Genomic DNA, 230686 nt, shown 5'->3' on the forward strand with positions numbered 1-230686 from the left:
ACAACCATCAAAGGCCGCGTGACTCAGATCCGTCAGCAGATCGAAGAAGCGACCTCTGACTACGATCGTGAAAAACTGCAGGAGCGTGTCGCTAAACTGGCCGGCGGCGTTGCCGTTATCAAAGTGGGCGCAGCAACTGAAGTTGAAATGAAAGAGAAGAAAGCCCGCGTTGAAGATGCCCTGCACGCAACCCGTGCTGCGGTTGAAGAAGGCGTGGTTGCCGGCGGTGGTGTTGCACTGATCCGCGTAGCCAGCAAAATCGCTAACCTGAAAGGCGACAACGAAGACCAGAACGTCGGTATCAAGGTTGCTCTGCGCGCCATGGAATCTCCACTGCGTCAGATCGTAATCAACGCCGGTGAAGAAGCTTCCGTGATTGCCAACAACGTGAAAGCAGGCGAAGGCAGCTTCGGCTACAACGCTTACACTGAAGAATACGGCGACATGATCGCGATGGGTATCCTGGATCCAACCAAAGTAACCCGTTCTGCTCTGCAGTACGCGGCTTCTGTGGCTGGCCTGATGATCACCACCGAGTGCATGGTGACCGACCTGCCAAAAAGCGACGCACCTGATTTAGGTGGCGCTGGCGGTATGGGTGGCATGGGCGGCATGGGCGGCATGATGTAATCATCCCCCACGTTCGCGTGTGCAAAAGCCCCGGCCAATTGGTCGGGGCTTTTTTTTGCGTGCTTTGTCTCACTGCTTTTGATGATATTTATGCAGACCGGGCTGATTTAGCTGGTAAACTGATCTTTCATCAGCTGTCGCTCAAGACGTTGGCCAGCACCAGTGGCAACGGATGCTTAAGAGATAGCAACGCTTTCTGATAAGCTTTTGCGAAACTCTCAATATAGATGGGGAACAAGATGCGGATTAAAGCCTTACTGGGTCTTTCGGCAGCCTTGCTGCTGGCAGGTTGCAGCAGCACCAATGAACTTTCCGCCGCAGGTCAGCAGGTTAAATTTACCGATACCAAACCGGCGGCGGAATGCCAGCTGGTGGGCGAAGTGACTGGCACCCAGAGCAACTGGTTGTCCGGTAACGGTGGTGAAGGCAGCTCCATGCGCGGCGCGGCAAACGATCTGCGCAACAAGGCAGCGGCAATGGGCGGCAACGTGATTTATGGTGCTACCAGCCCAAGCCAGAACCTGCTTTCAAGCTTTGCCCCGTTGGACAGCAAAATGGCCGGCCAGGTTTATAAGTGCCCGTAACGCAAGATTAATGCGTACGCCATAGCATAAGAAAGAGGCATGCCCAGGCATGCCTCTTTTGTTTCTGTCATTGCGCCGAACAGTCAATCTTGCATCAGGCGCAGATCGAGCGGCGTTTTGCTTGGCTTGCCGCCGACTTCACGGGTCAGACGCGGAACCATATAACCGGAAACCTTGCTCAGCAGCGCCTGCATAATGGTGCGCGCTTCGTCGTCGCTGACCATAAAGTGCGCCGCGCCTTGTACCTTATCCAGCACGTGGATGTAATAGGGCAGAATTCCGGCGTCGAACAGCGCATTGCTCAGTGCCGCCAAGGTGTCGGCGTTGTCGTTAATGCCGCGCAGCAACACGCTTTGGTTCAGCAAGGTGACGCCAGCCAGACGCAGCTGCGCCATGGCTCCCTGCAGTTCACGGTCAATCTCATTGGCATGATTGATGTGTGTGACCATCAGTACCTGCAGACGAGAGGCCGACAGCCTGCGGCACAGCTCTGGCGTGATACGCGCCGGGATCACCACCGGCAAACGGGTGTGGATGCGCAGGCGTTTTACATGTTCAATGGCTTCCAGCTCACCGATCAGCCAGTCCAGCTCGTGATCCTTTGCCATCAGCGGATCGCCGCCGGAGAAAATAATCTCATCCAGTTCCGGGTGTTGGCGGATATAATCCAACGCCTGACGCCAGTTGGCCTTATTGCCCTGGTTGTCCTGATACGGAAAATGGCGGCGGAAGCAGTAGCGGCAGTTAACCGCACAGCCGCCTTTAACCAGCAGCAGAGCGCGATTACGGTATTTATGCAGCAGGCCTGGCACCACGCTACGCTGTTCGTCCAGCGGATCGGTCGTGAAGCCGGGTGCATTGATGAATTCTTCGCTGGCGGTCAGAACCTGACGCAATAGCGGGTCATTGGCGTCGCCGGGACGCATGCGTGCGGCGAAGGCGCGGGGGACGCGCAATGCAAACAGTCGACGGGCTTCACGGCCCTGCGGCAGGTCCGGATGCGTATTCAGTGACAAAAGCTGCAGTAATTCATCGGGATCGGTAATAACATCGGCGAGTTGATGCAACCAATCTTCTCTATATGCCGTACTTTGGGTTATAATGTGTGCCATTTTTTTGGCTAAGCTACCAGTTTAAATATTCAGAGGGCCATCATGGCGACTTATTCTAGCAACGATTTCCGTCCGGGTCTTAAAATCATGTTCGAGGGCGAACCTTACGCTATCGAATCCAGTGAGTTCGTTAAGCCGGGCAAAGGTCAGGCATTTGCGCGCGTTAAAATGCGTCGTCTGCTGACCGGTACTCGCGTTGAGAAAACCTTTAAATCTACCGACTCTTGCGAAGGCGCGGACGTGGTAGATACCAACATGAACTACCTGTACAACGACGGTGAGTTCTACCACTTCATGCACCCTGAGACTTTCGAGCAGCACGGTGTTGAAGAAAAAACCGTCTCTGACGCGGCAAAATGGCTGCAAGACAACGCAGAATGTATCGTTACCCTGTGGGACGGTCGTCCAATCGCGGTTCAGCCACCGAACTTTATCGAAGCAGAAATCACTGACACCGATCCAGGTCTGAAAGGCGATACTGCCGGTACCGGCGGCAAGCCTGCTACCCTGAGCACTGGCGCCGTGGTTAAGGTTCCGTTGTTCGTACAGATTGGCGAAGTTGTCCGCGTTGACACCCGCTCTGGCGAATACGTTTCACGCGTAAAATAAGTTTCATAACAAAGGAGCCCTGTGTGGCTCCTTTGCTTTATTCTCTTCCGCATCCCCTTGGCAGAATCAGCATGATAAAGAAAGCTCTGTTGGTCGTTGTCTCCCTGTTAATACTGCTGTCCCTTAACGGTTGTAATACTTTCCGCGGCTTTGGTGAAGACGTTCAGCACCTTGGTGGCGCTATCTCTCGCACTGCAAGTTAATAAGCATTAACCTTTCTAATGTAATTGTGCGAAATAAAACCATTTAAACAGCAACCCCCGCTAATATTTACTAAGCTTAGAAAGCCGTACTTTATCGTCACTGACAAATAAGGACTTTCCTATGCTGAAGAAAAGTATTATCGCGATTTTCTCTTTGATGATTTTGACCTCGTTGACCGCGTGCAACACCACTCAGGGTGTGGGCGAAGATATTCAGGCTGGCGGTAAGGCCATCCAGCGTAGCGCGCAATAGCCCTCTTTGCCGACTCCGGCGGTATTCCACGAACGGCCATCCAAAGACGGCGCCGTGGGATACCGCTTCCCACGTTGAATATTCACCTGCAGCCACCTTTGTGCTGTTATCCCCCTTAGCTGCAGGTATAATCCCCCGGGCATATCACAACGCTAAATGGGACGACCCGTTTACGCCTCTGCATTCGGGGACGACCCCACCGTTATGGAGCCTGTTTCATGGCTTGGATTATTCTGCTTATTGCCGGTTTACTGGAAGTCGTGTGGGCCGTCGGCCTGAAATATACCCATGGTTTTACTCGGCTTACCCCGAGCATTATTACCGTTGCCGCCATGGTGGTCAGCATGCTGTTGTTGGCGCATGCGATGAAAACGCTGCCCGCCGGCACGGCTTACGCCGTTTGGACAGGCATTGGTGCGGTAGGCGCGGCCATTATGGGAATGGTATTGCTCGGTGAATCAACCAACATCGCGCGCATCCTCAGCCTGTGCCTGATTGTTGTCGGCATACTTGGGTTGAAGTTCAGCAGTCACTGATGTTGCGTTTGTTTCACCCAGATCAGCTTATCGGTCTCAAAGCCGTTGTTTTTCGCGGTTTGCACTAATCTGTCGCGCGTGGCGGCGTCCAGCGTCGGCGTGCGCGACAGTATCCACAAATACCCTCGGTTTGGGCCGCAAACCAGCGCGTAGCGATAATCTGCATCCAACTCAATCACGTTATATCCGCCGTAGAAAGGCCCAAAAAAGGACACCTTGAGTGCGGCTACCTGCGGTGAGCCGGTAAAATAGGCCTTGCCCGTGCTTTCCTGCCATTGTTGTTTTTGCGTATTAAAACCCCGGTTCACCACTTTGAGGCCGCCGTCTTCGCGTGGGCTGTAGTTGGCGGTGACCTGTTCGAGGCCGCGTTCAAAACGGTGATCAAAACGCGCGATTTCATACCAGGTACCGAGATAGCGCTGGCTGTCGAAATCATTCACTACTTTGATGTTCTTCGGCGGGGAAACGCTGCAAGCGGCGGAAAGGAAGGCGGGAATGATCGCGCATAGCTTTGATCGAAAACGCATTGGTTACTCCTGTTTAGCGGATGGGGAATAAACAGTGTAGCCGAAAGGTAAAGCAGACGGCCAACGGGAGTTGGCCGCCAGAAGAGTTTTACAGCGTTACCACACCGATAACGGTGACGACGCTGAGGATGGCCGCCAGGCCATAGAAGACCCATTTACCGGCCGGCACGTGGATTTTCAAATCGTGCATCGCATGGTGTATACGATGCAGGCCGCACCACAGCGGCAGGATGATCATCAGCAGCAGGAACAGCCGACCAATCAGGCTTTGGCAGAAAGCCAGTACGCGGTCATAGCCCAGCGCATCAGCGGGGAACCACCCCAGCGGCAGTAGAATGCCGACCAGCAGCACGATAGCAGGCGCGATGATTGCGCCCCACATGCCGCCGGCGCCGAATAATCCCCAGAAAACCGGTTCGTCTGAGCGTTTAGGTGCTTGATTTATCATGTTTCCTCCGGATTACAGCAGGGCCACGGCCAGGATGACCACGCTGGCGACCAGCGTGACCGCCCACAGCGCTTTGACGATAGGCCCAGGCCCCATTTTCTCGCTGTTGACCACGATATTGGCGGCTTTCGGCGCCAGATCGAACCAGGTTTTGGTGTGCAGCAGCGCCGCCAGCAGCGCGACCACGTTAATCAGCAGCACCAGCGGGTTTTGCAGAAAACCGACGAACCCGGCCCAGCTGTCCGCGCCGCCTTTCAGCGCAAAAACGCCGTAGATCAGCACGATGCTGAACCATACGGCCGGCACCGAGGTCCCTTCACGCAGCATATAGAAACGGTAGAAGCCGAGCTTTTGCCACCAGGTCGGCGTCATGGTGCGCACATAGGGCTTACGTTGTGTTGTCATTGCGGTTTCTCTCCCTTATTGCGGCTTCAGCATGGCGATCATGAAGTCTTTGGCACTTTCCACTTTACCCTGCTGGATAGCAGCGGCCGGGTCGACGTGCTTCGGACACACTTCAGAGCAGTAGCCGACAAAGGTACAGCTCCACACACCGTTTTGGCCGTTGAGCTGTGCCATGCGCTGTTTCTGGCCGTGGTCGCGATTGTCCAGGTTGTAACGGTGCGCCAGGGTGATTGCCGCCGGGCCGATGAACTCTGGGTTCAAACCGAACTGCGGACATGCGGCGTAGCACAGACCACAGTTGATACAGCCGGAGAACTGGTGATATTTGGCCATTTGCGCCGGTGTTTGCACGTTGGGGCCGTCTTCCGGTTTGCGGTTATTGCCGATGATGTAAGGCTTAATCGCTTCCAGGCTTTCGATAAAGTGGGTCATGTCGACCACCAGATCGCGCTCAATCGGGAAATTGCCCAGCGCCTCTACCTTCATGCCGTTGGTGTATTCGCGCAGGAAGGTCTTGCAGGCCAGCTTCGGTACCCGGTTGACCATCATGCCGCACGAACCGCAGATGGCCATGCGGCATGACCAGCGGTAGGATAGGTCGGGAGCCAGGTTATCCTTGATGTAACCCAGTGCGTCGAGCAGCGAAGTTTGCTCATCGTAAGGCACCGCGAAGGTCTCGAAATGCGGCTCGGCGTCACATTCAGGGTTATAGCGCATGACCTCGATTTTCAGGGTGTTCATCTCAGCCATTTGCCTGCTCCTTATCCTTTTTGTCCTGCGCTTCGGCTTCAGCGCCGTACACACGTTTGGCCGGTGGCAGTTTGGTGATCTTCACGTCGCTGTATTCCAGGCGTGGTGCGCCGTTCGGGTTATGGAATGCCAGCGTATGCTTCAGGAAATTCACGTCGTCACGTTCGGTACAGCCTTCATCCAGACGCTGGTGGGCGCCGCGGGATTCTTTGCGGTTGAAGGCGGAGTGCGCCATGCACTCGGCGACGTCCAGGCCGTAGCCCAGCTCGATGGTATACAGCAGGTCGGTATTGAACACGCTGGAGTTATCGGTGATTTTGACGCGCTTGAAGCGTTCTTTCAGCTCAGCCAGTTTATCGATGGTTTTTTGCATCAGTTCTGGCGTACGGTAGATACCGCAGCCTTCTTCCATCGACAGCCCCATCTCATCGCGGATCTTCGACCAGTTTTCGCTGCCTTCCTGCTTCATCAAATTGCTCAGTCGGGTTTCGACGTCGCGCCCTTGCGCGTCCAGGGCACTGCCATTGGCCGGGCCAGATTCCAGCGAGCGACGAGCGGCATGCTCACCGGCCACCCGGCCGAACACTACCAGCTCCGCCAGCGAGTTGGATCCCAGGCGGTTGGCACCGTGCAGACCGACGGAGGAACATTCGCCGACGGCAAACAGCCCCTTGATGCGGGTTTCGCAGTTTTGATCGGTTTCAATGCCGCCCATGGTGTAATGCGCCGTTGGGCGTACCGGGATGGGGTCTTTTACCGGGTCGACGCCAACGTAGGCCTTGGCCAGTTCACAGATAAACGGCAGGCGTTCGAGCAGCTTCTTTTCCCCCAGATGGCGCAGGTCGAGATAGACCACGTCGCCGCGCGGGGTGGCGATGGTGCGACCGGCACGCCATTCGTGCCAGAAGGCCTGCGAAACTTTGTCGCGCGGGCCCAGCTCCATGTATTTGTTCTTCGGCTCGCCCAGCGGGGTTTCCGGGCCCATGCCGTAGTCCTGCAAGTAACGGTAGCCGTCTTTGTTCACCAGAATACCGCCTTCACCGCGGCAGCCTTCTGTCATCAGGATGCCGGAGCCCGGCAGGCCGGTAGGGTGATATTGGACGAACTCCATATCGCGCAGTGGGATGCCGTGATGGAAGGCCATGCCCATGCCATCACCGGTGACGATGCCGCCATTGGTGTTGTAGCGATACACGCGTCCGGCACCGCCGGTGGCCATGATCACCGCATTGGCGCGGATCTGCACGCGGGTGCCTTCCATCATGTTCATCGCCACCAGACCACGGACCTGACCGTCATCCACCAGAATATCCAGCACAAAGTGCTCGTCGAAACGTTGGATTTGCGGGTATTTGAGCGAGGTCTGGAACAGGGTATGCAGCATGTGGAAGCCGGTCTTGTCGGCGGCGAACCAGGTTCGTTCAATCTTCATGCCGCCGAAGCGACGCACGTTGACCGAACCGTCCGGTTTACGGCTCCACGGGCAGCCCCATTGTTCCAGCTGGGTCATTTCCCGCGGACAGTTGTGGACGAAATGGTCGACCACGTCTTGCTCACACAACCAGTCGCCACCGGCAACGGTATCGTTGAAATGGTAGTCGAAGGAGTCGTGATCCTGAGTGACTGCGGCGGATCCCCCTTCGGCGGCTACCGTATGGCTGCGCATCGGGTAGACTTTTGAGATAAGCGCGATTTTCAGTTGGGGATTGGCTTCCGCTGCGGCTATTGCTGCACGTAAACCAGCACCCCCGGCCCCAATAATGGCAAGATCGGCGTTAAAGGTTTGCACTGCATTCCTCCAATATTCTTGTTAAGAACGGCAAATTAAATATCTATGCTTAATATTTATAAATATTCTTCGGGTGCTAACTAACTGAGTTCATTGTCGTTGCATAAAGCCTAAGGATAGATATCTCCCACCAATAATGTGGAATTAACTATACCTAAAGTTAAGTAGAAGAAATTTGATGTGATCGATTGTTTTGCCTTTTAACCGGCGGGCGGAAGGATAATTGCCTGTGGTCTGGATTTAACGTTTATTCAACTTTTATTAACCTTTTTGCCAACTATTTATCAGGTAATGTCGAGGTTAAAGCGGCCGGGCTGTTAAGAATTTGTTTGCATGCCAGGATACGAGTAGACTGCATCCCCTGTTTGATTTCGGAGTAATTACCATGAGCGAAACGGCAAGCTGGCAGCCAAGTGCACCCATCGCCAATTTGTTGAAACGCGCAGCGATCCTGACTGAGATCCGGCGTTTCTTCGCCGATCGTGGCGTGCTGGAAGTTGAGACGCCAACCATGAGCCAGGCGACGGTCACCGATATTCACCTGTTCCCGTTCCAGACGCGTTTTGTCGGGCCCGGTGCGGCGGATGGCATGACGCTGTACATGATGACCAGCCCGGAATACCACATGAAACGTCTGCTGGCGGCGGGCAGCGGGCCGATCTATCAGATGGGGCGCAGTTTCCGCAACGAAGAGGCCGGCCGTCATCACAACCCTGAATTCACCATGCTGGAGTGGTACCGTCCGCACTACGACATGTACCGGTTGATGAACGAAGTGGATGATCTGCTGCAGCAAGTGCTGGACTGCGAGAGCGCGGAGACCCTGTCTTATCAGCAGGCTTTCCTGCGCCATCTGGATATCGATCCGCTGTCAGCGGAGAAGGTACAACTGCGTGAAGCGGCGGCCAAACTCGATCTGAGCAACATTGCCGATACCGAAGAGGATCGCGATACGCTGTTGCAACTGTTGTTTACCGTTGGCGTGGAGCCGTACATCGGCCGTGATAAGCCGGCGTTCGTTTATCACTTCCCAGCCAGCCAGGCGTCGCTGGCGGAGATCAGCACTGAAGATCACCGCGTGGCGGAGCGTTTCGAAGTCTATTTCAAAGGTATTGAACTGGCGAATGGCTTCCGTGAACTGACCGACAGCCGCGAGCAGCGTCAGCGTTTCGATCAGGATAACCGCAAGCGAGCGGAACGCGGTTTGCCGCAGCACCCGATTGATAACAACCTGCTGGATGCGCTGCAGCACGGTATGCCGGAGTGTTCCGGTGTGGCGCTGGGCGTTGATCGGCTGGTGATGCTGGCGTTGGGCGCCGAGAGCCTGAGTGAAGTATTGGCCTTCCCGGTCGGGCGCGCGTAACAGCTAATTTAGTGCCACTGTGATAAAAAAAGGGTTCGGCCATAGCCGAACCCTTTTTGCATGCTGCGGTTACAAACTGCCCGATTCGCGTTTGGTGTTGGGCGTCGGTGTGGAGGCCGGCGTACGACCGTTGCTGGTCAGGCGGGACAGCGTCTCGCTGCGTACCTGGAATGGTGGGTACGGCAGCGTAATGCCGTGCTCGCGGTAGCCGGACAGGATCAACTGATGGATCTCGTGACGCAACGGCATGCGGTGGCCCATCTCGGCGGCGTAAATACGCAGTTCAAAGATCTGGATACCCTGCTGCAGATCGACCAGATAAACCTCCGGTGCCGGATTATCCAGCACCAGCGAACAGCGTTCGGCGGCGTTGGTCAGGATCTTGGTCACTTCTTCGCTGTTGGCTTCTGCCGGTGCCGGTACGGTCAGTACCACACGAGTCAGGTTGTCCGACAGCGACCAGTTAATGAACTGCTCGGTGATAAACGCCTTGTTAGGCACGATGATCTCTTTGCGATCCCAATCCGAAATGGTGGTGGCGCGGGTATTGATCTTGGTGACGGTACCGGTCAGGTTGCGGATCGTCACGGTATCGCCAATGCGGATCGGCTTTTCAAACAGGATGATCAGGCCGGAGATAAAGTTGGAGAATATCTCCTGCATACCAAAGCCTAACCCCACGCTGAGCGCGGTCACTACCCACTGCAATTTCGACCATTCGATACCGATCCAGGAAAAGCTGAGGATGGCGCCGAACAGCAACAGCAGATACTTGGTAATGGTGGTGATGGCGTAGCCGGTGCCCGGCGACAGATCCAGGTGCTGCAGTACCGCCAGCTCCAGCAGGGCCGGCAGGTTACGCACCAGCTGCATGGTAACGATCAGCACCAGGATGGCGATCAATACCGCACCCAAGGTGATCGGATGCGCGGTCTCTACGCCGTTGACCGTCGACGTCACGTCCCAGAGGGAGATGTTTTCCAGGAAGGCGAAGGCCGAGTGGATTTCTGACCACAGCACGATCACCGACACCAGCGCGATCATCGTCAGGATCGAACGAACCAGCCGGAGCGACTGGGCGCTGATGGTATCCAGATCGATCTCTGAATCATCCATGTCCATCGATCCTTCGGTACTGTTGGGCGTATGCGGCGTTTCTTCTTCACCGCGTGCGCGCTGAGCCAGAATATCGGCCCGGCGTTGCTTGGCGCGGTCAAAGGCGATACGTCGCCGTTGGATCAGCATCCAGCGGCGAATAATGTGGTAAATCACCAGCAGGAAGAACCAGATGGCCACCGAAGTTTCCAACCGCGCCAACAGTGCCTGAGAGGTGGTCAGATAGCCGACGGCGGAGGCCAGCGCCGCCAGTAGCGGCGCGGACAGCAACAGCCCCCACAGCGCAGTGTTGACCATGTTGTCGCCGGAGCCTTTTTTATCCAGGTACAGCGGGATGCCGGCGCGTTTCAGGCTATTGGTGACGATGGCCAAAGCCAGACACAGCAGGATAAAGCACAGCCGCCCCAGGGTATTGGCAAACTCGCGTTCTTTTAGGCTGTCGAAGGTGATCAACGCCATGATCAGCGGCACTATCAGCCAGATCGACATTTTGTAATAGCGCATGGCGCGTGAAACCTGCTTCACCGGCCAGCGGAAATGCACGATAAACAACCCCTGCGGATGGGCGAAGGCGGCGCAAATCATACATACCCACAGGATCGGCAGCGTGGCGGTGACGCCCTTGCCGATCGCTTCGGCTACCGGGTAGTTCCAGGCGCTTTGCAGGCCAAAGCCGAGCGCCGCCCAGAGCACCGGCAGTGGCAGTGCCACCAGAATCGACCAGAATACGGTGCGCAGGGTCAGGAAGAATTCGTCCTGGGTCACTTTGCCGACCCGGCTGCTGGCGCGCGTCAGGAAGGCGTGGTAGTGCTTGCGAGAGCTGATGCTGAAAATCACCAGCAGCAGGGCACCGAAGATGGGGATCAGCGTTTCGCGGCTGGTCACCATCATCATAAAGGCGCCGCCGAGCTGTGACAGCGTATCCAGCGACAGCAGACGCGTCAGGTCGTGCGCGACGTTAATCGGATAGGACAGGGTGATAGGATTGACGTCAGGCACCCAGAACAGATAGCGGTGGGTGGCATCCTTGATTTCGTTTAACGCCTCGATCAACTGGGTGTTGGCCACTTTCAGCTTGGTCAGCTCGAGGATCTGAGTATCGCACCCGGACAGCAGTGAGTTCAGCAGTTCCCTCTGAGTGCGCAACTGGGCGTCGACGATACGCCTTTCCGCACTGGTCAGTTCGCTGCCGTCGTCACGTTTGAATTCGCGCTGAGACAGTTTTTCCAGTTGGCTTTCAAACTGCAGGCGCTGTACGCGCAATTGGGCCATATCGCCATCAAGCTGTTGCGGCTTGGGCATTTCCGGCAGCGTGGCGACCTGGGCACGCAGGGTTTCTCCCAACGCCGATGACGAACCAAGCCACTGGGCCTGTTCAATAATGGTGCTCAGTGCCTGACGCACCTGCAGCGTTTGCGCGGCGGCCTGACGCTGCTGGGATGAGATCAGATCCATGCGCTGAGCCTGATTGTTCAGCGCTGCGGACAGCTCACGGTTGATTTGCAGCTGTTGGCTGATGCTTTTCGGCAGATCGCCGTTCTGCTCGGCCAACTGCTCGGTCTTTTCCAGCGCCAGTTCGGCTTCGCGCTGCCGCTGGGCATTGAGGTTATTGCGCAGCGCCTGCAGTTGGACGTCAATCTTCTCGTGGCGCTTTTTGTAGACTTCGGCGCGCATTCGCGCCAGTTCCTGACGGTTGTTGGCCGACAGTTGCGCCAGCTCGAGTTCATCGACCTTGGCCTTGCGCGCAGCGGCTTCCGCCTGCAATAACGCCAGTGCAGCCTGAGCATGCGGAGTGGTCGGGTTGGCGGGCTGGGCTTGCAGGCGACGCTGAACTTCGGTCAAGGCACGGCGTGCGTCGGTCTGCTGCTGCGGTAATTGGCCGAGGGAATCGCTGATTTCCCGCGTACGTTCCTGCTCTTGTTGCAGCAAACGCGCCTGTTCCAGCAGCAGGCTGCTGGTTTGCAGGATTTGCTGTTCCAAATCGCTGGCCGGGAGGTTATCGCCGTTCGGCAGGATTTTGCTGTCTTCCAGCGCTAACTGACGACGCAGTTCCTGCGTCATCTTCGGGAAATCGTCGATCACGCGCTGATATTGCTCAACGCGCGTTAGCGACTCTTTACGCTCCGACAGCCAGTTGAGGGCGCTTTGCAACGCCTCAGTGGTTTCCGCCTGATTAGGCGCGCTCTTGTTGCTCTCGGCCTGCTTCAGCTCCTGTTTGAGCTGGGTTTCGGTGGGCACCGTGGCGGCCAGCACCGGCTGAGCCAGTAAGCAACCGAGCAATAACGTGATAATCAGGCGCACAGCGTCAATTCCTTCAGATCTGCGGTGTTTCAACGGCAGCAGACGCAGCCGGGATTTCTGCGAAGGCTTCGCCCATGCGGGTCACGGTGCCGTTGTTCAGCTGCGGCGCGAACTGTACGCTGCCTGGGGTAAACAGGTTAATGACCGTCGAACCCAGCTTGAAGCGGCCCATTTCTTCGCCTTTCTCCAGCACGATAGCGCCTTCCGCGCCTTCTTCAGGATAGGTCCAGCGTTTGATAATGCCTTCGCGCGGCGGAGTCACTGTACCGGCCCAGACGGTTTCGATGCTGCCGACGATGGTGGCACCGACCAGTATCTGCACCATTGGCCCGACGGCGGTATCAAACACGCAGATCACACGTTCATTGCGCGCAAACAGGTTTGGCACGTTGGCGGCGGTCAGCGGGTTGACGGAGAACAGGTCTCCCGGGACATAAATCATTTCGCGCAGCACGCCGTTGCACGGCATATGTACGCGGTGATAATCCCGCGGAGCCAGGTAGGTGGTGGCGAACAGACCGTTACGGAACGGCTCTGCCAGCACATAGTTGCCGGCCAACAGCGCTTCCAGGCTGTAGTGGTGGCCTTTGGCCTGGAAAATTTGGTCGTCGTGGATCTGGCCGAGCTGGCTGATGGCACCGTCTGCGGGCAGGGCCAGCCAGTTGGCGTCGCTGATGATCGGGCGGGCGCCGTCACGCAGCGGGCGTACAAAGAATTCGTTGAAGCTGGCGTAGGCGCTCAGCTCTGGATGTTGCGACTCTTGCATGTTTACGCGGTAATAACGGGCAAAGCCCTTCAGAACCAATTGGGTCAACCAACCGGCCTGCTTGTCCGCACCCCAGCCCGCCAGGCGGGTCAGTGCCAGCTTCGGTAACCAATACTGCAATTTAATTTTGATGCTATCCAGCACGTTTAACCTCTTGAATAAGGGTAAAGGGCGCGCATTGTAACGCTGGCTGTGCCACCGTCAACGCCGCCCGGCATTATCAGTCTGCGCCATCGGTGAAGTTCTTGCGAACCTTCACTTGCGCCATGCTTTCCAGAATACGGTGATAGTTGTCGAAACGTTCTTTGGCGATATCGCCTTTTTCCATGGCGGCACGGATAGCACAGCCTGGATCGGTATCGTGGCGGCAATCACGGAACTTGCAACCGCCTAAATAGTTACGGAATTCGACAAAACCTTGGGTGATTTGTTCCGGTTCCAGGTGCCACAGGCCAAACTCGCGTACGCCTGGGGAGTCGATCACGTCGCCGCCGTGCTGGAAATGATACAGCCGTGCAGCGGTGGTGGTATGTTGCCCGAGCCCAGAGACATCGGAAACCTGATTTACCAGAATTTGCTCTTTGGATGCGGGTAGCAGAGCGTTAAGCAGGCTGGACTTACCGACCCCCGACTGCCCGGCAAAAATACTGATGCGCCCGACCAGCGCCTGTTCAAACGCCTCCATGCCTTCGCGCGTCTGGCTGGAGACTTCCAGCACCCGATAACCAATCTTGCGATAGGTATCCATCATGCCGTCGACCCGTTTGCGCGCTTCGGCATCCAACAGATCGATCTTGTTCAGTACGATCAGCGGCTCAACTTCCAGCGTTTCACAGGCCACCAGATAGCGGTCAATGATGTTCAGCGAAAGCTCGGGTAAGATCGCCGAAACGATGACGATTTGGTTGATATTGGCGGCGATGGGTTTCACGCCGTCATAGAAATCTGGACGTGTCAGCACCGAGGTACGTTCATGTACGGCCTCGACAATGCCTTTGACCCCTTCATGAGTACCGACGCCAGGGCGCCACACAACGCGATCGCCGGTGACCAGCGAACGTAGCGTACGGCGAATATTGCAGCGGTGTTGGGTGCCGTCCGCCGCTTCAACGTCGGCATGCATCCCGAAACGGCTGATGACGATGCCGTCCTGCGGCTCGCCCAGTTGGGAATCATCCAGTTCCGGTTTTTTGTCGGTGCGTTTCAGGCGACGTTGATGGTTCGCCTGCACGCGGCGTTCTTGACCTTTGGACAGTTTGTTCTTGCTCACTGCGCCTCACTTGAATCCGCTTTATCGCTCATGGCGACCAAAAAGACTATGATACACGCTATTTTATATTAAATAACCGTTGTTAGCCGCCACGCGCAGCGCAGCCTGGCCGGTAAACAGCCAGCGCCGGTCGCCGCCTTGCCTACAGTTTGTTTATCTTTTGGCTTTTACGCAGGAAATATCATGACAGGAAACGAAAATAACCTGATTTGGATCGATCTGGAGATGACCGGGTTGGATCCTGAACGCGATCGCATTATCGAGATCGCTACGCTGGTCACCGATGCCAATCTGAACATTCTCGCGGAAGGGCCGGTGATCGCCGTACATCAATCCGATGAACAGCTTGCCCTGATGGATGACTGGAACGTGCGCACCCATACCGGCAGCGGCCTGGTGGAACGGGTGAAAGCCAGCCAGTTCGACGACCACGCTGCCGAGCTGGCCACTATCGCCTTCCTGCAACAGTGGGTACCGGCGGGCAAATCTCCGATCTGCGGCAACAGCGTGGGTCAGGACCGCCGTTTCCTGTTCCGCTATATGCCCGCACTGGAAGCCTACTTCCATTACCGCTATCTGGACGTCAGCACGCTGAAAGAACTGGCGCGCCGTTGGAAGCCGGAAATCCTCAGTGGCTTTAAGAAGCAGGGCACCCACCAGGCGATGGACGATATTCGCGAGTCGGTAGGTGAACTGGCCTATTACCGTGAGCATTTCATCCAGCTATAACGAATGCAGGGCCTCTTGATCGGGGCCTTACTGCCGAAAGCTCCCGATTCCGCCGCTTAATTAGTCAGTTTGGCGCTTTAATCGGCAATCAAACAAAAATCGCGTTTTTTTGCTTTCAGGGGCTTGCGGCAAAAAGGATTTCTCGTATAATGCGCACCCCGTACCGATGAAGAATTTCGTTTAGTTCCGACATCGATACGCCGGGCGGGAATAGCTCAGTTGGTAGAGCACGACCTTGCCAAGGTCGGGGTCGCGAGTTCGAGTCTCGTTTCCCGCTCCAAATTCAACAATGCTGCTTAGGTGGCGTGATGAATAAAAAAAGTATCAGGTAGTACCCATGCGACGCGGGAATAGCTCAGTTGGTAGAGCACGACCTTGCCAAGGTCGGGGTCGCGAGTTCGAGTCTCGTTTCCCGCTCCAAAAAATTCAAAGGCCATGTTGTTGTTTGATGGCCGGATGCCCAAAGCATCTCAATGCGGGAATAGCTCAGTTGGTAGAGCACGACCTTGCCAAGGTCGGGGTCGCGAGTTCGAGTCTCGTTTCCCGCTCCAATTTTCTCTTCGTTTCAAACTCAGTCCAACGCCTTTAACGGCGCGGTTCTTTGTCTCGTTATACATACCCTGTCGAAATGTTGTGAACAGACTTATCCACAGGTAGCGCTCATAATACCCTCAGCTCAAAAAATCAACGCCACACAAATGAAATATATATTGCATTGATTTGTAAGCATATTTAATTATCGAAAAACGTTATACCGATCACTTGCTCTTTTTGTTGCAGTTGAAAGACAAAGCATTTTTATTTTTATGCACAAATCCACAGAGTGACTATCGCCCCTGAAAGAGAGATTTCAGGCATCCCTCGGCAATCCTTTTTCCACAGCCCGTATCAATCGTTTTTTCTGCGTTGTCTGCACTTCTATGCCTTGCGCTTCACGCCGTGCCAGCTGCTGCGCCAGCGCCCAGTGGATATGTTCATCCAGCATCGCATCTTGTTCCAACCGAGCACGCAACGCCACCACTGCCGCATCCAGGTAGGGGGCATTGCCCAGCGCCACGGCGATATTGCGCAGCCAGCGCAAATGGCCGATACGCCGGATGGCGGAACCTTCAGTGATGCGCAGGAATTTCTCTTCCGTCCAACCAAAGAGTTCGATCAGCTGCGGCGCATGCAGCGCGGCCCGTGGGCTGAAGTCATCTTCGTCAGTGAGCTGCGAAAAGCGGTTCCACGGGCAAATAAGCTGGCAATCATCACAGCCGTAAATACGGTTGCCCAATAGCGGCCGAAACTCTTCAGGGATGGCGCCCTCGAGCTCGATAGTCAGATAGGAGATGCAGCGGCGTGCGTCCACGGTATAGGGGGCGACGATGGCTCCGGTTGGGCAGGTGGTGATACAGGCGACGCAGCGGCCGCACTGTTCCTCCTGAGGCTTATCCACCGGCAGCGGCAGGTCGATCAGCAGTTCGCCGAGAAAGAACCAGGAGCCGGCTTCGCGGTTTAAAATAAGTGAGTGTTTACCAACCCAGCCAATGCCGGCTTTGGAGGCCAGTGCGCGTTCCATCACTGGCGCGGAGTCGACAAAGGGGCGGAAATTAAGTTCGCCGCAGTAGGCCTGGATCTGATCGCCGAGTTTTTTCAGCCGCTGGCGCAGCAGCTTGTGATAATCCCGCCCCAGCGCATAACGGCTGACATAGCCCAACTGCGGGTTATTCAAGGTACTGGCGAAGGCCGCCTTGGCCGGCAGGTAGTTCATGCGCACGCTGATCACGCGCAGCGTGCCGGGCAACAGCTCATGCGGCCGGGCGCGCAGCATGCCATGGCGCGCCATCCACTCCATTTCACCGTGGTATTGTTTGTCTAACCAGGCCTGCAGTTTGGGCTCTTCCGCACTCAGATCGGTGTCGCAGATGCCTACCTGCTGGAATCCTAGCGATTGCCCCCATTGCTTGATATGTTGGGCGAGTTGATTGAGATCGAGGGGGTGAGTCATGACGGGCCACAGTGAAAAACGATACTCTGACAGTTTACCACACTCTGTCTGGTCTGCGGACTGGATCCGGCGTGCGGAAGCGGACGCCGCCGCCTCGCAGGGCATCTCACTCTATCAACTGATGCAACGTGCCGGTGAGGCGGCTTACACGCTGGCGTGCGACCAATACCCTGCCGCCCACCACTGGCTGGTGCTGTGCGGCCATGGCAACAATGGCGGTGACGGCTACGTTGTCGCCCGCCTGGCTGCGGCGGCCGGCGTCAAAATCAGCCTGATTGCCTGCCAAGGCACGCGCCCACTGCCTTCAGAAGCGGCGGCTGCCAGACAGGCATGGTTGGCCAGCGGCGGCGAGATCCATCCCATCGACAGCCGCTGGCCTGAAGACATAGATCTGATCATCGACGGCCTGCTCGGTACTGGATTAAGTAGTGCGCCGCGGGCGCCGTACGATGCCCTGATTGAAGCCGTTAACCGCAGCCGCGCGCCGGTTATCGCACTCGATATTCCCTCGGGCCTGCTGGCTGAAAGCGGTGCAGCGCCTGGAGCCGTCATTCGCGCAGCGCATACCATGACTTTCATCGCGCTCAAACCGGGTCTGCTGACCGGCCAGGCCCGAGATTGGGTCGGGCAACTTCACCAGAGTACGCTAGGATTATCGGGGTGGCTGGCAAAGCAACCGACGCAGATTCAGCGGCTTACTGCCGAATCGCTGTCCCAGTGGCTGAAGCCGCGTCGTCCCTGCTCACATAAAGGTGAACAGGGGCGTTTGTTAGTGGTAGGGGGCGATCGCGGCTTTGGCGGCGCAATACGCATGGCGGCAGAAGCTGCGTTGCGCAGCGGTGCTGGGTTGGTGCGAGTACTTACTCACATTGAGCATGTCGGGCCCTTGCTGACCGCCAGACCGGAACTGATGGTGCAACCGCTGAGCGACGAGGGGTTGCAGCAGGCGATCGACTGGGCGGATGTGCTGGTGATTGGCCCAGGGCTGGGTCAGGGACAATGGGGTAGGAATGCGCTGAAAATATTGCAAGCCAGTGATAAACCGGCGTTATGGGACGCCGATGCGCTGAACTTACTGGCATTAAATCCCGAGAAGCGTCAGAATCGTGTGATTACCCCGCATCCTGGGGAGGCGGCACGCCTGCTGGGGTGCCGTACCGCCGAGATTGAGAGTGACCGCTTACTTGCAGTGCGTAATCTGGTAGCGCATTACGGTGGCGTGGCCGTGCTGAAAGGTGCGGGTACGTTGATCGCCGATGATCAAGGCCAGATGGCGATCGCCGACGTCGGCAACGCCGGCATGGCCTCAGGTGGAATGGGTGATGTGCTGTCCGGTATCATCGGCGGTTTGCTGGGGCAAAAGCTCTCACTGTATGATGCAGCCTGCGCCGGTTGCGTGGCGCATGGCGCAGCCGCCGATCGCGTGGCGGCAAGACAAGGAATAAGGGGGATGCTGGCGAGCGATTTATTGCCGGAAATCCCTTATTACGTTAATCCTGAGTTGGCATAAATAGAAACTATCGAATGAAAGAACTCGTTTTACCTCTGCCGGATGAGGCAGCGACTGTCGCATTGGGTACCGCCTTGGCTAAGGCGTGCGATCGCGCCAGCGTAATATACCTTTACGGTGACCTGGGCGCCGGTAAAACCACCTTCAGCCGTGGTTTTCTGCAGGCATTGGGCCACCAGGGCAACGTTAAAAGCCCAACTTATACGCTGGTGGAGCCTTATGCGCTGCAGCCGCTGGCGGTGTACCATTTTGATTTGTATCGCCTGGCCGATCCGGAAGAACTCGAATTTATGGGCATTCGCGATTATTTTGCGCAGGATGCCATTTGCCTGGTGGAATGGCCACAGCAGGGGACCGGCGTCTTGCCGGAACCGGATTTGGAGCTGCATCTCAGCTACCAGGATCAGGGGCGCGAAGCAAAAATTCAGGCGGTTTCTGCCTACGGCAGCCAGCTTTTAGACCGTATTCACGGGCCACAGGAATGACGCCGCAATGACGTATGCGTTGAGAAAATTACTCGTAATCGCCCTGATCGCCGTATTGGGGCCTTTGGGTGCGGCCAGTGCGTTGGCCGCATCGTCGTTGTCTGATATTAAAGTCACCAATGCTCAGCGTGAAGCCACGGTATCGGTGAGCTTCAACGGCCCGCCAGACTATGCTTTCTTCCCCTTGCACGGCCCGGACCGCGTGGTGTTGGATGTAAACCAGAAAGGCAAGGTGGGCGGTTTGCCTCTGAATTTCAGCGGCCAGAATCTGGTGAAAAGCATTCGCTCCAGCGCACCGAAAGATGACCAGAGCGTGCGGTTGGTATTTGACTTGACTCAGCGTTCAAAGACCCGGGTAGCCACGCGCCAGAACGGCAGTGTCTATACCGTGGTGTTCACCATCGCCGCTGAGGGCAGCGCAAACACCACGGTACGAAAATCCCCGACGCCGGCTCCGGTGGTCGTGAACCCACCGACGCGTAAAGCCCCGGTGGTGGTGAGTGAGCCTGAACCAGAGCCAGAGCCTGCTCCGGTGCGCAGAGCGCCAAGCGGTTCCAATCCTTTCACCAATAAGCCTACCGTGGTTGCGGGCACCGCATCTGAGGTTACGCCGCGCAGCAGCCGCGTTTCCGCCGGTTCCGGCGACCGGGTGGTGGTGGCTATTGATGCCGGTCACGGCGGCCAGGATCCAGGTGCCATCGGCCCGAACGGCCTGAAAGAGAAAAATGTCACTATCGCCATCGCTCGCCGCCTGCAGGCGTTGTTGGATGCCGATCCACAGTTTAAACCGGTGTTGACGCGCAACGGCGACTACTTCATTTCGGTGATGGGCCGCTCTGACGTGGCGCGTAAGCAAGGCGCTAACGTGCTGGTCTCCATTCACGCCGACGCCGCGCCAAACCGCAGCGCCAACGGGGCTTCGGTTTGGGTTCTGTCCAACCGCCGCGCCAACAGCGAGATGGCAGGCTGGCTGGAACAGCATGAGAAACAGTCCGAATTGCTGGGCGGTGCGGGTGATTTGCTGGCCAACAGCCAGGCGGATCCTTACCTGAGCCAGGCGGTACTGGATCTGCAGTTCGGTCACTCGCAACGTGTGGGCTACGATGTCGCGGTAAAAGTCTTGCAGCAATTGCAGAGCGTCGGTTCATTGCATAAACGTCGTCCTGAACACGCCAGTCTTGGCGTGCTGCGTTCGCCGGATATCCCATCCTTGTTGGTGGAAACAGGATTTATCAGTAATAGCACGGAGGAGCGGCTGCTCGGCAGTAGCGCATATCAGGAGAAAATTGCCCGGGCGATCCACAACGGCCTGCGCAGTTATTTCCTGGCGCACCCGCTACAAGCCGACCCAAAGGTGGAAAACCGACCGCTGGACGTCGCAGCGGCGGTTAACTCCTCAACACAAGACGTCAGTCAGCCTGCTCCGGTCACCCGTTCGACCGGCAGCAGCCGCATTAGCGGCAAAACGCAGATCCACGTGGTGAAGCGAGCCGAAACGCTCTCCGGCATTGCCGATAGCTATGGCACCACCATGGCGGCGTTGCGTGACCTGAACAAGTTGAAAAAAGACGGCGTGTGGGTCGGCCAGCGCCTTAAAGTGCCGGCGGGTAAAACCGCCGTGACGGTCAGTACGGTCGCCAAGGCAAAACCCAGCGTGAAGAAGCCGTCCAGGCACAAAGTGACCCGCGGTGATACCTTGTCCTCCATCGCTACCCGTTATGGTGTCAGCGTCAGTGACCTGAAGCGCGTGAATAAACTGAAGTCGGACGTCGCGCCGCTGGATCGGACGCTGACCATTCCGCAGGCCTAGCGCCCACATTAGAGGAATCAGTATGCCCATCCAGGTGTTACCGCCCCAGCTTGCCAACCAGATTGCCGCCGGTGAAGTGGTCGAACGGCCCGCGTCAGTGGTAAAGGAACTGGTGGAAAACAGTCTGGATGCCGGTGCGACACGCATTGATATTGATATCGAACGCGGCGGTGCCAAGCTGATTCGCATCCGCGATAACGGCTGTGGCATCGATAAAGACGATCTGGCTTTGGCATTGGCCCGTCATGCCACCAGTAAAATCAGCACGCTCGACGATCTGGAAGCCATAGTCAGCCTCGGCTTCCGCGGCGAGGCGCTGGCCAGCATCAGCTCGGTTTCCCGTTTGACGCTCACCTCGCGCACCGCGGAACAGAATGAAGCCTGGCAGGCCTATGCCGAAGGCCGCGATCAGGCGGTGACGGTCAAACCGGCGGCGCATCCGATAGGCAGCACGCTGGAAGTGCTGGATCTGTTTTACAACACCCCGGCGCGGCGCAAATTCATGCGCACCGAGAAAACCGAATTCGGCCATATCGATGAAGTGGTGCGGCGCATTGCGCTGGCGCGTTTCGATGTGGCGATCAACCTCAGCCACAACGGCAAACTGATCCGCCAATATCGCGCAGCGAAAGACGAGAGCCAATATGAGCGCCGCCTGGGCAGCATTTGCGGCCCGTCTTTTTTGCAGCATGCGCTGAACATTTCCTGGCAGCACGGCGATCTGACCATTCGCGGCTGGGTGGCTGATCCTGCCGGGGCGCGTCAATTGGGTGAGATGCAGTATTGCTACGTCAATAGCCGCATGATGCGCGATCGTCTGATCAACCATGCCATCCGCCAGGCCTATCAGGATCAACTGAAAGACGATCAGCAGCCCGCGTACGTACTGTATCTCGAGGTCGATCCGCATCAGGTAGACGTGAATGTGCATCCGGCCAAGCACGAGGTGCGCTTCCATCAGGCGCGGCTGGTGCATGATTTTATTTATCAGGCGGTAACCACCGTGCTGCAGCAGGTCGGCAACGCGCCGCTGCTGTTGGACGATGAGCCGGAGCAACCGTCGGCGCCAACCTGGCAGCCGGAAAATCGCGTCGCTGCCGGCGGCAACCATTTTTCGCAGCCGGCGCCGCGTCGTGAATCTCAGCCTAGTGAGGCTGGCGTTGCGCGTGAGCGCGCACCTCAACCGGCCTACCAGGCAGGCAACGGCTACCAAAAGCGTGAGGGCGAGCTTTACGGCAAACTGATGCAGGCCGCTCCGGTGGTGGAGCCAGCGCCAGAAACGCCGAAACAACCGCTGTTCCCACCGGTAAAGGCTGAGCGTGATATGCCGCTGGACGGCAGCCAGCACAGCTTTGGCCGGGTGCTGATGATCCACCCACCGTGCTTCGCGCTGATTGAGCGTCGCCAGCAATTGATGTTGCTCAACCTGCCGGTGGCCGAACGCTGGTTACGCCAGGCGCAGCTTAACCCGGCTGAAGAAGGCCTGCGGCCGCAGCCGCTGCTGATCCCCATCAAACTGACGCTGAATAAGCAAGAGGCGGCTGCTTGCGTGCGTCATCAGCCGTTACTGGTCAAAATGGGATTGGATTTGCAGACGGATCATGGGCGTGTGACGCTGCGCGCAGTACCTTTACCATTACGCCAACAAAATTTACAAAAACTGATACCCGAACTGTTAGGCTATCTGGCCGAGCATCAGGAGATGTCGCCCCCGGTGTTAGCCACCTGGTTTGCCCGCCACTTGGGCAGCGAACATGAGCAGTGGAACACCTCGCAAGCGATACAATTGCTGACCGACGTTGAACGACTTTGCCCGCAGCTGGTCAAATCACCACCGAGCGGACTTTTACAACCTGTTGATTTACAGGCTGCACTGGCAGCCCTTACGCATGATTGAAACTGAAATGACACCACGTCCCCCGGCTATTTTTATTATGGGGCCGACCGCCTCGGGCAAGACCGCGTTGGCGATCGCGCTGCGTGAACGCCTGCCTGTGGAACTGATCAGCGTGGATTCCGCGCTGATTTATCGCGGCATGGATATCGGCACGGCTAAACCGAGCGCTGAAGAATTGGCGCAGGCGCCGCACCGATTGATTGATATTCGCGATCCTGCCGAAGCTTACTCAGCCGCGGATTTTCGCGCCGACGCACTGAAAGAGATGGCCGCCATTACCGCCGCCGGGCGTATCCCGCTGCTGGTGGGAGGCACCATGCTTTACTTCAAGGCGCTGTTGGAAGGTTTATCGCCGCTGCCGCCTGCCGATCCGGCGGTGCGAGAGCGTATCGAACAGCAGGCGGCGGAGCAGGGTTGGGACGTTTTACACCGTCAGTTACAAGAGATTGACCCGGTTGCGGCACTGAGAATTCATCCTAATGATCCGCAGAGACTGTCCAGAGCACTGGAAGTTTTTTTTATTTCGGGTAAAACTTTAACGGAACTGACTAAAATTTCGGGTGAATCGTTGCCGTATCATGTTCACCAATTTGCGATAGCGCCGACCAGCCGTGAGTTGATCCATCAACGCATAGCGCTGCGGTACCATCAAATGTTGGCGGCAGGTTTTGAGACGGAAGCGCGTGCACTTTTTGCACGGGGTGATTTGCATACGGATTTGCCTTCCATTCGCTGTGTCGGTTATCGCCAGATGTGGTCATATTTATCTGGCGAAATTAGTTACGATGAGATGGTTTATCGTGGTATTTGCGCAACGCGTCAGTTGGCCAAGCGCCAAATGACCTGGTTACGAGGCTGGAACTCGGTACATTGGCTGGACAGCGAGAAGCCGGGAGAGGCTTTGGACTCGGTAATACAGGTTGTTAGTGCATAGGTCGAGTGATTGTGTACAATTGATGAGTATTCAGCGCGCAAATTTTTTAGGTCGTTTATTTTAGAGCCGACAGGTTCTTAGTTAAAAACAACAAGCAAATAAGGAAAAGATAGAATGGCTAAGGGGCAATCTTTGCAAGATCCGTTCCTGAACGCATTGCGTCGTGAACGTGTTCCGGTTTCTATTTATTTGGTGAATGGTATTAAGCTGCAAGGCCAGATTGAGTCTTTTGACCAGTTTGTCATCCTGTTGAAAAACACGGTGAGCCAGATGGTTTATAAGCACGCTATCTCTACCGTTGTCCCGTCACGCCCGGTTTCGCACCATAGCAATACCCCGAGCGGCGGCACCAGTAACTATCACCATGGTAACAATCCGTCTGCGCCGCAACAGCCGCAGCAGGAAAGCGATGACGCTGAATAAAGCGCGTTGCGAGTCAACCATGAAGGGGAGCATAAGCAGCCGTGGGCTGTTTATGTCCCCCAAACTCACGGGTTCCCGTTTGAGAGGTTGCACGCTTGTTTGACCGTTATGAAGCCGGTGAGCAGGCCGTCCTGGTTCATATCTATTTCTCGCAAGACAAAGACACAGAAGATCTCAGTGAGTTCGAATCCCTGGTGTCCTCTGCGGGTGTCGAAGCTTTGCAAGTGGTGACTGGTAGCCGCAAAGCCCCGCATCCCAAATACTTTGTCGGTGAAGGAAAGGCCGAAGAAATTGCAGACGCGGTAAAAGCCAGTGGCGCATCTGTTGTCCTGTTTGATCACTCCCTTTCCGCAGCGCAGGAGAGAAATCTTGAACGCCTGTGCGAATGCCGGGTGATCGATCGCACCGGGTTGATTCTAGACATCTTTGCCCAGCGTGCCCGTACCCATGAAGGTAAGCTGCAGGTAGAGCTGGCGCAGTTGCGTCACATCGCCACGCGTTTGGTTCGTGGCTGGACTCACCTTGAGCGTCAAAAGGGGGGGATTGGCCTGCGCGGGCCAGGGGAAACCCAGTTAGAGACCGACCGTCGTCTGTTGCGCGATCGCATTAGCTTGATTCTACGCCGCCTGGAGCGGGTAGCTAAGCAGCGTGAACAGGGCCGACGTGCGCGTACCCGTGCTGAAGTGCCGACCGTTTCGCTGGTAGGGTATACCAACGCCGGTAAATCCACCCTGTTTAACCGAATTACGTCCGCCGATGTGTACGCGGCAGACCAGCTATTTGCCACTTTGGATCCTACCCTGCGGCGCATTGACGTGGCCGACGTGGGCGATACCGTGTTGGCGGATACCGTAGGCTTTATCCGGCACCTGCCGCACGATCTGGTGGCCGCCTTCAAGGCGACGCTGCAAGAAACGCGTCAGGCATCTTTGCTGTTACATGTAATCGACGCCGCGGATACCCGCGTCGATGAAAACATTGAAGCGGTCAATACCGTGTTGGCAGAGATTGAATCGGATGAGATCCCTACACTTTTAGTGATGAACAAAATAGATATGCTGGATGATTTTGTCCCGCGTATCGACCGCAACGATGAAAACTTACCGATCCGGGTGTGGCTGTCCGCCGCCAGCGGTGAAGGTATCCCGTTGCTGTATCAGGCGTTGACGGAGCGCTTATCGGGGGAAATTGCGCATTATGAGCTGCGCTTACCGCCAGAGGCAGGCCGTCTTCGTAGCCGTTTTTACCAGCTTCAGGCAATTGAAAAAGAGTGGAACGAAGAAGACGGCAGCATTGGCGTGGTGGTACGTATGCCTATCGTCGAATGGCGTCGCCTCTGCAAACAGGAACAGGAACTGATTAACTTTATAGTATGATCATATCCTGTTACATTTGAGCTTCGCGTAAGCCTGAAGTACCCAATCACAGAATATGGAGCTAAAACATGGCGTGGAATCAGCCCGGTAATAACGGACAGGACCGCGACCCGTGGGGGAGCAGCAATAACAATGGCGGCAACTCTGGCGGTAATAACAAAGGCGGTCGTGATCAAGGACCACCTGATTTGGACGATATCTTCCGCAAGCTGAGCAAGAAATTGAGCGGTTTGGGCGGGGGCAAAGGCTCCAACAGCAATAACAGCGGCGGCACCGGTACTTCTGGCCCGGGCCTCAGCGGTCGCATTATCGGCATTGCCGCGGTAGCGGTAGTGGTGATTTGGGCTGCCAGCGGCTTCTACACCATCAAGGAAGCCGAACGCGGCGTTGTCACCCGTTTTGGCAAGTTCAGCCACCTGGTACAGCCAGGTCTGAACTGGAAGCCGACCTTTATCGATGAAGTACGTCCGGTCAACGTGGAGTCGGTTCGTGAACTGGCGGCCTCTGGCGTGATGCTGACCTCCGATGAGAACGTCGTGCGCGTAGAAATGAACGTGCAGTACCGCGTGACCAATCCGGAAGCCTATCTGTTCAGCGTGACCAATGCCGACGACAGCCTGAGCCAGGCTACCGACAGTGCCCTGCGTGGCGTTATCGGCAAGTACACCATGGACAAGATCCTGACCGAAGGCCGTACCATCGTGCGTAGCGATACCCAACGCGTACTGGAAGAAACTATTCGTCCGTACAACATGGGCATCACGCTGCTGGACGTCAACTTCCAGGCCGCTCGTCCGCCGGAAGAGGTGAAAGCCGCATTTGACGATGCGATTGCCGCACGTGAGAACGAGCAGCAGTACATCCGTGAAGCAGAAGCTTACGCCAACGAAGTTCAGCCACGTGCGAACGGCCAGGCACAACGTCTGCTGGAAGATGCCAAAGCGTATAAAGACCGTACCGTCCTGGAAGCTCAGGGTGAGGTTGCACGCTTTGCCAAGCTGTTGCCGGAATACAAGTCAGCACCGCAAATTACCCGTGAGCGTCTGTATATCGAAACCATGGAAAAAGTCTTGAGCCACACCCGTAAGGTGTTGGTGAACGACAAAGGCAACAATCTGATGGTGTTGCCGCTGGAACAAATGCTGCGTGGCCAAACCGGCGCGGCGGCTGACGGCAATAAAGACACCAGCCTGATTCGTCTCAACCCCGCTCCGTCTGCCAACAGCGGCGCCAGCTCCAGCAGCCAGCGCACCAGCAGCGGCTCGGTCATGGACCAGCGCCGGGCGAATGCGCAGCGTGACGACACCACTCGCGTAGGGAGAGAGTAATCAATGCGTAAGTCTTTTGTAGTAATCGTCCTCGCGGTGCTGGTGGCGTTATACGCTTCTCTGTTCGTGGTTCAGGAAGGTCAGCGCGGCATCGTGCTGCGTTTTGGCAAGGTACTGCGTGACAGCGACAACAAGCCGCTGGTGTATGCGCCAGGCCTGCACTTCAAGATCCCGTTTATTGAATCCGTGAAAACGCTGGATGCGCGTATCCAGACCATGGACAACCAGGCCGATCGCTTCGTGACCAGCGAGAAGAAAGACCTGATCGTGGACTCTTATCTGAAATGGCGTATCAGCGATTTCAGCCGTTACTATCTGGCAACCGGTGGCGGTGATGTTTCACAGGCCGAAGTGCTGCTGAAACGTAAGTTCAGTGACCGTCTGCGTTCCGAGATTGGTCGTCTGGATGTGAAAGACATCGTCACCGACTCGCGCGGTAAGCTGATGTCCGACGTGCGTGATGCATTGAACACCGGTACCGTAGGGGACGATCAAGAAGTCACCACCACTGAAGCCGATGACGCTATCGCCTCTGCAGCGGCGCGTGTTGAGAAGGAAACCACCGGCAACTTGCCGAAGGTTAACCCGAACAGCATGGCGGCGTTGGGTATTGAAGTGATCGACGTGCGTATCAAGCAGATCAACCTGCCGGCGGAAGTGTCTGATGCGATCTATCAGCGTATGCGCGCCGAGCGTGAAGCAGTTGCCCGTCGTCACCGTTCACAGGGTCAGGAAGAAGCCGAGAAGCTGCGTGCGACTGCAGACTACGAAGTGACTCGTACCCTGGCGGAAGCCGAACGTACTGCACGTATCACTCGTGGTGATGGCGATGCCGAAGCGGCCAAACTGTTTGCCAACGCATTCAGCCAGGATCCGGACTTCTACGCCTTTATCCGTAGCCTGCGAGCTTACGAAACCAGCTTCAGCAGCAATAACCAGGACGTGATGGTTCTGAGCCCGGACAGCGACTTCTTCCGCTACATGAAGTCGCCTGACTCCACGCGCAAGTAATCACGGCAGGTAATTGATCGAGGGCCCGTTTAAACGCGGGCCCTTTCTTTTTGGGAGTTTCTGATGAATTCAACAATCTGGCTGGCGTTAGGGCTGGTTTTGGTGCTGGAAGGCCTGGGGCCGATGCTGTTTCCGCAGGCCTGGCGTAAAATGATACTGGCGATGACCCAGTTGCCTGACTCTACGTTACGGCGATTTGGCGGCGGAATAGTGGTTGCTGGCTGTGTGATCTACTACATGTTGCGTAGTCGCACGGGGGTTTAAAGGTTAGCCTAAAAGATACGCAACTCAGCGCTAAAAGTGCTGAAACTCACGAATTACGGTGGTAGAATCCATTTTTAAGCAACCGGTGATTTTTAAAATGGGTAAGAACGTCGTCGTACTGGGCACTCAATGGGGTGACGAAGGTAAGGGCAAGGTCGTAGACCTGCTGACCGAACGGGCTCAATATGTAGTGCGCTATCAAGGTGGTCACAACGCTGGCCATACTCTGGTAATTAACGGTGAAAAAACCGTCCTTCATTTGATTCCTTCAGGCATCCTGCGTGAAAACGTGACCAGCATCATCGGCAACGGTGTAGTTCTGGCGCCAGACGCTTTGATGAAAGAAATGGGTGAACTCGAAGCGCGCGGCATCCCGGTACGCGAACGTCTGTTACTGTCCGAAGCCTGCCCACTGATCCTGCCTTACCACGTTGCGCTGGATAACGCGCGCGAGAAAGCACGTGGCGCGAAAGCTATCGGTACCACCGGTCGCGGCATCGGCCCGGCTTACGAAGATAAAGTGGCTCGTCGCGGTCTGCGCGTCAGCGATCTGTTCAACAAAGAAACCTTCGCCGTCAAGCTGAAGGAAATTGTTGATTATCATAACTTCCAGTTGGTTAACTACTACAAAGTCGAAGCCGTTGATTACCAGGCGACTCTGGATTACGTGCTGTCTATCGCTGATATCCTGACTGCCATGGTTGTTGACGTCTCTGAACTGCTGGACGGCGCGCGCAAGCGTGGCGACCTGATCATGTTCGAAGGCGCACAGGGCACCCTGCTGGATATCGACCACGGTACCTATCCGTACGTAACCTCTTCCAACACCACTGCCGGCGGCGTTGCTACCGGTTCCGGTATTGGTCCGCGTTACGTGGATTACGTGCTGGGCATCGTGAAAGCCTACTCCACCCGCGTGGGTGCAGGTCCATTCCCAACCGAACTGTTCGACGAAACCGGCGAATACCTGTGCAAACAGGGTAACGAGTTCGGTGCTACCACTGGCCGTCGTCGTCGTACCGGTTGGTTGGATGCCGTAGCGGTTCGTCGTTCGGTACAGATCAACTCCCTGTCCGGTTTCTGCCTGACCAAGCTGGACGTGCTGGATGGCCTGAAAGAAGTGAAAATCTGCGTGGGCTACCGCATGCCAGATGGCCGCGAAATGACCACCACGCCGCTGGCGGCTGAAGGTTGGGAAGGTATCGAGCCAATCTACGAAAGCATGCCTGGCTGGAGCGACACCACTTTTGGCGTGAAAGAACACAGCAAACTGCCACAGGCAGCGCTGGACTACATCAAGCGCATTGAAGAACTGACCGGCGTACCGGTAGACATTATCTCTACTGGCCCGGACCGTAGCGAAACCATGATCCTGCGCGACCCGTTCGACGCATAATCTGGCTTTACTGCAATAAAACAAACCGGGCGTGTCCCGGTTTGTTTTTATCCTGATTTTCCCCGATTGCGGTTTCACGTCCCAAAATCCTTTCTTTAACCTGTCCCAGAGCCAGACATACGCTAAATAATTAGCGGCGAACTCTCTGGCTGGTTTATTATCCAATAAGTAATCTTTTGAATAGTGCCGAAAATCGGCGTATCAGACGGGTAAAATGATACCCAGAGGTAGATGTGCAGTTAACAAGTTTTACTGATTATGGCCTGCGGGCGTTGATCTACATGGCCTCGCTGCCACCGGACAAAATGACCAGCATCTCGGAAGTCACCGAGGTCTACGGCGTGTCCAGAAACCATATGGTAAAGATCATCAATCAGTTAAGCCGGGTTGGTTTTGTCACCGCGGTGCGCGGTAAGAACGGGGGTATCCGTTTAGGCAAACCAGCCGAAACCATTCGCCTTGGCGACGTGGTCAGGGCGTTAGAGCCGCTCTCACTGGTTAATTGCAGCAGTACGTTTTGCCACATAACCCCTGCCTGCCGCCTGAAGCAGGTGCTCCAACAGGGCGTACAGAATTTCCTTGAAGAGCTGGACAACCACACGCTGGCCGATATGGTCGAAGACAATCCATCGCTCTACAAGCTATTGCTTGTCGAATAAAGCGTCGCTGAGAAGACAAGGCTCAGCGGCACCCTGCTGATGACAACGGAGGAACCGCAATGTCACAAGATCCATTCCTGGAACGAGAAGCAGAAAAATATGAATCCCCCATTCCGAGCCGTGAATTTATTTTGGCCCATTTGGCGAAAAGAGAAACGCCGGCCAGCCGCGAAGAGCTGGCCAAAGAGCTGAATTTAACCGGCGAAGAACCCCTGGAAGCGTTGCGCCGTCGCCTGCGTGCGATGGAACGTGACGGCCAATTAATCTTTACCCGCCGCCAGTGCTACGCGCTGCCGGAACGCCTGGATCTGCTGCGCGGCACCGTGATCGGCCACCGCGATGGCTTTGGCTTCCTGCGTATCGAAGGCAGCAAAGACGACCTGTATCTGTCAGCTGAACAGATGAAAATGGCGATCCACGGTGACGTGGTGCTGGCACAGGCGATGGCTGCAGACCGCAAGGGCCGCCGTGAAGCGCGTATCGTCCGTGTGCTGGTGCCGAAAACCAGTCAAATCGTCGGCCGCTTCTTTATGGATGCCGGTACCGGCTTCGTGGTGCCGGATGACAGCCGCCTGAGCTTTGATATCCTGATCCCGGCCGACGCCGTCAGCGGTGCGCGCATGGGCTTTATGGTGGTGGTTGAACTGACCCAGCGCCCAACCCGCCGTACCAAAGCGGTTGGTAAGATTGTCGAGATCCTCGGCGATAAAATGGGGACCAGCATGGCGGTAGATATCGCGTTGCGCACCCATGAAATCCCGCATGTTTGGCCGCCGCAGGTGGAAAAACAGGTTGCCGACCTCAGTGAACAGGTACCGGAATCCGCCAAAAAAGGTCGCGTCGATCTGCGTAAACTGCCTTTGGTGACGATTGATGGCGAAGATGCCCGCGATTTCGATGACGCAGTCTACTGCGAGAAAAAACGCGGTGGCGGCTGGCGCCTGTGGGTTGCCATTGCCGACGTCAGCTATTACGTGCGTCCGCGCACTGCGCTGGATGACGAAGCCCGTAACCGCGGGACTTCGGTGTACTTCCCATCGCAGGTTATTCCGATGCTGCCGGAAGTGCTGTCTAACGGCCTGTGTTCGCTTAACCCGCAGGTAGACCGGTTGTGTATGGTGTGTGAGATGACCATCTCCGCCCAGGGTCGCCTGTCGACGGCCAAATTCTATGAGGCGGTCATGAGTTCCCATGCCCGCTTAACGTATAACAAGGTCTGGCACATTCTGCAGGGCGATCAGGAGCTGCGTGAGCATTATCACCCGCTGGTCAAACACCTGGAAGAACTGCATGCAATGTATAAGGTGTTGGATCAGGCACGTGCGGAACGTGGCGGTATCGCTTTCGAAACCGAAGAAGCCAAGTTTATCTTCAACGCCGAACGCCGTATTGAGCGCGTTGAACCTACGGTACGTAACGACGCTCACAAGCTGATCGAAGAGTGCATGATTATGGCGAACGTCGCCGCTGCACGCTTTGTCGAGAAAAATAACGAACCGGCGCTGTTCCGCGTGCACGACCGTCCAAGCGACGATCACATCAGTGCACTGCGCAGCGTGCTGGGCGAGCTGGGCCTGACGCTGGGCGGTGGCAACAAGCCACAGCCGAAGAACTACGCGACCCTGATGGATGAAGTGTCCGAACGTCCGGACCATGAAATGCTGCAAACCATGCTGTTGCGGTCGATGAAGCAGGCAATCTACGATCCGGAAAACCGCGGTCACTTTGGCCTGGCGCTGGCTTCTTACGGTCATTTCACTTCACCGATCCGCCGTTACCCGGATCTGGCGATGCACCGTGCGATCAAGTACCAGCTGGCCAAAGAGCATGGCGAACCGAAAGAGCGCTGGACGCCAACCGGCGGGTGGCACAGCGAATTCGAAGAAATGCTGCAGCTGGGCGAGCACTGTTCGATGGCTGAACGTCGCGCCGATGAAGCGACGCGCAACGTTGCCGACTGGCTGAAATGCGACTTCATGCAGGATCACGTCGGTGAAGTGTTCAGCGGTATCATTGCCAGCGTGACCGGCTTTGGTTTCTTCGTGCGCCTCAACGATCTGTTTATCGACGGTCTGGTGCACGTATCATCGCTGGATAATGATTATTATCGCTACGATAATATCGGCCAGCGTCTGATTGGCGAATCCTCTGGCGTGGTTTATCGCCTGGGCGATACGGTGGAGATCCGTGTGGAAGCGGTGCATATGGATGAGCGTAAAATTGACTTCGCTCTGGTCTCCAGCACCCGCAAACCACGCGGTGAAGGTAAAACTGAACGCGATCGCGCGAAGAATGGCGGCCAACGCACCTTGCGTGGCGGGGCTGGAGCAGGACGCACTTCCGCTCCTCGCAAACGTCGCGGTGGCAAACCGCCGGCCAATTTTGAGCCTGACAGCGTTTTCCGTAAGGATGAAGCCAAGCCCGCTGACAAGGTGAAGAAAGACAAAAAGGCGAAAGCCAAGAAAGTGTCCGACAAAACCCGGAAAATAGCGGCGGCGACCAAGGCCAAGCGCGCCGGCAAGAAGAAAGGTGCTGAGCAGGCTTAATCTGCCACACGTCATTATCACCGGCAGGCGTTTGCCTGCCGCACAGTAAAAAGAGCATCATGAGCGAAATTATTTACGGCATTCATGCCGTCAAAGCCCTGTTAGACAACGATCCACAACGCTTCCTGGAAGTGTTTATCCTCAAAGGGCGCGACGATCGCCGGCTGCAGCCGTTGATTGCCGAACTGGAGGCGACCGGCATTGTTATTCAGGTGGCGAACCGCCAGTGGTTGGATGAGAAGGTAGAGGGCGCGGTGCATCAGGGGATCATTGCCCGGGTGCGCGAAGGGCGGCAGTATCAGGAAAATGACCTGCCGGCGTTGCTGGAAAGCGTGGATACCCCGTTCCTGCTGGTGCTGGACGGCGTGACCGACCCGCATAACCTCGGCGCCTGCTTGCGCAGCGCCGACGCAGCCGGTGTGCACGCGGTGATCGTCCCGCGCGATCGTTCTGCCCAGTTGAACGCAACGGCCAAGAAAGTGGCCTGCGGCGCGGCGGAGAATGTGCCGTTGATTCGCGTCACCAACCTGGCGCGCACCCTGCGTTTGCTGCAGGAGATGAACGTCTGGGTCGTGGGCACTGCCGGCGAAGCCGACCACACACTGTTTCAGAGCAAAATGACCGGCCCGATGGCGCTGGTGATGGGGGCGGAAGGCGAAGGCATGCGTCGTCTGACTCGCGAGCACTGTGACGAGCTGATCAGCATTCCGATGGCCGGCACGGTTTCTTCACTGAACGTTTCGGTGGCGACCGGTATCTGCCTGTTTGAAGCGGTGCGTCAACGCAGTTGATTTATCCGTAAGGGCGCAGTCCTGGCGCCCTTATTCCTTTTCAATGCCTACCCTGTGATCTCGCCTGCGGCAGAAATCCCCCTGACGACCATAATTACTCCTGACGCTTTTCTCAGGGAGCAAGCTCATGGTCTGGAATACACACACCGTTTTTAATCAGCCGAAGCCGCTGGGCAACAGCAATCTGTTCCTGTCCGATACGCCACTGCATGAAGCCATTCAGCGCGAGCAGGCGGGGTGGGATGCAGAGGTACTGGCCTCGCTGGGCCAACAGTTGGGCACTCAGGAGTCGCTGGAACTGGGGCGACTGGCCAACGCCAACCCACCGGAGCTGCTGCGCTATGATGCCACCGGTCAGCGACTGGACGACGTCCGTTTTCATCCCGCCTGGCATATCCTGATGCAAGGGCTGATAGCCAACCGGGTGCATAACCTGCCGTGGCAGGAGGATGCCTGTATCGGCTCTTTCGTGGCACGGGCGGCGCGTTTTGTGTTACATGCCCAGGTGGAAGCCGGCACCCTGTGTCCGGTGACCATGACCTTTGGCGCTATTCCTTTGCTGCAGCGCTCGTTGCCTGCGGAGTTCCAATCCTGGCTAACGCCGCTACTGTCCGATCGTTACGACGCGCATTCATTGCCCGGCGGGCAAAAGCGCGGTTTGTTGATCGGCATGGGAATGACCGAAAAGCAGGGCGGTTCCGATGTGCTGAGCAATACCACCACCGCCAGCCCGCTGGGTGCACGCGGGCCAGGAGAAGCCTACCGTTTGGTCGGGCACAAGTGGTTTTTCTCGGTACCGCAGAGTGATGCGCACCTGGTGCTGGCGCAGACCGAAGGCGGGCTGTCCTGTTTCTTCCTGCCGCGGATTTTGCCTGACGGTACGCGCAATGCCATAAGGGTGGAACGGCTGAAGGATAAGTTGGGCAACAGGTCTAACGCCAGCAGCGAAGTAGAATTCCAGGATGCCGGCGCCTGGCTGGTGGGCGAGGAAGGGGATGGCGTACGGCATATCCTGAAAATGGGGGGCCTGACGCGTTTTGACTGCGCACTGGGTAGCCACGGGTTGATGAGGCGCGGGCTGTCGGTGGCGTTGTACCATGCCCTGCAGCGGCAGGCGTTTGGTAAAACGCTGATTGAACAGCCGATGATGCGACAGGTGCTGGCGCGGATGGCCCTGCGCCTGGAGGGGCAGACGGCGGCCTTGATGCGTCTGGCGCGTGCTTATGACAGCGCGGGCAGCACGCCCCTGGATCAGGCATTATGCCGTGTGATGACGCCTGCGGCGAAGTTTGAAGTTTGCCGGCAAGGCATTCCTTTTATTGGTGAAGCCATGGAGGCGCTGGGCGGTATCGGCTACTGCGAAGAAAGCGAGCTGCCCCGGTTGTACCGTGAAATGCCGGTAAACAGTATTTGGGAAGGCTCCGGCAATATTATGTGTCTGGACGTCATGCGTGCCTGGGGCAAGCTGCCGGCAGTACAGGAGGCGCTGGAGCTGGAACTCGGTGAGGTGAGAGGGCAGAATCGCCATTATGATCACCAATGGCGGCGGTTGCTTCAGCTGATGCGTAAACCTCAGGAAGAGCAAGGGCGTGCGGTTACCGGCGCCTTGTTTAATCTGTTCGCGGCGGCGCAGCTTCTGCGTTACAGTTCACCACCGTTGGCGGAAGCCTGGTGTCAAATGATGCTCGATGCCCGTGGTGAGCGGACATTGCCGGACAGGCTGTGCGAAACGCTGTTTACCCGCGCGATGGGCGGTTAGGGAAAACGGTGGCACCGCAGCCGAAAAAGCTTTTTAATTCAGCTCTTGGCCCGTAAGGGATACTGACCTCTGACCAGGAAACATGACATGGATATTCTCAGCGCGTTGGCGGCATTCGCCTCTTATTTTTTCAGTGGCTTTGCCATGGTTCTGGTGTTTTTGTTCGTTTATACCCGCATTACGCCGCATGATGAATGGGCGTTGATCAAGGCCGATAATCAGGCCGCCGCTTTCGGATTCGTCGGTGCCTGCCTGGGATATGTTATCCCGCTGGCGAGTGCGGCGATCAACTCCGTCAGCCTGCTGGACTATCTGTTATGGGGCGTGGTGGCGCTGGTGGTGCAACTGCTGCTGTTTGCGGCGGTGAAAATCTATATGCCGCGCATCAGCGACAAGATTGAGTCCAATCACGTGGCAGCCGGGATTTTCCTCGGCGGCGTGTCGATCAGTGGCGGTGTCCTGAATGCGGCCTGCATGACCTACTAAAGGTAAAGTATGGCCGAGGCGCGCCAGCCTGGCTGGTGCGCCTGTTCTTCCATTCGCAGGATACGGTAATAGCTTGCCCCATGCTCATCTGCCTTTTGGGCAATCAATTGTTCTACATCCTGAGGGGAGCCGGAGTGGGTGTTCAGGGTGATTTCCGCAATTTCGCTGAGCGGCGTAACGCGGTCAGCGGGGGCCAGTTCAGCGGACTGGGCGTTGGCGCTGAGTAACCCCATAGAAAGCAGGAGGGCGGTGAGTGCGGCGGAGCGTGTCATGGCGTTCCCCTTCGTCGGATCCTGGATTCACGTCCGCAGGCTGCGGCGCGCTGTTGGCCAGTGTGCTCTATCCAACTTCAGTCTGTGCAAAGCCAATGTAAATCTTATTAAAACTCCGACAGTTACCGATACAGGATCGCCTGCGAATACCACTGGCCGGGAACCACGGTTTCGCTGTTCATGATAATCATGTAATAGCGCGCACCGCTGGCGTTGGCTTTCTGTTGAATTTCCGCCTCCACATCCATCGGGCTGCCGCGAACCAGGGCGCTGGTGGTGCCTATTTTTTCCAGGCTACCGGTTTGTGCCCGGGTGATCTCCTGCGCCTGTCTGCTCGGTGGTGGGGGCGCTTTGGGTGTCGTGGTCATTATGCCACAGGCGCTAAGCAGCGTGACCAGCGTCAAGGGGAGCAGCAGGCGAGACATTTTCATAGACACCTCAAGAAAGCGGATAGCGTGATTTCAGTGTAACCCATTATAAATTGGAACAGATTGAGCTAATGCTTTTTAGCGAAGTTTGCCATTATGAAGGCAATGGCTATGCAGAGGGAAAATGAATGATTGAAATATATGACGAGCGTGCAGGAGATATTGCGGTCATCCATGCCGTGCCGCAGGGGCGGTATCATCAACCGCTGCCGACGGTATTTTTCTACCATGGTTATACCTCGTCGAAAGAAGTCTACGCCTACTTTGCCTACGCGTTAGCCAGGGTGGGATTTCGCGTGGTGCTGCCGGATGCCGATTTGCATGGTGAACGTTTTGACGGCGATGAACAAAAGCGGTTGTCCCGCTTTTGGGAGATCCTGCGCAGCAATATCGATGAGTTACCGGCGTTGAAGGCGGACTTTGAACGGCGGGGCTTGATTGCCGAAGGGCGCATCGGCGTCGCCGGCGCATCCATGGGCGGGATGACGACGCTGGGGGGCTTTGCTCGTTATCCATGGGTGAAAGCCGCGGCGAGCCTGATGGGAGCCGGCTATTACAGTGCTTTGGCACAAACGCTGTTTCCACCGCTGGATGATCAGGGCAAGCCTCTGACGGCGAGCGGTTTCGACGCGCGCATTGCTGCACTGGCGGATTATGGCCTGGAACACCAGTTGGAAAAAATTGCCAATCGCCCGTTGTTGCTGTGGCACGGCGAAGCAGATGATTTGGTGCCGGCGGCGGAAAGCCGACGTCTGGCGACCGAGCTGCGCCAGAGCGGCTGGGATCGGCAACTGACATTTTTAACTGAACCGGACGTCAAGCACCGCATCACGCCGTTGGCACTCAAGGCGACGGCCGAGTTCTTCGTGAAAACCTTATAAAAAAAGCCCCCTGCGGGCAGGGGGCTGACGACATTTTCACATTTTACTTTGCCGCTTTTGGGCGCGGCTTGCTTCCCTGGCACGGCATACAGGTTTAGCGATACAGTTCCGCGCTGACGTGGATAGTGCTGTTGTTTTCCGGTTCATGCAGCGCAATGATTCGATAGGCGGTAGCTCCGCGCTGATCGGCTATTTTGCTCACCTGGCTGCTGGCGTCATCCGGCGAGACCACGTTCTGGTTCAGCGTGATGAATCCGACGCTCTGGCGCTGGTCTGCCTGATGGGAAGTGATCTCGGTAGCGGCCATGACGTTGGCGGAAAACAGCAAAGCAATGGCGGTAGCGATGGTAATACGTTTCATAATTGCCTCTCTTAACTGTTTGCTTCAACGGCCTGACAGCCGGTGCCAGTGCAGCAAAAAGTTATTTGCATGTATTGAATAACTTCAAATCTTTTTCGTCGCGCTGTCTGCGGCGGATAACAACAATTTTAGACCTTGTTACAGGATTAAAAAGGGGGGCATTTTGATGGCGTCTTTCAAAAAAAATGAATGAAATTTGCACCTCAGTGATGATTTCATTGAAAGATTTTTTGAACTGATGGATCTCTGTACATAGGTTGTACAGACAGCAAATCGTGCTATTTCCTCATCCGGCTCGCATTACCGATAATAAATCCCCTTCGGTCCTTGAGTTTCCCTGCCTGCGCAAGTATGATTACGCGTCATTTTTTCAGCCGCACACACATACACGTTCCTTGCTTCCATGGGCCGCGGTTGACCCTGACAGGAGGCTGAATAATCCGTAAGGAGCAATTCGATGCGTCATTACGAAATCGTTTTTATGGTCCATCCTGACCAAAGCGAACAGGTTCCGGGCATGATCGAGCGTTACAGTGCTACCATCACTAACGCTGCTGGTCAGATTCACCGTCTGGAAGACTGGGGCCGCCGTCAACTGGCTTACCCGATCAACAAACTGCACAAAGCCCACTACGTTCTGCTGAACGTTGAAGCTCCGCAGGAAGCGATCGATGAGCTGGAAACTAACTTCCGCTTCAACGACGCCGTTATCCGTAGCATGGTTATGCGCGTTAAGCACGCGGTAACTGAAGCATCTCCGATGGTTAAAGCGAAAGACGAACGTCGTGGCGATCGCCGCGAAGACTTCGCTAACGAAACCGCAGATGATGCTGATGCTGGGGATTCTGAAGAGTAATTTACCGTGACGGCTAATCGGCTGACGTTGTCTGGCACTGTGTGCAAGACGCCGACGCGTAAAGTGAGCCCGTCAGGTATTCCACATTGCCAGTTCGTGCTTGAGCACCGTTCAGTGCAAGTGGAAGCCGGTTTTACCCGGCAAGCCTGGTGTCGTATGCCGGTGATTATCAGCGGCAAGGCCCATCAGGCCATTACTCAAAGTATAACGGTCGGTACGCTTCTCACCGTTTCAGGTTTCATTAGCAGCCATCAAGGGCGCAATGGACTGAATAAAATGGTGTTGCATGCCGAGCAGATTGAATTGATAGATTCTGGAGACTAGCCTAATGGCACGTTATTTCCGTCGTCGCAAGTTCTGCCGTTTCACAGCGGAAGGCGTTGTTGAGATCGATTACAAAGATATCGCAACGCTGAAAAACTACATCACTGAAAGTGGTAAAATTGTCCCGAGCCGTATTACCGGTACTCGTGCAAAATACCAGCGTCAGCTGGCTCGCTGCATCAAGCGTGCTCGCTACCTGTCCCTGCTGCCATACACTGATCGTCATCAGTAATCGGCCGCCGTCTATTAACGACTTTAAGAGGATAAGGTAATGCAAGTTATTCTGCTTGATAAAGTAGCAAACCTGGGCAGCCTGGGTGATCAAGTTAACGTTAAAGCGGGCTACGCCCGTAACTTCCTGGTACCACAGGGCAAAGCTGTTCCTGCTACCAAGAAAAACGTAGAGTTCTTCGAAGTACGCCGTGCAGAACTGGAAGCCAAACTGGCTGACATTCTGGCTGCTGCTGAAGCTCGCGCAACCAAGATCAACGAACTGGGTTCAGTCACCATCGCGTCTAAATCAGGCGACGAAGGTAAACTGTTCGGCTCTATCGGCACCCGCGACATCGCTGACGCAGTTACTGCGGCAGGCGTTGAAGTTGCCAAGAGCGAAGTTCGTCTGCCGAATGGCGTTCTGCGTACCACTGGTGAACACGAAGTTCAGTTCCAGGTACACAGCGACGTATTCGCACAGCTGAATGTAGTTGTGGTAGCAGAAGCTTAATCGCTCCTGCTCGCCAAGCAAAACGCCAGCCTCGTGCTGGCGTTTTGCTTTTCTGCGCCCGGCAAAAAGCGTTACCCTGTGATCACCTTGGGTGAGGAGCAGCGGCAAATGGCAGAGATTAACCTACAGCGTGTGTATGACTTTAGCGGCCCGGCGCCGGTGAACTGCTATCTGATTGATCGCTTGTGGCCGCGAGGCATCAGCAAGGAACGATTGCAGGGTGTACAGTGGTTAAAGCAGGTCGCGCCGGATAACGCGCTGCGGCAGTGGTTTCATCAACATCTTGACCGGTGGGACGAGTTTGAAAGCCACTACCGGTTGCAACTGGCTCAAAACGACGCCTGGCAGCCATTGGTGGCGTTACTAAGACAGGGGCAACCCTTGACCTTGCTCTACGGCAGTAAAGACACACAGCACAACCACGGCATCGTGCTGCGCGACTTTCTGTTGGGGCAGTTAGCGGATTAACGCTCGCGGCGATAGCTGCCGTCGGCCTGGCGGCGGAACAACACCTGACTGTTGTCAGCGGTGGTGACCGATAGCGCGGTGATCACGCCGTTGGCGTCACGTTCGAGACGAACTTCCTGGCCGGCTTTCATGTTGCTGAGCGGCTTATCGTTACCTTCCACCTGCGCCATGGCGAAAACTTCGTTCACCGGCAGGTTGTTGTCACGGAAAAGCTGCGCCAGCGTCTGACCCGGTTGGATCTGGTAGCGTTGCCAGTTGCCCGCCGGTTCCGGCTCTACAGCGTGCTGCTGCTGAGTGTCGTTTTGCAATTCGGCCTGCAAGGGAACACTGTTCTCCTGCTGGGTGACAGGGAAGGGCTGTTTTTCCGATGAATATGGCCACAGCAGTGCCAGCAGCAGGATGATGCCGAAAATCAGGGTCCAGCGGCGATGAAAATAAGGCAGTGGCTCCATCCAACCGAAGCCGTCCGGCAGGTGCCAGATCTTCAGCAGTAACGCTTTGATGTTTTGCCCCTTACCGTTTTCCGGTGGTTGTTCTGAATCCGGGTCTTCTACCGACGCTGGCGCGGAGCCGGGTTTCAGGCGCTGACTGAAGTTCAGCCAGGTACGCAACAACGGCTGGTAGATACGGGTGGTCTTCCTTCTCCTGGGCGAGATTCTGCCCATGGTAACCTCTCTTCAACGGCGTAAAAATATCACGGTACAAAAGGGTGTACCGCCGACCCGATGCCCTGTTTTCAGTATAGTCCGCTAACTGATTGAAGTGAAAGGCAGCAGCAAACCCATACCTGTTGCGGCAGGCGATTCGCCTGGGCTCGCGGGAGCGGGTGTTAACTGTGGGTTATTGTTTCTTTTTCTACGACAAAAGTCATCATTCTCCACACAAGATTTTACCCGGCATTGCAGCGCTGTTATGCTGCGCTTTCGACTTTTTACAGACTAAAGGAAAACCCCATGACAACCCCTTCTTTTGACAGCGTTGAAGCGCAGGCGAGCTACGGGATTGGTTTACAGGTCGGCCAGCAGCTGCAAGAGTCCGGTCTGGAAGGTTTACAACCGGAAGCTTTGCTGGCAGGTTTGCGTGACGCGCTGGAAGGGAATGCCCCGGCGGTTCCGGTAGACGTGGTGCACCGTGCGCTGCGTGAAATCCACGAACGTGCGGATGCCGTGCGTCGTGAGCGTCAACAGGCGATGGCCGTTGAAGGCCAGAAATTCCTGGAAGACAACGCCAAGCGCGACGAAGTTACACTGACCGAATCCGGTCTGCAGTTCTCCGTGCTGGAGCAGGGCAACGGCCCAATCCCATCCCGTCAGGATCGCGTGCGTGTGCATTACACTGGCCGACTGATTAACGGCGACGTTTTCGACAGCTCCGTAGAGCGCGGCCAACCGGCAGAATTCCCGGTTAGCGGCGTGATCCCTGGCTGGATCGAAGCGCTGACCCTGATGCCGGTCGGTTCCAAATGGCAGCTGTATATTCCACACGACCTGGCCTACGGCGAGCGTGGTGCCGGCGCATCCATCCCGCCATTCAGCGCGCTGGTATTCGACGTCGAACTGCTGGAAATCCTGTAATTCTCTAACAGGTTTCACTGGGCGCCTTGATGGCGCCCTTGTTTTATGCGCCGTTCAGCGCGCGGGGGAACAACAGGTTGTTCTCCAGATTGATGTGCTCCATCAGGTCATCAATAAACTCGTCGATACCACCATACAGCGCCTGCCAGGTATTGCAGGCACCTTCCGGTGGCGTCACGTTGTGGGTGAGGAATTTCACTACTTCCAGCTGTTCGCCCGCTTCGTCATGCTCATGCTCCATTACCGAGATTGGCCCAGCCGCCTGCCGGCCCATACCCTGCTTGATCATCGGGAACAGGATCTGCTCCTCTTTCATCATGTGATTTTCCAGATCCAGCCGGATCAGATTCAGTTGTTTTGCCAGGCCGCGTGGACAGGTGGTTTTGTCGGCATGAACCCGTTCGACTTTTTCCGCCATCAGTACCAGCTCGGCCAACTGTTCGCGGTGCCGCTGATGGAAGCGTGGCAAAATATAATCAATCAGTTCACCGAGCGGCGCAGTACGCCAGTCATGGCTTGCTGCCGGTCTGGCGGCGAGGGCGGCCAATTCGCTTTCAAGCTGCTCGAGATCCAGCCCTTTACGCTCGGCTGCGCGTTGCAGCGTTTGTTTTCCGCCGCAGCAGAAATCCAAATCGTTCAGGCGGAACAGGCGTGATGCCCGGGGAATAGCGATGGCGAGAGCGCCGAGGGATTGGTTACGGTAATCCATGAGAGTGCCTCTTTAAATGAAAAATCTATAACATGTATTTTAAATGCAATTTAAAGGGCGCGCCAGTGAGAAAAAGGAGTAGGCGGTCGGGGGAATGCGCAATCCCCCGACCTGCTGCTTATTTGCTGCTTAAATCAATCTGATAAACCGCAAACCCGATGTTATCCGTACCTTCGGATTTCATTGGATACTGAGCATGTGCCTTGATAAAGGCCGTGGCTTTCTCGCTTGGCGAGGTTTCGAAGCGAATATCCAGCGGTTGTGGGCTGCTGAAGGTCGCCAGGCGCCAGTTGTTATCCACCTGTGGCCGTACCGCCCCGTGCAGTTTGGTTTCGGCGCTGATATAAGCCGCCAGCACCGAGCGGTTCTCATCCGGTGAAGCGAAGGCAATATGTTGATCGCCAGTGCCGGCAAACTTGCCACCGTAAGCGCGGTAGTTGTTGGTCGCTACCAGGAAGGTGGCTTTAGGATCGATCGGCTTGCCTTGGAACGTCAGCTGCTTGATACGTTCCGCCTTGTCGTTGATCAGCTGGCATTCGCCGTCGTAACGCGCCGGCTGGCTGACGTCAATCTGGTAATTAACCCCGTCAATCACGTCGAAGTTATAGGTGCGGAAGCCATCCCAGTTGATCAGGCCCTGCGGTTTACTGCTGTTGACGTCGATTTGATTGAACTGACCGGCGGAACACTCCAGCCACTCCTTCACCTCTTTACCGCTGGCTTTTACTACCACCAGAGTGTTGGGATAGAGATAGAGATCCGAAGCGTTACGGAAGGTGAGCTGGCCTTTTTCCACTTCGACGAAGCTGGCCGGATCGTTTTTGCGTCCGCCGACCTTGAACGGCGCTGCCGCTGACAGCACCGGCAAATCGGCCAGATCCGGATCGCCCTGAATGTAGTGTTCAACATAGGCTTTCTGCGCGTTATTCACGATTTGTACCGTCGGGTCATCCTGCACCAGCGCCAGATAGCTGTACATGTTGTCGTCGGCTTTGCCGACCGGCTTACTGACAAAATCGCGAGTGCCCTTATGATCTTCCGCCAGGACTTTCACCAGCTTGGCGTCTTCCGCCGCCAGCGATTTCTTGTTCTCTTTGTCGTAGATTGGCCGTGCTTCCGCTTTGGCGGAGGCCACTTTCCAACGGCCAGAGTCGTTGTTCAACTGCAGATCGACCACGCCCAGGTGGTCGCCCCACTGGCCGGGCATGACCGCAGGGACACCGTTCAGCGTACCTTGCGCGATGTCAGCGCCTTTGATATTGGCAAAGTCCTTGCTCGGGAAGACCGCGTGAGCATGGCCGAACATGATGGCGTCAATGCCCGGCACCAGGCTGAGGTAGTACACCGAATTTTCTGCCATCGCCTTGTACGGCTCGCTGGACAGGCCGGAGTGCGGGATCGCCACGATCAGATCGGCTCCCTGTTTACGCATTTCCGGCACGTAGCGTTTGGCGGTTTCGGTGATGTCGTTGACCTTAACCTTGCCTTGCAGATTGGCCTTATCCCACACCAGAATTTGCGGCGGTACAAAGCCGATATAGCCGATGCGTAAACTATGTTCTTTACCGTCACGGTCTTTTACCGGCGTATCGACGATAATGTAAGGAGTGAACAGCGGTTTCTGAGTTTTAGCGTCGATCACGTTAGCGTTGATATACGGGAATTTGGCACCGCTGATGGCGGTTTTCAGGTAATCGAGGCCGTAGTTGAATTCGTGGTTGCCGATGTTGCCGACCACATAATTCAGGGTGTTCATGGCCTTATAGACAGGATGAATATCGCCGGGCTTGAGGCCCTTGGCAGCCATATAGTCGCCGAGCGGGCTGCCCTGAATGATGTCGCCGTTGTCCACCAGTACGCTATTGGTGGCCTGCTGGCGGGCCTGTTCAATCAGGCTGGCGGTGCGCACCAGGCCGAACTTGTCGGTCGGTTTATCCTTGTAGTAATCGAAGTCCATCATGTTGCTGTGCAGATCGGTGGTTTCCAGCACGCGCAGATCGACCGTTGCCGCCTGCGCTGAGGCGCAAACCAGCATAGCGAGGACAGACAACGTCAGCGGACGCTTCATCATTTTTGGCTTTCTCCATTCCATTTTTCGAGTTTTATCGCAGAGGGGCATGTAATTAACATTGGTTGTCTCACCAAACTGTGAAGTGTGGCAGAAAACCGACCGAGGTATCGGAGGAAATGTCACAGTTGTGACGGCAAAGACTTGAGTCATTACCGAAGGTTAAATCGTTATGATGGATATTCGATGCAAAAAAAACTAGGCTGCTAGCAATGAGAAAGGGGAAATGACCCACGGAACTGTCTATCTGAGGTGAATGATGTTAGAAAAAATTTGCCAACTGTCCCGCGAGGCGGGCGCGGCCATCATGGCGGTGTACAACGGTGAACAACCGCTTGATGTTGCACAAAAAAAAGATGACTCCCCGGTGACGGCGGCCGATCTGGCGGCGCACCATATTATCAAGCGCGGCCTGGCGGCGTTAGCGCCGGACGTCCCATTGCTGTCGGAAGAAGATCCACCGACCTGGGACGTGCGGCAGAATTGGACGCGCTACTGGCTGGTCGATCCGTTGGACGGCACCAAAGAGTTCCTGAATCGCAACGGTGAGTTTACGGTAAATATCGCGTTGATTGAAAACGGGCAGGCGGTGCTGGGAGTGGTTTACGCCCCGGCGATCGACGTGCTGTATCTGGCCGAACGCGGTAAGGCCTGGAAAGAAGAAAAGGGTCAACGGCAGGCGATTGGCGTCAGCAATGCCCATCCGCCACTGGTGGTAGTCAGCCGCTCGCACAGCGACGAAGAGCTGAAGGACTACCTGAAACAGCTGGGCGAACACCAGACCGTTTCCGTCGGTTCTTCGCTGAAATTCTGCCTGGTGGCGGAAGGTAAGGCTCAGCTCTATCCGCGCTTTGGACCCACCAATATCTGGGATACCGCCGCCGGTCATGCCGTGGCCGTGGCGGCCGGGGCACAGATCCACGACTGGCAGGGCAGACCTCTGCTCTATACGCCACGTGAATCCTTCCTAAACCCCGGCTTCAGGGTTTCGCTGTTCTAAATCAGTTCGCCAGCAGTTGGTGCAGTTGGGTCATGACCTGCTGCACCTCTTCTGGCGTCAGCGCGCCGTCTTTGGCGAACTGGATCCTGCCTTGCTTATCCAGTACCACAATGGCCGACCCTTTCGGCTGCAAATCCCAGGCCTTGCGTACGTTGCCGTTGCTGTCGACCACAAACTGCGACCAGGGGAACTCTTTCTTGCTGTCTTCAATGCTGTTGCGAACAAACACCGCGGTGCCGAGTATCGCGTCGTCGGTATTCACTATTGTCGTCGTTTGGTAACGATCGTGCGGTAGTTTAGCTTTCTTAATCGCTTCGATCAGCGGGTCGTTCATCGCCTTGGCAGAGCTACGGCCGGCAATATGCTGGATGACTCGCACTTTCCCAATGAGTTGCGCGCTATTCCAGTTTTGATAGCTAAACTTATCATTAGCGTAATTCAACTCTCCCTTATCGCTGACGCCGACCGGCGCGACGCGTTGCTGGAGTTGCAGGTTGTGCGCAGAGGCTAAAAAGGGGGCAAGCAGCAGGGAAACAATAAGCAGGTGACTTTTTTTCATGCCTTCTCCTTGGAAGGGGAACGGTGCCGACAGCACCCGACAGCCTAAAGCATAGGTGGTGATCGGAGGTCTGTCCTGTTAGCTGGATCGCAGTTTCCTCTTCTGGCCGGTAATACCTGTGTTTTGAAGGGATATACTGAAAAAGTTATATATTATCATATACAATTCTGTCAAAAAGTGTAAATCCAGTGAAGATATCCAGGCGGAAGTGAACGATATCGTCTTTACTTGGTCTACTACATGCAATCAAGTTGCGTTCTTACTTTAGAGGCTGCCACTTTGGCGGCTCGCTGAGCGCATGGACCAAACGGAGGAGAGTAATAGAATGAGAATCTTCCAGCGTTATAATCCGTTGAAAGTGGCGAAGTACGTAAAAACCCTGTTTCGTGGCCGGCTGTATATCAAAGATGTGGGCGCGTTCGAATTTGACGAAGGGAAAATCCTGCTGCCGAAAATTCGTGACCGGCGCCACTTCAGCGTGATGTCAGAGGTAAACCGTCAGGTGTTGTTATTGCAGACTGAGATGGGGTGATGCGCAGTTAGTATCCGGCAACTGAAGCACCTGCAAAAGCTAAAATAATTGCGGCCCCGATGGGGCCGCTGACGTTTTTACCGTCCGGATCAGGCGGGGGCGTTATCTTCTGGCGCCTTCGGCAGTACCGCCGCCGGTTTGTCGCTCAGTTTGGTTACCAGCAACTGGTCAATCTTGTAGCTGTCGATGTCCACCACTTCAAACTTGTAGCCGGCGTATTTCACGAAGTCGGTGCGTTTTGGGATCTTGCGCAGCATGTACATCATAAAGCCGCCGATGGTTTCGTAGTTGCCCGCCTGCGGGAACTCGTCAATGTGCAGAACACGCATCACATCGTCGATTGGCGTGCCGCCCTCAATCAGCCATGAGCTTTCGTCGCGTGCGACGATCTGCTCTTCCTGGCCCTGACCCACCAAATCGCCCATCAGCGTGGTCATTACGTCATTCAGCGTGATGATACCCACGACCAGCGCATATTCATTGAGAATAACGGCAAAGTCCTCGCCGGCGGTCTTAAAGCTTTCCAGCGCTTCGGACAGCGTCAGGGTATCCGGCACGATCAGCGCCGCGCGGATTTGCACGCCGCTGCTCAGCACCAGGCTTTGATTGCCCAGCACGCGGTTCAGCAAGTCTTTGGAGTCAACGTAGCCGACCACCTGATCGATATTGCCGTCGCACACCAGGAACTTGGAGTGCGGATGGGTCGAGACCTTCTCGATAATGCTTTCTTCGGTTTCACGCAGATCGAAGTAAATTACGCTTTCGCGCGACGTCATCGACGAAGGTACGGTACGTGATTCCAATTCGAACACGTTTTCGATCAGCTCATGTTCCTGCTTGCGCAGCACGCCCGCCAGAGCACCGGCCTCCACCACCGCATAGATGTCGTCGGAAGTGATGTCGTCCTTGCGCACCATCGGCAGTTTGAACAGGCGGAAGATCAGGTTTGCCATGCCGTTGAAGAACCACACCAGCGGCCGGAAGATCATGATCGAGAAACGCATCGGGTTGATGATCCGGACGGCAAACGTCTCTGGTGCAATCATACCGATGCGCTTCGGGGTCAAATCTGCAAACAGGATAAACAGGCTGGTCACCAGCACAAACGAGCAGATAAAGCTGGCCTGCTCTGCCAGTTCAGGCGACAGGAAACGGTCGAAAAGCGGTTGGAAAGTGGGAGAAAAGGCTGCATCGCCAACGATACCGCCGAGAATGGCCACGGCGTTCAGGCCAATCTGCACCACGGTAAAATACAACCCCGGGGTTTCCTGCAGTTTAAGGACTTTGGCGGCATTGACGTTACCTTCGTCAGCCATCAGTTTCAGTTTAATCTTGCGTGATGCGGCCAGAGAAATTTCCGAAAGTGAGAAAAACGCACTCACTGCGATCAGAAAAAGAATCAGTAAAATACTGTTTAACATAATCTATCCATACGTGCCGACGGGATGACGGCGCTCTTGAGGAAGGGTAGTACATTGTAAAAAAAGTAGTGATAACAACCAGAAAGGCGGCTATCAGGCCGCAGAAGCGGCCCGCATAGTATAGCAGCAGCCCTATAGGGGCCGCCAGCGGTTAAAAAATTACCGCTGCCCAAAGGCTTAGCCCTGGGGGGGCAAACAAACGCCGATGCCGCCCAAACCGCAGTATCCTTCAGGATTCTTGTACAGGTACTGCTGATGGTCGTCCTCGGCATAGTAAAACGGCAGTGCCGGCACCACTTCGGTGGTGATGCTGCGCTGGTCGCCCGCTTGGTTCATGGCCTGCTGGAAACGCTGCAGGCTGCTTTCGGCCTCGCTCTGCTGTTCCGGCGTCAGCGTATAAATCGCCGAGCGGTACTGGGTGCCGACGTCGCCCCCCTGACGCATGCCCTGCGCCGGGTCGTGGTTCTCCCAGAACACCTGCAGCAGCTGCTTATAGCTGATGATTTTCGGATCGAACACCACGCGCACCACTTCGGTATGGCCGGTCTGGCCGCTGCACACTTCGCGGTAGGTTGGGTTTGGCGTAAAGCCGCCGCTGTAGCCTGCCGCCGTGCTGTATACCCCCTGCTGTTGCCAGAACAGGCGCTCCACGCCCCAGAAGCATCCCATGGCGAAGATAGCCACTTCCATGCCGTCCGGCACCTGGGTCATCGAATGATTGGTGACCACGTTGAATGTGGCAACCGGCATGGGAGTCGTGCGGCCAGGCAGTGCGTTTGCCTTGTCGACGGTTTGAGTTTTATCGAAAAATGGCACCACGGTTGACTCCTGTTGTCACAGTAAGAATTGGCCTAAGAAGCGGCAGTTCGGTTGTATCTAACCGCAACTTTGCCCACAATAAGCTACACATTTAGATTATGAATCAGATTAACGCAGTATTTAGAGCGCCAAAAGCTAAGAATGCGCCAGTTTACTGCGGCAGTAAAATCGTAATATGCCGCGTCTGGAATAAGGCTGAAAGGGCTGCCGTCTTGATAGCGCGGAGTATGCCCTGGCACCAGAGCGCGTGTTATAACAGGAAAGTAAAATAAATTAAGGAGAACGCGTGCCACGATACCGTGCCCTGTGCTTTTTGTGTGCGCTGCTCGCGACGCCTGCGGCGTTTTCGGCGAATGTGCGGCTGCAGGTTGAAGGACTTAGCGGGGAACTGGAAAAAAACGTCCGGGTGCGCCTGTCTTCCATCACTCCGGAAGAGGTCGGCACTGATGGCCGTTTCCGCGCACGCGTGGATGAAGCGGTTCGTCAGGGGCTGAGAGCGCTTGGCTATTATCAGCCTACCATCGACTTTACGTTGGACGATCGGCCAGGGCTGGCGCGGCCGGTGCTGCACGCCAAGGTCAATCCGGGTGAACCGGTGCGCATTGCCGGCGCCAATATCGTGTTGGAAGGCGGTGCGAAAACCGATGAAGACTATCTGTCGTTGGTCAAAAAAGGCAAGCCGACGATAGGTGAGATCCTCAACCACGGTAAATACGACAGTTTTAAAGGTTCACTGACCGGCCTGGCGCTGCGCAAAGGCTATTTCGATGCCGATATGACCAAAAGCCAGCTCGGCGTGGCGGAAGATCTGCATAAGGCCTATTGGGATATCGATTTCGACAGTGGGCAGCGTTACCGCTTCGGCCAGGTGAAGTTCACCGGCTCGCAAATTCGTGAAGACTATCTGCAAAATCTGGTGCCCTTTCATCAGGGGGATTATTACAGTTCGGAAGACCTGGCCGAACTGAACCGCCGTTTGTCCGCCACCAACTGGTTTAACTCGGTGGTGGTCTCCCCTGATTTCAAAGATGCCAAAGAGAACAAGATTTTGCCGCTAGATGCGTTGGTGTCGCCACGCACTCGCAACACCATCGAAACCGGGGTTGGTTACTCCACCGACGTCGGCCCGCGCATTAAAGGCACCTGGAAGAAGCCCTGGCTTAACGATCGCGGCCACAGTCTGGAAACCAGCGCCAGTATTTCGGCCCCGGAGCAGCAGCTCGATCTGACCTATAAGATCCCGTTGCTGAAGAATCCGCTGGAGCAGTATTACCTGCTGCAGGGCGGGCTCAAGAACGTCGATCTCAACGACACCAAGTCCGTTACCTCCAAAGTGGTAGCCTCGCGCAACTGGGATCTCTCCAGCGGCTGGCAGCGGGCGATCAACCTGACCTGGCGCTGGGATAACTTTACCCAGGGTAACGTCAGCAATACCACCATGCTGCTGTACCCCGGCGTCAGCCTCAACCGCACCCGCTCGCGCGGAGGCCTGATGCCGACCTGGGGCGATAGCCAACGCTACTCCATCGACGTTTCCGACACCACCTGGGGATCCGGCGTGGACTTCGCGCTGATGCAGGCGCAGAACGTCTGGATCCGCACTTTGGCCGATAAGCACCGGTTCGTGGCGCGCGGGCAGGTGGGGTGGATCGAAACCAACGACTTCGACAAGGTGCCGCCAGACCTGCGCTTCTTTGCCGGCGGCGATCGCAGCATCCGTGGCTACAAGTACAAAGACATTTCCCCCCGCAACGATGACGGCAAGTTGACCGGTGCCTCCAAAATGCTGACTGGCTCGCTGGAGTATCAATACAACGTGACCGGCAAATGGTGGGGGGCGATGTTCGTCGACTCCGGTGAAGCGGTGAACGATATCAAGCAGAGCAACTTCAAGACCGGCGCCGGCGTAGGCGTACGCTGGCAGTCGCCGGTAGGGCCAGTGAAGCTGGATATCGCCGCGCCCGTGGGGGACAAGGACACCCACGGGATGCAGTTCTACATCGGTTTGGGGCCTGAACTATGAGCCTGATAAAAAAGATTTGCTTTGGTTTCCTGATTGTCTTGCTGTTGCTGGTAGGGGCGGTGGCGTACTTGCTCGGTACCACCAGTGGTTTGCATATGGTGATCAACGGTGCGGCGCGATGGGTGCCGGGGCTGGACATTGCCAGCGTGAGCGGTGGCTGGCGTGATCTGACGCTGAAGGGCGTGAAGTATCAGATGCCGGGCGTCACGGTGAATGCCGGACAATTCCATCTGTCACTCGATTTGGCCTGCTTTAAAAACAGTTCGTTGTGCGTCAATGCGCTGACCGCGCAGGACGTCGACGTGGTGGTGAAAACCAAAGAAATGACGCCGTCCGCGCCGGTGGAAGAGACCAGCGAGCCGACCACCAATCTGAGCACGCCGTACCCGATCACTCTGCGTATGCTGACCTTGAACAACGTTAAGGTCAGCGTAGACGACACGGCAATCTCTCTCGGCGAGTTCCGTACCGGAGCGCAGTGGCAAGAGCGTGCGCTGACCTTGCTGCCCACCAAAATCAGCGGCCTGTTGATTGCACTGCCGAAAACCCCGCAGAACCCGTTGCCGGAGGCGATACAGCCGGCTGTCGAGGTCGCGAAAAAAGTGGGTGAACAGGTCGACAAGGCGGCGAAACCGGCACCGGTGCCGGAAGAGAAACCGCTGGGCGAAACGTTGAAAGAACTGTTCGCCAAGCCGCTGCTGCCGGATCTGCCGGAAATTCGCTTGCCGCTGGATATCACCGTTAAGGAAATCAGTGGGGAACAACTGCGGCTGACCGGTGATACCGAGGTGCTGATTACCAGCCTGCTGCTGCAGGCCAGCACCCAGGATCAGCATATCAAGCTGGATAATTTTGATGTGAAATCCCCGCAGGGTACGTTGTCTGCGCAGGGGCAGGCGACGCTGACCGGCAGTTGGCCGGTGGAAATGGTGGCCAACAGCACGCTGAATATCGAGCCGCTGAAAGGGGAAAAGGTCAAACTGAACGTCGGCGGCGGGCTGCGCGAAGAACTCAAAGTGGCGCTGAACCTCTCCGGGCCGGTCGGTGCACAGCTTGATGTACAGACCCAATTGGCTGAAGTGGGTTTACCGCTGGCACTGACGCTGCAAAGCAAACAGCTGAAATGGCCGCTGAGCGGCGAGCCGCAATATCAGGTTAACGATTTCCGCCTGCGCTTTAATGGCAAGGCCACCGACTATGCGTTATCGACCCGGGCCAATATCAAGGGACAGGATCTCCCGCCGGCGGTGTTGACGCTGGACGGTAAAGGTAACGTCGAACAGTTCAAACTGGATCGCCTGCGGTTGGCGGCCTTGCAGGGCAATACCGATCTGACGGCGCTGGTGGACTGGAGCAAGGCCATCAGTTGGAATTCACAGCTGACGCTGAGCGGCATCAATACCGCCAAGCAGTGGCCGGAATGGCCGGCGAAGTTGGACGGTAAAATCACTACGCGCGGCAGCCTGCACGGCGGCAGTTGGCAACTGCAGGTGCCGGTGCTGCAGCTCGACGGCAACGTGAAACAAAACAAGGTCACCGCGCGAGGCACGCTCAGCGGCAACGCAGCCGGTCAGTGGAAAATCCCGGGTATCGATCTGACGCTCGGACGCAACCAACTGAACGTTAAGGGCCAACTGGACGAGAAAAGCTGGAACCTGGATGCGAACATTGACGCGCCACGTCTGGACGGCGCTCTGCCAGGATTGGGCGGTACGGCGAAAGGCTTGCTGAAGCTGCGGGGCAACCTGCAGGCGCCTCAGCTGCTGGCCGACCTGACCGCTTCCGGCCTGCAGTGGCAGGCGCTGCGCATTAACCGGGTGAAAATTGACGGCGACGTCCGCTCCAGCGACCAGATCCAGGGTCAGTTGGCGGTACGCGTTGAGCAACTTAAGCAGGATGCGCTGGATATCAGCCTGCTGACACTGGATGCCAAAGGCAGTGAGAAGCAGCATCAGCTGCAGTTGAAAATTGACGGCAAGCCGGTATCCGGTCAGTTGGCGCTGCAGGGCAGTTTCGATCGCCAACAGCAGCGCTGGCGCGGCAACCTGAACAATACCCGTTTCGATACCCCGGTGGGCGAATGGCGATTGACTCGCGCCATTGCGCTGGATTATCTGAATACCGCGCAGAAAATCAGCGTTGGGCCGCACTGCTGGCAGAACCCGAACGCCGAACTGTGCGTGCCGAAAACCATCGAAGCCGGGCCGAGTGGCCAGGCCAGCGTGGTGTTGAACCGCTTTGATCTGGCGATGATCAAACCTTTCCTCGGCCCGGAGACCGCCCTGAGCGGGGTATTCACCGGGCGGGCTGACGTAAGCTGGAAGCCGGGCGGTGCGCTGCCGGACGCCAAAGTTTCCCTGGTGGGTAACGGAGTGAAGGTGGTTCAGCAAGTGCAGGGCAACGCGCTGCCGATCGCCTTTGATCGGTTGAACCTTAATGCCGGCCTGTCCAACGGTCGTGCGCAGGCCGACTGGTTGATCAAGTTGACCAATAATGGCCAATTTGACGGTAACGTGCAGGTTGCCGATCCGCAGGTACGACGCAATATCAGCGGCAACGTCAATATCACCAATATCTCGCTGGCGATGATCAATCCGGCGTTGATGAAGGGGGAGAAAGCCGCGGGCATGCTGAATGCCAATCTGCGCCTGGGCGGCAGCGCGCAGAAGCCCCTGGTTTATGGCCGGATGGCGTTGGATAAGGTTGATATAGATGGTCACTGGATGCCGTTTGATATGACGGACGGCCGCCTGGTGATGAACTTTGACGGCATGACCTCGACCATGGAAGGGCTGGTCAGCACCACGCGCGGGCAGCTTAACCTGTCGGGCGATGCCGATTGGCGGGATATTAACGCCTGGCGCGCACGTATCGCCGCCAAGGGCGATAAGCTGCGGGTGACGGTGCCGCCGATGATCCGCATTGACGTTTCACCCGATCTGGTCTTTGAAGCGACGCCGCAGTTGTTCTCGCTCAATGGTTCAGTGGATATTCCGTGGGCGCGCATTACGGTGCAGGAGTTGCCGGAAAGTGCGGTGGGCGTCTCTTCCGACGAGGTGATGCTGGACAACCAACTGAAACCGATACAGCCGAAAACTGCAGGGATCCCGATCAACAGTAATCTGATGATCCACGTGGGCAACGACGTGCGGCTGGATGCCTTTGGCTTAAAAGCCCGCCTGAAGGGCGATCTGAAAGTGGTGCAGGACAAGAATGGCCTGGGCCTGAACGGCCAGATTGACATCCCTTCCGGTCGCTTCCATGCTTATGGTCAGGATTTGATCGTTCGCAAGGGCCAACTGATGTTCTCAGGGCCGCCGGATCAGCCGTTGCTTAATATTGAAGCCATCCGTAATCCGGATTCGACCGAAGACGACGTTACCGCTGGGGTACGCGTTACCGGGTTGGCGGATGCACCCAAGCTGGAAGTGTTCTCGGATCCGGCCAAATCTCAGCAGGAAGCGCTGTCTTATCTGCTGCGTGGGCAGGGATTGGGCAGTTCCGGCGCCGATGGTAACGCAATGACCTCAATGTTAATTGGGATGGGGGTTGCACAAAGTGGTCAACTTGTGGGTAAAATCGGCGAGGCGTTTGGCGTAAGCAATTTGGCCCTGGATACTCAGGGTGTCGGCGACAGTTCCCAGGTTGTCGTGAGCGGTTATGTTCTCCCAGGCTTACAAGTAAAATATGGGGTGGGTATTTTCGACTCGCTGGCTACGTTGACGTTGCGTTACCGCCTGATGCCTAAATTGTATCTGGAAGCGGTGTCTGGTCTCGACCAGGCATTAGATTTGCTCTATCAGTTTGAGTTTTAGCGATGCGAATAATTGTCTACGGCAGTTTACGACGCAAACAGGGAAACAGCCATTGGATGACCAACGCCCAATGGCTCGGCGAGCATGAGCTCGAAGGCTATCAGATTTATAATCTGGGCCATTACCCGGCGGCGATCCCTGGAGAGGGCACGGTACATTGCGAAGTGTACCGCATTAACTCATCGATTTTGGCTGAGCTGGACGAACTGAAAAGCAACACCAAGGACTATAAGCGCGAGCTGATTCAGACGCCTTATGGGAGTGCGTGGATCTACCTGTATAAACACAGTGTGGACGGTTACCCGCGAATTAACAGCGGCGACTGGCTGAAGCGTCTCGACGAAAAGTAAAAAAAAACACCGCTCACTGAGCGGTGTTTTTTTATCGGACGGCGGCAAGAATTACTTCTTGGCGGCACGTTCGAAAGAAGCAACGATTTCAGCTTTGGCAGCGGCAGCATCTGCCCAGCCTTCCACTTTCACCCATTTGCCTTTTTCCAGATCTTTGTAGTGCTCGAAGAAGTGAGCGATCTGGGCGCGCAGCAGTTCCGGCAGGTCGTTCACGTCTTTGATGTGATCGTACTCTTTGGTCAGCTTGCTGTGCGGTACGGCAACCAGTTTTGCATCTTCGCCGGCTTCGTCGGACATCTTCAACACGCCAACCGGACGGCAGCGGATCACAGAGCCAGGCTGCAGTGGGTATGGGGTTGGCACCAGCACGTCAACCGGGTCACCGTCCAGAGACAGGGTGTGGTTGATGTAACCGTAGTTGCACGGGTAGAACATCGCGGTGGACATGAAACGGTCAACGAACAGCGCGCCGGTGTCCTTGTCGATTTCATATTTGATCGGATCGGCGTTTGCCGGGATTTCGATAACAACGTAGATGTCTTCCGGCAGGTCTTTGCCAGCAGGGACCAGGTTCAAGCTCATGTCGGTTTCCTTTAATCAAACCAGAAATGGAGTGGCGGCTATTATAGCGGACTCTTTTGCGAATTCCTGCCCTTTTCATCATCCCCGCCCCGGCGCAGAGCCATCCATCGAATTTCCAGATAAATCCTCCTGCGGCGTTAAGTTTTCTCGAGGGTTGCCGATAACTTCATCAAATAATAATGAGTCGGCGAAGTCTGGCTCCGCGTTTTACCTCCTCTACGTACGATCTCACTATTTCTGAAGCCGGGAAGAACTCATGCTAAAAAAGATTACGGTCAAGGCCGGGCTGATTGCCCTGTTGAGCCTGATGACGCTGCTGTTGATTATGGTCAGCACCATTGGCGTCAACGCGATTAACGAAGGATCGCGCTCGTTACACACCCTGAATCAAATCCTGGGGGAAGAGTTGGGGTCGCTGGCCAGCAGTTCCAACCTGACGCTGCGCGCCAGAACCGCTGCCTCATTGGCGGTGCGCCAAAGGGAAATCGGCCAGATTGAGGTTTCAGATGCTACGGTGGGCCGTATCTATGACTACCTTGCGCAATCGAAGCAGGAAATGGCGCGTTTTGTCAGCGTCGGTACCGTCACCGAACGTGGACGTGAGCTGTCCGGTCGTTTGCAAAACAGCTACCGCGCCTATCTGGAACAGGGCGTTGGGCCCATGGCCGACGCCATCAAGGCCGGCAAAATTGATGATTACTACGACATTCAGGAAACAAAAATTTCTGCCCTGAGCATCGCTTTTGAAAAGGACCTCAGTGATTTCCGCAGCTTCGCCATGAAGATTGGCCAGCAGCGGGTGAATGAGGCGGAAAGCAATGCCAGCACCAAGATTACCTTGATCGTGATTGCCGGCCTGCTCAGCATTTTGCTGGCGGTACTGGCCTGGTTTGCGCTGCGGGTGATTATCCTGCGCCCGCTCGATGAGTCTATCGCCCAGTTGGAGCATATCGCCAGCGGCGACCTGACGCACAGCATCACCGGCGAAGGCGAGACTGAAATGGGCCGTCTGGTGCGTGCGATGCAGCGAATGCAGCAGGCCTTGGTCAGTTCGGTCAGCAAGGTGCGCGATGCCAGCAGCCAAATTGACACCGGTTCACGCGAACTGGCTGCCGGCAACTTGCACCTGGCGCAGCGTACCGAAGAGTCGGCCGCTTCGCTGGAGGAAACCGCCGCCAGCATGGAACAGCTGACCTCGACGGTGAAGATGAACGCCGAGAACTGCGAACAGGCTAATCAGCTGGCGCTGAGCGTATCCGATATTGCCAACCAAGGCAGTGAAGTGGTCAGTCAGGTCATGGACAAGATGCAGGCGATCACCGACAGCTCACGCCGCATTGCCGATATCATCAGCGTGATGGACGGCATTGCCTTCCAGACCAACATTCTGGCGTTGAATGCGGCGGTCGAAGCGGCGCGTGCCGGTGAACAAGGGCGTGGCTTTGCCGTGGTGGCCGGTGAAGTTCGCAGCCTGGCTCAGCGCAGCGCACAGTCGGCGAAAGAGATCAAAGGTTTGATTGAAGCGTCGCAGAATCGGGTACAAGAAGGGGAACAAATGGCCGGTTCGGCGGCGAAAACCATGAACGGCATTACCGGTGAGGTGGGCCGGGTGACGGCGCTGATGCGGGAAATTTCTGCGGCTACGCGTGAGCAAAGCAGCGGTATCGAGCAGGTAAACCTGGCGGTGGCGCAGATGGATCAGGTGGCGCAACAGAATGCGGCCTTGGTCGAGGAGTCGGCAGCGGCGACGCGCTCGCTGGAGGATCAGGCTCAGTTACTGGCGCAGAGCATGGCGGCGTTCAAATTATAATGCCGGGGACGGCTTGCCGTCCCCCACATAGACCCCGTTATTCGTCCGGGTTCTCAGCGATAAAGCGCTCTGCGTCTTCCACCATCGATTTGGTGCCGACAAAGAACGGTGCGCGCTGGTGCAGTTTCACCGGGGTAATGTCCAGAATACGGTTTTTACCGTCGCTGGCTTTACCGCCGGCCTGTTCCGCCAGGAACGCCATCGGGTTGCATTCGTACAGCAGGCGCAGCTTGCCTTGCGGGTGGCTGGCGGTGCTTGGATAAATGTAGATTCCGCCTTTCAGCAGATTGCGGTGGAAGTCGGCAACCAGTGAACCGATGTAGCGTGAGGTATAAGGGCGTTGCGTAGCTTCGTCCTGTTCCTGACAATATTTGATGTATTTCTTCACGCCGCGCGGGAACTTGATGTAGTTACCTTCGTTGATGGAATACATATTGCCGCTGGCTGGGAAGCGAACTTTCTCGTGGGAGAGGCAGAACACGCCCAGAGAAGGATCGTAGGTAAAGGCATGCACGCCATAACCGGTGGTGTACACCAGCATGGTGGATGAACCGTAAACCACGTAGCCTGCGGCGACCTGTGCGCTGCCTGGCTGCAGGAAGTCTTCTTCGGTCACTGGCGTACCGACCGGGGTAATGCGACGATAGATAGAGAAAATCGTACCGACCGAGACGTTGACATCGATGTTGGACGAACCGTCCAACGGATCCATCAGCACCACATACTTGGCATTTTCAGCCCGCTCGCCGTCGAATATCACGATTTCATCTTCTTCTTCAGAAGCGATACCCGCAACTTCACCGCGCGCTTTCAATGCTGCTTTCAGCTTTTCATTCGCGTACAGGTCCAGTTTCATCTGAACTTCGCCCTGTACATTGGAAACGCCGCTGGTGCCCAGAATATCCACCAGACCCGCTTTGTTGATATCGCGGTGGATGATTTTGGCGCCCAGTTTAATTGCAGAAAGTAGCGCAGTCAGCTCGCCGGTGGCGTGTGAGAAGTCGTGCTGTTTCTCGACGATAAATTCGCCTAACGTTTTCATGACACAATCCCTGAATCTACGGATGGGTAGCGGTTTGTTAACAAACCGCCAACGTATTCGCGAGCAGTGTAGCCCAAAGATGAACGCTATTCATAGGCAAATCCATTTCTTCTGGACGATTCTGAGCGTTAGAATGAGTCAACATTCGACGTACTCTATGAGAAAACTATGCGCATTCACATTCTTGGGATCTGTGGCACCTTTATGGGCGGACTGGCGGTGCTGGCTCGTTCGCTGGGGCATGAGGTGACCGGCTCTGACGCTAATGTCTATCCGCCGATGAGCACGCTGCTGGAGAAGGAAGGGATCGACCTGATCCAGGGCTACGATCCTGCTCAGTTGGATCCGGCGCCGGATCTGGTGATCATCGGTAACGCCATGACGCGGGGCAATCCTTGTGTTGAGGCGGTACTGGAACGAGGGATCCCTTACGTTTCTGGCCCACAGTGGCTGCATGATTATGTGCTGCGCGATCGCTGGGTGCTGGCCGTTGCCGGCACCCACGGCAAGACCACTACCGCCGGTATGGCAACCTGGATCCTGGAATCCTGCGGCTATCAGCCGGGTTTTGTCATCGGCGGTGTTCCGGGCAACTTTGACGTTTCTGCCCGTCTGGGCGGCAGCCCGTTCTTTGTGATCGAAGCCGATGAATATGATTGCGCGTTCTTCGACAAGCGTTCCAAGTTTGTGCATTACAGCCCGCGTACGCTGATCATGAACAACCTTGAGTTTGATCACGCCGATATCTTCGACGATCTGAAAGCGATCCAGAAACAGTTTCACCATCTGGTACGCCTGGTGCCGGGCAAGGGCAAGATCATTTTGCCTGATAACGACAACCACCTGAAACAGGTGATGGCGATGGGCTGTTGGAGTGAGCAAGAGCTGGTCGGGGAAGAGGGCGCATGGCGCGCTCAAAAATTAACGCCGGACGCCAGCCATTATGCGGTGTTCCTCGACGGTGAGCAGGTGGGCGAAGTGAAGTGGTCGCTGGTGGGCGAACACAACATGCATAACGGTTTGATGGCTATTGCTGCCACGCGCCACGTTGGTGTGCTGCCAGCCGATGCTTGCCGCGCGCTCGGTGAGTTTATCAATGCTCGCCGCCGTCTGGAACTGCGCGGTGAAGCCCATGGCGTTACGGTGTATGACGATTTTGCCCATCACCCAACGGCGATCCTGGCGACGTTGGCCGCATTACGCGGCAAGGTTGGCGGTACCGCGCGTATTTTGGCCGTGCTCGAGCCGCGTTCCAATACCATGAAAATGGGGATCAGCAAGAACGATTTGGCACCGTCTCTGGGCCGTGCCGATGAAGTCTTCCTGTTCCAACCGCACCATATTCCCTGGCAGGTGGCGGAAGTCGCGGAGGCCTGTGTACAGCCGGCCCACTGGAGTGCCGATCTCGACACGCTGGTGGACATGATCGTGAAAACGGCCCAGCCGGGTGACCACATTTTGGTGATGAGTAACGGCGGCTTCGGCGGGATCCATGACCGTCTGCTGGAAGCATTGGCCCGCAAGTCAGAGCCTAAAGTGACTTATTGATCGTCGATCTAGTGTGAAAGAAGCAAAACAAAAAGGCCGCTTGCGGCCTTTTCTTTTGCCCATAAAAAAGCCCTCGCGAGCGAGGGCAACGGGGTTCGTCGGATAGGACGACGAAGTTTCTTCAAGGAATCAGTGCTTACGATAGAACTCGGCAGTGGCAGTGACGAGGGTAATCAGTTCGGTAAGCAGAGCTCCCTGAATTGTTATTTGTAGATTTCGGCCGTCGCGTGCCAGTTGCCATTTTCGTAGGCTTCGATCACGCGATAGGCTTTAGCGCCTTGTTTGTCGGCTTTGTCAGACAGCGCCTGGCGAATGTCTGAAGGCGCACCGGTGACGCCGCTGACGGTAATAGTACCGGCAGATTGAAGCGTGCTGGCCTGGTCATTGGTGATTAACGTCGCGGCGGAAGCGCCGAACGAAACGACTGAGAGCAGGCTGAGTGCAGCGAGAGTGGTTTTCATGTTCATGATAGTTCGTCCTATTGTGATAACCGCCTGGAAGGGCTTTTACAGCATTTTTGTACTTGAAGGCCGTTATCAGTGATGCCGGGTACCAGAGTGATATTGCCCGTTGCCGGGTAACGCCTTGTACTTATTTATAAATCTCAGCGGTCGCGTGGAAGTTACCTTCATTGCGCGCTTCGATTACACGGTAAGCGGTCGCCCCTTTGGCATCGGCTTTTTCAGACAGTGCCTGACGGATATCTGAAGGTGCACCGGCAACGCCGCTGACGGTAATGGTACCTGCAGATTGCATTTTTGCGGCCTGGTTTGCATCAACAGATTGTGCTGCAAATGCGCCGAAAGAAAGCATGGAGAGAACGCTCATAGTTGCGATGGTAGATTTAATTTTCATGATTTGACCTTTTCGTATTCTTTTATCAGTTCCAATGAACTGTGATTTACGTCACGGAAATGAGTATACATCTAGTAACGCCAAAAATTAATAGTTCGCTAACAGTTTCTAGTGAAACTTTATTATGATGATCCTTATCTTTTATAACCAGATGGAATAAAAAGTGGTTATAAAACGATCTTTTGATGTTAAATTTATGTAATTTCAATAAGGTAAGTGCTTTTGACCAAAAGTGCGGAAGATCACAGTAGCTATCACTGGCTGAGCAGAAATGTCATTGAAATGTGTTGTGACGAGAAAGAAACCCGGAGTTAAACGTGGTAGGGCTAGGGGGGAAAGTAAGGATAGGGTTAAAGAAACGCTAACAAAACGCGACGGCTCGCCGCATTTTGTTAGCGTTATGCATCACAGCTCCTGTTCGAACAGGGTCAGGATGGCTTCGTACAGCTGGCGCGCGGTAAAGCTGCTGGCTGGGGTAACGAAAATGGTGTCGTCACCGGCGATGGTGCCGAGAATACCCTCGGATTTACCCAATGAATCCAGCAGGCGAGCAATAAGCTGCGCGGCGCCGGGGCTGGTATGGATCACGACAACTGCGTCGTTATGATCGACATCAAGAACCAGGTTCTTCAGCGGGCTGGTGGTGGTCGGCACGCCAAGTTCGGCGGGAAGGCAATACACCATTTCCATTTTGGCATTGCGCGTACGCACCGCGCCGAACTTCGTCAGCATGCGCGATACTTTGGATTGGTTGATGTTTTCGAAGCCTTCTTCTTGCAGCGCCAAAACAATCTCGCCTTGAGAACTGAATTTTTCTTCTTTCAATAACGCTTTAAACGCCTTGATCAGATCTTCCTGCTTTGCGGGATTACGCATTTTGCACCGTGGAATGTTGACAATAGAAGTGATGATTATGCATATAAATGAATTTTTATGCAATCAAAGGACGTCCGGAAAAAATATCAATGCCCGGACAACGAGGAAAGGGCAGCATTTTAACAAAATCCGTATCCCATGAATATGCCCTTTCGGTGACCGAAAATGCCGCCCGCGGTGGTAAAGAAAATGTTATTAAAATGATGTTGTTCTGATGTTGTGTAAGGGTGTAATGTAACCGCCGGTTAACTTGCTCGTGAATAACCTCGCAGTATTTTTGATTAGTGTGCGCTATGCCCTTAATGCGTAAGCTATTTAATCTAAAATGAGCGCGACATCGGCTGTTTTATTGCGCCAGTTCTCAAACAGACTGTTAAGAGATTGTTTTTAAAGGTGTAATAATTTAAGGTCCGTAACCAACATATTCACGGCGCTTTATATATTTAAGATAATAAAGGAGTATAGGATGAAAGTTGCAGTTCTCGGTGCTGCTGGCGGTATCGGCCAGGCCCTCGCCCTTCTACTCAAAACCCAGCTTCCTTCAGGTTCTGAACTCTCTCTCTACGACATTGCCCCCGTTACCCCAGGCGTTGCCGTCGATTTAAGCCACATCCCAACCGCAGTGAAAATCAAAGGCTTCAGTGGCGAAGACGCTACTCCAGCTCTGCACGGTGCCGACGTGGTGCTGATTTCTGCCGGCGTTGCGCGTAAACCAGGCATGGATCGTTCAGATCTGTTCAACGTGAACGCAGGTATCGTGCGTAATCTGATCCAGCAAGTGGCAACCACCTGCCCGAAAGCCTGCATCGGCATTATCACCAACCCGGTCAACACCACCGTGGCTATCGCGGCAGAAGTGCTGAAGAAAGCCGGTGTTTATGACAAGAACAAACTGTTCGGCGTGACCTCGCTGGATATTATCCGTTCCAACACTTTCGTGGCTGAGCTGAAAGGCAAACAGCCGGAAGAGCTGAACGTGCCGGTGATCGGTGGACACTCTGGCGTGACCATTTTGCCGCTGCTGTCGCAGATCCCTGGCGTGAGCTTTACCGATCAGGAAGTGGCCGATCTGACCAAGCGTATCCAAAATGCGGGTACCGAAGTGGTTGAAGCCAAAGCCGGTGGCGGGTCTGCAACCCTGTCAATGGGCCAGGCGGCGGCGCGTTTCGGCCTGTCTCTGGTTCGTGCGCTGCAAGGCGAAAAAGGCGTGGTGGAATGTGCTTATGTGGAAGGTGATGGCAAATATGCTCGCTTCTTCGCACAACCGCTGGTGCTGGGTAAGAATGGCGTTGAAGAACGTAAAGACATCGGCACTCTGAGCGCGTTCGAACAGAAAGCGCTGGAAGAAATGCTGGATGTTCTGCACAAAGATATCGAACTGGGCGAAAAGTTTATCAATAACTGATTGTTCAGCAGTGCATGAGTATGCATAGACCGCCGGACAGCGTACCGGCGGTTTTTTTATGCCCGCAGCTATGACCGAATACGGGCTTTTCGATCCAGTAAGTTATTGGTATGGGGATCGAGATAGCGGCTCGGCCAGATTTCTGCAGGGTGTATATCGAGCGTTTCGGCAATCAGCCATTCTCCCTTCGGCCAGGGACGCGACAGTGCGTTTGCCAGCGTTGATGAGCTAAGTCCTGCCTTGCGCGACACCGCTGCCAGTGTCGTTCCCTTCTTACGTAAAGCCGCAATGATATCCGCCGGATGCCAATCCTTGTTCCTTGAGTTCATGTTTGCATTCCTTTTTTGATTAGCGAAAGTTCTGTTAGTGGTATAACTAACAGGTCAAAATTAATCGTTTGAACAACATGAAACGCTTATACGGAAACTAGGATACCACTAAATTTCTTAAAAAATATCCAATAAATTTCCTAAAAAAGATCTTAGCCTACTTTTGCCCAGAGAACATGGCCATGAAAAAAGAGTGGTTTGCCGCCAAGGAATTGACAGGCGTGGCAGGATTACCTTCCTCACCACAGGGAATAAACTTGATGGCGCGTCGTGAAGGCTGGATCAGCCGTCGGCGCAAAGGCGTACAGGGAAAGGCGCTGGAGTATCACATTGACAGTTTGCCGACAGGCACGCGCAATTTACTGATCTTGAAAGAGGACCCGGCGCTGTATGAAGTTGAGCGCAAGGATCCGCTGACGGTGTGGATTGAGTATTACTACCATCTGACGGAGAGCGAACGCGAAAAGGTGTTGGCTTTCCTGATGCGAGAAGGGATTGGCGGCCTGCTGGCGCGTGTTTTTCCGGAGAAATGAACAGACCCGCATTGCGGGTCTGTGGAAACAGCAGGGCGTTTGTTATTTCTTAAAAATCGCGCTGAACCGCAAGATGAGCTAATCCTTCCAGCGCGGCACGGTGGGAAGACTCCGGCAGAACCTGCAGTGCAGCAATCGCCTTGTCGGCTTCTTCCTCAGCGCGTTGGCGGGTATATTCCAGCGAACCGCATTGCTCCATGGCCTGTAAAACCGGCTCCAGCAAATGACGGCCGTTACCCTGTTCAATCGCGCCGCGGATCATGGCCTTCTGCTCGCCTTCACTATTATGCATGGCATGCAGTAAGGGCAGCGTCGGTTTCCCCTCGTTGAGATCGTCACCGGTATTTTTACCCAAGGTGCTGCCGTCGGCGCTGTAATCGAGCAGGTCGTCGATCAACTGGAAGGCGGTGCCGAGATAGCGGCCGTAATCCTGCAGCGCTTTTTCTTCCGCCTCGCTGGCGTCCGAAAGGATCGCCGAAGATTGCGCCGCCGCTTCAAACAGGCGTGCGGTTTTGCTGTAGATCACCCGCATGTAGCTTTCTTCGGTAATGTTCGGATCGTTCACGTTCATTAACTGCAGCACTTCGCCTTCGGCAATCACGTTGACCGCCTCGGACATCAGGGCCAGTACACGGAGTGATTCCAGGCTGGTCATCATCTGGAAAGCGCGCGTATAAATGAAGTCGCCAACCAATACGCTGGCGGCATTGCCGAAGGCGGCATTAGCCGTGGCCTTGCCGCGGCGCATATCGGATTCATCCACCACATCATCATGTAGCAGAGTTGCGGTGTGAATGAATTCGATCAGCGCTGCGACGGTAATATGTTTATCACCCTGATAATGCAATGCCCGCGCCGCCAGAACGGCGATCATCGGACGGATGCGTTTACCGCCACCACTGATAATGTAATAGCCAAGCTGATTGATGAGCGTGACATCGGAATTCAGCTGTTCGAGAATTGTTGCGTTCACGGCCGCCATATCTTGCGCGGTTAACTCGGTAATTTGCTCTAGGTTCATTGTATTTTTTTCAGCTGTGTTTCTCTTCACCGCGTTGAGATCGCTGCTCACATCGGTACATGGCGGTAACTGTCCTACTGATTGTACTTGAAAAACGCCTCAGATAAACGCCATGAAAGAAACTGTGCTTTTTTTCTTCTTTTTTCTGCTTCTGGTCTTATTCTGCTCTTGTCATATGCTGGATTATTGCGTAGAATTCGCGCCCTATTGTGAATATTTATAGCGCGCTCTGTACTGAACAGTTGGGCACGCGGAAAGCGGAGTTTTATATGTACGCGGTTTTCCAAAGTGGTGGTAAACAACACCGAGTAAGCGAAGGTCAAACCGTTCGCTTGGAAAAGCTGGACATCGCAACTGGTGAAGCTGTTGAGTTTGACCAGATTCTGATGATTGCTAATGGCGAAGATATCAAAATCGGCGTTCCTTTCGTCGATGGCGGTAAGATCAAAGCTGAAGTCGTTGCTCACGGTCGTGGCGAGAAAATTAAGATTGTTAAGTTTCGTCGTCGTAAGCACCATCGTAAGCAGCAGGGCCACCGTCAGTGGTTCACTGACGTTAAAATCACCGGCATCAGCGCTTAAGTTAGGGGAGCAGATTAATGGCACACAAAAAGGCTGGCGGCTCGACTCGTAACGGTCGCGATTCAGAAGCTAAACGTCTGGGCGTTAAACGCTTTGGCGGCGAAGCAGTACTGGCAGGCAGCATCATCGTTCGTCAGCGCGGCACTAAATTCCACGCTGGTACCAACGTGGGTTGCGGCAAAGACCACACTCTGTTTGCTTTGAAAGACGGTAAAGTCAAATTCGAAGTTAAAGGCCCGAGCAATCGTAAATTCATCAGCATCGAAGCTGAATAATTTTTCGAGCCTTACGAAATAGATGTAAGCCCCGCAACTCGTTGCGGGGCTTTTTACATTTATGGGCTGCTTGTGCATCAGCCCGTCAGCGCTGGCAAAAGGTAAGATGGAAACGAAACAGCAGGTCGGAATTGGCATTTCCCTGGCGGTAACTACGGCAGTTTGCTGGGGTGCATTGCCGATTGCGATGAAAGAAGTGCTGGTAGTGATGGAGCCGTTTACCGTCGTTTGGTATCGATTTACCATTGCGGCGCTAGGGCTGGGGATTATCTTGGCCATACGCGGCAGATTGCCGCCGGTGACTCTGTTTCGTCAGCCGCGCTGGCTGCTGATTTTGGCCATCGCTACGGCGGGCCTGCTGGGGAATTTTATCTTCTTCAGCTCTTCGTTGCAGTACCTTAGCCCGACGGCATCGCAGGTCATCGGCCAGTTGTCGCCGGTCGGCATGATGTTTGCCAGCGTGCTGGTTTTAAAAGAGCGGATGCGTATCACCCAGGTGATTGGCGCACTGATGCTGATTTGCGGGCTGCTGTTGTTCTTCAATGTCAGCCTGATTGAGATTTTCACCCGCCTGACGGATTACACCCTGGGGGTGCTGTTAGGCGTGTGCGCGGCGATGGTCTGGGTGACTTATGGCGTGGCGCAGAAAGTGTTGCTGCGTCGATTAGCCTCGCCGCAGATTCTGGTAATGTTGTACACTTTATGTGCGATCGTGCTATTCCCTCTGGCCAAGCCTGAGGTGATTTTCCAGCTCAGCGGCTGGCAATTGGCCTGTTTGCTGTTCTGTGGCGCCAACACGCTGATTGGCTATGGTGCGCTGGCGGAAGCAATGGCGCGCTGGCAGGCGGCGCAGGTGAGCGCGTTAATCACGCTGACCCCGCTGTTTACCCTGCTGTTTTCAGATTTGTTGGCGCTGGCCTGGCCACACGTATTCGCCGCCCCGACATTGAATGTCGTCGGTTATGTCGGCGCTTTCGTGGTGGTAGCGGGCGCCATGTTTTCCGCAATTGGTCACCGTTGGTGGCCGCGACGGGCAGAAACCCGCCTGGTTGCTCCTTTGAAGCAGCCCGGTGAATGATTTACGGAGACGGTAAATGAAGTTTGTAGATGAAGCAGCGATTTTGGTCGTTGCAGGTGACGGTGGTAATGGTTGCGTCAGCTTCCGCCGCGAAAAATATATCCCGAACGGCGGCCCTGATGGCGGTGACGGCGGCGATGGCGGCGACGTCTATCTGTTGGCGGACGAAAACCTCAACACGCTGATCGACTACCGCTTTGAGAAATCTTTCCGTGCTGAACGTGGCCAGAACGGCCAAAGCCGTGACTGTACCGGCAAGCGTGGCAAAGATATCACCATCAAGGTCCCGGTCGGTACCCGCGTGCAGGATCAGGGCACCGGCGAGATCCTCGGTGACATGACCCGCCATGAACAACGTCTGATGGTGGCGAAGGGCGGTTGGCACGGTTTGGGCAACACCCGTTTTAAATCCTCGGTTAACCGTGCACCACGTCAGAAAACCTTGGGCACCGCCGGCGAAGCACGAGATATCTTGCTGGAGCTGTTGCTGCTGGCCGATGTCGGCATGCTGGGTCTGCCAAACGCCGGCAAATCCACCTTCATCCGTGCGGTATCCGCCGCCAAGCCGAAAGTGGCCGACTATCCGTTTACTACCCTGGTTCCAAGCCTGGGTGTGGTACGTATGGATCACGAGCAGAGCTTCGTCATTGCCGATATTCCTGGTTTGATCGAAGGAGCTTCCGACGGTGCCGGCCTGGGGATTCGCTTCCTGAAGCACCTGGAACGTTGTCGCGTATTGCTGCACCTGGTGGATATCGCCCCGATCGATGAATCCGATCCGGTAGAAAACGCCAAAGTCATCATCAACGAGTTGAACCAATACAGCGAAAATCTGGCTCAGAAGCCACGCTGGCTGGTTTTCAACAAGGTTGACCTGATAGGTGAGGAAGAAGCCGCCGAGCGCGCCAAGGCGATTGCAGAAGGCATGGGCTGGGAAGGTAAGTACTACATGATCTCCGCCGTGAATCGCGAAGGCGTTAATGCGCTGTGCTGGGACGTGATGAAGTTCATCAACACCCAACCGAAAGCCATGGCTATCGAAGAAAGCGCACCGGAGAAAGTCGAGTTCATGTGGGATGATTACCACCGTGAACAGATCGCGGAAGTGGAAGCCGAAGCGGACGACGATTGGGATGACGACTGGGACGAAGATGACGACGAAGGCGTAGAAATCGTTTACCAGAAATAATCTTACGAACAAAGGGGCTCAGTTCAATGAACTGGGTCCTTTTTTTATCGGCATTATTTGTTCAGGACATTCTCAGGTAACCAGCATTGTGCATTCAGTCCATGGCTGTCGCGACGGTTTTCCAGCGTCAGACGGCCCTGATGCAGTTGCACTATTCGGGTGACGATGTTCAATCCCAACCCACTGCCGCCATAGCGCTGATCCATACGGCGGAAAGCCTGAGTGAGCTCACCTTCCATTTGCTCTTTGATTCCCGGGCCTTCGTCAATCACTTGCAGCTGGTAGCCTGCGTTCTGCGGCGTAAGCTGCACCTGAATGCTGCTGCCTTCCGGGCTGTAACGATGGGCATTTTCTACCAAATTACGTAGCAGCAGGCGAAGCAGGACCGGGTCGCCATGCGTTGGGGCAGCCACCGGGAGCTGCCATTGCAGTTTCTGCCCACGCTGGCGGGTCAATTCCTCAAGTTCTTCTTGCAGCGGCAGGATCACGTCGCTCACCCAGTCGAAACGTTGATAGTGGCCGCTGGCAAAATCTTGCCCGGCCCGCGCGAGCATCAGCAATTGTTCGACGGTGTGCATCAGTTGATCGATACGGGCAATCAACGGTCGGCTTTGCGGGACACCCTGTTGCTCCATCAGTTCCAGGTGCAGACGTATCCCAGCCAACGGCGTACGCAGTTCATGTGCGGCATCGGCGGTGAACAACCTTTCCTGCTGGATGGTGTTATCCAACCGTGAGAACAGCTGGTTAAGTGTGGTGGTGACTGCCATAATTTCGAGGCTGTCTCCGCTGAGCGGAAGAGGCGTCAGGTTATCGGCGGAACGCTTCTCCAGCCGTTGCTGCAGTTGGTTGAGCGGTCGGATGATCCAGCTAATGGCCCAGAACGAGGCCAGCAGGGTGACGATCATCATGATCAACGATGGGGCGAGCAGTGAGGCTATCGCCTCGGCGATTTCCGTATCGACACGCTCGGTGCGCACTTTGGCTGACAGAGTTTCATCCACCAGGAAGCTGATTTGCTCCTGGCTTTCATGCCAGAGCCAAAAGGCACTGATTAACTGGGTGACCAACAGGATCAGCGCCAGCATCAACAACAGACGACGGCGCATGCTGATCATGATGAGGATTCCAGTCGATAGCCGATGCCGCGAACGGTACGGATGCGATCCTTACCCAATTTGCGGCGTAGATTGTGGATATGCACTTCCAGCGTGTTGGAGCCCAAATCGTCTTGCCAGGTATAAAGATCCTGCTGCAGCAGCTCGCGATTAACCGTTTGACCGGCGCGCATCATCAGGCGGGAGAGGATGGCGAACTCTTTCGGCGTAACCTCCACCGGCTGCTGTTGAACATAAACCTGCTGGCTGGAGAGATTAAGCTGGAGATCGTCCAGCTGTATAAGATTGTCGCTGTGGCCCTGATAACGGCGGATCAGGGCCCGCACGCGCGCCTGTAGTTCAACCAGCGCGAAGGGCTTGACCAGGTAATCGTCAGCACCGGCGTCCAGCCCGTCGACCCGGTCTTCCAGAGCGTCGCGGGCGGTCAAAATCAGCACCGGCAGGTCGATCTGCTGGCGGCGCCACTGCCGCAGCAGGCTGGCGCCATCCATGTCGGGCAAACCCAGATCGAGGATAATCATGCTGTATTGGCTGGTGATGAGCAGAGCATTGGCCTCCGCCGCCGTGGCGGCGCAGTCGCAGGCATAGCCTTCCCCGGCTAATGCCAGTGCCAACCCTTGTTGCAGCAGCTCATCGTCTTCCACAATCAGCAGTTTCATCATAACCCTCAGTTATTCTGATAAATATCTCGGTACAGGCGGCTTTCGAAACGTACCAGTGGCGCTCGACGCTGCTTTTGATCTTCCGGCGGTACGGCATAGCCTGACAGATACTGTACGAAGGCAAAACGTTGGCCGCTGGCGGTGGTGATAAATCCGGCCAGGTTATACACGCCCTGCAGCGCACCGGTTTTGGCGGAAACTTTACCATCAACACCGGCTTCATGCAGCCCGCCGCGATAGCGCAGAGTGCCGTCGTAGCCTGACAGCGGCAGCATCGAAATAAAGTTCAGCTCACTGTCATGCTGCGCGATATATTGCAGCGCCTGCATCATGGTCGCCGGAGCCAGCAGGTTATGGCGTGACAGGCCTGAGCCATCCACCACGATGCTGTTGCCCAGATCCACGCCGGCCTTCTGACGCAGCACCTGACGCACGGCGTCAGCGCCGGCACGCCAGGTCCCCGGAACGCCAAAGCGTTCATGGCCAATGGTGCGGAATACGGTATCGGCAATCATGTTGTCCGATTTCTTCAGCATGATCTTCAGCAAGTCGTGCAGCGGCGCTGATTGGGTCTGGGCGATCACCGTTCCCTTCAGGCCCGGCTGCGTTTGGCGCTTCAGGTGCCCGTCGATCTGAATGCCGGCCTGGGTCAGCTCATCTTTCAGGATCGCCCCGGCGTAGCTGGCACCATCCTGAATGGCGAAGGCCAGCGGCAGCGGATCGCTGCGTTGGGTCAGGCAACCGGTCAGGGTAAACCGGTTCAGTTCGCCCGGCACCACATCCAGCTCGCAGTATTGAGCGTCTGCAGAGCCTTTTGCCAGCGTGCGAACCTGACTAAACATATTGACCGGATAATAGGAGGCCACGCGAATAAAGGCCATATCGCCCGGGTTGGGGGCGCTGTACAGCGACACCGAGAAACAGTTGCGGTCGACTATCGCCGCCGCCGGCGGTGCGCTGAAACACTGCGTCAGGTCGTTCCACGGCCAGCCGGGGGCTTTGTCATGGCTGGCGAATACCGAGGTATCGACCAGCACATCGCCGGTAATCTGGCGCACGCCCTGTTTTTTCAGGATCGCCACCATGTTGCGCAGGCTCTGGCGCTTAAAGGTCGGATCGCCGCCAAAGCGTGCAATCAGGTTGCCGCGCAGCACGCCGTCGCTGATATCGCCCTGGCTCTCCAGCGTGGTGGTGAAGCGATAGTCTGGGCCGAGCTGCAACAAGGCAGCTAAAGCGGTCAGTACTTTTTGGGTACTGGCCGGCAACGCCATTTGCTGAGAGTGATAATCGATGGTCGGTGCGCTAGCGCCGATCTTCTGAACTACCAGGGCAAGGTTGGCCCCATCAGGCAAATATTGTGTGTAATCTTCAACCGGGGCCGCATTCGCATTCAGAACAAATGCGCAAGCCAATGCACTGACAATTCGTGAAAAACGCATAATCTCGGGATAACAGCTGGATAACGTGCCGTCATACTACGGTGCATTCAGGGAAAAAGTAAACGATGACCCTCAAGGAACTCTAGGCTAAAATGCGTATCAAAATGCAAAATCGATCCTGACTTGGGCAAGGGTTCCGAGTCAGGCTTCTTTTGTTTATCGCCTGGAGGCGGGGGGCATGTACCCACCGTTTTTTCATACGAACACGTCAGGATGACGGCTATTTGAACAGGAAAGATTTAGAGGTATTTATACTATGAAACAGATTCCGATGACCTTGTTTGGCGCTGAAAAACTGCGCGAAGAACTCGAATATTTGAAAGGCGTGCGCCGTCCGAAAATCATTGCGGACATCGCTGACGCCCGTGAACACGGCGATTTGAAAGAAAACGCAGAGTACCATGCGGCTCGCGAGCAGCAGGGATTCTGTGAAGGGCGTATCCAGGAAATTGAAGCCAAGCTGTCGAACGCGCAGGTGATCGATATCACCAAGATGCCAAACAATGGCCGCGTGATTTTTGGCTCCACCGTATCGGTGTTGAACCTGGATAGCGAAGAAGAAGTCACCTACCGCATCGTTGGCGACGATGAGGCCGATTTCAAGAAAAATCTGATTTCGGTGAATTCGCCTATGGCTCGTGGCCTGATTGGCAAAGAACAAGATGATGTGGTCGTGATAAAAACCCCGGGTGGCGATGTCGATTATGAGATCTTGAAGGTTGAATATCTCTGATCACCTTCCAATCGTTCAGAAATTCGCCAGGGTTTTGTAAAGAAAGGAAAAAGGCCGCGTGCGGCCTTTTATCTGAATCAGGTGCATGGCACCTTTTCGTTAACCCAATGCTTATTAACGCGGTAGACTGATCTTGCGCTCTTTAGACGGGCGGTAAAGAATAAGCGTACTGCCGATGACTTGCACATTGCAGGCACCCGTTTCACGCACGATAGCGTCGGCGATCAGGGTTTTGGTTTCGCGATCTTCAGCAGCGATTTTTACCTTGATCAGCTCATGATGCTCCAGAGCCTGTTCAATTTCAGCCAGCACCCCTTCGGTGAGACCGTTATTACCCAGCATGACAACCGGTTTTAACGGATGCGCCAGGCCTTTCAGGTGCTGTTTTTGTTTATTATTCAGATTCATTGTCTTTTTTGCTTAAGTTGGGATTGAAAACGGTACATTCTACCGCCATCTCATGTATATCACCAAATCGGTCTTCACCGGTGTGAGTCTACAAGAGCTGCGAACCTGACATTAAGACTCTTTTTATGATAGTTGGAAAACGAGATGGCTAATAAAAAGCGTTCTGCTAGCTCCAGTCGCTGGTTACAAGAACACTTTAGCGATAAATATGTGCAACAGGCGCAGAAAAAAGGGCTACGTTCGCGCGCCTGGTTTAAACTTGATGAAATACAGCAGAGTGACAAACTGTTTAAACCTGGCATGACCGTAGTGGATTTAGGTGCGGCGCCGGGCGGTTGGTCACAGTACGTCGTGACCCAGATCGGCGGTTCCGGTCGCATCATCGCCTGTGATATTTTGCCAATGGATCCTATCGTTGGCGTCGATTTCCTTCAGGGCGATTTTCGTGATGAACTGGTGCTCAAGGCTCTGTTGGAACGAGTAGGTGAAAGTAAGGTTCAGGTGGTCATGTCTGACATGGCCCCGAATATGAGTGGCACTCCGGCCGTCGATATTCCAAGATCGATGTATCTGGTGGAATTAGCACTGGGAATGTGTCGTGATGTCCTCGCACCAGGCGGAAGTTTCCTGGTGAAGGTGTTCCAGGGAGATGGCTTTGACGAGTACCTACGGGAAATTCGCTCCCTGTTTACGAAGGTTAAGATTCGTAAGCCAGACGCTTCCCGCGCACGTTCGCGCGAAGTGTACATTGTAGCGACAGGGCGCAAGCTGTAGTACCCTAACGCTGTTTGTTAACACAGTTGTAATATGAGGTTAATCCCTTGAGTGACATGGCGAAAAACCTAATTCTCTGGTTAGTCATCGCGGTAGTGTTGATGTCTGTATTCCAGAGCTTTGGGCCCAGCGAGTCGAATGGCCGTAGGGTGGATTACTCTACCTTCATGTCCGAACTGACCCAAGATCAGGTTCGCGAAGCGCGAATCAATGGACGTGAAATTAACGTTACCAAGAAAGACAGTAACAAATACACGACCTACATCCCTGTCAACGATCCTAAGTTGCTGGATACGTTGTTGACCAAGAATGTGAAAGTGGTTGGTGAACCGCCTGAAGAGCCGAGTTTGCTGGCTTCTATCTTTATTTCATGGTTCCCGATGCTGTTGCTGATCGGGGTCTGGATCTTCTTCATGCGTCAAATGCAAGGCGGCGGCGGCAAGGGCGCGATGTCCTTCGGCAAGAGCAAGGCCCGCATGCTGACGGAAGACCAGATCAAAACCACTTTTGCTGACGTTGCCGGTTGTGACGAAGCAAAAGACGAAGTAAGCGAACTGGTGGAATACCTGCGCGAGCCGAGCCGTTTCCAGAAGCTGGGCGGCAAGATCCCGAAAGGCGTGCTGATGGTTGGCCCGCCGGGGACAGGTAAAACCCTGCTGGCGAAAGCTATCGCCGGTGAGGCGAAAGTGCCTTTCTTCACCATTTCCGGTTCAGACTTCGTGGAAATGTTTGTGGGTGTCGGTGCTTCTCGTGTGCGTGACATGTTCGAGCAGGCGAAGAAAGCCGCGCCGTGCATCATCTTTATCGATGAAATCGACGCCGTCGGTCGCCAGCGTGGCGCCGGCCTGGGCGGCGGTCATGACGAACGTGAGCAGACGCTGAACCAGATGCTGGTTGAGATGGACGGCTTTGAAGGCAACGAAGGCATCATCGTTATCGCTGCGACCAACCGTCCGGACGTGCTTGACCCGGCGTTGCTGCGTCCAGGCCGTTTCGACCGCCAGGTTGTGGTGGGCTTGCCGGACGTGCGTGGCCGTGAGCAGATCCTGAAAGTGCATTCACGTCGCGTGCCGCTGGCACCAGATGTTGATGCTTCTGTGCTGGCTCGTGGTACGCCGGGCTTCTCCGGTGCTGACCTGGCCAACCTGGTCAACGAAGCTGCGCTGTTTGCCGCTCGCGGCAACAAACGTGTCGTGTCGATGGTTGAGTTTGAAAAAGCCAAAGACAAGATCATGATGGGTGCGGAACGCCGCTCCATGGTCATGACCGAAGCGCAGAAAGAGTCGACCGCGTATCACGAAGCAGGCCACGCCATTATCGGACGCCTGGTTCCTGAGCACGATCCGGTGCACAAGGTTACGATTATCCCTCGTGGCCGTGCGTTGGGCGTGACCTTCTTCCTGCCGGAAGGGGATGCGATCAGCGCCAGCCGTCAGAAGCTGGAAAGCCAAATCTCTACTCTGTACGGTGGTCGTCTGGCTGAAGAGATCATTTACGGACCGGAAAAAGTCTCTACCGGCGCCTCGAACGACATTAAAGTGGCGACCTCGATAGCCCGCAACATGGTGACCCAATGGGGCTTCTCCGAGAAGCTGGGGCCATTGCTGTATGCGGAAGAAGAGGGCGAAGTGTTCCTGGGCCGTTCCGTGGCCAAGGCGAAACACATGTCGGACGAAACCGCGCGCATCATCGACCAGGAAGTCAAGTCCCTGATTGAACGCAACTATGTGCGAGCGCGTGCGTTGTTGATGGAGAACATGGACATCCTGCATTCAATGAAGGATGCCCTGATGAAGTACGAAACCATCGACGCGCCACAGATTGACGATCTGATGAACCGTAAAGACGTGCGTCCGCCAGCGGGTTGGGACGATGTGGGCAAGGGCAGCAATTCCGACAACGGTGGCACACCAAAAGCCCCGACGCCGGTTGATGAACCGCGCACGCCAAACCCAGGCAATACCATGTCTGAACAGCTAGACAAGTAACTTTGGCTGTGTAATAACATCGAACCCCGGCATGCCGGGGTTTTTTATTGCCCGGCGGGCAGTGAACCAGGCAACAGTAAGGTGGATTAGCAATGCAGTTAACCGTGCGAGACATGACTCTCGATCTTTCCCATCCGCGGGTGATGGGGATCCTCAACGTGACCCCGGATTCTTTTTCTGACGGCGGCCAACACAACCAGCTCAATCAGGCATTACTGCACGCGCACGCGCTGATTTCGGCCGGTGCGACCATGATTGATGTGGGCGGCGAGTCGACCAGACCGGGAGCAGCAGAGGTCAGCGAAGACGAAGAGATCGCGCGCGTAGTCCCCGTCGTTGAAGCCATTGCCCGGCGTTTTGAAGTTTTTATCTCGGTAGATACTTCGAAAGCGGGGGTGATCCGCGAGTCGGCTCAGGCCGGTGCGCACCTGATCAACGACGTTCGCTCATTGCAGGAGCCGGGCGCATTGGCCGCTGCGGCGGAAAGCGGGTTGCCGGTGTGCCTGATGCACATGCAGGGTGAGCCGCGAACCATGCAGCAGGCACCGCACTATGACGATCTGATTGGCGATGTGAACGCCTTTTTCCAACATCATATTGAACGCTGTAATGCCGCCGGCATTACAAATCAGAAATTGCTGCTCGACCCCGGGTTCGGTTTCGGTAAGAATTTAGCGCACAATTATCAGCTTCTGGCCAGATTGTCCGAGTTTCATCACTTCGGCCTGCCGCTGTTGGTCGGCATGTCACGCAAGTCGATGATTGGGCAACTGCTGAATGTGCCGCCCGATCAGCGGATCATCGGCAGCGTGGCCTGTGCGGTAATCGCCGCCATGCAGGGCGCGCACATTGTCAGAGTGCATGACGTTAAAGAAACCGTCGAGGCGATGCGTGTCGTCGAGGCAACCATTTCAGCTAAGGGATGATAGAGACATGAGCGAGCGTAAATATTTTGGTACCGACGGCATTCGTGGCAAGGTCGGTGATAGTCCTATTACCCCTGATTTCGTTCTGAAGCTGGGCTGGGCGGCGGGTAAGGTACTGGCACGTCACGGCTCTCGTAAAATTATTATCGGCAAAGATACCCGCATCTCCGGCTACATGCTGGAGTCTGCGCTGGAAGCCGGCCTTGCCGCTGCAGGATTGTCTGCTTCTTTCACCGGTCCTATGCCGACGCCAGCAGTGGCCTATTTGACGCGTACCTTCCGTGCGGAAGCCGGTATTGTGATCTCGGCCTCCCACAACCCGTTTTACGACAACGGCATTAAATTCTTCTCCATTGATGGCGCAAAGCTGCCGGATCATGTGGAAGAAGCCATTGAAGCTGAAATGGAAAAACCGCTGACCTGCGTAGAATCTTCCGAGTTGGGTAAAGCCAGCCGGATCATCGATGCTGCTGGCCGTTACATCGAATTCTGCAAAGGCACCTTCCCGAGCGAACTGAGCCTGAAGGGCCTGAAAATCGTGGTGGACTGCGCCAACGGCGCCACCTATCACATTGCGCCTAGCGTGCTGCGTGAATTGGGTGCCACGGTGATTGCCATCGGCGTTGAGCCGGACGGCATGAACATCAATGAAAAATGCGGTGCAACAGATGTTCGTCAACTGCAAGAACGCGTGCTGCTGGAAAAAGCGCACGTCGGTCTGGCGTTTGACGGCGATGGCGACCGGGTGATGATGGTTGATCACCTTGGCCACAAGGTCGACGGCGACCAGATCCTTTATATTATTGCCCGCGAAGGGTTGCGCCAGGGCCAGCTGCGCGGCGGTGCCGTGGGTACGCTGATGAGCAACATGGGGTTGGAGCTGGCGCTCAAACAGTTGGGCATCCCCTTTGCTCGCGCGAAAGTCGGCGACCGCTACGTCCTGGAGAAGCTGCAGGAACTGGGATGGCGAATTGGCGCGGAAAACTCCGGCCACGTGATCTTGCTGGACAAAACCACCACCGGTGACGGCATCGTTGCCGGTCTGCAGGTACTGACGGCGATGGTCCGCAACAGCATGAGCCTGCACGATCTGTGCAGCGGCATGAAATTACTGCCGCAGATCCTGGTCAACGTGCGCTTTGTCGGCGAGCACAACCCGCTGGAGTCGGAAGAGGTGCGTAAAATCACCGAGCAGGTTGAGGCCGAACTGGCTGGCCGTGGCCGCGTACTGCTGCGTAAATCCGGTACCGAGCCGCTGATCCGCGTGATGGTGGAAGGCGAAGACGAGCAGCAAGTGACGGCATTGGCACATCGCATTGCCGACGCGGTGAAATCTGCGGGCTAACGCTTTTTTGATCGGTCCGGGGGCGACCGCTGCCCTCGGAAATCACAGCCTGCGAATTTTATTGGTGTTTTTTTCCGCAAACGCGCCGGTGGCTGCAAATTGCCCTTGCGTGGTTTGGCGCCTTTGGTTAGTATTCACACCCGCTTCAGTGGGCAGTTTGATATAACGCCTGCGACTTCTTAATAAAATTAGAAGCCTTTGGGGTGTGAAGCATTTGGCACGCGGTGAAGCCGCAAGGATACGGGTACAACTATGTACGAAGCTCTTCTGGTAATTTTCCTGCTGATCTCAATCGGGCTGGTTGCTCTGATTATGCTGCAGCAAGGTAAAGGCGCTGATATGGGAGCCTCATTCGGAGCAGGTGCTTCTGGCACATTGTTCGGTTCGAGCGGTTCCGGTAACTTCATGACCCGCATGACGGCTGTGTTGGCGACGTTGTTCTTCGTCATCAGTCTGATCCTGGGCAACCTGAGCACCAACCAGAGCAAAAAAGGCAGCGAGTGGGAAAACCTGGGTCAGCCAGTGAAATCTGAGCAGACTACCGCGCCGGCAGCACCAACCAAGCCGAGCAGCGATATCCCGCAGTAAGCAGCATGCAGTAACAGAGTTTGAAAACGGTTGTTGTTACCTCATTAAAATAACAGCCGTTAGCAGTAAGAATCAGTACCGAGGTGGTGGAATTGGTAGACACGCTACCTTGAGGTGGTAGTGCCCTAACGGGCTTGTGGGTTCGAGTCCCATCCTCGGTACCAAATCCCAGAGATAACTTGCAATTTTGCGATTATCGGCGTAATATTTGCCACGTTTTCGGACGCGGGGTGGAGCAGCCTGGTAGCTCGTCGGGCTCATAACCCGAAGGTCGTCGGTTCAAATCCGGCCCCCGCAACCACTTTCCTTTAAGTGTTTATTTTCAAATACACTTTTCGATTGAATTCCGCTTTTCTCGATCAACATTTGAAAATGACACTTGTTAGAAAGTTGCACCGAAGCCGCTCAGCGGCAAACAGGGTCCAGTTGCATAAAGCCCCGAATTTTCGGGGTTTTTTGTTATTTGGCAACAGAATCACTGGGCTATTAGGCCCTTTTTTTATGTCTTGGGGGTGGGCTTGTCCACATTAGAGCAAAAATTAACAGAGATGCTTTCGGCACCGGTAGAAGCGTTGGGCTTTGAACTTGTAGGCATCGAATTTATTCGTGCGCGCCAATCGACGCTCCGTATCTATATTGACAGTGAAAACGGCATCAATGTTGACGATTGCGCTGATGTCAGCCACCAGGTCAGCGCTGTATTGGACGTCGAAGAGCCAATCACTGTCGCTTACAACTTGGAAGTCTCCTCTCCTGGCCTTGATCGCCCGATGTTCACCGCCGAACACTATACTCGTTTCCTCGGTGATGAAGTCAGCTTGGTCCTGCGTATGGCCGTACAGAACCGTCGCAAATGGCAGGGCATTATCAAGTCTGTCGATGGCGAGATGATCACGGTTACTGTGGAAGGGAAAGATGAAGTGTTCGCGCTGAGCAATATCCAGAAAGCGAACCTGGTACCCCACTTTTAAAGTTTGGATGAGGCAACTAGGATGAATAAAGAGATTCTGGCTGTTGTTGAAGCTGTTTCCAATGAAAAATCCCTTCCGCGTGAGAAGATTTTCGAAGCGCTGGAAACCGCATTAGCCACCGCCACCAAGAAAAAATACGAGCAGGAAATCGAAGTTCGCGTCAGCATTGACCGCAAAACTGGCGATTTCGACACCTTCCGCCGTTGGGTCGCCGTAGATGAAGTGACTCAGCCAACGCGTGAAATCACGCTGGAAGCTGCGCAGTATGAAGAGCCAGGCATCGAGCTGGGCGGTTATATCGAAGATCAGATTGAATCTGTGACCTTCGACCGTATCACCACTCAAACCGCGAAACAGGTTATCGTACAGAAAGTACGTGAAGCCGAGCGCGCTATGGTCGTTGATGCTTTCCGTCAGCACGAAGGTGAAATCGTCACCGGCGTGGTGAAGAAAGTTAACCGTGACAGCATTGCGCTGGATCTGGGCAGCAACGCCGAAGCGGTGATTGGCCGTGAAGACATGCTGCCACGTGAAAACTTCCGTCCAGGCGACCGCATCCGCGGCATCCTGTACGCCGTTCGTCCCGAGGCCCGTGGTGCTCAGCTGTTCGTCAGCCGCTCCAGCGCCGAGATGCTGAAAGAACTGTTCCGCATCGAAGTACCGGAAATCGGCGAAGAAGTGATTGAAATTAAAGCGGCAGCCCGCGATCCAGGCTCCCGTGCGAAAATTGCAGTGAAAACCAACGACAAACGCATCGACCCGGTCGGCGCTTGCGTAGGTATGCGCGGTGCGCGCGTTCAGGCCGTTTCGAGCGAGCTCGGCGGTGAACGTATCGACATCATCCTGTGGGATGATAACCCCGCGCAGTTCGTCATCAACGCCATGGCGCCGGCAGACGTTGCCTCGATCGTGGTTGATGAAGATAATTGCACTATGGATATCGCCGTTGAAGCCAGCAATCTGGCACAGGCGATCGGCCGTAATGGCCAAAACGTGCGTTTGGCATCCCAGCTGTTAAAACAACACCGTGACGACGACCGTTGGGAACTGAACGTGATGACGGCGGACGATCTGCAGGCCAAGCACCAGGCCGAGGCTCATGCCGCCATTGATACCTTCACCAAGTATCTTGATATCGACGAAGATTTCGCCACCGTACTGGTTGAAGAAGGCTTCTCTACGCTGGAAGAATTGGCTTACGTGCCAATCAAAGAGCTGCTGGAAATCGACGGTCTGGATGAAGATATGGTTGAAGCGTTGCGCGATCGCGCCAAAGCTGCATTGACCACGCTGGCCCTGGCACAAGAAGAAAGCCTGGGCGACCAAAAACCTGCTGACGATTTGCTCAACCTGTCGGGTCTTGAGCGCAGCATGGCCTTTAAACTGGCCGCGCGTGGGGTTTGTACGCTGGAAGATCTTGCCGAGCAGGGTGTTGACGATCTGGCTGATATTGAAGGGCTTAGCGATGAGCAAGCCGGCGAGCTGATTATGGCCGCACGTAATATCTGTTGGTTTGGCGACAACGCGTAATAAACTGTAGCAGGAAGGAACAGCATGACGACAGATGTAACCGTAAAATCGCTGGCAGCAGAGATTCAGACTCCAGTTGATCGCCTGGTACAGCAGTTTGCTGATGCAGGGATTAACAAGTCTGAGACAGACTCTGTAACCCAACACGAGAAAGAAGCCTTACTGGCGCACCTGAACCGTGAACACGGTAGCGCGCCTGGTAAGCTCACGTTGCAGCGCAAAACGCGCAGCACCTTGAATATTCCGAGCACCGGCGGTAAAAGTAAATCGGTGCAAATTGAGGTCCGCAAGAAACGCACTTATGTAAATCGCGATACGCCAGAAGCCCAACAGGCTGAAGCGGCAGAGCAGGCACAGCGTGAAGCGGAAGAGCAGGCACAGCGCGAAGCGGAAGAGCTAGCGAAACGCGAAGCAGAAGCGAAGCGCGCAGCCGAAGAGCAAGCCAAACGTGAGGCCGCGGAGATTGCTAAGCGTAATTCAGCGGAAAAAGAAAAAGTGACGAATCAACATACCGACGAAATGACCAAGCCAGCTCAGGCAGAAAAAGCACGCCGTGAAGCCGAAGCCGCCGAACTGAAACGTAAAGCGGAAGAGGAAGTACGCCGTAAGGTCGAAGAAGACGCCAAACGCGTTGCGGAAGAAGCTCGCCGCATGGCAGAAGAGAACGGTGAGAAGTGGGCCGAAGCTGAAGCAGCAAGCGCTGCGGTTGAAACAGCCGATTACCACGTGACCACCTCTCAGCATGCCCGTGCAGCTGAAGACGAAAACGACGCCAAAGTTGAAGGCGAACGCCGTAGCCGCACTCGTGGCGGTAAAGCGACCAAGCAGAAGAAAGGCAACAAACTTTCCGAGTCTAAAGCAGACCGTGAAGAAGCGCGCGCCGTTACCCGTGGCGGTAAAGGCAAGCGTAAGCCAAGCACTCTGCAGCAGGGCTTCAACAAGCCGGCTCAGGTGGTTAACCGTGACGTTGTGATCGGCGAAACCATCACCGTAGCCGAACTGGCTAACAAGATGGCGGTTAAAGGCTCTCAGGTCATCAAAGCGATGATGAAACTGGGCGCAATGGCCACCATCAACCAGGTCATCGATCAGGAAACCGCGCAGCTGGTTGCCGAAGAGATGGGCCACAAAGTTATCCTGCGTCGTGAGAACGAGCTGGAAGAAGCGCTGATGAGCGACCGTGATACCGGTGCAGCGGCTGAGCCACGTGCGCCAGTCGTGACCATCATGGGCCACGTCGACCACGGTAAAACTTCTTTGCTGGACTACATCCGCTCCACCAAGGTGGCAGCAGGCGAGGCCGGCGGTATTACCCAGCATATCGGTGCTTACCACGTAGAAACCGACAACGGCATGATCACCTTCCTGGATACCCCAGGCCACGCAGCCTTTACTTCAATGCGTGCCCGTGGTGCTCAGGCGACTGACATCGTTGTACTGGTTGTTGCTGCCGACGACGGCGTGATGCCGCAAACCATCGAAGCTATCCAGCATGCGAAAGCAGCGCAGGTGCCGTTGGTGGTTGCAGTGAACAAAATTGACAAGCCGGAAGCCGATCCGGATCGCGTTAAGCAAGAACTGTCCCAGTACGGCGTTATGCCGGAAGAGTGGGGCGGCGAAGCTCAGTTCGTTCACGTATCTGCGAAAGCCGGTACCGGTATCGACGAACTGTTGAACGCTATCCTGTTGCAGTCCGAAGTTCTCGAACTGAAAGCGGTACGCAGCGGCATGGCCAGCGGCGTAGTTATCGAATCCTTCCTGGATAAAGGTCGTGGTCCGGTTGCTACCGTACTGGTACAGGAAGGTACGCTGAACAAAGGCGATATCGTTCTGTGTGGCTTCGAATACGGCCGCGTGCGTGCGATGCGTGACGAGCTGGGTCGCGAAGTGACCTCTGCGGGTCCTTCTATTCCGGTTGAGATCCTGGGCCTGTCCAGCGTTCCTGCCGCCGGTGATGAAGCGACCGTGGTCCGTGACGAGAAGAAAGCGCGTGAAGTTGCGCTGTACCGTCAAGGCAAGTTCCGCGAAGTTAAACTGGCGCGTCAGCAGAAATCTAAACTGGAAAACATGTTTGCGAACATGACCGACGGTGAAGTTTCTGAGCTGAACATCGTACTGAAATCCGACGTACAGGGTTCTTGTGAAGCCATCATGGATTCACTGTTGAAACTCTCTACCGACGAAGTGAAAGTGAAGATTGTTGGTTCTGGCGTCGGCGGTATCACTGAAACCGACGCAACGCTGGCAGCCGCTTCCAACGCCATCATCCTGGGCTTCAACGTCCGTGCCGACGCTTCTGCGCGCCGCGTGATTGAAGCAGAAAGCCTGGATCTGCGTTACTACTCCGTGATCTATAACCTGATCGACGAAGTGAAGCAGGCGATGAGCGGTATGTTGGCGCCTGAGTACAAGCAGCAGATCATCGGTCTGGCAGAAGTGCGTGACGTGTTCAAATCACCTAAGTTCGGTGCTATTGCCGGTTGTATGGTTACCGAAGGTAACATCAAACGTCACAACCCAATCCGCGTTCTGCGCGACAACGTGGTTATCTATGAAGGCGAGCTGGAATCCCTGCGCCGCTTCAAAGATGACGTTAACGAAGTCCGTAACGGCATGGAATGTGGTATCGGCGTTAAGAACTACAACGACGTGCGCGTCGGCGACATGATCGAAGTCTTCGAAATCATCGAGATCCAACGTACCATCGCTTAACGCTAGCACATCTGCTTAAGTCTTTTCTGGGGGGCCTTGTGCCCCCCGATTTGTCTGGAGAATCCAAAATGGCAAAAGAATTCAGCCGCGGTCAGCGCGTGGCACAAGAGATGCAAAAAGAGATTGCTATCATTCTGCAGCGTGAAGTCAAAGATCCGCGTATCGGCATGGCTACCGTTTCTGGTGTAGAAGTTTCTCGTGATTTGGCCTACGCCAAAGTTTATGTCACCTTCCTGAACGTGTTGACCGAAAACGCCGATCCGGAACTGGTGCCAAACGGTATCAAAGCGCTGCAAGACGCTTCTGGCTACATCCGTACGTTGCTGGGCAAAGCCATGCGCCTGCGTGTAGTTCCTGAGCTGACCTTCGCTTACGACAACTCCCTGGTTGAAGGCATGCGCATGTCCAACCTGGTGACCAACGTAGTGAAGAACGACGCCGAACGCCGTTCCGCATCAGGCGATGACGAGGAGGCTTAATGAGTCGCCCTCGTCGCCGCGGCCGTGATATCCACGGCGTCCTGTTGCTGGACAAACCGCAGGGCCTGTCGTCTAACGACGCCCTGCAAAAAGTAAAGCGCCTCTATAACGCCAACCGTGCGGGCCACACTGGCGCGCTCGACCCGCTGGCGACCGGCATGCTGCCGATTTGCCTCGGAGAGGCGACCAAGTTTTCCCAATTTCTGCTCGACTCCGACAAACGCTATCGCGTCATTGCCCGACTGGGTCAGCGCACCGATACCTCGGACGCCGACGGTCAGATCGTGCAGGAACGTCCGGTGAACTTCACCCAGGCGCAGCTCGATGTGGCGCTGGACAGCTTCCGCGGCGATATCAAGCAGGTGCCTTCGATGTATTCGGCGCTGAAGTACCAGGGCAAGAAACTCTATGAGTATGCTCGTCAGGGTATCGAAGTCCCACGTGAAGCACGCAGCATTACCGTTTACGACCTGCAGTTTATCCGCTGGGAAGGGGACGAGCTGGAGCTGGAAATTCACTGTTCGAAAGGCACCTACATCCGCACCATTACCGACGACCTCGGTGAGCTGCTCGGGTGTGGCGCACACGTGATCTACCTGCGTCGCCTGCAGGTGGCGACCTATCCGACCGAACGTATGGTCACATTGGAACAGCTGAACGAATTGCTGGAGCAGGCACAGGTGCAGGAAATCGCGCCGGCCGAGCTGCTCGATCCGCTGCTGATGCCGATGGACAGTCCGGTGGAGAACTACCCGGAAGTGAATTTGCTGCCGGTGGTTGCCGGATATGTCAAGCAGGGGCAGCCCGTACAGGTTGCCGGTGCACCGACTTCGGGCATGGTGCGTATCACCGAAGGTGAAGAGCGTAAATTTATCGGCGTGGGCGATATTGCCGATGACGGTCGTGTGGCACCGCGCCGCCTGGTAGTCGAATATTTCGACTGAGGGTAGAAAACGCACTGCCTTGCGATCGCACTGCGCTAAGGGTAGAATGGCGCAGCTTATGCATTGGGTTGCTGAATTAGAGATCGGCGCCTGTATTTATTATCTATAATCTGGAGTATTACAATGTCTCTAAGTGTTGAAGCTAAAGCTAAAATCGTAGCTGATTTCGGTCGTGGTACTAACGACAGCGGTTCTTCCGAAGTTCAGGTTGCCCTGTTGACTGCGCAGATCAACCATCTGCAAGGCCACTTCTCAGAGCACAAAAAAGATCACCACAGCCGTCGTGGTCTGCTGCGTATGGTTTCTCAGCGTCGTAAGCTGCTGGACTACCTGAAGCGTAAAGATGTAGCACGTTACACCAGCCTGATCGAGCGTCTGGGTCTGCGTCGCTAATCTAGCGAGTTTCAGCGGAAAGGGGCCTATTTGGGCCCCTTTCTTCTAGGAAGCATAAGCAAATCAGGTTAATGTATTACTGATGTTTCCAAACAGGATCTTCCATTACAGAGGTTCGCGCGGCTAATGAGAGGCTTTGTCTCAGGCTTGAGATAAGGATTGTCATTAGTCGCGAGGATGTAGTGAGAAGGCAAATCGAGTCACTGGCGTGTCGAGTCGTCAATACGATTGCGCGCCTAATCTAAGGATATAATTTTGCTGACACCGATCATTCGCAAATTCCAATATGGCCAGCATACCGTCACTATCGAGACCGGTATGATGGCTCGTCAAGCCACCGCCGCCGTGATGGTGAGCATGGATGACACCGCCGTATTCGTTACCGTAGTCGGCCAGAAAAAAGCCAAACCAGGCCAGAGCTTCTTCCCACTGACCGTTAACTATCAGGAGCGTACCTACGCTGCTGGTCGTATCCCGGGCAGCTTCTTCCGTCGTGAAGGCCGTCCGAGCGAAGGCGAAACCCTGACCTCCCGTCTGATTGACCGTCCGATCCGTCCACTGTTCCCGGACAGCTTCCTGAACGAAGTTCAGGTCATTGCGACCGTGGTTTCCGTTAACCCGCAGGTTAACCCGGACATCGTTGCGATGATCGGCGCTTCTGCAGCCCTGAGCCTGTCCGGTATTCCGTTCAATGGCCCAATCGGTTCTGCTCGCGTGGGTTACATCAACAACCAGTACGTGCTGAACCCGACTACCGACGAGCTGAAAGAAAGCAGCCTGGACTTGGTGGTTGCCGGTACCGCAGGCGCAGTATTGATGGTTGAATCCGAAGCTGACGTTCTGAGCGAAGATCAGATGCTGGGCGCGGTGGTCTTTGGCCACGAGCAACAGCAGATCGTTATCGAGAACATCAATTCCCTGGTTGCCGAAGCCGGCAAGCCTAAGTGGGACTGGCAGGCACCTGCAGTCAACGAAGCGCTGCACGCACGCGTTGCAGAACTGGCAGAAGGCCGCTTGGGTGACGCTTATCACATCACCGAAAAACAAGAGCGTTACGCTCAGGTAGATGCGATCAAGAGCAGCGTTGTTGAAACCCTGCTGGCACAGGACGAAACCCTGGACGCGTCTGAAATTCAGGACATCCTGGGCAGCGTTGAGAAAAACGTCGTTCGTAGCCGCGTGCTGCGTGGCGAGCCGCGTATCGACGGCCGCGAAAAAGACATGATCCGTGGTCTGGACGTGCGCACCGGCGTACTGCCGCGTACCCACGGTTCCGCACTGTTCACCCGTGGTGAGACTCAGGCTCTGGTTACTGCTACTCTGGGTACTGCCCGTGATGCGCAGAACCTGGATGAGCTGATGGGCGAGAAAACCGACAGCTTCCTGTTCCACTACAACTTCCCTCCGTACTCCGTTGGTGAGACCGGGATGGTAGGTTCGCCTAAACGTCGTGAAATTGGTCACGGTCGCCTGGCGAAACGCGGCGTATTGGCTATGATGCCTAAAGCAGAAGATTTCCCGTACACGGTGCGTGTGGTTTCTGAAATCACCGAATCCAACGGTTCTTCTTCCATGGCTTCAGTCTGTGGCGCTTCTCTGGCGCTGATGGACGCAGGTGTGCCAATCAAAGCCGCCGTTGCGGGTATCGCAATGGGCCTGGTGAAAGAACAAGATAACTTTGTGGTTCTGTCCGACATTCTGGGTGACGAAGATCACCTGGGCGACATGGACTTCAAAGTGGCCGGTAGCCGTGACGGTATCACCGCGCTGCAGATGGACATTAAAATTGAAGGCATCACCCGCGAAATCATGCAGGTTGCTCTGAACCAGGCCAAGGGCGCGCGTCTGCACATCCTGGGCGTAATGGAGCAGGCTATCAGCACTCCGCGTGGCGATATCTCTCAGTTCGCACCACGTATTCACACTATCCGAATCAACCCGGACAAGATCAAAGACGTGATTGGTAAAGGCGGTTCTGTCATCCGTGCGCTGACTGAAGAGACCGGTACTACCATCGAAATCGAAGATGATGGTACAGTTAAAATCGCTGCTACCGACGGTGAGAAAGCGAAATTCGCTATTCGCCGCATCGAAGAGATCACTGCCGAGATCGAAGTGGGCCGTATTTACCAGGGTAAAGTTACCCGTATCGTTGATTTCGGCGCATTCGTGGCGATCGGCGGCGGTAAAGAAGGTCTGGTGCACATCTCTCAAATCGCTGACAAGCGCGTTGAGAAAGTGACCGACTATCTGCAGATGGGTCAGGAAGTGCCGGTTAAGGTACTGGAAGTTGACCGTCAGGGCCGCGTGCGTCTGAGCATCAAAGAAGCGACCGCACCAGAAGCAGGTTCACCTGCGCCTGAAGCAGAATAACTGTATAGATAGATTTACAGCTCCCGGCCATGGGGTTGGGAGCTGTTCGTATCGCGCGGGTAGGATGCCTGCGTATTAGCAAACGGATGAAAGGATGTTCATCCAATGTTTGTCTTCGGGAGTGGGAAATGAAGCCTTTCTTGCGCTGGTGTTACGTTGCGACAGCACTCATGCTGGCAGGATGCAGCAACCATGATTGGCGTAAAGACGAAGTTTTGGCGATCCCGTTGCAGCCAACTCTGCAGCAGGAAGTGATCCTGGCGCGCATGGAACAAATACTTGCCAGCCGGGCACTGACGGACGATGAGCGTGCGCAGCTTTTATATGAGCGCGGTGTGCTGTATGATAGCCTCGGGCTACGTGCACTGGCGCGCAATGATTTCTCGCAAGCGCTGGCGATACGTCCTGATATGCCAGAAGTTTTCAACTACCTGGGCATTTACTTAACGCAGGCAGGCAATTTTGATGCTGCCTATGAAGCGTTTGATTCTGTACTAGAGCTTGATCCAACTTACAATTACGCGCGTTTAAACCGGGGCATCGCACTGTATTATGGCGGCCGCTTCCCGTTGGCGCAGGATGATCTGCAGGCGTTTTATCAAGACGACCCAAACGATCCCTTCCGTTCGTTGTGGCTTTATCTGGTGGAAAGAGAAATCGATCCCAAGAAGGCTGACGTAGCGCTCCAGCAGCGTTATGACAAAGCGAACCGAGGGCAATGGGGATGGAATATTGTCGAATTCTACCTGGGCAACATCAGTGAAAAAACGCTGATGGAAAGGCTCAAGGCAGATGCAACGGATAACACTTCGCTCGCTGAGCATCTCAGTGAAACTGACTTCTATTTAGGTAAGCATTACCTAAGTCTGGGGGACAAGGACACCGCTTCGGCGCTGTTCAAACTGACGGTCGCTAACAACGTTCATAACTTCGTTGAGCACCGCTATGCATTGTTGGAATTGGCGCTGTTAGGCCAAGAACAAGACGACCTATCGGAATCGGACCAGCAATAGCTGACGAACAACTATCAGCCTGATATACATTGGTTTTTTGCCAAAGTTATCGTCTTAACGGGCGAGGGCTTTTTTGTTCGTTTTATAATCTAATTTGAGCCGGTTCACACTTTTCAATGAAAATGACTGAAAATTTTCTCGACGAGTTATGTAGACTGGCTGCCATTATTAATGAGGCACGTGTACATGACTACTGAGCTTGAAACCTCTTTTGCTGACCTGGGGCTGTCTGCTCCGATCATTTCTGCCCTGACCGATCTGGGCTACGAAAAACCTTCACCGATCCAGGCTGAGTGTATTCCTCACCTGTTGAACGGCCGTGATGTGCTGGGCATGGCACAGACCGGTAGCGGCAAAACTGCGGCGTTCTCGCTGCCATTGCTGCACAACCTTGACGCTTCCCTGAAAGCACCTCAGATCCTGGTGCTGGCACCGACCCGCGAACTGGCGGTTCAGGTTGCTGAAGCGATGACCGATTTCTCCAAACACATGCATGGCGTTAACGTCGTGGCCCTGTACGGCGGCCAGCGTTATGACGTGCAGCTGCGCGCTCTGCGTCAGGGCCCGCAAATTGTAGTAGGGACTCCAGGCCGTCTGCTGGACCACCTGAAGCGTGGCACCCTGAACCTCTCTAACCTGAGCGGTCTGGTGCTGGATGAAGCCGACGAAATGCTGCGCATGGGCTTTATCGAAGACGTAGAAACCATCATGGCAGAGATCCCGGCTGAACATCAGACCGCACTGTTCTCTGCAACCATGCCGGAAGCGATCCGTCGCATTACCCGCCGCTTTATGAAAGAGCCGCAGGAAGTGCGCATTCAATCCAGCATCACTACCCGTCCGGACATCAGCCAGAGCTACTGGACTGTGCACGGCATGCGTAAAAACGAAGCGCTGGTGCGTTTCCTGGAAGCGGAAGACTTTGATGCGGCGATTATCTTCGTACGTACCAAAAACGCGACCCTGGAAGTGGCTGAAGCGCTGGAGCGCAGCGGTTACAGCAGCGCCGCACTGAACGGCGACATGAACCAGGCGCTGCGTGAGCAGACCCTGGAGCGCCTGAAAGATGGTCGTCTGGACATCCTGATCGCAACCGACGTGGCTGCTCGTGGCCTGGACGTTGAGCGTATCAGCCTGGTGGTAAACTATGACATCCCTATGGATTCAGAGTCTTACGTTCACCGTATCGGCCGTACTGGCCGTGCAGGTCGTGCCGGCCGTGCGCTGCTGTTCGTAGAAAACCGCGAACGTCGCCTGCTGCGCAACATCGAACGCACCATGAAGCTGACCATTCCAGAAGTTGAACTGCCAAACGCAGAACTGCTGGGTGAGCGTCGTCTGGCCAAGTTCGCCGCTAAAGTACAGCAACAGCTGGAAAGCAGCGATCTGGACATGTACCGCGCACTGCTGGCTAAACTGCAGCCGGAAGAAGAGCTGGAAATGGAAACCCTGGCCGCAGCACTGCTGAAAATGGCACAGGGCGAACGTCCTCTGATCCTGCCACCGGATCCCGTGTTCAAACCACGTCAGCGTCGTGAATTCAACGACCGTGACGACCGCGGTAACGACCGTCGTCGTGACGCACGTCCAGACAGCCGTGACGGTGGCGCAGATCGCCCACGTCGTGAGCGTCGTGACGTTGGCGAAATGCAGCTGTACCGCATTGAAGTGGGCCGTGATGACGGTGTTGAAGTTCGTCATATCGTTGGCGCGATCGCTAACGAAGGTGACATCAGCAGCCGTTACATCGGTAACATCAAGCTGTTTGCTGGTCACTCCACCATCGAACTGCCAAAAGGCATGCCGGGCGAGATCCTGTCTCACTTCACCCGTACCCGCATTCTGAACAAACCGATGAACATGCAACTGCTGGGCGATGCACAGCCGCATGAACGTCGTGAGCGTCGCGAAGGCGGTGCTGGTGCAGGTAACGGCGAGCGTCGTGGCGGTGGTCGTCCATTCAACGGCGAACGTCGTGAAGGGGCAAACCCAGGTCGTCGTTCTTTCGGTGATCGTCGTGAAGGCGGTGCTGCTGCACCTGCCGGCAACGGTGGCGAACGTCGTGGCGGTAACTTCAACCGTGACGGCCAACGCGCTCCACGTCGTGATGATGCCGCTCCGGCTGCACCACGTCGCCGTTTCGGTGATGCATAACATCTGATTTGACCGCTTGCGGTTAATCGGACCAAGAAACCAGCCTTCGGGCTGGTTTTTTTATACCTGAAATTCACCGTTAAATGGCGGAAAATGGCGTATCATTTATAAGGTTTTTTCTTATGGATACTACGCACGGGAGATGCCATGAGTTGGCAGCAGTTCAAGTCTCAATACCTGGTGCGCTTTTGGGCGCCTTTACCCGCGGTGATTGCCGCAGGGATCCTCTCCACCTACTACTTCGGTTTAACCGGTACCTTCTGGGCGGTAACCGGCGAATTTACCCGCTGGGGCGGCCACGTATTGCAGTGGTTCGGCCTGCACCCCGAGCAATGGGGCTACTTCAAGGTTATCGGCCTTGAGGGCACGCCGCTGCAGCGCATCGACGGCAGGATGATCATCGGCATGTTCGCCGGCTGTATCGCCGCCGCGCTGTGGGCCAATAACATCAAGCTGCGTCAGCCACAGCATCGTATTCGCATTGTGCAGGCGCTGATGGGGGGTATTATCGCCGGCTTTGGTGCGCGCCTGGCGATGGGCTGTAATCTGGCCGCGTTCTTTACCGGTATTCCTCAGTTCTCTCTGCATGCCTGGTTCTTTGCGCTGGCGACCGCGGCCGGCTCCTACTTTGGTGCCAAATTCACCCTGTTGCCGATGTTCCGTATCCCGGTGAAATTACAAAAGGTGAAGGCCGCGGCGCCGCTGACGCAAAAGCCTGAGCAGGCGCGTCGCCGCTTCCGTCTGGGCATGGTGATTTTTTTCCTGTCGGTAGCCTGGTCGCTTTGGACGCTGTTCGATGCGCCGAAGCTGGGGATCGCCATGCTGTTCGGCATAGGTTTTGGCCTGTTGATTGAGCGTGCGCAGATCTGCTTTACCTCGGCCTTCCGCGATTTATGGATCACCGGCCGTACGCATATGGCGAAAGCGATCATCATCGGCATGGCGGTGAGCGCCATCGGCATTTTCAGCTACGTGCAGTTGGGTGTCGCGCCGAAAATCATGTGGGCCGGCCCCAATGCGGTGCTGGGCGGGCTGCTGTTTGGTTTTGGCATCGTGCTGGCCGGCGGTTGTGAAACCGGCTGGATGTACCGCGCGGTGGAAGGACAGGTGCACTATTGGTGGGTGGGGCTGGGTAACATCATCGGCGCGACCCTGCTGGCTTACTACTGGGATGACCTGGCCCCGGCGCTGGCCACAGATTACGACAAAATCAACCTGCTGGACACTTTCGGGCCGATCGGCGGCCTGCTGGTGACTTACCTGCTGCTGGCGTTGGCGTTTGCCGCCATGCTGTGGTGGGAGAAACGCTTTTTCCGCGCCAAACCCGATGCGCAGGTGGTTAATTTGAGGAGTGTGTCATGAAGCAAGCGGCGATAGTGCCAGATTATCGGTTGGATATGCTGGGGGAACCTTGTCCGTATCCGGCAGTGGCCACGCTGGAGGCGATGCCGCAGTTGAAGCCGGGCGAGATCCTGGAAGTGATCAGCGACTGCCCGCAGTCGATCAACAACATTCCGCTCGACGCGCGGAATCACGGTTACAAAGTGTTGGATATTCAGCAGGATGGGCCAACCATCCGCTATCTGATCCAACGCTAATCTGCCAGGGGCAGCATTGCGCTGCCCCGTTTTGCACGGTGGGCGTGAAGGGAAATGATTGCCCTGCGGCCCAGCGTTGACTTACCCTTTCGCCAGCGTGTCTTTTACTCCGGCGACAATCTCAAACGAACGTAACCGCGCCTGATGGTCGAAGATCTGGCCGTTAACCATGATCTCATCCGCACCGGTTTCGTTGAGCAACGTTTGCAGCCCGTGACGCACGGTATTTTCGTTACCGACGATCGACATGCGCAGTGCCTGATCAACCCCGTACTGTTCTCCGGCGGTCCACAGCGCGTGGATATTGTCCACCGGCGCCGGCAATGGGCCCGGCGAGCCGCGGCGCAGGTTGATGAACTGCTGCTGCATCGACGTAAACAGGAAGCGTGCATCGGCATCGCTGTCGGCGGCCACCACGTTGACGCACACCATCGCATGCGGCTGCTGGCACTGCTCGGAAGCCTTGAAGTTGTCGCGGTACAGATTCAGCGCCTGAAACAACATCTCCGGCGCAAAGTGAGAAGCGAAGGCGAACGGCAGGCCGAGCTGTGCCGCCAACTGCGCGCTGTACAAACTGGAACCGAGCAACCAGAGAGGGACATGCAATCCTTGGCCGGGTACCGCCTGAACCGGCTGGCCCGGTTGTGCATCGCAGAAGTAATGTTGCAGTTCCTGAACGTCGCGGGGGAAGTTATCCACCTCGCTGGACAGATGGCGGCGTAGCGCCATCATGGTGCGCTGATCGGTACCGGGCGCGCGGCCAAGGCCCAGGTCGATGCGGCCAGGGTACAAGGACTCCAGCGTACCGAACTGTTCGGCAATCACCAGCGGCGAATGGTTAGGCAGCATCACGCCGCCGGAACCGAGGCGAATATGCCGGGTGCCGGAAGCCAGATAGCCCAGCAATACCGACGTGGCGGCGCTGCCGATGCCGGTCATGTTGTGATGTTCCGCCAACCAATAGCGTTGATAACCCCATTTTTCGGCATGTTGTGCTAAATCTAAAGAGGCGTGAAACGCGTCACGCGGCTTTGCCCCTTGGGGAATGGGGGATAAATCCAGTACCGACAGGGGTACCGCAGTTTTTTCAGTCATGGCATCGTCCATCAAAAGGTGATCGCTTAAAGGGCGATTGCAGAAGTCTGCAAACTACAAAGCTTAATGTGCTTTTAGTGTTAAAAGCATAATCCAATTTATGGTTATAAAAGAGGATATATGTGCTTGTGATATCCTCATGAGAAAAATGGTTTTTTTGGGAGTTTATTGAAATATGGACATGATGATTCCACCTGCCGCTTACTGCTCAGGGAGCTGAGAGAATGAAAAAAAAGACGTTGTTTACCCTACTGTTGATGGTGGTGGCGATCGCCATGGCGATATTGTTCCGCGCGCATAATCAGGATTTGCTGTTGCAGGGCGAAGTGGATGCGCCTGAGGTGATTGTGGCGTCCAAGGCTAAGGGACGAGTGATTGAACGTCTGGTGGAGCGTGGTGACGACGTGCAGGCAGGGCAAGTGATGATTCATCTCGACAGCCCGGAACTGATGGCGCAACTGCGTTCCGCGCAGGCGACGCGCGATGAGGCCAAGGCGCAGCTCGACCAGTCGTTGCACGGCACGCGTGAAGAAAGTATCCGCAACCTGCGTGCCAATCTGGCGCAATCCGAAGCCCAATATCGCAACGCGCAGAACGACTACAACCGTAACCTGAGCGTGGCCGGCAAAGGCTATATTTCGAAGTCTGAACTGGACAGTTCGCGCCGCGCGCGCGATACCGCTTTCCAGCAGGTGCAGGCGGCCAAGGCCAACCTGGACGAAGGGATTAACGGCGACCGTGTCGAATTACGCCAGCAGTACGCTGCGGCACTGCGAGCAGCGGAAGAAAACTTGCTGCAGGTGAAAGCCCAGACGGACGACCTGCAGGTTTTGGCCCCGGTGACCGGCGAAGTCGGGCCAATACCGGCGGAGGTGGGGGAGTTGCTGAATGCGGGCAGCCCGTTACTGACGCTGATCCGCATACCGGACGCTTATTTCGTGTTTAACCTGCGTGAAGATATTCTGGCCCACGTCCGCAAGGGCGACAAAGTCCAGATGCGGGTACCGGCTTTGAAGGACAAAATGATCGAGGCGGAAGTGCGCTATATCGCCCCTCTCGGCGACTACGCCACCAAACGTGCCACCCGAGCTACCGGGGACTTCGATCTGAAAACGTTTGAAGTGCGCCTGTATCCGTCACAGCCGGTAGACGGCCTGCGCCCAGGGATGAGCAGCTTATGGCTATGGAAAGAGTAAGGGCCGGCTGGCGCTGCTTCAGTCACGCGTTTGGCAACGAGTGCCGGGTTGCCTTTCGCAGCCCGGTAGTGCACTGGCTGAGCTGGATCTTCCCGCTGATCCTGTTTGGCCTGATCAGCAGTAACTTTTCGGAAGGGACCTTGCTCGATCTGCCGGTGTCGGTGGTGGACAGCGATCACAGCCCGTTATCCAAATCGCTGACGCGCCGTCTGGATGCCGGTTCGCACGCCCATGTCGAGGCTTACCCCGGTGGGCTGCAGGAATCGCTGCATCGCCTGCGTAGCGCGCAGGATTATGCGCTGCTGTACGTGCCGCCGGATTTTGAGGCCAACGCGCTGGCTGGCAAACAGCCGAGCGTGGTGATGTACTACAATGCGCTGTTTTATGGCGCCGGGCTGTATTCCACCCAGGACTTCAGCGGCCTGATGACCGAAATCAACGCCAGCTACCGCAGCATCATCGCCGGCGAAATGGGCAAAACCTTGCCGCCCCTGGCAGACGTGACGCTTTCCTACGGCAGCTTATTCAACGCCAGCGGCAGCTACATCTATTATCAACAGTTTGCCGCCACCATCCACCTGCTGCAGCTGTTCGTGGTGACCTGCATGATCTACGTGCTGGCGCGCAGCAAATCCTTGCTGAAGGCTCGGCCGTTCAGCCTGGCGCTGCTCGGCAAGCTGGCGCCGTATACTTTATGTTTCACCAGCTTGCTGATGGTTGAAATTGCCGCATTGGTGGGCATTTTTGACGCCCGCGTCAGCGGCAATCCGCTGTTTATGCTGATGATTGGCTTCTTCTACGTGATGGCGGCGCAGAGCATTGGCCTGCTGCTGTTTACCTTTACCAGTAGCACCATCACCGCCTACAGCCTGATCGCCATTTTGGTGAGTATTGCGCTGACCTTTTCGGGCATGGCGGTGCCGGAACTGTCGATGCCGCTGCCGGCGCGCATTATCTCCAATATTGAGCCGTTAACTCATGCGTTGTACGCCATGTTTGACGTATTCCTGCGGCAAGTCCCTGCCAGCGCCATCTTCAGCGTCTGTGCGTTGCTGTCTATTTATCCGCTGGTGACTGCACTGCTGGTGCGTAATCGGCTGTTGGCGCGGCTGTTGAAAGAAGGGGGTGCAGGATGAAACTTTATTGGCAAACCTTCGTCCGGGTGCTGCTCGGGATGCTGGAGCGGCCGATGTGGCTGATGTTGATCCTGTCGTTGTGCGTTATGAGCATGGTCTATGCCAACCGCACGGTATGGGATCTGCCGGTGGGCGTCATCGATCAGGACCACAGCACCGCCAGTCGCCAGCTGATCCGTCAGCTGGACGCCACCTCCAAAATTGCCATTGAAACCTATGACAGCCTGGAGCAGGCACAGCAGGATCTTGGCTGGCGTAAGCTGTTCGCGGTGATCATCATGCCGGTGGATCTGGAGAAGAAGATCCTGAGCGGCCAGAATATCGTGGTGCCGGTGTATGGCGATGCGACCAACCGCCTGGCCAACGGGCAGATCCAGCAGGATGTGGTGGCGGCTTATCAGCAGTTGCTGACCCAGTACAACAACGGGTTGCTGCTACGCAGCGGTTTCAGCGAGCGCCAGGCGCAGGTGATCCTGACGCCGATCGTCGGGCAGACGTTGGATGTGTTCAACCCGGGCATCAGCTTTGCGGCGATCATCTTTCCCGGCCTGCTGGTGATGCTGCTGCAGCACTCGCTGTTGATTGCCTGCGTGCGAGTCAGCATTGCCATGAAGAGTATGCCCGGCGGTAAAGCGCCGTTGGCGGCGCATCTGGGGGGGCTGACGGCGTTGCTGCCGATCTGGCTGTTCCTGTCGATCGTGCTGTTTGTGCTGTGGCCGTGGGTGCTGGGCTACCGGCAAACGGCGGGCATTGCGGAAATTCTGCTGCTGACCTTCCCGTTCTTGCTGGCGGTGTTGGGCTTGGGCAAGCTGGTGACGGAGTGCCTGCGCAGCGTCGAAATGATCTACCTGACTCTGGCGTTTATTACGACGCCGATATTTTATCTTTCGGGCACCATCTGGCCGCTGCAGGCGATGCCGGGCTGGGTGCGGGCGATTTCCTACAGTATCCCCTCCACCTGGGCAACCAAGGCCGTTGCGGGGGTTAACCAGATGGGGTTGTCGCTGAACGAAGTGTGGGGAGACGTGGCGATGCTGCTGGTGCTGGGGATTATTTACACCCTGCTGGGCTTCGGCGTGGGTTTCGTACGCAACAGCGTCGCGCTGCGCAGTATGTTCCGCAAACGGCAGGTTAATTAGCGTTCCAGCTAGAGAGCCCCACCATTTCCTTGACCCTTAACAAGGTAGACAAACGCGCCGTCTCGCATAATCACGCCCGTGAATTTTCTTACTGGTGTGATTGTATGGCTTACCAACTGAACCTGAACTGGCCCGAGTTTTTAGAGAAATACTGGCAGAAAAAACCTGTTGTTTTGAAAAATGCCTTCCCGAACTTTGTCGATCCTATCACGCCAGACGAACTGGCGGGGCTGGCGATGGAGCCTGAAGTTGACAGCCGTCTGGTGAGTAACACTGAGGGAAAATGGCAGGCCAGCAACGGTCCGTTTGAACATTTCGATGACCTCGGTGAAACGGGGTGGTCCCTGCTGGCGCAGGCGGTTAACCACTGGCATGCGCCCTCAGCCGAGCTGGTACGCCCGTTTCGCGCCTTGCCGGACTGGCGCCTGGATGATCTGATGATCTCCTTCTCGGTGCCGGGAGGCGGTGTGGGGCCGCATATCGACAACTACGATGTGTTCATCATTCAGGGGATGGGCCGCCGTCGCTGGCGCGTAGGCGATGCCTTGCCGATGCGTCAGTTCTGCCCGCACCCGGCGCTGCTGCACGTTGATCCGTTCGAGCCGATCATTGATGAAGACCTGGAACCGGGCGACATTCTGTACATCCCGCCTGGCTTCCCACACGACGGCTTTACCCACGAAACGGCGTTCAACTATTCAGTGGGTTTCCGTGGGCCAAACGGCCGCGACTTGATCAGCAGTTTTGCTGATTACGCGCTGGAAAACGATCTGGGTGGCGCGCATTACAGCGATCCTGATTTAACCCTGCGTGAACATCCAGGCCGGGTCGAAGAATATGAGCTTGAGCGCCTGCGCTCAATGATGTTTGAAATGATCGCCCAACCGGAAGACTTTAAGCAGTGGTTTGGCCGTTTTGCCACTACGCCACGTCATGAGCTGGATATCGCTATGGCGGAACCCCCTTATGAAGCGGAAGAGGTATTGAATGCGCTGATGAGCGGTGAAACCCTGACTCGCCTGAGCGGCCTGCGTGTGCTGCACATCGGCGACAGCTTCTTCATCAACAGCGAGCGTCTGGATGCCGTGGACGATCGTGCGGCCGATGCGCTGTGTCGCTATACCGAGCTGGGCCAGCCGGAGCTGGGTGATGCATTGCAAAACCCGGCCTTTGTGGCCGAGCTGACAGAACTGATAAATCAGGGATACTGGTTCTTCAAAGAGTAGTTGTCGCTGCTGGCTGACTTGCCGGGTGGCGCTACGCCTGCCCGGCAACTTTGTGTTTTCTTAACGGATCAAGACACCAATTCCAGCCCCGCGACCCGGCGCCAGTAGCCGTTACAGTCGGCTTTATCGGCCAGGGCCAGCGGCTGCGCCCCTTGCTCGTTGGCACGAAAACGGTCGACAAGCATGAGCGTTTCCTCACTCTGCGGCGACAGGCGCACGATGTCTACCAACCCCTGCATACTGCTCAATTCGTTACCCAGGTTGTAACAGTAGCCGCTCATGGTCTGGATACCGTTGAGCACGAACACCTGCTGCTGTTCTTGCGAACGCATCATGCGGCCTTGCGGGTATTTAATGCAGCAGATTTCGCATTCGTCCTTGGCGCGGTCTTCAGAGCGTGCGGTGAAGCAGCGTGCTGAATAGGCCAGCGGCAGGTGACCGTAGCTGAGCACCTCCACCTCAAACTGCTGGCGGAAGCCCAGTTCTTCGCACTGCGCCAACAGTTTGGCCAGCCAGTCGCGTGACAGCTCGACCGGCATACACCAGCGGGTCATGCCCTGGCGGTGCAGCAGGCGCAGGGTATAGGCGTTGTAGCAATTCAGCGCGTGACCGGCGACGAACGGCAGGCCACGTTCCGCGGCCATGTTCACCGTGCCCAGATCGTTGGCTTCGATCAGGAATTCGCCGTTTTCCACATAACGTTTCAGTTCGTTCAGTTCGGACGGCGCCTGTAACAGGGCCAGGGTAGAGATCACCACCTGCTTGCCGCTGCGGGCTATCTCTTGTGCCAGCGTCAGCCAGTCGCCCACCTTCATTTCACGCCGCTTGGTGCAGACGCTTTCACCGAGATAAATAATCTCCGCGCTGCTCTCCACCGCCTGCTGATAAAAACTTTCGATCTCGGTTTTTGGCCAGTAGTACAGCACCGGGCCTAATGCGTATTTCATGCGTCCTCCTGCTACTGCCATTTGCGATGATAGGCGCCGAGGGTGGTCTGGGTGCCTTCGGACATCGAGCCGAGCGCCTCCATCCAGCCGGCCTCGGCCTGATAAGCGGCCGGATCGGCCTGGCAGCGGTCGATAGCCTGGCGCCACACGCGGGCAACCTGGCTAACATAGGCCGGGCTACGCTGACGGCCTTCAATTTTCACCGAAGCGATATTGGCGGCCAACAGCTCCGGCAGCAGTTCCAGCGTATTGAGGCTGGTGGGCTCTTCCAGCGCGTGGTAGCGCACGTCATCCACCAGATAGCGGCCCTTGCACAGCGTTGGGTAGCCGGCATTTTCATCGTCCCGGTAGCGGTCGATCAGCACCCCGTTCAGGCGCGACTCCATACCCTGAGCCGTTTGCTGCCAGCGCACGTAGCGTGCCGGCGAACAGGCACCGACGGTGTTGGGGGATTCGCCGGTCAGATAAGAGGAGAGGTAGCAACGCCCCTCGGCCATGATGCACAGGCTGCCGAAGGCGAAAACCTCCAGCGGCACTGGGCTGGTACGCGCCAGCTGTTTAACCTGGTGCATCGACAGCACGCGCGGCAGCACCACCCGACCGACGTCGAAATGGCGTTGGTAGAAGCGAATTGCCTCTTCGTTAGTGGCAGAAGCCTGCACCGACACGTGGCGCTCCAACTGCGGGTAACGTTCGGCGGCGTATTCCAGCATCGCCAAATCGGCGAGGATCAGCACGTCGGCACCCAGTTGAGCCGCCATATCCACCGCCCGCTGCCAGCGGGTGTAGCCGTCCGGGTGGGCAAAGGTATTGATGGCGATGTGCAGCTTGCGGTTGTGGCGATGGACGTACTCGACCGCCTCCTGCAGCTTTTTCTCGGTAAAGTTGAGGCCGGCAAAGTGGCGCGCGTTGGTATCATCTTTCAGGCCGATGTACACGGCGTCAGCGCCGTTATCCACCGCAGCCTTCAGGGCCGGCAGGTTACCGGCGGGACAAAGCAGCTCCATAGATTTATCCTGACTCAGCATGCACCCATGGCGGATGCGGGCTGTCACAATGTTTACCGGTGACCGTTTTTAACCGGCAAACGCTAATCGGGAGGCAATTTTAGTGAAAGCGTGCTGAACAGGCTTTGATTTGAGGCAGCTTCTGGCGTATTGATAAAGCTGACGGCAAAATGCACTATTTGTTGATATAGAGCGCTTCTGCCGTGCGCCACTGTGGCAAAATAGTGCATCTGTGTTGAAAGGAGTGAACGACAGTGTTGGAACAATTACGAGCGCGCATTGTGCGCCAGGGGCCGTCGCTGCTGCGAGTACCGCTAAAATTCACGCCGTTTGCTTTGCAGCGCCAGCTTCTGGAACAGGTGCTGGGCTGGCAGTTCCGCCAGGCGTTGGCGGATGGCGATTTGGAATTTCTCGAATCGCGCTGGTTAAAGATCGAAGTCCGCGATCTGGCGCTACACTGGTTTATGACGGTAGAAAACGGCAAGCTGGTTGTCAGCCAACACGCCGAGGCTGATGTCAGCTTCAGCGGCGACGCCAACGATCTGATTCTTATCGCAGCGCGTAAGCAAGATCCCGATACGCTGTTCTTTCAGCGTCGGCTGCAGATTGAAGGGGACACCGAATTGGGCCTGTATGTAAAAAATCTGATGGACGCCATCGAGCTGGAAGCCATGCCTGCGCCGTTGCGCCTGGGCCTGCTGCAACTGGCTGAATTTGTCGAAGCAGGGCTGCAGGAGGGCACGGCGCAAACTTCCCGTGTGCCGGTATCATGCTAATCCGCGTAGAAATTCCGGTAGATGCCGCGGGGATCGACGCGCTTTTGCGTCGTGCATTTGGGCGTGACGACGAGGCCGATCTGGTGCAGCAACTGCGCGAAGATGGCCTGTTGACGCTGGGCATTGTTGCCACCGACGACGAAGGCGGCGTGGTAGGCTATGCGGCGTTCAGTCCGGTGGACGTGGCCGGAGAGGATCGCCAATGGGTCGGTCTGGCACCGCTGGCGGTGGACGAAAGCCTGCGTCGGCAGGGGCTGGGCGAAAAGCTGATCTACGAAGGGTTGGATTCGCTCAATGAGTTCAGCTATGCCGCAGTGGTGGTGCTGGGCGATCCCGCTTATTACGGCCGCTTCGGCTTTAAACCGGCTGCCGCCTACGGGCTGCAATGCCGTTGGCCGGGCAGCGAAGCCGCCTTCCAGGTGTATCCGCTGGCGGAAAATGCTCTGGATGATGTGCGCGGGGCGGTGGAGTTTTCCGAGCCGTTTAACCGGTTTTAATCTCAGCTTCCGGCAGTAAATGATCCAACGAAAGAGGCGGGTGATTCACCAGCCTCTCTTTTTGCGTTTTGCTCAGCTGCTTCACCCGGTATTCCAACCTTAGCGCTTTAGAACGATCCCCCGCCAGGCAGTGAAACGCCAACACCAGCTCGCCTTTGCCCCGCAGTGCCTTTGCTCCTTTGCCAGCCTGATGCTGTGCTAGACGTCGTTCGACGTCGGTAGTAATGCCGGTATACAGCATGCCGTTAGGCAGACGCAGCATGTAAAGGTGCCAGTCAATTGTATCCATCATCTGGGGCCCCATGAATAATCGAACACTACTATAGGTAACCATGGTCTACTGCTGAACCCTTTTTTTATAGCGAAATTTAACCATTTGATTTTAAACGTATTGAATGGATTGGATGGAAAAAGCCTTTTTGGCAAAATAATGACGTTACTCTTCAATTATCAGCTAATTGGCGCTAATCTTTAACAGTTCACTGCCGTGCAGGCAGCTTAGAAAAGGTAAAAGGGAAGGTTTTATAGCCGGAAAACGTTCACTGCCGTGCAGGCAGCTTAGAAAAGAGAGGAAATAAACAAAATCCTCAACGAGTAGTTCACTGCCGTACGGGCAGCTTAGAAATTCAAACAGCGACGTTGGCCGCTCAAGTCCGAGTTCACTGCCGCATAGGCAGCTTAGAAAGCCAACGTTCAGTTTTAAAGCATAAGCAACGGGTTCACTGCCGACTGGGTAACTTGAAAATGGAAGGAACCCGCATGGGTAGAGTGAACAAACGCCATCTTTAGCGTACCGAGAGGCCATTATGGAACACCTCCCCTCTCGGCACGTTTACTCTAATCACTGTGCCAATAGCTGATTACCGTCAGCCTTTTTTGCCCGCGATTTCGAAGCGAGGTGAAACGAGGCCGTACAGCGTCCAGCCGAGGAAAGTGGCGATGGCACCCCACATCATGGCCTCTTCACCGGAACTGTAGAGCGCGTAGAAGCTGTAAAGCGCGCCAATGCCGGCAATGATGTTGGCGATGCGCGCTTTTTTCTCCGGCACTTTCGCCACCTTTTGAATAATGATCAGCGCCGCCATCGACAAGATGTAGGGGATGATATTGGTCACCACGGCCAGATTAACCAGCACGTTGAACTGCTTGTTCAGCGATGGGCTGATGGTCATCAGCGACAGCACGCTCTGGATAACGACAATGGTCAGCATGCCTTTGACCGGGGCATCCGCCTTGCTGAGTTTCGAGAAGATTTTCGGGAAGAAACCGCTGTCGGCGGAAGATTTGAACACCTGGGCGATGGTGAACTGCCAGCCCAGCAGTGAACCGACGCAGGACATGATCATCAGTGCCATGATGATCTTGCCGACCGTTGGGTTGAACATATGGGAAAACGCCAGTCCAAACGGCGCGGTGGAATTGGCCAGATCCATATTCGGTACTATGCCGGCGATCACGTTGGTCGAAACGATATAGATCACTGCGGCGCTGAGGGTGCCGCCCAATACGGCGATCGGCACATTACGTTCTGGGTTCTCCACCACATCGGTATTGGCACAGGCGGATTCGAGGCCGAGGAAAGCCCATAGGGTCATGGAAATCGAAGCGCCAATGGCTTCAAAAGTCGGCACCTGATGCGGGTTCCAAGCGGCGACGTATGCGCTGCCGCTGAACCAGTGCCAGCCGATGATTGAAATCCCGACCACCGGAATGATGACGCCCCAGACGGTGATGCCGCTGATCCTGCCGGTAATGCGAGCGCCGCCGAAGTTGGCGACCGTGGCCAACCACAGCACACCGATGGTGGCGATGCAGATCCCCAATGGGCTCAGGTTGGCGCCAAACAGCTCGGTACCGTAACCCACGGCAGAAATGGCGATGGCGATATTGGCGATCAGTAATGAAACGCCGTAGGTATAGTTCGCCATAAAGTTGCCCGATTTCCCGAAGGCATATTCAGCATATCCCCCCATGCCGCCGGATTTACGGCTGAACATCCCGCATTTGGCAAAGGCATAGGCCAGCGCCATCGATCCCACTGCGGTGACCAACCAGGAAACAATAGAAATCGTACCTACTTCGGCCAGCTTGGTCGGCAGCATAATTATGCCGGAGCCCATCATATTGACGGCCGTCAGGATCGTTAACTGCACGACCCCCATTTTATTATTGGACTTACTCATGATCATTCTCTCTTTTATGATGCGATCTGGGCGGTGAATAATATTCACCGCCTTGTAATGTCGTTAATGACTCATGACGTAACCGTAAGCACGGTTCCAGCCGTCTTCATCTTTCTGGATATAAACACCCTGCAATTCCGGTGCAAAACCAGGAAGTAAATTAATACCCTCTTCCAGTGCCAGGAAATAACGCTGTGCCGCACCGCCCCATATTTCCCCAGGGACCACACATAAAACTCCCGGTGGATAAGGTAATGCTCCTTCGGCCGCAATACGGCCTTCCGCCTTGGCCAGAGAAACCAGTTCAATATTACCGCGGACAAATTCCGTGTTGGCATCTTGTGGATTCATGGCAATGCGAGGGAAATAATTTTTACGGAACATCTCTTTTTGCAGTTCTTTAACGTCGTAACTGACATAAAGATCGTGCATCTCCTGGCAAAGCTGACGCAGGGTATAATTCTTGTAGCGTTGCTCATTGCTTTTATATACCGCGGGCAGGACTTCACTGAGTAATGAATCCTGTTCGATGTGTTTTTCAAAGCGGGCAATCAGCGCCACCAGATGCTGCATCTTGGCGATGTCTTCGGCCGGCGTAAGCAGGAACAGGATCGAGTTGAGATCGCATTTTTCCGGTACGATGCCGTTTTCGCGCAGATAGTTGGCCAAAATGGTCGCCGGAATGCCGAAGTCGCTGTAGTTGCCGCTCGCCGTGTCTATGCCCGGCGTGGTGAGCAACAGCTTGCACGGGTCGACAAAATACTGCGATTCCGCATAGCCTTCAAAGGCATGCCATTTCTCGCCTGGCACAAAGTTGAAGAAGCGCAAATCGTTGGCCATCGTTTCGGTGTCATAAGACTGCCAGGGCTTGCCGTCGATCTGGTCCGGGACAAAGGGTTTGATTAACTGACAGGTTTCCAGCAGCATCTTGCGAGCTTCAATCCCTACGCGAACGCACTCCTTCCACAGGCGCTGGCCGCTTTTCCCTTCGTGCATTTTGGCATTGACGTCCAGGGCAGCAAACAGCGGATAGAACGGGCTGGTGGAAGCATGCAACATAAAAGCGTTATTGAAGCGCTTATGGTTGCAATAGCGACTTTGCCCTTTGATATGTTTGTCTTTTTTATGGATTTGCGAGGTTTGCGAGAAGCCGGCCTGCTGTTTGTGAACGGACTGGGTAACAATGATCCCCGGGTCGTTTTCATTCAGGTCGAGCAGTAAAGGCGAACAATCTTTCATCATTGGGATGAATTGTTCATAGCCCACCCAGGCGGAGTCAAACAGGATGTAATCGCACAGGTGCCCAATCTTGTCGACCACCTGGCGAGCATTGTAAATGGTGCCGTCGTAGGTGCCTAACTGGATGATTGCCAGACGGAAAGGTCGGGCTTCATTGGCGCGTTCCGGTGCCACTTCGCGGATTTGCTGACGCAAGTAACGTTCATCGAAGCAGTGGGCATCAATACCGCCGATAAAGCCAAATGGATTGCGGGCGGTCTCCAGATAGACCGGCGTTGCGCCAGCCTGAATCAATGCGCCGTGGTGATTGGATTTATGGTTATTGCGGTCGAACAACACCAAATCGCCGCGGGTGAGCAGGGCATTGGTCGCGACTTTATTTGATGCAGAGGTCCCATTCAGCACGAAATAGGTCTTATCGGCGTTAAACACCTTGGCCGCGTGTTGCTGCGCGGCACAGGGAGCCCCCTCGTGGATCAATAAATCGCCCAGTTTGACGTCCGCGTTGCACATATCGGAACGGAACAGCGTCTCGCCATAGAAATCAAAGAACTGACGTCCGGCCGGATGTTTACGGAAGAATTCACCGCCCTGATGGCCCGGGCAGGCAAAGGTGGCGTTGCCCATTTCGACATACTGCGTCAGCGTGTTGAAGAACGGTGGCAGCAGATCTTTTTCATATTTTACCGCCGCGGCCTCCAACTGCTTGCCGTAGAACTGGGTGTTTTTCCCGCAGAGTTCAAATACCCCGTGCAGCGCCGGCAATACGGCGTTGTCCAACTCTTCTTCGCAGCAAACCGCCACAAACAGCGGGATGTTCAACCCGATCTCTTCGAGATGCGTCACCATGCCCTGTGCAACGTCGTCAACGGACAGCACAATGGCGGCGACATCGTTGAAATCGCTTTGGTGCACATCAACAATTTCACGTTCAGTTTCAAAACAGCCTAGTGTTTTTTCATTAGCGGCAATTTTTAGCTTTTTCATTTTTCTCATTCTTCAGGCAACGGTATTCCATCAGCAAATAATAAAATTTGCCGTTAATACCTTATGAAAATAAAGGTGTGCGAGAACCTGGCATGCCGAAAGGCATTCCTGAGTTCACTCTATTATTTGGGGCGCGGTTCTTATCCAATAAAGATGAATTACGGTATTTTCCCTTGCGTAAGCAACAGAAATTTATCTCTGTTGATCAGAGTGAAAAATAAGTCGTAATAATGTCTTGCGTTCGGAATAAGGACGAACGAGGAGGGAGGTTATCTGAAGTTAAAGAAGGCGAAGCTAAAGCAGCTACGATGAGCCATCATCATAATATGGGTAGTGCGCCTGATATGCGCCATTTTTCGGTTGTTGTTTTCCATTTCTAATCCACCTTGGTGCGTGAAAAGATGGCGCTATTTTAACGCAGGCTTGGCCAAAATATGTGATGCGCGTCACGCATATGCAGCTTTAAGTAAATAATTATTCACTTCTTATGCATTGAAGTGAATAAAAATACCGCGAAAGAGTTATTACGTATGTAAATAGATTGATAACAAACAGCCCATTTGGTGACCTGATTTTCCCTGACCTGGAGAAAGGGCAAAAAAAATTGCGTTTAAGAAGGACATATACAGTGCAATTGAAGTGAGTTTGTTTTTATTATGTTATAAGTCCATACATTGACATTTTGCATATAAATTCACTTTATTTGGGTGTTTATTCTTTTTTCATTTTTTCCGGCATTGTTGTTATTTGTGACCCGCCTCAACAACACGGGTTAAGATGAAGCAAGCTAAAGGGGAGAATTCACAGTGATTATGACCGACGAGCATCAATCTATAGTGCACTTCCTCAGCAAGCAGCACGTACTGACGCTGTGCGCGGGAAACGGTATGGACATGTGGTGCGCCAACTGTTTCTACGTGTTTGATGCCGAGCGTATGGCGCTGTGGCTGATGACCGAAACCCACACACGCCACGGCGAGCTGATGCTGCACAACGCCAGCGTGGTGGGCACCATAGCGCCGAAACCGAAGACCATCGCCTTGATCCGCGGCATTCAGTATCGGGCGCAAGCGACGATGCTGAACGGTGAGCAGGAGGCGCTGGCACGGGCACGTTACTGTAAGCGTTTCCCGATAGCCAAAATGATGAAGGCGCCGGTCTGGCAGTTGGATCTGCAGGAGGTGAAGATGACGGACAACACCCTCGGTTTCGGTAAAAAGCTTCACTGGGCGCGGGTCTGAATACGACAAACTATACTTTTCAGCATCATCAATCGGCGGGAGGGCATATGGCCCGGGTATTTATTGTAGGGGCAACTGGGTTGGTGGGTAATGCACTGTTGCATCTGCTGCAGCGTGATCCGCAGGTCACGGCGATCGTGGCGCCAACGCGCAAGCCACTGCCGCCGCACGAAAAATTAGACAACCCCGTGGGTGATGATTTGTTCGCGCTGCTGACCGGCTGTGAACAGCCGGTCGATAGGGTGTTTTGCTGCCTGGGGACGACCCGCCGCGAGGCCGGTAGCGACGCTAATTTCCATTACGTCGATTATACCCTGGTGGTGGAAAGTGCGCTGACTGGCCGTCGGTTAGGGGCGCAGCATTGTCTGGCCGTCAGTGCATTAGGCGCGAACAGGCACTCTACGTTCCTCTATAACCGCACCAAAGGGGAAATGGAGCAGGCGCTGCGTGAACAGAGTTGGCCGCGCCTGACGCTGGTGCGGCCATCCATGCTACTGGGGTCACGGCCCTCGCCGCGTTTGCTGGAGCGCCTCACCGCGCCGCTGTTCAAATTGCTGCCCGGCAAATGGCGAGCGGTGAGTGCCGAAGACGTGGCGCAAACCCTGCTGGAACAGGCGTTCAGCCCTGGCAACGGCGTTAGGGTGCTGGAATCCGATCGGCTGCATTGTTACCGCAGTGCACGCTGAGATTATCGAACGCCAGCTCCAGGCCAGGCGGCAGTTCATTGTTCGTCAGCCACAAGTCGAGATGATGGCTGATGTGCGTCAGCAGCGTACGGCCTGGCTGTAAGCGTTGCTGAATTTCCTGCGCACGGGTCAAGTCGTTGTGGTTGCGCGGTGCCTGCGGCTGAGGGGGCAGGCTGCAATCGAGCACCAGCAAATCCAACGGCACTCCGCGCAGAAAAGCGTCGGTATCGGGCGGCAGGCCGACGGTATCGGTCAGGTAGGCCAGCGATGCTCCTGCGGCCTGTATCAGATAGCCCAGCGTGATTTTTGAATGCTGCAGCGGCAACGGGGTGATGCGCAACCCGCCCAGTTCAAGGGGTTCGAAGGGGGTTAATGGCGGTTGAAACGCCAGAATGCCGGGATGTTTGAACAGGTCATCGCAGCCCTGTTCGTCCGCCGGACCATAGACGGGAATAAAATTTCCGCATCCCCAACGCAAAGGAAATAACCCCTGCACGTGATCCATGTGGTAATGTGTCAGTAAAAAACGTTGAATTTCCCCCGCCGAAAAACGCCGTTCCAACGACGGTAATCCCGCATCCAGCAAGGTCGTTTCCCCCTGAAATTTGAGCATGGCGCTGCACGGTCGTCGCCGAAAAGCCGGCTCGCGCCGCGCCCGCTGACAGACCAGACAATCACAGCCAAACACCGGGATCTGTTGCGCGCCGCCGGTGCCGAGAAACGTCAGTTGCATGTCGTCACTCCCGATTATAAATACTTCTCCGCGAAGGCATGGATATCACGGAAATCCGCCAACCGCTGTTGCAGCGTCTGGTGGTCCCAGTGCCACCACTGGCTGCGCTCAATGCGTTCGATCAGGGCGTCGTCGAAACGCATGCCGATCTTTTTGGCCGCTACGCCGGCGACAATCTCATAGGGGGCGACATCTTTGGTGACGACCGCTGCGCTGCCGATAACGGCACCGTTGCCGATGCTGACGCCGGGCATGACGATGGCGTTATGACCCATCCAGACGTCGTGGCCGATAGTCACATGCTGTTCGCGCCGCCAGTCGAAGAACGCTTCGTCGTCTTCTCCCAGGTCATAGTCTGAAGCGCGGTAGGTGAAATGGTGTTGGGCGATACGCTGGTAAGTGGGGTGATTGCCAGGATTGATGCGTGCATAAGAGGCAATCGACACGAATTTGCCGAGGGTGGCGTAAAAAATCTGGTTGTGTCCGGCGGTGTAGGAGTAATCACCCATTTCCACCTCCTCCAGGATCGCATCGTCGGCCAGATGCACATACTGGCCTAAGCGGGTGCGGTTAAGCGTCACGTTGTTACCGATTTTCGGCTGTGCGGCATCGTTCATGGCACGGCATCCTGTGGTTGTTTTGTCATAGAGGGCAGCAGCGCCAACAGCGCCGCCAGCGTGTCATCAAGGTTGCCGTCGTTATCCAAGCGTCGGCAACCGGCAGGGAGCTTTTCCTGGTACTCTGCCGCACGCGCCAATCGTTGTTCGATCTGCTCGGCATTTTCGCGTGCGCGGTTTTGCAGCCGCTGGCGGAGAATATGCGTACTGACCTGCAGGCAAACCGGCAGCAGCTGTGCGCCATAACGCTGCTGCGCCTGTAAAAGGTGAGCGCGCGAGCCATTGACGACGACATCGATCCCCTGCAGCAACCAAAGATCCACTTCGATCCCAAAAGCGTAATGATGCTGGTGCGCGTGCCAGTCGAGGGCAAACAGGCCTTTGGCGCGGCGGCGCAAGAATTCGGGTTCACTGAGCGCAATGTGGTTCTCGCAGCTGGCGTCTGCCGGCCGGGTGATATAACGGTGCGCCACCAGCGGCGCACTGTCGGCGTGGGCGCGCAGGGCGGCCAGCAGGCTGTCTTTCCCGGCCCCGGAAGGCCCCATCAGATAGATAAGCTGCGCCATCAGAACACCTGCTTGCCCTGGCGCCACACGTTCTGCACGTAGATATGCTCGCCGTGCGGTCGCGCCAACACCAAATCTGCCCGTAATCCTTCGGCGATGGTCCCGCGATCCTGCAAGTCCAGCGCTTTTGCCGGGTTGCGGGTGATCATCTTCACCGCCTGCGGCAAGCCGTAGCCGTTGCGCTCGTCGGCCGCGATACGAAATGCCGCATCCAGCAGGCTGGCCGGGTAATAATCGGAAGACAGAATATCCAATACCCCCAACGCCGCCAGATGGTGCGCTGCTACGTTGCCGGAGTGGGAACCGCCGCGCACGATATTCGGCGCCCCCATCAGCACCTGTAATCCTTGCTGATGCGAGGCCAGGGCTGCGGCTTCGGTGGTGGGGAATTCGGCAATGGCACTGCCCAGCGCACAGGACTCGGTCACGTGTTCGGCGGTCGCGTCGTCGTGGCTGGCAAGAGAGATCCTGCGTGCCCGGCAGTGAGCGGCGATCGCTTCGCGGTTTGGCGTGGCCCAGCGAGCGGAAAGCCCGATTTGCTGCTCCTCAAAGTCGCTCATCTGCTGGTCATTGAGGTTGTATTTGCCCTGATAGTATTCGCGGTATTTTTCACGCGAAGCGAACTGTCGCTGGCCCGGCGAATGGTCCATCAATGACACCAGGGACACGCCCGGTTTATCCATCAGCTGTTCGAACAGCGGCAGGGTGCTGTCGTGCGGCAGTTCGCAGCGCAGGTGCAACCGGTGTTCGGCGCGGTTCACCCCCGCACGCTGGCTGTGGATCACCGCGTCGATCATTTTTTGCAGGTTCTCCAACCGGTGACCGCCGTCGCGTACGTCGCCAATGGCGACCGCGTCCAGCACGGTGGTGATGCCATTGGCCACCATCAATGCATCATGGCTGCTCATGGCCGAATGGGCCGGCCAGTCGACGTTGGGGCGCGGGGTGAAAAACTTGTCCAGGTTATCGGTGTGCAATTCGATCAGGCCAGGCAGCAACCAGCCGCCTTCACCGTTCAGTGCCTGGGGTAACTGGCTCGGGGTATCGGCAAAACTGCGGATCGTGCCGTCGCTGATCTCCAGCGATCCTTCGACAACCTGATCTTCCAGCACCAGCTTCACGTTATTGATGATCATCAGAGGATCTCCAGCGCCTGTGGCGCCTGCATGTCATATAACCGGTCGGCGACCTGCTGACGGACGCCCTCATCATGAAAAATGCCGACGATAGCCGCACCGCGCCGTTTGGCCTGTTCGATCAAGGCGACCACCGCCGCACTGTTGCGGCTATCAAGTGACGCCGTGGGTTCGTCCAGCAGCAAAATCGGATAATCGACAATAAAGCCGCGCGCAATGTTCACCCGCTGTTGCTCACCGCCGGAGAAGGTCGAAGGCGCCAGCTGCCACAGACGCTGCGGCACATTGAGCTGGTTTAGCAAGGTTTCGGCGCGTTCACGGCATTCGGTGCGATCGGCCCCCTGTTCCAGTAACGGCTGCATGACGACGTCCAGCGCGCTGATACGAGGGATCACTCGCAGGAACTGGCTGACCCAGCCAAGGGTATGACGGCGAACCGCCAGAATTTGGCGCGCTTCGGCCTGCACCATGTCCAGCCATTCCCCCTGATGGTTGACCCAGATATGGCCGCTGTCGGGCAGATAGTTGGCATACAGCGAGCGCAGCAGGGTTGATTTTCCGCTACCGGAATGGCCGTGCAGTACCACGCACTCGCCGCTGCTGACCGTCATGTTGGCGTCGTGCAACACCGGCAGCCGCGTGCCGTGCTGCTGGTGGAGCACAAAGGTTTTGCTGAGGTGTTCAACCCGGATTTGAATAGTCATCTGTTATTACCTTGTGTTACGACAGCACCGAAGAAACCAGCAGTTGGGTATAAGGATGGTGCGGATCGTCCAGCACCCGGTCGGTCAGGCCGCTTTCCACCACCTCGCCCTGTTTCATCACCAGCAAGCGGTGCGCCAGCAGGCGCGCCACGCCGAGATCGTGGGTGACAATCACCGCCGCCAACTGCATTTCCACCACCAGGGTGCGCAGCAGATCGAGCAGCCGCGCCTGCACCGAAACGTCCAGCCCACCGGTGGGTTCGTCCATAAACACCAGCTTCGGGTGGGTCACCAGATTGCGGGCGATCTGCAAGCGTTGCTGCATACCGCCGGAAAAGGTGGTCGGCAGATCGTCAAGGCGCGACAGCGGGATCTCGACGTCTTCCAGCCACTGTCCGGCCTGACGGCGGATGTCGCCATAGTGACGCTGGCCGATAGCCATCAGCCGTTCGCCGATGTTGCCGCCGGCGGAAACCTTGGGCCGCAGCCCGTCGAGCGGGTGCTGATGCACCACGCCCCAGTCGGTGCGCAGCAGGCGGCGGCGATCGCTCTCCGCCATCGCATACAAATCATGCTGTTGTCCGGCCTGCGGACGGTAGAGGATCTGCCCTTGCTGCGGCGCCAGTCGCGCAGAGATCGACTTCAGCAGGGTGGTTTTGCCGGAGCCGGATTCGCCGACGATACCCAGCACTTCACCGGGGTAGATATCGAAAGACACGTCGCTAAAGCCTTTGCCCGGCGCGTACAGGTGGGTCAGGTTAGCCACCGACAGCAGCGGCGTGGTGCTCAGAGGGGTGGAAGTCATCAGTGCTGCGCCTCTTGCGAAGGTTGCGCCAGTTGCTGCTGGCAGTAATCGGTATCGGAGCAGACGAACATGCGGTTGCCCTGGTCATCGAGCACCACTTCGTCCAGATAACTGTGGCGCGAGCCGCACAGCGCGCAGGGCTCGTCCCACTGCTGCACGCTGAACGGATGATCGTCGAAGTCCAGGCTCTCCACTTTGGTAAAGGGCGGCAGGGCATAGATGCGTTTCTCGCGCCCGGCCCCAAACAGCTGCAGCGCCGGCATCATGTGCATTTTCGGGTTATCGAATTTTGGGATCGGCGACGGATCCATCACGTAGCGGTCATTGACCTTCACCGGATAGGCGTAGGTAGTGGCGATGTGGCCGTAGCGCGCGATGTCTTCATACAGCTTCACCTGCATCACGCCATACTCTTCCAGCGCATGCATTTTACGGGTCTCGGTTTCTCGCGGTTCGATAAAGCGCAGCGGCTCAGGGATCGGTACCTGATAAATCAGGATCTGGTCTTCGCGCAGCGCGGTTTCCGGAATGCGGTGGCGGGTCTGGATCAGCGTGGCCTCGGGCGTGCGTTCGGTGGTGGCGACCCCGGCGACGCGCTGGAAGAAGCGGCGAATCGACACGGCGTTGGTGGTGTCGTCGGCGCCCTGATCAATCACCTTCAGCACGTCGGCACGGCCAATCACGCTGGCGGTCAACTGAATGCCGCCGGTGCCCCAGCCGTAGGGCATCGGCATTTCGCGGCCGCCGAACGGCACCTGATAACCGGGGATGGCGATGGCCTTCAAAATGGCGCGACGGATCATACGTTTGGTTTGCTCGTCCAGATAACCCAGGTTATAGCCGGTTAATACTTCACTCATCGCGGGCCTCCTGACGCTCGCTAAATTCCTGGCGCAGACGCTTGAGCAGTTCCAGCTCGGCCTGGAAATCGACGTAGTGCGGCAGTTTAAGGTGGGAAACAAAGCCGGCGGCTTCGACGTTATCGGCATGGGCCAGCACGAACTCTTCGTCCTGCGCCGGGCTGGCGATGCCTTCGTCGTACTCGGGGCTTTGCAGTGCACGGTCTACCAGTGCCATTGCCATTGCCTTGCGTTCGGCGCGGCCAAATACCAGACCATAGCCGCGGGTGAAATGCGGCGGCTGGTCAACCGGATCGATAAAGCCGTTAACCATTTCGCATTCGGTTAGCAGGATCTCGCCGATATCAATGGTGAAACCCAGCTCTTCTGGCGTTATCTCCGCTGAAACATAGCCAGTGCGGATCTCACCGGCGAACGGGTGGGTACGGCCATAGCCACGTTGGGTTGAGTAGCTCAGCGCCAGTAAAAAGCCTTCGTCACCGCGCACCAATTGCTGCAGGCGGGCTGAGCGCGAGCAGGGGTAAACCGGAGGATTACGGGTGATATCGTCCGGAATGCTGCCGTCGTCCCGCTCCGCCAATGCCAGCTGTTGCTGACTGAGCAGATCAAAGACGTGGGCACAGTTTTCCTGCAAGGGTTCGTCGGCCTGCGGTGCGCGGGGGGCCTCTCCTTCCGCCAGCAACGCGAAATCCAACAGCCGGTGGGTGTAATCGTAGGTTGGCCCCAGCACCTGCCCGCCGGGCAAGTCCTTGTAAACCGCCGAGATACGACGCTCCAGTCGCATGTTTTCTGTCGCCAGCGGTTCGCCGATCGCCAGGCGTGGCAGGGTGGTACGGTAGGCGCGCAGCAGAAAAATGGCCTCGACCAGATCGCCGCTCGCCTGCTTGATGGCCAACGCCGCCAGCTCGGGATCGTAGATACCGCCCTCGGTCATGACCCGATCCACGGCCAGCCCCAGCTGTTGCTCAATCTGCAGTGTGCCAAGCTCCGGCACGCTGTCGTCGCCGCGCCGCAGCTGTTCTTGTAACTGATGGGCGGCCTCAATGGCTTTTTCGCCCCCTTTAACGGCAACGTACATCAGCACACCTCCACGTGGGTGGTTCGCGGTAACGCCAACAGGCGCTCGCCGCAGGTCAGCAGGAAATCCAGCCCCAGCGGGAAGCGCTGCGGGCGGTTAAGCAGGTAATCCAGCAGCGCCGGCGGAAGCTGCGGTGTAATAATCCGTTGATGCTCGATGCCAGGCCCGGTCAGGCGCAGTGGCGTGCCTTGTTCCAGGCTCGCCAACTGCACAATCACCGTAGCGCTGAACTCGGGAGATATTTCACTGCCGTGCGGCAGCCTCTGTAAATCCGCCGCCTGCAGTTGCGTATCGAACAGCGCGAAACACACCTCTTCGGCGCGGTCGGCCAGGGGGGCTCCGCTGTGGAAACGAATGTTTGTTAGCGCTTGCTCACTTTCTAGCTCCGGACTCAGCTGGATCGGGGTTTCCTGATCCGCCAGGGTCAGCAAGGCGGCGGTGCTGGCGGCATTCAGCCTGTCCCAAGTCGGGCTACCTTGCAGGGTGACCAGATGTCCAGGTTCGCTTAACGCCTTAAGAATCAAACGAAAAGTCTGCTGAGATTGGTCGATTGGCTGGGTAAAACCTGTCAGTAGGCTCATGATTAATCCCCTCGCACCAGCGTAAAGAAGTCCACCCGGCTGGAGGCGACGGCCCGGGCACGTAGCTGGCGTTGCTCGTGTTGCAGCGCGGCCAGCGGCTCTATCAGCTGTTGTTGCAGCAATTCAGCCTGCTCCGGCAGTTGCAGCAGGGCATCCAGCAGCGCGCAGAGTTCGGCATGCGCCTTATCGCGCCCGGCGATATAGCTGTAGCCATAGCCGCCGCTTTCGAGCTGTACCACTGCACGGGTGACGGTCATGTCGCCCAAGACGAAGCGGCGGCCGGTGGCGCCCATGCGCCCCTGCAACTGTGCCAGGCCAATTTCCGGTGCGCGGATGCTCTGGTAGCGCGGGTTGATATTCAGCGCCTGCCAGTGGCTGCGCAACTGGGCCGGCTGGCTGTGCGCCAGTACCGACATCCAGCGTTGTCTCGGCTGTAAGGCTTGCATTTAGTGCTCCATCGTCAGTTCAATCATGTCGGCGCGCGCCAGGCTGACGGAGTATTCCGCCACGTTGTCGCTGCCGGTGCAGACGTTCAGGGTGCGCACGCACAGCAGCGGCGCCTGAGTGGCAATTTCCAGCATCCGGCTCTCTTTGGCCTGAGCACGGCGCGCACTGATGCGTGTCTGGCTGCGGGTCAGCGGCTGGTGGATGTTTGATTCGATAAATTCGTGCAGCGAACCGCTGTGGAACTGCTGGAGCGCCGGCCACCAGTCCAGATCGGGCAGATAGTGGTCGATCAGGCTCATCGGTACGCCGTTGACCCGGCGCAAAGTGCGAAGGTGGATCACCGTTTCGCCTTCTTCCCGCGACAAGGCGCTGGCAACATGCCCATTGCATGGGCGTAGCACCGCGAGTAAGCGCTCACTGGTGGGGTGACTTCCCTGCTCGAACAGGTTCTGACTGAAGCGGGTATTGGCATGCAACGGGTAGTCGTAGGGGCGCATCAACACCAGAATGCCGATCCCGTGCCGGCGTTGCAGCCAGCCGCGCTCCACCAATTGATCGACTGCACGACGCAGGGTATGGCGATTGACCTGATAGCGTTCCGCCAATTGCTGCTCGGAAGGCAGGTAGTCGCCACAGCGGTATTGGGTGCGCAGCTCTTGTTCCAGCTGTGCGGCGATTTGCTGATAGCGGGTGGGGTAACTGGTCGGATGTCTAGATAAGTCCATCATAATAAAAAACATCGGTGGCCATAACGACATAAAAAAATATGCGGTTTATCGGCGTGTCTTACGGTGCTCACCCTGCGGCTTGGAAGACGACGGGCAGGTCCCGTGGTGAAGTTGGCATCATCTTGCAGGCGTCAGATGACAATCGCGTTACGCGTCGGTGGCGAACAGATGAACTATTTTGGACAGGCAGATGATGCGCAGGGAGCCGCAGCGCGCTAAGCTGACGCTATTGATGATTGAACCGAGTTGACCAGAACCCATGCCACATCCCCTGACTGCAACTGAACACCGCGCGCGCCCTTGGCCGTGGTGGAAACCGGCGCTGTTTCTGCTGGTGGTGGCCATCGGCCTCTACTACGTCAAATGGCAGCCTTACTACGGCAAGGCCTTTCTGGCGGCGGACACGCATTCCATCGGCAAATCGATACTGGTCAACGACGACAGCAGCCCATGGCTGGCGGCCTGGCACTACGCGCTGGTCTATTTCACGGCGGTGTGGAAGGCGGCGGTGCTTGGCGTACTGCTGGGTTCGCTGGTGCAGGTGCTGATCCCACGCGATTGGTTGATGCGCACGCTCGGCCATCCGCGTTTTTCCGGCACTTTGCTGGGTGCGGTGATCGCACTGCCGGGCATGATGTGCACCTGCTGCGCTGCGCCGGTAGCCGCCGGATTACGGCGTCAGTCGGTGTCCAGCGGTGCGGCGATGGCGTTCTGGTTGAGTAACCCGGTGCTGAATCCGGCGACGCTGATTTTCATGGGCTTTGTGCTCGGCTGGCAGTTTGCCGCAATCCGGCTGGTGGCTGGGGTGATCATGGTGCTGGGCATCGCCTGGCTGGTGCAGCGTGCCACCGCCAGGGATCCGCAACCGGCGGCTTTGCAAACGCCGCTGCTGCCGCTGGATAAAGCTGACGAAAGGCCGTTTTTCGGCCGCTGGCTCAGGGCGCTGTGGTCGCTATTCTGGTCAACCATACCTGTCTACATTCTGGCGGTGCTGGCGCTCGGAGCCGCGCGTGTTTGGCTGTTCCCGCATGCCGATGGGGCGATAGATAATAGCTTGCTGTGGATTATTGGCCTGGCGATCGCCGGTTGCCTGTTCGTGATCCCGACGGCGGCGGAAATCCCGATTGTGCAGACCCTGATGCTGGCGGGCATGGGCACTGGCCCGGCGCTGGCGCTGTTGATGACCCTGCCGGCGGTCAGCCTGCCTTCGTTGCTGATGCTGAACAAGGCCTTCTCTGCCAAGGCACTGTGCCTGACGGCGCTGCTGGTTGCGCTGTGTGGGATCGTCACGGGCGTGGTAGGAATGGGGTTGGTATAAATTGTTTAATAAATAGTCTTTCATTCGTATTTGTGTTGTCACAAATGTGCTAACGTTGACGGGTTTTCAGTTGTTAATTATTGAGCGAATGCAGGAGTATCAAGATGGAAAGCCGTATCCAGTTTCGCATTGAGGATGAGACTAAACGTTTGGCGCAGAAAGCCGCAGAAGCCAAGGGGATCACTTTGAGTGAGGCATGTAGACGTTTGGCTGAGCAAATGGCAGATGAGCAACGGGCAACTGAGCAACATGAGAATTGGTTGAAAGAAAAGGTTGATGCCGCTTTTGCCCGTTTGCATGAAGGAAGCGCGGTCTATCTTGACCAACAACAGGTTGATGAAAGCATGGATGCCTTTAAGGCAAAAGTCCGAGCGAAATACGACCGAAAATAAGGATCGTTATGCGTGTCGAATGGGATGAAGAAGCGCTACGGGACAGGGAACGTATTTTTGATTTTCTCTATCCTTTTAATCCGCAGGCTGCTGAGCAGGCTGATGCTGAGATTGATAAGGCAGTGAGGCGCCTGTTGGATTACCCTGAACTCGGTAAAATTTGGTACAGACAGGCGCGTAAGTTATTGGTCAGCCAGGCTTCATTATTAGTTTTATACGTTGTTGTTGACGACGTGATTAAGGTTTTAGCCGTTGCTCATCAACGAGAGAAATTCCCTGACATATAGAACTAACGCAGCTTATGCACTACCTGATTAGCACTGCCGCGCCAAATCAGCGCCGGATCCTTTAAGTCCTGCACAAACTTTCCGTCAATCAACACGTTAATCCTGTCCACTATCTGCATTTGCTGCGCATCCAGCTCCGCCAGCCGGTAGCCGGTCCACAGCCAGATATCCTTGCCGGGGCATTCGGCACGTACCCGTTTCACCAGTTGCAGCACCGCCGCGACATTGGCGGGGTGCAGGGGATCGCCACCGGACAGCGACAGCCCCTGGCGCGGAATGCGCTTATCGTTCAGGTCGGCAATCAACTGGTCTTCCATCGCCTGGGTAAAAGGCTGGCCGGAGTTAAGCCGCCAGGTGCTTTTGTTGTAGCAGCCGGGACACTGGTGCACGCAGCCGGCAACAAACAGCGTGCAGCGGGTACCGGGGCCGTTGACGACATCGATGGGGTAGTACTGGTGATAATTCATCTTTCGCTTTCTGAAGGTAGGGGCTCAGCACGCTGAGCCCGGATAGCAGGCGCGGTTGGCCGCGCCCCGACCGACAGCAGGCCGGCGTCAGCCGATCTGCCCGTTCCCCAGGTGTTTCACCCGGCGTTTCACCTCTTCTTGCTTGCCGGCATTAAACGGCCTGGCGTCCGGGCTGCCGAGATAACCGCACACCCGGCGGGTAACGGAGACCTTGGACGGCTCGTGGTTACCGCATTTCGGGCAGGTGAAGCCCTTGCTGGTGCAGGAAAATTCTCCGGTAAAACCGCACTCGTAGCATTCGTCGATGGGCGTGTTGGTGCCGTAATAGGGCACGCGGCTGTAGCTGTAATCCCACACGTCTTCGAGCGCTTTCAGGTTGTGCTGCAGGTTCGGGTATTCGCCGTAACAGATGAAACCGCCGTTGGCCAATGGCGGATAGGGAGCCTCAAAATCCAGCTTGTCGTAAGGATTGACCTTTTTCTCTACGTCGAGGTGGAAGCTGTTGGTGTAATAGCCTTTGTCGGTCACGCCCGGCACCACGCCGAAATCGGCGGTATCGAGCCGGCAGAAGCGATCGCACAGGTTTTCGCTTGGCGTGCTGTACAGGCTAAAGCCGTAACCGGTCTCTGCCTTCCAACTTTCCGTGGCGGCCCGCAGGTGCGCAACGATAGCGATCGCTTTGGCGCGCAGCGCTTCATCGTCGTATACGTGTTGTTCGTTGCCGAACAGGGCGTTGATGGTTTCATGCAGGCCGATATAGCCCAGCGAGATCGACGCGCGGCCGTTCTTGAAGATCTCGGCAATGTTGTCGTCTGCCTTCAGGCGTACGCCGCAGGCACCTTCCATATACAAAATAGGGGCCACGCGCGCCTTGATACCTTCCAGCCGGGCGATGCGCGTCATCAGCGCTTTTTTCGCCAGCAGCAAGCGCTGATCCAGCAGATCCCAGAAGCGGCTTTCATCCCCCATGGCTTCCAGCGCAATGCGCGGCAGGTTCAGGCTGATCACGCCGATATTGTTGCGGCCATCATGTACCAGCTCGCCCCCTTCTTCGTAAGTGCCGAGGAAGCTGCGACAGCCCATCGGCGTTTTGAACGAGCCGGTGACTTTCACCACCTGATCGTAATTGAGAATGTCTGGGTACATGCGCTTGCTGGCGCATTCCAACGCCAACTGCTTGATGTCGTAGTTCGGATCGCCGTACTGATGATTCAGGCCGTCGCGGATGGCGAACACCAGTTTAGGGAACACCGCCGTCTTACGGTTTTTGCCCAGCCCGGCAATGCGGTTACTCAGGATAGAACGTTGGATCAATCGTGATTCCCAGGAGGTCCCCAGCCCGAAACCAAAGGTGACGAACGGCGTCTGGCCATTGGCGGTGTGCAGGGTGTTGACCTCGTATTCCAGCGACTGGAAGGCGTCGTAACACTCTTTTTCGGTGCGCGCCATGGCATAGCCCTGCGCATCCGGGATCTGCCACTGTTCGGCGACCTGCTGGTGTTTGTTAAAGCTTTCGGTGACGAACGGCGCCAGGATCTCGTCGATACGGTTAATGGTGGTACCGCCATAAATATGGCTGGCTACCTGCGCGATGATTTGCGCGGTCACTGCGGTAGCGGTGGAGATCGACTTCGGGGGTTCAATCTCGGCGTTGCCCATCTTGAAGCCGTTGGTCAGCATGCCCTTCAGGTCGATCAGCATGCAGTTGAACATCGGGAAGAATGGCGAGTAGTCGAGATCGTGGTAGTGGATCTCGCCTCGCTCATGGGCCAGCACCACGTCACGCGGCAGGATATGCTGCTTGGCATAGTGCTTGGCGACGATCCCGGCCAGCAGATCGCGCTGGGTGGGGATCACCTTGCTGTCTTTATTGGCGTTTTCATTGAGCAACGCCATATTGCTTTGCTCAACCAGGCCGCGGATCTCCTGGTTCAACCGTCCACGCAGTTCGCGCGCGACGTCGCGATCGTGACGATACTCAATATAGGCCCGCGCCAGCTGCTTGTACTCGCCGGCCATTAGCTGGTTTTCTACCGCCCGCTGGATTTCATGGATATCGACGCGCGGCTGCTGTGATATCTGCTGAGCGACTACGCGGGCGACGGTTGCGCAGTAATCCGCATCGACGATCCCCACGGCCAGCGCGGCCCGCTCGATGGCTTGCCCAATACGTGCCTCGTCAAAAGGTACCTGACAACCGTCCCGTTTAATCACTACTGGTTTCACGTTGTTACTCCTTGTTCCCCGAGGGAGCGTTGATGCCCTGCCTTGCAGATTTCAGCCTGAAAGCTATCGGGTATCGGTATGATTTCAGCTTATCCACAGGGCAATGCCGCAGCACGCAAGGGCTGAGGCGACGTGTGGATGATTTTGTGGATAACTACTATATATAGGTGCTGTCGTTTCTTAATGCACTATATATAGATGTTGATGGAGTTCTTTTGACGTAGGACAAAGAAAATGAAAGAGCGCGCGTAAGCTGTACAGACGTTAATTTCGGCCTGAATGCTCAGGCCGGACGAGAGTGGAAATGCTCGAGCAGGAACTCCACCCAGACGCGCACTCGCGGGGGCAGATCGGCGGAGGCGTAGTACAACCACAGTTGGGTGGGCTGCGGCCAGTATTCCGCCAGCACTGGCAGTAGAGTGCCCTGCGCAAAGTGATGCTCCGCATACCAACGTGCCAGACAGACGATGCCCAACCCGGCCAGCGCCGCATCCAGTAACATCTCCGGACGGCTGACCACCAGCCGGCCATGCAGTTCCAGCGTTTTGGCTTCGCCATGCCTGTGCAACGGCCATTTTACGCTGCGGCCGGTAGCCGGGTTACGGTGCAGCAGGCAATTATGTTGCAGCAGATCGTCAGGATCCTGCGGCGTGCCGTGCTGCGCAAGATAGCCGGGCGAGGCCGCCAGTACCATCTGCATCGGATACAGTGGCCGCGCCACCAACCGACTGTCGGGATCGACCCGGCTGCCGATGCCGACGTCAAACCCTTCGCCCACCAGATTGACCACGCGGGCATCCAGTGAGAGATCGAGATCGATCTGCGGATAACGTTCCAGGAATTGCGGGATCAACGGCATCAGGATCTGGCGGCCGAAGCCGGGGATCATGCTGACGCGCACCGTGCCGGAAGGTGCCTGCTGCGCGCTACCGGCAGTTTCCAGCGTGGCGGACAGCGCCTGCCACAGTGGCGCCACCTGCTGCAACAGCGCCTTGCCTTCGTCGGTGAGCACCACGTTGTGGGTATTACGCTGGAACAACCGCAGCGCCAGCTTTTCTTCCAGCACGCGAATATTTTTACTGATTGCCGCCGGGGTGACGCCCAGTTGGCGCGCGGCGGCGGAGAAATTCTGCGCCTGGGCGGCCGCGAGGAAGGCCGGCAGCAGGCGGTGCACGTCAAAGGGCAGCGACATAGTGGTTGATACTTTCAGTTGAAATTGAAGTGACCATTCACAGCCTACACCCGCGGCGCTGGAAATGGAAAAATGCGTTATCAAATCTTAATCAAGGATCCTTTATGTCGAGTATTTTAGTGTTGACCGCCCACCGTTTTCCCGACGAATCACGCATCAACAAAGCGTTGATCGAAGCGCTTCGTCCTTTGCCGGACGTCACTGTCCACGAACTGATGCGTGCCTACCCGGACTATCAAATCGACGTGGCGCATGAGCAAGAGCTGCTGCAAAACCATGATGCGGTGGTGATGCTGTTCCCGTTCTACTGGTACAGCTCACCGGCCATTCTCAGCGAATGGCAGGATGCGGTATTAACCCACGGTTTCGCTTACGGCAGTGAAGGTACCCAGCTGCACGGCAAGCCCTTGCAACTGGTGGTCACCACCGGCGGCAATCAGCAGGCCTATACGGCGGAAGGGTATAACCGCTATCCGGTCGAGGATTTGCTGCGTCCGTTCCATGCAATGGCCAACCTGACCGGCATGGATTATCTGCCGCCGCATCTGGTGCAGGGCGTTTTTGACATGAGCGATGAGCGTCTGGCGCAAGAGGCCGCCGGGGTGGTGGCTCTGTTGAAAAAAGGGCAGGGCGCAGCCTGAGGCCACGCCCTGGGGGTTAGTCCTCTAACAGCCACCACACCGCTTCGAACGGTCGCAGGGTGATGGCCTGCGGCTGCGTAGGCGCATCGGCGTAATTGCTCATCAGCGGACGCCACAACGCTGAAGGTTCCACCCCTTCCGCCTGCCAGGCCAGCGGTTCGCGGCTTAGGTTGGCCGCCACCAGCAGGCGTTGGCCGTTCCAGCGGCGCTGGTAGCACCACAGCGCCGGATGGCTGGGCGCCAGATCCTGATAGTCGCCGTGGGTCAACAGCGGATACTGCTTGCGCAAGGTGATTAACTGTCGGTAGGCGTAAAACACCGAGTCCAGATCGGCCAGTGCCGCTTCAGCATTGATTTGCGGGTAGTTTTCCGCACAGCCAATCCACGGGGTCCCTTGGGTGAATCCGGCGTTGGGCGCGGCACTCCACTGCATTGGCGTGCGGCCGTTATCGCGCGATTTAGTGGCCAGGATCGCCAGCAGCTCGGCTTCACTTTTGCCCTGTGCGCTATGTTCGGAATACATGTTCAGGCTTTCCACATCGCGGTACTGCCCGATGGTGCTAAAGCCGGGATTGGTCATGCCGATCTCTTCGCCCTGATAAATATAAGGCGTGCCCTGCATGCCGTGCAGCACCATCGCCAGCATTTTTGCGGCCGGTACTCGCAGTTCGCCTTCATCGCCGAAGCGCGAAACGATACGTGGCTGATCGTGGTTACACCAGAACAGCGCATTCCAGGCCTGGTTGTGCATACCCTGCTGCCAGTGACGGAAAATCTGTTTGAGTTCAACGTAATCCGGCGCCGCCAGCGTCCATTTCTCGCCGCCGGCATAGTCCACTTTCAGATGGTGGAAGTTGAAGGTCATCGACAACTCTTCACCGCTTTGCGCAGCGTACTGCCGGCAATGTTCCAGAGTAGTGGAAGACATTTCGCCCACGGTCATCAAGCCGCGCGGCTGGAACACGTCGCGGCTCATCTCCTGCAGGAACTCATGAATACGCGGCCCGTCGGTATAAAAACGGCGACCGTCCCCCTGAGGATCGGACGGGAAATCCTGCTGCTTGGAAACCAGGTTAATCACGTCGAGGCGCAGGCCGTCGACACCTTTGTCTGCCCAGAACTGGCACACTTTCTTCAACTCTTCGCGGACCGGCGGGTGTTCCCAGTTGAGATCGGCCTGCTCGGTGGCAAACAGATGCAGGTAATACTGGCCGCTGTCGGCATGCCACTGCCAGGCATTACCGCCAAATTTGGAACGCCAGTTGTTCGGCGGCGCGTCACCTTCGCCATCGCGCCAGACGTAGAATTGGCGGAAGGGGCTGTTCAGTTCTTGCGAGGCTTTGAACCAGGGGTGCTCGGTTGAAGTATGGTTGAACACCATGTCCATCACGATGCGAATGCTGCGCTGGTGGGCGGCGGTAATCAGTCGATCGAAATCCTCCATGGTGCCGTAGGCCGGATCGATGGCGCAGTAGTCCGCCACGTCATAACCGTTATCCACCTGTGGGGAGACATACACCGGCGTCAGCCAGATCGCATCGACGCCCAGCTCTTGCAGATAGTCCAGCCGCTGGGTCACACCGGCCAGATCGCCGTAGCCGTTACCGGTGCTGTCCTGAAAACTCTTCGGGTAGATTTGGTAGATGACGCCGTTTTGCCACCAGGGGATTGGATTGCTCATAGTCATACCTTTAAATCGTGACAATGGGCCCGGCATGCCGGGCCCCTACATTTTAATCAGACCGGCAGCTCACCGCGGCTGGCTTTGCGTTTGTAAACCATGATGGTCAGCACCAGCGGGATAATGACCGCCACCAGGATCGCTACCGTGTAAATCATCCAGAACTGCGGTTTGATCGACAGGATGCCCGGCAAACCGCCGACGCCGATGCCGTTGGCCATCACGCCGTCCAGGCCACAGATCAGCCCGGCGAAAGCGGAGCCGATCATCGCGCACAGCATAGGGAAACGGTATTTCAGGTTGATCCCGTACATTGCCGGCTCGGTGACGCCAAGGTAGGCGGAGATTGCCGCCGGGACCGAGATTTCACGTTCGTTGGCCTTGCGGCTGACGATGATGATACCCAGCACCGCAGATGCCTGAGCAATGTTGGACAGAGCAATCAGTGGCCAAACCGGCGTGCCGCCCATGCTCTGGATCATCTGCATATCGATGGCCAGCGTGGTCTGATGCACGCCGGTGATCACCAGCGGGGCATACAGGAAACCAAACAGTGCGGCGCCAATCGGCGCGAAGCTGCCGGTCATGACGGCTTTCACCGCCCAGGCTACGCCATCGCCAATCATGCGGCCGAACGGGCCGATAAAGGCGTGCGCCAGGAACACCGCCAGCAGCAGAGAAACGACCGGTACCACCACCAGATACAGGTAATCCGGCACGATCTTTTTCAAGCGGGTTTCAATCCAGCCCAGTGCCATACCGGCCAGCATGGACGGGATCACCTGCGCCTGATAACCGACTTTCTGGATGGTAAACCAGCCGAAGTTCCACACTTCCGGGATCTGCTGGCCGAGTTGATAGGAGTTCATCAACTGCGGGGACACCAGCGTGATGCCCAGTACGATGCCAAGCACCGGCGTGCCGCCCATTTTTTTCACCGTTGACCAACAGATGGCGACCGGCAGGAACATGAAGATGGCTTCACCGAGCAGCCACAGGAAGTCGTAAATGGTCTTCCACGCCGGGTGCATTTGCGCCAGCGTTTGGCCGCCGGACATCGGGATGTCGCCGATCACGTTGCGGAAGCCGAGGATTAAACCGCCGCTGATCAGCGCCGGCAGCAGCGGGAAGAAGATTTCGGCGAAGTGGGAGATAGCACGCTCGCTCCAGGTCATGTTCTGGCGCGCCGCCACCTTGGCCTGTTCTTTATCGGCCTCGTTGACGCCGGTGGTGGCAATCAACGCCTGATAATAATCACCGACCTCCGGGCCAATCACCACCTGGAACTGCCCGGCATTGGTGAAGCAGCCTTTGACCATCGGCAGTTCTTCGATTTCTTTTGGTTTGGCAAGACTTGGGTCGTTGAGAACGAAACGCAGCCTGGTAATGCAATGGCTGACGGTGGCGATATTCTCGCGCCCGCCAACCAGCACAATCAGGCGATCGATATCCTGCTGTTTTACTTTGCCCATTATTAGATACCTTTCTTGGGATGAGACTGCCGCAGAGGTGTTGTTCGAGTGATGATCAAAGCTTAGTCATTTCGCTTTTTTTATGGAATGGGAACGTTCCCGGTTTGGGGCGAGGATCACAAAACGATAAAAAAATGACCACTTGTTGAACAGGGGAAATTTGAGCGCGAGCCGAAACATTCCGTAATATTATCTTGAACTGGCGCAACGCTGGCTATACTGTCAGCCTTAACAATCAACAAGTTGATTGAAATCAGTGGCACTCACGCCTGTATTTTTAAAACCAATACGCTCTACGAGTGCTATTACCACGCACTTTTTTCAAGGAAGAATGATGACTTTGACATTGCCTCGACTGCTTATTGTCTTTACCGCGCTGCTCCTGAGCGCCTGTACCAGTCAAAAAAGTAGCCCGGAACGCCACGCCAAACATGCGGTTTATCAGTTGGCACGTGAAGATTTCTCCCCCGAAATGCGAACCCAAATCCCGAACTCGATAAAAGCGGCTATCCCATTCTTTGACCAGTTTTACCAAATGGGGAAAGCCGATCGGGCCAAGGGCCTAACGCAACAGCAGGCACAGCAGCAGGAAGCCTATTTCCGCAGCCCAGAATTCCTCAGTGACATGGGGAAGAAAGGGCGATTTATCAATCAGCAATATTCAGTGGATAACCCACACAAACAACGCCAGATCTTGCTGGATTCCGCCGTTGCCACCTACTGGGATGGTTACGAAGGGCGGCCTTGAGGGGGATAAATAAGCTACTCATGAAAGTGCCCGATAAACTAGAGCTTATTGGGCATTGTTTCAATTATTTTATTCAGAAATTGGTGAGAGTTAAAGTAGATTGAATTTCTCTAGGGTAGCTTTGACTTCTTTTCTTAATCCAGACTCATCCAGTTCATAATCAGCGCGATCTGAATCTGGATTATAAATTTCAGCCACCATAAATAGTTCCTCTCCACAGTTCAAAACACTCTTGTCCTGATCAGTTCCATATAATTTACGTCTTTCAATACATATTTCTTCAGAGAATTTAAGTGCATTAACTTTTGAGTTCAAAAAATCCCTGGCTAATTCAATTATCGCCATTTTGTTCATAAGTCACCTGTCTCTAAATAAATTCGACCATTATCCGCATCGGGGTTTATTTTCCATCCGGAGAGAAAATCGCCATTGGCTTTGATGATTACAACCCTCATATTTTTGGGGTTGAAGTAAACTTTAGATCCCTTTTCCCGTCGATAAGTTCCTTTTTCCACAGTATCTCTGTCCTTCAAGTGTGCTTCAATTGCGTCGCGATATTGAGTCAACGTTACGCTATTTTTTTTCGTGTCGGCAATACCAAAATCACTAGCATGCTTAAATTTCTTATCCAATTGTTTACGCGTAAAACGCCCAGAGTCAAGTGGAACACTGACCATCACATAGAGAGCTTCAACGCCTGTTTCAGTCGCATCCGGCTGCCACAAGATAAAATCCTGCAAATCCTGGACGACATCAGCAGGGAAGGTCGTAACAACAATGCTATCTGCCTGCCTGACATCCGGGCCGGTATGCACGGGCATTTTGGGGGCCGATGAACCATTGCCTGTATGTGACGGTGCCGCAGGGCCAGTCGGTACAGGATTGATCAATATGGTCTGGACAGGTACGCCTCCGATTGCCGGCAGCGTGATTTTATCCAGTCCGGTTGCCTCATCGCGAGTTATCTCTTCAGAGCAGAGGGGAAAAAATAGGATAAGTAAGTAGGGTAAGAATATTTTATTAATGAACAAAGCCCAACAAAGTTTCGTTTGTTGGGCTTTGTTTAATATATAAATATAAGGCCATTCGATAGATTAAAGTAGATTGAATTTCTCCAAGGTCGCTTTGACTTCTTTCTTTAATTCTGATTCATCCAATTCATAACTGTCACGGTCAGAATCAGGGTTAAAACAATCTGCCAAAATAAACAGATCACCACCACACATATCTATAGATTTATTCGGTTCTTCTATGCCATATAGCTCACGTCTTGAAGTCACTATTTCTTCTGCGAAAGTTTCGGCGCTGATTTTATTCTCTATGAATTTCTTACCAATTTCTACTAGTTTAATTCTACTCATAACACCCCCGATTCTAAATATATCCTGCCGTTCTCTTCCGTTGGGTCTATTTTCCATTCTGACAAGAAACTCCCATCAGCCTTAAGAATAACGACATTCATTGATTTCGGATTAAAATACACAGTTGAGCTCGCGTTTCGTCGATATGTCCCTTTTTTCACAGTATCTCTGTCCTTCAAGTGTGCTTAAATTTCTTGTCCAATTGTTTACGCGTAAAACGCCCAGAGTCAAGTGGATCACTGACCATCACATAGAGAGCTTCGACGCCTGTTTCAGTCGCATCCGGCTGCCACAAGATAAAATCCTGCAAGTCCTGGACGACGTCAGCAGGGAAGGTCGTAACAACAATGCTGTCCGCCTGTTTGACATTGGTGCCGGTATGTACAGGTGATTTGGGTGCCGGTGAACCATTGCCTGTATGTGACGGTGCCGCAGGACCAGTCGGTACGGGATTGATCAGTATGGTCTGGGCAGGTATGCCTCCCATTGCCGGTAGCGTGATTTTATCCAGCCCGGTTGCCTCATCGCGAGTTATCTCTTCAGAGCAGAGGGGAAAAAATAGGATAAGTAAGTAGGGTAAGGATATTTTATTAATGAACAAAGCCCAACAAAGTTTCGTTTGTTGGGCTTCGTTTAATATATAAATATAAGGCCATTAGATAGATTAAAGTAGATTGAATTTCTCCAAGGTCGCTTTGACTTCTTTCTTTAACCCATCGGAGTCCAATTCACTTTCTCTTCGATCTGGAACGGAAGTATAGCAGTCTGCAAGGATGAAAATCTCAGATGCACACTCACCAACATTTTTACTATCTTTAGCTAATTGCCCTGATTTTCCTTCTTCTCGCCATAATTTAAAGAATTGTGACTCGAAGTCATCAGCAGTTAGTTGTGATGACACTAGCTTTTTAGCTAAGTTGATTAGTTTTTCACTCATTATAAAACCCCTGTCTTAATATAACTATTATATTGTGGGGAATCAGAAATTAAATTCCATCCAGAAATGAAATCTCCATCCTTATCGAGAACGACGACATTGTTTGTTTTAGTATTAAAGAACACCTTAGATCCATTTTCCCGTCGATAAGTTCCTTTTTCCACAGTATCTCTGTCCTTCAAGTGTGCTTCAATTGCGTCGCGATATTGAGTCAACGTTACGCTATTTTTTTTCGTGTCGGCAATACCAAAGTCACTAGCATGCTTAAATTTCTTGTCCAATTGTTTACGCGTAAAACGCCCAGAGTCAAGTGGATCACTGACCATCACATAGAGAGCTTCGACGCCTGTTTCAGTCACATCCGGCTGCCACAAGATAAAATCCTGCAAGTCCTGGACGACGTCAGCAGGGAAGGTCGTAACAACAATGCTGTCCGCCTGTTTGACATTGGTGCCGGTATGTACAGGTGATTTGGGTGCCGGTGAACCATTGCCTGTATGTGACGGTGCCGCAGGGCCAGTCGGTACGGGATTGATCAGTATGGTTTGGGCAGGTATGCCTCCCATTGCCGGTAGCGTGATTTTATCCAGCCCGGTTGCCTCATCACGAGCTGTTTCCACTGGCTGTGACGATCACGAAGGACGGACTTGAATGGATGTGCTTTGAGTCTATGGCTATCACTGTGCCTATATCTTTTCAGGGCAAGTGGATAGGAGAGGAAGCAACACAATAAATGGAGAAAATCAGACGTGTGTATTAATACAAAGCCCAACAAACTGGCGTCTGCCGGGCTTTGATGCAATGATCATTACCGCTGAACAGTTATGCAACATAACAATGGGTTACTATCCTTGCTTAAAGCCTGGTTTACCATTTTTAGCGCGCCATTCTTTTATCTGTTTAACAAGCCCTTCTGGCGATTCATCTTGGTCTGGGAGAGGATAGAATATAAGATCAGTCCCATCTGGATGCTCCGATAAGCGGACGAACTCATGCACGGCTTTATCAGCCTCTTCCTCTGTTGGGTAGTCTGCACTACACATTTTTTGAGTAAACTCTAAAAATTCTTTTTCTGTATAATCTGAAATGGTTTTCTGCTCGGTCATTTTATTTTCCTCCATTTTTTGAATGGATCTCAATATGACGTTTGGGTGTCAATACACCAAGGTTGTCAACATCATATACTGCACCATCTTGACTAATCGGTTCAATATGATGAAGTTCATATTTTTCACGACCTCCGACTTTCTCTTTGTTAGGTACGAATGGAGAATAACCTTTCTTCAGGAAAGACTGGTTTCTTGAGTTAAACTGTTTCGATAGCGCTGGGTCATTTCCTACCTCGATCCAAAACGCTTTGCGGAAAGAGTCGAAACTGCTAAATGTTTTACCCCGCAGCTTATCAGCAACTTGAGTGGGAATGGGAGAACCCAGTTCTACTCCTGCATTGTTTAACCAGTCCTCACTAACGGCTTTGCCTTTACCTGTTACCATCCCCGGTTTGGAGCGGGCATTACGGACCATCACATAGAGAGCTTCAACGCCTGTTTCAGTCGCATCCGGCTGCCACAAGATAAAATCCTGTAAATCCTGGACGACGTCAGCAGGGAAGGTCGTAACAACAATGCTGTCCGCCTGTTTGACATTGGTACCGGCATGGGGAGGATAAATAAATGGACAGAATAAGACGATTGTATTAATTAAAAAGCCCAACAAATGAGAACTTGTTGGGCTTTGCTGAAAATTAATTTTTTGTAAAACGCAGAAGGTTACTCGATACCGTATTTTTTCTCGGTCACGAATTTTGGTTCTTTCCAGTTGGGGCCTTTTTTAACAAGCATTTTATCTCCCCAAACCACAATACCATTCTGACGTAACTGTTCAAATACTCGCATAAATTCACCATTTGCAATTACTGAAAAATTGTGGCGACTAAAGAATCTGTCCATTTGTGGATAACCAAATCCTCCTTCTCTTCTTACTAAAAAAGCAATGACGTCAGAAATTTTTTCTTCGTTCGCTAAGCGATCTAGATCAATCATTTTAACATCCTCAAATCTTGTTCTTCAGCAGCCTCTAAAGCTTCTCGTGTATATAGAAGAGCCTCATCATTACCTAATTGGTAATCCTCTAAATTTGCTGTGTGAGTATTATTCCATATCTCCCCAGAATTATAGGGAAGTTTGCCATCTTCAATATCTAGATTACGGTATCTTTCAAGCTCCCTGATCTCATGGGTGTAAAAACGCTTGTCAATATCGGTGGGCTGCAGTTCACCCTTAAGGATTTTCTCCAGACGATCGATCATTACCTTGTTAGCATCCGACTCTGCAAATCGCCCTGTATGCAGTTTTACCTTGTTCACACCGACGCGGTCAATCTTGGCGGTTGTCCAGTCCAGATTTTGAATTGGCCCACCGGCTTTCTCGGTATTGTAATCACGGCCACTGTGTTTGCCTTTGGCGTTAGTTTCCCCATAAGGCTTGCTGACCATCACATAGAGAGCTTCAACGCCTGTTTCAGTCGCATCCGGCTGCCACAAGATAAAATCCTGCAAATCCTGGACGACATCAGCAGGGAAGGTCGTAACAACAATGCTGTCCGCATGTCTGACATAGGTACCGGCATGGGGAGGATAAATAAATGGACAGAATAAGACGATTGTATTAATTAAAAAGCCCAACAAATGAGAACTTGTTGGGCTTTGCTGAAAATTAATTTTTTGTAAAACGCAGAATGTTACTCGATGCCGTACTTTTTCTCGGTTACGAACTTTGGAGCTTTCCAGTTGGGGCCTTTTTTAACAAGCATTTTATCTCCCCACTCGACGATGCCTGCTTCCCGTAGCTCCTCAAATACTTTTAACAACTCACCATTACCAACAACATCAAATCGGTAACGCACAAAGAAATTATCCATTTGAGGATAACCGATTCCGTTTGTTAAACCAGCAAAGAAAGATATGACATCGTTAACGTTTTCTTTTTCAATCATTGATTTGAAATCAGTCATAGCTCTTCCCTCTTCGTTTGTTCTTCCGAAGCTCTAACTGCTTCAGGTGTGTATAAAGGTTCATTTCTCTCGTTAACTTTATAGTCTTCCAGAGTTGCTGTATGGGTATTATTCCATACTTCGCCTTGATTATCTGGCACGATTCCATCGTTAATACCTAGGTTACGATAACGCTCAAGCTCCCTGATCTCATGGGTGTAAAAACGCTTGTCGATATCGGTGGGCTGCAGTTCACCCCTAAGTATTTTCTCCAGACGATCGATCATTACCTTGTTAGCATCCGACTCTGCAAATCGCCCTGTATGCAGTTTTACCTTGTCCACACCGACGCGGTCAATCTTGGCGGTTGTCCAGTCCAGATTTTGAATCGGCCCACCGGCTTTCTCGGTATTGTAATCACGGCCACTGTGTTTGCCTTTGGCGTTAGTTTCCCCATAAGGCTTGCTGACCATCACATAGAGAGCTTCAACGCCTGTTTCAGTCGCATCCGGCTGCCACAAGATAAAATCCTGCAAGTCCTGGACGACGTCAGCAGGGAAGGTCGTAACAACAATGCTATCTGCCTGCCTGACATTGGTGCCGGTATGTACAGGTGATTTGGGTGCCGGTGAACCATTGCCTGTATGTGACGGTGCCGCAGGGCCAGTCGGTACGGGATTGATCAGTATGGTCTGGGCAGGTACGCCTCCCATTGCCGGCAGCGTGATTTTATCCAGCCCGGTTGCCTCATCACGGACAGGCCTGAACACCGGCACGCTGGCAGATACGCCTCCAACCCCCGTTCTGACAAAGTTTACACTCTGTTTTCCGTCCTTGTCCGTCGATATAAATCCACGTACCGGCATATCTACCGAAGTCATCCCTGGCCGGATTGCGGTTTCACCGACGGCGGCCAGACTTGCCTGGAAGACAAACATATTGATGTCACGACCAGGAACCTGGTCACTTCCCGTTCCGGCTGCTGCCGGGATGAACCCAATAGCAAGAGCCCCCAGTACTGACCCTGCGGCGACAGCGGTACCGGCACGTATGCTGCCGACTTCCGTTGCACCACGCCACAACGCACCCGCTACGGAACCGGCCAGTTCACTGGAGGTTGTCATAACGCCCTGTGCTGCCGTCGACATCTGCAGCATGGCAGGCGCACGGTTGAGTACCATTGTTCCTGCGGTAGCCAATGCAGTATTGGCTGCGTTCAGCTTTTCGGGCGTGTATACCGGTGCGTCCAAAATACCGGCTTTGGCAAACAGCGCCTTCCTCGCCGCTTCAACTTTCCGGGCTTCCTCGGCCTTGCGGGCTTCCTCGGCCCTGCGGGCTTCCTCGGCCTTGCGGGCTTCCTCGGCCTTGCGGGCTTCCTCGGCCTTGCGAGCTTCTTCGGCCCTGCGGGCTTCCTCGGCCCTGCGGGCTTCCTCGGCCCTGCGGGCTTCTTCGGCCCTGCGGGCTTCTTCGGCCTTGCGGGCTTCTTCGGCCCTGCGGGCTTCCTCGGCCCTGCGGGCTTCCTCGGCCCTGCGGGCTTCCTCGGCCCTGCGGGCTTCGTCTGCAATTTCGCTCAATATTTTCTTATACTGCTGGTAAGCGCGTGTTAGAGAGGGAACCTCTACGTTGCTTTTTCTGTATCCCGTCTTATCGTCACCCTTACCTCCACCGTTAATTTCATATTTCTCAACGATCTGGGTCATGACCTTATCATTATCGAGCCAAAAACCTGGTGGTATCTCACCCTGTAATACTGCGGAGTATGCTCCTAGAGTTACCTTATTTTCTGCCGCTGTATCAGTATCATTATTGTTACCATTCGGCGAGCGTTGATAATTTTCGAGTTTATGTCCCGTTGCGACGGTGCCGAAAACCCACGTATCCACACTGGAGGATACAGATGTCACTGGCTCGTTCTTTATTGCTGGTTTTACCGAATTAAATGCATCCGTTACAGTATCAACTTGCTCACGACGTATCCCCGAGACCGAGATACTTAACACACCGTCTTTATCCAATTTCGTCAGAGATACCTTTGCCAACGAGTTAATATAACCGGCTTTTTTTAGCAAATCGGTCAACATGTTTTTGATCGCCTGATCATTTCTGATCGCATTCATTTGACGCTGATAGGCGGCCGTGTGGGAATTGCCATTACCGTTGTCGTGATCCCCTGCATTTCCGTGAGAGTTCCCGCCGGGCGTGGAATTATCCGGCCTTTCATTAAGATTAGCGCCTGTACCACCCATGCTTTCACCTGCGGTGGGGCCATGTCCATTTAGTTCTTGTGGCATGTTATATACTCCTGAATATCCTTTTACGAGCAATGGGCTATCAGCTTTGTTTACCGGAAATAGCCTTTTCCAGTACCGTCAACCGAGTTTCCAGCGCCAGCCGAGCCTCACGTTCTTCCTTTAACGCTTCGACCAGAAGGGCGACCACGCCATTGATATTAATTCCACGGGCATCTTTCAAAACGCTGCCGTCATTTAATTTCAATTCGGTGGTGGTGACTGATTGAGGTAATACGCTTTCCACTTCCTGGGCTATTACTCCGGCTTCCGGGACGCCCTGTTTCAGGTAGGTATAACCGCTTATTTTTCCCAGCTTCTCCAGCGCACCGTCAATTTTCTCGATATCGGTTTTCATACGGGCATCGGAGCTGCTGTTCCAAACTCCATTTGTGAATGCGTTCCCATTATTGCGGAATTCAAATTGGCCGCTTATTACATCATCGCCGACTTGCAGTTCCACTGCCTGATGCTTTCGGATACGTTCAGAGAGAAATAGATTGGCATAAATACTTCCTTGCCCTTGCATATGTAATCCATTAGTGACTCGCTCATCATTGCTTTTATTTACTATACCTTCTGCCCAAAACCAGCCATGGGGATTGCGCTTGGTTATCTGACCAACATTCAGTTCTGCATTGGATCTAATCTGGAGCTCGTTCCAATTTCCCTTCATGTCACGATAAGAAAGCAGGCCATAATCTTGTTCATTGCCTACAATTCTAGAGCTCATCAACATGGTGGTGGTGGTGTTACCACTGGTAAATTGACTCTCCACTGCGGATGAATAGTAGATTTGCCCAGCGATCAGCGGTGTTGGACCGGTAGTTGCAGTGGAAACGCCCGCATTATGCGACACCATAGCGCCGCCGGAGATATCCACACCGTTACGCAGGGATACCCGGCCGCTTGCGAGGTTAAAAGAGAAGGGGCGCAGGGTGTTCCACTGCCCATCCTGTGCCTGGCCGTTGGGGGTGGTCAGGGCGTAAAAATCCTTACCGTCGTTACGCAGCATCACGCCGGTATTGCCGTTTGCCAGGCGAAAACCGTTTGCTGCCTTGGTCACAATCTCACCGTCACTGATGACACGTTTACGCAGTGTGGTCAGGGATTTCAGCTCCGTCACATCGTCATTAACGCCGTTAGTCACCTGCGCATTTTTCTTTTCTTCAGCCATGATTATCTTCCTTTTCGACATTCTGTTTCCTGATGGTTAACAGCGTCCGGTACCCTCCGTTGCTCCTGAATGGCAGGTCTGGGGAGGTACACATTCCGTGTGCTGAAAAACCGCTAAAACACACAGTGATAACTGTATGCATGAACAGTAATTTACTTTGATGGGTGAAGGCGGTCGATTACCGGTTGTTGTGTGGTGGCGGAGACAAAAAATAGCGATGAAGTGACGCTCACTGGGTGTGAGCATCAACAGGGGATTTCAGGCTGGGGAATTTATGCGGGTAAACAACCCACCCGCCGTCAGGCGAGTTTGCTTGGCACGATGATCTGGCGGAGGCCTTGTTCGCCGCTGAGCTGGCCCAGCAGCTGTTGCGCAGCCTGCAGTCCTGCGCTGCCGTAGCCGAGATCGACCGAGAACGTTTCGGGGAACAAGAAGTTAAGCAACGGGGTGTTACCGATGCCGCACACCTGCAGCGGCGCAATCTGCTGCTGTTGCAGGTATTTGATGGCGCCGAGGGCGATGGTGTCGGAGGCGCACACCAGCGCGGTGGTCTGCGGTTCGATGGCCGAGGCAGCCAGCTGGAAGCCGCTCTGATAACTCAATTCACCCAAGGCCACATGGGGGGAAATACCCCGTTGGCGGCAGGCGTCCAGATAGGCCTGGTGGCGGCGCAAACCGGTGGTGGCATCCGACAATTGCACCCCCAAATAACTGATATGGCGGTGGCCCTGCTGTTGCAGGCGTTCCATCAACAGCCGTACGGCACCGTCGTCGTCGTAGCACACCGAAGAAAACCCGTCGTATTCCCGCGCCAGCACCACCATCTTTTCTTGCCATGGGCTGAGCATGGCCGCCGTCAGGCCGGTGAAGCCAAACAGGATCACCCCGTCGACGTTGCGCTGTTGAAGGACATGCAGATGCTCTTCCACCAGTCGGGTTTCAAACTGGCTTTCCATCACAATAGGGTCGAAACCGTGCTGATACAGCAGCGGCAGCATGGTACGTACCGCCTGGTTTTCTGACGGCGAATCGAGACGGGAAACAATGATGCCGACCACTTTGTCGCTCTGGCCGCGCATGGCGCGCGCCGATTTGGATGGGGTAAACCCCTGCTGACGGATCACCGCTTCCACCCGTTCGCGGGTTTGCGGGCTCACGCTGCCTTCGTTGTTCAACACGCGTGATACGGTGGATTTACCTACGCCGCTCAGGCGTGCGATGTCCTTGATGGTCAGCCGGTTTTGCATGGTTTACTTTTCGTTGAGGTTAAAAGGCGTAGACTGGCGGCCTACGCTGAATGCCCGTCAGCATAGCTTATTTTCCGCAACGGATCTTGACGCTATGCAGGGATTTACGCACTGCGCTGAACGGCCGCTCTTGTCGTTCGATCTTTTCATTTACCGGAGGTTATCACCCGTATGGATCCCGATCCGACCCCGTTAGACACCCACTCGGTGATCCGGTAAAACCTGCTCGCTTTGCGCTGCTGTTTTACCGGTGAAGTAAACGGTAACCGGTAGCGCGCGCTCGTCGTTCGCTCCAGCTGCTTTTAAAAAAACCAGGATCTGCCCCGGCAGAGGCTTTTTGGCGCATCCAAAAGCCCGGCAGGGAGCAATCCCGCGTTCACCCGCTGCCGGGAGGCAATGGGCGACGAGGTGCAAAATAATGAAACTGAAAAATATTCCCCGTCAGCTGTTGGGCATGCTCAGCCGCAATTTACCGCGCCGCTTGGTGCACCGCGATAGCCTGTTGGACAGCCTTGGCGGCAAAGCGCAAGGGTTGCCCGCCGGTTTGGCTCAGCAGCGAATGGAATGCGCCGCTGCCGAAGTCACCGAGCTGTATCTGCGTTTTCACAGCCACCCGGAAGGTATCACCGCTCATGAGGCTGAGCGGGTGCGCGAACGCTGCGGCGAGAACGTCATCGACGATCAGCAAAAAGAAGCCTGGTGGCAGCACCTGTGGCACTGCTATCGCAACCCGTTCAACCTGCTGCTGACCGCACTCGGCATGATTTCTTATGCTACGGAAGATCTGACTGGCGCGCTGGTGATCGCACTGATGGTGGTGATCTCCACGTTGCTGAACTTCATTCAGGAGGCGCGATCCAATCGGGCGGCGGACGCGTTGAAGGCGATGGTCAGCAACACCGCCACGGTGATCCGCAGCGACGCATTGTCCGGTAAAAGCGAACACCTTGAACTGCCGATCTCTCAACTGGTGCCGGGTGACATCATTAAGCTGGCGGCAGGGGATATGATCCCGGCGGATCTGCGCGTGTTGTCGGCCAAGGATCTGTTTATCAGCCAGGCGGCGTTGACCGGCGAGTCTCTGCCGGTAGAGAAAACCGCCGAGCAGCGTGAACAGGCAGAAGATCCGCTGGAGTGCCAAAACCTGTGCTTTATGGGCACCAACGTGGTCAGCGGTACCGCGCTGGCGATGGTGATCGGTACCGGCGGCGGCACCTACTTTGGCCAATTGGCACAGCGGGTTATCAGCCAGGATGAGCAACCGAACGCCTTCCAGACCGGCATCAGCAGGGTCAGCTGGCTGCTGATCCGCTTTATGCTGGTGATGACGCCGATCGTTTTGTTGATCAACGGCTACACCAAGGGGGATTGGTGGGAAGCGGCGCTGTTCGCGCTGTCGGTGGCGGTGGGGCTGACCCCGGAAATGCTGCCGATGATCGTCACTTCGACGCTGGCCAGAGGGGCGGTGAAACTCTCCAGGCAGAAAGTGATCGTCAAACGTCTGGATGCAATCCAAAACTTTGGTGCTATGGACGTTTTGTGTACCGATAAAACCGGTACCCTGACCCAGGATAAAATCGTGCTGGAGCGTCACACCGATGTGTTCGGTGCCGCCAGCGATCGGGTGCTGCATTACGCCTGGCTGAACAGCTTCTACCAGACCGGATTGAAAAACCTGCTCGACGTGGCGGTGCTGAGCTGCGCGGAGCAGAACCAACAGCCGGATGCGCTGCAGCATTACCGTAAGGTGGATGAGATCCCGTTTGATTTTGAACGGCGTCGTATGTCGGTGGTGGTGGCCAAAGACGCGCAATATCACGAGCTGATCTGCAAGGGCGCGCTGGAGGAGATGCTGGCAATTTGCAGCCATGTGCGGCAGGAAGATGAGGTGATCCCGCTCAGCGAGGCGCTGTTGGCGCGTATTCGGCGCATCACCGACGATCTCAACCAGCAAGGGCTGCGCGTAGTGGCGGTGGCCAACAAGATCTTGCCGGCCCAGGCTCATGAATACAGCGTGGCCGACGAGTCGGATTTGATCCTCGAGGGCTACGTAGCCTTCCTCGATCCGCCTAAAGAGAGCACGGCGCCGGCGTTGGCGGCGCTGAAAAACAGCGGTGTCACGGTGAAGATCCTCACCGGTGACAATGAGCTGGTGGCGGCCAAGGTGTGCAAAGACGTCGGGCTGGCGGCGGATCATATATTGCGCGGCAGCGAAATCGAACAGATGAACGACGAACAGCTGGCGCAGGCCGCGGCGCGTACCACGGTGTTCGCCAAGCTGACGCCGCTGCACAAGGAACGCATCGTCAAGCTGCTGCGCCAGCAGGGCCACGTGGTCGGCTTTATGGGGGACGGCATCAACGATGCGCCCGCTCTGCGCGCCGCTGATATCGGTATTTCGGTGGATTCCGCCGTGGATATCGCCAAGGAAGCGGCGGACATCATCCTGCTGGAAAAAAGCCTGATGGTGCTGGAGCAGGGGGTTATCGAGGGACGTCGTACTTTTGCCAATATGCTCAAGTACATCAAGATGACCGCCAGCTCCAATTTCGGCAACGTCTTCAGCGTGTTGATCGCCAGCGCTTTTTTGCCTTTCCTGCCGATGTTGCCGCTGCACCTGTTGATCCAGAACCTGATGTATGACATTTCACAGATCGCCATTCCGTTCGACAACGTCGACGACGATCAGATTACTCAGCCGCAACGCTGGAACTCCGGCGATATTGGGCGCTTTATGGTGTTCTTCGGGCCGATCAGCTCGATCTTCGACGTGCTGACCTTCAGCCTGATGTGGTGGGTTTTCAAGGCCAATACGCCTGAAATGCAGACGCTGTTCCAGTCTGGCTGGTTCGTGGAAGGGTTGCTGTCGCAAACGCTGATTGTGCATATGATCCGCACGCGCAAAATTCCGTTTATCCAGAGCCGTCCTTCATGGCCGCTGTGCATGATGACCCTGCTGGTCATCGTTACCGGCATCGGCCTGACCTTCTCGCCGTTGGCCGGTTTCCTGCAGCTGCAGGCATTGCCGCTCGGCTATTTCCCTTGGCTGGTGTTGATCCTGACTGGCTATATGGTGCTGACCCAGTGCGTGAAAGGCTGGTTTGTGCGCCGTTACGGCTGGCAGTAACCGCTGCGCCCCTCTTTCGTCCGGAAGAGGGGCATCTGTGATCCAACCCGGCTTTTCACCTTCGCCGTTGGACATCTGTCCTGTGCTCAGTCTTTATTTACAGCTTCGCTGTTTTTATTGATTTTTTTCCTCTGAGGAATTTCTGATGCACCGACCCCTGCGTTATACGCTACTGGCTTCATCGTTATTGCTTTCCCTGGGCGCCCTGGCGCAGCCGGCCGGCGATCTGCCGCTGATGCCCTGGCCGCAGCAGGTTGAACTGACTCAGCCGGCGGGCAAGCTGGTGCTGGATCACCGTTTGTCGATTAGCCTGCAGGGCGACGACCTGGGCGATGCCCTGCAGCGCTGGCGCCAACGTATTGAGCTGCAAACCGGCTGGACCCTGGCGCCACAGGCAGAAAAAGTCACGGGCGTGGTCATTAAGGTGAATATCAAAGATAAGGTGGCGGCGCAGCCGCTGCCGGGGAGCGATGAAAGCTATAAATTGGCGGTGACGCCGCAGGGGGTAGCGCTGACAGCCAATACCCGTTTCGGCGCGTTGCGCGGCATGGAAACCCTGCTGCAATTGGTGCAGACCGACGGGCAGAACACTTTCCTGCCGTTGGTGAACATTACCGACGTACCGCGTTTCCCGTGGCGCGGCGTGCTGCTGGATTCGGCACGTCATTTCCTGCCATTGGCGGATATTCTGCGTCAGCTCGACGGCATGGCGGCGGCCAAACTCAACGTGTTTCACTGGCACCTGACCGACGATCAGGGCTGGCGCTTTGCTTCTGAGCGCTATCCTAAACTGCAGCAGCAGGCCAGCGACGGCCAGTTCTACACCCGCGAGCAGATGCAACAGGTCGTGGCCTACGCCACCGCGCGCGGTATTCGTGTGGTGCCGGAAATCGATCTGCCTGGGCATGCTTCCAGCATCGCCGTGGCCTACCCGGAGTTGATGAGCGCGCCTGGTCCGTATTCGATGGAGCGTAAATGGGGCGTGCACCTGCCGACGCTGGATCCGACCCGCGATGAAGTTTATCGGTTTGTTGACGTTATCATCGGTGAACTGGCAGCAATCTTCCCCGATCCCTATTTGCATATCGGTGGTGATGAGGTTGATGCCAGCCAGTGGAAGCAATCCAAAACCATTCAGGCCTTTATGCAGCAGCACTCGTTGGCGGACACCCATGCTCTGCAGGCCTATTTCAATCAGAAGCTGGAGAAAATCCTCGAGCAGCACCAGCGCCAGATGGTGGGGTGGGACGAGATCTATCATCCGTCACTGCCGCGCAGCATTGTCATCCAGTCATGGCAAGGGCAGGACTCGCTCGGGGCCAGCGCACAGGACGGGTACCAGGGCATTTTGTCTACCGGCTTTTACCTCGATCAACCGCAAAGCGCCGCCTATCACTATCGCAATGAGATCCTGCCGCAGCCGCTGGGCGTCGACACTGAGGTGCAGCCGGATGAAAAGGCACAGAGCTGGCAGTTCAGCATGCCACGGCTGAAGGGCAGCGCGGTAGAAGGCAGTTTTACCCTGATAGAAGGCAAGCAGGGCTGGCGTGGTTTTATCGATTTCAACGGCAAATCTCGCCGTGCGCTGCACGATATCGTTTGGCGTTCCCCGCAGCAGGTGAGCTTCCGGCTCGACAGCTGGATGGGGGACACCCGCCCGGTGTTCACCCTGAGCCAGGATCAGCTCAGCGGCTATACGCTGGTGGGCAACGTGCGTTACCCAACCACCGGCAGCAAGCTTACGGCGATCCCGGTGGGCAAGATGCCGGTGGTGCCGGAGACGAAGCAGCAGGCCAATATTCTCGGCGGCGAGGCGGCGCTGTGGGCGGAAAACATCAGGGCGCCGATCCTCGATCTCAAACTCTGGCCGCGTGGGTTCGCGGTGGCGGAGCGCTTGTGGTCGGCGCAGGACGTGACCGATGAAAATAATATGTACCGCAGGCTGGCGGCAGTCGACGCCTGGTCGGTGGTATCGGTGGGGTTGCAACAGCATGCGGAAACCGCACGCGAGTTCACCCGGTTGGCAAACAGCGTGACGATAGCACCGCTGCAAATCCTGGCCGAAGCGGTGGAGCCCGGACAGTACTACACCCGACAGCATCTGAAATTCAAAGCCGGTAACTATCACCAGTTCGAACCGCTGAACCGTTTTGCCGACTCACTGCCGGCGGAAAGCAACGCGGTGCGCGAGATGGGTATGCAGGTTGCGGCCTTGGTGAAGGACCGTAACGACCGGGCGGCAGCACAGGCGCTGCGCGAGCGTTTACAACGCTGGCAGCTCAATACCGCACCGGTAAAAACGGTGATTGCCGGTAACCGGGTGATGCAGGACCTGGCACCGGTGGCGCAGGATGTTGGCGCGCTGTCTACGCTGGGACTGATGCTGCTGGAGCGTTATCAACAGGGTAAACCGCTGAGCAAGCCAGAAGCGGCGCAAATACAGCAGCAACTGGACGCGGCGGCGCAGATACGGGACGAAGTGGTGATTGCGGCAGTCTATCCGCTGGAAGCGCTTCTGCGCGCCAGCGCTATCGAGTGAGGTAAGCTCTGGGGTTCTGCACGCGTAGGGGCTCAGCATATGTAGGGGCTCAGCATGCTGAGCCCTCAGACCTACAGTTGCAACGGTGGCAACTGTTTGAAAATACTGACCAGCCCTTCGCCCCAGCCTTTACGGATGGCGCTAAAATGCGGGTGATCTTCGGTGATGCGGTACTGCTGCGCACTGCTAAAGCTGTCGCGTGGGTAGATCATCACGTCCAGCGGCAGGCCGACCGACAGGTTACTGCGCAGCGTAGAATCCAGAGAGATCAGCGCGCACTGCATCGCCTGTTCCAGCGGGGTGTCGTAGGTCAGTACCCGATCGATAATCGGTTTGCCGTATTTGCTTTCGCCAATCTGGAAATAGGGCGTATCGCGGGTGGCCTCGATAAAATTGCCCTGCGGGTAAATATGGAATAGCCGCATTTCTTCACCGCAGATCTGGCCGCCGAGCAGCAGGCTGCAGCTAAAGTCGGTCGTACTGCCGCTTTGCTGGGCTTCGCTGTCGCGTTGGATCACTTCCCGCACCGTTTCGCCCACCAGCGTGGCGGCTTCGTACATGCTCGGTGCGTTCAGCAGGTTCAGGCATTCGGGATCTTTGCTGCGGCGCTGCAACAGGCTGATGATGCTCTGGGTGGTCGCCAGGTTACCGGCGCTTTGCAACACCAGCATGCGCTCGCCGTCCTGCTGAAACACGTGCAGTTTGCGGAAGGTGGAAATATGGTCCACGCCGGCATTGGTGCGCGAATCTGAAGCAAAGACCAGCCCGGAAGACAAGCGCATGGCCACACAATAGGTCATACCACAATCCCTCAAAACGATACTGGCACGCCGCCAACCGCCAGCGTGCCGTAAACCCTGGTTTTCGGCAAGAGGCTACTGGCCGGTTGGCATCATCTGCACTTCGGCAATGGTCTGCATGTTCTCGCAGCCGCCGCCGAGCCGCATCCCGCGTACCGGGCAGGCGTCGAGATAGTCGATGCCCACCGCCAGCTTAAGGTGTTGATTCGGCAGGCGGGTATTGTTGGTGACGTCAAAGCTGTGCCAGCGGTCGTCGACCCAGGCTTCGGCCCAGGCGTGAGTGGCGACGTGGGCGGAATCCTCGCTGTAAAGATAGCCGCTGACATAGCGCGCCGGAATGTTCAGGCTGCGGCAACAGGCCAAAAATACGTGGGTATGATCCTGACAGACGCCGGTGCCGGTCGCGAATGCCTGGGCCGCGCTGTCGGTGACGCTGGTCGAGCCCGGGGTGTACGGCATTTTGAGCAACAGCTCGCCCATCAGATTTTCCAGCCCGTCCAGCACCGCCTGCGGTTGGTAGTAGCGCAGGGCGAAGGCCTGGATCGCGCTGTCGGGTTGGGTCAGCGGGCTGTGGCGCAGGAACACCAGCGGCGACAAGTGCCCCATCACCTGATCCTCTGTTCCATCTTCAATCTCCACCACGCCGTGGGCCTGAATGGTGATGGCCTGATGCGGGTGATCCAGCGTCAGCACGTGCAGCACGTTGCCGAAGGCATCGGTGGTACACACCGCATCTTCCGGCAGCGTCAACTGCCATGAAATGATGCGCTGGTGTTCCGAATCCTGCGGCGTCAGGCGCAGGTACTGAGTGCTGCGCTGCACCTGCTGGGCATAGGTGTAGTGGGTATTGTGCTCAATGTTCAGTTTCATTGCGCCTCCAGATAAGTGTGATGGATGCTCTCCGCGATGCCGCCAATCTGGCCGAGAAACGCGTCCAGCCAGTCGTTCAGCCCGACCTTGTTCAGGTCTTTCATACTGCTAAAGCGCAGCTCGGCGTGCAGCGTATGCGCCAGCCGGCGCGGCTGATTGGCACTGTTGCCGCCAATTTGCTCCAGCTGCTGCACCATATCGCCGACGCAGGCCAGCAGGGAGCGGGGGATTTCATTACGCAGGATCATCAGTTCGGCGATGGTGTCCCGACTGAGCTGCTGCTTGTAGATGCTGTGGTAGGCTTCGCGTGCGCTCACTGCCCGCAACAGCGTGTCCATGCGGTAATACTCGCGCACCGGATCGCCGTCGCTGTCCATCAGTGAGTTCTTGACCCCTAACAGACGGGCAGTGCCGTCAGCACGCTCCAGCAGGGTGCCGAGGCGGATAAAGCACATGGCGTCGCTGCGCAGCAAGGTGCCGAACATCGCGCCGCGAAACAGGTGAGAACGTTCCTTCACCCAGTCGAAAAAGCCATCCGCGCCCACTGACCCTATGCCCTGACGGCGGATCAGCTTCATTTCGATCCAGGTGGCGTTGATGCATTCCCAGACCTCGGAAGACAGGCTGCCGCGCACCGCATGGGCGTTGTTCCAGCCCATCTGCAGACAGCTGTAAATGCTGCTGTGGTTGCGGCTGTCGAGCGCAAAAAAGCTCACCAGATTGGCCATCGTCAGGTCGGGGTAGGCGGCGGCATACAGCTGCCCGGTACTGGTCAGATTGAGCGGTACCTGCAGATCCTGATCCTCGCTGTCGCGGATCGGCATCATCGACAGCTTGTTGGTGACGTCGAGCACCCGGGCGATGCTTTCCGCCCGCTCCAGGTAGCGGGCCATCCAATAGAGTTCACTGGCAGTTCGGCTCAGCATGCGTCGTCCTCCAACACCCAGGTATCCTTGGTTCCCCCGCCTTGCGACGAGTTGACCACCAGCGAGCCTTGCGCCAGCGCCACGCGCGTCAGGCCGCCGGGCACCAGGCGGATTTCCGCGCCGCTGAGGGCGAACGGCCGCAAATCGATATGTCGCGGCGCCAGGCCGTCGTTGACGAAGGTCGGGCAGGTCGACAGCGCCAGCGTGTTTTGCGCAATGTAGTTATGCGGCTTGGCCAGCAGCAGGCTGCGGAAGTGAGCGATTTGGTCCCTGGTCGCCGCCGGGCCGATGAGCATGCCGTAGCCGCCGGCGCCGTGCACCTCCTTCACCACCATCTGTTCCAGGTTCGCCAGCACGTACGACAGTTCATTCTTGTGGCGGCATTGCCAGGTAGGCACGTTATTTAGGATCGGCTCTTCCTGCAGGTAGAAACGCACCATGTCCGGCACGTACGGATAAATTGACTTGTCGTCGGCCACGCCGGTGCCGATGGCGTTGGCCAGCACCACGTTGCCGGCACGGTATACCGACAGCAGCCCCGGCACGCCGAGCATCGAATCCGGACGGAACGCCAGCGGATCGAGGAAGGCGTCGTCCACCCGGCGGTAGATCACATCCACCTTGCAAGGCCCGGCGGTGGTGCGCATAAAGACCGCCCCGTCCTTGACGAACAGATCGGCGCTTTCCACCAGTTCAACTCCCATCTGCTGCGCCAGGAAGCTGTGTTCGAAGTAGGCGCTGTTGAAGCGGCCCGGCGTCAGCACCACCACGGTAGGATCGTTAATCGGCGAGCTTTCACGCAGGGTTTGCAGCAGGTGCGACGGGTAGCGCTCCACCGGCGCGATGCGTTGCTGAGCGAACAACTCCGGGTACAGGCGCATCATCATTTTGCGGTTTTCCAGCATATAGGAAACGCCGGACGGGGTGCGCAGGTTGTCTTCCAGCACGTAATACTGGCCGTCACCGTTGCGCACCATATCCACGCCGACAATGTGCGCGTAAATATTGCGGTGCAGATCGACCCCTTGCATGCAGGGTTGATATTGGTCGTTGGCCAGCACCTGCTCCGCCGGAATGATCCCGGCTTTCAGAATGTGTTGTTGATGGTAAATATCGTGCAGAAAGGCGTTAAGCGCCTGGACACGCTGGCGGATACCGCGATCGAGCATCGCCCATTCGCCGGCGGGTATGATGCGCGGTACGCTGTCGAACGGAATCAAACGCTCAGCGCCGTCATCCTCGCCATAAACGTTAAAGGTAATTCCCACCCGGTGAAACAGCAGTGCAGCCTCTTCCCTCTTGCGTTGAACGGCCTTTTGGTCAGCCTGTTGCAGCCAATGCCAGTAAGCCTCGTAGTGACCCCGGTGCTTACCCTCAGCCAGAAGCATCTCATCAAAAAACGGTGAAGCAGACAGATCGATATTTAGCATCATCACCTCGTCGACATTGCAGGCTGTATACAGAACCAGCATAAAATGTGCCAAGGTGATAAAGGGGCGAAAATGGCGCGAAATGGCGTGTTTTAGAGAGGGGAAAGCACGCTTAAGGTGCATTCTCAGCCAGGGGTTGCTTTAAAAAAGGGCAACTCTGCGGAGTGTGCCTCAGTAACAAAATACGGGGATTGTTTCTTTAGCGAAGGCATAAAAAGATAGGTGGAAAACCGAGAGAATATATCTAACGGATTAATTTTTAAAAGCATTCAAAGGAATGATAATGCCACATGATTTTGATGTTCAGGCGCTGGGACGTGCCGCGTTGGCTACCGCTAATGAAATTTTTGCTGCCGCTGCCTATAACATTCGGGTGCAAATGCTGACGGCCGAAGATTTGGAATGGTGCATTGTGCAGACGCGTCGGCAACCTGAAAATCTGCGTATGCCATGGGCACTAAGCGGTGCTGTGTTGGATAATCCAGATGCTTTCAATTTCAGTTTTAAGATCCTGGATGCGGATCAAAGGTCTGCGGGGGCTTGCCTTTGCCAGTTTTGCCCCGCAACAGACGAGATGCCTGCGGTGCTGAATGTTGAAATGCTGCAAAATTTCCACATCAAAGGTTCCAGCCTGGACGGGAACACTTTCCGTTTTGCACTCTATGCCGCGGTGCTATTTATGGTCGCTACTCAATGTACCGGCTTACGGCTAATATCACCGCTCAATACGAGAGTTGCTGATTATTACATCAATGAGCATCGTTTTATTGATATCACCTCAGGTGAGAAGGGCATTCTCTACCGTGATGCTCAGGCATTATTCCAATGGTTTATCGACGACTCGGCTTCGGTTGAAGCTGAACATTATTTGAGCGAAAATAACGACCAGCTGACAGGATTATAGGGGGGGGGATATGGTCATTAAAACCACGGATCGGCTTATAGCGAAAACTGACGCCTATGAACTGGAGGTATACAAAACCGAGGGAGAAAGGCTGACGGTGGTAAAAACCTATACTTCTGAGGAGATTAACCGCCTGACCCCCAGGGGAATGCCGATTAGCGCTTCACGTAAAGAAGTGGTGGCGGTTTTGAAACAGGCCGCAAAAAGTATCAAGGCTCAATCTTCTCCGATAAGTGAGGCCGCAGGCGCTATTCGCCGCATCAACAAATAAAAACGGCCAGCCTGGGCTGACCGTTGGACGCGTGGTCGCGGTATCAGCGACGAACGGCGATGGCTTCGATTTCGATTTTCACGTCTTTCGGCAGACGGGCCACTTCAACGCAAGAACGGGCCGGGAACGGCGCGCTGTGTTCGGTGAAGAAAGCTTCATAAGCGGCGTTAACGGTAGCGAAGTCATTCAGATCTTTCACGAAAACCGTGGTTTTCACGATGTCGGCCACTTTCAGACCGGCGGCTTCAACGATCGCTTTAACGTTTTCCAGCGACTGGCGAGCCTGAGCGGCAACGTCGTCGGCAACGGCGCCGGTTTTCGGATCGACCGGGATCTGGCCGGAAGTGATGATCATGCTGCCCAGATCAACGCCCTGCACGTAAGGACCAATGGCTGCCGGGGCGAGTTCAGTGCTGATGTTACGTGACATTTTTTCTCCTGATATACCCTTCGTCTTTCAAATCGCAGCGCGGTGGGCTGCGTGGCTCTCCGTAGCGTCGGGCGCGGTATTCGGTGCCCCTACGGGGCTCCCATTATAGGCAGTCACCGGGAGAATAACAGCCTCATCTCCCGGCAGCCGGCCGGACTCAGTCCGCCTGCAAGACCACCTGATGCTCGAACTCTTTTTCGCAGTAGCGGCATTTCAGGTGTACGTCGCCGTCGCGGGATTTCACGCTAAAGCTGGAAGACACCGGTTCGCTGCGGCTGATGCAGTTGCTGTTCGGGCAGGTCAGCACGCCGTCGATATGATCCGGCAGGCTGAGGGTCAGTTTGCGCACCACTTCATAGTTGTCGATGCGGTTAACCGTGGCTTTCGGCGCGTACATGGCCAGTTGGTTGGCCTGTTGCTCCGTCAGGAAGGTGTTTTCGATTTTGATCAGGTCTTTACGGCCCAGCTCGTTGGAAGGCAGGTTAAGACCGATGGTGATGCGCTGGTCGGTGGCGGTCAGCTTGAACAACGTCAGCAGCTTAAACCCTATCTGTGCCGGAATATGGTCAATCACCGTGCCGCACTTGATCGCTTCAACCTGCAGTTTGTTATCGTGAGTCATAACGGTTCCCCCTTAAAGAGCCAAATCTGCGTTTAAAACCAGCGCCAGCAGCGCCTGACGGGCGAAAATGCCGTTCCCTGCCTGTTGGAAATAGTAAGCGTACGGCGTTTTGTCTACGTCGGTAGTGATTTCGTCAATGCGTGGCAGCGGGTGCAGCACCTTGAGGTTGGCGCGTGCACCGGCCAGATCCGCTGCGCGCAGAACGAACTGCGCCTTCACGTTGGCGTATTCGGACGGATCCAGACGCTCTTTCTGCACCCGGGTCATGTAGAGAATATCCAGCTCGGGGACCACCTCTTCAATGCTGCTGTGCAGGCTGAACTCGATGCCTTTTTCTTCCAGCATTTGCAGGATATAGGCCGGCATTGCCAGCGCATCCGGCGCGATGAAGAAGAAGCGGTTGCCTTCAAACTTGGCCAGGGCCTGCGCCAGTGAATGCACGGTGCGGCCGTATTTCAGGTCGCCGACCATGGCGATATTGATGTTGTTCAGTCGGCCCTGGGTTTCCTGAATGGTGAACAGGTCGAGCAGCGTCTGGGTCGGGTGCTGGTTGGCGCCGTCACCGGCGTTGAGCACCGGGATGCCGCCGGAGAATTCGGTCGCCAGGCGCGCCGCGCCTTCCTGCGGATGACGCATGACGATGGCGTCGACGTAGGTGCCAATCACCGAGATGGTGTCGGCCAGCGTTTCGCCTTTCTTGCCGAGCGAGGTGTTGCTGCCGTCGGCAAAGCCCACCACTGAAGCGCCCAGACGGTGCATCGAGGTTTCAAACGACAGGCGGGTACGGGTCGATGCTTCAAAGAAGCAACTGGCGATCACCTTGTGCTTTAGCAGCTCGGGTTGCGGATTGGCTTTCAGGCTGGCGGCGGTGCGCAGCACCAGCTCCAGATCCTCGCGGCTGAGATCGTTAATAGAGATGATATGTTTGTGATACAGCGGGTTGGCCATTTTTCACTCTCCTCGACTCGTGCCCGTGGCGCGGGGCTTTGAACAGATTTTTCAGGCAAAAAAAAGCCCCTCAACGAGGGGCTTGAAACGATCGGTTTAGCAACAGGAGAAACAACGGCAGTTGGCTGCCGATTGGCAGTCGGTTTTGTCGGTTGTGGCTAACAAAACAAACGTCGTTTTTCATGCTTTCTCCTGGCAAATTGTCGCGCATTATACTCGCGCCTTTGGCCACTGCAAGCGCTAAAACGCCGATTTTTGTCATTTCGCAATCGATTGGCTGGTGGCCTTGAGCCGCATGGCAGGCAAATTTATCCTCAGTGGGCTCGGCGCAGCAAAATCACCAGAACGAAAACGCCGCCCAGCCCGGCGGTAATGATCCCGATGGGCAGTTCTTGGGGGGCGGTGACGATGCGGCTCAGCAGATCGCCGGCAGAAAGCAATATGGCCCCTAACACCCCGACCAACGGCAGCAGGCGCCGGTGACGTACGCCGGTAAACGGGCGCGCCAGATGGGGAACCATTAAGCCGACAAACCCTATCACCCCGGTCAATGCCACCAGTAATGCGGTCGCCAGCGAACAGCAAAGAAACACTTCCGTGCGCAAACGGCGGGTGTTGATGCCCAGCGTACCGGCGGTCTGCTCGCCCGCCAGCAAGCCGTCCAGCGATCGCCAGCGCAGGGCAATCAATACCACCAGCAACAGCAGCGCTATCAAGGCAAAAATCAAGTTATCCCAGCGGGCCAGCCCCAGTCCGCCCAGCGTCCAGAACAGTACGCTGCTGGCGGTACGCTGATCGCCGGAAAAAACCAGATAGTTGGTGAAGGCGCCGAATAAAAAAGAGACCGCCAGCCCGCAGATGATCAGCTTTTCGGTGCCTTTTTGCGATTGAGTCATAAAAATAACCAGCACCACCGCGGCAGAGATCATGCCACCGGCAAAGGAAGACACCGGTAACGTCCAGGCCCCGAGGCTATCGCCGAGGCGCGTCATCACCAGCACCACGCCGGCGGAGGCGCCAGAGGAGAGGCCAAACAGAAAGGGATCGGCCAAATCGTTGCGGGTTGTGGTTTGCAACAGGGCGCCAACCAACGCCAGGCCGGCCCCCGCCAGCAGCCCAAGCAAGGTGCGTGGCAGACGCAGTTCCAGCACGATGCTCTTGATCATGGGGGGCACATCACCCGGGACGATGCCCAGCGCGCTTAGCACCTGAGCAAGTGAGAGCGACACGCTGCCTTGGGCGACATTGGCGAAGACTAACCCTGCCAATAACAGCGGGGCGAGGGTCCAGGCCAGCCTGAAACGCATTTTTTCCGACATCAGCTAATCGCGGCAGGGTAAAGGGCCTGAGCCAGTTTGTGGATCGCCTCAATATTGACCGGCCCCGGCGTTAACGCCTGGTATTTCAATTTCAAATAGCGGTGATGGACCACTGCCGGGGTTTGCTTCATCAGCGGGTGTTGTTCAAGGAAAAGCTGCCGGGCATCGGTGCTGTCGGTGGATTCAGCCTGATAGTCCACCAGAATAATAAATTCAGGCTCTGTCGCCGCCACGCTTTCCCAATTGGTGTTCACCCAGCTGGTGTTCAGGGTATCCATCACGTTTGTTGCCCCAGCGGCTTCAATAATCGCCGTCGGCATGGCGTAGGCTCCGCTGGTGTAGGGCTTCTCTTCGCCGGAATCATAAAGGAACACCTTGACGGGTTTTTGCGTCGCAACTTTGCGATGGATATCTGCCACCTGCCGTTGCCAGTCTGCGACCAGATTTTCCGCCTGTTCCTGTTTGCCAAAGACTTTGCCGAGCCTGATCATATCGTCGTAGAGCAAATCCATGCTGGCCCGTGGCCGATGGTTGTCGACGTGGATGCAGCTTTCACTCAGCACCAGCGTTTTGATATTGAATTTTGCCAGCGCTTGCGGGGTCACTTCCCCACGAAGCCCATAATTCCAGCCGGCGAAGAACAGGTCTGGGCTTGCGGCGAGAAGGTTTTCGATGGTCGGGTACTTGGGGGCCAGTTCAGGAATTTTTCCCTGCTGTTGGGTGAATTCAGGGATGTTTTTGTACCAACCGGAGATCCCTGTCACGCCCACGATAGAAGGCTGGAGCTGCAGGGCAAAGGCCATTTGCGACATATTGATATCTTGAATAACGGCACGCTGTGGCGGGCGTTCAAAGGTCAGGGGCTGGCCGCAGTTGTCCACCGTAACGGGGAAGCCAGAGGCTCCGGCACTTGCCGTGGTGAAGGCCAGTAGCGCAGCGAGGGTTAAGTTTTTCACATCGACTCCAGATTCATAGCACCGAAAGGCTATTGAGAGGGCATTACCGTCGGTTCTCTGGCCTGGCGTCAGCGGGGTGGGGCGGAGGAAGGTCATCCCACTCGGGTAACCCCGTGGGCAAAACGGCAAAACCGAAGTCAATAACCCGGTTTATTGGAAACGGGGGCAACATACCTGAATAATTCGTATGACAAATGTAGTTAGATCAAACAATTGTCGATTGTGGCGAATTGTGCCGGGATGATGTGGGTAAAGCTTCGAAAAAACGCAGGGCTTCGCCGCTTTCCGGATGACGAACCTGCAGCGTTCTCATGCCAAATACCTGTTGCAGGTGCGCCGATTCCAGCACCGTTTCAGGGCGGCCATAACACAGGATTTTCCCTTCATTGATGATCATCACCTTATCGGAAAAGGGTTGCACCAGCTCAAGATCGTGCAGCACTTTTATCGTGGCTATCTTTTTCTTATGGATCAGCGACAGCAACTGATGCCGGGCCAGCGGATCGAGATGGTTGGTGGGTTCATCAAGCAATAACAGCACCGGTTGCTGCGCCAAAGCTCTGGCGAAGCCGGCGCGCTGACGTTCGCCGCCTGAAAGCTTGCCCAGCGGGCTATGTTGCAGGTGGCCAATACCCACCTCCTCCATCGCTTTGGCAACTATCAGCGCGTGTTGAGATGGCGAATGATCGGCCAGCCAGGGCAGGCGTCCCAGCGCCACATACTCGCTCACCTTAAGCCGTAAATCCGCATCATCGTGCTGGCTCAGCAAGGCGATGGCGCGGGCGCGCTGCTGGGGTTTTAAGGTGGCCAAGGGCGTTCCCTGGAAGAGAATTTCGCCTTCGCTCGGCCTGAGCTCGCAGGTCAGTAGCCGCAACAGCGTGGATTTCCCACTGCCGTTCGGGCCGATAATGGTGACGGACTCGCCTGGCTGAAGGCTAAAGGTGGCCCGATCAATCCGCGGGCTTTTCCCTGGGGTCGCCAGGGAAAGGTTCTGCACCGACAGCAGGCTGTCGATGGGCAGGCTGGTCATGAAATATCCTTTTCCGTGCTCAGAAAGATGTCTCAATGGTTTCTATAACGTTGTAATTATCGTCAATCACCAACAGCGTCTTCCATTTATCGAAGGTCAGGCAGGGGTGCGAGGTGGCAAACACCAGTATATCTCCAACCTGCACCGGGAAGTCTGCCGGACAGCTTAACATGGCATGCTGGTCCATGATCCCCTGGGTGATCAGCTGCTGGATGTCACTTTCTTGCAGAACCCCGTTGCGGTAATGGGCGATCGGCTGCGGCAAGCCAGCGTCGAAAGCCGCATCTCGCTTGCCGAAATTGACGATAACCCGGCCCGGTTCCGGCACCGACTGCACCAGTGCGATCAATTCCAGTGCCGAGGTTAGCTCCCCCGCCAAGTCGCAGGCGTAGCTATCGCGGGCCAGCACTGCATTTTGCGCGTCCTGATAAATTCCCCGATCGTGGGTGATGTAACAGCCAGGGCGGATCACCCGACGGCAGTTTTCCGGCAGCGATTCCTCACCCCAAACGCGGCAAACCACGTCATACCAGGAAGAGCCCGCCCCGGTGAGGATCGCTTCTTCACCGCTGAACAGGCGTTGCCGGTGCAGTTCACGCAGCAGACCGGCGGCGTCACGCAGAAATTGTTCGATTTTGCTCTGGGCATCGTCACCGTGCATCACGCCTTCATACAGCTCGATACCCTGCAAGCGCAGCCCTGGCAGCCTGACGATGTTCTGCGCCAGTTGCTCGGCTTGTGCCACGCTGCGGCAGCCGCAGCGGCCGCCGGGCACGCCCAGTTCCAACAGAACATCCAGGGTTTGCCCATGCTGGCTGAAAAACGCCGAGAGGGCTTGCGCATTGCTGAGGCTGTCGATGCAGCAAAGGAAAAGGGTGGAGGGATGTTGCGCTTTCAGTTCGGCAATGAGTCGCATGTTGGCCTTGCCGACCAGCTGGTTGGCCATCAGCACCCGGGGGACGCCCGCCTCCATCGCCACCTTCGCCTGCCAGGCGGAACCGACGCCCACCGCCCAGGCGCCCTGGGCTACCTGACGCTGGAAGATCCAGGGGGTCATGGTGGTTTTGCCGTGTGGGGCCAGCGAGACGCCGCGTGCGTCGGCATAGTTTTGCATCCAGGCGATATTGTTTTCCAGACTGCCGAGCTTGATCACCGCGGCCGGCAGGCAGACGTCTTCGTTAAGCAGGTTTGCCGGCGCAGACGGGTCACTGCGCAGCACGGCGGCCTTGTGGGTAACGGTGAAATCTTTTTGGTATTTCATAACATTATCCTTTGGGTGTTCTATCTTTTTTGAATGGGGTATCTTTATGTATTGTTTTGATTTTAATTGAATTTAAATTTTATTTTTTGATTTTATGGTACAAAGTATCATTTTTAACGCTCATTTTTGTGTAGTCTTCCACTGTTTTCCTGCATTGTAAATGACAAAATTTAACCACTATGGGGTGAGGCAATGGGTGTGGATATCGACATTATCTCGCGCATTACAGAGCGTTTTATTGAGCTGAGCAGCACCGAAAAACGCATCGCGCAATTCATTCTGGACGATGCGGATGCGGTGACCGCTTTGCCGATTGCCGAACTGGCCCGGCAGGCCCAGGTCAGCCAGGCCTCGATCACGCGCTTTGCCAAAATGCTGGGCTGCCGTGACGTGCGTGACCTTAAGGTCAAGCTGGCGCAGTCGTTGGCGGTGGGGCAACGGTTTATCCATGAAGAGCCGGATCTGGAAGGGATCCAGGGGATTTACGAAACCATCATCAATGTCCTGACGATTAACCGCCGGACGATTGACGAGCCGGCGCTGGCCAAAGCGGTGGAGTGGCTCAGCGACGCGCGGCAAATTCTGGCCATTGGCATGGGGGGCGGATCGACCATTTGCGCCGCAGAGGTGCAGCACCGTCTGTTCCGGCTCGGGCTGCCGGTAACCGCGCAAAGCGACGGCTTGCTGGTGCGCATGATGGCGGCGGCGGTGGCCAGGCAGGACGTGGTGGTGGCGCTGTCGCTGGGCGGCTACACGCAGGAAGTGGTGGAAAGCGCGGCGATTGCCCGCCAGTACGGGGCCAAAGTAGTGGCCATCACCCCGGCAGGAACGCCGCTGGCGGCGCAGGCCGACGTGCTGTTGGCGCTGGTGGTGCGGGAAAATGATTACATCTACAAGCCCAGCACTTCGCGCTACGCGATGTTGGCGATGGTCGACGTGCTGGCGACGGCGCTGGCCATGGCGAATAAACGCCAGTCCCGGGACCGTCTGCGCCGCATCAAGCTGGCGCTGGACAGTCACCGTGGCGGAGAAGATCGGCAGCCGCTGGGGGACTGAGTCGGCTCCCCAAGACACTAACCTGAGGATGATGATTCATGCGGTATCAGTATCTGATTAAAAATGTCACGGTGATCGACGGCAGCGGCGGGCCTGAATATCGTGCTGATGTGGCGGTGAAAGACGATCGGATTGCGGCTATCGCACCTGCTATAGAGGCTGAGGCCGAGGTGGTGATCGACGGCTGGGGCCGGGTGCTGTCGCCGGGGTTTATCGACGTACATACTCATGACGACACTAACGTGATCCGCATGCCCGAGATGCTGCCGAAGATATCGCAGGGGGTGACAACGGTGATTGTCGGCAACTGCGGCATCAGCGCCGCCGGGGCGGTGATCAAAACCAGCGTGCCCGATCCGATGAACCTGCTGGGGGAAAAAGCGCATTTCGTTTACCCAACGATTGCCGATTACCGTCAGCAGGTCGAGGCCGTGACGCCGGCGGTGAATGTGGCGACGCTGATTGGCCACACCACGCTGCGCAGCAACCAGATGGACGACCTGTTCCGCCCGGCCAGTGCCGAAGAGATCGCCGCCATGCGTGAACAGCTGTGTGCCGCGTTGCAACAGGGCGCTTTGGGACTGAGTACCGGTCTGGCGTATGCCTCGGCGTTCTCTGCCCCCACGCAAGAGGTGATGGCGCTGGCGGAAGAGCTGGCGGGTGAGCAGGGCATTTATACCACCCACCTGCGTTCGGAGTTTGAACCCATACTCGAGGCGATGGAGGAGGCATTTCACATTGGCCGCCATGGCCGGGTGCCGGTGGTGATTTCGCACCATAAATGCGCCGGGGCCAAAAACTGGGGCCGCACGCAGGAAACGCTCAAGCTGTTCGACAAGGTGCGCCAGACGCAGGACGTCTCCTGTGACTGTTACCCTTACTCCGCCAGTTCATCAACGCTGGATTTAAAACAGATCACCGATGAGTTCGATATCGTTATCACCTGGTCCGAACCGCATCCGGAAAAGGCCGGGCAATCCTTGCGGGACATCGCCGGGGCCTGGTCAATGAGCCTGCATGAAGCCGGCAAACGGCTGATGCCGGCGGGGGCGATTTATTACAACATGGACGAGCAGGATGTGCGCCGGGTGTTGAGCTACCCGCTGACCATGGTGGGCTCGGATGGTTTGCCGAACGATCCGATGCCGCATCCACGCCTGTGGGGCGCTTTTCCACGGGTGCTGGGTCACTACAGCCGCGACGAGAGGTTGTTCCCGCTCACGGTGGCGGTGCACAAAATGAGCGGCATGTCAGCGGCGCGTTATCAGCTGCCGCAGCGTGGGCTGATCAAAACAGGGTACTACGCCGATCTGGTATTGTTTGATGCATTGAAGGTGAAAGACAGCGCGACGTTCAGCCAACCGCAGCAACCCGCCGCAGGGATCGACGCGGTGTGGGTGAACGGCGTACTGAGTTATCAACATCAGGCCGTGACCGGCCAGCGCGCCGGGCGGTTTTTGTGCCGTCAGGGCAACTCAATCGACAGGAGCAAGGCATGACGATCAAAAGATACGGCATTGACGGCGGTACCGGGACCGGTGGGCAGCATCTGCCCTTTTCCCGCGCGGTAGAAGCCGGTGGCTGGTTGTACATTTCCGGCCAAACGCCAATGAAAGACGGTGAAGTGGTGGAGGGGGGGATTATTGATCAGTCGCGCCTGGCGATCCAAAACTGCCTGGATATTATGGCGGAAGCGGGATACGGTCTGGAAGACGTGGTGCACGTTAAGGTCATTCTGACCGATGCGCGTTACTTCCAGTCGTTCAATAAAGTCTTTCGCGAGTTCTTTTCCGCTCACCCCCCGGCACGCATTTGCGCAGTCGCCGATCTGGTGGTGGATTGCAAGGTTGAAGTGGATATCACCTGCTATAACGCCGCGCGCATTCCCCGCTAGAACCCTTGCCGATTAAAGGGTGGTGAAGCCACCCTCAGACCGCTGATTAACCCGCACAAGGGCTAAACCGATAGGGGTCGAACATGTTCGACCCGATTTAACCTATTGATTATGCGATAGTGCGCAGCATGCAGCGCCCCTACGACGAAACCTGGGAGCACTTTGCCAGTGGCCTTAGGGGCAAAATCTCCCTTAATCATCATTTCACCAGGCTGTGTATCCCCGCGGCACGAGCCGGTTATTTGCTGACGCGATCGTAGTAGACCATGTCGGCGTTCAGACCCTGCTGGTAGCCTTTGACGTTATCGCGCAGCACCACTTCTGTTTTAGCCTGGTCGATAAAGACATACGGTGAACTGCGTTGCAGTTCCTGCTGCATGGCGGTGTACAGCGCGGTGCGCTTGGCGGGATCGGCTTGGGCCACCGCCGCCAGCGTCTGCTGGTTCAACTGCGGGATCTGCCAGCCGTTGAGGCCCGCCACCGTGCTGGTTTTGCCGTCGTTATAGGCGAAGGCGCTGGCGTTGGAGTGGGCGTCGAAATAGTCCGGGATCCACAGGCGGATCGCCGCCTGATGCTGTCGGGCGCGTACCCGTGAATAAACCTGGCTGCCGGCAGCCGGCAACAGTTCCACCTTCACGCCGCCCTCGGCAAAGCTGGCCTGCAGCGCCTGAGCGATAGTAATAAACGGCGGTTTGTTCTCGACGTCCAGCGTCAGCGAGGCATGGGTGATACCGGCCTTGGCCAGAATGGCCTTGGCTTTGGCCGGATCGAAACTGAACGGATTGTCTTTCAGCGCGCCCGGTAACCCGACCGGCAGGAAACTCTGGTGCACAAAATATTGGCCCTTCAGCAGATCTTTAGTGATGCCCTGATAGTCGATCAGATAGCGTGCCGCTTCCCAGAAGGCCGGATTTTTCAATAGCGGATTGGCGCTATTGCCGGTGTTGAACACCAGGTAATTCTGCTCGGCAGAGGGGATTTCCAGCACCTTCACGCCGGGCTGATTTTTCAGCGCCACGGTTTGGTCCGGGCCCAGTTCGCGTGCCACATCGGCGTCACCCTGCTGGATCAGCAGACGGCGAGTGGCGGAGTCCGGCACGCTTTTAATGATGATGCTTTTCAGCAGCGGCTTGCTGCCCGGTGACGTCGGGTTGGCGTCCAGGACAATCGCCTGATGTGGTTGATAGACGCGCATTTTGAACGGCCCGCTGCCGGCGGAGTGCATTTTCAGCCAGGCGTTGCCGTAGTCGCCGTCTTTGGCGTTAGGCTGCACCGCCTTGCTGTCGACGATCGAGGCGATCGGCGTGGAGAGAATATTCAGCGCCACCGCCGGACTGACGTTCGCCGTCCAGCTCAGTTGCAGGCTGTGGTCATCGATTTTTTTCAGCTGTGCGTCAATGTTGTCCGGCTGCCAGCCGAGAACGTTGAGGATAAACGCCGGTGACTTGTTCATCTTCACCGCGCGGCTAAAGGAAAAGATCACGTCATCGGCGGTCAGCGGGTTGCCGGAGGCGAAGGTCGCCTGTGGACGCAGTTTGATAGTCAGGGTTTTGGCCGCGGCATCGCCCTGCCAGCTTTCCGCCAGCACCGGTTCCACTTTTGCCGGATCGTCGCGATCCGCCTGCACCAGCCGCTGATACAGGCTGGGGACGGTCTGGATGCTTGACAGCTCGTTGGCTTCCGCCGGATCCAGGCTGACGATATCGTCGAGCGATTGCACTACCACCAGCGTATTGGGCGGCGTGGCGGCCAGCGCGGAGGCGGAAAGGGCGGCAAGCATTAACAGCGGCAGGACTTTGGCTTTCATCGATGTTTTCCCTTGAATGCACGGCAAGAAATTATTGTTATCGTTTGTTTTCACGGCGTTTTCGCCGCCAGAATGCCACGGTAGAGTCTTTGTCGGCGGCTGACAAAGGCCAATCGGCTATTTGATATGTCCAAAAACACTATAGAACGCCGGGTAACTCTCCGCCCACCGCACCAGAGAATAAAGCCCTCGTTGAAGAGGGCTTGGGGGGTTGATTAAAGAAGGGGATCGTTTTCCAACAAAGTCTTCAGACGCTGGTGCAACTGGGCGACATAGGCGGTATCGCGTGGTGCCACCCATACCACATTACTGCTGGCGATAACCCCCAGCACGGCGGGCCAGGCGCAAAGATCGATAATGCGTGCCATGGCTTTTGCATAGCCGGAATTCATGTGGATCAGCACAAAGTGGTCGTTATGCTCGACGTCAATCAGCATGGCCGTCAGCGGCTCGTTAATATCAGGCACTGGATGGTGCAGCGCATTGAGAGAATAGACCTTTTTCCCTTTGGCATTTTGCACCTTCATCACCCCCAGCGCGTTCAGCAGACGGGAAACGGTCGACTGGCTGATACCCGAATAGCCCCCCCGTATCATTTCACCGCGGATTTCCTCCTGTGATGAATAGCGTTGGCTCACGACCAGCTTGCGGCACAATGCCAGTTTCCGTTGTTCCTTCTCCCACAGAGTTTCTATTTTATTCGCCATTATGTTGCCTTGGTTTAAAAATGAGTGACAACTCTATATAAATCAATGCAATGAAGATGGGTTAACCGAGGGTGATATGACCCGTCGCAATCATATAAAGGGTAATGATGGCGACGATGACCAAAAGAAGGGCAATCAGCGCTTCGTAACCTTTCAACAACCGCTCTGCGTGCTGGTTTTTTTGGTGCCAGAGGAAGACCAGCAAGCCGGGGACAAACAGCAATGACGTCAGCAGCATTTGGCTGCCGGCGGCATAGCACAGCCAGAATCCATAGAGGGTGCCAATCAGCCCGAGCATCAGATCGCGGGTACGTGATTCACCCGGTTGATAACTTTCCCCGGTGATCGCCAGCTTGAGACCGTAGGCGGCACTGAACAGATAAGGGGGAAGGATGGCGGCAGTCGCGATGGAGAACAGCGCCTGATAGCCGGCGCTGTAGACCAACGTCAGCAGCAGGAAGAGCTGTATCAGTCCGTTGGTGATCCACAGCGACACCGCAGGCGATCCATTGGCGTTGGTTTTGGTGAATATCTGCGGAAACATGCCGTCTTTGGCTGCGACAAAGGGTAACTCTGCGGCGAACAGCGTCCAGGCAAGCAACGCACCGGCTACCGACAGAATCACGCCGGCGGCGACCAAGCGTGCCCCCCAAATGCCGACCACGGATTCCAGCACCCCGGCCATTGACGGATTTTTTAAGCCATTCAGCGTCGCCTGATCGAGCACGCCCATCGACAGCACGCTGACCAGAATATAAATCACCAGGCAGCCCAGCAGGCCGATCACCGTGGCTTTACCGATATCGGCGCGTCTGGCGGCGCGGGAGGAGACGACCGTGGCACCCTCGATGCCGATAAATACCCAGGTGGTCACCAGCATGGTGTTTTTTACCTGATCAAACAGCGCGGGATGGCTGCCGTCGATCACCATCATGCGACCCCAGAAATCTGCGGTAAAAATGCCGATGCGAAAGGCGATCACTACCGCCACAATAAACACCAACAGCACCAGCACTTTGACCACCGTTAGCACGGTATTGATCATGGCGGCTTCTTGCACACCGCGCAGCACCAGCGCATGCACCAACCACAGAACGATGGAAGCGCCGAGGATCGATTGCCAGTTGTTGCCCAAGCCGAATACCGGGAAGAAGAAGCTGAGGGCGCTGAACAGCAGCACCGCATAAGACACGTTCCCCAGCCAGGCGGAGAACCAATAGCCCCAGGCAGACTGGAAACCAATAAAATCGCCAAATCCCGCGCGAGCGTAGCTGTAAATACCGCCCTCCAACTGCGGGCAGCGAGCGCTCAGGTTTTGATAAATTAATGCCAGGCAGATCATCCCCACCGCGGTGATCAGCCAACCGATCAGCAGTGCGCCAGGTGAGGCGACGGAAGCGAAGTTTTGCGGCAGGCTGAATACGCCGCCGCCCACCATGGAGCCGATGACCAGCGCGATCAGGGCAACCAGCCCCAGTTTTTTCTCAGACATGAGGGTTCCTCCAGCTGCGCAGGGCAGCAGGAAAATAATGATTCATAGGTTGAGAGGACGCGGCGGCAGACGATGCCGCCGCGTCGCCAATCAGTCGCCGAGGGTGGCGACCATCACGGCCTTGATGGTGTGCATGCGGTTTTCCGCTTCATCGAACACAATGGAGTGGGCCGACTCGAACACGTCATCCGTGACTTCCAGCCCTTTCAGGCCATAGGCGAGTTCAATTTCCTTACCCACTTTGGTCTGCTCGTTGTGGAAGGCCGGCAGACAATGCATGAATTTAACCTGCGGATTGCCGGTGGCTTTCAGCACCGCAGCATTGACCTGATAGGGCTGCATCAGGTTAACGCGTTCCGCCCAGGCCTCTTTCGGTTCTCCCATCGATACCCATACGTCGGTATAGAGGAAATCGACACCTTTCACGCCTTCATCCACCCGCTCGGTTACGGTGATATGCGCACCGGTATCGCGGGCGATGTCGGCACACTGCGCCAGCAAGGCTTCGTCCGGCCAAAAGGCCTTAGGTGCCACCAAACGGATATCCATGCCCATTTTGGCGGCGCCAACCATTAACGAGTTGCCCATGTTGTTGCGCGCATCGCCAAGGTAGGCGAAGGAAATCTGATTGAGGCCTTTACCCGGCGCGTGCTCCAGCATGGTCATCAGGTCGGCCAGGATTTGCGTAGGGTGGAATTCGTCGGTCAGGCCGTTCCAGACCGGTACTCCGGCAAACTCCGCCAGCTCTTCGACGATGTGCTGACCAAAGCCGCGGTATTCGATGCCGTCATACATACGACCCAGCACCCGTGCGGTGTCTTTCATCGATTCTTTGATACCGATCTGTGAGCCGGTTGGGCCGAGGTAAGTGACCCGGGCGCCCTGATCAAAAGCGGCAACTTCGAAGGAGCAGCGGGTGCGGGTGGAGGTTTTTTCAAAGATCAGCGCAATGTTTTTACCGCGTAGCCGTTGCTGCTCGACATTGCCGTATTTGGCTTTTTTCAGCGCAAAGGCCAAATCGATCAGGGATTGGATCTCGTCGCTGCTGAAATCCAGCAGTTTTAGAAAATGGCGGTGACGTAAGTTTATGCTCATGATCAGATTCCTGTTTATTCAATTTGTTGGGGTAATTAATGTGCCTTTCTCACCGGCCAGGATGCGGGTGGCGTCCTGCAGCGCACCAATACCGGCGATGCCCTGGCGATAGCGTACAAAATGGCTGGCGGCCGAGATCTTCGGCCCCATGGAGCCGGCGTCGAAGGTGATGCCGGCCAGATCGTCCGGGGTTACCTTGTCCAGCGCGCGCTGATGCGACGTGCCCCAATCGAGATACACCGCGTCGGCATCGGTCAGGATCAGCAGCGCGTCAGCGCCGATCTGCTCTGCCAGGAAAGCGGCGGACAGATCTTTGTCGATCACCGCCTCTATGCCTTCCAAACGGCCTTCTCGACGTAATACCGGAATGCCGCCGCCACCGGCGCAGACCACCAGATGCCCCTGCGCGATAAGGGCATTAATCGCGTCGGTTTCGATGATGTTGAGTGGTTTGGGTGAGGGCACCACGCGGCGGAAATATTTACCGTCCGGTTTGATGGTCCAGCCTTTTTCCAGGCTCAGCGCCAGCGCGGCTTTCTGGTCGTAGACCGGCCCGATATATTTGCTGGGGTTGCCGAAGGCAACGTCGTCAGGATCAACTTCGACCTGGGTCAGCAGCGCGCTGATCTGGTGATCCGGCAGGCAGTTTTTCAGCTCCTGCAGTAGCAGGTAGCCAATCATGCCCTGGCTTTCCGCGCCCAAGACGTCCAGCGGGTAAGGGGCCACCTGCGAATAGGCGTTGTTTTGCAGCGCCAGCAGGCCAACCTGTGGGCCGTTGCCGTGCACCAGCACCACGTTCCAGTTTTCTGTTAACGCAGCGATTTGGCGGCTGGCAAGTTTGATGTTGCGACGTTGGATATCCGCCTCAAGCGGTTCTCCACGACGTAGCAGGGCGTTCCCACCCAGGGCAACCACCACTGTGGGTTTAGTCATGATGTTTTACTCCGTCGGGGTTAGATGTTGTCGCGTTCCAGTGGGCAACTCATGCAACGAGCGCCACCGCGGCCGCGGCCCAGCTCGTCACCCCGGATTGGCAGTACGGTGATGCCTGCCTTATCGTATTTTTCATTGGTCCAGGTATTGCGTTCGTAGCCGATCACTACGCCAGGTCGGATGGTCAGCACGTTATTGGCGTCATTCCACTGTTCACGTTCGGCCTCGAAGCTGTCGCCGCCGGTGGTGATGAGTTGCACCTGGCTGATGTTCAGAGCGCGTTCGATAGCGGTCAGGAAGTGTTTTTCCTGTTGGCGATGCAGGCCGCCCTTACCGTCTGGCGTCAGCGTCCAGCACTGCGACTCTTTGCGCACCACTTCCGGGTAGACCGAGAAGGTATCCAGGTTGATGTGGGTCATGACGGTGTCCAGATGCATGCAGGAGCGGTGCTTAGGCAATTCCAGTGCGATGACACGTTCTGCCTGATGGGATTTGAACAACGCCTGCGCCAGGAATTCCACCCCTTGTGGCGTGGTGCGCTCCGACATGCCAATTAATACGGCACCGCGGCCAATGACCAATACGTCGCCGCCTTCCAGCGTGGCATGATCGTAATTACGTTCTTCATCGCCGAAATAAGTGGTGAAATCACCCTTGGAAAAATAAGGGTGCCATTTATAAATGGCGCGCAGATTATTGGTTTCACGCTGGCGTGCCGCTTTTGCCATTGGGTTGATAGACACCCCGTTATATATCCAGCATGAGGTATCGCGGGTGAATAAATGGTTAGGTAACGGTTTCATAATAAAGTCGGTGCCCTGATGAGTATCAACCACCATATTATTGAAGCTGTCCGGGACTTCTTCATAAGTCAGGCCACCGGTCATATGGCGTGCCAGCTGGCGGTCGGGTAAATCCCCTAGCCAACCGCGAATATCGGCGGCAAATGAAGGCCCCAGGCGGAAATCAGAAACCTGCGCCGACAGCAGCCACTGCTTGGCGGCGGGAATGCTCATGGTTTCGGTCAGTAAATCAGTCAGCAGCAAGACTTCTACATTTTGCGCCCGTAACGTTTGGGCAAAGATATCGTGTTCCTCACCGGCACGTTCGACGGATAATACATCATCGAACAATAATTCCTGACAGTTAGAAGGGGTTAATCGTTTTAAGCTTAAATTAGGGCGATGCAGCATAACGCTGCGTAATTGGCCTATTTCAGAACCTACATAATTCCTATTCATGTCATTTCCTATTATCAGATCCAGGTAATATCAGACGTAATGAAATAAAGGGTTTATTTCACTTAATGAGAATGGGTGCCGTTCCGTTGCCGCTGATAATAAACATTGTCCTGAGGTGTTTTGTGACGGAAATCACATTGGTATAGGGTGGATGGTGAAATTAATTATCAGTTGACCAATATCATTGTTTTGTTGGAAATTATATCTTCCAAAATGCATTAATACTCGAATGTCACGTTAATTATTCATATAAACGTATGTTTAGATTAATGGTTGTCTTTCTAATTTATTGTAATTTATGGATTTTATTTTTATGGTGGCAAGGTTATTCATTAATGAAAAATTAATATCCGTTCGAAGGTAAATTTCTTTGAATTTTTATTCCTGATTGTGACAGAGGATGGTTTTTTATTTTTGTGACGCCGTGGGATTAAATTTTATTACTGACCAACAAACAAGCCGTTAGCATCAACGGTTTTACAAGGTTGGGGAGAATTAGGCGCTTAGGGTGCATAAAAATCCGCTGTGCGGGGAGATAAAGGGAAATAGTTAATCAGTCAGGTTGTGGGGTGGGGAGAGCCCCCACCCGGGGAGGTCATGGTTACAGGCTTTCGCTCAGGGTGGCCACCATCACCGCCTTGATGGTGTGCAGGCGGTTCTCGGCCTGATCGAACACCACGCTGTGTGCGGATTCGAACACTTCATCAGTCACTTCCATGCCGCCGTGCAGCCCGTATTGTTCGGCCATTTGCTTACCGAGCGTGGTCTGGTCGTCGTGAAACGCCGGCAGGCAGTGCAGGAATTTGACGTTCGGGTTGCCGGTCAGTTTCACCATCGCCATATTGACCTGGTAAGGCTTCAGCAGCGCGATGCGCTCCTGCCAGGTTTCTTTCGGCTCGCCCATCGATACCCACACGTCGGTATACAGGAAGTCCGCGTCCTTCACCCCTTCGGCAATGTCTTCGGTCAGGGTGATCTTGGCGCCGGTCTGTTTTGCCAATGCCTGGCACTCCGCGACCAGCTCAGGCTGTGGCCAGCAGGCCTTCGGCGCCACCAGCCGCAGATCCATACCCGCCAGGGCGGCAGCTTCCAGCAGGGTGTTGCCCATGTTGTTGCGGGTGTCGCCAAGGTAGGCGAGCTTCACCTCGCTCAGCGGCTTGCCCGGCAGGTGCTCCTGTACGGTCAGCAGATCCGCCAGCAACTGGGTCGGGTGGAACTCGTTGGTCAACCCGTTCCACACCGGCACGCCGGCATGGTTGGCCAGGGTTTCCACCAGCGCCTGACCATAGCCGCGGTATTGAATACCGTCATACATCCGGCCCAGCACCCGGGCGGTGTCTTTCATCGACTCTTTATGGCCGATCTGGCTGCCGCTTGGGCCCAGATAAGTGACCTGAGCGCCCTGATCGAAAGCGGCAACTTCGAAAGAGCATCGGGTACGGGTCGAGTCTTTTTCGAAGATGAGCGCAATGTTTTTGCCCTGCAGGTGGCGTGTTTCCTGGCCTTTCCGCTTGGCCTGCTTTAACTCGGCCGAAAGCTGCAGCAGCGCCTGAAGCTCCGCCGGGGTGAAATCCATTAACCTTAGGAAGTGACGTTTGTAGAACGGGTTTATGCTACTCATTGCCGTGTATCCTGCTTGTTGTTATTGAATTAAAATTCACTTTATATGTATGAATATTCAATTTCAACCCCGCAGTAGAAATCTTTCACGTTTATCGTGGAAGCAATGCCGACGGTGTGTGAAAATAGAAGGAATACAGGCCATTTGACTTGAGGATATAGGCATGGCAAACCGCGAACAGCTAGAAGAACAACGTGAAGAGACCCGCCTGATCATCGAAGAACTGCTGGAAGACGGCAGCGATCCGGAAGCGCTCTACACCATCGAACACCACCTTTCTGCTGAGAAGTTTGAAGTGCTGGAGCAGGCCGCCGTTGAAGCCTTCAAGTTGGGCTACGAAGTGACCGACGCCGAAGAGCTGGAAGTGGAAGACGGTACCCTGGTGATGTGCTGTGACGTGATCAGCGAAATCGGCCTTAACGCCGAGCTGATCGACACTCAGGTAGAGCAACTGGTGGCGCTGGCGGCACGTTGCGGCGTCAACTACGACGGTTGGGGCACCTACTTTGAAGATCCGAACGGCGAAGAAGGTGACGACGACGAAGAAGAAGGTGACTTCATCGACGAAGACGACGACGGTAAACGCCATTAATTAATCTTGTGGGCCGGCGCTCGCCGGCCCCGCCTATCCCGCCGTCTTTCAAGCCGCTGCGCTAGCGGTAACTTGAAATGCATAGGGCAGTTGAAGCAGATGAAATACCAATCCCTGTTAGCCCCCATTTTAAACTTCCTGCACTGCGAAACCCCAGACGCCTGGATCGACGCCGCCCGTCGTCCGGAAAACCTGCCGTTGTTGCTGACCGACCATATGGTGTGCGAGCTGAAAGCGGCGCAGACCGGCATGTGGCTGATCCGCCGTTACGTGGCAGACAAGGAGAGCGGCGATGCCTTGTTGGCGCTGCTAAGGCCTTATGAAGCGTTTCTGCATGAAGCGCAGGGCGTGCCGGAAGCCTTGTTTCAGCAAAACAATTTCACCCGCAAGATCTTGCCCAAGAACGGTTCGGCCTACGGCCAGGATCTGGCGGACAAGATGGTGCTGCTGATCAAGGAAGAGCTGCACCATTTTTCGCAGGTGCTGGAGATCATGCTGGCGCGGCAGATCCCGTATAAGAAGATCACCGCCAGCCGCTATGCCAAAGGCATGATCCGCGAGATCCGCACCCACGATCCGGCCACGCTGATTGATAAACTGATTTGCGGCGCCTATATCGAAGCCCGCTCTTGCGAGCGCTTTGCCCGGTTGGCACCGCATCTGGACGATGAGTTAAACCGTTTCTACGTTTCGCTGCTGCGCTCCGAGGCGCGCCACTATCAGGATTACCTGCAGCTTGCCGAACAGATAGCCGGCGGCGACATCAGCGAGCGGGTGGCCCATTTCGGCCGCATTGAAGCAGAGCTTATTCAAACGCCGGACAGCGAGTTCCGCTTCCACAGCGGCGTGCCCGCCTTCGCCTGATAGCCGGGCGCCCGCACAACTCAGTTACGCCGGTGCGCCCAGCAGTAAGTCCACCGCTTTTTCCGCCAGCATAATGGTCGGCGCATTGGTATTGCCGCTGGTGACCTGCGGCATCACCGAGCAGTCGATCACCCGCAGTCGCTCAAAACCGTGCACCCGCAGTTGCAGATCGGTCACCGAGTCCTGCGGCGATTGGCCCATGCGGCAACTGCCCACCGGGTGATACACCGTCTTGCAGAAGTTGCGCACGAACTCCTCCAACTGGGCCTCATCGTTCAACCATGCCGGCTGCGGCATCAGCAGGTCTTTGATCAGCGGCTTGAGGGCCGCGGTTTGCAGGAAGCTCAGGCCGAATTTCACCGCGCGCACGCTGCCGGCCAGATCTTCCGGATGGCCGAGGTAATTGGCGTGCAGCTTCACCGGATCGCGCGGATCGCGGCTGCGCAGCAGGACTTCCCCTCGCGCCTTGGGTTGTAGATAACCGACCTTAAGCGTGAAACCGTGGATATTGGGCAGCGGTTCGCCGGGCACGTCGTCCCAGCTGTCGAGCATCGGCAGGAAGTGGATCTGCACATCGGGCCGGCCGTCACCCTGGCTGTCGGTGAAGGCGGCGCCTTCCAGCACGTTGGAGCTCAGCACGCCGCTGCGAAACGCCAGCCATTCGGTGCCGTGGCGTAGCGCCTGCAGCCCGCGATCGGCGCCGTACAGGCTGATCGGTTGCCGGGTGCTGACGTTGATCGACATATGCAGATGATCGTGGAAGTTCTTGCCCACCGGCAGATCGGCGAGTGGCGTTATGCCCAACTGTTGCAGATGTTCGCGTGGCCCAATGCCGGACAGCATCAGGATCTTCGGCGATCCGACCGCGCCGGCGCTGAGGATCACTTCCTTTGCCGCATGCGCGGTGACTTCGGCACCGCCGTTTTGGCTATACACCACGCCGGTGGCAACGTTGTTGTCCAGCACCACCCGGTGCACTAGCGCATTCAGCTTCACCACCAGGCGTTGGTCGTTACGCACCGCTTTCAGGTAGGTGCGTGCGGTGCTGGCGCGTTCGCCGTTATGGGTGGTGGTCTGGTAGAAGCCGACGCCGTGCTGGCTATCGCCGTTGAAATCGTTGCGGTAGAGCAGGTTCAGCTCCTGACCGGCGCGGATAAACGCCATGCTGAGCGGGTGACGGTAGCGGTTCTCGCTGACCGGCAGCAGGCCCTCACCGCCGTGATAGGCGTCGGACAGGCTCTCGTTGGCCTCGGCACGTTTGAAATAAGGCAGCACGTCCTGATAGCCCCAGCCGACGCAGCCGTAACGTTCGGCCCACTCGTCGTAATCCTGCCGCTGGCCACGAATATAGATCATGCCGTTGACCGAGCTGCTGCCGCCCAACACCTTGCCCTGGGCGATTTGCATGCGGCGGTTATTGGCGTGCGGCTCCGGCTCGGTTTCATACGGCCAGCTTTTTTTGGCGATAATCTTCGCCACGCCGGCCGGCATCTTGATGAATAAATTATTGTCGTCGCCACCGGCTTCCAGCAGTAACACCCGCGCCTGAGTGCGGCGGATCAACTGCGCTGCCAGTACGCAGCCGGCGGACCCTGCACCGACAATGATGTAATCAAAAGCATTTTCCGACATGACTGCTCCCTGTGCGATTACGGCATGAGCCTGTCATGGCAGAGTATCGCAAGCGGGCGGCAGGTCAATTTCAAATCGTTAATTTGTTAATGAATATCACATAAAATGTTTTTAATTTTTATTAATTAATTGATTTTTATAAATAAAAAATAAAATGTTCATATTAATATTTTTTGTGGTTTGCGTGGCCGTGACGATGCCGCAGCAAAAAATACGCGGTGATAAATATCCGGCGCATTGTTTCTAAACGGAATATTAAATATGAGATTTATCCGAGCGGGAAAGAGGATGTCAGCACAAAAATGCTGCTATATGATGAGCCACTCTGTGGTTGGATAAGATATTAAGAAATATGGACATTTCGATTAATAAATCTAATTATTTAAAAGGGATTGCCATCATATTGATGCTGATCCATCACCTGTTTGCCTACCCGATCCGAATTAGCCCGGATATCCCGGTCTATCATATTGTTAACAGCGTTGATCTTGAAATGTATCTTGGCCTGTTCGGCAAGATTTGCGTTTCGATGTTTCTGTTTCTGTCCGGTTACGGGTTTTCGCTGAAAAAAGAAGTGTCGTTTCACTATATCTGGGGCAAGCTGAAGAATTTATATATCAGCTATTGGATAGTGTTATTTATCTTTGTCCCTATCGGCATTTTCTTCTTTCCCGGAGAAAGGTATAGCCTTTCCCTGCCGCTGTTTCTCGAAAACCTGATTGGCATTAAATCCACGTATAACAGCGAGTGGTGGTTCTTCAAACTCTATGTGCTGTACGTGCTTTCTCTGCCGCTGTTATCGCGGCTGAATATCTACCCTCTGCTGGGGGTGCTGGTTCTGGCGGCGCTGTGCGGCAGAGGGCTGCAGTATTTTGCCTGGGCGCCTGAAATCCTGATAGAATATTGCACCTGGCTGCTGCCTTTCGGCTTTGGCATGGTGTTTGGCCGCAGCAAGCACATGCCGGCGGACTTCTGGCTGTCGAAATTGATTGTTACCCTGAGCCGCACCCATCCGCTGATCTTGCTGATGGTGACGGTGGCGGTGTTTATCGTCGCCCATAATCCGGGGCTGCTGCTGGTGACGCCGTTGTTTATCATCGCGATGATGAAAACCGCAGACGGCCTGGGCAGCACGGTGAATCGGGCGGTGGGCGAGCTGGGCAAGCATTCGATGTACATGTGGCTGACCCACAGCTTCTACTGCTATTACTTCACCCAAAAGCTGATTTTTGCGCCGCGCTACACGCCGCTGATCCTGCTGCTGCTGATTGTGGTGTCCTACCTGACCAGCCTGGTGCTAAGCCGGATTGAGCTGGCGATCAAGGGCAGGGTAACGGCGTAGGGACGCTGAATGCTGCGCCCGTGATGACCGCGGGCGCAGCGGCAAGATTAAAGCGTTTTCAGCATGGTGACTTCGCAGTCGACGTGGCCGGTGGTGCCCATGGCGTGGTCGATATGTTCGAAGCCCAGATGCTCGTACAGGCCGATGGCCTGCGTCAGGCTGGCGGTGGTTTCCAAATAACAACAGCGGAAGCCCTGTTGACGGGCAAACTCCAGTGCCTGCAGCGCCAGGCGTTTTGCCAGGCCCTGGCCGCGTAAAACCGGCAGGAAATACATTTTCTGTAATTCGCAAATATCGTCGTCACCGCCCTGCAGCGGGGCCACGCCGCCACCGCCGGCAATCCGGCCGTCAACTTCTATCACCCAATAAGCGCTGCGGGGCAGGCTGTAGAGCTGATACAAGACGTCCAGATTGGGGTCGGAAACGGTATAGCCTTTGTCCGCCGTCAGGCCGTGCTCGGCAGAGACTTCGCGAATGACATTAGCAATAGCGGCGTTGTCGTCAGCCGTTATTGGGCGCACCAGAAGACGTACTGGGGTTGCTGTTGTCATAGTTACACTCGCCATAAAAAGAACCCGAAGGGTTCCGGAATATCGTTTTTTGTGCAGACAAAAACGCGCCGGGTTTATATCCCGGCGGCGTCCATGCAGCAATATCTTGTAATAACATCTAAAGCGGGCCGGATGCAACGGCGATAAAAAAACAGCGGGGAAATCCCCGCTGTTTTTCAACTGTGGCAGTGAACCGAAAGATTACAGCGCGGCGATGGTCGCCTGCTGTTCCTGCAGCTTCACTTTGCCTTCTTTGCAGGCTGCCAGACGTTCGCGCTCTTTGGCGACCACGGCTTCCGGCGCGCGCGCTACAAAGCCTTCGTTGGCCAGCTTGCCTTCGATCGAGGCGATTTCTGCATCCAGCTTGCCCATCTCTTTCGACAGACGCGCGATTTCGGCGTCTTTATCGATAAAGCCGGCCATAGGGATCAGCAGCTCGGCGCCGTCCACCAGTTTGGTGACCGATACCGGGCCTTTGTCACCCGCAGGCAGCAGGGCGATAGACTCCAGACGCGCCAGACGCTCGATAAAGCTCTGGTTCTCCTGCACGCGACGCTGGGCGTCGGCACTGCAGTTACGCAGCAGCACTTCCAGCTGTTTGCTCGGGGCGATGTTCATCTCGGCGCGGATATTACGCACCGCGGTGATCGCCTGCTTGATCCACTCCAGGTCGTTCAGCGCCTGCGCGTCTTCCAACGCGGCGTCGTACTCTGGGAAGGGTTGCAGCATGATGGTGTCTGCGGTTTCGCCGGTCAGGGTTTTCACGCGCTGCCAGATGGTTTCGGTAATGAACGGGATCACCGGATGCGCCAGACGCAGCAGGGCTTCCAGCACGGTGATCAGCGTGTGGCGGGTGCCGCGCTGTTCCGCTTCGCTGCCGTTGCTCACGACCGGCTTGGTCAGCTCCAGGTACCAGTCACAGAACTGGTTCCAGGTGAATTCGTACAGGATGTTGGCGGCCAGATCGAAGCGGTAGGTGTCCAGCGCTTCGCGGTAAGCCTTCACCGTACGGTTGAATTCGGCCAGGATCCAGCGGTCCGCCAGCGACAGCACTTTCTCGCCGCCGTTGAAGCCGCAGTCCTGACCTTCCGCGTTCATCAGCACGAAGCGGCTGGCGTTCCACAGCTTGTTACAGAAGTTGCGGTAGCCTTCCAGGCGCTTCATGTCCCAGTTGATGTCACGGCCGGTAGAGGCCAGCGCCGCCAGGGTGAAGCGCAGGGCGTCGGTGCCGTGCGGCTCGATACCGTTCGGGAACTGCTTCTCGGTGCGCTTGCGGATTTTCTCCGCCAGTTGCGGCTGCATCATGTTGCCGGTGCGTTTTTCCAGCAGGTCTTCCAGCGAGATGCCGTCAACCATGTCCAGCGGGTCGATCACGTTGCCTTTCGACTTGGACATCTTCTGCCCTTCGTCGTCGCGGATCAGACCGGTCATGTAGACCGTCTTGAACGGAACCTGCGGCTTGCCGTTTTCGTCCTTCATGAAGTGCATGGTCAGCATGATCATGCGCGCAATCCAGAAGAAGATGATGTCGAAGCCGCTGACCATCACGCTGGTCGGGTGGAAGGTTTTCAGCGCGTCGGTCTGCTCTGGCCAGCCCAGGGTAGAGAAGGTCCACAGGCCGGAAGAGAACCAGGTGTCCAGCACGTCTTCGTCCTGAGTCAGCACCACGTCGGCGCCCAGGTTGTTTTCGCTGCGTACTTCTTCTTCGCTGCGGCCCACGTAGACTTTGCCGTTCACGTCGTACCAGGCCGGGATTCGGTGACCCCACCACAGCTGGCGAGAGATACACCAGTCCTGAATGTCGCGCATCCAGCTGAAGTACATGTTTTCGTACTGCTTCGGCACGAACTGAATTTCGCCTTGCTCAACCGCTTCCACCGCCACTTTCGCCAGCGGGGCGGTACGTACGTACCATTGGTCGGTCAGCATGGGTTCGATCACCACGCCGCCGCGGTCGCCGTAAGGCACCGTCAGGTCGTGCGGTTTGATCTCTTCCAGTAAACCCAGCTCTTCAAAGGCGGCAACCACCGCTTTACGCGCCGCGAAACGCTCCAGGCCACGGAACTGTGCCGGGATTTCGTTGCAGTAATCGCTGCACACTTCGCCGAGGGTGTTGAACACTTCCGCTTCCTGGCGGATATCGCCGTCGAAAGTCAGGATGTTGATCATCGGCAGGCCGTGACGTTTACCGACTTCGTAGTCGTTAAAGTCGTGCGCCGGGGTGATTTTCACGCAGCCGGTGCCTTTTTCCATGTCGGCGTGCTCGTCACCGACGATGCGGATGCGACGGCCCACCAGCGGCAGAATGATTTCTTTGCCGATCAAATCTTTGTAGCGCGGATCTTCCGGGTTTACCGCCACGCCGGTATCACCGAGCACGGTTTCCGGACGGGTGGTGGCGACCACCAGGTAATCTTTGCCTTCGGCAGTTTTGGCGCCGTCAGCCAGCGGGTAGCGCAGGTGCCACATGGAGCCTTTGGACTCGCGGTTTTCCACTTCCAGATCGGAGATGGCGGTGCGCAGTTTCGGATCCCAGTTCACCAGGCGTTTGCCGCGGTAGATCAGATCTTCTTTGTGCAGACGGACAAACACTTCGCGTACCGCGTTGGACAGGCCTTCGTCCATGGTGAAGCGCTCGCGCTCCCAGTCCACGGAGTTGCCCAGGCGACGCATCTGGCGGGTGATGGTGCCGCCGGATTCCGCTTTCCACTGCCAGATTTTGTCGATGAACGCATCGCGGCCATAGTCATGGCGAGTTTTGTTTTCTTCTGCGGCGATCTTGCGCTCAACCACCATCTGGGTGGCGATACCGGCATGGTCGGTACCGGCCTGCCACAGGGTGTTTTTACCCTGCATGCGCTGGTAACGGATCATGGTGTCCATGATGGTCTGCTGGAAGGCGTGACCCATGTGCAGGCTGCCGGTGACGTTCGGCGGCGGGATCATGATGCAGAAGCTTTCCTGGCTGGTATCACCGTTTGGCTTGAAGTAACCCTGGTTTTCCCAGTGATCGTACAGCTTCTGTTCGATCTCTTTCGGGTCGTATGCGGTATCGAGATGACTGTTTGTCTTTTCCATTTTATATCGTTGTTCAGTGAGTTGGCGGCGTTGCCGTGGTCAAATGGAAGCCGACGCTGCGATAAGCTTTATATCGGTCGCGCGCCAACTGTTTTAAGGTGTCTTCGTAAGGGACGAAGTCTACCACTTCATGGAAAGCAGTAGCAAAATCTGCAAACTGCGGCAGCAGGGCGATCAGCAGATCTCGCGGTGAGTTGCCGCGTTTGCCGGGCCAACACAGCTCGACCGGGGCTCCGTAGTGCGGCCCTTCGCCGGCCAGATTGTGCGGCACGAACTGGTGCGGATCGCGCTGCCACAGCGCTTCGTCCAACCGCTGGGCCTGTTCCTGGCTTTCGCAGGCGATCAACACCCGCTTGCCGGAGCGCCAGCGTTCGGCGGCAACGGCGCAGGCCACGGCCTCATGCGCGCTGAGCGCACCTGCCGGTTCCGCGTGTTCGAGTAAATAGAACGTTGCCTGTTTCATGATCTGATTCACCGCTGCCAATAAAAAATGTAGGGGCACAGCATGCTGTGCCCCTCGGGATTATACCTGAATTACCGCTCAGATTTAATCGTCGCCGTTTAACCCAGCGCGGTTCAGTAAAAACTGAGACAGCAAGGCTACCGGACGGCCGGTTGCGCCTTTGGCCTTGCCGGAACGCCAGGCGGTGCCGGCGATATCCAGGTGCGCCCAGCTGTACTTGCGGGTAAAGCGCGACAGGAAGCAGGCTGCGGTGATAGCCCCGCCCGGACGGCCGCCAATGTTCGCCATATCGGCAAAATTGGAGTCCAGCTGCTCGTAGTACTCGTCGGACATCGGCAAGCGCCACGCGCGGTCACCGGCCTGTTCGGACGCGCCGATCAGTTCGTGTGCCAGCGGGTTGTGGTTCGACATCAGGCCGGTGATGTGGTGGCCCAGCGCGATCACGCAGGCGCCGGTCAGGGTGGCAACGTCAATCACCAGCTCCGGATCGAAACGCTCAACGTAGGTCAGGGTGTCGCACAGCACCAGGCGGCCTTCGGCGTCGGTGTTCAACACCTCGACGGTCTGGCCGGACATGGTGGTCAGCACGTCGCCCGGACGATAAGCGCTGCCGCCCGGCATGTTTTCACAGCCGGCCAGTACGCCGATCACGTTCAGCGGCAGGTTCAGTTCCGCCACCACGCGCATCACGCCGTACACGGTGGCGGCGCCACACATGTCGTACTTCATCTCGTCCATGCTGTCGGCAGGTTTGATCGAGATGCCGCCGGAGTCGAAGGTCAGCCCTTTACCCACCAGCACAATCGGCTTGGCGTCCGGGTTCGGGTTGCCTTTATATTCCATCACCGACATCAGCGATTCGTTCTGCGACCCTGCGCCAACCGCTAGATAGGCGTTCATCCCCAGCTCTTTCATCTGCTGTTCGCCGATGACGCGGGTGGTGATGTTGGTGCTGAAGGCGTCCGCCAGTTGACGAGCCTGAGAGGCCAGGTAGCCGGCGTTACAGATGTTCGGCGGCATATTGCCGAGATCTTTCGCTGCCTTGATACCGGAAGAGACGGCCAGGCCGTGCTGGATAGCGCGTTCACCGCTGGTGAGCTCACGGCGGGTCGGCACGTTGAACACCATTTTGCGCAGCGGACGGCGCGGCTCCACTTTATTGCTTTTCAGCTGATCGAAGGTGTAGAGCGTTTCTTTTGCGGTTTCTACCGCCTGGCGCACCTTCCAGTAAGTGTTGCGGCCTTTCACGTGCAGCTCGGTCAGGAAGCAGACCGCTTCCATGGAGCCGGTATCGTTAAGGGTATTGATGGTTTTTTGAATCACCTGTTTGTACTGGCGTTCATCGAGCTCGCGCTCTTTGCCACAGCCAATCAACAGGATGCGTTCGGAGAGAATGTTAGGCACATGGTGCAGCAGTAACGTCTGCCCGACTTTACCTTCCAGTTCGCCACGGCGCAGCAAAGCGCTGATATAACCATCACTGATTTTGTCGAGTTGTTCTGCGATAGGGGACAAGCGGCGCGGTTCGAAAACGCCGACTACAATACAGGCACTGCGCTGTTTTTCCGGGCTACCGCTTTTTACACTGAACTCCATGCACTCTCCTGAATCTTAAAGACAAAGGCAGGCGCTACGGCTAGAATAACGTACTCCGTAACGATCTCCCGCCATTGAGTTAACTAACTATGTTAACCTGAACGGCGTAAATTGCTCTGTTTTGGCGACTATAAGTAAGTTCCTATAGGACACCCAAATGCTAGATGTTGTAATACTATTTTAGCTGTGTCGGTTGCCATATGATGAGAATAAATGGCGGATTAGCGATGAAACTATCGATTTTCCTGCAAAAAGACAAGTTTTCACAGGCGTAATAAGCGTGATCATCATAAGATATCTGGTACGGGAAACGCTAAAGAGCCAAATCGCGATCCTTTTCATCCTGCTTCTGATCTTCTTTTGTCAGAACCTGGTCAAGGTGTTAGGCGATGCGGTGGACGGCGATGTCCCGACAAATTTAGTTCTTTCTTTGCTCGCATTGGGTGTGCCGAAGATGGCGCAGCTGATCCTGCCGTTAAGCCTGTTTCTCGGCTTATTGATGACGTTTGGGCGGCTGTATACCGACAGCGAAATCACCGTGATGCACGCCTGCGGGCTGGGTAAGCGCACCCTGATCATCGCCGCGATGGTGCTGGCGCTGATCACCTCCGCCGTGGCAGCGGTCAACGTGTTCTGGGCCGGCCCTTTGGCCTCGCGCTATCAGGACGTGGTGATCAGCGAAGCCAAAGCCAACCCCAGCATCGCCGGGCTGGCGGAAGGGCAGTTCAAACCTTCGCAAGACGGCAACGCGGTGCTGTTTATCGGTAACGTAAAAGGCAGCACCTTCAACGACGTTTTCCTGGCGCAACTGCGGCCGAACGGCAACCAACGCCCGTCCGTGGTGGTGGCCGAACACGGCAAGATCAACCAGATGAAAGACGGTTCGCAGGTGGTGACGCTGGACAAGGGCACCCGCTTCGAAGGCACCGCGCTGCTGCGTGACTTCCGCATTACCGATTTCAACGACTATAAAGCCGTGGTCGGCCACCGCACGGTCGCCGTGGATGGCAACCAGGCCGAGCAGATGTCGATGCAGACGCTGCTGGAGTCTGACGACCCGGACGCGCGCGCCGAGTTCCACTGGCGCCTGACGCTGGTGCTTTCCGTGGTGATCATGGCGCTGTTGGTGGTACCGCTCAGCGTGGTCAACCCACGTCAGGGGCGCGTGCTGAGCATGCTGCCGGCCATCCTGCTGTATTTGATTTTCTTCCTGCTGCAGACGTCGCTGCGTTCCAACGGCGGCAAGGGCAAACTGGACCCGATGATATGGCTTTGGGTGGTCAACGCGGGGTACTTTGCTATCGCGCTGGCGCTAAACCTGTGGGATACGGTGCCGATGCGTAAGCTGCGTGCACGCCTGAGAGGAGCGGCCTGATGTTTGGCGTTTTAGACCGATATATCGGTAAGACGATTTTCAACACCATCATCATGACGTTGTTCATGCTGGTGTCGCTTTCCGGCATCATCAAGTTCGTCGACCAGCTGCGTAAAGTGGGCCAGGGCGAGTACACGGCGCTGAGCGCCGGGATGTTTACCCTGCTGAGCGTACCGAAAGACATCGAGATCTTCTTCCCGATGGCCGCGCTGCTGGGCGCACTGCTCGGGCTGGGCCAACTGGCGACGCGCAGTGAACTGGTGGTGATGCAGGCTTCCGGCTTTACCCGCATGCAGATCGCCGGCTCGGTGATGAAAACCGCTATCCCGCTGGTGCTGTTGACCATGGCGATTGGCGAGTGGGTGGCCCCGCAGGGCGACCAGATGGCGCGCAACTACCGTGCGCAGCAGATGTACGGCGGCTCGCTGCTTTCCACCAAAAACGGCCTGTGGGCGAAGGACGGCAACGACTTCATCTACATTGAGCGCGTGGCGGGCGAGAAAGAGCTTTCCGGCGTCAACATCTACCACTTCAACGACCAGCGCAGGCTGGAGACGGTGCGCTATGCCGCTACCGCCAGCTTTGAAGACGGCGTGTGGAAGCTTTCGCAGGTGGATACCTCCGACCTGACCAATGAAAAGCAGGTGACCGGCACCCAGACGCTGACAGGCGAATGGAAAACCAACCTGACCCCGGACAAACTGGGCGTGGTGGCGCTGGACCCAACCTCGCTTTCGATCAGCGGCCTGCACAACTACGTGAAGTACCTGAAACAGAGTGGCCAGGAAGCCAACCGCTACCAGCTGAACATGTGGAGCAAAGTGTTCTCGCCGCTTTCCGTGGCGGTGATGATGCTGATGGCGCTGTCGTTCATCTTCGGGCCGCTGCGCAGCGTGCCGATGGGCGTGCGTGTGGTAACCGGTATCAGCTTCGGCTTCCTGTTCTACGTGCTGGACCAGATATTCGGCCCGCTGAGCCTGGTGTACAACATGCCGCCGGTACTGGGCGCATTGCTGCCAAGCATGCTGTTCCTGCTGATCAGCGTGTATATGCTGCTAAAACGCAAGTAGCGGCGCGACAGACAATTAAAAAAGGCGTAGCCATGCGGTTACGCCTTTTTTGTTTCTGGTGCCTCTTGGACGCGCTGCTGCTGATATCGCTACGCACAGGTGCACATTATCGCCGATGTCATCCGTAGGGGCGCTGCATGCTGCGCCCGTGCCGTTTGCCGCAGGTATCGCCAATGTCATCCGTAGGGGCGCCGCACGCCGCGCCCGTGCCGTTTACCACAGTTATCCCGATGTCATCCGTAGGGGCGCCGCATGCTGCGCCCGTGCCGTTTGCCACCGCTATCCCCAATCGACACGCCCTACTTCGCCCAAATAATGAACCCAAGATGACCCCGCCGACGATTTTTTCAGCACTTAACTCATTGAACAACGGATAAGTGTTGCACGTGGATCGCTGAAAGGTATAATGCACCCGTTTTCCGCATACTACTTGCAGTGCCGAAGTGGCGAAATCGGTAGACGCAGTTGATTCAAAATCAACCGTAGAGATACGTGCCGGTTCGAGTCCGGCCTTCGGCACCATTAGTATGTAAATAGACCTCAACTGAGGTCTTTTTTTATGTCTAAAATTCAGCATTTACCTGCTTTTCTCGCCATATTAACTCTCTCAAAGTCAACCGACTTCAACGTACATCTACCAACACATGTTGGTACAGATGATGGTATTTCCGGTTCGATAATGCTTGTACCAACAGGGAGGGGATAAGCATGGCTCTAACAGATATCAAAGTCAGAACAGCTAAGCCAACGGATAAGCAATATAAGCTGACCGATGGCAACGGTATGCATCTTCTCGTCCACCCAAATGGTTCAAGATACTGGCGTCTGCAGTACCGCTTTGGCGGGAAGCAAAAGATGTTGGCACTTGGGGTTTACCCTGAAATTACACTGGCGGATGCCAGAGCACGTCGTGATGATGCTCGGAAGCTTTTGGCAAACGGCATCGACCCGGGAGACAAAAAGAAAAATGATAAGGTTGAACAAGAAGAAGCGCGCACTTTTGAGGAGCTTGCTGTTGAGTGGCATGCCACAAATAAAAAGTGGTCGGAAGAACATAGCCGACGAGTGTTCAAAAGCCTGGAGGACAACCTCTTTCCTGCCATTGGTAAACGCAACATTGCCGAGCTAAAAACGCGGGATTTGTTAGCTCCTATAAAAGCCGTAGAACTTTCTGGACGACTTGAAGTGGCTTCCCGTCTTCAGCAGCGTACCACCGCTATTATGCGCTATGCCGTTCAGAGCGGTTTACTGGACTACAATCCCGCGCAGGAGATGGCCGGGGCAGTTGCTTCTGGAAATAGGCAACATCGTCCAGCACTGGAATTAAAGCGCATCCCCGAGTTACTCCAAAAAATAGACGGCTATACCGGCAGGCCGCTAACCCGTTGGACAACGGAACTCACTCTGTTGATTTTTATTCGCTCGAGTGAGTTGCGTTTTGCACGCTGGTCAGAGATTGATTTTGAAACGTCAATGTGGACGATCCCACCAGAAAGAGACCCTATTCCCGGAGTAAAACATTCACAGCGAGGCTCAAAAATGCGCACACCGCATCTGGTGCCACTGTCTAAACAGGCACTGGCGATCCTTAAACAGATAAAGCAGTTTTCTGGAGAGCACGAGCTGATTTTCATTGGCGATCACGATCCGCGTAAGCCGATGAGTGAAAATACGGTGAACAGTGCGCTACGGGTCATGGGCTATGACACCAAAGTCGAGGTTTGCGGGCATGGTTTTCGTACGATGGCCTGTAGCTCGTTAATTGAGTCTGGGTTGTTGTCGAAGGATGCGGTAGAGCGGCAGATGAGCCATATGGAACGCAATTCGGTGCGGGCGGCATATATCCATAAAGCGGAGCATCTGGATGAGCGCAAACTGATGCTGTAGTGGTGGGCTGATTTTCTGGATGCGAATCGGGAGAGAGTGATTACGCCGTTTGACTATGCGAAGATCAATCGGGGTAATGGCGTGTGAGTTGAATCCCTTTATTTCTCGGTTGATGTTTAAATTAGAAAGACCAACTAGCCGCTTAGGACTGGTTGGTCACTGTATTTTTTATCGTTGTTATCAGAATTTCATCTGCCAGGTACAGAGCCACCAGACAAAAAGGATGTCTGCAATAATGCCTTGAATGTACATATAGCTGCGAGCATCATCGCAAACATGTGCTCATGGATTCTTCAACGCAATGACCTCTGACAAAACCCTAAAGCAAGCGATATCAAATATTACTATTTGGCGCAAAGGCGAACAGCGTGCGCCACATAAACCATTGTTGCTACTGCACGTCCTCTCACACTATCGCCTGGGTCATGATCGCCTGTTTAACTATGGTTCTGAAATCTACGAACCCCTGTTGGATCTTCTGGAACGTTATGGACCGCAGCGCCGTGACGAGCGACCGGACATGCCGTTCTGGCGTCTGAAGGGCGATGGCTTCTGGGAACTCCAGTCAAGCAAGGACTGCGAATCAAAGTTGTGATGGAGATATAAGAGTCCACTTTTTCAAAAGGTTAAAATGAGAGCCCTATATCTGATTACCGAACCTTAGTTAATAGGAAGTCATTTTTTGTTGGCCGAAACTTATAAGGCTTATTTAATTTTCCTATGTTTGTAAATTGCCTACCCACACGAATTAAGTGCTGCATCTACGGAGAGAGCAAGTGGAACTGAATGATTTAAAAAAACGACTTCAACAGCATCTGGGTGATGGCCTAGTTCTAATCGTTGGTTCAGGGTTATCTTGCGCAGAAGGAGTTCCTGGGATGGGAAAACTCGGGGACCATCTGATCGCCCATGTCGCAGACAATCTTTCCCCTGATGACCTGAAACTCTGGGATGAAATCCACCCCGCGATCGGAACTGATGGTTTAGAAGCGGCATTGCTCAAACGAGCCCCGACACCAGCCCTTGAAGCAATCATTGTCAAATCTACCGGGGAATACATAGCAGCAGCCGAAGCAGCTATTATCTCTGAGGTGTTTAAAAACGAGAAAACACTTCGGCTTACAATGTTACTTCCTCATTTATTAAAACCAGATAAAGGCATACCCATTGTTACAACTAACTATGACCGCTTAGTTGAGCTTGCCTGTGAAGAAGCTGGATTAGGAGTTGATACGATGTTCAGCGGGCATTTTGCTGCTCGGCTAGTGCCTCTTGATAGCCATTGGGGCTTTTGCCGTGGAGCCAAACTTGTTGGTAAGAATGTGCGATACAAGTTCACACCAAAAGTGAACGTTTTCAAACCGCATGGCAGCTTGGACTGGTATCACCGTAAAGGGAACCCGGTGCGATATACAGGAGATCTTCCTCTTCCTCGTCTAATTATTACACCTGGCTTGAATAAATTCAGGAGCGGCTACGACAGTCCCTTTGACAAACACAGGGAAAAAGCTAATGACGCAATCGATAAAGCCCGTCGTTTCTTTATCATCGGTTATGGCTTTAATGATGATCATTTGGAAACACATCTCACTCCTCGTATTCGGTCAGGAGTCAGAACTGTCATTTTGACCCATACACTTTCTGCAAAAGCTAAAGAAATAGCTAAGTTAAATAAGAATGTAATTGCAGCGGAGTTTCATAGCGATGCAGGAACTACCGGTGCGCGCTTTATCGTCGATGGTAATGAGATATTTTTCCCTAGTGTTGATTACTGGGATCTTAAAGGATTCGTAGAAGGAGTCTTATCCGCATGACCAGTTCTGCTCTTAAATTTACAGAAAACGAACAAATAGGCCGTGTGGCTGGAGTAGATACCAGCCGTGTGGCTATTGATGTCACCAACTCAGAAATGCTGACACGTGTTGGAATTGGACAGCTTATAGCAATAAAAGGAGCAACACAGGCCGAATTCCTGATTGGAATGACAGATCGCGTTACTCGCTCACTACGAGAAGAACTACCTGACCCAGAAGAGGATGAGTCAGGGATGTTAACCGTATCACCTTCAGACCATATGCAGGCTTTCGTCATTGGCACTTATAGAACTGTTGATGGAGATAAAACGGATATTTTCAAACGAGGTGCCGATAGTTTTCCTCAGATCGATCGCGAATGCTTTGTGATAGAAGGTGTTAATCTTCAGCGTTTTATGGGGATACTCGGTGCCGGTTTACCCAGCGAAGAACGTCTTAAACTAGGTACTTTCGTGGCGGATCGGAGTGCTGAGGCTATTGCTAGTGGGGATAGATTTTTCCAGAGGCATGCAGCCATCCTAGGAAGTACTGGTTCAGGTAAGAGTTGGGCTGTAGCCCTAATACTAGAGCGAGCAGCTAAGCTTAAATATCCGAATATCGTTGTGTTCGATATGCATGGTGAGTACGCCGCACTTGCTGACAAAACCAAAGGAGGTTACGCACAACGATTCCGTATCGCTGGACCAGGAGACCTTACTGCACCTAAAGATGATGCACTATTTCTGCCGTATTGGTTACTGAATCGAGATGAAATGTTGTCGATGATTCTTGACCGTAGCGATCAGAATGCCCCAAACCAGGCCTCTCGTTTCACTCTTCATGTTCGGGATCTCAAAGGCGCAACTCTGGACTCATCTGGTAAGCCGAAAGTCAAAGAGACATTCACTGTAGACTCACCAATACCTTACGCTATTTCTGATTTAGTTGCTCTTTTAACCAAGGATAATATAACGAAGGGTGTCGGGAAAAACGGCGCTGCTGTAAAGGGGGACTGGGAAGACAAGCTGACACGTTTTCTTTCTAGGCTGGAAGCAAAACTTGATGATCGCCGATATGGTTTTATGTTTTCCCCGCCTCCTGAAGCTCTCGATTATGGATGGCTTGCCAAACAGATTATAAAACTACTTCGAGCTGATTCTGGTAATGGTATTAAAATTATCGATTTCTCTGAAGTTCCTGCTGATGTCCTGCCAGTAGTGACAGGGACGTTAGCCCGCCTACTCTATGATATTCAGTTCTGGATGAACGCAAATTCTCGTACGCCAATCACTTTACTTTGCGATGAAGCACATCTTTATCTTCCTGTAAAAGATGACGCCGATTCAGTTCAAAGACAGGCGCTATGGTCCTTTGAACGCATTGCAAAAGAGGGGCGTAAATATGGTTTCTCATTATTAGTCGTAAGTCAGAGGCCATCAGATGTAAGCCGAACAATCCTTTCCCAATGTAACAACTTCCTTGCTCTGAGGCTAACAAATGACAGCGATCAAAATGTTATCAAGAGACTTATGCCTGATTCCCTCGTAGGTCTAACAGCTATGCTTCCACTTTTAGATACAGGTGAGGCTTTGTTGCTTGGGGATGCGGTTCTTCTACCAACACGCATTAAACTTGACCAACCGCTGGTAAAACCCGACAGCGCCACCCGAGATTTCTGGAAAGAATGGGGTTCTCTTAACCCTGATCTAGGTTTATTAGAGGCGGCAGTTGAATGTTTAAGAAGCCAGTCAAGAATTAACAAATAATGCAGTACTCGACGAGTATAAACACTCGTCGAGCCCTTTTTAGGGCATATTTATTTGATTCGAGAAAAATTTTAATTGTCGAAAAGTGAATCTGGTAGGCCTGAATCTACCTGTAAGTATCCCGGCAAAACGAACCATTCATTTTAACAGATATGTCAATCTCCGCTTATCGCTCGAAGCAGACCGTCAGGTTTGCTTATGTGCTACCGGTGAATATTGCCAAGTCAATTTTGAGCTAATACAATTCAGTCTTATTGACTAAATGGTTTGTTAGCGATAATCACGATGCTTCACGTTCTGCAAGTTCGGAGTTACTGGCATAAGGAGCTTGCAGTCATGATCAAATGCACATACTGATCTTCAAAGAAAATGTGTGGTTTAAGCGCCATCAGAACTTTTGTATTCTCTACACCGCCGAGAAAAAACTCATAGACATACCCACCTCTAACTTTAAATAAACCTATTTAAGAGATCTTAGTCGTCGACAGGTGAATATTTCCCTTTTTCGACTTTAATAAGATGCTTTTTATTGTAGCAAGTTGACAGTGCACAGGCTAAAGCATTCCTTAATTCAGAACGTTCTAATTGTTCAAGATAAGTATAGCGTTTACGTAGTGCATCTGTTATCTCATCCAATACTAGTATTTTATCTGGTGGTAATAACGCAACCCAAGCCTGTATAAAAGCTAATGCGCTTCTGTAGAGAAGTTTTCCGCCAGGTAATGATTCGCGTAGTACTTTCCTTCTATATGCCTTTTCGAATGCCACTCTTCGGGCACTAGCCGCAGCTAACGGTATGGGTAATAATCGTCTCTTTTCTTTTTGAACAGCTGAATTAAAATTACCCTGAGAGATTGTTAAATCAAACTCGCGAATTGCATTAATTTCATGTCTGGTTGGTGATGATTCTTCTGTTCTCTTATTGCAAAGAAAACAATTATTGTCAGAATCAAAAGGTGTCATCTTTTCACATGTGGCACAATTTTTTATTAATAAATGTGTTCCTATGTCTAATGTGTTTAATTCGAATTGTTGATTTTCAATGTAATAAACAACTCTCCGTGAATCGCTGAACCAATACATAACTGGGTAAGTATGGTGGGAATATAAATAATCAACCCACGTTTCCGCTGGAGAGTTTTCTTCATCAAACTCAATAAGCCACGAAGAAAGGCTTTTTGACCATGCTAATTTTACAGTGTTGAGTTTAAGGTCCCCTTCGCTGAAAAAGTTAGCCATAAGAACTTTGGAGGATGATTTATGTTTTGCTTCATTAATTGCTCGCTGAATTTCCTTTCTATTAACCAGCTTATGCAGAAAATTATTATTTTCTCTCCATGCTAGTTTCTCCGAATCATAAATTGCAATGAAAGCAGTTGTGGCTCTTGAATAAGCACAAAATAATTGAGCATCCTCCATGTTTTCGGAATCCAGTGTAATAACAACAGGTGATTCCATACCACGAAAACGGGATACAGTTTCAATATTTATATCAAAAATTTTCATGTCTTTCTGGAGGAAGTTTTTCACTAAATCCGTAGGGACAAGGACGGTAATCTCATCAGATGGTACAGAACTTTCTTTCAACCGTAAGATTTCATCAATCAATGTGGAAAGTGGATCGATAACTACTAATTCTTTTAACGTATCAGGTTCGTTATTCCTTGGGGAAGTAATTTGATATGAAGAAGGTCTGATAGCCATTAAATAATCAGTAACGGCTTTGGGGCATCTTAACACAATCGTTAAGCTGAAGGAAAATTGGGAGTTAATTATCCGCTGAAGGTCAGTATGATTCGTTCCTTTTTCAAAAGAGAACGTTTGGGTTTCATCGCAAAATGCAATAATGTTTTTATTTTCAAACCAACAAAATAAGGTTTCCAACCACGAAGGATGTAACGCCTGCGCTTCGTCAATAATCAAAGCATCATAATCCTTTAGATCCTTTTTATTTAATGCATTAAGCAAATCCTCGCAACATCCTGATTCAAACCAGCCTGTTGGAGACTCAGGAGGTAGCGCTAATCTATTACGAGCCTGATGACAGAGTTTGTGCCAGGTAAAAACGTCGCATAATGAGTCTGGAGTTTGTTGTCGAATGTATTCAGAAAGGCGGTTGTTAAAAGTAAGAAATAAAACTTTTTTTTGCTCTTTAACAAGTCGTCTGGCGAATTCAATCCCAATCAGAGTCTTTCCTGTTCCTGGCCATCCAGTTACAACAAATCGTTGATATTCTGACAGCAGTTCAATGACTTTAATTTGTTCATGTGTGAGTCTTAACCAGAGTTGATTATCATAAATAATTCGGGTTCCCCAGTCAGGCGTGCCATCAAATTGCGGGCATATAGATTTTATTATTAATTGAAGTCGTTCACTTCCTAAATCATTATTTCCTAATGCAGATTTCCAATATTGCATTATCTCAATAGTGTACTTTGCAATTTCCGGGAGTTGGCTTTTATCAACGAATATTTTTCTAAATGGTCTTACAGACGCATCAACCATTGCTGTATTTATAACGTTATTATTGAAATAGCTATCGGGAAAAATAAAACCATAACCAATACGCAATCGTAATGTTGTTGCTCCTCCTAACCAACGGGCTAATCCATGAACATTGTTACGTGTTTGCTTCACTACATCGACATTATTATTTGTTTGGAGATGTACAAAAATAGGGCCATCTACGCGATATACCCCACTTTTTACCTCGAAAGCTAAAACACCATAGATACGATGGAGAACAAGAAAATCTATTTCTCCACTTGGAGGTAATCTCATACCCAAATGCCGGGCTGCCGAACTCAACCACGGAAGACTATGAATCACAGTGAAATCATCGGACAGCCCTTCTTTTAGCAGGGCATAGACCGTTTTTTCTCCATAACTATCATTATCAACAGGTCCGAATGCCGGAATCATTTTGGCCATATTACTATTTCCTTATAACATGCTCCTGGCAGAAATTTTCACGATGTTACATCGTCCAGTGATTAGAAATAACTTCCGCTTGTTTTAAAATTAACTCCACCGCACCCGCTGTTTTATCCGGCGGATATTTATACCGACGCAGAGTCTGTCGAACCAGGATACGCAACCTTGCACGAACGCTTTCCCGTACCTGCCAGTCTACGGTTGTAGATTGCCGCAGCTTCAGCGTCACTTCTATCGCCAGTTTCTTAAGTACCTCATCCCCTAACTCTCGGACGGCGCTTTCGTTTTCTGCCAGTGCGTCGTAGAAGGCGATCTCGTCAGGATTCAGACCAAGCGCATCATCACGCGCCATTGCGGACTGAAAATCCTTCGCCATCTGGATCAGCTCTTCAATCACCTGCGCCGTCTCAATAGCCCGGTTGTTGTATTTAATCAGCACGGCCTGAAGACGTTCAGAATACTTCTTCTCCTGCACTACGTTATTTTTCGTGCGGGACTGGATACCATCATTAATCAGTTTTTCCAGCAGCTCTACCGCCAGGTTGCGATAAGGCATATCGTGGACTTCCTGCAAAAACTCATCAGAAAGTAAGCCAATATTGGGCTTATCCAGCCCGGCCAGTGTGAAAATATCATCCACGCCATTAGCAATTACGGCATTATCCAGAATCTGTTTCAGCGCGGAGTTCTTCTCGGCCTGGCTTATTTTTTTGTCCACACTGGTAAATTTGCTGATAGCGGCCTTCACTGCAGACAAGAAAGCAATCTCCAGTTTATAAGGCTGTGCCGCATCCAGCGTACAGCAAAGCGACCAGGCTTTAGTAATTGCCAATACGTTATCAAGAAAGCGTTTCTTACCGTCTTCAAGGCCGAGCACGTAGTTTGCAACAGGTACCAACAGCTTTTGTGCGTGAGCTTCAAAGCCGGTGTAGTCAAAACCCGCTGACGTTGCTGTTTTGGCAAACATACCGTGGATGATGTCCAACTTTTCCAGCATGATTGCCAGCGCTTCTTCGGCATTAATGGTCGCATCGCCTTTACCGTTTGCATCGGTATAGGTTTTCAGCGCCAGTTTCAGTTCATTGGCGATTCCGATGTAATCCACCACCAGCCCTCCGGGTTTATCTTTGAATACCCGGTTGACGCGGGCAATGGCCTGCATCAGGTTATGTCCGCGCATTGGCTTGTCGATATACATGGTGTGACAGCAAGGGGCATCAAAGCCAGTCAGCCACATATCGCGCACAATCACCAACTTCAGCGGATCGTTCACATTCTTGAAACGGGACTCCAGCCGTTTTTTAGTTCGTTTGTTGTAGATATGCGGTTGAAGCATTGCCTTATCGGACACTGTACCGGTCATCACGATTTTGATTTGCCCCTTTTCAGGATCGTCATCGTGCCACTCCGGGCGTAGCGCGATAATTTCATCGTAAAGATGGACGCAGATTTCACGGCTCATGGCGACAATCATCGCCTTGCCGTCCATTACGGTATTGCGCTTCTCAAAGTGAGAAATCAGATCGGCGGCAACCTGTTGGAGACGAGGTTTAGCACCAACCAGTTTCTCCAGACGGCTCCATTCACCTTTGGTTTTTTCACGCAGGTCCAGCTCATCATCTTCAATCAGTTCATCAACCTGATCGGAGAGCGCCGCCAGTTCTTCATGATTGAGATCGAGTTTCGCCAGCCGGGATTCGTAGTGAATAGGCACCGTTGCGCCATCGTCCACCGCATCCTGAATATCGTAAATCGAGACGTAATCGCCAAATACAGCGCGGGTATCGCGATCCTCTGCCGAAACCGGTGTTCCAGTGAATCCCAGAAACGAGGCGTTAGGCAGCGCGTCACGCATATGTTTAGCGTAACCGTATTTATAGATGCCGGTTTCCCGGTCCAGGTTGGCTTTCATGCCGTACTGGCTGCGGTGGGCTTCATCGGAAATAACAACGATGTTGCTGCGCCCATTGAGAACCGGATGGGCGTTTTCCCCTTCCTCCGGGGAGAACTTCTGCACAGTGGTAAAGATAATGCCGCCAGCATCGCGGGTTGCAAGCAGTTCACGCAGTGCTTCGCGGTCATCCGCCTGCACTGGCGTCTGTTTGAGCAGTTCCTGTGCCTGACAGAAGGTGCCGTAAAGCTGGCCGTCCAGATCGTTACGATCGGTCACGACCACAATCGTCGGGTTGCCCATCTCCGGCTGTTGCAACAATTTACCGACGTAGCAACACATAGAGATACTTTTACCGGAACCCTGCGTATGCCAGACCACACCGGCTTTCTTACTGCCTGGCTGAATGTTGCTGTGCAGGATCAGTTGCTTACCGGTAGCAGCGACGATCGTCGCCTGCACGGCCTCACGCACCGCGTGGAACTGGTGATAACCAGCTATTTTTTTTATCAGTCTTTCATCGTTGTTTTCGAACAGAACGAAGTAACGGATATAGTCGAGCAGCTGTTCCCGGTTAAAGAACCCCCGTACCATAGTTTCCAGTTGCCATTCCAGCAGGGGCTTATCATTTTCATTGCTGATGGTCTTCCACGGCATAAAACGTTCTTCCGTGGCCGTCAGAGAACCCACACGTGCCAGATAGCCATCGCTGACAATCAGCGCTTCATTGCTGATAAACAGATCGCGGATTTCGTCTTTATAGGTCTGTAACTGGTGGTAGGCATCCCAGATATCTACTTTGTCGTCGATGGGGCTTTTCAGTTCCACAACCGCCAGCGGCAGTCCGTTAATAAAACAGATGATATCCGGGCGTCGCGGTTGTTTCGTTCCGCAAATAGTCATTTGATTGACCACCATAAAATGGTTGTTTTGCGGCTGGTTAAAATCCACCAGCAAGGCATGGTCGTGGATAAGTTCTTCGTCGCAACGGTACTGAACCGGAACACCTTCCAACAACCAATGATGGAAGGCTTTGTTGCTGGCAATCAGATCCGGGCTTTCAGCGCGAGTAATACGGGATATAACCTGTTCGAAGACGTCTGCGGGCAGATGCGGGTTGATTTTTTGCAGGCAGGAGGTTAACACGGGCGTCAGGAACACATCATGATAGCTGGCGCGTTGCGGGTTACTGCCATCAGGGGCAATATCCGGCCCGTGATGAATTTCCCAGCCCTGTTCAGTAAACCAGCCCAAGCAAAGCTGTTCTAAGTCGTCTTCGGTTAGCATCGGTAACGTCCTGTATTAAACGTGTTCGGCTTCTTCTGTAATATTTTCAGCTTCATCATGCCCGTTAAAGGTTCGCTTAATCAACTGATTAAGTTCCGGTAGACATGTTGAAAAGGCTTTTTCAAATGCCGTCATATGTTCTACCAACCAGTCGACCATCTCCGGCCACTTATCCTGATCTGCGATGTCGTTGATGGGTTTTCTGTAAGTAATACGACAGGATTTCTTATCCGGTAAGGCCTGCCAAAAAATTTCATGCCCAAAGCGATTTTCGATAGCGGATTTGCGTTCATGAAGCCAGTCAAACGCAAATGTATTGGTTTGTGCTGACGGTTTGGCAATCCAAAGCTCAACCCTAATTTCTTTTTTGCTGAAGATAAGATTGTACGAAACGCCACTGATGCCAGAACCTGCGCTTAACCAGTGGTCGGTTGACGGGCTGATATTATTGTAGAGTGAACATGAGCTAACGCGGAATTTCTCCAGAGCCTGGGTCCAGAACGCCTTACGTAAATGATGGCGAGCTTTGGATTCTCCAGTCGTGGACTGCTCCTCAGCCTCTTTTTGCGCCATACCGATCATGTAAGATTCCGCTTCCGGCGTCGGGATAACCTGCTTGATATCAATAAACACATCGTTACCATAACGGTAAGGTGTGACCTTAAAGCACTGTACGCGAATATTAAACTGCATTAACCAGAGTGCGGTATTAGTTGCTTCTTTGCGGAAATTTGCTGCGACCATCATGATACGCTGTGAACGATTCTGGTTAATTTGTACCTCTTCCAGGCTATCGTGCTCAAGAAATTCAGCCAGCACGTCAGCTGCAGGACGCGTTTCTTCTGGTTCGTTCTGATCGAGGTAACGTTGGAAGATCTCAACGATATGTTCTTTGCGTAGATTCGCGCAGTAACCCGCGTACTTCAGCGCCTGCCAGACGACATCACGCCCGGAATCATCGAGTTTGTTCTCGATGATCACCAGATTACCGTCCTTGTCGATCGCCAGTAGATCAAGCCGCTCTTTGGTATCGTCAAACCCAGCAAACTCTTTTTGGATGATAAGTAATTCATCATCACAGTTACGGGTCAACGCCTGCGGATGCTTTGCCAACCATTCCTGTAAGTGGTAACGTTCGGTGAAACCCGCTTGACTGAAGGTGGTTTCCTGAAGGGGTTGCAGGCTATTGCTGGGCTGATCGACTTTAAACATAGTCAGTTTCCTTGGCTATTTCCTCGGCTTCCGGTAACGTGATTTCACCGGACAGGAGTTTGGGGAGTAGGGTATCGCGTAGCTGTGAAAGCAGTGTGTTTTGATTGTGCTTTACCCGATTATTATCAATGACAAAATTACTAAACTTACCAAATTTCATTAATAATGCGTCAGGAGGTATTACCCATGGCATATTTTGAAGCACTCCTGCATCAGCCCTTTGCCTTCCGCTAGTCCCCTGCATACTTTGAATGGCCGTTATTCTGAAGGATTCTAAGCGGGCAATAAAATAACTTATAGATAAAGGAAGATCTCGTTTTACTCTCATCACAATAAATTCAGTTGATCCCCAACCGACTGTGTCATTAGAGGAGAGAAAGTCTACAAATGCAGTTTTTCCATTCTCAAGACAAGGTGTTATGCGAGCCAAGAGAGTGTCGCCATTTTTAAATTTTGTGCCACTAGTTACTTCTCGACAAACAACTTCTTGTACTGAATGTCCTTTAACAGGAACATTTTTCATATCAAGATACGGAGCATTAATTCCTTTTTTTAATATTCTTTTTGGGTTGAATTCGATAATTTCCCCCAAATTGCCAATAGCCCATCCTTCAGGAATCTCACCTAATTCACTTTCCTGCATTGCAGACGGAAACAGTTCTGCTGTGGCCTTTAACTCAGCATATTGCTCAGGGTGCTCACGCTCAAAAATCGCCAGCGCGTCAGCACTTTTCCCGGAAATCGCCGTCATGGCAGCAAACGTCGCCTCTTCTTGCGAACCACCTGATTCCAGCACCGCGATTTTGGCTTTTACCGGTTCAAAATCAACAAACCAATTTTTGAACAGGGCCTGTGCCATTTGTTCGAGAGTTTGGTTAATTCGTTTAGCATTAACAATCTTCGAATTAATACTATCTATAACACTGACGATAAATTTTCTTTGTGCGTAAGTGCCCCACGGGATAGAATACGAAAAAATATCTGATAATGTTATACTTGCTTGGTTTGCGCTCCCCTGAGCTTTTGATATCAAATATTCTGAAAAATCTTTAGTTTTAAGTGAGATGTATAGATATTTTTGATTCACTAAATCTTCATCAACAACTCTAAGCCTCACTGTATTCTGGTTTAATAAGGCTCCGGATAATTCACGAGGAACCCTTACAACTTTACCCACTATTGATGCTGGGTTTTGAGGCCATGAACCAACGGTTGCAATAACCACATCATCTTCATTGAGCCGTACCATTTTGTTACTAATAGCTACTTCATGAGCAACAAAGCGAAGGTCATCAGTAGAAATTGAATCCCAAGTAAAATTGCTTACACGTACAACAGGAACACCAGCAGAAATATAATCTTTTGATTTGAAGGCAAAACCTTTTTTGTGTGCTACTAAACTACCTAGTTCTTCTCTTTTTAGTTCAAAGCCCATAACCCAGGCTCCCCAAGTTTTCCTTAATCTGTGATTCCAACTCTGCACTTTCATCCAACTGAATTTTAAGCTGCGCAGTCAGCCTCTCCATCTTCTCGGCAAACGGTTCATCATCTTCATCCTGTTCAACCGCACCAACGTATCGACCAGGGGTTAAGACAAAATCATTTTTCTTGATATCGTCCAGTGTGGCAGCAAAGCAGAAGCCGGCCTTATCTTCATAATCTTTATCCATTTGCCAGGCATGGAAAGTGTCGGCAATCTTTTTAATATCATCCGTTGAGAAATCACGTAGTACGCGATCTTTCATAAAGCCAATCTGGCGGGCATCAATAAATAGCACTTCACCCTTACGATGCGCTTTACCATTACCGCCAGATTTATCTTTGGTCAATAGCCAGATACAGGCAGGGATCTGCGTGTTAGTAAAGAGTTGACCCGGCAAAGCTACCATACATTCAACCAGATCAGCTTCGATAATCTGACGGCGTATATCACCTTCCGTATTACTGTTGGAGCTCATCGAACCATTCGCCAACAACAACGCCATTGAACCTTTCGGGGCCAGATGGTGGATCATATGCTGCATCCAGGCAAAGTTGGCGTTGCCCTGTGGCGGTGTGCCGTACTGCCAGCGGACGTCATCTTCCAGCTTTGCATTCCACCACTCTTTCATATTGAACGGTGGATTAGCCATAACAAAATCGGCACGCAGATCCGGGTGCTGGTCGTTCAGGAACGTATCGGCGTTCTGTTTACCGAAGTTAAAATCGATGCCGCGAATCACCATATTCATCGCAGCCAGTCGCCAGGTGGTAGGGTTGGACTCCTGCCCGTAAACGGAGATATTGCGTTTCTGCTCAGCTGCGTTGTAATGCTTTTCATTAGCATGCGCTTCAATAAAGCGATCGCTGGAAACAAAGAAACCACCAGAACCCATTGCCGGGTCATAAACGCGACCATTGTAGGGCTGAAGCATTTCAACAATCAGCGTGACGATGCTTTTTGGCGTGTAATACTGGCCGCCCTGCTTGCCTTCCGCCAGTGCGAACTGACCAAGGAAGTATTCATAGACGTGGCCGAGAATATCTTTGCTCTTCAAATTGAGCTTCACGCCGTTGTATTTAGGCTCGCTAAAACTGGTATCGGAGAAAACGTTGATCAGGCTGATTAACAGATCGTTACCAAGCTGATAGTGCCCGATACGGTTAAGGATGTTTTTCAACTTCGGGTTGCTGTTTTCGATAGTATCCAGAGCGATATCAATCAGCTTCGATACTGACGTCATGATGATATTTTTGCCGCTATCGTCTTTCCCCAGAACCGTCCCTACAGGCAAAGCAGCGTTGGTTTTGAGCGTTTCCCAGCGAGCCAGTTTGGGCACCCAGAAGACGTTTTTCTCAGTGTAATAGTCCTGGACTTCCAGCTCTTCGGCGATCGCCTGCTGATATGCTTCTTCCGTGTCGTAATCGTCACGAGAAAGCGCGTAAATGTTGTCCGGGTTGGACTTATCTTCAAACAGCCCTTTCAGTTCCTTCTGACGGGCGTCAAAGGCATCTGAAACATACTTCAGAAAGATAAGCCCCAGCACCACATGCTTGTAGTTGGCCGCGTCCATATTGGCGCGTAGCTTGTCTGCTGCCTTCCAGAACTTAGTATCCAGATCGTTCAGAAATTGCTGTTCAGCGTTGTCCATCAAAGCCTCAAAAAATCATCTATGCCTGGTTCGGTGCCCAGGTTGCGTAGAATCGGGGAAATTATTAGGGATCATACCCTGACGTCAGAGCGATACCAAGATGAAGGGCTGATTTCCGCATCAATACCTTGCGGCAAGGGGGGATTACTCTTTTACACTTATAGGTGCAAAATAACGGTGTTTTTCATTTCCCTACCGGAGCATCTTACGCGCTATGACCACTCTCGTTTTTTCCTATTCTCATGCAGATGAAGCATTACTCAATGAACTTCAGAAGCACCTGTCCCCTCTGAAGCGGATGGGTAAAATTACCACATGGCACGATCGCCGTATCGTTCCAGGCCAAGAGTTTGAGCGCCAGATTGATCTGTACTTTTCCCAAGCAGATATCATCTTGCTACTGATCAGTAGTGATTTCATCAATTCTGATTATTGCTATCAGGTTGAAATGGCTAATGCGCTTGAGCGGCACAACCGGGGTGAAGCGGTGGTCATTCCGGTAATCTTAAGAGATTGTGCCTGGCATCAGTTGCCGTTCGGCAGCATTATGGCGGCGACAATCGATGGTAAGCCGATTACCCGATTTTCCAGTCACGATGAAGGCTATGTTCAGGTCGTCGATGCTGTCTCCCGAGCCATTGCCAATTTGGAAGCGAAAAAGCCACAGCAGAGTGTGCACGCTGCAGCTCCGGTGAATCCGATGCTTCAGGCAGCAGATACCGTTTTTACACCGCGTTCCAGCAATCTTTCTCTACCCAAGAGCTTTACCGACCTGGATAAAGATCGAGCCCGTCACGAGGGTTTTGAGTATGTCGCTCGTTATTTTGAAAACTCGCTGGATGAACTTAAAAATCGTCATGCTGGGTTAGACGTTGATTTCCAGCGAATTGATGCGAATTCATTCACTTGCTCAGTATATATCAATGGTAGCAAGGTTGGTCAATGTGGCATCTGGCGTGGCAATCAACACCATGGAATGGGGGATATCTGTTATAGCCAGGATAACGTTGTTCGAAACAGCATTAACGAAAGCCTGAGCCTTGCTGATAATGGTCAATCTCTTGGTTTCCGTGCTCTGATGGGAGGATTTAGCAGCGGTAACTCACGAGAAGAGCTTCTGACGAACGAAGGGATGTCAGAACATCTCTGGGGAATGTTCTTCGGAGTAATCAAGCAACGTATGTCTCGATGATTAATTGCCCCAGAATCGTTTACTTAGCCCAATTTGAACGAAGCCGGTACTGACAAATTACGATAAGGATATAGAAATGGTACAACTTAACCTTGCCAAGGTTCTGTTACTTGGAGACGAAAGCAATGGATATGTCCGTTACGAAATATTTTCAAAAGAAGGAGAGCGACCAGACTATCCAGAAAAAATTATAGTTTATCGCGAGAAGGTATTGGTGGTGAACGGTGATAAGTATTGGGCTAAAACGGATGAAATCATCAGTCTGGATCATCTCGGATTCCAGGACGGGGGATTTCAAATGGCAATTACTTACCAGATGCGTCCTGCGCGGGATATGTTTTCAGCTATAGGTGAATGCAGAAAGCATTATAGTAATTCCCAGTGACCGGACGATTATAGAACAGACTAATTCAGCAAAGTTGATCTCAGTTCTACTTCAGTTCTGAAGATTTGGCGTGGTAGGCCGGGCAGCGAATGATCCTTAATAATTAGTGCCAGATTGCGTACAGTGCCGATTGTCTCTGTTAAGCATTGAGATAGATATGGTGCAGACGATTAATCAGTTGGATTTCACTGATGTCTGGCTTCGCATAAGGACAATCATGCAACGTATAGCCACAGAGAAGACAGATATAACTGTCGTTAGGCGCGCCCCGTGTGGTTAATAGCCTCGGAACATAATCGGACTCCTGTTGGCAGGCGTAAGCCGTCCCTGAAGGGCAGGCTTACGCCATGCTGTTGTATAGATGAATAAAGAATATGAATCTCTGTATCGCCATATCCTCCCTGAGCTGGATCTCATCTTGTGGGTTATCAAAGCCGATGATCGAGCCTTCTCTGTGGATGAACGCTTCTACCGGCGAGTGATGACTGGCTACCAACAACGGGTACTGTTTATCGTTAATCAGGTTGACAAAATCGAGCCAAGCCATGAGTGGTATGTCACCGGCAATGTACCATCACCGCATCAGTGGGTGAATATTGAGGCCAGGCTGGCATCCATTCGTCAGTTATTTTCACCACTCCATCCGGTGTGCGCTGTCTCAGCGAGAACAGAATGGAATCTGCCATCAATGGTAGAAACGATGATGTGCTGCCTGCCAGACCGAGCCACCAGCCCATTGGCGACACAACTGCACGGGAGGTTATGCGGTGAACCGATAAAAAAGCAGGCGCGTGAGGGTTTTGGCAACGCAGTAGGTGAGGTGTTTGATTCTGCGGAAGCAGCATCATTTATTCCTGCGCCATTAAAAGCGGTTACGGAGTGATGCTTTTTATCTCTACACAAATAACCTCTTTTTAGGTCTTTTATGCAGAGATGGCGATTCTGTTACTCAAGAAGACAAGGCCTGTTTATCTTTCTGCAAGCCTGAATGCTTCAGCCATGCGCTCCTGTTCCCGTAGAGGAAGCCCCAGACCATTAGCGATAGTTCTCCATTGGCTCACTATCCCAATGAAATTTTCAATAATCTCATCGGCCTCAGCCAGACTTAAACGAAAGAACCTGGCGACTTCCCGCGCCAACTCGAGGTCCAGCGCATTATCCGATTCAGTGATATTCAGTTTTAGGCCGTCGGACCAGGGCATAGGGTTCATGTCGTAGGCCTCTGAAAGCCGCCAGCCCTTACCAGGCACCAAAATAAACCCGTGATTACGCAAGTGATCGTCTGTGTTTGATACGAGGATATTGAAAACGATCCTTGACCAGAGTTCCCGTAGGTCGGTGTTGGTTTGCGAACCTTGGGTTATCAGAACTTGGGCAAGTTCCAGATAGCTGACACCCGTCGAGGCATCATCACCATCCTGATGCCGGGTCATTGTCATCGCCGAAGCAAAATGAAGGCGTCGCCCGGTGTGGGTGCGATCGAATCGGCGAACCATAAAGCAGTGATAATCGCTGGCGAATTTATGAGCCTCGGCTGCTGCGACCTTTAACCCACAGCCTACGGCAAGGGCATTAACAACCATCTCCCAGCCGCCAACATCGTAATCATCCCGGACACTTGGAAATTTTGCTATATGCAGGTGGCCTTGCTCGTCGATCACACTGGCTTTAGGTCTGGCCCCACCCAGCGAGCCACCCGGAGCAATAAGCATCCGCAACCATTCCTGCCCTTGTGGAGATGTATTATCCGGATCATCTTCCAGTGCGCGACTGGCTCTTTCTAAAGCGCGAATTTCGGTAAAGGGTGGGGCGGCGATACCAGCCCGGTTATCAAGAAACTCACCTTCATCTTCAAGCTTATAACGCAGCGCGCCAACGCGATAAAGGTCATGCACGCCCAATAGATAGTCTGATTCGTATAGCCGGGTTCCTTCAGCTTGAATACCAGTACGAATATCCCTTTCAAGGCGACGTTTCATCAGCAACCGACCCCAGCGATCGGGGCTGGAGTCACCAAATACCCCGAATTTGTCCTTTGGCTGAGTGGGATACTGAGCACCGGGAAATAGCCGTATTTCTGGGTCAAGTTGCAGGTGATTGAGGCTGGGATCGGCTAATGCCAGGGGATCGTATTCAAATTCAAATAGCTCCCGCATGCGAGTTTTTCGGCCATGCAAGAGGCCTATGCGCTTTGGTTCTGACAATCCATCCCAGTCTGCGTATACACCGATCATTGCCATTGTTAATTTCCTTTTATTGGTTTCTTCAATGGTTTTAGCAGGGAAGCCAGATTTGCCGAGGTAGTGCCTGTCGTTGTTCTGGCGGAAGGCAGGCTGGGTTTCTCGGTTGCTGTGACTTGCTTAACTGACTCGGCGCTGCTGTCCTCGGTCACTGGTTTTCTTCGAGCTGACGTAACCTTAGAAGGAAGCGTGCTGGCATTTTTTATCAGGCGCGAATCCTGAAGCTGGCGACCCAATTCATCCTCGGCGGCCAACTTATTCAGATCTGTTTCCAGCCCTAACACCTGCATGACGGACAGGTAAGCGCCAATCGTGACACCTGCGCCACCTGCTTCAAGCGAACGTAGCGTCATTGGCGTCATGCCTGCTCTTTCTGCAACCTGTTTGGCCGTCAGTTTCCGGCGTAGTCGCGCAAGCTTCAGTCGTTCGCCAAAGTCAGTCAGTAACAGGTTTGTGCCAGGAAGTAGGGGTGCTGTTTTTTTAGCCATGGTGATAATATTTTATCTTTCAGTGTTAAATATGAACATAATATTAGCATGTTTACTGATTGTTTGAAGGTGATTGCCTTTGTTTTATGGCTTGTAGTGCTAATATTGTCTCTATAAATTAAAAAAAAAGATAAAATATTAGCACTTTGAGTTTGAGTTAGACTGCCGTAGGCAGATGTTCACGGCTTGAATGTGGTTTCCAGTGATATCAGGGAAGTGGTTAAGAAAACGCCATCGAGATATCTTTAAAAGGTTATTAATTTTGCTACCAGGCGAGGTTTAGTTGTGGACTCACCGGGAAAACAAACTATCAGGGCTCAGATACCGATGGAGCTTACTGCACCCTCGTCATTGCAGCCCCTTGAACGCTCATTTCCATTCAAGAGGTGCTGGACTAACCGGGAGTGATGATTATCATGTTATCGATACTACCGATCCAGAGAGCGTGTTATGCAACATATCATTGAAGGTTTCCTCAGCTTCCAGAAAGAGATTTTCCCACAGCGTAAGGAACTCTTCCGCAGCCTTGCCTCCAGCCAGAACCCTAAAGCGCTTTTTATTTCGTGTTCTGACAGCCGCCTGGTACCCGAGCTTGTGACTCAGCAAGACCCAGGGCAGCTTTTCGTTATCCGTAACGCAGGCAACATCGTTCCTTCCTTTGGCCCGGAACCGGGCGGGGTGTCGGCGACCATTGAATACGCGGTGGTGGCATTGGGCGTCACGGATATCGTGATTTGCGGCCACTCGAACTGCGGCGCCATGAAGGCGATAGCTTCTTGCCAGTGCCTTGACCCGATGCCGGCAGTGGCCCACTGGCTGCATTATGCTGACGCCGCCAAAGCGGTGGTAGAGAAGAAAACCTGGGATAACGAAATCGACAAAGTTAACGCTATGGTCGAAGAGAACGTCATCGCCCAGCTAAATAACATTAAGACTCACCCGTCCGTTGCCGTGGGCCTGCGCAACAACGGCCTGCGTCTGCACGGCTGGGTGTACGACATCGAAAGTGGCGAGATCCGCACGCTGGATAAAAATACGAAGAATTTCGTATCACTGGCGGATAACCCCGCAGTTCACTTCGAATAACGTGATGCCTGGCCTTGGCTATCAAATTCAATCCACGCTTCGGCGTGGATTTTTTTATGAATAAATTTAGCCAAGATAACAGCCTTTAGGCTGTATCTATAATTAAACACCCTATAAGCTGTATTTTGCATTTACAGCCTGTGGGGTGTAATGTGAACAATACAGCTTATAATCTGTACACAGCGATAAGACAGCGAGCCGCTATCTATGAATACCGTCTATCCGTTAAAAACACTGAGCCAGCTACGTCCTTTACTGGTGGGTTTTCGTAAAGCAAAAGGCCTGACGCAAAAAGACGTCTCTGAGAGGCTGGGCGTCACCCAGCAGACCTATGCACGCCTGGAGTCAAACCCTACATCAGCCAGCCTGGAACGTCTGTTTAGGGTGTTTAATGTGCTGGGTATTGAAATGGTGTTTTCATCAGAGCTTACCTCTGCGGGATGTGAAACCGAGGAAGTCTCTGCCGAACATAAAAACTCACCCGCCAGGCGGGAACAGTGGTGATGATATGCGTCGTTCGCAAAAACGGTTTTCTAATCACAGCAAAATAAGGGCAGAGGATGATGTGGGGAAAAGATGATCCTTTTCTAGACCCGTTTCTTTAAGCACCACCCTCGAAACACTTCTACTCAAATAGTTTTTAAATAATGGCTATTTAAAACTCGCCTCTTTCAGCTCCAACTTCACCATCAAAGTCTGATTCAGCGCTTTCCCATCAACCCCACTGTGGATCCTGCGGTGGCAGGTAGGGCAGATGGCGCCGACCCACTGAGGGTGATCGGGGCCTTCATCGGCCAGGCGTTTTGTGTGATGAGGTTCCAAGTAGGGTTCGCCATTCCTTTTCTTGAACGGTGCGGGTTGCTCGCATGACTCACAGATACCATTGGCGCGTTGCAGTACGTATTTTTTCACGTCTTCGCTGCGCTTGAACCAAGAGTTTTTGCTGTCACTTTCTTTACGCTGGCCCGTCATCATGGATGATTTTATGGCCTTGGCACGTAGCTGCTCGAGCGTATCTTTCTTCGAAGCGACTTCTGAAGTGTCGATATCATTATCAACTTCGCGAGCAGAAGATACCGGGAATAAATTAAAAACTATTCCCTGCCGCATATCCTTTTTTTCGAAGTCTAAGCATTCAATGTAATCCCACGTATCACATTCAAACATGCCAATAAATCTTACGCCCTTATCTTTTTTATTATCTTCAAATAAGAAGATGTCTTCGCCATTCTCTTTGTGGTCGCGGATGGCCTTATTGCCCCGAATAAACTCCATTGGGCCTTTCTGGCCTTCTCCGGTATAGGAGAAGCTGCCATCAGCTGACCAACCGTCTTTGTAGCCATAAGCCTCGCCGCTCTCACCGGTAAAGATGAAGATGACGGGGAACTCAGTGGGTGTCCAGATACCGCCCTGCAGTTGCCCACCATAGAGGTCGATAAGCTCTTTACGCGTGTAAAGCCTACCTTTGACTAAATGCTCAATAGGGTGAGGTGTTTCGATGATCTCGAAACCGAGGTTTTTAAGTGCTTGGATCGCAATCTTAGCGCCATTGTTAGATTTTATTTTTTCGAAGGGTGTTTCGAACTGGTAAACATAAGCGGCCGCGACGATGACTCTGATATCGTACTTTTCGTTATTATAAAGGAGTTCACATTTTTTAATTCGTTTGACGTTGTATTTTTTCAGCAGAGCATCACAACCCAACGTTTTATATTCTTCGATGGCTTTTAAAACCGCTTCTTTCGAAGATAACGTCTCTATTTTAGTCGGCAAAACATTTCCCTCATTGCAGAACGGATTCTGATCAATGCGTTTGCGTGCTGCCAGCGGCCATGCGTCGTTATCCAGCAGTTAACTCATCGATTTATCGAATGCGTTAACTATGCCAGGCCACGGGGGAAATGCCTACCTTCGTGAATGTGTTTATCGTGATGTGTCAGTCAGATCTATGAGATTTACCAGAGTGATAAGAACGGTACAAAACTAATACCGTTCTTATTATTTATTTTGGCTTTTATTTTAACTTATCAGCTCTGGCACTCCATCTCGCGCAGAGCACGTCCATAGAGGTTGCACAGGGCCGGTACTAAGTGAGCCGTCGCGTTGAGGTAGTGATGCAGCTGTTCCCATTGGGTGTCGTCAGGCTGCGGGTGCTTTTGCATAAGCTCACCGAACAGCAGCAGGCCGTGGCAGAGTCCTTCGGCCTGCTCGGCGGAGAGGGCGGCTAGGTCTAGGAGTTGCGTTGCGTCTAGGGTGCTGAGATCGAGCTGATTGAACAATTGGCGATAGAGGGTGAGGGTGTCTGTGGCAGGTTCTGAGGTGGAAGTATCAGCCATGATTGCATCTCCGTATGTCATTAGATTATGACCATCACCAGAGACGCTAAACTCGGGTGGCAGCCCAGACGGGGTTAGCGTTACCGGGACATAGGAACCGGCGCTTCGTATGAAGCCCCCGCCTGAGCCACCATAATTTGGGGTGAGCTAAAGCTGCGGCATTATTACACAACGCCGCGGTATATGTCAGATTCGGAACGCTAACTCCGGCTGCGGAATGTGCCGCAGCCAACAGACTATAGCGCTGACCAAAAGGCGAAAAAACAGCCTGTACAAAATTACAGGGGCTTACTGCCAGGTCTGGAATACGGCTCGCAACAATCGCCTTTAGCGGCCCTTATCGCACCCATCCCCATCACCCCAAATCCCCCCCATTACTGGCAATCACCTGCTTGTACCACCAGAAAGATTTCTTGCGGGTGCGGGCGAGTGTGCCGTTGCCGCTGTCGTCGCGGTCGACATAAACCAGGCCGTAGCGCTTGCTCATTTCCCCGGTCGAAGCCGCCACCAGGTCAATGCAACCCCAGGTGGTGTAGCCCATCACTGGCACGCCGTCGGCGATGGCGTCGGCCATGGCGCGGATATGCTCCCGCAGGTAGCTGATGCGGTAATCGTCGGCGATCTCGCCGTCGGCATTGAACTCGTCGTGCGCGCCCAGGCCGTTTTCCACCAGAAACAGCGGTTTTTGGTAGCGGTCGTACATCATGTTCATGGTGATGCGCAAACCCAACGGGTCGATGCCCCAGCCCCAGTCGCTGCGCGGGATATGCGGGTTGGTCAGGGATTTCACCACGTTGGCGGCGCTGCTGTTGTTGTCGTTCATATCGGCAGACGCGCAGCGCGAGGCGTAATAGCTGAAAGAGACAAAATCGACGGTGTTCTTCAGGATATCGGCGTCGCCTTCCTCCATCACGATACTCACCCCTTTCTCGCGGAACACCCGGGCAGAGTAAGCAGGGTAGGCACCGCGGGCCTGCACGTCGATAAAGAACAGGTTCTCGCGGTCTTTCTCCAGCGCGGCCCACACGTCTTCCGGCTTGCTGGACCAGGGGTAAAAATTGCCGCCCGCCAGCATACAGCCCACCTGGTTGGCGGGGTTCACCTGGTGGGCGATGCGGGTCGCCAGTGCACTGGCAATTAGTTCGTGGTGTACGGCCTGGTATTTTACCTGTTCGGGGTTCTCGTCCGCCTCAAACACCAACCCTGCGCCGGAGAACGGGCTGTGCAGCACAATGTTGATCTCGTTGAAGGTGAGCCAATACTTTACCAGCCCGTCGAAGGCTTCGAAGCAGGTGCGGGCATAGCGGGTGAAAAACGCCACCATTTTGCGGCTGCGCCAGGAGCCGTATTCGGTCACCAGGTGCATCGGCACGTCGAAATGGCACAGCGTCACCAGCGGCTCGATGCCGTATTTGCGGCACTCTTCGAACAGGCTGCGGTAGAAGGCGATGCCTTCCGGGTTGGGCGTCAGCTCGTCGCCGTTCGGGTAAATCCGGCTCCAGGCGATGGAGGTGCGGAACACGCTAAAGCCCATCTCCGCCATCAGCGCAATGTCGTCGCGGTAGCGGTGGTAAAAATCAATCGCGTCGTGGCTGGGGTAAAACTCGTCTTCGCGCAGGGCAAAACGCTTCTCCAGGCCGAGCTTTACCGGCATGCGGTTGGGGCCATGCGGGATCATGTCAACCGTGGTCAGCCCTTTGCCACCCTCGCGATAACCCCCTTCAGACTGGTTGGCGGCCAGGGCGCCGCCCCATAAAAACCCTTGCGGGAATGTTGAATCAGACATGCAATCCTCAATTGTCTCAGTGGGTAGCGTTAGCGGTATTGGCCGCAGGCGCGGTTGTCGTTGGGGCCTCTTCGCTTTCCGGAATGTCTTCAAAGCCCAACAGCAGCGTGAGCACGAATGACAGCACCACGGAAAGCACCATCACGCCGCCGACCCAGACAATGCTCATCGGGTTCGACGGGTCAAAGAACTGCACGCTGGTGAACAGGCCGGGCGAAGCCATCGAATGGCTGGCTAATCCGCCAATGCCGGCGACGGCGCCGCAGATAAAACCGCTGATCAGGCTGGCGATTAATGGGCGTTTGAGGCGCACCGCCACGCCGTACAGCGCCGGTTCGGAAATCCCCGCCACAATGGCGGAAGCGGCGGCGGCCAAGGCGGTCTGGCGCAGTTCGCGGTTCCTGGTTTTGAACGCCACCGCCAGCGAAGAGCCGCCGAGCGACAGGTTGGCGCCAATCTCCGAAGGCATCACCATGCCCTCTTTGCCGGTTTCGGCGATGGTCTGAATGATGGTCGGGGTGAAAACGCGGTGCATGCCGGTCATCACCAGCAGCGGCCAGATTGCCCCCATAATGGCGACGGAAAGCCAGCCCAAATAGCCATGCACGGTGTACACCAGCGCCGAGATACCGCTGCCGATCCAGATGCCCAGCGGGCCGATCAACACAATCGCGATCGGCGCGGCGATCAGCACAATCAGCATCGGCTTAAGGAAGTTCTTGGTCACCGCCGGGGTGATGCGATCGACCCAGCGCTCGATATACGACAGGATCCAGGTCATCACCAACGCCGGGATCACCGTGTAGGTGTATTTCACCGCCGTCACCGGAATGTAGGCGAACTCCACCGCCTGGCCCTGCGCCGCCTTGGCCATCAGATCGATAAAGTTAGGATGCAACAGCACACCGGCAATGGCGATCGCCAGCGACATATTGGTTTTGAATTTAAGAGCGGCAGAGGCGGCGACCATCACCGGCAGGAAGAAGAATGCGCCGTCGCCAATCACGTTGAGGATGATCAGCGTCGACGAGCCTTTATCGAACACGCCGGCCATATCCAGCATCATTGCCAGCAGCTTCACCATCGAACCGCCGATGATGGCCGGGATCAGCGGCGACATGGTGCCGACCAGCGCGTCGAGAATGCCGGCGCCAATGCCTTTCAGGGTGATTTTGCGCTTTGCCGGTGCGGCCTCGGGGGCGTTGCCCGGCATGCCAAGCGCCAGCACCGCCTGATAGGCTTTCGACACTTCGTTGCCGATGATCACCTGGCACTGCTCGCCGCTGTGCACCACGCCCATCACGCCGCTAATCGCTTTGAGTCTTGGTGTGTCGATCAGCGCCTTGTTTTTCACCACGAATCGCAGGCGGGTCATGCAGTGCGTAACGGCTTCGATGTTCGCGCGGCCGCCCAACGCATCCACGATGGCGTGCGAGATCTCTGTGTAGTTCTTCGGCATGGAATATCGTCTCTTAGATATGAATTCGGATTGCCCAAAGGCGAATTTGCGCTACCTGGGCGATCCGCCGTTCCATCTCAATGAAACGCCCACAAGAAACCGGTTTCACAAAATCATGCTGATCTGTTTTTACTCTGGCAAGAATTATGATTTTTTGGTTTTTCATTTCGTGAAGCCAGTCACTTTAAGGCCGAAAGGGACGGCAGCGGCAGGCGCGAAAACATTTCAAAGCCGGGGCGTCTTGGGTAGACTGCGCGGAACCCTGGATTTTGATGGCGCAGAGATGGCAACAATACTTGAGGTGGCAAAAAGGGCCGGCGTTTCGAAAGCGACGGTGTCCCGCGTATTATCCGGCAGCGGCTACGTGGGCCCGGAAAAGCGAGAACGGGTAGAGAAAGCCATCGCCGAGACCGGCTATCGGCCCAATCTGCTGGCGCGCAACCTCGCCACCAAAACCACTCAGACCATCGGCCTGGTGGTCACCAACACGCTGTACAGCGGCAACTATTTCAGCGAGCTGATGTTCCAGTCGGCGCGCATCATGGAAGAGCACGGCCGCCAACTGATCCTGGCGGACGGCAAGCACACCGCCGAAGAAGAAAAGGCCGCCATTCAATTCCTGCTGGATCTGCGCTGCGACGGCGTGATCATCTATCCGCGCTTTCTGTCGATTGCGGAAATGGACGAGATCATCTCCCAGCACAAACAGCCGATCCTGGTGATCAATCGTCGGTTAAGGCTGAACGACAGCTACTGCATCTTCAGCGATCAGCACGCCACCAGCGCGGCGGCGGTGGGGCACCTGATCGAACAGGGGCACCGCGATATCGCTTTCATCACCGGCTCGCTGGATTCACCCACCGGGCTGGAGCGGCTTTCCGGCTATAAAGCCGCGTTGGCGGAGCAGGGTATTGCCGTCAATAGCGCCCTGATTGTCGAGGGGAAGTGGAATGCGCAAAGCGGCATGGCGGCGGTCGATACGCTGCTGGCCAGCGGATGCGCTTTCAGCGCCATTGTCGCCAGCAACGACGAGATGGCTATCGGCGCCATCAAGCGGTTGACGGAGCGCCAGATCCCGGTGCCGTCCGCCGTTTCGGTGGTAGGTTTTGATGACATCCCGCTGGCGCCTTATACCATCCCCTCGCTCTCCAGCATGAAAATGCCGGTGACCGACATGATCAAGGAAACCATCAATCGGCTGGTGTCGATGCTGGACGGCGGCGAACTGAGCAAGCGCCCCACCTTCCCGGCCAGCCTGATCCTGCGCGATTCGGTAGCGGCGGGGCCTTATTTTCAGAAGGGGTAAGGGGGGCGGAGGGTTTTATTTTTTTCCACGGTACGTCATATAAATTTTTTGAATTTCAGGATCATCCAGACTGCCGTAGGAGATATTTTCTTTATCTAAACCGTCCAGTCTTTTGTTCGCGGAAGTAACGCCCCTGAAGCTCAAGTATTTCAGACTTGGTAAGAACCCCTTTCCGTTTAAGGTTAACAAGTAGTTGCTCCACATCATCCAATTCGACAGCGTCGTCAGCCAGACCCGTAATGTCAACCGCCATACGGCTCATGCTGCCGCGGTACACTGTAATATCGTGTTCTTCTGCAAGTTTATGGACATAACTTGCGACACTAACGAGAGTTCTTTGGGTCATAGGGGTACTCTCAGTTCTTAGTTAGATTTTAGTATGCCAATACAGCCATGTTGCTAAAGTGCAACGCGTTACGGCTTTCTGAATAGCTGAGTTTAATACCGCTACACCCTAAGCATGAGGCAGGCGGGGGCCATTGCAGGTTAGCCGACCGTTGAGCGCAGGGATGCGCGATACGAGCCCCCAGGGATGGGGTCACGGCGTGTCGGCGTTCTGTATGATTCCCGCCTGTAGCACTATCAGGCGTAGTTCCTTAGGTTGCATCCATTAATGTGGCTTTTCACTCAACCTAATGCCGCAAACCGCTCCCGAATCAACTTCTCCGGCAAATCCACGCCAATAAACACCAAGGTGCTGCGGCGCTCTTGCTCCGGCAGCCACTCGCGATCCCAGTCGGCGTTATACAGCCGTTGTACGCCCTGGAATAACAGCCGGCGCGGCTCGTCCTTGATCGACAAAATGCCCTTATAACGCAGCAGGCTGTCGGCATAGTCCAGCAGCAGGCTTTCCATCACTTCGGAAATCTGCATCAGCTCCAGCGGCTGGTCGTGGTACACCACGATCGAGCCAATGTTGTTCTGCGCTTGCGGAATGCGGCGAAACAGCGGCGCCGGCTGCGTCAGGGTCAGCTTGTCGTTCAGCACAAAGCCTTCGATGTCGAACAGCACGCTGAGATCGATCTCGCCGTGCGTCACTTTATACACCGGTGCGCGGGCGTTCATCTGCTGCAGGCGTTGGATCAGCGTTTCGCAGTCCGGTGCCACGTCGGTTTTGGTCAGCAGAATGCGGTCGGCGTAGCCCACCTGCGCCTGCGCGATGCTGAACTGGGTCAGTTGTTGGTCGGCATGTGCGGCGTCCACCAGGGTGATGATGCCGTCCAGCAGGAAGCGTTCGCAGAGGATCTCGTGCGAGAAAAAGGTCTGGGTGATCGGCCCGGGATCGGCCATGCCGGTGCATTCGATGATCAGCCGATCGAAGGTTAATTGGCCCTGGTCTACGCCGTCCAGCAAGTCCAGCAGCGCATCCGCCAGCTCGTTGGATTTGCTGCAGCAGATGCAGCCGTTGCTCAGGGTAGTGATGCGGCTGGCGCGGTCGCCAATCAGCGCATTGTCGATCGGCACTTCGCCGAATTCGTTTTCGATGACCGCAATCTTGTAGCCGTGCTCGGCGTTGAGAATATGGCGTAGCAGAGTGGTTTTACCGGCGCCCAAAAAGCCGGTCAGAATGGTGACTGCGATGGGTTTCATTACGGGTCCTTATTAACAGCAGCGCATGCCGCCTTTGCCGTCCCCACCGTAGCGGGCCTGCTGGCGTTCGCGGAAAAACTCTTTATAGGTCATCACCGGTTTGTCCGGGTGGTTGTCTTTCATATGCTGGACGTAGGTATCGTAGTCGGGCACGCCCACTAACATGCGCGCTGCCTGACCGAGGTATTTCCCCGCCTGGCCGAGATTTCCGAACATAACCTTCTCCCCAAAAAAATTACCCTGCATAACAGATTTCATTATGCAGGGTATCCGTTAAATCACCATCAGTGCTGCGGTGAAACTTTGACGTCCCCCTCAGTTACGCCGTTGGCAGGCGCTTCTTCAGGCACCGGCACGTAAGGCGTTTCCTGGTCGCTGCGGTTCGGGTTTTTGTGCGCCGCCATGGCGGTCTTCACCCCGTAGAAGATGATGCTGTACACCACCAGCAGGAACAGAATGCTCAGCCCGGCGTTGGTGTAGTTGTTCACCACGATATGGTTCATGTTAGCCACTTGCTGCGCGGTCAGCTCGGCACCGCCTTCGGCGATTTTGCGCTTGTACTCACCGGCCTGGAAGAAGAAACCTTCCAGCTGCGGGTTGTCGCTGAACAGCTTCAGACCCAGGGCGTAAGTGGTGCAAATCAGCAGCCATACCGCCGGCAGCACGGTGACCCAAATGTATTGGGTGCGCTTCATCTTAATCAGCACCACGGTACCCAACACCAGCGCCACGGCGGCCAGCATCTGGTTGGAGATGCCGAACAGCGGCCACAGGCTCTTCACGCCGCCGAGCGGATCGACCACCCCTTGATACAGCAGATAGCCCCACAGGCCCACGCAGCCGGCGGTGCCGACAATGCCGGCCACCAGCGAGTCGGTTTTCTTCAGGAACGGCACGAAGTTGCCCAGCAGATCCTGCAGCATAAAGCGGCCGGAACGGGTACCGGCATCCAGCGCGGTCAGAATAAACAGCGCTTCAAACAGGATACCGAAGTGGTACCAGAAGCCCATGTTGGCGCCGGGAATGATCTGGTGGAACACGTGGGCGATACCCACTGCCAGCGTAGGTGCGCCACCGGCGCGGTTCAGCACCGAAGGCTCGCCGATGTCTTTGGCGGTCTGCAGGATCTGTTCCGGGCTGATGACAAAGCCCCATGAGCTGACGGTCGCCGCCGCGTGGGCGGTCACATCTTTCAGTGACGCCATGATCATCGGCGCATCTTCAGTCCCCAAACGGTGCAGGTCAGGCATGGTGATGCCCAATGCTGCCGGCGGGGTGTTCATGGCGAAGTACAGGCCCGGCTCGATAATCGAGGCCGCCACCAACGCCATGATGGCCACGAAGGACTCCATCAGCATTGCGCCGTAACCGATAAAGCGCGCGTCTTTTTCATTGGCCAACAGCTTCGGCGTAGTGCCGGAGGCGATCAACGCATGGAAGCCGGACACGGCGCCACAGGCGATGGTAATGAACAGGAACGGGAACACCGAGCCTTTCCACACCGGGCCTGTCCCGTCGACAAACTGGGTGATCGCCGGCATTTTCAGCTCAGGGTTGAGGATCACGATGCCAATCGCCAGCCCGACGATAACGCCAATTTTCAGGAAGGTCGCCAGATAGTCGCGCGGCGCCAGGATCAGCCAGACCGGCAGCAGGGCGGAAACGAACGCATAGCCAATCAGCGTATAGGTGATGGTGGTGTCTTTAAAGGTCAGCGCCGGCCCCCAGTACGGGTCGTGGGCAATTACGCCGCCGAACCAGATGGAAGCCACCAGCAGCACGATGCCAATGATTGACACTTCGCCCACCCGTCCCGGACGCAGGAAGCGCATGTAAACGCCCATAAACAGGGCAATTGGCACGGTGGAGCAGACGGTGAACACGCCCCACGGGCTTTCCGCCAGCGCTTTCACCACGATCAAGGCCAGCACCGCCAGGATGATGATCATGATCAGGAAGCAGCCAAACAGCGCGATGGTCCCCGGTACCGGGCCCATTTCCTTTTTGATGATCTCGCCGAGCGAAGCGCCGTTGCGGCGCGAGGAGATGAACAGCACCATAAAGTCCTGCACCGCCCCCGCCAGCACCACGCCGCCCAGCAGCCACAGCGTGCCGGGCAGGTAGCCGACCTGTGCCGCCAGCACCGGGCCCACCAGCGGGCCAGCCCCGGCAATGGCGGCGAAGTGGTGGCCGAACAGCACGTTTTTGTTGGTCGGCACGTAGTTCAGACCGTCGTTATTGACCACCGCCGGCGTTGCGCGGAAGGCGTCCAGCTTCATCACCTTGGTGGCGATATACAGGCTGTAATAACGGTACGCCACCAGATACACCGCCACCGAGGCGACGATGATCCACAGTGCGCTGATGTGTTCGCCACGGCGCAGCGCAACCACGCCCAGGCAGGACGCGCCGAGTATTCCCAGCAGCATCCAGGGTAGGTGTTTTAAAATCCCCTCTCTGTTCATTGAGGTGTCCTTAGTTCAAATCTGCAAAATGAGTGAGTTAATCCGCTTATAAGATGTTTCAGGCACGCGGCCCGGTGCGGATAACGTTCGGGTATAGGTTTAGGAACAGCTCATCATTGCGGGTTGGGGCAGGGGAAGACAGGCGAATTTCAGTCAGCGGTTGGATTCGCCGGGTGAACGGTTGGATTGGCAGGGTAAGCGGTTGGTAGCTGGTTTCATCATGTTTTGAATATAGCGGCGCAGTTGTCTCGGGTGAAAATCGTATATACCCTGCGTTAGATAACGTATGGAAAAGGATAAGGTCATGGAAGAACAAACAGAAGGCGTCAGCAGTGAAATGCGCGTCAAAATAAAAAAGGTGTTGCGTGAAATAGAAGCGCGGTATGACGTAAGGGTGTTATATGCCTGCGAGTCCGGCAGTCGAGGGTGGGGATTCGCCTCGCCGGACAGTGATTACGACGTGCGTTTCTTGTATGTGCATCGGCCTGAATGGTATTTGCGCGTTGAGACGCAGCGTGACGTGATAGAGCTGCCGATAGATGATGAGCTAGACGTCTGTGGATGGGAATGGCGTAAGTCGCTCGGCCTGTTAAAGCGGGCTAACCCGACTTTGATCGAATGGTTGGATTCACCGGTGGTTTATCAGCAGGACACTGAAAGTGTAGAGGCGCTGAAAGGCGTCGTACCGGAATGGTTTTCGGCTAAGCGAGCGCGCTGGCACTATCTTTCCATGGCGCGTAAAAACTTCCGCGGCTACTTGCAAGGCGAGGAGGTGCGCCTCAAAAAATATTTTTACGTTCTGCGGCCACTGCTGGCTGTCCTCTGGATAGAAGCGGGCAAAGGAGTGCCGCCAATGCTTTTCGAGCACCTGCTGGCTGGAACGGTGAGCGATCCATTGTTGTTAGCGGAAATTCATGCCTTGTTGGCTGCCAAGAAAAGAGCCGGAGAAGCAGAATACGGTCCCCGCAGGGAGCTGATACACGCGTTTATCCTGCAAGGGCTTAAAGCTCATGAACAACAGACCGAATTACCAGATAGCCGCGCGCGCAGTGATTTTTCGCTCGATGAATTGCTTTATAGAACTGTCATGGCGTAATGGCCGCGAGCGTTATCGATGAAAGTGGCGCAGGAGAGCGTAATAATACCTTTCTGTGTTGCTGCATTAGCACTGCCGCCCGGCCGCCGCTGTGCTAATACACCCCCCGGAATAACCGGCCGGCTTTAACCCCCTGTTTTTCTGTTCGCCTACTGGGTGCCGAACGTTTCCGGCGGCCTGCGTCTTCAGGTCGTCTGCAGGGTTTGCAGCAGGTGGATAAACGCGGCGCTGAGCGGCGGCGTAGCCGGTTCATGGCGGGTAAAGACGTAAAAGCGCGCGCTGATGTCGATCCCCTGCGTCGGGATTTTCTGCAGGTGCAGTTGCGGCGCATAGTGCGCGACAACCCGATCGCTCAGCAGCGCGATATAACCCTGCTGCCTGACCAGGCACCAGGTCGCCAGAAAGGAGTCGGTCTCGACTATCTGGCCGTGCGGCGTGTAACTCTCGGCGATCTCGCGGATGGCGGCGTGCCCCACCGAGCAGGAGCGCGGCACCACCCATTTGGCCTCGGCCGGCGGCTGCCCGGCGGCGGTAAGGTCGCCCCCCTGATAGAGCGAGAAGCGCTCGCTTTTCAGCGCCTGCATGGCCAGATCGGCGCCGCCCGTCGCGCCGTTCAGGCTGCTGACTGCCAAATCCAGCTCGCAGTTTCGCAGCCGGGCGAGCAGGCCTTCCGGGCCGTCTTCCACCACCGTCACCCGGGTATGCGGGTAGCGGCGGTTGAAGCCTTCGAGCACCTGCGGCAGATAGCACAGCAGCGGATCGACGCTCATCCCCACCCGCAGACGCTTCTCACCGTCAGCGCTCATGCCGCGTAGTTCGTCAAACACGCTGAACAACTGATTGGTGGCGGCGTCTATCCGCCGGTAAAACAGCTCACCCACCGCCGTCAGGCGCACGCCGCGGTTGCTGCGCTCCAGCAGCCGTGCGCCTATGGACATTTCCAGCTCCTTGAGCACCCGGCTGAGCGTCGGTTGCGAGATGGCCAGTTTTTTCGCGGCCTCGTGCAAGCTTCCGCAGTGGACGATATCTTTGAACATCGTCAGATGAGCCAACTTCGGCATGGTTTTCATGATTAGTCTCCCTGAAGGTGAAAGGCATTAGCCGGAGCCAGCGATGCGGCTGTAATAGGCTTGTTTCATCATGCTGTCGTTCAGCAGTTTATTGATGGTCTGGTCGAGCACCGGCGTGGTGACGGAAGCCGGCATCAGCGTGGCGGTGATCTCCACGTCGTCGTCGCCAAAGGGTTCGATATCCAGATGCGAGATAAAGCAGTTTTCGCCTTGCAGCACCTGTTTGAATTTGGCCAGCGCTTCACGCTGCTCATGCTCGAAGGCGATCACGCAAATCTGGTAGGTGGATTCGCCGTTAACGTCATTGAAGGGTTGTTTGTTGACCATATTGACCAGAGGACGCAACAGGGTATTGGCGGCGAGCACGAACAGCGTGGCGGCCAGCGCATCGCCGTACAGGCCGCAGCCGGCGCAGGCCCCGACCGCAGCGGAACCCCAGAGCGTGGCGGCGGTGTTCAGGCCGCGGATGTTCATCCCTTCCTTCATGATGGCTCCGGCGCCGAGAAAGCCGACGCCGGAGACCACGTAGGAGATGACGCGCACCGCGCCGTCGCTGCCGTCGATGGTCATGGCCAGGTGGACGAAGATCGCTGCGCTGGTGGCCACCAGCGTGTTGGTGCGCAGCCCGGCGGTGCGCTGGCGGAACTGTCTTTCGTAGCCGATGGCGGCGCCCAGGACGGACGCGGTCAGCAGCGTCAGCAGTGTATGAATGAAATGCATGATAATAACTCGATATATTATCCGCTTATCATGAGCCACCCGTGGCGGGGTAACTCTTGATAAACAGGTAGTTAAGTTGGCGGGGTTCCGTCCCGCCAAACCATGGCTGCGCTCAGTGCGTGGCGGCGATCTGCCGGCTGAGTGTCTCGCTGATTTTGTCCGTCAGCGGCTGCATTCCCTCGCGGGTGCGCGTCTCGCGGCGCTGCGCGATGTGATAGCAGCCGTCGAGGGTACCTGCGCCCAGCAGGAAGATGCGATCAGACATCATCACCGCCTCCTCTACGCTGTGGGTAACCAGCACGATGGAGCGCGTTTTGATCTGGCGAGTGCTCCAGATACGCAGCAGGTCGCTACGCAGGTGTTCGCCGGTATAGACGTCCAGCGCGGAAAAGGGCTCGTCCAACAACAGCAGTATCGGTTCTACCGCCAGCGCGCGCGCAAAGCCGACTCGCTGGCGCATGCCGCCGGAAAGCTCGCGCGGGTAGGCATCGCGGTAGGGGGCGAGCCCGACCAGATCGAGCATTTTCAGCGTCTGGGCTTCGACCACCTGCGGCGGCAGATCCTGCGCCTGCAGCCCGAAGGCGATATTCTGGTAGACGTTAAGCCACGGGAAAATGGCGAAGGTCTGGAACACCATGTTGATCTGCGGATTTGGCCCCGAGACTTTTTTATCCCCCAGCATCACGGTACCCAGATCCGGCGCGATCAGGCCGGAAATAATACGCAATAGGGTGGATTTGCCTGAGCCGGACTGCCCCAAAATGCTGACGACCTCGTTGTCGTAGAGGCGCAAATTGATTTCATTCAGCACCAGGCGTTTTTCTTTTCCGGTAGGCTGAACGCTTTTGCTGACGTTATTGACTGCTAGCAGCGTGGTTTTTTTTACCATCATGATGTTTCTCCACTCAATTAAAAATATGAGCATGGAAAAATGGCCGATATTTATCGTCGGGCCGGCGTGAAATAAATGCGAGCGCAAATAAGCCTGACCGTTATCGGACTGTTAATAAGCATATGCTGGAGTGATTAGCCTGTCAGGCGCGCCGGACTGGCATGCGCGGAGGCCATGCGCTGAAGGGGTAAAGCGAAGGGATGTGGTAACTAACGCATATCCTGACACTTTCAGGATGCAATGGGATGACTATTGCTCCTGTGACCTCAGCGATTCCAACAATAAAATAAACAACCAACTGTCGCCTTCCATATCTTTCTCCCGTTATTTTTCGTGTGGCCATAATACGCGTGGTATAGCCTGTTATTCAATGTGGTTGCGCCGAATTATGTCGGCAAAATGTAATTTAATATGAATGCGGGAAAAGTTTTCTTTATTAATTAAACGGCGTGTCAACAGAAATAACAAGAATGAATATAGGCATCATTTTATGGAAATATAAACCTGAATTAAACGAGAGAATAACATGGTATGCGGCAAGTCAAATAATGAACCGGCCGGAGGGCGCCCTCCGGCCGGAATGGGGATCAGAACTGATACATGATGCCGGTTTCGACGATGTCGTCGGCGCTGGCACCCACGGCGTTCTGCCGTTGCAGCAGGTTGAGTTTGTACTCCACGTAGGTTGACATGTTGGCGTTGAAGCTGTAATTCAGCGCCAGATCCAGGTATTTGACCAGATCGGCGTCGCCGATGCCGGGCAGGTTACGGCCGCGCGTTTGCAGGTAGGCCAGCGAGGGCGTGACGCCGGAATCGAAATGATACTGCGCGACCGCCTCGACGGCGTCCGCGCGGGGAGCGAAGCCGGCGTAGCGATCGCCGTCGACGTAGGTCATGTTCTCGGTGCGCGCGTAGCTTGCCGCCAGGTAGAGGTTGTCTTGGTCGTATTTCAGTCCCAGCGTCCAGGCCCGGGCACGATCGCCGTCAGCCAGACCGAAGCGCTGTTGCGCCAGGGTGCGCGCAGAGTTGGCGTAGGCGGCGCCAAAGTCTAGCCCTACGCCGGTGTCGTAGGTGGCGGAAAAGGCGTAGCCATCGCCGTTTTGTGTCTGAATATCCTTCGCCCGGAGGGCGTCGTCCCCCCGATTCTTCCCCTGATATTGCAGGCCGAGATCCAGACCGTCCAACAGTCCACCCAGGCTGCGGTTATGGTAGGTCAGCAGGCCGTTGGCGCGACCGGTCATGAAGTTGTCGGCCGCTTCGTAGCTGTCGTTGCCGAATTCAGGCAGCACGTCCGTCCAGCCAGCCACGTCATACAGCAGGCCGTAGTTGCGGCCGTAATCCAGGCTACCCCAGCGGCCGAACGTCAATCCGGCAAAGCCCAGACGGGTATAGCTGTCGCCCGGCCCGGCGCTTTCCGCCTGATTAAGCCCCGCCTGATATTCCCACTGCCCATACCCCGTCAGCTCGTCGCCGATTTGCGTCTCGCCTTTGAAGCCGAAGCGAGTGTAGGAGCGGTCACCGTTATTGCTGGCGTCGCTGCTGAAGTAATGCACGCCGTTCAGTTGGCCGTACAGATCCAGTTTATTACCGTCCTTATTGACGATTTCCGCACCGGTGGCGGCAGCCGGCAGCAGGATGACCAGCGTCATCAGCAAGCTTTTATGGTTCATTTCAATTCCCCAAGTGGATGAAAACAAGGCCGTTAACCGGCCGATTGCGATTGCGCGATTTTTCTGTACAGGCAGCTGCGGATCCGATCGGTGAGGTGCCGCAGGCTTTCCCGGTTGCGCGCCGCGCGAGGGATGTTGACGCTGAATTCGTCGTCGATTCGTTTGTCGGCGGCGTCCAGGATCAGCACCCGATCGGACATCAGCACCGCTTCTTCGACGTCGTGCGTCACCATCACCATGGCGCGCGTACGCAGGTGGTTTTCTCCCCAAAGCGCCAGCAGATCGCCCCGCAGTTTTTGCGCGGTAAAGATATCGAGGGCGGAGAAGGGCTCGTCCAGCAGCAAGATGTCGGGCTCTACCGCCAGCGCCCGGGCGAAACCCACGCGCTGGCGCATACCGCCCGAAAGCTCGCGCGGCCAGGCGTGCTCATAGCCGGTCAGCCCCACCAGGCGTAGCAGCGCCCCCAGCCGCTCGGCGATCGTCTGCGGCGGCAGCTTTTGCGCCAGCAGGCCGAAGGCGATGTTGTCGTACACCGTCAGCCAGGGGTAAAGCGCGTAGGACTGAAACACCATGCCGACGTTGGCGCTCGGGCCGTTGACCGGTTTGCTCGCCAGGGTGAGCGTGCCGCTGTCCGGCGGGATCAGCCCCGCCAGCATGCGCAGCAGCGTGGACTTGCCCGAGCCGGATTGCCCCAGAATGGTGACGAACTCGCCGGCGTGTATGGCCAGCGACACGTCGCGCAGCACGGGTTTGGGGTGTTTGTTTTCGCCGATAAACGTCTTGTTCAGCCGGCGGGCGCGGATAATCACGTCTTGAGTCACCATGTTGTTCCCCATTGATCAGTCATATTTGAATTTGGTTTCCGCTATGCGATACAGCGGTTGCCAGACGAAGATGATGCACAATGCCACCAGCGCGCACATCGCTGCGCAGCCCAGTGCTGACTCCGGGTTCTTGCCGGCGTCGGTCACCACGGAAATGAAGGCGCCCAGCCCTGTGGCGCTGAGGGTGGTGCTGCCCCACTGGATCACCTCGGCGGCGATGGCGCTGTTCCAGGCGCCGCCGGCGGCGGAGATGATGCCGGTCACGATGTAGGGGAAAATCGCCGGCAGCATGTAGTAGCGCCACCAGCGAAAGCGACGCAGGCCGAAGGTTTCGCTGACCTCGGTGATCTGCGTCGGAATGGCGGAGACGCCGGCGATCACGTTGAACAACACGTACCACTGGGTACCCAGCATGATCATCGGAATGGCCCACCAGCCGAGATCCTGATGATAAATGGCGATGAAGGCGGCGATCAGCGGGTAGAAAATGTTGGGCGGAATGGCCGCCAGGATCTGGATGATCGGCTGGAAGATCTTCACCAGGCGTGGATTCATGCCGATCCAGACTCCCAGCGGCGTGAAGATCGCCACGCTGAGCAGCATAGCCGCGACCACGCGCGCGGTAGTGAGCAGCATCCACTCCGGCAGCATGGCGAAGTACTGTTTGGGGAAGTATTCCCACAGCCGGTAACCGAACCAGACGCAGGCCAGCACCACGCCGAGATACCACAGGCTACGCCACAGCCAATTACCTTTGGCGGCGAGGCGAAACAGGCGGTGCAGGCAGAGGGCGTACCACAGCCGCGGCAGCTTGAACAGCCACAGGTCAGCCAGCGCGCGCAGCGTGCTGCCCAAAGCTGCGCCGATGTGCGAGAAGGCCAGACTGTTGTAGAACCACGGATTGCCGAACGGCCGATTGGCGGTGACGTCTTCATATTTGAAACGGGCGGTGTAACGCACCAGCGGGCGGAAAACCAGCTGATCGAGCAGCACGATATTGGCAGCCAGCGCGACGATCGCATACAGGATCGCCGCTACGTTCTGCTGCGCCAGCGCTTCGGCGATATAGGAGCCGACGCCGGGTAATTCGACCGAGCGATCGCCAACCGGAATGGCTTCGGAGGCCACCAGGGCGAACCAGGCGGCGGACTGCGACACCATGGCGTTCCACAGCAGGCCCGGCACCGAATAGACGAACTCCAGCCGCCAGAAGCGTTGCCACGGGTTGTAATTGAAGCTGCGCGCGGCTTCGTCCAGCTCCTTGGGCACGATGCGCAGCGTCTGATACAGCGTCAGCATCATGTTCCAGGCCTGGCCGGTAAACACCGCGAAGATGGCGGTGCACTCCAGCCCCATCACGCTGTGCGGGTAGAGGTTGAGAAAGTACACGGTGGTGAAGGTCAGGAACCCCACCAACGGCACCGACTCCATAAAGTTGACGAAGGGCAAGATCACCCGGCGCAGCGGCGCATAGCGCGCGGCCAGCACGGCGAACACCAGAGAGAACAGCAACGACCAGACCATGCCGAGGAGAAAGCGCATGCTGGTTCTGAGCGAATAATAGAGCAGATTCCAGGCATCGAGATTAATGGCGGAGACGTTCTGTTCATTGAAGTCGCCGTGCATGTCGCCCCAGGCGCGAATAAAAAATGCAATGAAGAAAACGCCGATGGCGATAACGATAAAGTCATTTAAATAAGACTTTCTGAAAATAGATGTACCCCGGTTATTTTGCATAACGCAATACCTTAATTTTCCCATAAGAAATCCGTCGGCGCTCGGGGGAATATTCCCGGCGACCTCAGATAAATACCGCTACAGCGGTTGAGACAGACGTTGTTTTCGCAGCGGGGCGATGGGCGGGCCGGCAGAGCGGGAAAGGCCGTCAGAAGGGGAGCGGTTGCCGCATTCCGTGTCTTTCAGAATGCAACCTGGGTGGCATTACTGAAAGGCGCCCAATAGAATTAGCGTAAAACTAAAACTTTCATCGCCCATAGGGCCCTCCTCGGTTTAAATATGGCAGGGAGAGGGTAATGTGTTTTGCTAATAAAAAGCAATTGGTGGCATGCGGTTTTTATTGTTGATGTGTAACAGGATGAATATTCATTTTTTAATCGCTATATTCAGAAAATAAAATAACCTATTGCGATGGCGATAAATACGGTAAAAGTAAATCGAAGCGAAATGAAACGGCGCGCCTGAATGTCGCGCGCCGCCGTAAAATCAATAAACCTGTCTGCCATTGATCCCGGCGGGGAAAATGCCGGTGGCGAAGATGTGTCCGTTAACCTGCAACTGGTCGTCGGGCAGCATTTCGACCGGGTATTCGTGGGTCAGATAGCTGAGAAAGTTGTTGCGGTCGTCGAGCGTCTGAAAGCCGATCAGATCGTAGAAAAACAGCGATTCGATTAAGCCGTGGTGCTCGGGGATCTGTCTGAGCAGCGCCGTCGACGGGAACGGCAAATGGAAGAAGAACGCGCAGGGGTTCAGCAACCCCTGTTCTTTCAGCGCCTGGCCGCAGGGCAACAGCTGGTAATCATCAATGCAAATGATGTCGTTCGGGCAAACATACTCGCAGGCGATATCGGCGAAATGCCGGTTGAGCTGCCGATAAGCGCGGTAGTTCTCCGGCGTGAAATGCGCCTTCTCCGGCCGGTTATGGAACACCGGCCACAGGCCATCGTGATAGTAGCCCTGATAGTGGAAGTGAAACTCCTCGGTCGACAGCGGAAAGGTCACCTGTTCGTAGCCGCTGCGGTGCTGGTAACTGACCGGGCGCAGCGGCGCCTCGCCAAAGTTCTGTACGTCACCGTTCCAGCCCAGCCACAACCCGCGATCGTCATCGCTCTGGCTGTCAGGCGATAGGGCCTGCGTAGCGCAGGCCAGATCCTTGCCGTCACACTGCTTATTCGAGATCAAAACCAAACGAGACATGCTGCGTTCCTTGTTCAGGTTACGAATAGGGGTTAGAGCATCCAGCGGGTTTCCGCTTCGGTGACCTGCGCTTCAAAGCGGCGCAGCTCGGCGCTCTTGCAGGTGTGCCACAGCGCGGCAAACACCGGGCCGAGGCTTTCCTGCAACGGCGGGGTCTGCTGGAACAACGCCAATGCCTCCTGCTGGCTGAGCGGCAGTGCCACCGCGTCGCCATTTTCATAGCCGTTGCCGCAGGCCGCCGGTGGCAGGGGCTGCGCGTGCTCCAGCCCATACAGCATACCGCTCAGCATCGCCGCTACGGCCAGATACGGGTTGGCATCGGCCCCGGCCAGCCGGTATTCGATGCGCTGGTTGGCATTGTCGGCGCAGGGCAAACGCAGTGCCACCGTGCGGTTGTTGTGGCCCCAGGAGGCGCGCAGCGGCACGTGCATGCCGGGGCGAAAGCGGCGGAACGCGTTAACGTTTGGCGCGAATATCGCCATCGAGGCCGGCATCAGCGCCAGCATGCCCGCCATCACCTGCGTCATGGTGGCGCTCAACTCGCCCGGCGGGCTGGCCAACAGGTTGTTGCCCTGTTCATCCTGCAGGCTGATGTGAAAATGCAAACCGCTGCCGGCGGCCTGGGCACAGGGTTTGGCCATAAAGCAGGCGTGCTGGTGGTGTTTCTCGGCGATCTGGCGCGTCAGCCGCTTCAGGGCCAGCACCTGATCGCAGGCCTCCAGCACGCGAGCGCTGTGATGCAGGTTCAGCTCATACTGGCCGGAGGCCGCTTCGGCGACCACCCCGGTCAGCGGCAAGGCCTGTAGCCTGGCCTGATGCTCGATGTCATTGAGCAACGCCTGGTGGCGCTCCGGCGCATCGACAGAAAAACTCTGCGTTGGGCACCGTCCGGCGTCAGCCGGTTGCTGCAGCGGATCCTGCAGATAAAACTCCAGCTCTGCCGCCACGACCGGGAAGTAACCCTTGGCATGCAGGCGTTTTAGCACCTGTTGCAGCACCACGCGCGGCTCCAGTTCGCAGGCGTCGCCGTCGGCATTTTTCATCGTCAGCAACAATTGAGCATGGTGCTGCGGATCGCGGGCGCAGGGCCGCAAGGTACCGGGCACCGGAAGACATAACCTGTCCGGCTCGCCGGCCTGTTGGCCCAGTCCGCTCTCTTCGATCACCTGGCCGCCAAGATCCATGGCGTAGATCGACAGCGGGAAATAACAGCCTTTATCCAGCGCAAAAAGCTCGGCGACAGGCAACCTTTTTCCGCGGAATTGACCGTTCAGATCGTTGAGATAAATATCGACGTGTTCGGTGTCCGGGTAGCGCTGTAAATACTGTTCCACTTCTTTGTGGAATGAACGCGCCTGCGAAGCGGGAATATCTGCCAGCAGCGGGTTAAAACCAATAACGTTAGCATGCATGGCAGCCCCCGAAATAAATGAAAACAGCGGGGGAAATTATTATCAGGGCAGGGGATAAACACATGAGGCATCCGTCTCGTAAGGCCATATTGGCGATGTAATGATGTTATCCGCGCCCCTAAAACCTGTCTGTAAAAACGCCGTAACTTTATTTATGGCCGGAATAAAAAAGCTGTAAATAAGGGGCGTGGTTCTGATGGCCGAAGAATAAAAGGCTGCATATACTGCTGAGAACGCCGTTATAAGGAGAGAAAATAATGATCAGAGTTTTTATCGTGTTTGCCGCCGTGATGACGGCGTTCAGCGCCGGGGCCTCCTCTGAAGCGGCATGGGCCAGCGGCGATAAAGCACTGCAAGCCGCCTGCCTGAAAGCCAGCAGTTTGAAAGGGGCCAAAGCCATCGGCAGCATTATCCATTATGGTGACGACGTCGGTTACTCGGCCCTGTTGATCGCCGGGCGCTATCCGCAGGCGTTTATGCATAACAAAGCGGGCAAAGAGCTGTGCCTTTACCAACGAGCCACTAAAAAGGCGGTGGTTCAGGACGCTGACGAGATGGCGGGGAAGCCATAGCAGCAGGGTTCTTGGCAGTACAGTTTTAAAAATGGCGTTGTAATTATAGGCTGTGCTCTATATCTTATTTATAGATTGTAGTCTATAAAAAGGGAATGCCATATGGACTGTCATAACAACGGAAGAGTTTGATCGATGGTTTGTATCGCAAGATGACCTTACCCAGGAAAAGGTGCTTGCTGCATTGGTGATGCTTGAGAGAGGTGGCCCCAACTTATCCCGCCCATTTGTAGATTCGTTGAAGGAGTCGCAGCATTCCAATATGAAAGAGTTGCGAATCCAACATAAGGGGCGGCCAATTCGTGCTTTCTTTGCATTCGATCCTGTACGCCAAGCTATCGTTTTGTGTGCCGGCGACAAGACAGGCAATGAGAAGCGGTTTTACAAAGTCATGCTACCTATTGCCGATGCGCAGTTTACCCAGCATTTGATGTGTAATTTTGAGGAGTAACCAATGGGTACTTTAAAAGAAATGTTAGCTTCGCGTACCCCTGATAGCAGGCAGCGAATTGAGGAAATGGCAGAGGAAATGCTGCTGGAAACGCGCTTATATGAGGTGCGGGAGGCACTGGATATTTCACAGCAAACACTGGCGAATAATCTCGGTATTTCGCAACCCTCTGTTGCTGCTATAGAGCAACGTGGCAATGAACTGAAGATTTCGACATTAAAACGGTATGTGGAAGCGATGGGCGGAACACTGCGGCTGGATATTGAACTGCCGGATGGCAAACACGTTGGATTTAGGGTTTAAAACGATAAAAAAAAGGGCGCCGAGGCGCCCTTATGCTGTTATTTCAACGCGATACGGATCACGTCGTCCGGCGCCGTGGCTTCTTTCTCACGGCTTGAAGCCTGTTTGACGCTCACGTACAGCGTCTGACCATCCGGTGACAGCGCCAGGCTGTTCGGGTGGGTTGGGGTCTTGATGGTTTGCAGCAGCTTGTAGTTCTTGGCGTCGATCACGCTGACCTGGCCTGCCTGACGATGGGTGACATACACCTCATTGCGCGTCGGGTTGAACAGGACCGCCAGTGATTCCGGCACGTCGATTTTGCTCAAAATCTTGCCGTCGCGGGTATCGACCACCAGCACCTGTGCTTGCTTGGAGTCGGTGATAAAGGCGCGATGCGTGGCAGGATCCAAGCTGGTGTTCAGGAAGAAGTGCTCTTTGGACTCGTCCAATTTCTTGCGGCTGAGCACCTTGTTGGTTTTGGTGTCGATAGTCACCAGCTCGCCGTCGGCGTTGGTCACGTACAGGCGGCTTGCGGCCGCATCCAGCGCCAGACCGGTACCGTATTTGCCGGTTTCGGTGATGGTGGTGCGCAGGGTCAGGTCTTTGCCGTCCACTACCCAAACCACGCTGGATTCACCCAGCCCGGTGATATACAGGGTGTCGGTGGTGGCGTCGGCCACCAGCTCACGCGGTGCCAGCGGTTTTACCGTCTCGGAGCGTTTACGCGCATCCAGCACCAGGCGGCCTTTAACCTCACCGGTTTTACCGTCGATGGCCGTGACCGAGTTATTGACGGTGTTGCCGAAGAATAGCGTGTCGGTTTTGCTGTTAATGGCCGCGCCGAAAGGTTTGATATCGTTGTGAATGATCTGGGTGATATCCAGCGTTTGCGGATCCAAACGATACACTACGCCGCCTTTGTCCAGCTTGCGGCTTTGTGAGGTGGCCAGATACAGCGCGTTCTCGCCCTGGCTGTAGACCATCTCATAAGCGCCTTTGCCGACGGGCTTGCGCAGCAGTTCCGGCTCGCCCTGGGCCAGCAGCGGGGCGGAAAACAGCATTGAAGTGAGCAGCAGCAGTGGGAAAGCGGCGCGTGCGCCAAAGCGGCGGCTGGTGGTTGTTGCAGAGTTCATAACCTCTCCATGGAGTTAAAATGCCTGTCGCCGCAGGGCGGTTGCCCAGAGGCTAAAAAGCTCAACATTGAATTCAAAGCAAAATCCGGCCGGTCGCATCGCGCCGGGCCTTCTGTTTGCGAATAATAATCATTATTCATGCTGGAGGGGAGTGATTTCTACCCAGGCTGGGGTGAAAATCACAATGTGAAGAGTGGGCAGAAGGTTGCCGATGCCTTGCCGCCGCGTGGGTTTCCTGGTTTTCCCTGCGGGCAGATAACAAATAATTAATTTAGCTGCGTTATTGTTTGGTGGCTGTAATAATATTTATTTGTTATCTCTTATAATAAAAACCCGATAATAACGGAGGTTTCTGCAGGTTAAAAAACCTCATTTTGTACGTTATATGAGCGGTTAATTACATTGTCTTGCATTGAATTACAGTTGAATACTTTTAGGGTGAAAAAGTCATCCGGTGGTGAATAATCTCAGGTTATGACATGAATTTTTATAACTTGCGTCATTTGCACACATCGGGTAATTGTTTATGCGTGGCTTAAGACCACCGTATTTATAAAAATAATTTTTCGGGCAGGGGTAATAATGAGATATATAAAAACGCCAATATTCATTGGCGGCGTTGTGCTGTCGGCGTTATCCGCCGGTGCGCAGGCAGAAATCACCATTCTGGATAAAAACCCGCAAAGCAATGTGTTGCTGGCACCACTGAGTTTGAAAGTCGGCGGCAGTATTCGCCCCGAGTGGATATTTAATAATGGCCCGGAGCCGGGGTATTATAAAAATGGTCACGACGGCGGCACGCGCTTTCGCTTTAGCGGCGACTATGCGCTGACGCAGGATACCTCGGTTATAGGCTACTACGAGTGGGGTGTCGATCTGGCACATGCGCTGAGTTGGGACGGCCACTACAACGAAGACGGCAAACGCGACTATCAGCGCCAGCTGTATGGCGGCTTCAAAGATGACCGCTACGGCACCTTAACCTTTGGCCACCAATACGGCATTTATTATTCGGTTGTCGGCATTAAAAGCGACGTCTGGGATAACGATGGGCATGCGGGCGGCACTGGCATTGGTATTTCCGGCGACTACGACGGCGGTAATAAACCGAAGAACAGCCTGAAATACACCAATGATTTTGGGCCGGTTACCTTATACGCCAACTATTTATTGCCGGAAGACGAGTTGCACACGGCGGATAATCTCAGCTATCGCCGCAAAGGTGGCGGCGGGGTAGGGTTCGATTATAAGGCGACGAAGACATTAACGGTAAGCGCGGCTTACAGCTACACCGACGCAAAAATCAAAGACAACCAATATAACGAGAAAGAGTATCACCAGCAGTTATCCGGCACCGCGCTGACCTGGCAACCCAATAACTGGTATATCGTCGGGACCGCCAGCTATTACAAAGACTATGTGCCCAGCACCCGTGAACGTACCTTGTCGCATTATTTCGCCGGGAGCGGTTACGGGGTGGAAGGTTTTGTCGGTTATACCTTTAATATCGACAAGCCTTTCCTGAAATCGATCCAACCTTATGTGGCTGCGGACTCGCTGCAATTGAAGGGCGACGAAGAGTACCACGCCAATCACGTATACCTCGGGGTGGGGACCACCATCGGCTATGGCCTGTCGGTGTATGCGGAACGGACGCTGGCCAACAGCAGCGACAACGAACCGGACTCCACCTGGGTGACGGTGTTCTACGACTTCTGATCCCCCCGCACAAACTTTCCAGGCCGGCCTCGTTGCCGGCCTTTTTGTCTGGTTATTTCACAGGGTGATCCAACCGCCCTGTGCCCGATCCGCCGCGGTTTTCTCCGCCAGATAGCGTGCCGGCGGTTTGCCCACCGCTTTGCGGAACATGGTGACGAAACCACTGGCGCTCTCATAGCCCAGATCCAGCGCCACCCGCTGTACGGTCTCCCCCTTGGTCAGGCGTTGCAGCGCCAGCATCACGTGCAGTTGCCGTCGCCAGTGGCCAAAGCTCATGCCCATTTGCTGCTGCAGGGTGCGGTTGAGGGTGCGTTCGCTCATGCCGATGCGCTGAGCCCATTGGCTTAGGGTGGCTTTGTCCGCCGGATCGGCCAGCAGGCGCTCGGTCAGTTGGCGAATGCGTGCGTCATTGGAGACCGGCAAGTGCAGGTTCTCAATCGGCGCGGCGGCCAATTGATCCAAGAGTACGCCAATCAGTCGCCCCTCCGGCCCTTGCTCGTCATACAGCGGATCAAAACCGCTGGCCTGAAGTAACAGTTCACGCAGCAATGGCGAAACGGCCAACGTACAGCAGTTGGTCGGCAACCCGGTGATGGCAGCCTGATCGACAAACAGCGCGTAACATTCGGTGGCTCCGGTACCCTGAGCGTTATGCAGCACGTTGCTGGGCATCCAAAGCGCACACTGCGGCGGGACCAGCCACAGGCCGTTTTCCACTTCACAGCGGATCATGCCGCGCATCGTATAAATCAGCTGCGCTTTTTGGTGCCGGTGATGGGCGACTTCCCAATCCTTGTTAACGGTGGAACCCTGCACGGCGAAAACCGCCCGGGGCACCCGATCGATATCGAAAAGCGGCTGAGTGACAAAAGGCATGAGAATTATTCTCAATTTGGCGTAAATGAAAAACATTATGTCCTGATTGTGCAATGTGGTCTAGTGCCTCCGCCGATAAAGTAAGCGCACGTTTTCGAACTCTTAGGAGAAATCTCATGTCATTAGACTCTGCAACCTTCCCGCTGGTCTGGATGCGTCAGCAAGCCGCCGGCGAACCGAAAGATACCCTCGCCGAATTTGCCGAATTCAGCACCTTGCTGCAGCGTGAACAGCCGTTTGTGCTGCTTTGCGATCGTCGTATGGACGAGAGCGGCGAGCAGGATCGTGACGAGCGCACCCAGGTCGCCCTGTGGAAACGCGATCACCGCGAGGCGCTGGCGCAGTGGGTAAAAGGCATGGTGCTGATCGAGCCGGACGACGTGCGCCGCCAGGCAGCGGAAGGGTTTGTCGATTTCGCCAGCCGTTTCTGGGGCTACCCGGTGATGGTGGTGGCCAGTGAGCAGCAGGCTCATGAGCTGGCACAACGCCTGCTCGAGCAACGGGAACAATAATTAATAAGGAAGCGCCATGTATCAGCAACAGGTAATTGCGCAACTGCTGGCCTGGATTGAAGCAAACCTCGACCAGCCGCTGACGCTGGACGATATCGCCGCCAAATCCGGTTATTCCAAATGGCATTTGCAACGGCTGTTCAAGCAGTTGACCGGCCATATTCTGGGCACCTACGCCCGGCGCAGGCGTTTGACCGCCGCCGCGCGTGAGCTGCGGCTCACCCATACCGGCGTGGCCTGCATTGCCGATAAGTACCAGTTCGATTCCCAGCAGACCTTCACCCGTTGCTTCAAAAAACAGTTTGGTTTGCCGCCGGCCGGCTATCGCCGCAGTGCGGATTGGTCCAGCCACGGCATGCAGCCGCCGCTGCGGATGGCAGAAGGCCCATTGCCGCAGGGGGATATTGTCACTCTGCCGGCCATGCAGCTGGTGGGACGTACCCAGCGCCGCTGCTGCACGCTGGGGCAAATGCAACGTTCGAAAAATGAGCTGCGCCAGTATGTCTGGAACCAGGTGCTGCAACCCGAAGTTGCGCCACCGGCGGTGGTCTACGGCCTCACCAGCCTGGAAGCGGACAGCCGACAGCTTGATGGTCAACGCATGGCCTATACTCTGGCGCTGGCGGATGAGCAGGCCGAAGGGGAGCAGGTGCTGATCGAACAGGGGGATTACGCCAGCTTTACCTATCAGGGGCAGGTTGAAGAGTTGCCAAACTTCGTGGACCGCCTGTATGAAGCCGCGATGCCCATGATGAAAGCCGTACGGCGCCCCGGGCAGGATATCGAGCGTTTTTATCCGACGCCGGGTGAGGTTTGCAACGTACCCGGTACGGCGATCCGCTGCGAATATCTGATCCCGATTCGCCGAACGTCACCGCCGGCCGCTGCGCTTTAACGGCAGTTTTCGCAGAAAAACCTCTCCGTGCCGCACCAGGTTACAAAAAAGTTCGATATTGCGCTGGTAATGTTTCACACTTGGGCCGATGTGCACATATAATGCGCATCCGGTCATTTATGGCCGCATAACCTATATTGATAACTGCCAGTGGCCACTACCAACACGAAGATGAAAATGAGCATTCGCGCGTTCCTAACCCTGTTTACGGCACTGGTGGCTTTCAGCCAGGCTGCCTTCGCCGTTGTATATCCTTTGCCTGCCAAAGACAGCCGTCTGGTGGGTGAGAACATCCAAATCACCGTACCGGAAGACAGCAAGCTGCCGCTGGAGAGCTTTGCCGCTCAATACCAGATGGGCCTGAGCAATATGCTGGAAGCCAACCCGGGTGTGGATCCTTTCCTGCCGAAGGCGGGCAGCACTCTGACCATCCCACAGCAGTTGATCCTGCCGGATGCGCCACGTGAAGGCATCATCATCAACAGCGCCGAGATGCGTCTGTACTACTACCCGAAAGGTACCAACACCGTAATCGTGTTGCCTATCGGTATCGGCCAGTTGGGCAAAGACACCCCGCTGAACTGGACCACCACCGTGCAGCGCAAGAAAGACGGCCCGACCTGGACGCCAACCGCCAAGATGCGCGCAGAATACGCCGCTGACGGCGAGATCCTGCCTGCAGTATTCCCGGCCGGTCCGGACAACCCTATGGGGCTGTACGCGCTGTACGTCGGTCGTCTGTATGCCATCCACGGCACCAATGCCAACTTCGGTATCGGTCTGCGCGTGAGCCATGGCTGTGTGCGTCTGCGTGCTGACGACATCAAGTTCCTGTTTGAAAACGTTCCGGTCGGCACCCGCGTGCAGTTCATCAACGAGCCGATCAAAGCCAGCGTTGAGCCGGACGGTTCCCGTTACATTGAAGTGCACAACCCACTTTCTGCTAACGAAGAACAGCTGCAGTCCAAAGATCCGGTGCCGTTGACCATCTCTGCGCCAGTGGGCAAAGTGATGATGGACCCAGCGGTTAACCAGAGCGAAGTGGACGCGGCAATCAAAGCCCGTTCCGGTATGCCGGTTAAAGTGAACTGATTGATTCAGTCGCTGTAGAAAAGGCGCCTTAGGGGTCTGAGGCCGTTGACAAAGTGCTCTGTTGTTTAATAGTAGGGGCGCTGCATGCTGCCCAATAGTATAATCAATGGGTTAAATCGGGTCGAACATGTTCGACACCTACCGGTTTAGCCTTTTCGCAGGTTTGTCAGCCGTCTGAGGCGCCTTAGAGCGCCTTTTTTTATGGCTAAAAAACACCGTTTTGCGCAGGCCTCCGCAGTTCTTTGCTTTTCGTTACCGCTGCCGCTTTAAAGGTCCGGTACTGTTAGCAAAAAACAGATTTTCTCGTTGCTTAAAACGGACATCGCGAAGCTGTAGGTGGGCCAAATTGCGACAGGGAACTGTCGGGAAGGCCGTCGCTGAAACTTCTTTCTCTGGTGCAAAAACACGGCCTGAAGATCTTGCTGTAGAGTGTCAGAATAATCACAGATTACCTGCCTATGCATCACCGCTATAAATCCTTCCTGATAATTATTCCTCAAAAAACCATCGTTAATTAATTGGTTATATATCCCCTCCGACCAGTAATTGTCTGAGAAAAAACTCTCAAAATCGCTGCATTGTGAAAATAAGATCACACAAACGTAACAAAAGATAAACATAGGCTCTCTATATTGGCTGCTTTGCTTTTGGGAGGGCGTGTCATGCGTAACTGGAACGAGCCGAAAAAGAACAAAGCGCACATCGAACTGATCCCGATGATCGACGTGATGATGTTTTTACTGGTGTTTTTTGTGTTGATTAGCCTGAACGTGATCCCGGCCCTTGGGCTGAAGACTCAGTTGCCGTCCGCCGGTAGCGCTCAGCAATTGAAACCGCAGAAGAAGACGATCATCACGTTGGGCGCTGAGGAACAACTGCAGTTGGACGGTCAGCCCATTGCGCTGAGCGCGCTGGTCAGCACGCTGAAGCAACAGCAGCAGGAAAACCAGACCACCACCATTATCGTCAACAGCGACAAAGGCGTTGCGGTAGAGCGCCTGGTCGCGGTGATGGATAACCTGCGTCAGGGCGGTTTCTTCTCCGTCTCCATCGCCACACGGAAGCTGTGACATGTATCTGCTCTATCGTTCACGTCACCTTTTCAGCTGGTTGCCGGCGCTGATCGTCGTGGGCTGCGTGCTGTTCGCCAGCCAACAGGCGGCGCTGAAAATTCAGCCGCGCTATGACGAAACCGCCATGGAGCTGGCATTGGTCGAGCCGGAACCTCAGCCACAGCCACAGCCGGAACCGGAGCCGCCGGTTGAAACCCCACCGCAACCCGAGCCACCGCCGCCGGAACCTGAGCCCCTTCCTGAACCCGTGGTGCCTGCACCTGAGCCGATTGTCGAGGCCAAACCGGTGCCCAAGCCGCAGCCGAAACCCAAACCCAAGCCGGTGAAGGAGAAAGCCAAGCCGGTGGAAAAGGCCAGGCCGGTCGCGGTGCCGACAGCGCCGAGAACCCTGGTCAGCAAGCCCGCCGCACAACCTGTTCCGCCGGCTCCGGCGGCCCCGAAGGTGAACGCGCAGGCGATCGAAAACGGTTATCTGCAGGCATTGCGCCATGAGCTGGAGCAGCGCAAGCGCTATCCCAGCGGGCGACAGGCCTCGCTTGAACGGCCGCAGGGCAACGTCGAGGTGTGGCTGGAGGTGGATCGCAGCGGTCGGGTGATCTCGTCCGGCATCACCAATAAGGCCCCCAGCATGCTGCTCAACCGTGCGGCGCTGAGCAGTTTGCAAAGTATCAGCCAGGTGAAGCCGTTCCCAAGTGAGGCTTTCAACGGGCAGACAACCAAAAGATTTTCAGCCACGTTCAATTATCAGGCGCCTTGAGGCCTGGCATAACAGTTTGATTTTTAGGGGATGGAAACAATGAAATCTTTCAATCGATCTGGGATTTATCTGGCAGTGAT

Annotated in this window: 221 protein-coding genes, 6 tRNA genes and 4 pseudogenes (2 of these 231 cut by a window edge); 115 read left to right on the plus strand and 116 right to left on the minus strand. The window is 55.0% G+C overall.

The window, feature by feature from the left end; translation table 11 throughout:
* Both groL and LQ945_RS14965 read left to right on the plus strand, forming a co-directional pair.
* On the plus strand, positions 1-630 hold the 3' end of the coding sequence (gene groL / locus LQ945_RS14960) for a chaperonin GroEL (RefSeq protein WP_262241313.1). Its footprint begins 1017 nt before the window's first position; 630 of the gene's 1647 nt are visible here — the last part of the coding sequence; the start codon falls outside the window, past its left edge; its stop codon occupies positions 628-630.
* A 239-nt stretch (positions 631-869) separates the two neighbouring features.
* Positions 870-1214, plus strand: a complete 345-nt coding sequence (locus LQ945_RS14965) for a DUF4156 domain-containing protein (protein ID WP_020824885.1) — start codon at positions 870-872, stop codon at positions 1212-1214.
* 83 nt (positions 1215-1297) lie between these two features.
* On the opposite strand, the gene epmB is transcribed toward LQ945_RS14965, so the two are convergent.
* Complete coding sequence (gene epmB / locus LQ945_RS14970) at positions 1298-2326, minus strand: EF-P beta-lysylation protein EpmB (RefSeq protein WP_270101098.1); 1029 nt, start codon at positions 2324-2326, stop codon at positions 1298-1300.
* Between the two features lie 42 nt (positions 2327-2368).
* On the opposite strand from epmB, the gene efp reads away from it, so the two are divergent.
* The 4 genes from efp (at position 2369) to sugE (ending at position 3927) form a co-directional block, all read left to right on the plus strand.
* Positions 2369-2935, plus strand: a complete 567-nt coding sequence (efp, locus tag LQ945_RS14975; protein ID WP_020824887.1) for an elongation factor P — start codon at positions 2369-2371, stop codon at positions 2933-2935.
* A 71-nt stretch (positions 2936-3006) separates the two neighbouring features.
* Positions 3007-3138 (plus strand): entericidin A/B family lipoprotein, encoded by a 132-nt coding sequence (locus tag LQ945_RS14980; RefSeq protein ID WP_071827072.1) that lies wholly within the window; start codon positions 3007-3009, stop codon positions 3136-3138.
* A gap of 121 nt (positions 3139-3259) precedes the next feature.
* Positions 3260-3391: an entericidin A/B family lipoprotein gene (locus tag LQ945_RS14985; RefSeq protein ID WP_044553925.1), complete on the plus strand. Its 132-nt coding sequence runs from the start codon at positions 3260-3262 to the stop codon at positions 3389-3391.
* A 218-nt stretch (positions 3392-3609) separates the two neighbouring features.
* A complete protein-coding gene (gene sugE / locus LQ945_RS14990) occupies positions 3610-3927 on the plus strand; it encodes a quaternary ammonium compound efflux SMR transporter SugE (protein ID WP_020824889.1) in 318 nt (105 codons plus the stop codon).
* Here sugE and blc read toward each other — a convergent pair.
* From blc to frdA, 5 genes are all read right to left on the minus strand, one after another.
* Complete coding sequence (gene blc, locus LQ945_RS14995) at positions 3921-4454, minus strand: outer membrane lipoprotein Blc (protein WP_270101100.1); 534 nt, start codon at positions 4452-4454, stop codon at positions 3921-3923. The two genes, sugE and blc, sit on opposite strands and share 7 nt — an antisense overlap.
* Before the next feature lie 88 nt (positions 4455-4542).
* Complete coding sequence (frdD, locus tag LQ945_RS15000; protein WP_044553927.1) at positions 4543-4902, minus strand: fumarate reductase subunit FrdD; 360 nt, start codon at positions 4900-4902, stop codon at positions 4543-4545.
* A gap of 12 nt (positions 4903-4914) precedes the next feature.
* Positions 4915-5307, minus strand: coding sequence for a fumarate reductase subunit FrdC (gene frdC, locus LQ945_RS15005; RefSeq protein ID WP_037425927.1), 393 nt, complete (start codon positions 5305-5307; stop codon positions 4915-4917).
* Between the two features lie 15 nt (positions 5308-5322).
* Positions 5323-6057, minus strand: a complete 735-nt coding sequence (locus LQ945_RS15010; protein WP_128865700.1) for a succinate dehydrogenase/fumarate reductase iron-sulfur subunit — start codon at positions 6055-6057, stop codon at positions 5323-5325.
* Positions 6050-7846: a fumarate reductase (quinol) flavoprotein subunit gene (gene frdA / locus LQ945_RS15015; protein WP_020824894.1), complete on the minus strand. Its 1797-nt coding sequence runs from the start codon at positions 7844-7846 to the stop codon at positions 6050-6052. Before frdA ends, LQ945_RS15010 begins: the two co-directional genes overlap by 8 nt.
* Before the next feature lie 385 nt (positions 7847-8231).
* Here frdA and epmA point away from each other — a divergent pair, with 385 nt between their 5' ends.
* Positions 8232-9209 carry an elongation factor P--(R)-beta-lysine ligase gene (gene epmA, locus LQ945_RS15020; protein ID WP_020824895.1) on the plus strand — a complete coding sequence of 326 codons (978 nt, stop codon included), beginning with the start codon at positions 8232-8234 and terminating at the stop codon, positions 9207-9209.
* 69 nt (positions 9210-9278) lie between these two features.
* Here the strand turns inward: epmA and mscM are convergent, their stop codons facing one another.
* The 3 genes from mscM to rsgA form a co-directional block, all read right to left on the minus strand.
* Entirely contained in the window at positions 9279-12626 is a 3348-nt protein-coding gene (gene mscM, locus LQ945_RS15025) for a miniconductance mechanosensitive channel MscM (protein WP_044553928.1), read from the minus strand.
* A 13-nt stretch (positions 12627-12639) separates the two neighbouring features.
* The gene (asd, locus tag LQ945_RS15030) at positions 12640-13536 is read right to left on the minus strand and encodes an archaetidylserine decarboxylase (protein WP_044553929.1); all 897 of its coding nucleotides are present in this window, start codon (positions 13534-13536) and stop codon (positions 12640-12642) included.
* Positions 13537-13612: 76 nt separating this feature from the next.
* Positions 13613-14662, minus strand: a complete 1050-nt coding sequence (gene rsgA, locus LQ945_RS15035; RefSeq protein ID WP_270101106.1) for a small ribosomal subunit biogenesis GTPase RsgA — start codon at positions 14660-14662, stop codon at positions 13613-13615.
* 183 nt (positions 14663-14845) lie between these two features.
* Here rsgA and orn point away from each other — a divergent pair, with 183 nt between their 5' ends.
* The 4 genes from orn to LQ945_RS15055 all read left to right on the plus strand — a co-directional run bounded on the left by orn (position 14846) and on the right by LQ945_RS15055 (position 15942).
* On the plus strand, positions 14846-15391 hold the full coding sequence (gene orn / locus LQ945_RS15040; protein WP_044553930.1) for an oligoribonuclease: 546 nt from the start codon (positions 14846-14848) through the stop codon (positions 15389-15391).
* 204 nt (positions 15392-15595) lie between these two features.
* A tRNA-Gly gene (locus LQ945_RS15045) sits at positions 15596-15671 on the plus strand.
* Positions 15672-15735: 64 nt separating this feature from the next.
* Positions 15736-15811: transfer RNA gene (locus LQ945_RS15050), tRNA-Gly, on the plus strand.
* Between the two features lie 55 nt (positions 15812-15866).
* A tRNA-Gly gene (locus LQ945_RS15055) sits at positions 15867-15942 on the plus strand.
* 299 nt (positions 15943-16241) lie between these two features.
* Here LQ945_RS15055 and queG read toward each other — a convergent pair.
* Entirely contained in the window at positions 16242-17381 is a 1140-nt protein-coding gene (gene queG / locus LQ945_RS15060) for a tRNA epoxyqueuosine(34) reductase QueG (protein ID WP_182820954.1), read from the minus strand.
* Here queG and nnr point away from each other — a divergent pair.
* The 16 genes from nnr to LQ945_RS15140 all read left to right on the plus strand — a co-directional run bounded on the left by nnr (position 17380) and on the right by LQ945_RS15140 (position 36056).
* Entirely contained in the window at positions 17380-18891 is a 1512-nt protein-coding gene (gene nnr / locus LQ945_RS15065) for a bifunctional ADP-dependent NAD(P)H-hydrate dehydratase/NAD(P)H-hydrate epimerase (protein WP_270101108.1), read from the plus strand. The genes queG and nnr overlap by 2 nt on opposite strands.
* Before the next feature lie 14 nt (positions 18892-18905).
* Positions 18906-19376, plus strand: a complete 471-nt coding sequence (tsaE, locus tag LQ945_RS15070; RefSeq protein ID WP_020824902.1) for a tRNA (adenosine(37)-N6)-threonylcarbamoyltransferase complex ATPase subunit type 1 TsaE — start codon at positions 18906-18908, stop codon at positions 19374-19376.
* Positions 19377-19383: 7 nt separating this feature from the next.
* Positions 19384-21186 carry an N-acetylmuramoyl-L-alanine amidase AmiB gene (amiB, locus tag LQ945_RS15075; protein ID WP_270101110.1) on the plus strand — a complete coding sequence of 601 codons (1803 nt, stop codon included), beginning with the start codon at positions 19384-19386 and terminating at the stop codon, positions 21184-21186.
* A 22-nt stretch (positions 21187-21208) separates the two neighbouring features.
* Positions 21209-23083 carry a DNA mismatch repair endonuclease MutL gene (gene mutL, locus LQ945_RS15080; protein ID WP_270101112.1) on the plus strand — a complete coding sequence of 625 codons (1875 nt, stop codon included), beginning with the start codon at positions 21209-21211 and terminating at the stop codon, positions 23081-23083.
* A complete protein-coding gene (gene miaA / locus LQ945_RS15085; protein WP_044553936.1) occupies positions 23076-24017 on the plus strand; it encodes a tRNA (adenosine(37)-N6)-dimethylallyltransferase MiaA in 942 nt (313 codons plus the stop codon). The genes mutL and miaA overlap by 8 nt, the downstream gene beginning before the upstream one ends.
* Positions 24018-24131: 114 nt before the next feature.
* Entirely contained in the window at positions 24132-24440 is a 309-nt protein-coding gene (gene hfq, locus LQ945_RS15090; RefSeq protein ID WP_012004894.1) for an RNA chaperone Hfq, read from the plus strand.
* A 95-nt stretch (positions 24441-24535) separates the two neighbouring features.
* Positions 24536-25816, plus strand: coding sequence for a ribosome rescue GTPase HflX (gene hflX, locus LQ945_RS15095; RefSeq protein ID WP_020824906.1), 1281 nt, complete (start codon positions 24536-24538; stop codon positions 25814-25816).
* Between the two features lie 68 nt (positions 25817-25884).
* The gene (gene hflK / locus LQ945_RS15100; RefSeq protein WP_262241322.1) at positions 25885-27144 is read left to right on the plus strand and encodes an FtsH protease activity modulator HflK; all 1260 of its coding nucleotides are present in this window, start codon (positions 25885-25887) and stop codon (positions 27142-27144) included.
* A 3-nt stretch (positions 27145-27147) separates the two neighbouring features.
* Complete coding sequence (gene hflC / locus LQ945_RS15105) at positions 27148-28155, plus strand: protease modulator HflC (protein WP_020824908.1); 1008 nt, start codon at positions 27148-27150, stop codon at positions 28153-28155.
* Between the two features lie 63 nt (positions 28156-28218).
* Entirely contained in the window at positions 28219-28419 is a 201-nt protein-coding gene (locus LQ945_RS15110) for a DUF2065 domain-containing protein (protein ID WP_020824909.1), read from the plus strand.
* A 97-nt stretch (positions 28420-28516) separates the two neighbouring features.
* Positions 28517-29815 carry an adenylosuccinate synthase gene (locus tag LQ945_RS15115; protein ID WP_044554257.1) on the plus strand — a complete coding sequence of 433 codons (1299 nt, stop codon included), beginning with the start codon at positions 28517-28519 and terminating at the stop codon, positions 29813-29815.
* Between the two features lie 233 nt (positions 29816-30048).
* Complete coding sequence (nsrR, locus tag LQ945_RS15120; protein ID WP_020824911.1) at positions 30049-30474, plus strand: nitric oxide-sensing transcriptional repressor NsrR; 426 nt, start codon at positions 30049-30051, stop codon at positions 30472-30474.
* Between the two features lie 59 nt (positions 30475-30533).
* Positions 30534-33020 (plus strand): ribonuclease R, encoded by a 2487-nt coding sequence (gene rnr, locus LQ945_RS15125; protein WP_270101116.1) that lies wholly within the window; start codon positions 30534-30536, stop codon positions 33018-33020.
* 59 nt (positions 33021-33079) lie between these two features.
* On the plus strand, positions 33080-33811 hold the full coding sequence (gene rlmB, locus LQ945_RS15130) for a 23S rRNA (guanosine(2251)-2'-O)-methyltransferase RlmB (protein WP_012004902.1): 732 nt from the start codon (positions 33080-33082) through the stop codon (positions 33809-33811).
* Between the two features lie 127 nt (positions 33812-33938).
* Positions 33939-35570: an isovaleryl-CoA dehydrogenase gene (locus tag LQ945_RS15135; RefSeq protein ID WP_270101117.1), complete on the plus strand. Its 1632-nt coding sequence runs from the start codon at positions 33939-33941 to the stop codon at positions 35568-35570.
* Positions 35571-35657: 87 nt separating this feature from the next.
* On the plus strand, positions 35658-36056 hold the full coding sequence (locus LQ945_RS15140; protein ID WP_020824915.1) for a DUF350 domain-containing protein: 399 nt from the start codon (positions 35658-35660) through the stop codon (positions 36054-36056).
* On the opposite strand, the gene LQ945_RS15145 is transcribed toward LQ945_RS15140, so the two are convergent.
* Both LQ945_RS15145 and bsmA read right to left on the minus strand, forming a co-directional pair.
* Positions 36053-36328 (minus strand): DUF1471 domain-containing protein, encoded by a 276-nt coding sequence (locus LQ945_RS15145; RefSeq protein WP_044553940.1) that lies wholly within the window; start codon positions 36326-36328, stop codon positions 36053-36055. The two genes, LQ945_RS15140 and LQ945_RS15145, sit on opposite strands and share 4 nt — an antisense overlap.
* A 122-nt stretch (positions 36329-36450) precedes the next feature.
* Positions 36451-36759: a biofilm peroxide resistance protein BsmA gene (gene bsmA / locus LQ945_RS15150; RefSeq protein ID WP_269935733.1), complete on the minus strand. Its 309-nt coding sequence runs from the start codon at positions 36757-36759 to the stop codon at positions 36451-36453.
* Between the two features lie 125 nt (positions 36760-36884).
* Between bsmA and yjfP the strand changes: the two genes are divergently transcribed.
* Positions 36885-37637, plus strand: coding sequence for an esterase (gene yjfP, locus LQ945_RS15155; protein WP_269935734.1), 753 nt, complete (start codon positions 36885-36887; stop codon positions 37635-37637).
* Between the two features lie 94 nt (positions 37638-37731).
* On the opposite strand, the gene LQ945_RS15160 is transcribed toward yjfP, so the two are convergent.
* A complete protein-coding gene (locus LQ945_RS15160) occupies positions 37732-37998 on the minus strand; it encodes a DUF1471 domain-containing protein (RefSeq protein ID WP_044553943.1) in 267 nt (88 codons plus the stop codon).
* A 457-nt stretch (positions 37999-38455) separates the two neighbouring features.
* On the opposite strand from LQ945_RS15160, the gene rpsF reads away from it, so the two are divergent.
* From rpsF to LQ945_RS15185, 5 genes are all read left to right on the plus strand, one after another.
* Entirely contained in the window at positions 38456-38854 is a 399-nt protein-coding gene (gene rpsF, locus LQ945_RS15165) for a 30S ribosomal protein S6 (protein ID WP_006317459.1), read from the plus strand.
* A gap of 6 nt (positions 38855-38860) precedes the next feature.
* Positions 38861-39178: a primosomal replication protein N gene (gene priB / locus LQ945_RS15170; RefSeq protein ID WP_044553944.1), complete on the plus strand. Its 318-nt coding sequence runs from the start codon at positions 38861-38863 to the stop codon at positions 39176-39178.
* 4 nt (positions 39179-39182) lie between these two features.
* Positions 39183-39410 (plus strand): 30S ribosomal protein S18, encoded by a 228-nt coding sequence (gene rpsR / locus LQ945_RS15175; protein ID WP_002210155.1) that lies wholly within the window; start codon positions 39183-39185, stop codon positions 39408-39410.
* Positions 39411-39449: 39 nt separating this feature from the next.
* Positions 39450-39902 carry a 50S ribosomal protein L9 gene (gene rplI / locus LQ945_RS15180; protein ID WP_044553945.1) on the plus strand — a complete coding sequence of 151 codons (453 nt, stop codon included), beginning with the start codon at positions 39450-39452 and terminating at the stop codon, positions 39900-39902.
* Positions 39903-40010: 108 nt separating this feature from the next.
* Entirely contained in the window at positions 40011-40370 is a 360-nt protein-coding gene (locus tag LQ945_RS15185) for a DUF488 domain-containing protein (RefSeq protein ID WP_269935735.1), read from the plus strand.
* On the opposite strand, the gene LQ945_RS15190 is transcribed toward LQ945_RS15185, so the two are convergent.
* Positions 40367-41035, minus strand: coding sequence for an OapA family protein (locus LQ945_RS15190; RefSeq protein WP_269935736.1), 669 nt, complete (start codon positions 41033-41035; stop codon positions 40367-40369). The genes LQ945_RS15185 and LQ945_RS15190 overlap by 4 nt on opposite strands.
* A gap of 288 nt (positions 41036-41323) precedes the next feature.
* On the opposite strand from LQ945_RS15190, the gene fklB reads away from it, so the two are divergent.
* Positions 41324-41944: an FKBP-type peptidyl-prolyl cis-trans isomerase gene (gene fklB, locus LQ945_RS15195; RefSeq protein WP_020824922.1), complete on the plus strand. Its 621-nt coding sequence runs from the start codon at positions 41324-41326 to the stop codon at positions 41942-41944.
* 43 nt (positions 41945-41987) lie between these two features.
* Here fklB and ytfE read toward each other — a convergent pair whose 3' ends face one another.
* Entirely contained in the window at positions 41988-42653 is a 666-nt protein-coding gene (ytfE, locus tag LQ945_RS15200) for an iron-sulfur cluster repair protein YtfE (protein WP_044553948.1), read from the minus strand.
* A 118-nt stretch (positions 42654-42771) separates the two neighbouring features.
* Positions 42772-44724: a bifunctional 2',3'-cyclic-nucleotide 2'-phosphodiesterase/3'-nucleotidase gene (locus LQ945_RS15205; protein ID WP_269935737.1), complete on the minus strand. Its 1953-nt coding sequence runs from the start codon at positions 44722-44724 to the stop codon at positions 42772-42774.
* 256 nt (positions 44725-44980) lie between these two features.
* Between LQ945_RS15205 and cysQ the strand changes: the two genes are divergently transcribed.
* Positions 44981-45721, plus strand: coding sequence for a 3'(2'),5'-bisphosphate nucleotidase CysQ (gene cysQ, locus LQ945_RS15210; protein WP_270102993.1), 741 nt, complete (start codon positions 44981-44983; stop codon positions 45719-45721).
* Between the two features lies 1 nt (position 45722).
* Here the strand turns inward: cysQ and LQ945_RS15215 are convergent, their stop codons facing one another.
* Positions 45723-46280 carry a YtfJ family protein gene (locus LQ945_RS15215; protein ID WP_270101122.1) on the minus strand — a complete coding sequence of 186 codons (558 nt, stop codon included), beginning with the start codon at positions 46278-46280 and terminating at the stop codon, positions 45723-45725.
* Between the two features lie 325 nt (positions 46281-46605).
* Between LQ945_RS15215 and LQ945_RS15220 the strand changes: the two genes are divergently transcribed.
* Entirely contained in the window at positions 46606-46812 is a 207-nt protein-coding gene (locus LQ945_RS15220) for a DUF1107 domain-containing protein (RefSeq protein WP_012004917.1), read from the plus strand.
* Positions 46813-46901: 89 nt separating this feature from the next.
* Here the strand turns inward: LQ945_RS15220 and LQ945_RS15225 are convergent, their stop codons facing one another.
* A complete protein-coding gene (locus LQ945_RS15225) occupies positions 46902-48233 on the minus strand; it encodes a hemolysin family protein (RefSeq protein WP_270101124.1) in 1332 nt (443 codons plus the stop codon).
* A 177-nt stretch (positions 48234-48410) separates the two neighbouring features.
* Complete coding sequence (msrA, locus tag LQ945_RS15230; protein ID WP_420136164.1) at positions 48411-49052, minus strand: peptide-methionine (S)-S-oxide reductase MsrA; 642 nt, start codon at positions 49050-49052, stop codon at positions 48411-48413.
* Between the two features lie 286 nt (positions 49053-49338).
* Between msrA and tamA the strand changes: the two genes are divergently transcribed.
* Genes tamA through LQ945_RS15245 form a run of 3 tightly spaced genes read left to right on the plus strand, consistent with a single transcriptional unit; the run spans position 49339 to position 55240 of the window.
* Positions 49339-51075 carry an autotransporter assembly complex protein TamA gene (tamA, locus tag LQ945_RS15235; RefSeq protein WP_262241333.1) on the plus strand — a complete coding sequence of 579 codons (1737 nt, stop codon included), beginning with the start codon at positions 49339-49341 and terminating at the stop codon, positions 51073-51075.
* A complete protein-coding gene (gene tamB, locus LQ945_RS15240; RefSeq protein WP_044553953.1) occupies positions 51072-54890 on the plus strand; it encodes an autotransporter assembly complex protein TamB in 3819 nt (1272 codons plus the stop codon). Before tamA ends, tamB begins: the two co-directional genes overlap by 4 nt.
* A gap of 2 nt (positions 54891-54892) precedes the next feature.
* Entirely contained in the window at positions 54893-55240 is a 348-nt protein-coding gene (locus LQ945_RS15245) for a gamma-glutamylcyclotransferase family protein (protein ID WP_006317485.1), read from the plus strand.
* Between the two features lie 51 nt (positions 55241-55291).
* Here LQ945_RS15245 and ppa read toward each other — a convergent pair whose 3' ends face one another.
* Positions 55292-55822: an inorganic diphosphatase gene (ppa, locus tag LQ945_RS15250; protein ID WP_004952787.1), complete on the minus strand. Its 531-nt coding sequence runs from the start codon at positions 55820-55822 to the stop codon at positions 55292-55294.
* Between the two features lie 256 nt (positions 55823-56078).
* Between ppa and LQ945_RS15255 the strand changes: the two genes are divergently transcribed.
* The gene (locus LQ945_RS15255; protein ID WP_269935740.1) at positions 56079-57632 is read left to right on the plus strand and encodes a methyl-accepting chemotaxis protein; all 1554 of its coding nucleotides are present in this window, start codon (positions 56079-56081) and stop codon (positions 57630-57632) included.
* A 37-nt stretch (positions 57633-57669) separates the two neighbouring features.
* On the opposite strand, the gene fbp is transcribed toward LQ945_RS15255, so the two are convergent.
* Positions 57670-58674, minus strand: coding sequence for a class 1 fructose-bisphosphatase (fbp, locus tag LQ945_RS15260; RefSeq protein WP_020824933.1), 1005 nt, complete (start codon positions 58672-58674; stop codon positions 57670-57672).
* Between the two features lie 168 nt (positions 58675-58842).
* Here fbp and mpl point away from each other — a divergent pair, with 168 nt between their 5' ends.
* Positions 58843-60222 (plus strand): UDP-N-acetylmuramate:L-alanyl-gamma-D-glutamyl-meso-diaminopimelate ligase, encoded by a 1380-nt coding sequence (gene mpl / locus LQ945_RS15265; RefSeq protein ID WP_270101125.1) that lies wholly within the window; start codon positions 58843-58845, stop codon positions 60220-60222.
* Between the two features lie 203 nt (positions 60223-60425).
* On the opposite strand, the gene yhcN (LQ945_RS15270) is transcribed toward mpl, so the two are convergent.
* The 3 genes from yhcN (LQ945_RS15270) to argR all read right to left on the minus strand — a co-directional run bounded on the left by yhcN (LQ945_RS15270) (position 60426) and on the right by argR (position 61953).
* A complete protein-coding gene (gene yhcN, locus LQ945_RS15270) occupies positions 60426-60689 on the minus strand; it encodes a peroxide/acid stress response protein YhcN (RefSeq protein ID WP_044553956.1) in 264 nt (87 codons plus the stop codon).
* A gap of 124 nt (positions 60690-60813) precedes the next feature.
* Complete coding sequence (gene yhcN / locus LQ945_RS15275; protein WP_048762811.1) at positions 60814-61077, minus strand: peroxide/acid stress response protein YhcN; 264 nt, start codon at positions 61075-61077, stop codon at positions 60814-60816.
* A gap of 405 nt (positions 61078-61482) precedes the next feature.
* Complete coding sequence (gene argR / locus LQ945_RS15280; protein WP_020824937.1) at positions 61483-61953, minus strand: transcriptional regulator ArgR; 471 nt, start codon at positions 61951-61953, stop codon at positions 61483-61485.
* 47 nt (positions 61954-62000) lie between these two features.
* Between argR and LQ945_RS15285 the strand changes: the two genes are divergently transcribed.
* Complete coding sequence (locus LQ945_RS15285) at positions 62001-62168, plus strand: hypothetical protein (protein ID WP_156033866.1); 168 nt, start codon at positions 62001-62003, stop codon at positions 62166-62168.
* A 251-nt stretch (positions 62169-62419) separates the two neighbouring features.
* Entirely contained in the window at positions 62420-63358 is a 939-nt protein-coding gene (gene mdh / locus LQ945_RS15290) for a malate dehydrogenase (RefSeq protein WP_201895813.1), read from the plus strand.
* Positions 63359-63426: 68 nt separating this feature from the next.
* On the opposite strand, the gene LQ945_RS15295 is transcribed toward mdh, so the two are convergent.
* The gene (locus tag LQ945_RS15295; RefSeq protein WP_270101126.1) at positions 63427-63687 is read right to left on the minus strand and encodes a helix-turn-helix domain-containing protein; all 261 of its coding nucleotides are present in this window, start codon (positions 63685-63687) and stop codon (positions 63427-63429) included.
* Between the two features lie 182 nt (positions 63688-63869).
* Between LQ945_RS15295 and LQ945_RS15300 the strand changes: the two genes are divergently transcribed.
* Positions 63870-64220 (plus strand): DNA-binding protein, encoded by a 351-nt coding sequence (locus LQ945_RS15300; protein ID WP_262241337.1) that lies wholly within the window; start codon positions 63870-63872, stop codon positions 64218-64220.
* Between the two features lie 49 nt (positions 64221-64269).
* Here LQ945_RS15300 and ispB read toward each other — a convergent pair whose 3' ends face one another.
* The gene (gene ispB, locus LQ945_RS15305) at positions 64270-65241 is read right to left on the minus strand and encodes an octaprenyl diphosphate synthase (RefSeq protein WP_044553960.1); all 972 of its coding nucleotides are present in this window, start codon (positions 65239-65241) and stop codon (positions 64270-64272) included.
* 269 nt (positions 65242-65510) lie between these two features.
* Between ispB and rplU the strand changes: the two genes are divergently transcribed.
* The 4 genes from rplU to cgtA all read left to right on the plus strand — a co-directional run bounded on the left by rplU (position 65511) and on the right by cgtA (position 68364).
* Complete coding sequence (gene rplU / locus LQ945_RS15310) at positions 65511-65822, plus strand: 50S ribosomal protein L21 (protein ID WP_004933561.1); 312 nt, start codon at positions 65511-65513, stop codon at positions 65820-65822.
* 17 nt (positions 65823-65839) lie between these two features.
* A complete protein-coding gene (gene rpmA / locus LQ945_RS15315; protein WP_004933559.1) occupies positions 65840-66097 on the plus strand; it encodes a 50S ribosomal protein L27 in 258 nt (85 codons plus the stop codon).
* Positions 66098-66203: 106 nt separating this feature from the next.
* Positions 66204-67175, plus strand: a complete 972-nt coding sequence (locus LQ945_RS15320) for a DMT family transporter (protein ID WP_182820919.1) — start codon at positions 66204-66206, stop codon at positions 67173-67175.
* Between the two features lie 16 nt (positions 67176-67191).
* Positions 67192-68364, plus strand: coding sequence for an Obg family GTPase CgtA (cgtA, locus tag LQ945_RS15325; protein ID WP_262241338.1), 1173 nt, complete (start codon positions 67192-67194; stop codon positions 68362-68364).
* Positions 68365-68417: 53 nt separating this feature from the next.
* Here cgtA and pmrB read toward each other — a convergent pair whose 3' ends face one another.
* Genes pmrB through dacB form a run of 3 tightly spaced genes read right to left on the minus strand, consistent with a single transcriptional unit; the run spans position 68418 to position 71583 of the window.
* Entirely contained in the window at positions 68418-69482 is a 1065-nt protein-coding gene (gene pmrB, locus LQ945_RS15330) for a two-component system sensor histidine kinase PmrB (RefSeq protein ID WP_270101129.1), read from the minus strand.
* Complete coding sequence (gene pmrA, locus LQ945_RS15335; protein ID WP_270102995.1) at positions 69479-70141, minus strand: two-component system response regulator PmrA; 663 nt, start codon at positions 70139-70141, stop codon at positions 69479-69481. The genes pmrB and pmrA overlap by 4 nt, the downstream gene beginning before the upstream one ends.
* A gap of 8 nt (positions 70142-70149) precedes the next feature.
* Positions 70150-71583, minus strand: coding sequence for a serine-type D-Ala-D-Ala carboxypeptidase (gene dacB, locus LQ945_RS15340; protein WP_182820913.1), 1434 nt, complete (start codon positions 71581-71583; stop codon positions 70150-70152).
* Between the two features lie 256 nt (positions 71584-71839).
* Between dacB and greA the strand changes: the two genes are divergently transcribed.
* Positions 71840-72316, plus strand: a complete 477-nt coding sequence (greA, locus tag LQ945_RS15345) for a transcription elongation factor GreA (RefSeq protein WP_044553963.1) — start codon at positions 71840-71842, stop codon at positions 72314-72316.
* Between the two features lie 114 nt (positions 72317-72430).
* Here greA and yhbY read toward each other — a convergent pair whose 3' ends face one another.
* Positions 72431-72724 (minus strand): ribosome assembly RNA-binding protein YhbY, encoded by a 294-nt coding sequence (gene yhbY, locus LQ945_RS15350; protein WP_004933536.1) that lies wholly within the window; start codon positions 72722-72724, stop codon positions 72431-72433.
* A 144-nt stretch (positions 72725-72868) separates the two neighbouring features.
* Here yhbY and rlmE point away from each other — a divergent pair, with 144 nt between their 5' ends.
* The 19 genes from rlmE (at position 72869) to yedF (ending at position 92512) form a co-directional block, all read left to right on the plus strand.
* Positions 72869-73498 (plus strand): 23S rRNA (uridine(2552)-2'-O)-methyltransferase RlmE, encoded by a 630-nt coding sequence (gene rlmE, locus LQ945_RS15355; protein ID WP_012004940.1) that lies wholly within the window; start codon positions 72869-72871, stop codon positions 73496-73498.
* Positions 73499-73554: 56 nt separating this feature from the next.
* Positions 73555-75486: an ATP-dependent zinc metalloprotease FtsH gene (gene ftsH / locus LQ945_RS15360; protein ID WP_262241341.1), complete on the plus strand. Its 1932-nt coding sequence runs from the start codon at positions 73555-73557 to the stop codon at positions 75484-75486.
* A 92-nt stretch (positions 75487-75578) separates the two neighbouring features.
* The gene (gene folP / locus LQ945_RS15365; RefSeq protein WP_270101130.1) at positions 75579-76412 is read left to right on the plus strand and encodes a dihydropteroate synthase; all 834 of its coding nucleotides are present in this window, start codon (positions 75579-75581) and stop codon (positions 76410-76412) included.
* Positions 76413-76419: 7 nt separating this feature from the next.
* Complete coding sequence (gene glmM, locus LQ945_RS15370) at positions 76420-77757, plus strand: phosphoglucosamine mutase (RefSeq protein ID WP_270101132.1); 1338 nt, start codon at positions 76420-76422, stop codon at positions 77755-77757.
* Between the two features lie 252 nt (positions 77758-78009).
* Positions 78010-78345 (plus strand): preprotein translocase subunit SecG, encoded by a 336-nt coding sequence (gene secG, locus LQ945_RS15375; RefSeq protein WP_020824951.1) that lies wholly within the window; start codon positions 78010-78012, stop codon positions 78343-78345.
* A 77-nt stretch (positions 78346-78422) separates the two neighbouring features.
* Positions 78423-78509: transfer RNA gene (locus LQ945_RS15380), tRNA-Leu, on the plus strand.
* 60 nt (positions 78510-78569) lie between these two features.
* A tRNA-Met gene (locus LQ945_RS15385) sits at positions 78570-78646 on the plus strand.
* Positions 78647-78863: 217 nt separating this feature from the next.
* On the plus strand, positions 78864-79316 hold the full coding sequence (gene rimP / locus LQ945_RS15390) for a ribosome maturation factor RimP (RefSeq protein ID WP_071827073.1): 453 nt from the start codon (positions 78864-78866) through the stop codon (positions 79314-79316).
* A 21-nt stretch (positions 79317-79337) separates the two neighbouring features.
* Positions 79338-80846, plus strand: coding sequence for a transcription termination factor NusA (nusA, locus tag LQ945_RS15395; RefSeq protein WP_262241344.1), 1509 nt, complete (start codon positions 79338-79340; stop codon positions 80844-80846).
* A gap of 24 nt (positions 80847-80870) precedes the next feature.
* Positions 80871-83558, plus strand: coding sequence for a translation initiation factor IF-2 (infB, locus tag LQ945_RS15400; protein ID WP_262241345.1), 2688 nt, complete (start codon positions 80871-80873; stop codon positions 83556-83558).
* 68 nt (positions 83559-83626) lie between these two features.
* Positions 83627-84037, plus strand: coding sequence for a 30S ribosome-binding factor RbfA (gene rbfA / locus LQ945_RS15405; protein ID WP_262241346.1), 411 nt, complete (start codon positions 83627-83629; stop codon positions 84035-84037).
* On the plus strand, positions 84037-84981 hold the full coding sequence (truB, locus tag LQ945_RS15410; protein WP_270101133.1) for a tRNA pseudouridine(55) synthase TruB: 945 nt from the start codon (positions 84037-84039) through the stop codon (positions 84979-84981). The genes rbfA and truB overlap by 1 nt, the downstream gene beginning before the upstream one ends.
* A gap of 123 nt (positions 84982-85104) precedes the next feature.
* Positions 85105-85374, plus strand: a complete 270-nt coding sequence (rpsO, locus tag LQ945_RS15415; RefSeq protein ID WP_012004950.1) for a 30S ribosomal protein S15 — start codon at positions 85105-85107, stop codon at positions 85372-85374.
* A gap of 255 nt (positions 85375-85629) precedes the next feature.
* Positions 85630-87747, plus strand: coding sequence for a polyribonucleotide nucleotidyltransferase (gene pnp / locus LQ945_RS15420; RefSeq protein ID WP_269935744.1), 2118 nt, complete (start codon positions 85630-85632; stop codon positions 87745-87747).
* A gap of 128 nt (positions 87748-87875) precedes the next feature.
* Complete coding sequence (gene nlpI, locus LQ945_RS15425) at positions 87876-88760, plus strand: lipoprotein NlpI (RefSeq protein ID WP_012004952.1); 885 nt, start codon at positions 87876-87878, stop codon at positions 88758-88760.
* Between the two features lie 122 nt (positions 88761-88882).
* Positions 88883-88957, plus strand: coding sequence for a protein YrbN (gene yrbN / locus LQ945_RS24905; protein WP_223499600.1), 75 nt, complete (start codon positions 88883-88885; stop codon positions 88955-88957).
* Positions 88947-90914 (plus strand): DEAD/DEAH family ATP-dependent RNA helicase, encoded by a 1968-nt coding sequence (locus LQ945_RS15430; RefSeq protein WP_044553967.1) that lies wholly within the window; start codon positions 88947-88949, stop codon positions 90912-90914. Before yrbN ends, LQ945_RS15430 begins: the two co-directional genes overlap by 11 nt.
* A 147-nt stretch (positions 90915-91061) precedes the next feature.
* Positions 91062-92276 (plus strand): selenium metabolism membrane protein YedE/FdhT, encoded by a 1215-nt coding sequence (gene yedE / locus LQ945_RS15435; RefSeq protein ID WP_044553968.1) that lies wholly within the window; start codon positions 91062-91064, stop codon positions 92274-92276.
* Positions 92273-92512, plus strand: coding sequence for a sulfurtransferase-like selenium metabolism protein YedF (gene yedF / locus LQ945_RS15440; protein ID WP_004952879.1), 240 nt, complete (start codon positions 92273-92275; stop codon positions 92510-92512). The genes yedE and yedF overlap by 4 nt, the downstream gene beginning before the upstream one ends.
* 81 nt (positions 92513-92593) lie before the next feature.
* On the opposite strand, the gene LQ945_RS15445 is transcribed toward yedF, so the two are convergent.
* A complete protein-coding gene (locus tag LQ945_RS15445; protein WP_270101134.1) occupies positions 92594-93607 on the minus strand; it encodes a luciferase-like monooxygenase in 1014 nt (337 codons plus the stop codon).
* A 224-nt stretch (positions 93608-93831) separates the two neighbouring features.
* Here LQ945_RS15445 and LQ945_RS15450 point away from each other — a divergent pair, with 224 nt between their 5' ends.
* From LQ945_RS15450 to LQ945_RS15465, 4 genes are all read left to right on the plus strand, one after another.
* A complete protein-coding gene (locus tag LQ945_RS15450) occupies positions 93832-94803 on the plus strand; it encodes an HlyD family secretion protein (RefSeq protein ID WP_044553970.1) in 972 nt (323 codons plus the stop codon).
* Positions 94785-95939, plus strand: coding sequence for an ABC transporter permease (locus LQ945_RS15455; protein WP_044553971.1), 1155 nt, complete (start codon positions 94785-94787; stop codon positions 95937-95939). The genes LQ945_RS15450 and LQ945_RS15455 overlap by 19 nt, the downstream gene beginning before the upstream one ends.
* On the plus strand, positions 95936-97078 hold the full coding sequence (locus LQ945_RS15460; RefSeq protein ID WP_270101135.1) for an ABC transporter permease: 1143 nt from the start codon (positions 95936-95938) through the stop codon (positions 97076-97078). Before LQ945_RS15455 ends, LQ945_RS15460 begins: the two co-directional genes overlap by 4 nt.
* 104 nt (positions 97079-97182) lie before the next feature.
* Positions 97183-98304 (plus strand): cupin domain-containing protein, encoded by a 1122-nt coding sequence (locus tag LQ945_RS15465; protein WP_270101136.1) that lies wholly within the window; start codon positions 97183-97185, stop codon positions 98302-98304.
* 68 nt (positions 98305-98372) lie between these two features.
* On the opposite strand, the gene LQ945_RS15470 is transcribed toward LQ945_RS15465, so the two are convergent.
* Both LQ945_RS15470 and ubiU read right to left on the minus strand, forming a co-directional pair.
* The gene (locus tag LQ945_RS15470; RefSeq protein WP_270101137.1) at positions 98373-99251 is read right to left on the minus strand and encodes a U32 family peptidase; all 879 of its coding nucleotides are present in this window, start codon (positions 99249-99251) and stop codon (positions 98373-98375) included.
* A gap of 11 nt (positions 99252-99262) precedes the next feature.
* Entirely contained in the window at positions 99263-100258 is a 996-nt protein-coding gene (gene ubiU / locus LQ945_RS15475) for a ubiquinone anaerobic biosynthesis protein UbiU (RefSeq protein WP_270101138.1), read from the minus strand.
* Between the two features lie 254 nt (positions 100259-100512).
* On the opposite strand from ubiU, the gene ubiT reads away from it, so the two are divergent.
* Positions 100513-101034 (plus strand): ubiquinone anaerobic biosynthesis accessory factor UbiT, encoded by a 522-nt coding sequence (gene ubiT, locus LQ945_RS15480; protein ID WP_262241717.1) that lies wholly within the window; start codon positions 100513-100515, stop codon positions 101032-101034.
* Entirely contained in the window at positions 101028-101531 is a 504-nt protein-coding gene (locus LQ945_RS15485; RefSeq protein WP_269935750.1) for a GNAT family N-acetyltransferase, read from the plus strand. Before ubiT ends, LQ945_RS15485 begins: the two co-directional genes overlap by 7 nt.
* Here the strand turns inward: LQ945_RS15485 and LQ945_RS15490 are convergent.
* The 4 genes from LQ945_RS15490 to speFL all read right to left on the minus strand — a co-directional run bounded on the left by LQ945_RS15490 (position 101518) and on the right by speFL (position 106314).
* Positions 101518-101823: a GIY-YIG nuclease family protein gene (locus LQ945_RS15490; RefSeq protein ID WP_270101139.1), complete on the minus strand. Its 306-nt coding sequence runs from the start codon at positions 101821-101823 to the stop codon at positions 101518-101520. The two genes, LQ945_RS15485 and LQ945_RS15490, sit on opposite strands and share 14 nt — an antisense overlap.
* A 574-nt stretch (positions 101824-102397) precedes the next feature.
* The gene (gene potE / locus LQ945_RS15495) at positions 102398-103714 is read right to left on the minus strand and encodes a putrescine-ornithine antiporter (protein WP_270101140.1); all 1317 of its coding nucleotides are present in this window, start codon (positions 103712-103714) and stop codon (positions 102398-102400) included.
* A 63-nt stretch (positions 103715-103777) separates the two neighbouring features.
* Positions 103778-105940 carry an ornithine decarboxylase SpeF gene (speF, locus tag LQ945_RS15500; RefSeq protein ID WP_270101141.1) on the minus strand — a complete coding sequence of 721 codons (2163 nt, stop codon included), beginning with the start codon at positions 105938-105940 and terminating at the stop codon, positions 103778-103780.
* Between the two features lie 269 nt (positions 105941-106209).
* Positions 106210-106314 (minus strand): leader peptide SpeFL, encoded by a 105-nt coding sequence (gene speFL, locus LQ945_RS15505; RefSeq protein WP_112363015.1) that lies wholly within the window; start codon positions 106312-106314, stop codon positions 106210-106212.
* Between the two features lie 438 nt (positions 106315-106752).
* On the opposite strand from speFL, the gene LQ945_RS15510 reads away from it, so the two are divergent.
* Both LQ945_RS15510 and LQ945_RS15515 read left to right on the plus strand, forming a co-directional pair.
* Positions 106753-107181, plus strand: coding sequence for a YhbP family protein (locus tag LQ945_RS15510; protein ID WP_420136191.1), 429 nt, complete (start codon positions 106753-106755; stop codon positions 107179-107181).
* A 47-nt stretch (positions 107182-107228) separates the two neighbouring features.
* Entirely contained in the window at positions 107229-107867 is a 639-nt protein-coding gene (locus LQ945_RS15515) for an NAD(P)H-binding protein (protein WP_270101143.1), read from the plus strand.
* Here LQ945_RS15515 and phnP read toward each other — a convergent pair.
* The 11 genes from phnP to phnF are packed head-to-tail and all read right to left on the minus strand — an operon-like array spanning position 107818 to position 116119.
* Complete coding sequence (gene phnP, locus LQ945_RS15520) at positions 107818-108600, minus strand: phosphonate metabolism protein PhnP (protein WP_270101144.1); 783 nt, start codon at positions 108598-108600, stop codon at positions 107818-107820. The two genes, LQ945_RS15515 and phnP, sit on opposite strands and share 50 nt — an antisense overlap.
* A 14-nt stretch (positions 108601-108614) precedes the next feature.
* Complete coding sequence (locus tag LQ945_RS15525; protein WP_270101145.1) at positions 108615-109217, minus strand: DapH/DapD/GlmU-related protein; 603 nt, start codon at positions 109215-109217, stop codon at positions 108615-108617.
* Positions 109214-109783: a ribose 1,5-bisphosphokinase gene (gene phnN, locus LQ945_RS15530; RefSeq protein ID WP_270101146.1), complete on the minus strand. Its 570-nt coding sequence runs from the start codon at positions 109781-109783 to the stop codon at positions 109214-109216. Before phnN ends, LQ945_RS15525 begins: the two co-directional genes overlap by 4 nt.
* Positions 109783-110919 carry an alpha-D-ribose 1-methylphosphonate 5-triphosphate diphosphatase gene (gene phnM, locus LQ945_RS15535; RefSeq protein WP_270101147.1) on the minus strand — a complete coding sequence of 379 codons (1137 nt, stop codon included), beginning with the start codon at positions 110917-110919 and terminating at the stop codon, positions 109783-109785. Before phnM ends, phnN begins: the two co-directional genes overlap by 1 nt.
* The gene (gene phnL, locus LQ945_RS15540) at positions 110919-111623 is read right to left on the minus strand and encodes a phosphonate C-P lyase system protein PhnL (RefSeq protein ID WP_044553987.1); all 705 of its coding nucleotides are present in this window, start codon (positions 111621-111623) and stop codon (positions 110919-110921) included. The genes phnM and phnL overlap by 1 nt, the downstream gene beginning before the upstream one ends.
* 16 nt (positions 111624-111639) lie before the next feature.
* Positions 111640-112428: a phosphonate C-P lyase system protein PhnK gene (phnK, locus tag LQ945_RS15545; protein WP_020824978.1), complete on the minus strand. Its 789-nt coding sequence runs from the start codon at positions 112426-112428 to the stop codon at positions 111640-111642.
* Positions 112428-113288, minus strand: coding sequence for an alpha-D-ribose 1-methylphosphonate 5-phosphate C-P-lyase PhnJ (locus LQ945_RS15550; RefSeq protein WP_020824979.1), 861 nt, complete (start codon positions 113286-113288; stop codon positions 112428-112430). Before LQ945_RS15550 ends, phnK begins: the two co-directional genes overlap by 1 nt.
* Positions 113281-114366 (minus strand): carbon-phosphorus lyase complex subunit PhnI, encoded by a 1086-nt coding sequence (locus LQ945_RS15555; RefSeq protein ID WP_270101148.1) that lies wholly within the window; start codon positions 114364-114366, stop codon positions 113281-113283. Before LQ945_RS15555 ends, LQ945_RS15550 begins: the two co-directional genes overlap by 8 nt.
* On the minus strand, positions 114366-114947 hold the full coding sequence (gene phnH / locus LQ945_RS15560; protein WP_270101149.1) for a phosphonate C-P lyase system protein PhnH: 582 nt from the start codon (positions 114945-114947) through the stop codon (positions 114366-114368). Before phnH ends, LQ945_RS15555 begins: the two co-directional genes overlap by 1 nt.
* Positions 114948-114949: 2 nt before the next feature.
* On the minus strand, positions 114950-115393 hold the full coding sequence (gene phnG / locus LQ945_RS15565) for a phosphonate C-P lyase system protein PhnG (protein WP_269935760.1): 444 nt from the start codon (positions 115391-115393) through the stop codon (positions 114950-114952).
* The gene (gene phnF / locus LQ945_RS15570; protein WP_182821002.1) at positions 115394-116119 is read right to left on the minus strand and encodes a phosphonate metabolism transcriptional regulator PhnF; all 726 of its coding nucleotides are present in this window, start codon (positions 116117-116119) and stop codon (positions 115394-115396) included.
* A gap of 262 nt (positions 116120-116381) precedes the next feature.
* Here phnF and LQ945_RS15575 point away from each other — a divergent pair, with 262 nt between their 5' ends.
* The 3 genes from LQ945_RS15575 (at position 116382) to LQ945_RS15585 (ending at position 118119) form a co-directional block, all read left to right on the plus strand.
* Positions 116382-117440, plus strand: a complete 1059-nt coding sequence (locus tag LQ945_RS15575; RefSeq protein WP_270101150.1) for a permease — start codon at positions 116382-116384, stop codon at positions 117438-117440.
* Positions 117441-117544: 104 nt separating this feature from the next.
* A complete protein-coding gene (locus tag LQ945_RS15580) occupies positions 117545-117832 on the plus strand; it encodes a type II toxin-antitoxin system RelB/DinJ family antitoxin (RefSeq protein WP_020824985.1) in 288 nt (95 codons plus the stop codon).
* Between the two features lie 8 nt (positions 117833-117840).
* The gene (locus LQ945_RS15585) at positions 117841-118119 is read left to right on the plus strand and encodes a type II toxin-antitoxin system RelE/ParE family toxin (protein WP_262241729.1); all 279 of its coding nucleotides are present in this window, start codon (positions 117841-117843) and stop codon (positions 118117-118119) included.
* 2 nt (positions 118120-118121) lie between these two features.
* Here LQ945_RS15585 and nrdG read toward each other — a convergent pair whose 3' ends face one another.
* The 3 genes from nrdG to LQ945_RS15600 all read right to left on the minus strand — a co-directional run bounded on the left by nrdG (position 118122) and on the right by LQ945_RS15600 (position 122004).
* Positions 118122-118586: an anaerobic ribonucleoside-triphosphate reductase-activating protein gene (gene nrdG / locus LQ945_RS15590; RefSeq protein WP_182820882.1), complete on the minus strand. Its 465-nt coding sequence runs from the start codon at positions 118584-118586 to the stop codon at positions 118122-118124.
* Between the two features lie 87 nt (positions 118587-118673).
* On the minus strand, positions 118674-120812 hold the full coding sequence (nrdD, locus tag LQ945_RS15595; RefSeq protein ID WP_270101151.1) for an anaerobic ribonucleoside-triphosphate reductase: 2139 nt from the start codon (positions 120810-120812) through the stop codon (positions 118674-118676).
* Positions 120813-121095: 283 nt separating this feature from the next.
* Positions 121096-122004: a LysR family transcriptional regulator gene (locus LQ945_RS15600; protein WP_270101152.1), complete on the minus strand. Its 909-nt coding sequence runs from the start codon at positions 122002-122004 to the stop codon at positions 121096-121098.
* A 104-nt stretch (positions 122005-122108) separates the two neighbouring features.
* Here LQ945_RS15600 and LQ945_RS15605 point away from each other — a divergent pair, with 104 nt between their 5' ends.
* Positions 122109-122645, plus strand: a complete 537-nt coding sequence (locus LQ945_RS15605) for an NAD(P)H-dependent oxidoreductase (RefSeq protein ID WP_270101153.1) — start codon at positions 122109-122111, stop codon at positions 122643-122645.
* Positions 122646-122661: 16 nt separating this feature from the next.
* Here the strand turns inward: LQ945_RS15605 and treC are convergent, their stop codons facing one another.
* Together treC and treB are read right to left on the minus strand one after the other, a co-directional pair.
* A complete protein-coding gene (gene treC / locus LQ945_RS15610) occupies positions 122662-124326 on the minus strand; it encodes an alpha,alpha-phosphotrehalase (RefSeq protein ID WP_270101154.1) in 1665 nt (554 codons plus the stop codon).
* Between the two features lie 56 nt (positions 124327-124382).
* The gene (gene treB / locus LQ945_RS15615) at positions 124383-125798 is read right to left on the minus strand and encodes a PTS trehalose transporter subunit IIBC (RefSeq protein ID WP_270101155.1); all 1416 of its coding nucleotides are present in this window, start codon (positions 125796-125798) and stop codon (positions 124383-124385) included.
* 331 nt (positions 125799-126129) lie between these two features.
* Here treB and LQ945_RS15620 point away from each other — a divergent pair, with 331 nt between their 5' ends.
* Positions 126130-126546 carry an Exc2 family lipoprotein gene (locus tag LQ945_RS15620; RefSeq protein ID WP_270101156.1) on the plus strand — a complete coding sequence of 139 codons (417 nt, stop codon included), beginning with the start codon at positions 126130-126132 and terminating at the stop codon, positions 126544-126546.
* Between the two features lie 90 nt (positions 126547-126636).
* Here the strand turns inward: LQ945_RS15620 and LQ945_RS15625 are convergent, their stop codons facing one another.
* From LQ945_RS15625 to treR, 14 genes are all read right to left on the minus strand, one after another.
* Positions 126637-126900 carry a colicin immunity domain-containing protein gene (locus tag LQ945_RS15625; protein ID WP_270101157.1) on the minus strand — a complete coding sequence of 88 codons (264 nt, stop codon included), beginning with the start codon at positions 126898-126900 and terminating at the stop codon, positions 126637-126639.
* Positions 126897-127577, minus strand: a complete 681-nt coding sequence (locus LQ945_RS15630) for an S-type pyocin domain-containing protein (RefSeq protein ID WP_270101158.1) — start codon at positions 127575-127577, stop codon at positions 126897-126899. Before LQ945_RS15630 ends, LQ945_RS15625 begins: the two co-directional genes overlap by 4 nt.
* A 63-nt stretch (positions 127578-127640) precedes the next feature.
* Positions 127641-127907, minus strand: a complete 267-nt coding sequence (locus LQ945_RS15635; RefSeq protein WP_269935769.1) for a colicin immunity domain-containing protein — start codon at positions 127905-127907, stop codon at positions 127641-127643.
* A 175-nt stretch (positions 127908-128082) separates the two neighbouring features.
* A complete protein-coding gene (locus tag LQ945_RS24865) occupies positions 128083-128508 on the minus strand; it encodes an S-type pyocin domain-containing protein (RefSeq protein WP_333482951.1) in 426 nt (141 codons plus the stop codon).
* A 63-nt stretch (positions 128509-128571) separates the two neighbouring features.
* Entirely contained in the window at positions 128572-128844 is a 273-nt protein-coding gene (locus LQ945_RS15645) for a colicin immunity domain-containing protein (RefSeq protein ID WP_128865506.1), read from the minus strand.
* Positions 128844-129464 carry an S-type pyocin domain-containing protein gene (locus LQ945_RS15650; RefSeq protein WP_270101159.1) on the minus strand — a complete coding sequence of 207 codons (621 nt, stop codon included), beginning with the start codon at positions 129462-129464 and terminating at the stop codon, positions 128844-128846. Before LQ945_RS15650 ends, LQ945_RS15645 begins: the two co-directional genes overlap by 1 nt.
* A 225-nt stretch (positions 129465-129689) precedes the next feature.
* Positions 129690-129950: a bacteriocin immunity protein gene (locus LQ945_RS15655; protein WP_270101160.1), complete on the minus strand. Its 261-nt coding sequence runs from the start codon at positions 129948-129950 to the stop codon at positions 129690-129692.
* Position 129951: 1 nt separating this feature from the next.
* Positions 129952-130560 carry an S-type pyocin domain-containing protein gene (locus tag LQ945_RS15660; protein WP_270101161.1) on the minus strand — a complete coding sequence of 203 codons (609 nt, stop codon included), beginning with the start codon at positions 130558-130560 and terminating at the stop codon, positions 129952-129954.
* Between the two features lie 53 nt (positions 130561-130613).
* The gene (locus LQ945_RS15665) at positions 130614-130886 is read right to left on the minus strand and encodes a hypothetical protein (RefSeq protein ID WP_270101162.1); all 273 of its coding nucleotides are present in this window, start codon (positions 130884-130886) and stop codon (positions 130614-130616) included.
* The gene (locus LQ945_RS15670) at positions 130883-131530 is read right to left on the minus strand and encodes an S-type pyocin domain-containing protein (RefSeq protein WP_270101163.1); all 648 of its coding nucleotides are present in this window, start codon (positions 131528-131530) and stop codon (positions 130883-130885) included. The genes LQ945_RS15665 and LQ945_RS15670 overlap by 4 nt, the downstream gene beginning before the upstream one ends.
* 53 nt (positions 131531-131583) lie before the next feature.
* Entirely contained in the window at positions 131584-131856 is a 273-nt protein-coding gene (locus LQ945_RS15675; RefSeq protein WP_270101164.1) for a hypothetical protein, read from the minus strand.
* Positions 131853-134126, minus strand: coding sequence for an S-type pyocin domain-containing protein (locus LQ945_RS15680; protein ID WP_270101165.1), 2274 nt, complete (start codon positions 134124-134126; stop codon positions 131853-131855). The genes LQ945_RS15675 and LQ945_RS15680 overlap by 4 nt, the downstream gene beginning before the upstream one ends.
* Before the next feature lie 40 nt (positions 134127-134166).
* The gene (locus LQ945_RS15685; protein WP_270101166.1) at positions 134167-135300 is read right to left on the minus strand and encodes a tail fiber domain-containing protein; all 1134 of its coding nucleotides are present in this window, start codon (positions 135298-135300) and stop codon (positions 134167-134169) included.
* A 299-nt stretch (positions 135301-135599) separates the two neighbouring features.
* A complete protein-coding gene (gene treR / locus LQ945_RS15690; protein ID WP_044554001.1) occupies positions 135600-136547 on the minus strand; it encodes a trehalose operon repressor TreR in 948 nt (315 codons plus the stop codon).
* Positions 136548-136965: 418 nt separating this feature from the next.
* Between treR and mgtA the strand changes: the two genes are divergently transcribed.
* Both mgtA and LQ945_RS15700 read left to right on the plus strand, forming a co-directional pair.
* Complete coding sequence (gene mgtA, locus LQ945_RS15695) at positions 136966-139674, plus strand: magnesium-translocating P-type ATPase (protein WP_269935773.1); 2709 nt, start codon at positions 136966-136968, stop codon at positions 139672-139674.
* Between the two features lie 145 nt (positions 139675-139819).
* Positions 139820-142213: a beta-N-acetylhexosaminidase gene (locus tag LQ945_RS15700; protein ID WP_270101167.1), complete on the plus strand. Its 2394-nt coding sequence runs from the start codon at positions 139820-139822 to the stop codon at positions 142211-142213.
* A 71-nt stretch (positions 142214-142284) separates the two neighbouring features.
* On the opposite strand, the gene LQ945_RS15705 is transcribed toward LQ945_RS15700, so the two are convergent.
* The 4 genes from LQ945_RS15705 to LQ945_RS15720 form a co-directional block, all read right to left on the minus strand.
* Complete coding sequence (locus LQ945_RS15705) at positions 142285-143013, minus strand: proteasome-type protease (RefSeq protein ID WP_270101168.1); 729 nt, start codon at positions 143011-143013, stop codon at positions 142285-142287.
* Between the two features lie 75 nt (positions 143014-143088).
* Positions 143089-143883 (minus strand): transglutaminase family protein, encoded by a 795-nt coding sequence (locus LQ945_RS15710; protein WP_270101169.1) that lies wholly within the window; start codon positions 143881-143883, stop codon positions 143089-143091.
* The gene (locus tag LQ945_RS15715) at positions 143880-144809 is read right to left on the minus strand and encodes an alpha-E domain-containing protein (protein WP_044554006.1); all 930 of its coding nucleotides are present in this window, start codon (positions 144807-144809) and stop codon (positions 143880-143882) included. Before LQ945_RS15715 ends, LQ945_RS15710 begins: the two co-directional genes overlap by 4 nt.
* Positions 144803-146239, minus strand: coding sequence for a circularly permuted type 2 ATP-grasp protein (locus LQ945_RS15720; protein WP_270102996.1), 1437 nt, complete (start codon positions 146237-146239; stop codon positions 144803-144805). Before LQ945_RS15720 ends, LQ945_RS15715 begins: the two co-directional genes overlap by 7 nt.
* A gap of 283 nt (positions 146240-146522) precedes the next feature.
* On the opposite strand from LQ945_RS15720, the gene LQ945_RS15725 reads away from it, so the two are divergent.
* Both LQ945_RS15725 and LQ945_RS15730 read left to right on the plus strand, forming a co-directional pair.
* Positions 146523-147143: a hypothetical protein gene (locus LQ945_RS15725; RefSeq protein ID WP_270101170.1), complete on the plus strand. Its 621-nt coding sequence runs from the start codon at positions 146523-146525 to the stop codon at positions 147141-147143.
* A gap of 10 nt (positions 147144-147153) precedes the next feature.
* Entirely contained in the window at positions 147154-147414 is a 261-nt protein-coding gene (locus LQ945_RS15730; protein WP_262241742.1) for a hypothetical protein, read from the plus strand.
* Positions 147415-147457: 43 nt separating this feature from the next.
* On the opposite strand, the gene ridA is transcribed toward LQ945_RS15730, so the two are convergent.
* The 7 genes from ridA to LQ945_RS15765 all read right to left on the minus strand — a co-directional run bounded on the left by ridA (position 147458) and on the right by LQ945_RS15765 (position 153980).
* On the minus strand, positions 147458-147844 hold the full coding sequence (ridA, locus tag LQ945_RS15735) for a 2-iminobutanoate/2-iminopropanoate deaminase (protein ID WP_044554008.1): 387 nt from the start codon (positions 147842-147844) through the stop codon (positions 147458-147460).
* A gap of 157 nt (positions 147845-148001) precedes the next feature.
* On the minus strand, positions 148002-148466 hold the full coding sequence (gene pyrI, locus LQ945_RS15740) for an aspartate carbamoyltransferase regulatory subunit (protein ID WP_020825003.1): 465 nt from the start codon (positions 148464-148466) through the stop codon (positions 148002-148004).
* 12 nt (positions 148467-148478) lie between these two features.
* Positions 148479-149414, minus strand: coding sequence for an aspartate carbamoyltransferase (gene pyrB, locus LQ945_RS15745; RefSeq protein ID WP_020825004.1), 936 nt, complete (start codon positions 149412-149414; stop codon positions 148479-148481).
* 314 nt (positions 149415-149728) lie between these two features.
* Entirely contained in the window at positions 149729-150733 is a 1005-nt protein-coding gene (locus LQ945_RS15750) for a FecCD family ABC transporter permease (RefSeq protein WP_269935778.1), read from the minus strand.
* The gene (locus tag LQ945_RS15755; RefSeq protein ID WP_270101172.1) at positions 150733-151689 is read right to left on the minus strand and encodes an ABC transporter substrate-binding protein; all 957 of its coding nucleotides are present in this window, start codon (positions 151687-151689) and stop codon (positions 150733-150735) included. The genes LQ945_RS15750 and LQ945_RS15755 overlap by 1 nt, the downstream gene beginning before the upstream one ends.
* Before the next feature lie 205 nt (positions 151690-151894).
* On the minus strand, positions 151895-152719 hold the full coding sequence (locus LQ945_RS15760; RefSeq protein ID WP_270101173.1) for an ABC transporter ATP-binding protein: 825 nt from the start codon (positions 152717-152719) through the stop codon (positions 151895-151897).
* 19 nt (positions 152720-152738) lie between these two features.
* Positions 152739-153980 (minus strand): amino acid deaminase, encoded by a 1242-nt coding sequence (locus LQ945_RS15765; protein ID WP_270101174.1) that lies wholly within the window; start codon positions 153978-153980, stop codon positions 152739-152741.
* Between the two features lie 192 nt (positions 153981-154172).
* Between LQ945_RS15765 and LQ945_RS15770 the strand changes: the two genes are divergently transcribed.
* The 3 genes from LQ945_RS15770 to LQ945_RS15780 are packed head-to-tail and all read left to right on the plus strand — an operon-like array spanning position 154173 to position 156930.
* Positions 154173-155036 carry a MurR/RpiR family transcriptional regulator gene (locus LQ945_RS15770; protein WP_270101175.1) on the plus strand — a complete coding sequence of 288 codons (864 nt, stop codon included), beginning with the start codon at positions 154173-154175 and terminating at the stop codon, positions 155034-155036.
* A 38-nt stretch (positions 155037-155074) separates the two neighbouring features.
* A complete protein-coding gene (locus LQ945_RS15775) occupies positions 155075-156535 on the plus strand; it encodes an N-acyl-D-amino-acid deacylase family protein (protein WP_270101176.1) in 1461 nt (486 codons plus the stop codon).
* Positions 156532-156930, plus strand: coding sequence for a RidA family protein (locus tag LQ945_RS15780; protein ID WP_269935784.1), 399 nt, complete (start codon positions 156532-156534; stop codon positions 156928-156930). The genes LQ945_RS15775 and LQ945_RS15780 overlap by 4 nt, the downstream gene beginning before the upstream one ends.
* A 238-nt stretch (positions 156931-157168) precedes the next feature.
* Here the strand turns inward: LQ945_RS15780 and LQ945_RS15785 are convergent, their stop codons facing one another.
* The 7 genes from LQ945_RS15785 to argF (LQ945_RS15815) all read right to left on the minus strand — a co-directional run bounded on the left by LQ945_RS15785 (position 157169) and on the right by argF (LQ945_RS15815) (position 165826).
* Positions 157169-158737, minus strand: a complete 1569-nt coding sequence (locus LQ945_RS15785) for an ABC transporter substrate-binding protein (RefSeq protein ID WP_270101177.1) — start codon at positions 158735-158737, stop codon at positions 157169-157171.
* Between the two features lie 215 nt (positions 158738-158952).
* Positions 158953-159444 (minus strand): arginine repressor, encoded by a 492-nt coding sequence (locus LQ945_RS15790; RefSeq protein WP_182820846.1) that lies wholly within the window; start codon positions 159442-159444, stop codon positions 158953-158955.
* Positions 159445-159505: 61 nt separating this feature from the next.
* Positions 159506-160936: an arginine-ornithine antiporter gene (arcD, locus tag LQ945_RS15795; protein ID WP_270101178.1), complete on the minus strand. Its 1431-nt coding sequence runs from the start codon at positions 160934-160936 to the stop codon at positions 159506-159508.
* 90 nt (positions 160937-161026) lie between these two features.
* Positions 161027-162031, minus strand: a complete 1005-nt coding sequence (gene argF / locus LQ945_RS15800; RefSeq protein WP_182820842.1) for an ornithine carbamoyltransferase — start codon at positions 162029-162031, stop codon at positions 161027-161029.
* A gap of 18 nt (positions 162032-162049) precedes the next feature.
* The gene (arcC, locus tag LQ945_RS15805) at positions 162050-162967 is read right to left on the minus strand and encodes a carbamate kinase (protein ID WP_269935801.1); all 918 of its coding nucleotides are present in this window, start codon (positions 162965-162967) and stop codon (positions 162050-162052) included.
* Between the two features lie 17 nt (positions 162968-162984).
* Positions 162985-164205 (minus strand): arginine deiminase, encoded by a 1221-nt coding sequence (gene arcA / locus LQ945_RS15810; protein ID WP_269935787.1) that lies wholly within the window; start codon positions 164203-164205, stop codon positions 162985-162987.
* Between the two features lie 601 nt (positions 164206-164806).
* Entirely contained in the window at positions 164807-165826 is a 1020-nt protein-coding gene (gene argF, locus LQ945_RS15815) for an ornithine carbamoyltransferase (protein ID WP_182820838.1), read from the minus strand.
* 163 nt (positions 165827-165989) lie between these two features.
* On the opposite strand from argF (LQ945_RS15815), the gene rraB reads away from it, so the two are divergent.
* The gene (gene rraB / locus LQ945_RS15820) at positions 165990-166418 is read left to right on the plus strand and encodes a ribonuclease E inhibitor RraB (protein WP_020825014.1); all 429 of its coding nucleotides are present in this window, start codon (positions 165990-165992) and stop codon (positions 166416-166418) included.
* A gap of 99 nt (positions 166419-166517) precedes the next feature.
* The gene (gene miaE, locus LQ945_RS15825) at positions 166518-167282 is read left to right on the plus strand and encodes a tRNA isopentenyl-2-thiomethyl-A-37 hydroxylase MiaE (protein WP_044554017.1); all 765 of its coding nucleotides are present in this window, start codon (positions 166518-166520) and stop codon (positions 167280-167282) included.
* Positions 167283-167306: 24 nt separating this feature from the next.
* On the opposite strand, the gene LQ945_RS15830 is transcribed toward miaE, so the two are convergent.
* On the minus strand, positions 167307-168914 hold the full coding sequence (locus LQ945_RS15830; RefSeq protein ID WP_270101179.1) for a GMC family oxidoreductase: 1608 nt from the start codon (positions 168912-168914) through the stop codon (positions 167307-167309).
* A gap of 406 nt (positions 168915-169320) precedes the next feature.
* Here LQ945_RS15830 and LQ945_RS15835 point away from each other — a divergent pair, with 406 nt between their 5' ends.
* A complete protein-coding gene (locus tag LQ945_RS15835; protein WP_270102997.1) occupies positions 169321-170256 on the plus strand; it encodes an acyltransferase family protein in 936 nt (311 codons plus the stop codon).
* Positions 170257-170303: 47 nt separating this feature from the next.
* On the opposite strand, the gene LQ945_RS15840 is transcribed toward LQ945_RS15835, so the two are convergent.
* The 4 genes from LQ945_RS15840 to pepA all read right to left on the minus strand — a co-directional run bounded on the left by LQ945_RS15840 (position 170304) and on the right by pepA (position 175944).
* Positions 170304-170807, minus strand: a complete 504-nt coding sequence (locus LQ945_RS15840) for a GNAT family N-acetyltransferase (RefSeq protein ID WP_044554020.1) — start codon at positions 170805-170807, stop codon at positions 170304-170306.
* 201 nt (positions 170808-171008) lie between these two features.
* Positions 171009-173885, minus strand: coding sequence for a valine--tRNA ligase (locus LQ945_RS15845; RefSeq protein ID WP_122076860.1), 2877 nt, complete (start codon positions 173883-173885; stop codon positions 171009-171011).
* 13 nt (positions 173886-173898) lie between these two features.
* Positions 173899-174348 carry a DNA polymerase III subunit chi gene (locus LQ945_RS15850; protein WP_044554261.1) on the minus strand — a complete coding sequence of 150 codons (450 nt, stop codon included), beginning with the start codon at positions 174346-174348 and terminating at the stop codon, positions 173899-173901.
* Between the two features lie 84 nt (positions 174349-174432).
* Entirely contained in the window at positions 174433-175944 is a 1512-nt protein-coding gene (gene pepA / locus LQ945_RS15855) for a leucyl aminopeptidase (protein WP_044554022.1), read from the minus strand.
* Positions 175945-176224: 280 nt separating this feature from the next.
* Here pepA and lptF point away from each other — a divergent pair, with 280 nt between their 5' ends.
* From lptF to LQ945_RS15890, 7 genes and pseudogenes are all read left to right on the plus strand, one after another.
* Complete coding sequence (gene lptF / locus LQ945_RS15860; protein ID WP_182820826.1) at positions 176225-177319, plus strand: LPS export ABC transporter permease LptF; 1095 nt, start codon at positions 176225-176227, stop codon at positions 177317-177319.
* Entirely contained in the window at positions 177319-178389 is a 1071-nt protein-coding gene (gene lptG, locus LQ945_RS15865) for an LPS export ABC transporter permease LptG (protein ID WP_020825022.1), read from the plus strand. Before lptF ends, lptG begins: the two co-directional genes overlap by 1 nt.
* 437 nt (positions 178390-178826) lie before the next feature.
* Positions 178827-178911, plus strand: a tRNA-Leu gene (locus tag LQ945_RS15870).
* A gap of 186 nt (positions 178912-179097) precedes the next feature.
* A pseudogene (locus LQ945_RS15875) lies at positions 179098-180363 on the plus strand (tyrosine-type recombinase/integrase).
* A gap of 214 nt (positions 180364-180577) precedes the next feature.
* Positions 180578-180862: pseudogene (locus LQ945_RS15880) on the plus strand (restriction endonuclease); the annotation flags it as partial.
* A gap of 190 nt (positions 180863-181052) precedes the next feature.
* Positions 181053-182090: an SIR2 family protein gene (locus tag LQ945_RS15885; protein WP_270101181.1), complete on the plus strand. Its 1038-nt coding sequence runs from the start codon at positions 181053-181055 to the stop codon at positions 182088-182090.
* A complete protein-coding gene (locus tag LQ945_RS15890; RefSeq protein ID WP_270101182.1) occupies positions 182087-183835 on the plus strand; it encodes an ATP-binding protein in 1749 nt (582 codons plus the stop codon). The genes LQ945_RS15885 and LQ945_RS15890 overlap by 4 nt, the downstream gene beginning before the upstream one ends.
* Before the next feature lie 280 nt (positions 183836-184115).
* On the opposite strand, the pseudogene LQ945_RS15895 reads toward LQ945_RS15890, so the two are convergent.
* The 6 genes and pseudogenes from LQ945_RS15895 to LQ945_RS15920 form a co-directional block, all read right to left on the minus strand.
* A pseudogene (locus tag LQ945_RS15895) lies at positions 184116-184278 on the minus strand (5'-nucleotidase); the annotation flags it as partial.
* A 31-nt stretch (positions 184279-184309) separates the two neighbouring features.
* A complete protein-coding gene (locus LQ945_RS15900) occupies positions 184310-186766 on the minus strand; it encodes a nuclease-related domain-containing DEAD/DEAH box helicase (protein WP_270101183.1) in 2457 nt (818 codons plus the stop codon).
* A gap of 46 nt (positions 186767-186812) precedes the next feature.
* Complete coding sequence (locus tag LQ945_RS15905) at positions 186813-189947, minus strand: type I restriction endonuclease subunit R (protein ID WP_270101184.1); 3135 nt, start codon at positions 189945-189947, stop codon at positions 186813-186815.
* A gap of 15 nt (positions 189948-189962) precedes the next feature.
* Positions 189963-191159, minus strand: coding sequence for a DUF4268 domain-containing protein (locus LQ945_RS15910; protein WP_270101185.1), 1197 nt, complete (start codon positions 191157-191159; stop codon positions 189963-189965).
* The gene (locus tag LQ945_RS15915; RefSeq protein ID WP_270101186.1) at positions 191152-192594 is read right to left on the minus strand and encodes a restriction endonuclease subunit S; all 1443 of its coding nucleotides are present in this window, start codon (positions 192592-192594) and stop codon (positions 191152-191154) included. The genes LQ945_RS15910 and LQ945_RS15915 overlap by 8 nt, the downstream gene beginning before the upstream one ends.
* Entirely contained in the window at positions 192584-194290 is a 1707-nt protein-coding gene (locus LQ945_RS15920; RefSeq protein WP_270101187.1) for a type I restriction-modification system subunit M, read from the minus strand. The genes LQ945_RS15915 and LQ945_RS15920 overlap by 11 nt, the downstream gene beginning before the upstream one ends.
* Before the next feature lie 214 nt (positions 194291-194504).
* Between LQ945_RS15920 and LQ945_RS15925 the strand changes: the two genes are divergently transcribed.
* The 3 genes and pseudogenes from LQ945_RS15925 to LQ945_RS15935 all read left to right on the plus strand — a co-directional run.
* Entirely contained in the window at positions 194505-195482 is a 978-nt protein-coding gene (locus LQ945_RS15925) for a toll/interleukin-1 receptor domain-containing protein (protein ID WP_270101188.1), read from the plus strand.
* A gap of 76 nt (positions 195483-195558) precedes the next feature.
* On the plus strand, positions 195559-195867 hold the full coding sequence (locus LQ945_RS15930) for a hypothetical protein (RefSeq protein WP_270101189.1): 309 nt from the start codon (positions 195559-195561) through the stop codon (positions 195865-195867).
* 364 nt (positions 195868-196231) lie between these two features.
* Positions 196232-196741 (plus strand): annotated as a pseudogene (locus tag LQ945_RS15935) (GTPase family protein); the annotation flags it as partial.
* A 94-nt stretch (positions 196742-196835) separates the two neighbouring features.
* Here the strand turns inward: LQ945_RS15935 and LQ945_RS15940 are convergent.
* Both LQ945_RS15940 and LQ945_RS15945 read right to left on the minus strand, forming a co-directional pair.
* Positions 196836-198107: a type II toxin-antitoxin system HipA family toxin gene (locus LQ945_RS15940; RefSeq protein WP_270101190.1), complete on the minus strand. Its 1272-nt coding sequence runs from the start codon at positions 198105-198107 to the stop codon at positions 196836-196838.
* 2 nt (positions 198108-198109) lie between these two features.
* On the minus strand, positions 198110-198595 hold the full coding sequence (locus LQ945_RS15945; protein WP_270101191.1) for a helix-turn-helix domain-containing protein: 486 nt from the start codon (positions 198593-198595) through the stop codon (positions 198110-198112).
* Between the two features lie 450 nt (positions 198596-199045).
* Between LQ945_RS15945 and LQ945_RS15950 the strand changes: the two genes are divergently transcribed.
* Both LQ945_RS15950 and LQ945_RS15955 read left to right on the plus strand, forming a co-directional pair.
* Entirely contained in the window at positions 199046-199681 is a 636-nt protein-coding gene (locus tag LQ945_RS15950) for a carbonic anhydrase (RefSeq protein WP_012005022.1), read from the plus strand.
* Between the two features lie 207 nt (positions 199682-199888).
* Entirely contained in the window at positions 199889-200185 is a 297-nt protein-coding gene (locus LQ945_RS15955; RefSeq protein ID WP_044554025.1) for a helix-turn-helix transcriptional regulator, read from the plus strand.
* Between the two features lie 147 nt (positions 200186-200332).
* On the opposite strand, the gene LQ945_RS15960 is transcribed toward LQ945_RS15955, so the two are convergent.
* The 4 genes from LQ945_RS15960 to ascF all read right to left on the minus strand — a co-directional run bounded on the left by LQ945_RS15960 (position 200333) and on the right by ascF (position 205262).
* Complete coding sequence (locus LQ945_RS15960) at positions 200333-201454, minus strand: HNH endonuclease (protein ID WP_270101193.1); 1122 nt, start codon at positions 201452-201454, stop codon at positions 200333-200335.
* Positions 201455-201708: 254 nt separating this feature from the next.
* A complete protein-coding gene (locus tag LQ945_RS15965; protein ID WP_270101194.1) occupies positions 201709-202017 on the minus strand; it encodes a hypothetical protein in 309 nt (102 codons plus the stop codon).
* A 355-nt stretch (positions 202018-202372) separates the two neighbouring features.
* On the minus strand, positions 202373-203803 hold the full coding sequence (locus LQ945_RS15970) for a 6-phospho-beta-glucosidase (protein WP_270101195.1): 1431 nt from the start codon (positions 203801-203803) through the stop codon (positions 202373-202375).
* Positions 203804-203819: 16 nt separating this feature from the next.
* On the minus strand, positions 203820-205262 hold the full coding sequence (gene ascF, locus LQ945_RS15975) for a PTS cellobiose/arbutin/salicin transporter subunit IIBC (RefSeq protein ID WP_270101196.1): 1443 nt from the start codon (positions 205260-205262) through the stop codon (positions 203820-203822).
* A 283-nt stretch (positions 205263-205545) separates the two neighbouring features.
* Between ascF and LQ945_RS15980 the strand changes: the two genes are divergently transcribed.
* On the plus strand, positions 205546-206568 hold the full coding sequence (locus LQ945_RS15980; RefSeq protein ID WP_270101197.1) for a LacI family DNA-binding transcriptional regulator: 1023 nt from the start codon (positions 205546-205548) through the stop codon (positions 206566-206568).
* A gap of 91 nt (positions 206569-206659) precedes the next feature.
* Here the strand turns inward: LQ945_RS15980 and LQ945_RS15985 are convergent, their stop codons facing one another.
* The 4 genes from LQ945_RS15985 to LQ945_RS16000 form a co-directional block, all read right to left on the minus strand.
* Positions 206660-206914, minus strand: a complete 255-nt coding sequence (locus LQ945_RS15985; RefSeq protein ID WP_270101198.1) for a hypothetical protein — start codon at positions 206912-206914, stop codon at positions 206660-206662.
* A gap of 281 nt (positions 206915-207195) precedes the next feature.
* Positions 207196-208158 (minus strand): GTPase, encoded by a 963-nt coding sequence (yjiA, locus tag LQ945_RS15990; RefSeq protein WP_270101199.1) that lies wholly within the window; start codon positions 208156-208158, stop codon positions 207196-207198.
* Between the two features lie 12 nt (positions 208159-208170).
* Entirely contained in the window at positions 208171-208374 is a 204-nt protein-coding gene (locus LQ945_RS15995) for a YbdD/YjiX family protein (protein ID WP_004953088.1), read from the minus strand.
* 68 nt (positions 208375-208442) lie between these two features.
* The gene (locus LQ945_RS16000; RefSeq protein ID WP_269934902.1) at positions 208443-210623 is read right to left on the minus strand and encodes a carbon starvation CstA family protein; all 2181 of its coding nucleotides are present in this window, start codon (positions 210621-210623) and stop codon (positions 208443-208445) included.
* A gap of 304 nt (positions 210624-210927) precedes the next feature.
* Here LQ945_RS16000 and LQ945_RS16005 point away from each other — a divergent pair, with 304 nt between their 5' ends.
* Complete coding sequence (locus tag LQ945_RS16005) at positions 210928-211719, plus strand: nucleotidyltransferase domain-containing protein (protein ID WP_270101204.1); 792 nt, start codon at positions 210928-210930, stop codon at positions 211717-211719.
* Positions 211720-211904: 185 nt separating this feature from the next.
* On the opposite strand, the gene LQ945_RS16010 is transcribed toward LQ945_RS16005, so the two are convergent.
* The 8 genes from LQ945_RS16010 to LQ945_RS16045 form a co-directional block, all read right to left on the minus strand.
* The gene (locus LQ945_RS16010) at positions 211905-212789 is read right to left on the minus strand and encodes a LysR family transcriptional regulator (RefSeq protein ID WP_270101205.1); all 885 of its coding nucleotides are present in this window, start codon (positions 212787-212789) and stop codon (positions 211905-211907) included.
* Positions 212790-212816: 27 nt separating this feature from the next.
* The gene (locus tag LQ945_RS16015) at positions 212817-213509 is read right to left on the minus strand and encodes an MgtC/SapB family protein (protein WP_269934905.1); all 693 of its coding nucleotides are present in this window, start codon (positions 213507-213509) and stop codon (positions 212817-212819) included.
* A gap of 112 nt (positions 213510-213621) precedes the next feature.
* A complete protein-coding gene (locus LQ945_RS16020) occupies positions 213622-214401 on the minus strand; it encodes an ABC transporter ATP-binding protein (RefSeq protein ID WP_270101206.1) in 780 nt (259 codons plus the stop codon).
* A gap of 587 nt (positions 214402-214988) precedes the next feature.
* Entirely contained in the window at positions 214989-216071 is a 1083-nt protein-coding gene (locus LQ945_RS16025; protein WP_270101208.1) for a porin, read from the minus strand.
* Positions 216072-216103: 32 nt separating this feature from the next.
* Positions 216104-216895 carry an ABC transporter ATP-binding protein gene (locus tag LQ945_RS16030; RefSeq protein WP_270101209.1) on the minus strand — a complete coding sequence of 264 codons (792 nt, stop codon included), beginning with the start codon at positions 216893-216895 and terminating at the stop codon, positions 216104-216106.
* A 15-nt stretch (positions 216896-216910) separates the two neighbouring features.
* A complete protein-coding gene (locus LQ945_RS16035; RefSeq protein ID WP_270101210.1) occupies positions 216911-218632 on the minus strand; it encodes an ABC transporter permease in 1722 nt (573 codons plus the stop codon).
* Positions 218633-219118: 486 nt separating this feature from the next.
* Positions 219119-219829 (minus strand): trehalose-6-phosphate synthase, encoded by a 711-nt coding sequence (locus tag LQ945_RS16040; protein ID WP_270101211.1) that lies wholly within the window; start codon positions 219827-219829, stop codon positions 219119-219121.
* Between the two features lie 32 nt (positions 219830-219861).
* Positions 219862-221241, minus strand: a complete 1380-nt coding sequence (locus LQ945_RS16045) for a glutamine synthetase family protein (protein ID WP_270101212.1) — start codon at positions 221239-221241, stop codon at positions 219862-219864.
* 257 nt (positions 221242-221498) lie between these two features.
* Between LQ945_RS16045 and LQ945_RS16050 the strand changes: the two genes are divergently transcribed.
* The 3 genes from LQ945_RS16050 (at position 221499) to LQ945_RS16060 (ending at position 222567) form a co-directional block, all read left to right on the plus strand.
* Positions 221499-221813 (plus strand): hypothetical protein, encoded by a 315-nt coding sequence (locus LQ945_RS16050; protein ID WP_270101213.1) that lies wholly within the window; start codon positions 221499-221501, stop codon positions 221811-221813.
* A gap of 100 nt (positions 221814-221913) precedes the next feature.
* A complete protein-coding gene (locus LQ945_RS16055; RefSeq protein ID WP_201895778.1) occupies positions 221914-222264 on the plus strand; it encodes a type II toxin-antitoxin system RelE/ParE family toxin in 351 nt (116 codons plus the stop codon).
* A 3-nt stretch (positions 222265-222267) separates the two neighbouring features.
* Positions 222268-222567, plus strand: coding sequence for a helix-turn-helix domain-containing protein (locus LQ945_RS16060; protein WP_269934913.1), 300 nt, complete (start codon positions 222268-222270; stop codon positions 222565-222567).
* A 38-nt stretch (positions 222568-222605) separates the two neighbouring features.
* Here the strand turns inward: LQ945_RS16060 and LQ945_RS16065 are convergent, their stop codons facing one another.
* Positions 222606-223682 carry a YncE family protein gene (locus LQ945_RS16065; protein WP_420136165.1) on the minus strand — a complete coding sequence of 359 codons (1077 nt, stop codon included), beginning with the start codon at positions 223680-223682 and terminating at the stop codon, positions 222606-222608.
* Positions 223683-224264: 582 nt separating this feature from the next.
* On the opposite strand from LQ945_RS16065, the gene LQ945_RS16070 reads away from it, so the two are divergent.
* Positions 224265-225401 carry a porin gene (locus tag LQ945_RS16070; RefSeq protein ID WP_270101214.1) on the plus strand — a complete coding sequence of 379 codons (1137 nt, stop codon included), beginning with the start codon at positions 224265-224267 and terminating at the stop codon, positions 225399-225401.
* Positions 225402-225458: 57 nt separating this feature from the next.
* Here the strand turns inward: LQ945_RS16070 and LQ945_RS16075 are convergent, their stop codons facing one another.
* Positions 225459-226277: an AraC family transcriptional regulator gene (locus LQ945_RS16075; RefSeq protein ID WP_269934915.1), complete on the minus strand. Its 819-nt coding sequence runs from the start codon at positions 226275-226277 to the stop codon at positions 225459-225461.
* A gap of 116 nt (positions 226278-226393) precedes the next feature.
* On the opposite strand from LQ945_RS16075, the gene LQ945_RS16080 reads away from it, so the two are divergent.
* The 6 genes from LQ945_RS16080 to LQ945_RS16105 form a co-directional block, all read left to right on the plus strand.
* Positions 226394-226789 carry a hypothetical protein gene (locus tag LQ945_RS16080; protein ID WP_269934916.1) on the plus strand — a complete coding sequence of 132 codons (396 nt, stop codon included), beginning with the start codon at positions 226394-226396 and terminating at the stop codon, positions 226787-226789.
* 16 nt (positions 226790-226805) lie between these two features.
* On the plus strand, positions 226806-227684 hold the full coding sequence (locus tag LQ945_RS16085) for a helix-turn-helix domain-containing protein (protein WP_270101215.1): 879 nt from the start codon (positions 226806-226808) through the stop codon (positions 227682-227684).
* Positions 227685-227855: 171 nt separating this feature from the next.
* Positions 227856-228776 carry a L,D-transpeptidase family protein gene (locus LQ945_RS16090; protein ID WP_044554048.1) on the plus strand — a complete coding sequence of 307 codons (921 nt, stop codon included), beginning with the start codon at positions 227856-227858 and terminating at the stop codon, positions 228774-228776.
* 662 nt (positions 228777-229438) lie between these two features.
* Positions 229439-229846 carry an ExbD/TolR family protein gene (locus LQ945_RS16095; RefSeq protein ID WP_270101216.1) on the plus strand — a complete coding sequence of 136 codons (408 nt, stop codon included), beginning with the start codon at positions 229439-229441 and terminating at the stop codon, positions 229844-229846.
* A gap of 1 nt (position 229847) precedes the next feature.
* On the plus strand, positions 229848-230606 hold the full coding sequence (locus LQ945_RS16100; RefSeq protein WP_270101217.1) for an energy transducer TonB family protein: 759 nt from the start codon (positions 229848-229850) through the stop codon (positions 230604-230606).
* Positions 230607-230645: 39 nt separating this feature from the next.
* Positions 230646-230686: the 5' portion of a TonB-dependent receptor family protein gene (locus tag LQ945_RS16105; RefSeq protein ID WP_270101218.1), read on the plus strand. Its footprint extends 2200 nt past the window's final position; 41 of the gene's 2241 nt are visible here — the first part of the coding sequence; its start codon is at positions 230646-230648; its stop codon lies beyond the right edge, outside the window.

Source organism: Serratia liquefaciens (assembly GCF_027594825.1).
GTDB lineage: Bacteria > Pseudomonadota > Gammaproteobacteria > Enterobacterales > Enterobacteriaceae > Serratia > Serratia liquefaciens_A.

Bases quoted from the DNA above. Each gene is read 5' to 3' on its own strand.
- LQ945_RS16095 (WP_270101216.1), top strand. From the start codon at position 229,439: ATGCGTAACTGGAACGAGCCGAAAAAGAACAAAGCGCACATCGAACTG.
- LQ945_RS15320 (WP_182820919.1), top strand. From the start codon at position 66,204: ATGGAAACGAAACAGCAGGTCGGAATTGGCATTTCCCTGGCGGTAACT.
- LQ945_RS15110 (WP_020824909.1), top strand. From the start codon at position 28,219: ATGAATTCAACAATCTGGCTGGCGTTAGGGCTGGTTTTGGTGCTGGAA.
- LQ945_RS15890 (WP_270101182.1), top strand. From the start codon at position 182,087: ATGACCAGTTCTGCTCTTAAATTTACAGAAAACGAACAAATAGGCCGT.
- phnG (WP_269935760.1), bottom strand. From the start codon at position 115,393: ATGCAAGCCTTACAGCCGAGACAACGCTGGATGTCGGTACTGGCGCAC.
- LQ945_RS15920 (WP_270101187.1), bottom strand. From the start codon at position 194,290: ATGGACAACGCTGAACAGCAATTTCTGAACGATCTGGATACTAAGTTC.
- LQ945_RS15715 (WP_044554006.1), bottom strand. From the start codon at position 144,809: ATGCTGAGCCGAACTGCCAGTGAACTCTATTGGATGGCCCGCTACCTG.
- ppa (WP_004952787.1), bottom strand. From the start codon at position 55,822: ATGAGCTTGAACCTGGTCCCTGCTGGCAAAGACCTGCCGGAAGACATC.
- rpmA (WP_004933559.1), top strand. From the start codon at position 65,840: ATGGCACACAAAAAGGCTGGCGGCTCGACTCGTAACGGTCGCGATTCA.
- LQ945_RS16090 (WP_044554048.1), top strand. From the start codon at position 227,856: ATGAAAATGAGCATTCGCGCGTTCCTAACCCTGTTTACGGCACTGGTG.
- LQ945_RS15955 (WP_044554025.1), top strand. From the start codon at position 199,889: ATGAATACCGTCTATCCGTTAAAAACACTGAGCCAGCTACGTCCTTTA.
- LQ945_RS15720 (WP_270102996.1), bottom strand. From the start codon at position 146,239: ATGCTAAATATCGATCTGTCTGCTTCACCGTTTTTTGATGAGATGCTT.
- argF (WP_182820842.1), bottom strand. From the start codon at position 162,031: ATGAGCATAAACTTACGTCACCGCCATTTTCTAAAACTGCTGGATTTC.
- infB (WP_262241345.1), top strand. From the start codon at position 80,871: ATGACGACAGATGTAACCGTAAAATCGCTGGCAGCAGAGATTCAGACT.
- LQ945_RS16050 (WP_270101213.1), top strand. From the start codon at position 221,499: ATGATCAGAGTTTTTATCGTGTTTGCCGCCGTGATGACGGCGTTCAGC.
- LQ945_RS15255 (WP_269935740.1), top strand. From the start codon at position 56,079: ATGCTAAAAAAGATTACGGTCAAGGCCGGGCTGATTGCCCTGTTGAGC.
- LQ945_RS15900 (WP_270101183.1), bottom strand. From the start codon at position 186,766: ATGGCCAAAATGATTCCGGCATTCGGACCTGTTGATAATGATAGTTAT.
- mpl (WP_270101125.1), top strand. From the start codon at position 58,843: ATGCGCATTCACATTCTTGGGATCTGTGGCACCTTTATGGGCGGACTG.
- argR (WP_020824937.1), bottom strand. From the start codon at position 61,953: ATGCGTAATCCCGCAAAGCAGGAAGATCTGATCAAGGCGTTTAAAGCG.
- rlmB (WP_012004902.1), top strand. From the start codon at position 33,080: ATGAGCGAAATTATTTACGGCATTCATGCCGTCAAAGCCCTGTTAGAC.
- LQ945_RS15780 (WP_269935784.1), top strand. From the start codon at position 156,532: ATGACGATCAAAAGATACGGCATTGACGGCGGTACCGGGACCGGTGGG.
- fbp (WP_020824933.1), bottom strand. From the start codon at position 58,674: ATGAAAACGTTAGGCGAATTTATCGTCGAGAAACAGCACGACTTCTCA.
- LQ945_RS16070 (WP_270101214.1), top strand. From the start codon at position 224,265: ATGAGATATATAAAAACGCCAATATTCATTGGCGGCGTTGTGCTGTCG.
- LQ945_RS15485 (WP_269935750.1), top strand. From the start codon at position 101,028: ATGCTAATCCGCGTAGAAATTCCGGTAGATGCCGCGGGGATCGACGCG.
- arcA (WP_269935787.1), bottom strand. From the start codon at position 164,205: ATGAATAGGAATTATGTAGGTTCTGAAATAGGCCAATTACGCAGCGTT.
- LQ945_RS15710 (WP_270101169.1), bottom strand. From the start codon at position 143,883: ATGAAACTGAACATTGAGCACAATACCCACTACACCTATGCCCAGCAG.
- LQ945_RS15300 (WP_262241337.1), top strand. From the start codon at position 63,870: ATGAAAAAAGAGTGGTTTGCCGCCAAGGAATTGACAGGCGTGGCAGGA.
- tamB (WP_044553953.1), top strand. From the start codon at position 51,072: ATGAGCCTGATAAAAAAGATTTGCTTTGGTTTCCTGATTGTCTTGCTG.
- LQ945_RS14985 (WP_044553925.1), top strand. From the start codon at position 3,260: ATGCTGAAGAAAAGTATTATCGCGATTTTCTCTTTGATGATTTTGACC.
- treC (WP_270101154.1), bottom strand. From the start codon at position 124,326: ATGAGCAATCCAATCCCCTGGTGGCAAAACGGCGTCATCTACCAAATC.
- LQ945_RS15995 (WP_004953088.1), bottom strand. From the start codon at position 208,374: ATGTTCGGAAATCTCGGCCAGGCGGGGAAATACCTCGGTCAGGCAGCG.
- LQ945_RS15785 (WP_270101177.1), bottom strand. From the start codon at position 158,737: ATGAAAGCCAAAGTCCTGCCGCTGTTAATGCTTGCCGCCCTTTCCGCC.
- LQ945_RS15585 (WP_262241729.1), top strand. From the start codon at position 117,841: ATGCGTGTCGAATGGGATGAAGAAGCGCTACGGGACAGGGAACGTATT.
- ubiU (WP_270101138.1), bottom strand. From the start codon at position 100,258: ATGGAGCTGCTTTGTCCCGCCGGTAACCTGCCGGCCCTGAAGGCTGCG.
- LQ945_RS15705 (WP_270101168.1), bottom strand. From the start codon at position 143,013: ATGACCTATTGTGTGGCCATGCGCTTGTCTTCCGGGCTGGTCTTTGCT.
- LQ945_RS15685 (WP_270101166.1), bottom strand. From the start codon at position 135,300: ATGGCTGAAGAAAAGAAAAATGCGCAGGTGACTAACGGCGTTAATGAC.
- ytfE (WP_044553948.1), bottom strand. From the start codon at position 42,653: ATGGATTACCGTAACCAATCCCTCGGCGCTCTCGCCATCGCTATTCCC.
- phnN (WP_270101146.1), bottom strand. From the start codon at position 109,783: ATGGCGCAGCTTATCTATCTGATGGGGCCTTCCGGGGCCGGGAAAGAC.
- LQ945_RS15160 (WP_044553943.1), bottom strand. From the start codon at position 37,998: ATGAAACGTATTACCATCGCTACCGCCATTGCTTTGCTGTTTTCCGCC.
- miaE (WP_044554017.1), top strand. From the start codon at position 166,518: ATGAAATACCAATCCCTGTTAGCCCCCATTTTAAACTTCCTGCACTGC.
- LQ945_RS16075 (WP_269934915.1), bottom strand. From the start codon at position 226,277: ATGCCTTTTGTCACTCAGCCGCTTTTCGATATCGATCGGGTGCCCCGG.
- LQ945_RS16040 (WP_270101211.1), bottom strand. From the start codon at position 219,829: ATGTCTCGTTTGGTTTTGATCTCGAATAAGCAGTGTGACGGCAAGGAT.
- LQ945_RS16035 (WP_270101210.1), bottom strand. From the start codon at position 218,632: ATGCAAAATAACCGGGGTACATCTATTTTCAGAAAGTCTTATTTAAAT.
- rplI (WP_044553945.1), top strand. From the start codon at position 39,450: ATGCAAGTTATTCTGCTTGATAAAGTAGCAAACCTGGGCAGCCTGGGT.
- nlpI (WP_012004952.1), top strand. From the start codon at position 87,876: ATGAAGCCTTTCTTGCGCTGGTGTTACGTTGCGACAGCACTCATGCTG.
- ascF (WP_270101196.1), bottom strand. From the start codon at position 205,262: ATGCCGAAGAACTACACAGAGATCTCGCACGCCATCGTGGATGCGTTG.
- tsaE (WP_020824902.1), top strand. From the start codon at position 18,906: ATGAAAGAACTCGTTTTACCTCTGCCGGATGAGGCAGCGACTGTCGCA.
- LQ945_RS15680 (WP_270101165.1), bottom strand. From the start codon at position 134,126: ATGCCACAAGAACTAAATGGACATGGCCCCACCGCAGGTGAAAGCATG.
- LQ945_RS15460 (WP_270101135.1), top strand. From the start codon at position 95,936: ATGAAACTTTATTGGCAAACCTTCGTCCGGGTGCTGCTCGGGATGCTG.
- LQ945_RS15765 (WP_270101174.1), bottom strand. From the start codon at position 153,980: ATGAAATACCAAAAAGATTTCACCGTTACCCACAAGGCCGCCGTGCTG.
- LQ945_RS16010 (WP_270101205.1), bottom strand. From the start codon at position 212,789: ATGAAAACCATGCCGAAGTTGGCTCATCTGACGATGTTCAAAGATATC.
- LQ945_RS15245 (WP_006317485.1), top strand. From the start codon at position 54,893: ATGCGAATAATTGTCTACGGCAGTTTACGACGCAAACAGGGAAACAGC.
- LQ945_RS15850 (WP_044554261.1), bottom strand. From the start codon at position 174,348: ATGAAACAGGCAACGTTCTATTTACTCGAACACGCGGAACCGGCAGGT.
- LQ945_RS15510 (WP_420136191.1), top strand. From the start codon at position 106,753: ATGACCGACGAGCATCAATCTATAGTGCACTTCCTCAGCAAGCAGCAC.
- hflC (WP_020824908.1), top strand. From the start codon at position 27,148: ATGCGTAAGTCTTTTGTAGTAATCGTCCTCGCGGTGCTGGTGGCGTTA.
- nusA (WP_262241344.1), top strand. From the start codon at position 79,338: ATGAATAAAGAGATTCTGGCTGTTGTTGAAGCTGTTTCCAATGAAAAA.
- LQ945_RS15445 (WP_270101134.1), bottom strand. From the start codon at position 93,607: ATGACTGAAAAAACTGCGGTACCCCTGTCGGTACTGGATTTATCCCCC.
- LQ945_RS15450 (WP_044553970.1), top strand. From the start codon at position 93,832: ATGAAAAAAAAGACGTTGTTTACCCTACTGTTGATGGTGGTGGCGATC.
- LQ945_RS15555 (WP_270101148.1), bottom strand. From the start codon at position 114,366: ATGTACGTTGCCGTTAAAGGGGGCGAAAAAGCCATTGAGGCCGCCCAT.
- LQ945_RS15700 (WP_270101167.1), top strand. From the start codon at position 139,820: ATGCACCGACCCCTGCGTTATACGCTACTGGCTTCATCGTTATTGCTT.
- yedF (WP_004952879.1), top strand. From the start codon at position 92,273: ATGAAGCAAGCGGCGATAGTGCCAGATTATCGGTTGGATATGCTGGGG.
- LQ945_RS16030 (WP_270101209.1), bottom strand. From the start codon at position 216,895: ATGGTGACTCAAGACGTGATTATCCGCGCCCGCCGGCTGAACAAGACG.
- LQ945_RS15145 (WP_044553940.1), bottom strand. From the start codon at position 36,328: ATGACACGCTCCGCCGCACTCACCGCCCTCCTGCTTTCTATGGGGTTA.
- queG (WP_182820954.1), bottom strand. From the start codon at position 17,381: ATGACTCACCCCCTCGATCTCAATCAACTCGCCCAACATATCAAGCAA.
- LQ945_RS15725 (WP_270101170.1), top strand. From the start codon at position 146,523: ATGCCACATGATTTTGATGTTCAGGCGCTGGGACGTGCCGCGTTGGCT.
- epmA (WP_020824895.1), top strand. From the start codon at position 8,232: ATGAGCGAAACGGCAAGCTGGCAGCCAAGTGCACCCATCGCCAATTTG.
- ispB (WP_044553960.1), bottom strand. From the start codon at position 65,241: ATGAACCTAGAGCAAATTACCGAGTTAACCGCGCAAGATATGGCGGCC.
- yhcN (WP_048762811.1), bottom strand. From the start codon at position 61,077: ATGAAAATTAAATCTACCATCGCAACTATGAGCGTTCTCTCCATGCTT.
- nrdG (WP_182820882.1), bottom strand. From the start codon at position 118,586: ATGAATTATCACCAGTACTACCCCATCGATGTCGTCAACGGCCCCGGT.
- LQ945_RS16100 (WP_270101217.1), top strand. From the start codon at position 229,848: ATGTATCTGCTCTATCGTTCACGTCACCTTTTCAGCTGGTTGCCGGCG.
- rpsR (WP_002210155.1), top strand. From the start codon at position 39,183: ATGGCACGTTATTTCCGTCGTCGCAAGTTCTGCCGTTTCACAGCGGAA.
- LQ945_RS15835 (WP_270102997.1), top strand. From the start codon at position 169,321: ATGCTGATCCATCACCTGTTTGCCTACCCGATCCGAATTAGCCCGGAT.
- dacB (WP_182820913.1), bottom strand. From the start codon at position 71,583: ATGCGTTTTTCACGAATTGTCAGTGCATTGGCTTGCGCATTTGTTCTG.
- LQ945_RS15985 (WP_270101198.1), bottom strand. From the start codon at position 206,914: ATGACCCAAAGAACTCTCGTTAGTGTCGCAAGTTATGTCCATAAACTT.
- yjfP (WP_269935734.1), top strand. From the start codon at position 36,885: ATGATTGAAATATATGACGAGCGTGCAGGAGATATTGCGGTCATCCAT.
- LQ945_RS15925 (WP_270101188.1), top strand. From the start codon at position 194,505: ATGACCACTCTCGTTTTTTCCTATTCTCATGCAGATGAAGCATTACTC.
- pyrB (WP_020825004.1), bottom strand. From the start codon at position 149,414: ATGGCCAACCCGCTGTATCACAAACATATCATCTCTATTAACGATCTC.
- LQ945_RS15580 (WP_020824985.1), top strand. From the start codon at position 117,545: ATGGAAAGCCGTATCCAGTTTCGCATTGAGGATGAGACTAAACGTTTG.
- treR (WP_044554001.1), bottom strand. From the start codon at position 136,547: ATGCAAAACCGGCTGACCATCAAGGACATCGCACGCCTGAGCGGCGTA.
- rpsF (WP_006317459.1), top strand. From the start codon at position 38,456: ATGCGTCATTACGAAATCGTTTTTATGGTCCATCCTGACCAAAGCGAA.
- folP (WP_270101130.1), top strand. From the start codon at position 75,579: ATGCAGTTAACCGTGCGAGACATGACTCTCGATCTTTCCCATCCGCGG.
- blc (WP_270101100.1), bottom strand. From the start codon at position 4,454: ATGCGTTTTCGATCAAAGCTATGCGCGATCATTCCCGCCTTCCTTTCC.
- LQ945_RS15845 (WP_122076860.1), bottom strand. From the start codon at position 173,885: ATGGAAAAGACAAACAGTCATCTCGATACCGCATACGACCCGAAAGAG.
- LQ945_RS15470 (WP_270101137.1), bottom strand. From the start codon at position 99,251: ATGAAATACGCATTAGGCCCGGTGCTGTACTACTGGCCAAAAACCGAG.
- yhbY (WP_004933536.1), bottom strand. From the start codon at position 72,724: ATGAATCTGAATAATAAACAAAAACAGCACCTGAAAGGCCTGGCGCAT.
- LQ945_RS15600 (WP_270101152.1), bottom strand. From the start codon at position 122,004: ATGTCGCTGCCCTTTGACGTGCACCGCCTGCTGCCGGCCTTCCTCGCG.
- phnL (WP_044553987.1), bottom strand. From the start codon at position 111,623: ATGACTATTCAAATCCGGGTTGAACACCTCAGCAAAACCTTTGTGCTC.
- rbfA (WP_262241346.1), top strand. From the start codon at position 83,627: ATGGCAAAAGAATTCAGCCGCGGTCAGCGCGTGGCACAAGAGATGCAA.
- LQ945_RS15655 (WP_270101160.1), bottom strand. From the start codon at position 129,950: ATGACCGAGCAGAAAACCATTTCAGATTATACAGAAAAAGAATTTTTA.
- LQ945_RS14980 (WP_071827072.1), top strand. From the start codon at position 3,007: ATGATAAAGAAAGCTCTGTTGGTCGTTGTCTCCCTGTTAATACTGCTG.
- LQ945_RS15965 (WP_270101194.1), bottom strand. From the start codon at position 202,017: ATGGCTGATACTTCCACCTCAGAACCTGCCACAGACACCCTCACCCTC.
- LQ945_RS15605 (WP_270101153.1), top strand. From the start codon at position 122,109: ATGTCGAGTATTTTAGTGTTGACCGCCCACCGTTTTCCCGACGAATCA.
- LQ945_RS15945 (WP_270101191.1), bottom strand. From the start codon at position 198,595: ATGGCTAAAAAAACAGCACCCCTACTTCCTGGCACAAACCTGTTACTG.
- LQ945_RS15750 (WP_269935778.1), bottom strand. From the start codon at position 150,733: ATGTCGGAAAAAATGCGTTTCAGGCTGGCCTGGACCCTCGCCCCGCTG.
- LQ945_RS16085 (WP_270101215.1), top strand. From the start codon at position 226,806: ATGTATCAGCAACAGGTAATTGCGCAACTGCTGGCCTGGATTGAAGCA.
- amiB (WP_270101110.1), top strand. From the start codon at position 19,384: ATGACGTATGCGTTGAGAAAATTACTCGTAATCGCCCTGATCGCCGTA.
- argF (WP_182820838.1), bottom strand. From the start codon at position 165,826: ATGAGTAGCATAAACCCGTTCTACAAACGTCACTTCCTAAGGTTAATG.
- LQ945_RS15940 (WP_270101190.1), bottom strand. From the start codon at position 198,107: ATGGCAATGATCGGTGTATACGCAGACTGGGATGGATTGTCAGAACCA.
- LQ945_RS15575 (WP_270101150.1), top strand. From the start codon at position 116,382: ATGCCACATCCCCTGACTGCAACTGAACACCGCGCGCGCCCTTGGCCG.
- LQ945_RS15225 (WP_270101124.1), bottom strand. From the start codon at position 48,233: ATGTTAAACAGTATTTTACTGATTCTTTTTCTGATCGCAGTGAGTGCG.
- pmrB (WP_270101129.1), bottom strand. From the start codon at position 69,482: ATGATCAGCATGCGCCGTCGTCTGTTGTTGATGCTGGCGCTGATCCTG.
- speFL (WP_112363015.1), bottom strand. From the start codon at position 106,314: ATGGAAAACAACAACCGAAAAATGGCGCATATCAGGCGCACTACCCAT.
- potE (WP_270101140.1), bottom strand. From the start codon at position 103,714: ATGAGTAAGTCCAATAATAAAATGGGGGTCGTGCAGTTAACGATCCTG.
- cgtA (WP_262241338.1), top strand. From the start codon at position 67,192: ATGAAGTTTGTAGATGAAGCAGCGATTTTGGTCGTTGCAGGTGACGGT.
- secG (WP_020824951.1), top strand. From the start codon at position 78,010: ATGTACGAAGCTCTTCTGGTAATTTTCCTGCTGATCTCAATCGGGCTG.
- speF (WP_270101141.1), bottom strand. From the start codon at position 105,940: ATGAAAAAGCTAAAAATTGCCGCTAATGAAAAAACACTAGGCTGTTTT.
- LQ945_RS16005 (WP_270101204.1), top strand. From the start codon at position 210,928: ATGGAAGAACAAACAGAAGGCGTCAGCAGTGAAATGCGCGTCAAAATA.
- LQ945_RS15215 (WP_270101122.1), bottom strand. From the start codon at position 46,280: ATGAAAAAAAGTCACCTGCTTATTGTTTCCCTGCTGCTTGCCCCCTTT.
- LQ945_RS15770 (WP_270101175.1), top strand. From the start codon at position 154,173: ATGGGTGTGGATATCGACATTATCTCGCGCATTACAGAGCGTTTTATT.
- glmM (WP_270101132.1), top strand. From the start codon at position 76,420: ATGAGCGAGCGTAAATATTTTGGTACCGACGGCATTCGTGGCAAGGTC.
- LQ945_RS16015 (WP_269934905.1), bottom strand. From the start codon at position 213,509: ATGCATTTCATTCATACACTGCTGACGCTGCTGACCGCGTCCGTCCTG.
- rlmE (WP_012004940.1), top strand. From the start codon at position 72,869: ATGGCTAATAAAAAGCGTTCTGCTAGCTCCAGTCGCTGGTTACAAGAA.
- LQ945_RS15830 (WP_270101179.1), bottom strand. From the start codon at position 168,914: ATGTCGGAAAATGCTTTTGATTACATCATTGTCGGTGCAGGGTCCGCC.
- arcD (WP_270101178.1), bottom strand. From the start codon at position 160,936: ATGTCTGAGAAAAAACTGGGGCTGGTTGCCCTGATCGCGCTGGTCATC.
- LQ945_RS15625 (WP_270101157.1), bottom strand. From the start codon at position 126,900: ATGAACAAAATGGCGATAATTGAATTAGCCAGGGATTTTTTGAACTCA.
- frdC (WP_037425927.1), bottom strand. From the start codon at position 5,307: ATGACAACACAACGTAAGCCCTATGTGCGCACCATGACGCCGACCTGG.
- LQ945_RS15675 (WP_270101164.1), bottom strand. From the start codon at position 131,856: ATGACTGATTTCAAATCAATGATTGAAAAAGAAAACGTTAACGATGTC.
- pyrI (WP_020825003.1), bottom strand. From the start codon at position 148,466: ATGACTCACGATAACAAACTGCAGGTTGAAGCGATCAAGTGCGGCACG.
- LQ945_RS16020 (WP_270101206.1), bottom strand. From the start codon at position 214,401: ATGATGGTAAAAAAAACCACGCTGCTAGCAGTCAATAACGTCAGCAAA.
- mdh (WP_201895813.1), top strand. From the start codon at position 62,420: ATGAAAGTTGCAGTTCTCGGTGCTGCTGGCGGTATCGGCCAGGCCCTC.
- LQ945_RS16065 (WP_420136165.1), bottom strand. From the start codon at position 223,682: ATGAACTCTGCAACAACCACCAGCCGCCGCTTTGGCGCACGCGCCGCT.
- LQ945_RS15550 (WP_020824979.1), bottom strand. From the start codon at position 113,288: ATGAGTGAAGTATTAACCGGCTATAACCTGGGTTATCTGGACGAGCAA.
- cysQ (WP_270102993.1), top strand. From the start codon at position 44,981: ATGTTAGAAAAAATTTGCCAACTGTCCCGCGAGGCGGGCGCGGCCATC.
- LQ945_RS15010 (WP_128865700.1), bottom strand. From the start codon at position 6,057: ATGGCTGAGATGAACACCCTGAAAATCGAGGTCATGCGCTATAACCCT.
- LQ945_RS15970 (WP_270101195.1), bottom strand. From the start codon at position 203,803: ATGTCTGATTCAACATTCCCGCAAGGGTTTTTATGGGGCGGCGCCCTG.
- phnP (WP_270101144.1), bottom strand. From the start codon at position 108,600: ATGCAACTGACGTTTCTCGGCACCGGCGGCGCGCAACAGATCCCGGTG.
- LQ945_RS15760 (WP_270101173.1), bottom strand. From the start codon at position 152,719: ATGACCAGCCTGCCCATCGACAGCCTGCTGTCGGTGCAGAACCTTTCC.
- efp (WP_020824887.1), top strand. From the start codon at position 2,369: ATGGCGACTTATTCTAGCAACGATTTCCGTCCGGGTCTTAAAATCATG.
- rraB (WP_020825014.1), top strand. From the start codon at position 165,990: ATGGCAAACCGCGAACAGCTAGAAGAACAACGTGAAGAGACCCGCCTG.
- LQ945_RS15220 (WP_012004917.1), top strand. From the start codon at position 46,606: ATGAGAATCTTCCAGCGTTATAATCCGTTGAAAGTGGCGAAGTACGTA.
- rnr (WP_270101116.1), top strand. From the start codon at position 30,534: ATGTCACAAGATCCATTCCTGGAACGAGAAGCAGAAAAATATGAATCC.
- phnM (WP_270101147.1), bottom strand. From the start codon at position 110,919: ATGATCATCAATAACGTGAAGCTGGTGCTGGAAGATCAGGTTGTCGAA.
- LQ945_RS16080 (WP_269934916.1), top strand. From the start codon at position 226,394: ATGTCATTAGACTCTGCAACCTTCCCGCTGGTCTGGATGCGTCAGCAA.
- LQ945_RS16000 (WP_269934902.1), bottom strand. From the start codon at position 210,623: ATGAACAGAGAGGGGATTTTAAAACACCTACCCTGGATGCTGCTGGGA.
- LQ945_RS15455 (WP_044553971.1), top strand. From the start codon at position 94,785: ATGGCTATGGAAAGAGTAAGGGCCGGCTGGCGCTGCTTCAGTCACGCG.
- LQ945_RS15140 (WP_020824915.1), top strand. From the start codon at position 35,658: ATGGATATTCTCAGCGCGTTGGCGGCATTCGCCTCTTATTTTTTCAGT.
- truB (WP_270101133.1), top strand. From the start codon at position 84,037: ATGAGTCGCCCTCGTCGCCGCGGCCGTGATATCCACGGCGTCCTGTTG.
- LQ945_RS15635 (WP_269935769.1), bottom strand. From the start codon at position 127,907: ATGAGTAGAATTAAACTAGTAGAAATTGGTAAGAAATTCATAGAGAAT.
- epmB (WP_270101098.1), bottom strand. From the start codon at position 2,326: ATGGCACACATTATAACCCAAAGTACGGCATATAGAGAAGATTGGTTG.
- LQ945_RS15950 (WP_012005022.1), top strand. From the start codon at position 199,046: ATGCAACATATCATTGAAGGTTTCCTCAGCTTCCAGAAAGAGATTTTC.
- fklB (WP_020824922.1), top strand. From the start codon at position 41,324: ATGACAACCCCTTCTTTTGACAGCGTTGAAGCGCAGGCGAGCTACGGG.
- LQ945_RS15285 (WP_156033866.1), top strand. From the start codon at position 62,001: ATGAATTTTTATGCAATCAAAGGACGTCCGGAAAAAATATCAATGCCC.
- hflK (WP_262241322.1), top strand. From the start codon at position 25,885: ATGGCGTGGAATCAGCCCGGTAATAACGGACAGGACCGCGACCCGTGG.
- LQ945_RS15465 (WP_270101136.1), top strand. From the start codon at position 97,183: ATGGCTTACCAACTGAACCTGAACTGGCCCGAGTTTTTAGAGAAATAC.
- LQ945_RS15915 (WP_270101186.1), bottom strand. From the start codon at position 192,594: ATGGGCTTTGAACTAAAAAGAGAAGAACTAGGTAGTTTAGTAGCACAC.
- greA (WP_044553963.1), top strand. From the start codon at position 71,840: ATGAAACAGATTCCGATGACCTTGTTTGGCGCTGAAAAACTGCGCGAA.
- LQ945_RS15490 (WP_270101139.1), bottom strand. From the start codon at position 101,823: ATGATGGATACAATTGACTGGCACCTTTACATGCTGCGTCTGCCTAAC.
- LQ945_RS15665 (WP_270101162.1), bottom strand. From the start codon at position 130,886: ATGATTGATCTAGATCGCTTAGCGAACGAAGAAAAAATTTCTGACGTC.
- LQ945_RS15645 (WP_128865506.1), bottom strand. From the start codon at position 128,844: ATGAGTGAAAAACTAATCAACTTAGCTAAAAAGCTAGTGTCATCACAA.
- LQ945_RS15205 (WP_269935737.1), bottom strand. From the start codon at position 44,724: ATGATGAAGCGTCCGCTGACGTTGTCTGTCCTCGCTATGCTGGTTTGC.
- mgtA (WP_269935773.1), top strand. From the start codon at position 136,966: ATGAAACTGAAAAATATTCCCCGTCAGCTGTTGGGCATGCTCAGCCGC.
- treB (WP_270101155.1), bottom strand. From the start codon at position 125,798: ATGGGCAAAGTAAAACAGCAGGATATCGATCGCCTGATTGTGCTGGTT.
- ridA (WP_044554008.1), bottom strand. From the start codon at position 147,844: ATGTCACGTAACATCAGCACTGAACTCGCCCCGGCAGCCATTGGTCCT.
- LQ945_RS15430 (WP_044553967.1), top strand. From the start codon at position 88,947: ATGACTACTGAGCTTGAAACCTCTTTTGCTGACCTGGGGCTGTCTGCT.
- bsmA (WP_269935733.1), bottom strand. From the start codon at position 36,759: ATGAAAATGTCTCGCCTGCTGCTCCCCTTGACGCTGGTCACGCTGCTT.
- rplU (WP_004933561.1), top strand. From the start codon at position 65,511: ATGTACGCGGTTTTCCAAAGTGGTGGTAAACAACACCGAGTAAGCGAA.
- frdD (WP_044553927.1), bottom strand. From the start codon at position 4,902: ATGATAAATCAAGCACCTAAACGCTCAGACGAACCGGTTTTCTGGGGA.
- orn (WP_044553930.1), top strand. From the start codon at position 14,846: ATGACAGGAAACGAAAATAACCTGATTTGGATCGATCTGGAGATGACC.
- pepA (WP_044554022.1), bottom strand. From the start codon at position 175,944: ATGGAGTTCAGTGTAAAAAGCGGTAGCCCGGAAAAACAGCGCAGTGCC.
- LQ945_RS15515 (WP_270101143.1), top strand. From the start codon at position 107,229: ATGGCCCGGGTATTTATTGTAGGGGCAACTGGGTTGGTGGGTAATGCA.
- LQ945_RS15620 (WP_270101156.1), top strand. From the start codon at position 126,130: ATGATGACTTTGACATTGCCTCGACTGCTTATTGTCTTTACCGCGCTG.
- LQ945_RS15730 (WP_262241742.1), top strand. From the start codon at position 147,154: ATGGTCATTAAAACCACGGATCGGCTTATAGCGAAAACTGACGCCTAT.
- yhcN (WP_044553956.1), bottom strand. From the start codon at position 60,689: ATGAACATGAAAACCACTCTCGCTGCACTCAGCCTGCTCTCAGTCGTT.
- mutL (WP_270101112.1), top strand. From the start codon at position 21,209: ATGCCCATCCAGGTGTTACCGCCCCAGCTTGCCAACCAGATTGCCGCC.
- ftsH (WP_262241341.1), top strand. From the start codon at position 73,555: ATGGCGAAAAACCTAATTCTCTGGTTAGTCATCGCGGTAGTGTTGATG.
- LQ945_RS15525 (WP_270101145.1), bottom strand. From the start codon at position 109,217: ATGAACGATGCCGCACAGCCGAAAATCGGTAACAACGTGACGCTTAAC.
- phnK (WP_020824978.1), bottom strand. From the start codon at position 112,428: ATGACTTCCACCCCTCTGAGCACCACGCCGCTGCTGTCGGTGGCTAAC.
- phnH (WP_270101149.1), bottom strand. From the start codon at position 114,947: ATGAGCCTACTGACAGGTTTTACCCAGCCAATCGACCAATCTCAGCAG.
- LQ945_RS15190 (WP_269935736.1), bottom strand. From the start codon at position 41,035: ATGGGCAGAATCTCGCCCAGGAGAAGGAAGACCACCCGTATCTACCAG.
- LQ945_RS16060 (WP_269934913.1), top strand. From the start codon at position 222,268: ATGGGTACTTTAAAAGAAATGTTAGCTTCGCGTACCCCTGATAGCAGG.
- lptG (WP_020825022.1), top strand. From the start codon at position 177,319: ATGTTTGGCGTTTTAGACCGATATATCGGTAAGACGATTTTCAACACC.
- phnF (WP_182821002.1), bottom strand. From the start codon at position 116,119: ATGGACTTATCTAGACATCCGACCAGTTACCCCACCCGCTATCAGCAA.
- hfq (WP_012004894.1), top strand. From the start codon at position 24,132: ATGGCTAAGGGGCAATCTTTGCAAGATCCGTTCCTGAACGCATTGCGT.
- miaA (WP_044553936.1), top strand. From the start codon at position 23,076: ATGATTGAAACTGAAATGACACCACGTCCCCCGGCTATTTTTATTATG.
- LQ945_RS15840 (WP_044554020.1), bottom strand. From the start codon at position 170,807: ATGACAACAGCAACCCCAGTACGTCTTCTGGTGCGCCCAATAACGGCT.
- nnr (WP_270101108.1), top strand. From the start codon at position 17,380: ATGACGGGCCACAGTGAAAAACGATACTCTGACAGTTTACCACACTCT.
- LQ945_RS14965 (WP_020824885.1), top strand. From the start codon at position 870: ATGCGGATTAAAGCCTTACTGGGTCTTTCGGCAGCCTTGCTGCTGGCA.
- LQ945_RS15295 (WP_270101126.1), bottom strand. From the start codon at position 63,687: ATGAACTCAAGGAACAAGGATTGGCATCCGGCGGATATCATTGCGGCT.
- pmrA (WP_270102995.1), bottom strand. From the start codon at position 70,141: ATGAAACTGCTGATTGTGGAAGACGATGAGCTGCTGCAACAAGGGTTG.
- LQ945_RS15790 (WP_182820846.1), bottom strand. From the start codon at position 159,444: ATGGCGAATAAAATAGAAACTCTGTGGGAGAAGGAACAACGGAAACTG.
- yedE (WP_044553968.1), top strand. From the start codon at position 91,062: ATGAGTTGGCAGCAGTTCAAGTCTCAATACCTGGTGCGCTTTTGGGCG.
- LQ945_RS15980 (WP_270101197.1), top strand. From the start codon at position 205,546: ATGGCAACAATACTTGAGGTGGCAAAAAGGGCCGGCGTTTCGAAAGCG.
- LQ945_RS15930 (WP_270101189.1), top strand. From the start codon at position 195,559: ATGGTACAACTTAACCTTGCCAAGGTTCTGTTACTTGGAGACGAAAGC.
- LQ945_RS15775 (WP_270101176.1), top strand. From the start codon at position 155,075: ATGCGGTATCAGTATCTGATTAAAAATGTCACGGTGATCGACGGCAGC.
- LQ945_RS15905 (WP_270101184.1), bottom strand. From the start codon at position 189,947: ATGCTAACCGAAGACGACTTAGAACAGCTTTGCTTGGGCTGGTTTACT.
- sugE (WP_020824889.1), top strand. From the start codon at position 3,610: ATGGCTTGGATTATTCTGCTTATTGCCGGTTTACTGGAAGTCGTGTGG.
- LQ945_RS16045 (WP_270101212.1), bottom strand. From the start codon at position 221,241: ATGCATGCTAACGTTATTGGTTTTAACCCGCTGCTGGCAGATATTCCC.
- LQ945_RS15115 (WP_044554257.1), top strand. From the start codon at position 28,517: ATGGGTAAGAACGTCGTCGTACTGGGCACTCAATGGGGTGACGAAGGT.
- LQ945_RS15910 (WP_270101185.1), bottom strand. From the start codon at position 191,159: ATGTTTAAAGTCGATCAGCCCAGCAATAGCCTGCAACCCCTTCAGGAA.
- LQ945_RS16025 (WP_270101208.1), bottom strand. From the start codon at position 216,071: ATGAACCATAAAAGCTTGCTGATGACGCTGGTCATCCTGCTGCCGGCT.
- LQ945_RS15185 (WP_269935735.1), top strand. From the start codon at position 40,011: ATGGCAGAGATTAACCTACAGCGTGTGTATGACTTTAGCGGCCCGGCG.
- rpsO (WP_012004950.1), top strand. From the start codon at position 85,105: ATGTCTCTAAGTGTTGAAGCTAAAGCTAAAATCGTAGCTGATTTCGGT.
- LQ945_RS15135 (WP_270101117.1), top strand. From the start codon at position 33,939: ATGGTCTGGAATACACACACCGTTTTTAATCAGCCGAAGCCGCTGGGC.
- yjiA (WP_270101199.1), bottom strand. From the start codon at position 208,158: ATGAAACCCATCGCAGTCACCATTCTGACCGGCTTTTTGGGCGCCGGT.